We start from the raw sequence: 221034 nt of genomic DNA, 5'->3' as shown, positions 1-221034 counted from the left end.
TCATGCGCTCACTGAAATGCGGATCGGCCCGCCCGGCAAGCCGGCATCGCGCGCCCTCCCCGTCTGAAAGGAGGATGTCGGCGCAGGGCGGGGCCATTGCGCCGGGCCGGCCCGCGTCTATAGTCGGCGCAGTCGTCGGTTCCCGTGATGCGCACGGGACGCAAGACGGGAACGTGGTGGGCGAGGGCGATCCTCGCCAATCCACGGCTGCCCCCGCAACTGTGAGCGGCGAGCCTTTCTTCCGGCAATGCCACTGGCCCCCGGGCCGGGAAGGCGGAAGGACGGCCGCGACCCGCGAGCCAGGAGACCGGCCGGCGACGTAACCCCAGCGGCCCTCGGGTGGAGGGCCGGGAGAGATGACGATGACGACCCACGATTCGCACCGCCCGCTCGGCACCGCCGCCGCGACGGCGAGCCTCGCCGCCCGCGTCCTGCCCGTCACCTTCGCCGCCCTGCTGGGCGTCGTCGTGCTCGGCGGCGTCGGCTTCTCCCACATCGAGGCCGTGCACAACGCCTCGCACGACGTGCGCCACGCCACCGCCTTCCCCTGCCACTGAGCCGCGGGGAAGATCGATGTCTCTGTTCCGCACGATCCTGTTCGTGGCGGCGCTGGCCGGTATTGGCTCGGGCGTCGTCGTCGCCGGCATCCACCTCGTCGCCGCGGTGCCTCTGATCCTCCAGGCCGAAACCTACGAGGCCGCCGGGGAAGCCGCGCCGCACACGCACGACGCTGCGCCCGCCCCCACCCACGACACCGCCGCGCCCGCCCATGACCATGGCGACGAAGGCTGGAGCCCGGCCGACGGGCTGGAGCGCAACGGCCTCACCGTGATCTTCATGGTACTCACCGGCTTCGGCTATGCGCTGCTGCTGGTCGCCGCGAGCGAACTCGCCGGCGGCCTCAGGGACTGGCGCCACGGCCTGTTCTGGGGCCTCGCCGGCTTCGCCGCCTTCACGCTGGCGCCCAATCTCGGCCTGCCGCCGGAACTGCCGGCCATGCCGGCGGCCGATCTCGCGGCGCGCCAGCTCTGGTGGGCGGGAACGGCCGCCGCCACCGCCGCCGGCATCGCGCTGATGGTGTTGCCGCGCTCGGCGCTGTTCGCCGCGCTTGGCGTCGTGCTGATCCTGGTGCCGCATGTGATCGGCGCGCCGCAGCCGGACAGCTTCGAAAGCCCGATCCCGGAAGGGCTGTACCACAGCTTCGTGGTCGCCTCGGTGGCGTCGAGCTTCGTGTTCTGGGTGCTGCTCGGCGCGCTCGCCGGCGCGCTGCGCCCGCGCTTCGCGGCGGAGGCCGATGCGGTGCCGGCCGCCCGCGCGGCCTGAGACGGCGTGATGGGCCTCACCTTCGTCCTCGGCGGCGCCCGCTCGGGCAAGAGCGCGCAGGCCGAGGCGCTGGTCGAGGCGCTGCCGCCGCCCTGGACCTACATCGCCACCGCCGAGGTCTGGGACGGCGAGATGGCCGAGCGCATCGCCCTGCATCGGGCGCGGCGCGGAGCGGGATGGCAGACCATCGACGCCCCGCACGACCTGCCCGACGCCCTCGCCCGGCAGCCCGCCGGCCGGCCGGTGCTCATCGACTGCCTCACGCTCTGGCTGAGCAACCGCCTCCTCGCCGACGCCGATCTCGACACCGAGAGCGCCGCGCTGGAACAGGCGGTCGCCCGGCGCGAAGGCCCCCTCGCCGTGGTCTCGACCGAGGTCGGCCTCGGCATCGTTCCCGACAACGCCCTCGCCCGCCGCTTCCGCGACGCGCAGGGCCGGCTGAACCAGCGCATCGCCGCGCGCGCCGGCCGCGTGCTGTTCATGGTCGCCGGGCTGCCCCTGCAGGTGAAGCCATGACCGACACCGGAACGCCGCCCCATCCCGTCTCGCCCGAGGATGCCGCCCGCCACCGCGCCAAGATGGAGAAGCGCAAGGCGGTGCAGGATGCCGAGGTGGCGGAGAAGACGATCGAGAAGGGGCTGCTGATCGTCCACACCGGCGCCGGCAAGGGCAAGTCCACCGCCGCCTTCGGCCTCGCCTTGCGTATTCTGGGGCATGGCGGCCGGGTGGGCGTCGTGCAGTTCATCAAGGGCGCCTGGCACTCGGCCGAACGCGATGCGCTGGCGACCTTCGGCGAGCGTGTGATCTGGCACAGCATGGGCGAGGGCTTCACCTGGGAGACGCAGGATCTTTCCCGCGACATCGCCAGCGCGGGCCGCGCCTGGGAGAAGGCGCGCGAGCTGATGGCCGACCCCACCATCGGCCTCGTCATCCTCGACGAGATCAACATCGCGCTGCGCTACGACTATCTCCCGCTCGATCAGGTGGTGGACACGCTGGCCGCCCGGCGCGAGGGGCTGCATGTCGTGGTGACCGGCCGCAACGCCAAGCCGGCGCTGATCGAGGCGGCCGACCTCGTCACCGAGATGACGCTGGTCAAGCACCACTTCAAGGCCGGCGTGAAGGCCCAGAAGGGCATCGAGTTCTGACTAAAAAAGCTTATTTTTCATTTACTTAAGGGAATAATGCTCTTATTATCAGTTCAATTACGAGAGCATCAAGGAGGCGGCCGATGAAGCGACTCAAAAAGTTGACATACCGGAATTTTCTCAATAAAATTAATAACTTGTGCTCTTTTATTCGCACCGGTCTCGTTGCTTGGGGGCGCAGCCCCCAAGCAACGAGACCGGTGCATAGCATATTCCTGCCATAAGATCAATATATTACCTCCCGTGCGCGCGCTTTGTTTTCTCTCTTCACTTTTTTCACGTCCTTCCCCATATCCGGTGCACCGCCAGTTCCGGCGGTGCCATGCTGCAAGGGGTTTGCGGGGCGATGAAATCGACGGCCCTCGCCTATCTGTTCTGGTTCTTCGGCCTCGCCGGGTTCTGCGGCATTCACCGCTTCTATGCGGGCCGCTACTGGACCGGCGCGCTGTGGCTGCTCACGCTCGGCCTGCTCGGCATCGGCCAGATCATCGATCTGTTCCTGATCCCCGGCATGGTGCGCGAGGCCAATCTCGAGCGCCGCGTCGACTATCTGGAAACCCAGCGCGGCTGATCGCGCTTCGTCCCGGGGGCGCCGCGTGAGCGCGCCCCCGAAGGGCCTCGCCCTGATGTTCCAGGGCACCGGCTCGGATGTCGGCAAGTCGCTGATCGTCGCCGGCCTCGCCCGCGCCTTCACCCTGCGCGGGCTGCGGGTGCGTCCGTTCAAGCCGCAGAACATGTCGAACAATGCCGCCGTAACGGCCGACGGCGGCGAGATCGGCCGGGCGCAGGCGCTGCAGGCGCGCGCCGCGCGCGTGCCGCCCTCCGTCCACATGAACCCGGTGCTGCTGAAACCGCAGAGCGAGACCGGCGCGCAGGTCATCGTGCAGGGGCGCGTGCGCGGCACCGCGAAGGCGGCGGCCTATCAGGCCCTGAAGCCCGCGCTGATGCCGGCCGTGCTGGGCAGCTTCGCACGGCTGCGGGCCGAGGCCGACCTCGTGCTGGTAGAGGGCGCCGGCTCGGCCAGCGAGATCAACCTGCGCGCCGGCGACATCGCCAATATGGGCTTCGCCCGCGCCGCGGACGTGCCCGTGGTGCTGATCGGCGACATCGACCGCGGCGGCGTCATCGCCAGCCTCGTCGGCACGCAGGCCGTGCTGGATGGCGCCGACGCGGCGATGATCCGCGGCTTCCTCGTCAACCGCTTCCGCGGCGATCCCGCGCTGTTCGCGAGCGGCATGGAAACGATCGCCGCGCGCACCGGCTGGGCACCGCTCGGCCTCGTGCCGTTCTTCCCCGACGCCGCGAAGCTCCCCGCCGAGGACGCGCTCGCCCTCGACCATGCCCGCCCCGCCAAGCCCGGCGCGCGCATCCGCATCGCCGTGCCGCTGCTGCCGCGCATCGCCAATTTCGACGATCTCGACCCGCTCGATGCCGAGCCCGCGGTCGAGGTGCTGCGCCTGCGCCCCGGCACGCCGATCCCGGCGGAGGCCGACCTCGTGCTGCTGCCGGGCTCCAAGGCGACGCTAGCCGACCTCGCCGACCTGCGCGCCGCCGGCTGGGACATCGACATCCTCGCCCATGCCCGCCGCGGCGGCCGGGTGCTCGGCCTGTGCGGCGGCTACCAGATGCTGGGGCGCAGCATCGCCGACCCGCAGGGCATCGAAGGCTCGCCCGGCACCGCGCCCGGCCTCGGCCTGCTCGACGTCGAGACGGTGCTGGCCGGCGAGAAGCGCCTCGTCGCCGTCGCCGGCACGACCGCCGACGGCGTTCCCTTCACCGGCTACGAGATGCATATGGGCGTGACCGAGGGGCCGGACCGCGCCCGCCCCTTCGCGCGCATCGAGGGGCAAGGGCCGGAGGGCGCCACCTCGCCGGACGGGCGCATCGCCGGCACCTATGCGCACGGCCTGTTCGCCCATGACGACCAGCGCCGCGCCTTCCTCGCGCGGCTCGGCGCGCCGGCGAGCGACATCGCCTACGAGGCCGGCGTCGAGGCGGCGCTCGACGCGCTCGCCGCGCATTTCGCCCGCCACATCGATCTCGACCGGCTGCTCGCGCTCGCGGCCGCTCACCCGGCCACGTAGGCCATCGCCAACGCCAGCGCGACGACTATGCCGACCAGCAGCGCATCCGCGACAGCGTAGAGCTTCAGCCCGCGGCGGATGTCGTCGGCGTCCACCTCCCGCCGCCCGTCGCGGCCCATGAAGGCATAGTCGCCCATCGTGCCGCCATAGGAACGCGGCCCGGCCAGCGCGATGCCGAGCGCCCCGGCCAGCGCCGCCTCCGGCCAGCCGGCATTGGGCGAGCGGTGCAGCCGCGCATCGCGCTGCATCGCCCGAAAGGCGCCGCCCGAGGATGTACCCGGTATCAGCGCCGCCGCCAGCACGATGAGCAGGCCGGAGAGCCGCGAGGCCGGCAGGTTGACGTAATCGTCGAGCCGCGCCGCCGCCCGGCCGAAGTCGAGATGGCGCGGCGAGCGATGGCCGATCATGCTGTCCGCTGTGTTGACCGCCTTGTAGGCCGCCGCCCCCGGCAGGCCGGCCGCCACCATCCAGAAGGCGGGCGCCACCACCGCGTCCGAGAAATTCTCGGCGAGACTCTCCAGCGCCGCCCGCGCGATGCCGGCCTCGTCGAGCGCCTCCGGGTCGCGCCCCACGATGTGCGACACCGCCGCGCGCCCCGCCGCCACGCCGCCCGTATCGAGCGCGGTGGCCACCCGCTCGACATGCTCGTGGAGCCCGCGCTGGGCCAGCAGGGAGCTGGCGAGGATGGCGACGAAGACCAGGCCATAGGGCAGGAGCAGCAGCGCCTGCTGCACCACCAGTGCCGGCATTACCGCGGCCGCCAGCAGCACCGCGAGCGCGGCGACGCCCGCGCGGCGGCGCTTTTCCGGCGCCTCGCCGTCCCGGTTCCAGCGGCGGTCGAGCCACCCGATCAGCCGTCCGATCCAGATCACCGGATGACCGATGGACCGCACGAGCCGATCCGGGTATCCGAACAGGGCTTCGATCAGGAGGGCGAGCGCGGTGATTCCAAAGGTGACCAGCCCGAAGATCATGCCCGCTCCCGCCCGCTTCGCCCCTCGCGCAGATGAAGCCGACTCGGGCGCGCCTCGCAAGGGGATGCCGCGCGTCATCGGAACACCGGCATGAACGTGCTCGCCCGCGATCCCGATCCCGCGCTCGCCGTGCTGCCGCCGGCGGTGGAGGCGGAGAAGCGCCGCGTGCTGAAGGAGGTGTTCGGCTTCGACCGCTTCCGCCCCGGCCAGCAGGAGGTGGTGGACGCGGTGCTGGCCGGCGTGCCGACGCTGGCGGTGATGCCGACCGGCGCCGGCAAGTCGCTGTGCTACCAGCTCCCGGCGCTGGTGCACGGGGGCCTCGCCATCATCATCTCGCCGCTGATCGCGCTGATGGACGACCAGGTCGCCGCGCTGAAGCTGGAAGGCGTCGGCGCCGAGGCGATCCATTCCGGCAAGTCGCGCGAGGACAATGTCGCCGCCTGGCGCCGGGTGGCGTCGGGCGAGGCGCGCCTGCTCTACCTCGCCCCCGAGCGGCTGATGACCGAGCGCATGCTCGGCGCGCTCTCCCGCCTGCCGCTCGGCCTGATCGCGGTGGACGAGGCGCATTGCATCTCGCAATGGGGCCATTCCTTCCGCTCCGAATATCTCGGCCTCGGCCGGCTGCGCGAGGCCTTCCCCGGCGTACCGCTGGTCGCGCTCACCGCCACCGCCGACACCTCGACCCGCGACGACATCGTCGAGCGCCTGTTCGGCGGCGTCGCCCGCGTCTTCGTCGCCGGCTTCGACCGGCCGAACATCTTCCTCGGCGTCGAGGAAAAGCGCAGCCCCGCCGAGCAGATCGAGCGCTTCGTGCGGGCCCGGCCCGGCACCTCGGGCATCGTCTACCGCATCTCCCGCAAGAAGGTCGACGAGACCGCCGAGAAGCTGGCCGGCGGCGGCATCCGCGCCCTGCCCTATCATGCCGGCATGACGCAGGAGGCCCGCGCCGCCAATCAGGAGGCCTTTCTCGCCGAGCGCGGCATCGTCATGGTCGCCACCGTCGCCTTCGGCATGGGCATCGACAAGTCCGACGTGCGCTGGGTGCTGCACGGCGACGCGCCCGGCAGCCTCGAGGCGTATTATCAGGAGATCGGCCGCGCCGGCCGCGACGGCCAGCCGGCCGAGGCGCTGCTGCTCTATGGCGGCGAGGACATCCGCACCCGCCGCCGCTTCATCGAGGAGGAGGCGTCCCAGCCCGAGCGCAAGCAGGTGGAGGTGCGCCGGCTCGACGCCATGGTCGGCTTCTGCGAGGCGGTGACCTGCCGGCGCGCCGTGCTGCTCGGCTATTTCGGCGAGCGCGCCAACGCCTGCGGCCAGTGCGACGTCTGCCGCGATCCCCCCCGCGTCATCGATGCCTCGAAGGAGGCGCGGCTCGCGCTGCGCATCGTGCGCGCCACCGGCGAGCGCTTCGGCGCGGCGCACATCGCCTCCGTCATCACCGGCCAGCATGGCGAGGGGGTCGCCGGGCGCGGCCACGACCGGCTCGCCGAGTTCGGCGCCGGCGCCGACAAGCCCGCCGCGGAATGGCGCGCCTTGCTGCGCCAGCTCGTCGCCACCGGCGCGCTGATGGCCGACGTCGCCCGCTTCGGCGGGCTGCATCTCACCGAGATGGGCCGCGCCGTGCTCGCCGGCACCCGCGCCTTCACCCTGCGCGCCCCGACCAAGACGAAGCGCACCCGCCCCGCGCAGGGCGGGCCGGCGACCGAGCTCGCCCCGGCCGAGGCGGAACTGCTGGCGCGGCTGAAGGCGCTGCGCCGCACGCTCGCCGCCGACCGCAACGTCCCCGCCTATGTCATCTTCCCCGACCGGACGCTGGAGGAGATGGCGCTGGAGCACCCGCGCACCCGCGCGGAACTCGGCGCCATACGCGGCGTCGGCGCCGCCAAGCTGGCCGCCTTCGGCGACGATTTCCTCAAGGTGCTGAAGGGATAGGGTGCGTCCCCGAGCGGCTCGCCCGGATCCGCGACGAATCCGGAGCCTTCCGATGCCGCGCCCCGTCGACGCCGAGGCGCGGCCGTTCGGTCAGCTCTTCGGCGCGGCGACCGCGGCGACCACGTCGATCTCGAACATCATGCCCGGACGGGCCAGCGCCACCACCTGCAGGAAGGTGTGCGGCGGCAGCGGCAGGCCGGCGAAGACCTCCTTGCGGCAGTCGCGCATCTCCTCGCGATAGCGCACGTCGGTGACGTAGGAGGTCGCCTTGACGATGTCGGCCAGCGACGCGCCGTTCGCCTCGAGCGCCTTCTTCGCCTTGCCCCACGCCATGCGGCACTGCTCAAGGAAATTGTCCTTGTGCGCGGTGCTGCCATCTTTCGGGTCTTCCGAGCCGATGCCCGCGAGATAGATCATCTTCGCCGGGCCGGTGATGACGACGGCCTCGGAAAAGGCCCCCTTGGCGAATTCGCTGTAGTTGAAGTTCTCCTTCTTGAACTCCTGCGCGAGGGCCGGGGTCGCGGCCACAAGGACGGCGAGCGTGAGAATGGTCGAACGCACTGGAACACTCCTGGCTGTTGGTGTTGCCGCTACCGACGCGAGGCACGCAGTCTTTGGAGCGCCCGGCAGCGCTGTCCGCCCCAAGCGGCCACTATGAGAGATATCTTATATAAGAGTCGACGGCCTCAGGGTGGCCCTTGGGTGACATGACGAGGGGGCGTTGAAGCCGCCCCGCGTTTGGTCGATCCGCGCGCCCTGCACGCCATGCCGCAGGGCGATGCGCCTTAAGGTGGGTTCACGCCGCCGGATCCGCCCCCTAGACTGCCGGCAACGGGCCAAAGCCCGACCCTAGGGATGGAAAAATGATCAGGAAGACGCTGTTCGCCGCGCTCGCGGCCGCTTTCGCCTTTGTCGGCGCAGCCGAGGCCCATGGCCCGACCCGCCAGAAGATCTCCGAGACCATCGAGATCAACGCCCCGCCGGCCAAGGTCTGGGCGGTGCTGAGCAATTTCCAGGACATGAGCTGGCACCCGGCGGTGATCAAGACCGAGGGCAAGGGCGGCAGCGAGCAGGGCGCCACCCGCACGCTCACCCTGCAGGGCGGCGGCACCATCGACGAGGTGGTGGCCAAGCTCGAGCCCGAGAAGATGACGCTGATGTACCGGATCGAGAAGGTCGACGTGAAGGTGCTGCCCGTCACCAACTACTCGTCCTGGCTGATCGTCACCCCGCTCGATGGCGGCGCCAAGTCCCAGGTCGAATGGCGCGGCGCCTTCTACCGCGGCTATCCCAACAACGATCCGCCGCCGGAACTGAGCGACGAGGCGGCGATCAAGGCGGTCACCGGCGTCTACAAGGCGGGCCTCGAAGGCCTGAAGAAGAAGGTCGAGAGCGGAAGCTGAGGGTGGACGACGTCCGTCCGGGCCGTCATCCCGGCCGAGCGCAAGCGAGAGCCGGGATCGCGCGCCGATCATGCGCTTTTCCGTCCAGCGATCCCGGATCGCGCCTGCGGCGTGTCCGGGATGACATCGCAATGGTTCTGGCCGCGCTGCTGCTCACCCTCGCCTCCCCCGCCATCGCCGACGAAGCCTTCGTCACCGCCCAGCCGGCGGAAAAACTCGACATCGTCGATCTCGCCACCCGCAAGGTCGTCGCCACCCTGCCGATCCCCGGCAAGCCGGCCGGCATCGCGGTGAGCCCGGACGGGGCGCGCGCCTTCGTCACCTCGCCGGACGGCAAGGCGCTCACCGTCGTCGACGCCGCCACCCGCGCCGTCGAGCGGCGGATCGAGATCGGCGGCGGCCCGCTCGGCGTCGCCGTGCATCCCTCCGGCGCCCCGGTCTATGTCGCCGACTGGTACCAGGCCCGCGTCATCGCGGTGGATCCCGATGCCGGCCGCGTCATCGGCGAAGTGAAGGTGGGCGAGAGCCCCTCCGGCCTCGCGGTGACCCCGGACGGCGCGCTGCTGCTTTCGGCCGACCGCGATTCCGACGAGATCTCGATCATTGACACGAAGAGCTTCACCCGCCTCGGCGCGGTGAAGGTCGGCACCCGCCCGTTCGGCGTCACCATCGACGCCGAGGGTAAGCGCGCCTACGCCGCCAATGTCGCCTCGAACGACGTCAGCGTCGTTGACATCGCCGCCCGGACGCTGGTCGGCACCGTCAAGGTCGGCGAGCGGCCCTATGCGGTGGCGCTCGCCCGCGGCCTCGGCTTCTCGACCGACCAGTATGCCGGCACGGTCAGCGTGTTCGATCTCGCCACGCTTCAGCCGAAGGCGACCATCCCGGTCGGCGACTATCCCGAGGGCATCGCCGCCAGCCGCGACGGCGCCGAGGTCTATGTCGCGAGCTGGGAAGCGAACACGGTGAGCGTCATCGACACGACGGCGCTGAAAGTGGTCGCCGAGATCGCCGTCGCCGACGGCCCCCGCGCCTTCGGTGAATTCATCCGGCGGACCGGGCCGTGAGAGGGCCTCGTCCGGCGCGAGGCGCGCAAGCGGAACGCGGCGGCGCGCAATCATGATGGAGGGGATGGAAATGGCCGGCTTGTCGCGAAGGATCGCTTCTCGTCTGCGCCGCGGCGCCGGAGCCATCGCCCTCCTCGCGATGGGCGCCTTGCTGCTCGGCGCCGCCCCGGCCCCCGCCCAGTCCGCCGGGCGGCCGGGCGATCTCGTCAGCGCCGAGCCGATGGCCGGCGCGCCCGCCGGCGCCTCCGCCTATCGCGTCGTGTACCGCTCGCAGGGCCTCGCCGGCGAGAGCATTCCGGTGTCGGGCGTCATCATCGTGCCGCCCGGCCCGGTGCCGCCGGAAGGCCGCCCGGTCGTCGCCTGGGCGCACCCCACCACCGGCGTCGTCAGCCGCTGCGCCCCTTCCCTCGCCAGCGTGTTCTTCCGCTCGGTGCAGGGGCTGGAGGCGATGCTGGCGCGCGGCTATGTCGTGGCGGCAACCGATTATCCCGGCCTCGGCACGCCGGAGGTGCACCCCTATCTGGTCGGGACGAGCGAGGCGCGCGCCGTGCTCGATTCCGTGCGCGCCGCCCGGCAGATCGAGGGGGCGGGCGCGGGCACGGCCTTCGCCGTCTGGGGCCATTCGCAGGGCGGCCACGCCGCGCTATTCACCGGCCTCCTGGCCGCGAGCTATGCGCCGGAGCTGCGGCTCGCGGCGGTCGCCGCCGCCGCGCCGGCGACCGAACTCGCGACCCTGATGAAGGACGACCAGAACACCGCCGGCGGCAACAACATCACGGCGATGACGCTGTGGTCGTGGTCGCGGGTCTATGGCGCCCCGATCGCCAGCATCGTGCTGCCCGAAGCCCTGCCGGTGGTGGACGAACTGGCGAGCGAATGCCTCGAGCGCTGGTTCGACGTCTTCGTCCGACGCGCGCCGACCGAGGCGCTGGAGAAGGGCTTCCTGAAGGTCGACGACCTCGCCGACCTCCAGCCCTGGAAGAAGCTGCTGGCCGAGAACTCGCCGGGCGCGCTCCCGCCGGATATCCCGGTCTTCGTGGCGCAGGGCACGGCGGACGAACTGGTGCGCCCGGCGGTGACCAACGCCTATGTCGGCGCACTCTGCCGGCGCGGCAGCAAGGTACGCTACGCCCAGCTTCCCGGCATCGGCCACGCCTTCGCCGCGCGCGATGCCGCGCCCGAGGTGGTGGCCTGGATCGACGCGCGCTTCCGCGGCGAGGCGCCGCCCGACGACTGCAACCCGTGACCGGCGCGCCGCCGAGGAACATTCCGATGGACCAGGACTTCTGGCACGAGAAATGGAACAGCAACCAGATCGGCTTCCATGAGGCCAAGCCCAACCCGCTTCTCGTCGAGAACCTCCCCGCCCTCGGCCTCGCGCCCGGCGCCCGGCTGTTCCTGCCGCTGTGCGGCAAGAGCCTCGACATCGGCTGGCTGCTGGCGCAGGGCCATCGCGTCGCCGGCGCCGAACTCAGCCGGCTCGCCATCGAGCAGCTCTTCGCCGAGCTCGGCGTCGAGCCGCAGATTACGGCGGCTGGTCCGCTCGAGCGCTTCGAGGCCGGCCCGCTCACCGTCTTCGTCGGCGACATCTTCGACCTCGACCGCGCCACCCTCGGCCCGGTCGACGCCGTCTATGACCGCGCCGCGCTGGTCGCCCTGCCCGATGGCCTGCGCGCGCGCTATGCCGACCACCTCGTCGCGCTGACCGGCGCCGCGCCGCAGCTGCTCGTCACCTTCGAATACGACCAGGCGGTGATGCCCGGCCCGCCCTTCTCGGTCGATGCGGACGAGGTGCGCCGCCGCTACGAGCGGGCCTACGACCTCGCGCTGGTGACGGCGCAGGAGGTGCCCGGCGGGCTCAAGGGCGTGTGCCCCGCCCGCGAGGCGGTGTGGCGGCTCACGCCGCGCGGATGAACCGGCCCCGCCTCAGATCGCGTATTCGCCGGTCTGCTGCGCCGAGGGCGCGCGGCAATCGACGCCGGGGCCGGAGGCGGGGAACAGCCGCGCCCGCTCCAGCCGCACCGCCACCTGCGCGCCGATCGGCACGGTGACGGTGGGCGCGACATCGGCCTCGAACAGCGCGTTGCCGACCGAAAGCTCGACCCGGCGGATGGCGCCGTGCCGGCGGAAACCGCTCACCGCCCCCGGCAGGCCCGGCGTGCCCGGCAGGCCGACGCCGACATCGTGCGGGCGCACATAAAGCAGCGCCGGCCCGTCCGGCACCGGCGCGGTGGCCGCCGCGATCGGGGTCGAGCCCGCCACCGCCACGCCGTCGCGCACCTCGACCTCGATCCGGCTCGATTCGCCCATGAAGCCGAACACCGCCGCCGTGCTGGGGCGGTCATAGACGTCGTCGGGCGTGCCGACCTGCTCGATCCGGCCCTTGCCCATCACCACGATCCGGTCGGCAAGTTCCAGCGCCTCCTCCTGGTCGTGGGTCACGAACAACGTGGTGTGGCCGGTGCGGTCGTGCAGCTCGCGCAGCCATTTGCGCAGTTCCTTGCGCACCAGCGCATCGAGCGCGCCGAACGGCTCGTCGAGCAGCAGCACCTTCGGCTCGATGGCGAGCGCGCGGGCGAGAGCCACGCGCTGGCGCTGGCCGCCCGAAAGCTGCGCCGGGAAGCGCCCGCCGAACGAGCCGAGCTGGACGAGGTCGAGCAGGTCCGCGACGCGCTTCTTGATCTCGGCCTCGGACGGCCGCTCCGCGCGCGGGCGCGAGCGCAGGCCGAAGGCGACATTCTCGGCGACGCTCATGTGCCGGAACAGCGCGTAATGCTGGAACACGAAGCCGATGCCGCGCCGGCGCACCGGCACCGAGAGCGCGTCGTGCCCGTCGAACAGGATGCGGCCATGGCTCGGCTGCTCCAGCCCGGCGACGATGCGCAGCAGGGTGGTCTTGCCCGAACCGGACGGGCCGAGCAGCGCCACCAGCTCGCTCGGCGCGATATCGAGCGACACGTCCGACAGCGCCGGCGCGCCCTGCCCGCCGAATGTCTTGCCGACCTGATCGATGGTCACCGCGACCGTCATGCCATTCACTTTCAGTATATGTAATTAGTGGATTTATACGGAAGATACCTGAAAATGACGGAAAGGGAAGCCGCGCCCTATCTCGTTCCATCCCGGCAGGCCTCCCTCCCGGCCGGCATGTCTCCCTCCCGGCCGAAAGGAGACGGCCGGACCCTGCCGGGGCCTCCGCCGCACTTGCGCCGCCCCCCGCCCGGGATCGGCAACCGGTCGCCCTCTCGCGCGGGACGTCCATGGCACCGCGAGCCGGGACGCGCGCGGGCCGGAGACGGCCGGCCCGCTGTGCAAGCGCACCCGCCCATGCTCTAAGCGTCCCGCCCCTCCCCTGTCGCCCCGCGAGCCCCATGGACCAGCCGACCCCTCCCGCCGCCCCGCCGCCTCTGCTGAATCTCGACGGCTACACACCCGTGCCCGCCGGCAAGATCGCCGCCATCGTCACCCATCTGGAGATGACCGCGCGCCCCGCGCCCATGCCCGAGCCGGCACTGGCGGGGCTGTCGCTCGTGCATGTCCCGCGCCCTGCGCTCGACTGGTACCGCGCGCTCTTCCGGGAAATCGGCGAGAACTGGCTGTGGTTCTCGCGCCTTCAGCTCGGCGACGACGCGCTCGGCGCGATCCTCGCCGACCCGGCGGTGGAACTCCACGCGCTGCGGCGCGACGGCGCGGATGTCGGGCTGGTCGAGATCGATTTCCGCCGCCTGCCCGAGGAGGCCGAACTCGCCTTCGTCGGCATCGTCGCCGAACTCACCGGCAGCGGCGCCGGCCGCTTCCTGATGAACCGCGCGATGGAGCTGGTCTGGGCGCGCGCGCCGCGCCGGCTCACCGTGCACACCTGCACGCTGGATCACCCCGCCGCCGTCGGCTTCTACCAGCGCGCCGGCTTCCGCGCGCTCGCCCGCTCGGTCGAGATCGCCGACGACCCGCGTCTCATGGGCGTGCTGCCGCGCGGCGCGGCGCCGGGCGTGCCCGTCATCGAGCGCTGAGCCGGCGTTAACGGTGTCGGCAGCGCCGCCCTCACCTCGCCCCGGACGGTGATATCCTCGCGCAAACGCCGGAAGGGTGGGATCAGCGGGAGGATCGGATGAAACGGCACCTCGTGGCGGGCCTCGCGCTCGCACTCGGTCTCGCGGCGGGCGGCGCGGCCCTCGCCGAGGGCGGCAAGGGCACGGCGGCGCAGGCGAAAGCGATGCTGGAACGCGCCGTCGCCGCGCTGAAGGCGGATCGGCCCGCCGCCCTCGCCGCGTTCAAGGCGCGGGCGGACGGCTTCGGGGAAGGCGACCTCTATGTGTTCTGCAACGGGCTCGACGGCGCGTCCATCGAGCACCCCAACCCCGCCATGGCCGGCACCAATCTCAACACCCTGAAGGACGCCAACGGCAAGGAGTTCGGCAGGATCATCCTGCGCGAGGCGCAGGAGGGCCGCATATCCACGGTGGATTACGAGTTCCCCGAGCTCGGCGGCACCAAGCCCTTGCCGAAGGAGACCTTCTTCACCCGCATCGGCACGCTGATCTGCGGCGTCGGCTATTACAGATAGATGGCGCGGCCGCGGCTGCTGCCGCGCACGACCTCGAGCGGCGCCTCGAGCCCGCGCTCGCGTTCGCCGAGCGCCTCGACCTTGCGCAGCTCCTCGCTCGCCGCCTCGAAGGCGGCCATGGCATCGTCGAGCTGCTGCTTCAGCTCATCCGCCGAGCGCTTGAGGTTGTCGCGGCGCTGGGCGGCGGCGCGGGCATAGGTCGGGTAGGCGAAATGGCCGGGATCGGTGATGCCGGCGCGCTGCTGCTCGGCGCTGATCTCGCGCTCCAGGTCCTGCGCCATGCGCTCGAAATCGGCGATCATGGTTTCGATCTGCGCCAGTTGCCGGCGCTTCTCCTCGGCCTGGAACCGCTTGAGGCGGATAAGGGTGTCACGCGATTTCATGCCAGTGATACTCCGGTACACAGGTTAGCATCCGGTTGCCGCGATCCGTCGAATCCGCGCCAACCGTGCCGCCCCTCCCGCCCTGACGCGGCGGAATGGAGCCATCATCGCCGCCACAGATTGCCGGTTCCTTACTGGAGCACGGCAAAGCGTGCCGCCGGCCCACCTTTCTTCAACCTTTCTTCGACTCCCCAAGGAGATCGAAACGATTTGTTTACCGGCTCCGTTAATGATCAGGTCATCGTCCGGTTGAGCTGTTCGGCCTCGCGGGAAAAGCGGAGTCGAATGATTCACTTAAGGCCATTTCCTGAGAAACCGCTCCAGCTTTCTGGGAGAGCGAATCCGATTTTGAAACAAGCGTTTGCGACGAGACTCGTACAGGAATCGTCTTTTCGCTTGTCGGACCGAATCGGCATTTGTTACCCCTAGTGCAGCGAGTATCGAATCGGGTGTGCCGAGGCCGGGCGCGGGATGCGGGGTGACGTCCGGAGCGGATGCGTTCCGATGCACGCTTCCATCCCAGGGCCGTGGCGAGGAAGGGGATTGGCATGCGCGTCTTGCTCATCGAGGACGACCGCGCGACCGCGCAGAGCATCGAACTGATGCTGAAGTCCGAGAATTTCAACGTCTACACGACGGATCTCGGCGAAGAGGGCGTCGACCTCGGCAAGCTCTACGACTACGACATTATTCTGCTGGATCTCAACCTGCCGGACATGTCCGGCTATGACGTCCTCAAGGGTCTGCGCGTCGCCAAGGTGAAGACGCCGATCCTGATCCTCTCCGGCCTCGCCGGCATTGAGGACAAGGTGAAGGGCCTCGGCTTCGGCGCCGACGACTACCTCACCAAGCCGTTCCACAAAGACGAGCTGGTCGCCCGCATCCACGCCATCGTGCGGCGCTCGAAGGGCCATGCCCAGTCGGTCATCCAGACCGGCGACCTGATCGTCAATCTCGACACCAAGACCGTCGAGGTCACCGGCTCGCGCGTGCACCTGACCGGCAAGGAGTACCAGATGCTGGAGCTCCTCTCCCTGCGCAAGGGCACCACCCTGACCAAGGAGATGTTCCTCAACCATCTCTACGGCGGCATGGACGAGCCGGAGCTGAAGATCATCGACGTCTTCATCTGCAAGCTGCGCAAGAAGCTCGCCAACGCCTCCTCCGGCCGCAACTACATCGAGACGGTGTGGGGCCGCGGCTATGTGCTGCGCGAGCCCGGCCCGATGGAAGAGCGCATCCCGGCCTGACGCACCGCGCCGCCGGTCCCCCAGGGCTTCAGCGCCGACACGACACCGACCCCGCCGCGAGGCGGGGTTTTCCGTTTCCCGGCCGCGCGCCGCGCCACCCGCGCCGAAAGCCGCAGCCGCCCTGCCGTAGCCGATGGCAGTGCCATCGTGCGGCCGCCGCGGCACGCCCGCGCGGTGCGGGCAGCAGGGGAGCGGCGGCGCCGGCCGCCCCTCCCCGCGCCGACCTTACTTGCCCTTCTTCGCGAGCCACTCCTTCAGGAAGGCGATCTCGCTTTCCTGCGCCTTGATGATCGCCTCGGCAAGCTTCCGAAGCTCCGGATCCGTGCCGTATTGGAGTTCGATCGTCGCCATGTCGATCGCCCCCTGGTGGTGGGGGATCATGCCGCGGGCGAAGTCGACATCGGTGTCGCCGGTGAAGGGGATCGCCATGCCCTTGTGCATGCGCTCATTGGCGGCGGCGAAGGCGGCGGAGGATGGATCGGCGGGGGTGGCCGCCGGGGCGCCGTGCATGGCGCCATGGTCCATCGTCCCCCCGCTCATTCCCGGCATCGCGCCGTGGTCCATGCCGGGCATGGTCCCCGGCTGCATCGTGCCCGGCTGCATGGGCATGGTGGTGGACTGGGCGAGCGCCAGCGACGGGGCGAGGATCAGGGCGGCGGCGAACAGGGTGTGCCGAATGGAAATCATTGAAGTCTCCTGAGAACGAGGACGCACGGCCGGGCCCGCAGGCGCCGGCATCGTGGGGAAAGGTCGGTCCGGTCGGTCAGGAAACGCGGGGAGGCGGCACCGGGATCCCCGGCGCGCGCCCGTCGAGCGCCGGGCCCGGCAGGGTCTCCCAGAGCGGGCGCAGGACCGCCCCCGGCAGGGGCAGCACGGCGGGCGGCGGCAGCGCGATGACGCAGGCGGTGGCGCAGCACAGCGGCAGGGCATGGGCGCCGGCGTGCGGCGCGCGCTCGGCATCGGCGCGGGTGTCGTGATGGCCGGCCATCGGCGACGCGATCCCGGCGCTGCCGGTGGCCACCATCCGCGCCTCGTGGCAGGGCGGCACGACGCTCGCCGCGGCACCGCCCGCCATGGAGGCGGCAAAGGCCGGCGCGCCGAGGCTGGCGATCACCGCCAGCAGCAGCACGGCCCGCCGCAGCAGGCCTCGGCAGAGGCGAACGAGCCACACCATCATGGCGTGGTTCTACCACGGGCCGACGCGGGCGCTACCCGTAGGCACACGGATGTGACCCGCGCGCCGGCCCTCAGATCAGGCCGACGCCGCGCAGCCGCGCATCCAGCGCCTCGCCGTCGAACGGCTTCAGCAGCAGGCTGTCGGCGCCGCAATGGCGGGCGCGGGCGAGGATGGCGACATCGTTGTCGACGGCGCAGACCAGCACCTTCGGCTTGCGCCCGCTCTCCATCCCGCGCAGCTTGCGCAGGAACTCGAAGCCGTTCATGCCCGGCATGGCGCTGTCGACGATCACCGCATCGGGCATGGCCCGCGCCGCGGCCTCCAGCCCCTCCGGCCCGTCCCACGCCTCGACCACCGCGAAGCCGTGGGATTCCAGGATGTGGCGGGCGACCTTGCGGATCACCGGCGAGTCGTCGACGATCAGGCAGGTGCTCATGCGTCCATCTCCTCGGCGCGCCACACCGGCGCTACCGCGTTTCCACGCGTCGCGCACCCGGCGCCGATGAGGGCGGCGAGCAGGCCCGGCCGGTCGTCCGGCGCCACCCGCACCGCGCAGCCGCCCGGCTCCGTTTCGCGGCCGATGCCGATCACCGGCGCGGCGACCCCGGCCGGCGGGGCGCCATGGGCGTCGGTGTCGAGCACCACCAGGTCGAAGCGGCCCGCCGCCAGGTGCAGCGCCCGCGCATCGTCGCAGAGCGAGACCGGGTAGCCGAGGCTGTGGGCGAGATCGCGCACCGTCGCGCGAACCGGCCCGTCCGGGGCGACCAGCAGCACGCGCGGCGCGGGCCGTGCGTCCGTGTCGCGCGCGAGGAGCGGAAACAGCCCCTCCCCGACCGCGAGATAGTCGCGCCCCTCGCGCCGCTCGACGCGGCCCTCGCCGGCGACGCCGATCACCGCCTGCGCGGCGATGGTGCGGCTGGCCAGGTCGGTGGTGATGGCGATACGCAGCGCCTGCGGGCCGGTCCGCTCCAGCCCGGCCACCGCCGACAGCGCGATGGCGCAGGTGGTCTCGGCCCCGACCTGTACCAGCAGGTGCCGCGTGGCGCGCGATCGCGCGGCGCGCGCGGGTGGCGCCGGCGGGTCGGCGACCAGCGCCAGCGAGCCGTCGGGCAGCACGCCGAGGCCCGGCAGGATGCTGCCGAACGGGCCGCTGCCGGCCGGCAGCTTGCGGGCGGCGGCGAGCACATGGCCCTGCAGCGGCTCGATCCGGGCGGACGCGGTGAACGGCACGCCGTCGAGCAGCAGCACGCAGCGCGCCTTGCCGCCCGAGCCGACCAGCAGCAGCACCGCCTCGCGCGGGGCGTCCGCGTCGGCGGCGATGCCGAGGCGGCGGGCGAGACGGGCGAAGGGCAGCCCGGTGCGGCCGAAGGTGCCGGCCTCCGCCATGCGGGCGAGGCGCGGCCAGTCGGCGGCGGTCACCGGCAGGCTGGCGCACACGTCGCGCCGGCGCACGCCGATGCGCACGCCGCCCTGTTCGACCAGCAGCACCGGCGTCGCGGGACGCATCGCGGTGGCGAGCCGCGCGGCGGCGGCGATCGCCTCGCGCGGGGAAGTCTGGGGATGAGCGAGGTCCATGGGTTACGCGACACAGCCGGCGGGACCGCAGGCGCGCCGGCCGGCCGGGCGCGCAGTGCCGAATATCCCAGCGTAACCTTAATCGATGGCTAAGAGCCCGTCTGGGAAACGCCTTGGCGCCCGTCACATGGCGTCATCCGGGAACGGCCGCCGGCCGTATCCGGGATCGGGCCGGTATCGCGTTGAGCGATCCCGGCCCGAAGCCGCGGGCGGAGCCTGCCCTTGGGCTTGCCAGAGGCAAGGCCCGAGGGGCCGGGATGACGAGGCACCGGGAGATTGTCCAGACAGGCTCTCAGGCCGCGCGCCTCACACCGGCGCGGCGAGGATGACGACGCCGCTCTCGCCGTCGGGGCTCAGGCCGACCGAGACGCCGACCGCCCGCGCCAGCAGGCCGGTATAGTGCGGCTGGATCGCGTGCGCGTCGATGCTGCCGCTCTTGGGCAGGTCGCCCGCCAGCAGCGCGACGATGTCGGGGGGGATGCGGGAGTGGCTGCCGGCGGTGGTCACCTTGAAGCCGCCCTCCTCCGCGCTGCCCACCGCCTCGACGCGGATCGAACCGCCGCGCGGGATGGTCGCCCCGGCGACCAGCAGGAGGTTCAGCAGCAGCTTCACCCGGTTCTTCGGCAGCAGCGCACGCGGCACCTGCCAGTCGAGCGAGGTGCGGTCGTCCTGGATGAAGCCGCGCGCCACGCTCTCGGCATCGCCGGTGTCGATCTGGGCGCCGGCCGATCCCGCCGCGCCGAAGGCGAGCCGGGCGAACTGCAGCCGCGCCGAGGCCTGCCGCGCGCTCTTGGCGATGAGGTCGAGGGCGAATTCCTTCATGCCCGGATCGTCCTCGTCCTCCAGCACCTCGAGCCCGTTGACGATCGCCCCCACCGGGCTGATCACGTCGTGGCACACGCGCGAGCAGAGCAGCGCGGCGAGGTCGAGGCTGTCGAGGGAGATGGCGGTCATCGCGGTCCTGTTGGCGGCGGAAGGCAAGGAAGTCATGTTGAAAACGCAAGGCCGAATCGCCGCGAAACATTCGGCCCCGGACGGCGCGATGTGATACACCGCGCCCATCCGCGCGCCAAATAGGGACGGCGGACGCGGCACCGCGCCGTGCGTTTCAACCGGCGCCGCCTGTCGGCCGCCCCCGTGCCGACAGCGCTCATGACATCCCCTGCCGCCGCTTCCGCCCGCGCCGACAGCGCCCTGCTCGCCGCCCTCGCCGACGCCGCGCTCGCCGCCGGCACGGTGATCATGCGCATCCGCGCCGAGGGCTGCGCCGCGCAGGCCAAGGCCGATCTCAGCCCGGTCACCGCCGCCGACCTCGCCGCCGAGGAACTGCTGCGCGCCGCGCTCCACCGCCTGCTGCCGGGCGTGCCGGTGATCGCCGAGGAGGCGGTCGCGCAGGGCCGCGGCGAGGCCCCGGCCGACAGCTTCGTGCTGGTCGACCCGCTCGACGGCACCCGCGAATTCCTCTCCGACAATGGCGAGTTCACCGTGAACATCGCGCTGATCGAGCAGGGCCGGCCGGCGCTCGGCATCGTCTACGCCCCCGCCGTCGGGCGGCTCTATGCCGGCCGGCCAGGCGCAGGTGCCTTCCGCGCCGAGCGCGCGCCGGGCGCCCCGGCCGAGCCCGCCGGCTGGACGCCGATCCGCTGCCGGCCCGCCCCCGCACGGGGGCTGGTCGCGGCGGTGAGCCGCTCGCATCTCGACGCCGCCACCGAGGCTTTCCTGGCCGATTTCGAAATCGCCGAGCGCATCAGCCGCGGCTCGGCGCTGAAGTTCGGGCTGGTGGCGGAAGGCCGCGCCGACCTCTACCCCCGCCTCGGCACCGTCTGCGAATGGGACGTCGCCGCCGGTCACGCGCTCATCGTCGCCGCCGGCGGCTCGGTCACCCGCCCCGACGGCACGCCCCTGCCCTATGGCCGCCGCGACGCCGCCTACCGCGTCCCCGCCTTCATCGCGCGCGGGGCGCCGGCGGCGGCGTGACATGAGCTCCACCTTCGTCACGCTCGGGAGGGATGCGCGCGGCGTCCCGACGTCGGATCCGGATCGTCAGGTCGGCTTCTGGATCGACGACGCTCGGCTCATGGTGTGGCTGCGGCTGCTCGCCCTGCACGTTCCGGGGGCGGACACGCGCGGCAGCGAGGCCGACCTGATTCGGCACCAGTGGCTGCTCGCCTCGGCTGCGCCCATGCCCGGCTGCGTGCCCCATGGCTTTGCGGAGGCCACGGCGACGGATAGCGGCTTTGAAATCGTCCGAATGGCTCTCGACTCTCTGTCCACCGCACTCGCCCATGCCGACCGGCCGTTCTCGGCCGAGGCGCTGAATCTCCTTCGCTTCGACGGGATCGTGTGGCAGCAGGACATGGACATCGCGGCCCTGCGGCAGGTCGCTGCCACCTTCCGCGACCTCGTCGACTTCAGGCTGACGTCGACGGCGGGCTCGCCGCCGCTGATGCCGGGCAACCCGCGCGGCGCGGCGGACGGCAGCCGCCTGCATTAGGCGCCGCCCCTAGCGCCCCCGCCCCCCGACACGATCGCCACACCGTCCCGCATTCCGCGGTGGAGGTAGTCTTGCGCGCCTTTCTCCGGGCACACTCCATGCTAATCATGTCGCCCACGGCCGGTTCCGGCCGTTCGCTGCCGCCTTCCCGACAACAAACGCGAGACCGCCCATGACGACCTTGCGCTCCTTCCTCGCCTGCCTCGTCCTCATCGCCGCCCCCCTGCTCGCCGCGCCCGCCAGCGCCCAGCAGCAGCCCGGCGCCTATTCGACGGACGAACTGGTCAACAAGGGCCACGGCTTCTTCGGCGAGGTCTCGCGCGGTCTGGCGCTGTCGATCGAGAAGGCCGTGTCGAAATGGGGTCAGCCCAACGGCTACATCCTCGGCCAGGAGGGCTCCGGCGCCTTCGTCGGCGGCCTGCGCTACGGCGAGGGCACGCTCTATACCCGCAACGCCGGCGACATGAAGGTGTTCTGGCAGGGCCCGACGCTCGGCTGGGACTTCGGCGGCGACGGCGCCCGCACCATGATCCTCGTCTACAATCTCGGCTCGATAAACGACATCTTCCGCCGCTTCGGCGGCATTTCCGGTTCGGCCTATTTCGTCGCCGGCTTCGGCATGACGGCGCTGGCCAACGACCCGATGGTGGTGGTACCGATCCGCTCCGGCGTCGGCGTTCGCCTCGGCGCCAATGTCGGCTACCTCAAGTTCACGCCCACCGCGACGTGGAACCCCTTCTGAGCCCGGCCCTCCGGCCGGTTCCCGCCCGCCCGCGCCGCGCCGTTAACCCGGCATTGCCGGAGGCCGCGGTAAGGTTATTGTTGGGGTCCGCGGGCATGGGGCGGGGCGAATGACCGGGCGAAGCGAGAGCGTCGCATGATCGAAGCGATCATGTTCTTCCTGATCGGCTTTCTGGTGGCGAGCCTGCTGGCTCTGCTGGTGCTGCCGGCCGTCTGGCGTCGGGCGGTGCGGCTCACCACCAAGCGCATCGAGGGCGCGATTCCGGTCTCAATGGCCGAGATCCAGGCCGACAAGGACCAGTTCCGCGCCGATTTCGCCATGCAGGCCCGGCGCCTCGAACTCAACATCGACACCCTGACCGAGCAGACAGCCCGCCAGGCCGGCGAACTCGCCGTGCGCGCCGAGGCGATCGGCCGGCTGGAGAGCGAGAGCCGCGCCCGCGCCGAGCGCGTCGCCGCGCTCGAGACGAGCGAGGCCGCCGCGCTGGACGAACTGCGCGCCACCGCCGCGGACCTCGGCCAGCGCACCCAGGCGCTGGAGGAAACCCGCGCCCGCCTCGCCGAGCGCGAGGCCGCCCTGCGCGAGACCCACGCCCATCTCGACGAGCAGACCTCGCTCGCCCAGAGCCGGCAGATCGACATCGTCGCCCTCACCACCCAGCGCGACATGCTGCGCGACCGTGGCACCGAGCTCGACCGCGACCTCAACGCCACCCGCGCCAGGCTGGAAGAAACCCGCACCCAGCTCGCCGATACGGTGGCGCGCCATGCCGCCGCGCATGAGCGCGCCGAGAGCCTCGCCGCCAGCCTCGCCACCACCGAATCGGCGCTGGCCGAAACCCGCACCCGCGCCGAGACGCTGGCCCGCGACCTCGTGACCTGCGAGACCGAGCTCGGCCGGCTGGACGTGCTGATGGCCGCCAACGCCGCCACCCTCGCCGCCAACGAGAGCGAGATTTCCCGCCTGCTGGGCGAGACGTTGGAGCTGCGCCAGACCTCCGAGACCGACACGCGCCGCTTCAGCGACACGCTGGAGATGTTCCGCGCCGAGAAGGCGATGCTGGAGGACGCCCTCGTGCAGCTGCGCGGCGAGCGCGGCCGGCTGCACGCCGCCATCGTCGCAGACGGCGCCGAGGCGATCGCCGCCGGCGGCGCCGTGGACGATGACGCCTTCCTGCGCGAGCGCATCAGCGATGTCGCCGCCGAAGTCGCCCGCCTCACCGCCGCGCTGGAAGGCCCGGCCTCGCCGATCAACGGCCTGCTGGCGGGCAATGATGCCACCGCCCCCTCGGGCGACTGGCGGGAGGGGGCGCCTTCGCTCGCCGACCGCATCCGCGCGCTGCAGTCGCGCGGCGCCGCCGCCCTGCACGGCAACGCGGCGGAATAGGCGGCCGTCGAAGGTCGACGGGTCGGCGCGCGCCAAGGCGTGTTACCGCCGGCCCGGCGATCGGGAAGATCTCGATATATTTGATATTAAACGCTTATCCCCGCAAGATTGCGGCTGACCCGTGCGCGGCTCGCGCTACGGCGCGACGCCCGAGGCGACCTCGATCGCCTCGATCTGCCGGCGGGTGGCGACCGGCAGCCGGCCGTCGGCACGAGCGGGCGTGAAGTCGCGCTCGCGGTGCGGCAGCACGCTGTCGCCGCGGAACACCTTGATGCCGCTCGCCGTCACCACCATGTCGCCCGGCTTCAGCGTCGGGTCGTCCATGATGTCGAGCGACGCCATGCCGAGCGTCGCCGCGTCGTTGCAGCGGCAGGAGGGGTCGATGCTGGTGCGGTAGGCATAGGCGTTGGTCATCGCCTTGTAGGCCTGCCCGTCGCGGCTGACGGCGGCGTCGATCCCGGCCGAGCGGTCATGCGAGACATAGACCCGCGTTTCCGCCGCCGGGCAGAAGCTCTGGCAGCGCTCCACCGCCGTGCGGTTGTCGCTCGGCGCGACGCCGGACAGCGGGAAATAGCGCCCGTCGCAGGTGCGCACGCAATAGGCGACGGTGCCGCCCCCGCCGAAGCGCGGCGTCACGGTGATCGACAGGCCGGTATCGTAGGTCGGCGGCTGATAGCGCGGGATCTGCGGCGGCGGCGCCACCATGCGCGGGCGCAGCCAGTCGCCGCGCAGGAAGCTGACGAAGGGGTTCTCCGCCAGCGCCGGCGTCGCGAGCGCGCCGCTTCCCGCGAGCATCACCGCCGCCAGTCCCAGACGCGAACGCGTTCCCATCATCCCGGTCCCCTGATCCCCACCACTCTGGCACAGTCGCCGCCACACGAAACGCACGACTTCGCCACTTGGTTTCCACAATCTTGGCGATTTCCGCTGAACCCGGCCGCAATGCCAGGTTCATCACCCGTTCATCGCACCCGCCCCTTCCCGCAACGCGCACGCGCTTTTGCCGTTCCGCCCGCCGGTACCGCTTGCTAGCCTCGCCGCGCTGCCCCTGCGGGAGGCGGCGCGCCGGCCCCGCGCCGGCACGACGGGCGGCCGCGCCAACGGTCCGCCGCAACGGGAGGACGGCATGAACCTTCACCGCAAGCTGCTCGAGCGCGAGGCGGGCGGCAACCGGCTGCGCGTCGGCGTCATCGGCGCCGGCAAGTTCGGCACCATGTACCTGTCGCAGGCGCGCAGGACGCCGGGCATCCATCTGGTCGGCCTGGTCGACCTCTCCCCCGCGAGGGCGCGCGAGGCACTCGCCGCCACCGGCTGGCCGGCCGAGCGCTACGGCGCGCCGAGCCTCGCGGAAGCCGCCCGCACCGGCGCCACCTTCGTCGGTGACGACGCCGACGCGCTGATCGACAGCGCCCATGTCGACATCATCGTCGAGGTCACCGGCAATCCGCCGGCGGCGGTGCGGCACATGCTGCGCGCCTTCGCCGCCGGCAAGCATGTCGTCAACGTCACCGTCGAGGCCGATGCCTTCTGCGGGCCGCTGCTGGCGCGCCGGGCGGCGGAGGCGGGCGTCGTCTACAGCCTCGCCTATGGCGACCAGCCGGCGCTGATCTGCGACCTCGTCGACTGGGCCCGCACCGCCGGGCTCGACGTGGTCTGCGCCGGGCGCGGCCACAAATGGCTGCCGCACTTCGCCGATTCCACCCCCGACACGGTCTGGGAGCATTACGGCCTGAGCGCCGAACAGGCCCGCCTCGGCGGCCTCAACCCGCAGATGTTCAATTCCTTCCTCGACGGCTCCAAGCCGGCCATCGAGAGCGCGGCGGTGTGCAACGCCACCGGCCTCATCCCCCCGCCGCACGGCCTCGAATACCCGCCGAGCTCGCTGACGACGATCCCCCATGTCTGCCGCCCGCGCCGCGAGGGCGGCCAACTCCACGCCAAGGGGCAGGTCGAGGTGCTGTCCTCGCTGGAGCGCGACGGCCGCCCGATCGACGACAACATCCGCTGGGGCGTCTTCGTCGTGTTCGAGGGCGATACCGACTATGTCCGCCGCTGCTTCGGCGAATACGGCATGATCACCGACCCCTCCGGCCGCTACGGCGCGCTCTACAAGCGCTGGCACCTGATCGGGCTGGAGCTCGGCATCTCCGTCGCCGCGGTCGGCCTGCGCGGCGAGGCGACCGGCACGGCAACCGGCCATCGCGCCGACGCGATCGCCATGGCCAAGCGTGACCTCAAGCCCGGCGAGATGCTCGACGGCGAAGGCGGCTACACCGTCGTCGGCACGCTGATGCCGGCGCAGGCGAGCCTCGCCATGCGCGCCTTCCCGCTCGGCCTCGCCCACAAGGTGAAGCTGCTCCGGCCGGTGGCGAAGGGCATGGCGCTGAGCTGGGACGATGTCGAGGTGGACGAGGGCGCGGAGGCGGTGACGCTGCGCCGCGAGATGGAGTCGCTCTTCGCCGAGCCGGCCTCGGCGGGCTGAACCGCCGCCGGGTCGCGGGTACGGGCCGCGACCTGCTCACCGCCTGTCCGGCAACGCCTTTAGAGCACTGTCATCCCGGCGGAGCCGCAGGCTTCGAGCCGGGATCGCGTACCAGGATCCCGGCGCGATCCCGGATACGGCCTCCGGCCGTTGCGGGATGACGCGGGTGGAGGCGTTTCCCCAACGGGTCTTCGAGTAAAGCGCCTCACGCCCGCGACTGGGTGAGGTCCAGCCACTGCCGCGCGCGCAGCTCGGGGCGCGGGTTCAGCAGCACGTCGGTGACCACGGCGACGCTGTCCGCCCCCGCCTCGAAGGCACCCACCGCCCGCTCCACGGTGAAGCCGCCGATCGCCACCAGCGGGATGTCGCCGATCCGCTGCTTCCACGCGGTGATCCGCTCCAGCCCCTGCGGCCCGAACCGCATCTGCTTGAGGATGGTCGGGTAGATCGGCCCCAGCGCGATGTAATCGGGATCGGCCTTCAGCGCCGTATCGAGCTCGCCCTCGTCATGGGTGCTGATGCCGAGCTTGACCCCGGCGCGGCGGATGGCATCGAGATCGGCCTCGACGAGGTCTTCCTGGCCGAGATGGACGAAATCGCAGCCCTCCTCGATCGCCAGCCGCCAATAGTCGTTCACGACGAGCTGGGCGCCATAGCGCGCGCAGGCATCCTTCGCGGCACGGATCTCGGCGCGCAGCACGGCATCATCGAGGTCCTTGGCGCGCAGCTGCACCAGCTTCACGCCCTGCGGCAGCAGGCGGGGCAGCCACGAGGTGCGGTCGACGATCAGGTAGAACGGATCAAGCTTCATCGCGGCTTCGCTCATTCACCCAGCATGGCCCGGCCCATTACCGGCGTCGAGGGCGCCGCCATGTCGCGGCTCTCCATCGGATCGGCGAGGAACGCCTCGCGCCCAGCCTCGATGGCGCGGGCGAAGGCGCGGGCCATGCGGGCGGGCTCGCCCGCCTTGGCCACCGCCGTATTGAGCAGGATGGCGTCATAGCCCATCTCCATCGCCGCCGCGGCGTGCGAGGGCAGGCCGATGCCGGCATCCACCACCAGCGGAATGCCCGGGAAATGCGCCCGCATCGAGCGCAGGCCATAGGGGTTGTTCAGCCCCCGGCCGGAGCCGATCGGCGCCCCCCACGGCATCAGCACCTCGCAGCCGGCCGCCACCAGCTTCTCGGCCACGACGAGATCCTCGGTGGTGTAGGGAAACACCTGGAAACCGTCGCGGTTCAGGATGCGCGCCGCCTCGACCAGGCCGAACACGTCCGGCTGCAGCGTGTCGTCCTCGCCGATCACCTCCAGCTTGACCCAGGGCGTATCGAACAGCTCGCGCGCCATCTCGGCGGTGGTCACCGCCTCCTTCACGCTCTTGCAGCCCGCCGTGTTGGGCAGAACCTTGACGCCGAGGTCGCGGATGAGCTGCCAGAAGCTCTGCCCGGCCTTGGAGGCGCCCGACTCCCGCCGCAGCGAGACGGTGACGATCTCCGCGGCCGACGCGCGGATGGCGTCGGCAAGGATCGCCGGCGAGGGATATTGCGCCGTGCCCAGCAGCAGGCGCGAGCCGACGCTGGTGCCGTAGACCTCCAGCCGGTCGGGGGATGTGGTCGTCAACGCATCCATCTCAGCCTCCCTTGTTCCGAGCGCCGGTTCGCCGACATGGTCGCGAACGGCGGACGCCGGCTGCGTCCTTCGAGGCCCGGACGCTGTCCGGGCACCTCAGGATGACGCGGTTTGAGCTCTGCAAATTCGTCGTCATGCACCGTCCTCGTCATGCTGAGGTGCCGGCCATGGGCCGGCCTCGAAGCACGCATGGCCGCGCCGCATCGCCCGAGCGGCATCCTCCGGCGCGACGCGGCGTTCGCCACCCATCTCACCCGCCCTGCATCGGCGCGAGGATCTCGATGCGATCCCCCTCGCCGATCGGCGTCTGCGCCCGGCGCGGGGCGCGGACCATGGTTCCGTTCAATGCGGTAGCCACCACCGCGCCCTCGAAGCCGAGCTCGGCGAGGAGGTCGGCGAGAGTGGGCGCCCGCGTCTGCGCGTCCTCACCATTCACGACGATCTTCATCCATCACCTCCGGGAAATGCGCCCCGTCGAACGCCACGGCCGCCGCGCGGCGGGCGAGCGCCGGCGCCGCGAGGAAGCCGTGGCGGTAGAGCCCGTTCACATGGATGGTCCGGCCGCGCCGGCGGATGCGCGGCAGGTTGTCCGGGAAGGCCGGGCGCACATCGGCGCCGATCTCCACCACCTCCGCCTCGCCGAAGGCCGGGTGCAGCGCATAGGTCGCCGACAGGAGCTCCATCAGCGAGCGCCCGGTGACCCGGCCGCGCTCGTCATTCTCGATCGAGGTCGCCCCGATCATGAAATGCCCGTCGCCGCGCGGCACGATGTAGACCGGGATGCGCGGGTGCAGCATGCGCACCGGGCGGGAGAGCCGGATGTCGCGCGAATAGAGCACGAGCATCTCGCCCTTCACCCCGCGCAGGTCGGCCAGCGTGTCGCGCGCGGCGAGGCCGCGGCAGTCGACGATGACGTCGGCGTCATCGTCGTTCGCATCGGTCTGACCGCACTGATCGTCCACCTCACTGCACTGACCATCCACCGCCTCGGTGAGGTAGCGCAGGTCGACGCGATACTCGGAAACGAGCTTCTCGGTGAGCGCCGCCAGCGCCTTGCGGGGCTCGAGATGCGCCTCGGTGGGGAAGAACAACCCCTGCTCGAACCGCCCCTCGAGGTCCGGCTCCAGCGCCGCGAGGCGCGCGCCGTCGATCGCCTCGAAATGCGAGGTGCGGCGGGAAAAGCGTTTGAGATCAGGTAGATCGCGGGCCGGCGCCAGCACCAGGCTGCCATTCGTCGGCACATCCGGCACGCTGTCCCGCCAGTAGTCGAGCGATTCGAGACCCAGCTCGACGATGAGCGGCTCGGCGCTCTCGCGCTCGCACCAGGGCGCCAGCATGCCCCCGGCATACCAGGAGCAGCCCCGGCCGGAGCCGGAATTGCGTTCGATTACGGTGACGTGCGCCCCGCGGCGGGCAAAGGCGTGGGCGCAGGTGAGACCGGCGACGCCGGCGCCGATGATGCGCACGCGCATCGCGTTCGGCGTTGCGCCGGTTCGGTCAAGCTGTTGATCTGACATGCATTCCTCCCTCCGCCAGTCCGAGCTGGATCAGGTTCGAAGGGTCGCCATGCCGCGATCGCGTCGCGCCGATGGCCTCTCAGCCTCCTGTCGAGGCTCCCCCGGATGCCGTTGATATAGTGGCTCCCGGGCCCGCTGTCACCGCCGTGTCGACAACATATCGTCCGTGGTTCTGCTTATCCGCTCCCCAGCCGCGGCGGCAGGTTGACCACATTGGTCGCCCCGCGCCGGCGACGCTGGCACGCCGTCCTCACCGCCCGCTCCAAAGCGTCGCGGCCAAAGGGTTTTCCGAGCCGCATGAGATCGGGATCCGCCCCCTCCGGCAGTTCCGCATAGCCGGTCCCGAGCACCACGGCGAGATGCGGCCATCGCTGCCGGATCGCCGCGACGAGTTGCACCCCGGTCATCCCCGGCATCGCCTGGTCGGTCAGCACGACGTCGAAATCGCGTTTCGTTTCAAGCATATCGAGCGCCTGGCGGCCGGAGGACGCTTCGCTCACCGCGAAACCGATATCCTCCAGCATGGCAGCGGTGGCGCCGAGAACGAGCGGATCGTCGTCGACCACCAGCACCCCCAGCCGCCCCGGCTCGCCGACCTGAGACGCCATTTCCGGCTCGGTCGAGACCGCCGCGGCGGGCGGTGCGGCGGCGATCGGAAGCCAGATGTCGGCGGTGGTCCCCTCGCCGCGGCGACTGGCCAGCACCAGCCGCCCGCCGGACTGCGCGGCGAGGCCGTGCACCATGGCGAGGCCGAGCCCGGTCCCCTTTCCCACCCCCTTGGTGGTGAAGAACGGCTCCGTCGCCCGCGCCAGCGTCTCCTCGTCCATGCCGCTGCCGGTATCGCGCACACGCAGGCAGAAATAGTCGCCCGGCGGCAGGTCGCTGCCATCCTGCGGCACCGCGCCGGCCGGAACGACCTGCTCCTCGCGGGCCTCGATGATGATCGTGCCCCCCTCCGGCATGGCGTCGCGCGCGTTCACCGCGAGGTTGAGCAGGGCGAGTTCGAGCTGGTTCGCGTCGACATTCGCGCGGGGCAGGCCGAGCGGGAAGCGCGTCTCGATCCGAACCGTCGGACCGATCGATCGCCTCAGCAGATCGGCCATGCCGAGCACGAGATCCGGCACGTTGACCGGTTCGGGCTTCAGGTCCTGGCGGCGCGCGAAGGCCAGCATGCGCTGCGTCAGGGCAACGCCGCGCTGCGCCGCCTGGATGGTGTTGTCGAGCATGCGGAGCAGGCGCGAATCCTCGTTCGCCCGTTTGCGCGCGAGTTCCAGGTTACCCAGGATGACGGCCAGCAGATTGTTGAAATCATGGGCTATACCGCCCGTGAGCTGGCCCACGGCCTCGAGCTTCTGGCCCTGCCGCAGCGCCTCCTCGGCCCGCCGCCGGGCGGTGACGTCGATCAGGCCGCAATGCGACTTCACGACCCGGCCCGCCGCGTCCCGCTCCACCGTGGCGGACAGCATGCAGTCCAGCACCGCCCCCTCGCGGGTCACGAGGCGATATTCCGCATCGGTGAGTTCGCCGGTCTCCATCAGGGTCGGCCAATGGACCTCGTCCCGCATGCGCGCCGACTCGCGCGTCATGAAATCCGTCAGCGGGCGCCCGACCACCTCGTCCCGCCCATAGCCGAGCAGCGCAAGCCAGCTGTCGCTCACCTGTTCGATCCGGCCGCCCGCATCCAGAGAGTGCAGGGGAAGCGGCGTGCGCCGATAAAGATTGCGATAGCGCTCCTCGCTCGCGCGCAGGGCCGAGGCCTCGCGGGCGGCCAGCACCGCAAAGCGCCGGTCATACATGACCGCGACCGTCGCCACGAACAGGATGATGAACGTCATCGCGGCGACCGCGATCGCCAGTTCGGTCCGGTCGAACCGGGCGACCGGCTCGCTCAGTACCTCATGAGCGCCGGGCGCCGCCGTCAGCGTCAGCGCCGCCATGGCGGCGTAATGCGTGCCGGCAACCCCCAGCCCCAGCACGCCGCCCGCGAGTGCGCGGCGGTAACGCAGCCCCTCGCGGTTCACCAGCCACATCGCCGCCATGCCGGCCAGAACGGCAAGCATGACGGAGAACACCACGCCGCCCGGGTGATAGGACGTGACCGCGTCGATCTCGACCGCGCGCATGCCGATATAGTGCATGCCGGCCACGCCGAGGCCGAGCAAGGCGCCACAGGCCAGCCGAAGCCACGGGTTGGCGCGATAGCGATCGGCCAGTGCGAGAGCGGCGCCCGATACCGCAAGCGCCAGAAGCAGCGACAGCACGGTGGTGGCGGCATCGTAACTCATCGCCAACCCGACCTTGAAGGCCAGCATGGCGACGAAATGCATCGACCAGACGCCGCTGCCGAGCACGATGGCGGCGGCCAAGGTCCAGCCGAAACGGGCACGACCGCGCGCCCGCCTGACCCGGGCGCTGAGATCCAGCGCCGTATACGACGTGCAAACGGCGATCACGATGGAAAGCGCGACCAGCACCGGATCATGGTGGCCGTTGAGCATCAGGCAGCTCCGTCCCCGGATCGATCGGGGCTATCTGCCGATCGGCCGCATCTCAAGGATTTTGCATGGAATTTTGCCGAGCGGCAATGGCGGCCCTGACGAGGCAGCAGCGTAAGCGGTCCGTGCGACCGCCGTCAGGGCACGCATCACCCGCGTTTGCGGTCCGAGACATGCTGGGGCTTGCCCTTGCGCGAAGTCGACGCCAACGCCTCGAGCTGGCTCTCGCTCATGGACGCCGCCATTTCGCGCGAGGCGCCCTTGAGCTCGCTCCGCCGGGTCTCGCCCCGTTTGACGGAAAGCGCGGCTCCTGCTGCCTTCTGCTGGGCCTTGGACCGAGCCGGCATGTCTACCTCCTAGTGCAGGTAGCCCAGCAGCCAGAGGACAAGAATGATCGGCAGGGGAATACCGATGAGCCAAAGAAGTCCGCCTTTGAGCATGTTAACCTCCGTCATTGACGCGCTGGTAACACGGCGGGCATGACTTAGGTTCCCGCTCACTCATCTGTTTCGGTGCCGTCAACGCTATGAGCTTCAAGGAACGCCGTCCCAAGCCTGCGCTGATCGCGTGGATCACCGCCGAGTTCGGAACGCTGGCGGCGCTGATGAGCGCGGGCCTGGCGCTCCTCGCTTTCGCGGCCATTGCCGACGCGGTCATGGAGGGCGGCACACATCGGATCGATGAAGCGGTGCTGCGGGCGTTCCGCAATCCGGCCGATCCCGCCGATCCGCTCGGGCCGCGCTGGCTCGAGATCATGTTCGTCGACATCACCAGCCTCGGCAGCACGACCGTGCTGACGCTGATCAGCCTGGTGGTGGTCGGCTTTCTCGTCATCGAGCGCAAGCGCGCCACGGCACTGTTCGTGGTCGTCTCCATAGCGGGAGGATCGGCGCTCAGCCTCGCCCTGAAATCAGGCTTCGACCGGCCAAGACCCGACCTCGTGGCGCATCTGGTCGATGTTCACACGCTGAGCTTCCCGAGCGGTCACGCCATGCTCTCCGCCGTCACCTATCTGACGCTGGGTGCGCTGCTGGCGCGCAGCCAGCCCAACCGGCGGATCCGCATCTACATTCTGTCGGTGGCGGTCCTGCTGACCCTGACGATCGGGTTGAGCCGCATCTATCTGGGCGTCCACTGGCCGACGGACGTGCTCGCCGGCTGGTGCGTCGGCAGCGCCTGGGCGCTGCTGTGCTGGCTCGTCGCCCTCTATCTGCAACGCAAGGGCGACATCGAGGCCGACGAGCCGTAAGCGGGGATGATCAGGCCGCGCGACGCTGCGGCACGCGCGGATGCTGGGCATCGAGGCCGCAGGCCTGCGACCAGGTCAGAAACGCAACCCAGGCATCGGCCAGTTGCGGCTCGGTACGCGCCGCCCGCATCTGGGCCAGCAGCATGCCGGCATATTCGCCGAGACCATCGCCCCGCAGGGAGCGGATGAGGTCGATGGCGCATTTGAGGGAACGAACCTCGATGATCTCGGTTCCGATACGCAGGTGCAGTGGATTATCGGCACGGAAGTCGATGGCATCATCGCTCATGTGGCGTACCTCTCCCTATATGATGCGGCCGTTGCTTGTTCGCCCGGCGGCGAGTGGGCCGGTTTCTCGCCTGTGGGCCTTGATCGGCAAGTCGGCCAGGACCGACTCCACCGTTAGCCGTAACGCACGTGATCGCGATCGGTTCCAACGCGACTCGGCGAATTCTAGAATCGGATTGCGACGCGCATAACACAACCTCTCGTGACCGCCGCGCGAGCGCCATTCGTAAGCGTCCGAACTGGACGTTGGGCCGGCGCTCCATTATATAGTGATCAGTAAATTATGGAGCAAGCCGATGGCGGTGGGACGCCCGCGCGCCTTCGATATCGACGAAGCCCTCGACGAGGCCCTCCGGCTGTTCTGGCGCAAGGGTTACGAGGGCGTTTCCGTCGCCGACCTGACGCGGGAGATGAAGATCAACCCGCCGAGCCTCTATGCGGCGTTCGGCAACAAGGAACAGCTCTTCCGCAAGGCGCTCGACCGCTACAGCGAGAAGATCACCGCCTGCATGGGCGAGGCGCTGGAGGCCCCGACCGCGCGGGAATCGGTGGAGCGGCTGCTGCGGCGCACGGCCGATCGCCTCGCCGACCCGCAGACGCCCAATGGCTGCCTGATGGTCCAGGGCGCCCTGATGTGCGGCGAGGCCTCCGACCCGATCCGGCAGGAACTCACCTTGCGCCGATCGACCAGCGAGGCAGCGGTGCGCCACCGCCTCGAGCGGGCCCGTGACGAAGGCGATCTGCCGGCGGGTGTCGACCCGGCCGCCCTCGCCCGCTACATCCTCATCGTCACCGAGGGCATGTCGGTGCACGCCGCCAGCGGGGCCAGCCGCGCCGCGCTCCACGAGGTGGTCGATCTCGCCATGCGCAACTGGCCGACGCCCTAGCGCATCGCGCGGCGCCCTATCCGCCGGTCGCGGCCGGCGCGGGATCGGCGCCGCAGATGGGTGCGGAACTGTCGCCCACCCCCTCGGTCGGTGGCGGCGTGACCTCCTCCGGGATGGCGCAGAGGCCCATGGCCGCCATCCACCGGCCGAGCGCCGGGCTCGCCGTCACCACCGCCAACGGCACCGCCAGCAGCAGCCCCAGATAGATCGGAGCGGCATAGAGCGGGGCCAGGGGAGACAGCCCGGCGAGGCCGCTGGCCGCGATGCCGCCGGCGAGCGTATGCGGCCAAAAGCGCCGCGCCGCCTCGCCCCAGCCGACCCGATGGGTGTCGCGCGCCTGCGCCCCCCAGCCGACGCCACGACGCAGCAGCAGGCCGGCGATGGTCAGCGTGTGGCTCATCGCGGCGATGGGCGTCACCAGCAGAGCGAACACCGTTTCCGCGCAGAAGCCGGCCACGAAGCGCCCCGCGCCGCCGAACCCCCGCGAAGCCGCGCGGCGCGACAGCACGTCCGCCGCGGATGCCAGCTTCGGCATGAAGATGATGGCGGCCACCACCGCCAGCAGCCACGCGGCAGCATCCGGAGACAGCCAGGGCTCGGCACCGGCGCGATGGATCAACGCCTGAACCAGCAGCAAGGCCCAGATCGCCAGGAAGACCGGCGAGGCCAGGAACATCAGGATCGCCAACCCCAGCTGGACACGGCTCGTCGGCAGCAGGCCCGGCAGGTTCAGCAGCCGCAGATACTGCATGTTGCCGACACACCAGCGCATGTCGCGCCGCATGTGCTCGATCAGCGTCGGCGGGTTCTCTTCGTAGCTGCCGCCCTCCTCCGGCAGCACGCGCACGTCGAAGCCGGCCCGCCGCATCAGCACCGCCTCGACCTGATCGTGCGAGAGGATGGCGCCACCGAGAGGCGGGCGCCCCGGCAAGGCCGGCAACTCGCAATGGCGCCGGAACGGCTCGATCCGCAGCAGGGCGTTGTGGCCCCAATAGGGCCCGCAGTCGCCGTGCCACCAGGCGCTGCCGAAGGTGTAGGAGCGCATGCCGAGGCGCATGCCGAACTGGAACAGGCGCGCCAGCGGGCTGAGCGAGGGCAGCCCCACCGCCAGGCTCTGGAGAATGCCGAGCCGCGGATCGGCCTGCATGATGCGGACCATGCGAAGGATCCGCGCCGCCGACATGCGGCTGTCGGCATCCAGCACCAGCATGAAATCGGCGTCGCCGGCCTCGTGCTCGACGAACTGGCGGATGCTGCCCGCCTTGAAGCCCTCATTCCGCGTCCGGCGGCGATAGACCGGCGCCTCGGTGCCTTCGATATGAAGATCCCGCACGGCCGCCGCCTCGGCGGCTGCGATATCGGGCTGATCCGTGTCGGAAAGCACATGCAGCCGGAAGCGATCGCCCCAGGGGGTCGCGGCCAACGCGGAAAGCAGCGCCCGGGCATTGTCGAATACCCGCTCCGGTGCCTCGTTGCGCACGCAGACGAGCACGGCGGTTCGCGCGCGGATGGCCTCGTCTCCCGCGATCTGCCGCGCGGACGGACACACCAACCCCACCGGGTCGCGGGCGAACCGCATGAGCACGAAGCCGATCAGCCCGTTCCAGAATCCCATCAACGGCCACGGCAGCCAGAGCCCGAACAGCACGATCAGCAGCGCGTCGAGCAGCCCGAGGCCTCCCGGCCGCAGGGTGTGGACCATCACCGCCACCAGCACGATCCAGCTTGCCGTGACCACGGCACCGAAGACGATGCGCCGCCGCCGGACCTGACGCGCCACCCGGTCGAGGCTGGCGGACGACGCGGGCGAAGGGTTCGGCGACATGGACAGCACATCCGGTCCGGCGGTAAGCGGCACGTCTCCATTACGGGGGAAACGCGAACCCGGTTCAATCGCCAGCCGGCCCTCCCCGCAACACCATGTCGCGATCGCCCGAAGCCGTGGCATGGTGGGATGCCAGCCCTGGAGCCGAGATGCCGTCCAGTCCCTCGTCGCCCGCCTCCGCCCGCGCCTACTGGACCATCGCCCCCCGACGGGGCGAGATCCGCCTGGAGGATCTGCAGGTTCCCGCCGCCGGCCAGGTCCTCGTCGAAACGCTCTATAGCGGCGTCAGCCGTGGCACCGAGCGGATGGTATTCGCGGGCGAGGTACCGCAAAGCGAATGGGCGCGCATGCGCGCGCCGCATCAAGGCGGTGAGTTCCCGTTTCCGGTCAAATACGGCTATGCGGCCGTGGGCCGGGTCCTGGAAGGGTCCTCCGACCTCAAGGGCCGCACGGTATTTGCGCTCCACCCCCATCAGGATCGTTTCGTCCTTCCCGGCGAGGCGGTGTTTCCGCTTCCCGACCACATCTCCCCGGCACGCGGCGTGCTCGCCGCCAACATGGAGACGGCGCTGAACGCGCTGTGGGATTCCGGGGCCGCGCCGGGTGATCGCATCGCGGTGGTCGGCGCCGGCGCAGTCGGGGCGCTGGTGGCCTTCCTGGCCGGCCGCCTTCCGGGCGCGGAAACCACGCTGATCGATGTCGATCCCGGCCGCGCCGCTCTCGCGCGGCAGCTCGGCGTCGGCTTCGCCCTGCCGGCGGACGCGCCCGGCGACGCCGATGTGGTGTTTCATGCCAGCGGCCGGGGCGAGGGCCTGCGCACCGCTCTGTCGCTCGCCGGCGACGAGGCGCGCATCGTCGAGTTGAGCTGGTATGGCGACAGCGATGTCACCCTCGCGCTCGGCGGCGCGTTTCATTCCGGGCGCCTGACCCTCGCATCCAGCCAGGTCGGCCGCGTGTCGCCCGGGCATCGGCTGCGCTGGTCTCACCGTCGCCGTCTGGCGAAGGCCGTCGACCTGCTGGCCTCGGATTGCCTCGATGCCCTGCTGGGTCCGCCGGTGCGGTTTGCCGACCTGCCCGACCGCATGGACGAGCTGCTGAAATCGCGCGCCCCCTGTCCGCTCGTCGTCTATGACTGATCCGTCACAGGCCCGGCGCGTATTGCAATCGATGACAGGAGCCGCCCATGTTTGCCGTCGAGGTTCGCGATCACATCATGATCGCCCACTCCTTCCGGGGCGCGGTGTTCGGTCCAGCACAGGCGCTGCACGGCGCGACCTTCGTGGTGGATGTGGCGTTCTACCGGGCGGATCTGGATGAAGACGGCATCGTTGTCGATATCGGCCTCGCCACCGAAGCCCTGAAGGCGACGCTGGCCCCGCTGAATTATCGCAACCTCGACGACCTTCCCGAGTTCGCCGGCCGCAACACCACCACCGAATTCCTGGCGCGGCACATTCACGGTCGCATCGCCGCCGCCATCCGCGAGGGCCGGCTGGGCGACGGCGCCCTGGCGGTGGAACGTCTCAAGGTGAGCCTGCACGAGAGCCATGTCGCGCGGGCATGGTACGAGGCCGACCTTGGCTGATCGCTCGCTCGCCTTCGCGATTCCCGGCGATATCGAGCGCCCGACCGGTGGCTATGGCTACGACCGCCGGCTCATCGCGGAGTTGCGGGCGACGGGCTGGACCGTCACTCATGTGCCGCTGCCGGACCGATTTCCGGAGCCGACAGCGCAGGATCGCGCCGCTTCCTTGGCCGCACTCGGGCAGCGCCCCAAGGGCGAGCCGCTGCTGATCGATGCACTGGCCTTTGCGGTGATGGAGGTGGAAGCCCCGATTCTGGCTCGCGAACGCCCGCTTGTCGCGCTGGTCCATCATCCGCTCGCGCTCGAACGCGGCCTCAGCCCCGCGCGTGCCGAAGCGTTTCGCCGCTCGGAGCGCGCGGCGCTGGCCCATGCCCATGCGGTCGTCGTGACCAGCCCGGCGACCGCCACGACGCTGATCGCCGAGTTCGCGGTGCCGGAATGCCTGATCACCGTCGCGGTGCCCGGAACCGACCCCGTGGCCCAGGCGACGGGCTCGACAGGCCCGACGGTGCGCCTTGTCACGGTCGGCTCGCTGGTGCCGCGCAAGGGGCATCTGGACCTGATCGCGGCGCTCTCGACGCTGCGCCATCTCGATTGGCGGCTCGAACTGATCGGCGACCCGACGCTTGACCCCGGCCACGCCACGGCGGTGGCCGAAGCGATCGCCGGGGCCGGCCTGTCGGAGCGGATCGAGCTGGTCGGCGCCCTCGCCCGGGACCAGCTGGAAACGCGCTACCGCGCCGCCGATATCTTCGCCCTCGCCTCGCATTACGAGGGCTACGGCATGGCCTATGCGGAGGCGATCGCGCACGGGTTGCCCGTGGTCGGCACCACGGGTGGAGCGATCGCCGATACGCTGGGCGACGCCGCCGAACTGGTCACGCCCGGCGATGTCGATGCCCTGGCCACCACCCTCGCCCGACTGATCGGCGATCGCACTCACCGCACCGACCGGTCGGTAATCGCGCGCACCGCCGCCCACCGCCTCCCGAACTGGCGGGCGACCGCCGATGCTGTCGCCGGTGCCGTGATCGGCGCTGCGGAGCGCCGGATATGAGCGGCTTTTCAGCAGGCTGGCTCGCTCTGCGCGAACCCGCCGACCGCGCCGCGCGCAACGGAACGATTGTCGCGCACCTTGCCGAACGGCTGGAGGGCCGGACGGGAATCACCATTGTCGATCTCGGTGCCGGAACCGGTGCGAGCCTGCGCGCGCTGGCACCGTGCCTTCCAGGCCCGCAGAGCTGGCGGCTGCTCGATCTTGATCCCGACCTCCTGGCGCATGCGCTCGCCTGCGCCGGAAACATCTCCGACCGCGACGGCCGGCCGGTGAGGGTCGCCACCCGAGCAGTCGATTTATCGGGCCCCCTCTGGCAGGACGAACTGGAAGGCGCCGACCTCGTCACGGCCTCGGCGCTGCTCGATCTCGTCGACACAGCCTTTCTGGAGCGGCTTGCCGCCGCCTGCCGGACGCATGACGCAGCGTTCTACGCGGCCCTTACCGTCGACGGCCGCCTCGGTTGCCATCCCGCCGACCCCATGGACGAGGCGATCTTCGCAGCGTTCAACGCGCATATGCGACGGGACAAGGGAGTCGGCCCGGCCCTGGGACCGGGTGCGGCCGCCGCCGCCGGGGCGATATTCCGGGCGCAGGGATGGCATGTCGAAATCGCCGCCGCCGACTGGCGGGTCGCTTCCGCATCACACCGGGCGCTGGCCTCCGACCTCGTCGACGGATGGGTGGACGCTGTCGCGGAAATGGCCGTCCTCGATCCCGCCGCGCTCGCGCAATGGCATCGCCGCCGGCAGGTCGAGATCGTCGCAGGCGAGCTACGCCTCGACGTCGGCCATCTGGACCTGCTCGCCATGCCGGCGTGACCCGCCGAAATCGCAGTCGAACAGCACGTCGCCGCCCAGCGGGAACAACCGGGTCGCCGGGCGAAGCCGTTCGGCGAGGCTGCGCTCCTGGGTAAGGCAGATGCCCGTCGGCCCGTCGCCGAGCAGCACGGGCGCGACGATCAGGTGCAACCGATCCAGCGCGCCGGCGTCGATGAAGCGCGAGACCGTGCGAGCCCCGCCTTCGACCAGGATGCGCCTCAGTCCGGCGTCAGACAGCGCGGCGACGATGGCGTGCGGGGCGAAGCCCGCCTCGGGGAGCGGAAGGCGGATCACCTCCACGCCGTCCGGCAGGCAGGGCGCCGCATCCTCGCCGATCACGACGATCCTGCGGACGCCGTCGTCGCGAAACAGCCGCAGCGAGGCCGGAACCCGCCCGCCGGGATCGATCACGACCCGAGCCGGGCTGCTTCCTTCCACCCGCCGCACGTCGAGGCCGGGATCGTCCGTCACCGCGGTCGAGGCACCGATCAGAACGGCATCGACCACCGATCGCAGCCGGTGCAGGTGGTCGAGCCCCTCGCAACCGTTGATATACTTGGATTCGCCCGTCGCCGTCGCGATGCGCCCGTCAAGCGACTGGCCGAACTGGCCGATCACCAGCGTCCGGTCGCGCGACGCCCCGACGATCGGCCCGAATATCCCGTCATCCTTCAAGCGGGGCGCGACACCGGAGCAAAGGGCTTCGTGGATGGCACGCCATTCCCGCGCGCTCGAATCCCCCCTTCCGCTCGCCTCATCGAATGGTATCAAGCTGCGCTGGCCCGCCCCCGTCCACGACGACACTAGACTCTCGCGACTGGGCATTCGAGGCAAAACCTGACCCTTAGCGATCACGAAAAATAGATGCCGACAAACAGTTGAACTGCCTGTTTGTTCCATACGATCCTCGGTGCCAGCCAGTTCACCTCGGTTTGGACGCCGCTCTTGACATGTCCGGAGCGCCACGGAGGGAGGAGCATGCCGCGAGCCCCGGATATCCCTGCCGGCTATCGACGCCCGGCGCGTCTGTTGCACTGGCTGATCGCGATCATCGTCATCGGCCTCATCCCGGTCGGCATCACCATGGGCAATCTCGATGGCGGCCCGCTACAGGATCGCCTGTACGACCTGCACCGCTCCTTCGGCTTCACCGTGCTGGTCCTCGCGGCGCTGCGTCTTGCCTATCGGCTCAGCCACACCCCACCGCCGCTGCCCGCGTCCGTGCCGGCCCCCCTGCGTGTCGCCGCTGGCGTCGTGCATGCGACGATGTATGCGCTGCTGCTCGCCACGCCGATCATCGGCTGGCTGGCGACCAATGCCTATGGCGCACCGATCAGCGTGTTCGGCCTGTTCGAACTGCCGGTGCTCGTCGCCAAGAACGAGGCGACCGCCGATGTCCTCTTCGCCATCCACCGCGCGCTCGGTCTCGCCTTCGGCGCGCTGATCCTTCTGCATGTGGGCGCCGCCATCGGCCACGCGCTGGTGTTCCGCGACGGGGTTCTGCACCGCATGTGGCCGCCATGATCCGCTGCACTTTCGCACCCACGCAAAAGACTAAGACAGACAAGCAAGTCAGGCTTGCATGGATGCACTGTCTCCGCGCTGGCAATCGCCGGTAGGAGGCGTATCTCTCGGTGCAACGCGGGGCGGTCGCCCTGCCCGGGAGACAAGACAATGCGCAGCTATGGCATTCACCACATCACCGCGATCGCGGGCCCCGCGCGTCGCAACGTCGACTTCTACACGAAGACGCTCGGCCTTCGGCTCGTCAAGAAGACCGTCAACTTCGACGACCCCGGCACTTATCATCTCTATTACGGCAACGAGGGCGGTGCGCCCGGCACGATACTGACCTTCTTCCCGTGGGAACATGCCGCCCCCGGCCGCCTCGGCGTCGGCGAGACGCAGGAGACCGTCTTCCGCGTGCCGGAAGGCGCAATCGGCTACTGGCTGCACCGCCTCGTCGAGAAGGGTGTCGCCCATGAGCCGGTGGCCCACCGCTTCGGCGAGACCGTGGTCGCGCTCAAGGATCCCGACGGCATGCGCCTCGCCCTCGTCGCGGTGCCCGGCATCGACGGCGAGCCGGCGTGGGATAATGGCGAGATTCCGGTCGAGCACGCCATCCGCGGCTTCCACAGCGCCAGCCTGCTGGTTGCCGATACCGCACCGACCGGGGCGATCCTGACAGACATCTTCGGTTTCGCCGAAATCGCCCGCGAGGGAACCTTGGTGCGCTATGCGGCACCGGATACGGCGATCGGCGGCATCATCGATCTGCGCGACGCCGGCAATTTCCTCGCCGGCCGGTCGGGCACCGGCACGGTGCACCACATCGCCTTCCGTGCCGGCGACGACGCCGACCAGGAGCGCATGATGGCGCGGCTCGTCGAGAACCACGGCATCCGAACCACGGAACAGCGGGACCGGAACTACTTCCGCTCCGTCTACTTCCGCGAGCCCGGACGCATCCTGTTCGAGATCGCGACCGACCAGCCCGGCTTTGCCGTGGACGAGCCGGTCGAGAGCCTGGGCCAGGGGCTGAAGCTGCCGTCCTTTCTCGAGGCGCGCCGTGCCGAGGTCGAGGCGATCCTGCCGAGTGTGGCCTGATGCCCCGACGGCCCGTCGTCGCTCCCGTGCCGCTGCGGCCGGGGGCGGCCCCTTCCTTAACGATGAACTCGGAGGCCGGTCATGACCGATCTTGCTGAGCTTTCCTTCCTCCACCGCTTCGAGCGGCCCGCCGATGCGAAGGGCCGGCCGCTGCTCCTCCTGCACGGCACGGGCGGCGACGAGAACGATCTCCTGCCGCTGGGCCGCAGGATCGCGCCGCACGCCCCGCTGCTCTCTCCGCGCGGCAAGGTGCTCGAAGGCGGCATGCCGCGCTTCTTCCGCCGCCTGCGCGAAGGCGTGTTCGACGAGGCCGATGTCCGCTTCCGGGCGGCCGAACTCGCCGATTTCGTCGCGGAGGCAAGCGCGGCGCATCAGCTCGGGGCACCGATCGCGGTCGGCTTCTCGAACGGCGCCAACATCGCCGCGGCCTTGCTAATGCTCCACCCTGGAGTGCTGGCGGGCGCGGTGCTGCTGCGGGCCATGGTGCCGCTGCAGGAACCGCCGGTCGCCGACCTTTCCGGCACGCCGGTGCTGCTGCTCTCGGGCGGGACGGACCCGATCGTACCGGCCTCGAACGCCGCCCGCCTCGCCGCGCAATTGACGGCAGCAGGCGCGCAAGTGGATCACCGGACGCTGCCGGTCGGGCACCAACTGTCGCAGGCCGATCTCACCCTCGCCCGCGAGTGGATTGCCGCGAGGGGCTGACGTCAGGGCGAGAACCGGGCGACGAGGTGGTAGACGTCGCCGCGGAAGATCTGCCGCACGAAGGTGATGGTCGAGCCCGACCGCCAGGTCCGGCGCTCGACCATCAGACAGGCCGCCCCCGGCTGGATGGCGAGCCGTTCCGCCCGGCCGGCATCCGCGTTGATCGCGGTCACCCGGTGCTCTGCCTCGGTCCACGGCACATGCCCGAGCAGCCAGGAGCCGGCCGGCACCACGCCGAAATCGACCCCGGCCGCGTCCGGCACCGTCTTCAGGCTGATCACCCGCTCCTCCAGGGCGAAGGGGCGGCCATTGGCGATGTGGCGGCAGGTGAGGTCGAGCAGCCTCTCGCCGGTCACCATGGCGGCCTCGGCCGCATCCTGCCGCGTCGCCCGGCGCTCGCGGCGCGCCAGCAGTTCGAGCGCATATTCCTCGCCCCGCGCCCGCACTTCCGCCGGGATGTCGGGGATTTCCAGCACCGCCGATTGCAGCCGCGGCTGGGCGACGAAGGTGCCGGCCCGCCGGCGCCGTTCGATCAGTCCGGCCTCCACCAGCGCCGACATGACCTTGTTCACGGTCATGCGGGCGCAGCCATACTGCGCCATCAATTCGTGCTCGAACGGCACCCGGTGTCCGGGCGGCCAGGCTCCGGAGAGGATTTTCTCCTCGATATCGGCGCGAATGCGCTGGTTGAGCGTCTGGACCGGCTCGCGCTCCTCGAGGCTCATGCCAGCACTTTCCGCACCGCCGCACGGAAGCGCTCCGCCACCATGCCGCGTGCGCGGTGGCGGCCGCCCTCCACCAGCTTGACGCCGCGGCGCCAGACGCAATCCACCAGATTTCCCCTCGCCGCGAAGATCCAGCTGTCGAGCACCGCGTCGCCCGTGCGGGAGAACAGTGCGGGGTGGCTGGAATCGAGGCTCAGCATATCAGCGGGCGCCCCTTCGACCAGCCCGGCCGGCGCCCCCAGCGCCTGCGCGCCGCCGGCCAGCGCCGCGTCGAACAGCTCGCGGCCGGTCGAGCGGCCTTCGCCGGCGGCCATCACGTTGCGGGCGCGCAGGGACAGGCGCTGGGAATATTCCAGCGTGCGCAGTTCCTCGGCCGCGTGGACCAGCACGTTGGAATCACTGCCGATTCCGTAGCGTCCACCATCCCGGGCGAACCGTTCGGCCGGAAAGATGCCATCACCCAGATTGGCCTCGGTGATCGGGCAGAGCCCCACTACCGCGCCGCTCGCCACCATGCGCGCACTCTCGGCTTCGGTGACATGGGTGGCGTGAATGAGGCACCAACGCTCATTTACCTCAGCGCTGTCATAGAGATAGCTGACCGGACGGGTGCCGCTGAAGGCAACGCAGTCGTCGACCTCCTTCACCTGCTCGGCGACGTGGATATGCACCGGGCCATCGCCCGCGAGCGGCAGGATGGCGGTGATCTCCTCCGCCGTCGCGGCACGCAGACTATGCGGGGCGATGCCGACCACGGCGTCCGGGAGGATCGCCACGGCCGCGCGGCTGGCCTCCATGAGCCGGCCGAAACCGCTCACATCATTGATGAATCGCCGCTGTCCGTGGGTGGGTGCCTGTCCGCCGAAGCCGCCATGGGCATAGAATACCGGCAGTAGTGTCAGGGCGATGCCGGTCTCCTGCGCCGCGGAGGCGATGCGGGCGCCGAGTTCGCCAATATTGTCATAGGCTTGCCCGTCGCGATCGTGATGGAGGTAGTGGAACTCGCCGACGCGGGTGAAGCCCGCCTCCAGCATCTCGACATAGGCCTGCGCGGCGATCGCCTCGACGTCCTCCGGGTCCATCCGGTCGACGAAACGGTACATGATGTCCCGCCAGGTCCAGAAGCTGTCACCGCTCGGGCCGCGCCGTTCGGCGAGCCCGGCCATGCCGCGCTGGAACGCGTGGCTGTGCAGATTCGGCAGTCCCGGCAAGGCGATAGCGTGGCGCTCCAACGCCCAGGACGGCTCCGCGCCGCGCTCGATGCGGGCGATCCGCCCATCCTCGACATCGATGCCCACCCCATGCGCCCAGCCGTCGGGGAGCAGGGCGGAGCCGAACCAAATATGCGTCATTCCCACTCTCCCACGCCTCGGGGCTCTGGACAGCAACGTCCATTATGTATAGACATTATCCACGCCCCTGCCAATGGCCCCCACACCTCGGATAACGCCATGCAACGCTGCGACCGGATCTGGCGAAACGCAAGGATTGCGACGCTTTCGCCCGAGCGCGAGGGGCTCGGCATCATCGAGAACGGCTTCATCGCCGCCCGCGACGGGCGCATTGTGGCAATGGGTAGTCAGGCCGATGAGGTGGATTGTCAGGCCGATCGGACCGATGAGTGCGACGGGCGCTGGATCACCCCCGGCCTGATCGACTGTCACACCCATCTCGTCCACGGCGGCAACCGCGCGCCCGAATTCGAGCTGCGCCTGAAGGGCGCCTCCTACGAGGAAATCGCCCGGGCGGGCGGCGGCATCGTCTCCACCATGAAGGCCACGCGGGCGGCGAGCGAGGCCGAGCTGGTCGCGAGCGCCCTTCCCCGCCTCGACGCGCTCATCGCCGAGGGCGTCACCACGGTCGAGGTCAAGTCCGGCTACGGCCTCGCCCTCGATGCGGAGATGAAGAGCCTTTCCGCCGCCCGGGCGCTGGCCCGCCACCGCGAGGTCGGCGTCCTCACCACCTTCCTCGGCGCCCACGCGCTGCCACCGGAGTTCGGCGGCGACAAAGACGCCTATATCGACGCCGTCGCCGGCGCGATGCTGCCCGCCATCGCGGCCGAGGGCCTCGCCGACGCGGTCGATGCCTTCTGCGAGGGGATCGCCTTCTCCCCCGAACAGGTCGCCCGCGTGTTCGAGGCCGCCCGCACCTATGGCCTGCCGGTGAAGCTGCACGCCGACCAGCTCTCGAACCTGCACGGCGCCCGCCTCGCCGCCGATTTCGGCGCGCTCTCAGCCGACCACCTCGAACACACCGACGAGGAAGGCGCCATCGCCATGGCGAGCGCCGGCACGGTGGCGGTGCTGCTGCCGGGCGCGTTCTACTTCATCCGCGAGACCAAGGTGCCGCCGGTCGCGCTGTTCCGCCGCCACGGCGTTCCCATGGCGCTCGCTACCGACAATAATCCGGGCACCTCGCCGCTGACCTCGCTGCTGCTGACCATGAACATGGCCGCGACCCTGTTCCGCATGACCGTCGAGGAATGCCTCGCCGGCGTCACCCGCGAGGCCGCGCGGGCCCTTGGCCGCCAGGGCGACATCGGCACGCTGGAGGTCGGCAAGAGCTGCGATCTCGCCATCTGGGACATCGAGAGCCCGGCCGAGCTTGTCTACCGCATGGGATTCAACCCGCTGCATGCGCGGGTGTGGAGGGGAAAATGAGCGATATCGTCCTCGAGCCCGGCGCCGTCTCGCTCGCCGAGTGGCGCGCCATCTATCGCGGCGCCAGCGCCCGCCTCGATCCGGCCTGCCTGCCGGGCGTGGAGCGCTCGGCCAAGGCGGTGGCCGACATCCTTGCGAAAGGGGAGCCCGTCTACGGCATCAATACCGGCTTCGGGAAGCTCGCCACGGTGCGGATCGGCGATGCCGACCTCGCCACGCTCCAGCGCAACATCGTGCTCTCCCACGCCGCCGGCGTCGGCGAGCCGATGCCCGTCCCGGTCGCCCGGCTGATGATGGCGCTGAAGCTCGCCAGCCTCGCGCAGGGCGCCTCCGGCATCGCGCCGGCGACGCTCAAGCTGCTGGAGGCCATGCTGGCGAAGGGGCTGACGCCGGTGGTGCCCTGCCAGGGCTCGGTGGGCGCCTCGGGCGACCTCGCGCCCCTGTCGCACATGACCGCGACCATGATCGGCGTCGGCGAGATCTTTGCCGGCGGCGCCCGCCTGCCCGCCGAGGTGGCGTTGCGCGATGCCGGGCTCGCGCCGGTCACGCTCGGCCCCAAGGAAGGGCTGGCGCTGCTCAACGGCACCCAGTTCTCCACCGCCAACGCGCTGGCCGGCCTGTTCGAGGCGGAGAACCTCTACAAATCCGCCCTCGTCACCGGCGCGCTCTCCACCGACGCCGCGCGCGGCTCCGACACCCCGTTCGATCCGCGCATCCACCGCTTGCGCAAGCATCGCGGCCAGATCGAGACGGCGGATGCGCTGCGCGCACTCATGGCCGGCTCGGCGATCCGCGCCTCGCACCTCGTCGGCGACGAGCGGGTGCAGGATCCCTATTGCCTGCGCTGCCAGCCGCAGGTGATGGGCGCCGCGCTCGACGTGCTGCGCCAGGCCGCGAGCACGCTGGAGACCGAGGCCAACGGCGTCTCCGACAACCCGCTGATCTTCCCCGAGGCCGGCGAAGCCCTTTCCGGCGGCAATTTCCACGCCGAGCCGGTCGCCTTCGCCGCCGACATGATCGCCTTGGCCGTGTGCGAGATCGGCTCGCTGGCCGAGCGCCGCATAGCCATGCTGGTCGACCCGGCGCTGTCGGGCATGCCGGCCTTCCTGACGCCGAAGCCCGGGCTGAACTCCGGCTTCATGATCCCGCAGGTCACCGCCGCCGCGCTGGTCTCGGAGAACAAGCAACGCGCCTATCCGGCCAGCGTCGATTCCATCCCCACCTCCGCCAATCAGGAGGACCACGTCTCCATGGCCGCGCACGGCGCCCGCCGGCTGCTGGCGATGGTCGAGAACGCCGTGGCGGTGGTCGGCATCGAATATCTGGCCAGCGCGCAGGGCTGCGATTTCCATGCGCCGCTCGCCTCCTCGCCGGTGCTGGAGAAGGCCCGCGCGCTGCTGCGGGCGGACGTCCCCCATCTCGACGACGACCGCCACTTTTCACCGGATATGGAAGCCGCCAACGCCTTCGTGCGCTCCGGCGCCCTCGCCGGGCTGGCGGGCGGGATGCTGCCGACGATCTCCGGGGAGTGAGATGATGGATCACCCTTCCTTCCTCACCGTCCACCGCGGCACCGCGCCGCTGGTCGTGTCGCTGCCGCACACCGGCACCGACATCCCCGAATCCATCGCCGTCGATCTCGTCTCACCCTGGCTGGCGCGCAAGGATTGCGACTGGTGGATCGAGCTGCTCTACGACTTCGCCGCCGGTCTCGGTGCCAGCGTGGTGCGCACCAGCGTCTCGCGCACCGCCATTGACGTGAACCGCGATCCCTCCGGCGCCTCGCTCTATCCGGGGCAGGCGACCACGGAACTGTGCCCGACCACCTCGTTCGACGGCGAGCCGCTCTACCTGCCCGGCCACGGCCCGGATGTGGAGGAGCGCCGCGCGCGCTGGTTCGCCCCCTACCACGCCGCGCTCGCCGGCGAGATCGAGCACGCCCGCGCCACGCATGGCACCGTCGTGCTCTATGACTGCCATTCGATCCGCTCGGTGATCCCGCGCCTGTTCGACGGCACGCTGCCGCACATGAACATCGGCACCAATGCCGGCGCCGCCTGCGCCCCCGCGCTGCAGGCGCAGGTGGAAGCGATCTGCGCCGGCACCGGGCTCGACTGGGTGAGCAATGGCCGCTTCAAGGGCGGCTGGATCACCCGCCATTACGGCGACCCGTCACGCGGCGTCCACGCCGTGCAGATGGAGCTCGCCTGCCGCGCCTACATCGCCGAGCCGCTCGGGCCGGTCGGGCCCGGGAACTGGCCCACCCCCTACGATCCCGCCTATGCCGCGCCGCTGCGCGCGGCGCTGATCGCCATCTTCGAGGCGTGCATCGCCTTCGCCCGCTCGCAGGGAGCCCGTCCATGACCCGTATCGACAATTCCCGCACCATCCGCGCCGCCCACGGCACCACGCTCACCGCCAAGAGCTGGCTGACCGAGGCGCCGCTGCGCATGCTGATGAACAATCTCGACCCGGATGTCGCCGAAAAGCCGGGCGAGCTCGTCGTCTATGGCGGCATCGGCCGCGCCGCGCGCGACTGGGAGAGCTTCGACCGCATCGTCGCATCCTTGCGCGAACTGGAGGCCGACCAGACGCTGCTGGTGCAGTCCGGCAAGCCGGTGGGCGTGTTCCGCACCCACAAGGACGCCCCGCGCGTGCTGATCGCCAACTCCAATCTGGTGCCGCACTGGGCGACCTGGGAGCACTTCAACGAGCTGGATCGCAAGGGGCTGGCCATGTACGGCCAGATGACCGCGGGATCGTGGATCTATATCGGCAGCCAAGGCATCGTGCAGGGCACCTACGAGACCTTCGTCGAGATGGGCCGCCAGCATTTCGGCGGCTCGCTGAAGGGCAAGTGGATCCTCACCGCCGGTCTCGGCGGCATGGGCGGCGCGCAGCCGCTCGCCGCGACCATGGCGGGGGCGTCGTGCCTCGCCATCGAGTGCCGCCCCTCCTCGATCGAGTTCCGCCTGCGCACCGGCTATGTCGACGTGAAGGCCGACAATCTCGACCACGCGCTGGAGCTGATCGGGAAGGCGACGAGCGAGGGCAAGGCGCTTTCCGTCGCCCTGCTCGGCAATGCCGCCGAGGTGCTGCCGGAACTCGTCAAGCGCGGCGTCAAGCCCGATGCCGTCACCGACCAGACCTCGGCGCACGACCCGGTCAACGGCTATCTCCCGATCGGCTGGACGCTCGACCAGTGGGAGGACCGCAAGGCCTCCGATCCCAAGGGCGTCGCCAAGGCGGCCAAGGCCTCGATGGCGGTGCATGTGCGGGCGATGCTCGACTTCCACCACGCCGGCATCCCGACCGTCGACTACGGCAACAACATCCGCCAGATGGCGCTGGAAGAGGGCGTCACCAACGCCTTCGACTTCCCCGGCTTCGTGCCGGCCTATATCCGCCCGCTGTTCTGCCGCGGCATCGGCCCGTTCCGCTGGGCGGCGCTCTCGGGCGATCCGGCCGACATCGCCGCCACCGACGCCAAGGTGAAGGAGCTGATCCCGGACAACCCGCATTTGCACAACTGGCTCGACATGGCGGCCGAGCGCATCCACTTCCAGGGCCTGCCGGCGCGCATCTGCTGGGTCGGCCTCGGCGATCGCCACCGGCTCGGCCTCGCCTTCAACGAGATGGTGCGCAAGGGCGAGCTGAAGGCGCCCATCGTGATCGGCCGCGACCATCTGGACTCGGGCTCGGTCGCCTCGCCGAACCGGGAGACCGAGGCGATGGCCGACGGCTCCGACGCCGTCTCCGACTGGCCGCTGCTCAACGCGCTGCTCAACACGGCGTCCGGCGCGACCTGGGTATCGCTGCACCATGGCGGCGGCGTCGGCATGGGCTTCTCGCAGCATTCCGGCATGGTGATCTGCTGCGACGGCACCGCCGACGCGGATGCCCGCATCGCCCGCGTGCTGTGGAACGACCCGGCCACCGGCGTGATGCGCCACGCCGATGCCGGCTACGAGATCGCGCTTCGATGCGCCAAGGAGCACCAGCTCGACCTGCCGGGCATCCTCGGCTGAGGGGAGCGGTCGCGCCCCGGCGCGGGCGCGGGAACGCGCGGTGGCGGTGCCGCGTTGCCGGCGAGCGGCTTCCCTCCCCCGGGACGGGATGCCATTGTCCCGCCGAGTCCCGAGGAGCGCCCGCCATGCCCGCAACGACATCCGCCACCACGCCTCACCCCGCCCTGCGGCCCGGCAACGTCGCCGTGGTGACGGGCGGCGCCTCGGGGATCGGGCTGGCGGCGGCGAAAGCCTTCGCCGCGCTCGGGCTGAACGTCGTCATTGCCGATCTCGCCGGCAGGCGGCTCGACGCGGCGGTGGAAGCGGTGGGCGGCAGCGCGGTCGGCGTCGGCGTGGATGTCAGCGTGCCGGACGACCTCGAGCGTCTCAGGCAGGTCGCCTACGACACCTTCGCCCGCGTCGACGTGCTGATGAACAATGCCGGGATACAGCCGGGCTCCGGCATCTTCGGGCCGGAGGCCAACTGGACGCGCGTCATCGACGTCAATCTCTGGGGCGTCATCCATGGCTGCCAGAGCTTCGTGCCGGCCATGATCGAGAGCGGCAATCCGGGCCTCGTCATCAACACCGGCTCGAAGCAGGGCATCACCACGCCGCCCGGCGATCCCGCCTACAACGTCTCCAAGGCGGCGCTGAAGGTGTTCACCGAGCAGCTCCAGCACGAATTGCGCTCGCGCGAGGGCTGCCGCATCAGTGCCCACCTGCTGATCCCCGGCTTCGTCTTCACCCCGCTCGCCGCGCGCGGACGCCCCGAGAAACCCGAAGGCGCCTGGACGGCCGAGCAGACGGTCGACTTCATGCTGACGCGCCTCGCCGAGGGCGATTTCTACATTCTCTGCCCCGACAACGACGTGCCGCGCGCGCTCGACGAGAAGCGCATCCTCTGGGCCGCCGGCGACATCGTCGAGAACCGCCCGCCGCTGTCGCGCTGGCACCCCGACTATGGCGATCGCTTCGCCGCCTTCGCCGCACAGGCCCCGGCCGAGGAGGGTTTGCGCCCCGACGAACTCAACGCCTCCAACGACGACTGACGGCGGGCCCCTCGATCGGGCGGCCCCGGAAAACGCCGTTCGCGGACGCAAAGGCGCGACAACACCGCGTTTCACGCTAATATGCCCTCATATGAACGGGAAAGGCGGTAGCGATGAGCGAAGGTGATCCGATCGTGGTCGTGAAGAACGACGAGGCGCATCGCTTCGAAGTCCATGCCGAGGGGCATCTGGCGCTGGCGGAGTACGAGCCCTTCGACGGCGGCATCATCTTCACGCACACCGAAGTGCCGGCGGAACTCGGCGGGCGCGGCATCGCCACCAAGCTGGTGGAAGCGGGGCTCGCCGATGCGCGCGCCCGCGGCCTCCTCGTCGTGCCGCGCTGCGAGGTGTTCGTGCGCTACATGCAGAAGCGCCCGCAGACGCACGACCTGCTGCACCCCGCCGCCCGCGAGGCCCTGGGCCTGCCGGCCGCGTGAGGCCCGGGCCGTCCGGCGGGAGGCGCACATGCTCGACATGGTGATCGATGCCCGCAAGGGCGATCTCGGCAACGGCTTCGAGGTCCGGCGCATCCTGCCGTTCCGCCGCCGGCGCATGGTCGGGCCGTTCATCTTCATGGACCATGCCGGGCCGGTGAACCTGCCGCCCGACCAGCTGCGCAGCGCCGATGTGCGCCCGCACCCCCATATCGGCCTCTCGACGGTGAGCTACCTGTTCAACGGCCAGATCACCCACCGCGACAGCCTCGGCGTCGAGCAGGTCATCCGTCCCGGCGAGGTGAACTGGATGACCGCCGGCCGCGGCATCTCCCATTCCGAGCGCTTCGAGGACCCTTCCGCGCTCGCCGGCGGCGCGCTGGAGATGATGCAGACCTGGGTGGCGCTGCCCGAGACGGACGAGGAGAGCGCGCCGAGCTTCGACAATTACCAGCCGGCAGAATTGCCCGTGTTCACCGAGGGCGGCGTCTGGCTGCGGCTGATCGCCGGCAGCGCCTACGGCCTGTCCAATGCGGTGAAGACGCATTCGCCGCTGTTCTATCTCCACGCCGTGCTCCAGCCCGGCGCCCGGCTCGGCCCCCCGCGCGGCCATGCCGAGCGGGCCGCCTATGTCGCCAAGGGCCGCATCGAGGTCGGGGGACGCGATTACGGCGCCGGCCAGATGCTGGTGTTCGGCGCGGCCGACGACCCGGTGATGGTGGCACGCGAGGCCTCGACCGTCATGCTGCTGGGCGGCGAGCCGCTGGGTGAGCGCTTCATCTGGTGGAACTTCGTCTCCTCCCGCAAGGAGCGCATCGAGCAGGCCAAGGCCGACTGGAAGGCGGGCCGGATCGCCCTGCCGCCCGGCGACGATCACGAATTCATCCCGCTGCCGGAGGAGCGGCTGCGCCCGCCCTCCGCCGAGCCGCTCTCCTGACGCGATGACCGCTCCCGCACGCTCCAAAGCCGCCGTGGCAGCGCCGGCCGGCCCGGACGAGGCGCCGCAGACGCTGCTCGCGGCGCTGCCCGCGGCGCTCAAGGCGCATCTCTTCGCCGGCAGCCGGCCGGTGAGCCTCGAGGCCGGGCGCTCGCTGTTCGAGGCGGGCGACCCCGCCGATGGCTGCTACCGGATCGAAAGCGGGCTGCTGAAGGTCTCGGTGCTCTCGGCCGCCGGCAATGAGCGCATTCTCGCCATTCTCGGCCCCGGCGCGCTGGTGGGCGAACTCGCTTTGCTCGACGGGCGGCCGCGCTCCGCCTCGGTCGCGGCGCTGCGCGATTCCACGCTCGCCTTCATCGGCCGCAACGCCTTCGACGCCGTGCTGGCGCGCGAGCCGGACCTGTGGCGCCTCGTGGCGGCGATGCTGGCGACGCGGCTGCGCGACGCCAACGAATCGCTCGCCGCCTCCAGCTTCCTGCCGCTGCAGGGCCGCATCGCCCGCGCGCTGCTGACCCTCGGCGAGGCCTTCGGCGAGCCGGTGCCGCCGGACGGCGCCGGGCGCCTGCTGATCCGCCAGAAGCTCAGCCAGTCCGATCTCGCGGCGATCGCCGGCATCGCGCGGGAGAATGTCAGCCGCATCCTCAACGGCTGGATCCGCGAGGGGCTGGTGAGCCGCCTCGCCGGCTATTACTGCCTCGAAAAGCCGGCCGAGCTCGAACAGCTCACCCGCGACTGAGCCTGCCCTCAGGCGGCGCCGACCAGGACCGGCTCGAGGATCTCGATCTCGGCATCGGTAAACAGCCGCGACCGGGTGAGGAAGCGCACGTCGCGCCCGTTCTCCAGGCTGAACATGCCGCCCCGCCCGGGCACGACGTCGATGATGAGCTGGGTGTGCTTCCAGTAGGCGAACTGCGACTGGCTCATATGGAAGGCGGCGCCACCGATGACGCCCATCCGCACGTCGCTGTCGCCGAGCAGGAAGTCGCCGGCCGGGTAGCACATCGGCGAGGAGCCGTCGCAGCAGCCCCCGGACTGGTGGAACATCACCGGACCGTAGTCGCTCTGGAGCGTGCGGATCAGCTCCAGCGCCACCTCGGTGGCGAGCACGCGCGGAACGGGCGAGACCATGGGTACCTCCCTTTCGTCAGGCGCCGCGGCCGGCGCGAGGGGGATGATGGCCCGGCCGGGCGCATCCGTCACCCCGCCGGCGCGCCGCAAAAAGAAGGGGCGCCGAAGCGCCCCCGCCAGGGAAGTTCCGGTCAGAAGAAGCCGAGCTTCTTCGGCGAGTAGCTGACCAGCAGGTTCTTGGTCTGCTGGTAGTGGTCGAGCATCATCTTGTGGGTCTCGCGCCCGATGCCGGACTGCTTGTAGCCGCCGAACGCCGCATGGGCGGGATAGGCGTGGTAGCAATTGGTCCACACCCGGCCCGCCTGGATGCCGCGGCCGAAGCGGTAGGCGCGGTTGCCGTCGCGGGTCCACACGCCCGAGCCGAGGCCGTACAGCGTGTCGTTGGCGATATGGAGCGCCTCGTCCTCGTCCTTGAAGGTGGTCACGGACACCACCGGCCCGAAGATCTCCTCCTGGAAGATGCGCATCTTGTTGTGACCCTTGAACACGGTCGGCTTGACGTAATAGCCGCCGGCGAGGTCGCCGCCGAGATTGTTGCGCTCGCCGCCGGTGAGCACCTGCGCGCCCTCCTGCTTGCCGATGTCGATATAGGAGAGGATCTTCTCCAGCTGCTCGGAGGAGGCCTGCGCGCCGATCATGGTCGCCGGATCGAGCGGCGAGCCCTGCACGATGGCCTCGACGCGCTTGAGCGCCTTCTCCATGAACTTGTCGTAGATCTTCTCCTGGATGAGCGCGCGGCTCGGGCAGGTGCAGACCTCACCCTGGTTGAGAGCGAACATCACGAAGCCCTCGATCGCCTTGTCGAAGAAGTCGTCATCCTCGACCGCGACATCGTTGAAGAAGATGTTCGGCGACTTGCCGCCGAGCTCCAGCGTCACCGGGATCAGGTTCTGGCTGGCGTACTGCATGATCAGCCGGCCCGTCGTGGTCTCGCCGGTGAAGGCGATCTTGGCGATGCGCGGCGAGGAGGCGAGCGGCTTGCCAGCTTCCAGGCCGAAGCCGTTGACGATGTTGAGCACGCCCGGCGGCAGCAGGTCGGCGATCAGCTCGGCCACGAGCAGGATGCTGGCCGGGGTCTGCTCGGCCGGCTTAAGCACCACGCAATTGCCGGCGGCCAGCGCCGGGGCGAGCTTCCACACCGCCATCAGGATCGGGAAGTTCCACGGGATGATCTGGCCGACCACGCCGAGCGGCTCATGGAAGTGATAGGCGATGGTGTCGTGGTCGATCTCGGAGAGCGCGCCTTCCTGCGAACGCACGCAGGCGGCAAAGTAGCGGAAATGGTCGATGGCGAGCGGGATATCGGCCGCCGTCGTCTCGCGGATCGGCTTGCCGTTGTCCCAGGTCTCGGCGAGCGCGATGAGGTCGAGATTCTCCTCCATGCGGTCGGCGATGCGGTTGAGGATCAGCGCCCGCTCGGCCGCCGAGGTCTTGCCCCAGGCGTCCTTGGCCTTGTGCGCGGCGTCGAGCGCCTTCTCGATGTCCTGCGCGTCGGAACGGGCGACCTCGCAGATCTTGCCGCCGGTGACCGGCGAGGTGTTGTCGAAATAGCGTCCGTTGACGGGCTCGACGAACTGGCCGCCGATGAAGTTGCCGTAGCGGGCCTTGAACGGCGACTGGCGGGTGATGGAAAGTTCCGGCTTGTTCATTGTGGTCTCCTCCCAGGGTGGAGCCCACAGAATTGCAGCGCCCGTGCCAGCGCCGTCCAGCGCCACACAAAATCGTTATTGCAGCGCGGGAAAATATTGAAACGACACGGATATGCCGCTCACCTTGGACATCCGCAAAGCTACAGCGGTGGACGCGGCCGAAAAACTTGCTAGAAACTGTCGGATACAACAACAAGACCAGCAACACATGTGGCTTTTTGCAACACCCGGGAGGTGCGCATGGGGACCGAGGTCGCGTCGCAGACGGTGCTGGCGCGCCGGCAGTTCTTCGAGCAGGGCCGCCTGATCACCCGCCCGGAGACGGCGGCGAGCCTCGTGCCGGCGCCGATCCTGCGCTCCTGGCAGCGCTGCGCCGAGCGCGGGCTCGACAATGCCGCCCTCCCCCGGCTGGAGCCGATCACCGCGCGCGAATTGCGCGAGGCGGGCGAGCGCCATGAGCGGCTGCGCCGAATCTGCCGCCCCGAGATCGAGAGCCTGCATGCCGATGCCGACTCCACCGGCTGCGTCATCATCCTCACCGACGACACCGGCCTCATCCTCGATTCGCTCGGCAGCGCCGATTTCGCCGCCCGCGCCGCCCGCGTCGCCCTCCTGCCGGGCGTGCCGTGGTCGGAAAGCTCCACCGGCACCAACGCGGTCGGCACGGCGCTGGTCGAGGGCCGGCCGATCGCCGTGCATGGCGGCGAGCATTTCTTCGAGCCGCACGGCATCCTCAGCTGTTCGGCTGCGCCGATCTTCGACCCCTATGGGCGGATCGCCGGCCTGCTCGACCTCTCCGGCCCGGCGGCGGTCGACCATCGGCACGCACTCGGCCTCGTGCGCCTCGCGGTGGAGCAGATCGAGCATCGGTTCTTCGAGGATGATTTCCGCAACCGCCGCGTTCTGCGCTTCCAGTCCGATCCCGGCCTGCTCGGCACCGCGCGCGAAGGCATCCTCGTGTTCGAGGACGACCGCCTCGTCGCCGCCAACCGGCACGGCCTCGGTTTCCTCGGGCTCGACTGGTCGGCCATCGGCCGCGAGCGGGCACCGGCGCTGTTCGAGCGCCTGCCCTGCGAGGCCGCGGGCCCGATCGGATTCCGCGACCGGAGCGGCCGCCCCTTCACCGGCCGGCTCGACATTCCGGCCGTGCCGGGCGCTGCGCGCCACATCCCCGCCCCCCGCGCCACCCCCGCGGCCGAAACCGGCCCGCTGCTCGACGAGGCCAGCCACGCCGCGCTCATCCGCGCGGTGAAGCTGGTCGGCGCCGACGTGCCCGTGCTGGTGCGCGGCGAGACCGGCACCGGCAAGGAGATGCTGGCCCGCGAGATCCACCGCCGCAGCGACCGGGCCGACCGCCCCTTCGTGGCGGTGAACTGCGCGGCCATTCCCGAGAGCCTGATCGAGGCCGAGCTGTTCGGCTATGAGGAAGGCGCCTTCACCGGCGCCCGCCGGCAGGGCCGCAAGGGCCTGCTGCGCGAGGCGGACGGCGGCGTGCTGTTCCTCGACGAGATCGGCGACATGCCGCTCACCCTGCAGGCGCGGCTCTTGCGGGTGCTGCAGGAGCGCGAGGTCGTCCCGCTCGGCGGCGGACGGCCGGTGAAGGTCGACTTCGCCCTCGTCTGCGCCACCCATCGCGACCTGCGCGCGGCGATCGAGGCGGGGCAGTTCCGCTCCGACCTCTATTTCCGCATCGCCCATTACACGGTCGAACTCCCCGCGCTCCGGCATTTCCCCGACCGAATGGACGCCGTGCGCGCCTGCTGGCGGCGGATCGCGGCCGATCCGCGCCTGACGCTCGCGCCGGCAACCGAGGCCCGGCTCGCCGCCTGCGACTGGCCGGGCAATTTCCGCCAGCTGGTCGGCACGCTCAGGGCGCTGGCCGCGCTCGCCGAACCGTTCCAGCCGGTGCCGCCGGAGGCGCTGCCGGCCGAGATCGGCCCCGCGCCAGCCGCGCTTCCCCGCGCGACAGCCGTGGCGGCGAACGGCGGGCAGGAGCTCGACGCCATCACCCGCGAGGCCATGCGCCACGCGCTCGAAGCCTGCGCCGGCAATGTCTCCCGCGCCGCCCGCTCGCTCGGCATCAACCGCTCGACGCTCTACCGGCGACTGCTGAACGGCTGAGCCGGCTCGCGCGGGCGATCGGCCGATTTATCCCGACGCCGTTCGCGACATGTTAAGCGCGGCGTGCTGGACTGGCCCCGCTCATCGAGGGTTCCCGCCGTGATCGCCATCCGCCTGCCCGCCGCCGCCCTCCTCGTCCTCGCCGCCATCGGCACCGCCGAGGCCGGCGCCTGCCGCCCCGACATCGAGAAGGCGCAGGCCAAGGTCGACGCCTATATCGACCAGATCGCCGCCAGCGGCCCCACCGCCACCGAGAGCGTCAGCGCGACACTCAGCCACCAGCCGACGCCGGCCAGCATCGCAGCCGCCGAAGTCCAGCTCGGCGAAGGCGGCAGCATCGACGCGGCGCTCACCGCCCTCGACAAGGCCCGCCGCGCCGATGCGCGCGGGAACACCGCGCTGTGCCGGCAGGCGCTCGGCCACGCGCTCAACGCCATCGGCCAATAGGCAACGGACCCGCCGGATGCAGGACGCCGACATCGCCCGCATCGCCCAGTGGCTCATCGCCCGGGGCCTTGCCGGCGGCAAGGAAGACAAGCTGCTCGAGCAGTTCTGCCGGCTCTGCCGCGAGGCCGGCCTGATGGTCAGCCGCGGTCTCTTGATCATGGACACGCTGCACCCGGTCTATGAGGGCCGCGCCTTCGTCTGGCGGCAGGACGGCACCGCCGAGCGCGCGGTGATCGAATACGGCTCCTCCTTCGAGGGCGCCCATGCCGAGACCTGGCGGCGCACCGCCTTCTACCACCTGCTGCAGACCGGCGGCACCGAGTTGCGCCGCCGCATCGCCTTCGGCGACCCGCTCGACTTCTCGATCCTGACCGAGCTGCGCGAGGCCGGCCAGACCGACTATTTCGTGCTGATCCGCCAGTTCTCGGCGGAAGGCTCGATCGGCGAGATGGACGGCTTCTACTCGCAATGGACCTCGGCCGAGCCGGAGGGGTTCACGGAGGACGACATCGCCGCGCTGCGCCGGCTGGTGCCGGTGCTGGCGCTGGCGCTGAAATGCGAGACGTTGACCGGCATCGCCGGCACGGTCGCCGAGATCTATCTCGGCCGCGACGCCGGGCGCCTGGTGATGAGCGGGCGCATCGCCCGCGGCGTCGCCGAGCGCATTCCCGCCGTGCTCTGGTTCTCGGACCTGCGCGGCTATACCCGCATCTCCGACAGCGCCGCGCCCGAGGAGATCATCCCGCTGCTCAACGACTATGCCGGGGCGGTGATCGGCGCGGTGCACGAGGCCGGGGGCACCGTGCTGAAGCTGATCGGCGACGGCGCGCTGGCGCTGTTCCGCGATGGCGAACCGGCGCAGGCCTGCGCCGCCGCGCTCGCAGCCGAGGCGAGCCTGCGCACGCGCCTCGCCGAGGTGAACGCGCGGCGAACCAGCGAAGGCCGGCCGGTGACCGACATCTATCTCGGCCTGCACATCGGCGAGGTGTTCTACGGCAATATCGGCAGCGACGACCGGCTCGACTTCACCGTGGTCGGCCCGGCCGTGAACGAGGTCGCCCGGATCGCCTCCATGTGCCGCTCGGTCGACCACGACACGGTGGTGTCGTCGGAATTCGCCCTCGCGCTGCCCGAGGCACTGCGCGCCCGCCTCGTCTCGGTCGGCCGCTACGCGCTGCGCGGCGTCGGCCGCACCCAGCACCTCTACACGCTCGACCCCGATACCCTCGCCCGTTCAGCGCGGGGATGACAGCACGGCGGCCAGCTTCGCCTCGAAGCGCGGCAGCAGCACCATGTTACCATAGGCACTCAAGTGGTCGCCGTCGAAGAACAGCGGCTTGCCGTCGCGAAACGCGCTGCATTCGCTGCCGGGGCATACCGCCGGCAACGGGTCCCACTCCGTCACGCCCGGCAGCCGCGCCTCCAGCGCATCGATCTGCGCCAACGCGGGTTTGCGGCGCTGTTCGATCTCGCCCCGCGCGATGGTCACGCCCCCGGCGCAGACCGGGTTGGACGCGTTGAACCAGTCCGAACACCGGAAGGGGGGCGCGCGGAACAGGGGCAGGGGCGACTCGATGATGATGGGAACGCGCGCCTTCGCCACCGGCTGGAGCAGCCGCAAGGCTTCCGCCAGCGCATCGGCGCGGACCTGATCGCTCGACACGCCGTCGATCGCCTCGTCGGCGCCGCCCCACTGGTCGCTGTAGCGGGGCATGCGCAACGCCGGGAGGAACAGCGCGCCGTCCTTTCCGGCCGTGGCGACCACGCGGTCGATCGCGGCGGTCACGAATGCGCGGCAGGCGGGGGACACCTGCCCGTTGGGACGGTTCAGCCGGAACAGAGGACAGGCACCGTCGGTGTAGATGTCGATCGCGTATCCGTACCGGGCGGCCATCGCCCCGAGCAGCGGCAGATAGGCCGTGGCGTGGGAATCGCCGATCACCGCGAGACGCCCCGCTCGCCGCGGCGCGGCGCACTGCGCCGAGAGGGTGACGATGCTGCCGCCCGCGAACGCGCCCTCCGAGCGGGTGACGGGGCACCCTCCGGCCACCGGCAGCGGCTCGTCGGGAAACCACGTCGCCTCGTCCCGGGTCACGCTGAGGAGTATTTCCGGGGCGAGGTAATGCATCACCCCGCGGGTTATGAGAACCGCGGAGAGGATGCCGGCAAGCCCCACCCCTACCACCCGCAGCCGGCTCGCCTCGCGAACGGGCCGGGCATGCCGGACCGGATCCTCGACGAAGCGATAGGCCGCCAGCGCGAGGACGATCGTGAGCGCGAGAGCGCTGGCGAGCTGGAGCGGCGTCTCCAGCCCGACCGTCCAGCGCATGAGAACGAAGACCGGCCAATGCCAGAGATAGAGCGAGTAGGACCGGCGCCCGACATAGACCATCGGCGCCGACGCCATCGTCCGCCCGAGCAACGTCTCCGGCCGGCCCACCACGACGACGATCAGCAGCGCCGTTGCCAGCACGGGCGGCAAGGCCCAGGGAAACGGAAAGGCGAGACCGTCGGCAAGCAGCAGCGAGGCGGCGAGCAGAACCACGGCCAGCCCGCCCAGTGCCTGCGCCGACGCGGACGACAGGCGCCCCATGCGCGCGCGCCATATCGGCAGGGTCGTGCTCAGCAGGATCCCGAGCCCGAGTTCCCAGAAGCGCGCGATGATCAGGTAGAAGGCCCATTGCTGGCGGTAATGGGTCAGGATCGCCGCCACGACGAGCGAGGCGATCGAGAGAAACGCGAAGGTCAGGACGACGCCGCGCCGCCGCCCCTCGGTGCTGCGGCGCCACGCCCAGAAGAAAAAGATGATCGGAAAGATGAAGTAGAACTGCTCTTCGACGCCGAGCGACCAGGTATGGGTATAGGGATTATATTCGGCGCGGGGCGAGAAATAGGTATCGGTATTGAGGGCGAGCGACATGTTGCTGACGCCCAGCAAGGCCATCAGCCCGGTGCGGTCGTTGGTGGTGCTCAGCCAGGCCGGCGGAATGAACATCGCGGCCGCCAGCGCCGTGACCAGCACGCACAGGATCAGCGCCGGCATGATGCGCACGATCCGGCGCGCATAGAAGAAGGCGAGGAACGCGCCGAAATGATCGAACCGCGCCGCCAGCACCGAGGTGGCGACCACGAAGCCGGAGATGACGAAGAAGACGTCGACGCCGACGAAACCACCCGGCAACCACGGCAGGCCGAGATGGAAGAGAATGACGGAGACGACGGCGAGGGTGCGCAGCCCGTCGACCCCCGGCATGTACCCCACCGGCCGCATGTCCCCGCCGAGCGCGGGCATCGGCGCGTCACGCCGGGAGCGAACAGCCGGATCGCCTGGGGCAGCAGCATCCATCGCGAACACTCACCGGACCATCGAAGACAGCCTCGCAGGATAAGGCGACCCGGTTTTTGTGCAACGCAATAATCAAGGTGCCGATCCGACCTCCGCGCCATCGGCACCGGGGTGCCGCCCGGTCGACCGCGACAGCGCGGTGCCGTCGCGCGCGGTGTCGTCGGGATTTGCCCGCGCGCGGCGCGGCAGGCGCCGGCTCGTCGCGATCGGACACCGCGCACCGCGCGGCGTCGGCGGCAGCCGGCAGTTCCGCCCGCGCGACCCGGACCGGCCGCGCGCGAAGAGGTCAGTCGCCGCCGTCGAAGCCGACGTCGAAGGTGCGCACGCCGCTGTCGTCTTCCGGCGGGCGGAAGATGTCCTCGTGGCGCAGCGTGCGCACCGCGTCGTGATAGCCGGCCGACCAGTGCTCCTCCATGGTCCGGCGCGAGAATTCGTAGTCCTTCGCCGAGCCTTCGTAGCTCTGCGCGTGGTAGATGATCTCGACGATGTTGTAGTTCTTCTCGTCGGCCTCGGCGGCGAGGGCCTGCGCCTCCGGCGTCTGCTTCAGCGCCGGGGGAAGCTGCTCCAGCAGCCGGTGCGCGTGCCGGCGCAGGCGCTGCGCCTGCCGGAAGCGGTCGGTGCCGGCGCGGGTGCGGCTGGAGAAGCGGATCTCCTTCTGCCGCACGTCGGCGCCGGCGAGGTCGCGCGGCACCTCGCCCTGCGAGGCCCACAGATCGACCTGGAAGGCGATGGTGTCGAGCCGCGGCCGGGAATCCAGCATGTATTGCAGCGGCGTGTTGGAGACGAGGCCGCCGTCCCAGTAATACTCACCGTCGATCCGGGTCGGCGGGAAGCCGGGCGGCAGCGAGCCGCTCGCCATGATGTGCTCCGGGCCGATCTCGTAGGTGGCGTTGTCGAAATAGGTGAAGTTGCCGGTGCGCACGTTCACCGCGCCGACGGCGAAGCGCATCTCGCCCGCATTGATCAGGTTGAAGTCGACGAGGCGCAGCAGCGTGTCGCGCAGCGGGGCGACGTCGTAGAAGCTGACCTGCTCGGGATTGCCCGCCGGCACCAGATAGGGCGGCGGCAGGCGCGGCGTGAAGAAGCCGGGCGCGCCGCGCAGCAGGATGCCGGCCGCGCGCCACTGGTTCATGAGCTTGTGGGTGAAGTCGTCGTCGAGGCGCAGCCACGGCAGGTTCGGGAAGATCGCCGGCGCCTGGCTGACCGTCTCCCAGAATTCGCGCAGCTTCTCGACCCGCTTGCCGGGCGGGTTGCCGGCGATGATCGCCGAGTTGATCGCGCCGATGGAGATGCCGGTGATCCAGTCGGGCTCGATGCCCGCCTCCGCCAGCGCCTGGTAGACCCCGCCCTGATAGGAACCGAGCGCCCCGCCGCCCTGCAGCACCAGCGCGATCCGCTCGAAATGCGGCCGGCGCAGGCCACGGTGCGTCTTCAGGCGTGGCTTTGCGGGCATCGTCTCACCTCGGCGCGTGGAACGTGGGAACGGCTGATGTGGCACCCGATCCCGCCGCGAGGCAAGATGGTGCGGCGGTCCTGCGGATCAATCCGCGTCGCATGGTGAAGAGTCGGGATCGCGGCGCGGCGTCTCGCGCAGCCTGACGCCCGGGCCGCTGCCGTCCGCCGGCAGCAGCACGACGCCCGCATCCTCCAGCGCGCGCACGAGCTGCGCTTCGGTAGCCCGGTGCAGCACGTGGCGGCAGCTTTCGAAGTCGCGCACGGTGCTGCGCGAGACCCCGGCGCCGCTGGCCAGCCGGTCCTGCGTCCAGTCCAGCAGTCCGCGTGCGGCGCGGCATTGTTCGGGCGACAAATTCATGGCGGATGCCTTGATTGAGCCGCATAGAGTCAACCATAATGGCGGAGATTTCGCAAATCATCTCATCAGTCCGTTTGAGCCGGGAGGAGCCCCGCATTTCGTGACCCCGCAAGGCGTGCTGCTCCTCACCCTGCTGGCGCTGCCCTTCGCTGGCAGCCTCCTCGCCGTCTTCCTGCCCCGCCTGGGGCGGAACGGTCTCGCGCTGCTGGCGGGGATGATCGCCGTCGCGGGAACAGCGGGCACCGCCTACCTCTACCCGCTGACCCACGAGGGTGGCGCGGTACGCGCCCAGCTCGACTGGCTGCCCTCGCTCGGCCTCGACTTCACCCTCCGGCTCGACGGCCTCGCCTGGATGTTCGCCGTGCTGGTGTTCGGCATCGGCGCGCTGGTGGTGCTCTATGCGCGCTACTACCTGTCGGCCGAGGATCCGCTGCCGCGCTTCTTCTCGCTGTTCCTCGCCTTCATGGGCGCGATGCTCGGCGTGGTGCTGTCGGGCAACCTGATCCAGATCGTCTTCTTCTGGGAACTTACCAGCCTCTTCTCCTTCCTGCTGATCGGCTATCGCCACCAGACCGCGGCCGCCCGCGACGGCGCGCGCATGGCGCTCACCATCACCGGGGCGGGCGGGCTGTGCCTGTTCGTCGGGGTCATGCTGGTGGGGCGCATCGTCGGCAGCTACGACCTCGACGAGGTGCTGCGGTCGGGCGAGCTCATCCGCAACAGCCCGCTCTACACGCCGGCGCTGGTGCTGATCCTGCTCGGCGCCTTCACCAAGAGCGCGCAGTTCCCGTTCCATTTCTGGCTGCCGCACGCGATGGCGGCGCCGACGCCGGTCTCCGCCTATCTGCACTCGGCGACCATGGTGAAGGCCGGCATCTTCCTGCTGACCCGGCTCTGGCCGGTGATGGCGGGCACCGACACCTGGTTCTACATCGTCGTGCCGGCGGGGCTCGCGACGCTGGTGATCGGCGCCTATGTCGCCATCTTCCAGCAGGACATGAAGGGCCTTCTCGCCTATTCGACCATCAGCCATCTCGGCCTGATCACGCTGCTGCTCGGCCTCGGCAGCCCGCTGGCGGCGGTGGCGGCGATCTTCCACACGATGAACCACGCCATCTTCAAGGCGTCGCTGTTCATGGCCGCGGGGATCATCGACCACGAGACCGGCACGCGCGACATCCGCCGGCTGTCCGGGCTGTTCCGCTACATGCCCTACACCGGCACGCTGGCCATGGTCGCCGCCGCCTCCATGGCCGGCGTGCCGCTGCTGAACGGCTTCCTCTCCAAGGAGATGTTCTTCGCCGAGGCGGTAGCCGACCACACCGGCTCCCTGCTCGACGACAGCCTGCCCTACTGGGCGACGCTGGCGGGCGCCTTCTCGGTCGCCTATTCGCTGCGCTTCATCCACGGCGTGTTCTTCGGCCCGCCGCCGGTGGACCTGCCGCGCCAGCCGCACGAGCCGGCGCACTGGATGCGCTTCCCGATCGAACTGCTGGTGCTGACCTGCCTCGTCATCGGCATCTTCCCCGGCCGCACGGTCGGCCCGCTGCTGGAGACCGTCACCCGCTCGGTGATGGGGCCGACCATGCCCTATTACAGCCTCGCGGTGTGGCACGGCTTCAACTGGCCGCTGCTGATGAGCCTGATCGCGCTCTCCGCCGGCACGCTGCTCTATGGCGCGCTGCGCGGCTACCTCGCCACCGGACCGGACGGGCCGCCCTTCCTGCGCGACCTCAAGGGCCAGCGCATCTTCGAGAACGTCATCGTCACCGTATCCTGGCAATGGGCGCGCGCGCTCGAGCGGCTGCTCGGCACCCGCCACCTGCAGCCGCAGCTGCGTCTGCTGGTGGGCGTGGCGATCATCGCCGCGGTGGCGCCGTTCGGCGTGAACGGCATCGCCGGCAACGGCCCGCGCCCGCTCACCCCGATCGACCCCGCCTTCCTGCTGATCTGGGCGATCGGCATCGGCTGCGCCCTCGGTGCCGCGCACCAGGCCAAGTACCACCGCCTCGCCGCGCTTGTGCTGATGGGCGTGGCGGGGCTGGTCTCCTGCCTCAGCTTCGTCTGGCTCTCGGCGCCGGACCTGGCCGCGACGCAGCTCCTCGTCGAGATCGTCACCACCGTGCTCATCCTGCTCGGCCTGCGCTGGCTGCCCAAGCGCCTCGAGGACGCCCGCCCGTCGGGCCCGACGCCGAGCGTGCTGTTCCGCCGCTACCGCGACCTCTCGCTCGCCGTCGCCGTGGGGGTGGGGCTGTCGCTGCTCGCCTATGCGGTGATGACGCGCCCGCTCCCCGAGAGCGTCTCGCGCTTCTTCGTGGAGCGTGCCTACACGCAGGGCGGCGGCACCAACATCGTCAACGTCATCCTCGTCGACTTCCGCGGCTTCGACACGATGGGCGAGATCGCGGTACTGTGCCTTGCCGCGCTCACCGTCTTCGCCCTGCTGCGCCGCTTCCGGCCGGCGAGCGACAATGCGGGGACGCCCGAGCAGCAGCGCATGCAGGACGCCTATGACGACGCCGCGCCCGACCGCAAGGTGGGCGACACCGTCACTGACTACCTGCTGATCCCGCGCCTCATCATGCAGTGGATGTTCCCGGTGGTGATCGTGCTGGCGGTGTACCTCTTTATGCGCGGGCACGACCTGCCGGGCGGCGGCTTCGTCGCCGGCATCACGCTGTCCATCGGCTTCGTCCTCCAGTACATGGCCAGCGGCACGCGCTGGGTGGAGGAACATCTGCGCGTGCTGCCGCTGCGCTGGATGGGGCTCGGCCTGCTCACCGCCGTCGCCACCGGCCTCGGCTCCTGGCTGTTCGGCTACCCGTTCCTGACCTCGCACGCGCGCTATCTCGACCTGCCGCTGGTCGGCAAGGTGCCGGCGGCGAGCGCGCTGATGTTCGACCTCGGCGTGTTCCTGCTGGTGGTCGGCGCCACCGTGCTGATCCTCATCGCGCTGGCGCACCAGTCGCTGCGCGGGGCGCGCCCCTCCCGCGGCGGGGGAGGCGGCTGATGGAACTCGTGCTCGCCATCGGGATCGGGGTTTTCGCCGGCTGCGGCGTGTGGCTGGTGCTGCGCCCGCGCACCTATCAGGTCATCATCGGTCTCTCGCTGCTCTCCTATGCCGTGAACCTCTTCATCTTCGGCATGGGCCGGCTGCGGGTCGCCGCCGCCCCGGTGCTCGACAAGAACGCGGTCGCCGATCCGGCCGCCTTCGCCGATCCGGTGCCGCAGGCGCTGGTGCTGACCGCCATCGTCATCGGCTTCGCCATGACGGCGCTGTTCCTCGTCGTGATGCTCGCCGCACGCGGCCTGACCGGCACCGACCATGTCGACGGGCGCGAGGACGGATGATGCGCAGCGTGCTCGACCACCTCGCCGTCCTGCCGATCCTGCTGCCGCTGGCGGCGGGCGCGCTGATGCTGCTGTTCGACGAGCGGCGCACCCGGCTGAAGGCGGGCGTCAGCCTGGTCACCATCGTCGCGCTGCTGCTGATCGCGATCGTGCTGATGATGCGGGTGCACGTGTCCGGCTTCGGCGGCTCGGACACGCCCATCGTCTACGCGCTCGGCAACTGGCCGGCGCCGTTCGGCATCGTGCTGGTCGCCGACCGGCTCTCGGCGCTGATGCTGACGCTCACCGCCCTGCTCGGCTGTGCCTGCCTCGTCTATTCGCTGGCGCGCTGGGCCAAGGCGGGGCCGCGCTTCCACACCCTGTTCCTGCTGCTGCTGGCGGGGCTGAACGGCGCCTTCCTGACCGGGGACCTGTTCAACCTCTTCGTCTTCTTCGAGCTGCTGCTGGCCGCCTCCTACGGCCTCGCCCTGCACGGCTCGGGCAGCGCGCGGGTGAAGGCGGGGCTGCACTACATCCCGATCAATCTCGTCGCCTCGGCGCTCTTCCTCATCGGCGTCAGCCTGATCTACGGCGTCACCGGCACGCTCAACATGGCCGACCTCGCCGCCAAGGTGCCGGGCCTCGCCCCGCACGAGCGCACGCTGATGGAGGCGGGCGCGGCGATCCTCGGCGTCGCCTTCCTGACCAAGGCGGGCATGTGGCCGCTGAGCTTCTGGCTGCCGACCACCTATGCCGCCGCCGGCGCCCCGATCGCCGCCATGTTCGCGATCATGAGCAAGGTCGGCATCTATGTCGTGCTGCGCCTGTCGCTGCTGGTGTTCGGCGAGGATGCCGGCGCTTCGGCCGGCTTCGGCAGCGGCTGGCTCTATTTCGGCGGCATGGCGACGCTCGCCTTCGGGGCCATCGGCGTGCTCGCCTCGCAGTCCATGCCGCGCCTCGCGGGCTACAGCGTGCTGGTCTCCTCCGGCACCCTGCTGGCGGCGATCGGTACCGACAACAGCGCGGTGATCTCCGGCGGGCTGTTCTATCTGGTGAGTTCCACGCTCACCATCGCCGCCTTCTTCCTGCTGATCGAGCTGATCGAGCGCGGCCGCGAGGCCGGTGCCGACGTGCTCGCCGTGTCGATGGAGATCTTCGGCGACATTGAGGAGGAGGAGCCGGACGAGCAGGGCGAGAGCGGCGTCGCCATCCCCGCCACCACCGCGGTGCTGGGCGGCGCCTTCGTCGGCTGCACCCTGCTGCTGGCGGGTCTGCCCCCGCTCGCCGGCTTCATCGCCAAGTTCGCGATGCTCTCCGCGCTGGTCAACGAGGCGGGGCCGATCTCGGCCGATCACTGGGCGCTGGTCGCGCTGCTGATGATCTCGGGGCTGTCGGCGCTCATCGCCATGACCCGCACCGGCATCCGCACGCTGTGGACGCCGAGCGAGAACCCGATCCCGCGCGTGCGGGTGATCGAGGGCGCGCCGGTGGTCTGCCTGCTGATGCTGTGCCTCGCGCTGACCGCCTTCGGCGGCCCGGCGATGCGCTACATGGAAGCGACCGCGCAGGTGCTGTTCTGGCCGGGCGAATATGCCCGCGACGTGCTCACCTTCTGGCCGCCGCAGCCGAGCCCGGGAGACGTGCCATGATCGCCGGGCTCCGCCGGGTGCTGCCCTTCCCCAAGCTGTTCCTCGCTTTGCTGGCGATGTGGCTGCTGCTGAACCAGAGCCTCTCCGCGGGGCAGATCGTGCTCGGCACCCTCGTCGCCTTCGGCGCCTCCTGGGCGATGGCGGCGCTGAAGCCGGCCCCCGTCCGCCTGCGCCGGCCCGCCGCCATCGCCACCCTCGCCGGCCGGGTGCTGGTCGATATCGTCCGCTCCAACATCGCGGTCGGCACCATCATCCTGTTCGGCCAGCGGCCCGGCCGGCGCCCGGGCTTCATCACCTTCCCTCTCGAGCTGCGCGACCGCTACGGCCTCGCCACCCTCACCATCGTGCTGACCGCGACGCCCGGCACGCTCTGGATGAACTTCGATCCGGTCTCCGGCACGCTCCTGCTGCATGTGCTCGACCTCGAGGAGGAGGACGAGTGGATCGATCTGATCAAGGGGCGCTACGAAGGACTGCTGCGGGAGATATTCGAATGAGCGGATCCCTCGCCGTCACCATCCTCGCCTGGTCGATCACCCTCGCCCAGATCATGCTGGCCGTGGCGATGGCCTGCGCCGCCTATCGCGTGCTGCGCGGACCGCGCGCGCAGGACCGCATCCTCGGCCTCGACACCTTCTATGTGAACGCCATGCTGGTGATGCTCACCTTCGGCATGCGCACGGGCGTCACGCTCTATTTCGAGGCGGCGCTGCTGATCGGCGTGCTGGGCTTCGTCGGCACCGTCGCCTCGGCCAAGTTCCTGATGCGCGGCGAGGTGATCGAATGAGCGCGCCCGATCTCCCGCTCTGGGCTGCCCTCGCCGTCTCCGCGCTGGTGCTGGCCGGCGCCGCGATCACGCTGGTCGGCTCGCTCGGGCTGCTGCGGCTGCCGACCTTCTACGCCCGCGTCCACGCGCCGACGCTCGGCGCCACGCTCGGCACCGGCGGCGTCCTGCTCGCCTCCATGCTCGCCAACAGCGTGGTGCAGGGCCGGCCCGTGCTGCACGAGGCGCTGATCGCGGTCTTCCTCACCGTGACCACCCCGGTGACGCTGATGCTGCTGGCCCGCGCCGCGCTCTACCGCGACCGGGTGGAATCGGCCCCCGACGTGCCCGACGGTGACGTGCCGCGCGCGGTGATCGACCGGGCGGCCGCCGTCGACCCCGACGGCAGGGACTGAGCCCTCAGCGGAACGGCGGCTCGTCGAAGGCGCGCAGCTTGCGCGAGTGCAGCGAGTCGAGCTGGCGCTCCAGCAGCGCGAAGGTCTCGAGGCCGATGGCGAGATGCTCGCTCACCGCGCGCTGGTAGAAAGCGCTCGCCGCGCCCGGCAGCTTGATCTCCCCGTGCAGCGGCTTGTCGGAGACGCACAGCAGCGTGCCGTAGGGAATGCGGTGGCGATAGCCCTGCGCCGCCAGCGTGCCGCTCTCCATGTCCACCGCGATGGCGCGGGACAGGTTGATGCGCCGCTGCTCCTGCGACCAGCGCAGCTCCCAGTTGCGGTCGTCATAGGTGACGACGGTGCCGGTGCGCAGGCGCTGCTTCAGCGCCTCGCCGCGCTCGCCGGTGATGCGCGCCGCCGCTTCCTGCAGCGCGACCTGCACCTCGGCCAGCGCCGGCACCGGGATCTCCGGCGGCAGGATGTCGTCGAGGATGCGGTCGCGGCGCAGATAGCCGTGCGCCAGCACGTAGTCGCCGATCTGCTGGCTCTGCCGCAGCCCGCCGCAATGGCCGATCATCAGCCAGCAATGCGGGCGCAGCACCGCCAGATGGTCGGTGATGTTCTTGGCATTGGCCGGCCCGACGCCGATGTTGAGGATGCTGATGCCCTCCGCCCCGTCGCCGCGCTGGAGATGGTAGGCCGGCATCTGGAAGCGCTGCCAGGGGGCGGCGGAAACCGCCGCGGCCGCCTGTTCGGGACTGTCGCCGCGCTCGACGGCCACCCCGCCCGGCAGCACCAGGCGGGTATAGGCGCCGCCCTCCTCCGCCAGCTGCCCGAGCGCCCAGCCGACGAACTGGTCGACATAGCGCTGGTAGTTGGTGAGCAGGATCCACGGGCGCACGTGCCGCCAGTCCGAGCCGGTGTAGTGCACCAGCCGGCGCAGCGAATAATCGACCCGCGCCCCGTCGAACAGCGCCAGCGGGCGCGGCTCGCCGGAATGGTAGTTCCACAGCCCGTCGGCGATCTCGTCGCCCACCGCCGACAGCGTCGGGATGGGGAAATAGCGCGCGAGTTCCTCGGCCGTCGCCCCGCCGCGCGCCAGCTCGTCGCCGCCGTCCAGCACGTAGGGATAGGGAATCTCCTGCCCGCTCTGGCGCACCTCCAGCGCCACCCCGAAATCGGCGACCAGCGGGCGCAGCTGCGCGAGCAGATAGGCGCGGAAGGCGCGCGGATGGGTGACGGTGGTGGCATAGGCGCCGGGCACCTGCAGCTTCGCCCAGGCCCGGCGCATCTTCGGCAGCGGGCCGGTCGGGTGCCAGTGCAGGCGCAGCTCCGGATAGCGGAAGCGGGCACGTTCGTCATGGCTGGGCGGCGTGCGCTCGGCAAAGAACCGGTCCAGCGCCGCGCGCTCGGCCGTCACCGCGGCCTCATAGAGCTCCTCGAGCCGCTCCACCGCCTGTTCGGGATCGGTCACGGCGGTCGGCGGCAGGGACAGATTCATGTCGGGCTTCACCTCTCCGGTTGTGCGCCTGCCTCGTCGGCCCGATGCGGTGCGCTTGTCAAGCCGGACGGGACCGGGTCGGCCGGGCGCCTAGCGGCGCAGACGATCGAGATGACGCGCCCGCCAGTCGCGGGGGGCGATGCCGGCCCAGTGGCGGAACGCGCGGCTGAAGGCGCTGGTTTCCGAGTATTTCAGCGCCAGCGCGATCTCCGTCATGCTCATCGTGGTGTTCTCGAGCAGCTGGCGGGCGATCTCGAACTGGATCTCGTCCGACAGCTGGCGGAAGCTGGTGCCTTCCGCCTCCAGCCGGCGGGTGAGGGTGCGCCGGGTGACGCCGAGCAGGTCCGCGACGTCCTCCACCGAGCCGGTGCGCGTCAGCAGCGCGGTGCGCAGCAGGCGTCGCACCTGCTCGCCGAAATGACCCGCCTCCTCCTCCTCGATGAGGTCGATCTGCTCCTGCAGCATGCGCCGCAGCGCGCCGTCGGCATGCGGCAGCGGCGTGTCGAGCCAGTGCGCGTCGAAGCTGATCGTGGTGGCCTCGGCGTCGAACGTCACCGGCCCGCCGAACTGGCGCTCGTAGCGCAGCGGCGAGGCGGGCTGGCGGCGCGAGATGGTGACCTGGGCCGGGGCCCAGTGCGGCCCGCACAGCCCGGCGAGCACGTTGCGGTAGATGGCGATGGCGCCGTCATAGATGATGTCGGTCGCGGCGACGTTCGGCGCGATGATCGTGTAACCCACCGTCGCCACCTTGTCCCGCACCTCGAACGACGGCACCGCGGCGTGATCCGTGTGGTGCAGATAGCGGGTGATGTCGTTCAGTGCCGTGCGCACGTCCGGCGCCTGCTTCAGCAGGAAGCCGACGAGGCCGAGCGACGACGCGGTGCAGCCGTCGGCGACCAGAAGGCCGAAATCGTTGCGGCGGGTGGTTTCCTCGATGAGATCGACCAGCCGGCCGAGGCGCTCCATCGCCACGGTGTTGTCGGGATGATCGAACAGCTCCGCCGGTACGCCGGCCGCATCGAACAGGCGCAGCGGCTCGACGCCGAGGCCGCGCAGAACGTCGGGGATGGTGATGGCCGGCCCGATGCGGATGCAGCCGAAAGGAACCCGGCGCCCGAGCCCCGCCCGATACACCTCGACCGGACGCGCCAGCGGCGTGTCGTCGGCGATCGATGCAACCGACATATGCCTTCCTCACACCGACGAAAGCCGGGACGGCGCGCCACGGAGACTGGAAACAAAAGTCAAGTTGTCGGTCGCAAATGTCAAGCCGGGCGGCACGAACAGGCGCAAATTTGAAATAACGCCGCCGGATTCCCGCACGCCATTCCGGCTGCGGCGCGCGAATACCCGGCTGGATCGTGACAGGATCAGGATAACGCAGAGGCACCGAAGAACAACAGATGGATCCGGCGCACCGCGGTCAAGGAAAAGGCCCCGCGGTTCGCCCTGTATAGCAATATAGAACCTACGACTATTTCCGATCCCCAAGTAGCCCCCGAGGCCCACTCCCACCCATCCGCGGCCGGCCGCCCGCCGTCTCGCATGCCCGCGATGAGCATCCCCATGATACTCCCGCTCCCCCGCCGGCCTATCCGCCCTGCTACTGATCGGCAGCAGACGGTCTCCCGGCCGGCTCCCGACGGGTTCCGGCCAGGGGGTGACGCGTCCGGAAAGGCGCCAGGTGGCGCAGCGTAACCCTCGGATACCGCAAAGCCACAGGCGGGGAGAATCCGTCGCCCGCGGGCGGATCAAGCGATGGCGGCGATTGCCGCGCCGTCGACCCGCCCCCTAGAACAGACCGGTGGCACGGGGCAGCGCGCCACCGGCATACGGCCCGGACGGGCGCGGAACGAAAAGCAGCGGCTCGCGAGATACCCTGCGAAGGGGCGGGCCGAACGGGGAAGCAGCATGAAGACGAGGCCCGTCACGACCATGACACACGCCAGCGGCACGAGCGCCGTGCGCACCGCAATCGCCGCCGCGCTGCTCGCGCTGGCCGCCCTGCCGGCCGCCGCGGCCGATCTCGGCGCCGCCCCGCCGGCGATGAGCGTGAAGGCCCCCGTACTGCCCGCCGAGGAGGACTGGCAGTACCAGGCGACGTTCTATGTCTGGGCGACAGGCATGAACGGCAAGGTCGGCGTGCGCGACCTCCCGCCCGCCAACGTCGACATCACGCCCGCGGACACGCTCAAGAATCTCAATGGCGCGCTGATGGGCTCCTTCCTCGCCAAGAAGGGCGACTGGACCTTCCTGGGCGACCTCATCTTCGCCGATCTCGGCGCCGACATGCTGCTCGGCCCCCGGGGCGGGCTGCGCGCCAGCCTCGACATCCAGCAGATCCTCGTGCAGGGCCTCGCCGGCTACCGCCTGCCGATCGGGCTGCCCGACAATGTCGCCCTCAGCGCGACCGCCGGCTTCCGCTACCAGCATCTCGACGCCGATTTCGGCATCGCCTCCACCGAACTGCCGATCGGCGCCAGCACCGGCGGCACCAAGGACTGGATCGATCCCACCGTCGGCCTGCTGCTGCAGTACAGCATCAACGACAAGTGGTTCCTCAACGCGCTGGCCGATGTCGGCGGCTTCGGCGTGTCCTCCAAGATCACCGCGCAGGGCTTCGCCGCGCTCGGCTACATGTGGACGCCGTCGGTCTCCAGCGCCATCGGCTATCGGGCGATCTACACCGACTACACCGACGGCGGCTTCGTCTACGACGTCACCCAGCACGGCGTGTTCATGAGCGTCGCCTACCATTTCTGAGGCGTACGGATACGCCGCGAGCCGTGCAGGGGCGGCGATCGATGCGCGTGACGCATCGATCCATCCAGCGATTGAGTTGGACCGTTGGCCCGATTGGGCCTAGCTCTGTCATCCGACGGCCGCGAAGACCCGCTGGCACCGTGACCGGCAGGCGCAACGACGGCGGCCGCGGGAGGACGACGCGATGCCGGCCGACGCCGACAGCCCCGCGCGGGACGCCGCCGCCCCCGTGACGCCCCCCGCACCGGGGTCGCCGGGCGACCCGCCGCGCACCATCCGCCTCCACGCCGACGACAACGTCGCCATCGTCGTCAACGCCTTCGGCCTGCCGCCCGGCACTCGTTTCCCGGACGGCCTCGTGCTGCGCGAATTCATCCCCCAGGGACACAAGGTCGCCCTCGCCGACCTCGCCACGGGCGATGCCGTCCGGCGCTATGGCGAAATCGTCGGCTATGCGCGCGAGGCGATCCCGGCCGGGAGCTGGGTCGAGGAATCGCGCGTCGATACCCCCGAGGCGCCCGACCTCGGCACGCTCGAACGCGCCACCCGCGTGTCCCCCGCCCTGCCCCCGCTCGCGGGATACACTTTCGAGGGCTACCGCAACCCGGACGGCTCGGTCGGCACCCGCAACATCCTCGCCATCTCCACCAGCGTGCAATGCGTCACCGGCACGCTGAACGTCGCGATCGACAAGATCCGCCGCGACCTGCTGCCGCGCTATCCGAATGTCGACGGCGTCGTCGGCCTTACCCACGCCTATGGCTGCGGCGTCGCCATCAACGCGCCGGAGGCGCCGATCCCGATCCGCACGCTGCAGAACCTCGCGCGCAACCCGAATTTCGGCGGCGAGGTCATGGTGGTCGGGCTCGGCTGCGAGAAGCTGGTCTCGGAACGCCTGCTGCCGGACGGCCAGAACGACGGCGTGATCCGGCTTCAGGACGAGCGCCACCACGGCTTCGGCATGATGCTGGAGTCGATCATGGCGATGGCCGAGCAGCGCCTCGCCGTGCTGGACCGCCGGCGGCGCGAGACGGTGCCGGCCTCCGAACTCGTGATCGGCCTGCAATGCGGCGGCAGCGACGCCTTCTCCGGCGTCACCGCCAACCCGGCGATCGGCCATGCCGCCGACCTGCTGGTGCGCTGCGGCGCGACGGTGATGTTCTCCGAAGTCACCGAGGTGCGCGACGCCATCCACCTGCTCACCCCGCGCGCGGCAACGCCCGAGGTGGCCGACGCGCTGATCCACGAGATGGCCTGGTACGACGACTACCTCGCCCGCGGCGGCGCCGACCGCAAGGCCAACCCCACCCCCGGCAACAAGAAGGGTGGGCTGAACAACATCGTCGAGAAGGCGCTCGGCTCGGTCGCCAAGTCCGGCACGAGCGCCATTTCCGGCGTGCTGGCGCCGGGCGATCGGGCGACGACGCGCGGCCTGATCTTCGCCGCCACCCCGGCCAGCGACTTCGTGTGCGGCACGCTCCAGCTCGCCTCCGGCATCACGCTGCAGGTGTTCGCGACCGGGCGCGGCACGCCCTATGGCCTCGCGCAGGCGCCGGTGCTCAAGGTGTCGAGCCGCACCGAGCTCGCCGAGCGCTGGCCGGACCTGATCGACCTCGACGCCGGCCGCATCGCCACCGGCAAGGCCAGCATCGAGGAGGTCGGGCAGGAATTGTTCGAGCTGATCCTCGACGTGGCGAGCGGCCGGAAGAAGCCCTGGTCCGACCACTGGGGCCTCTACAACGACCTCACCCTGTTCAACCCGGCGCCGATCACCTGAAAGCCGCCCGCCGGACCGCGACCCGCCTCGCCGGACCGGCCGACATCACCACGATCCCCGGGGGAATGCCGGTGCCGCCAGACATGACCGATGACGAACCCCGCGGCCTCTCGCGCACGCCGGTGATCACCGCCATGCGGGTGATCCCGGTCGCCGGCCGCGACAGCATGCTGCTGAACCTGTCCGGCGCGCACGGGCCGTTCTTCACGCGCAACCTCTTGGTGCTGACCGACAGCACGGGCGCCACCGGCCTCGGCGAGGTGCCCGGCGGCGAAGCGATCCGCCAAACGCTCGAGGATGCGCGCGACCTGGTCGTCGGCCGCCCGCTGGGCGCGTGGAACGCCGCGCTCAACGCCATGCGCACGCGCTTCGCCGATCGCGATGCCGGCGGGCGCGGGCTCCAGACCTTCGACCTGCGCGTCACCATCCACGCGGTCACCGCGGTGGAATCCGCCTTTCTCGACCTGCTCGGCCAGTTCCTCGGCGTGCCCGTCGCCGACCTCATCGGCGAGGGCCGCCAGCGCGACGCGGTCGAGATGCTCGGCTACCTGTTCTACATCGGCGACCGCCGCCGCACGCCCCTGCCCTATCGCGCGCCGGAAGCCGGGGACGGCTGGTTCCGGCTGCGCGACGAGGAAGCGCTCACCGCCGACGCGGTGGTGCGTCTCGCCGAGGCGGCGCACGAGACCTACGGCTTCAACGACTTCAAGCTGAAGGGCGGCGTGCTGGCGGGCGATGACGAGATCGAGGCCGTCACCGCCATCAAGCAGCGCTTCCCGGATGCGCGCGTGACGCTCGATCCCAACGGCGCCTGGTCGCTGACGGAGGCGATCCGGCTCTGCGCCGGCAAGGGCCACATCCTCGCCTATGCCGAAGACCCCTGCGGTGCGGAAGAAGGCTTCTCCGGTCGCGAGATCATGGCCGAGTTCCGCCGCGCCACCGGGCTGCCGACCGCCACCAACATGATCGCCACCGACTGGCGCCAGATGACCCACGCCATCCAGCTCGGCGCGGTCGATATCCCGCTCGCCGACCCGCATTTCTGGACCCTGGCCGGCTCGGTGCGGGTCGCCCAGCTGTGCCGCGACCATGGGCTGATCTGGGGCTCGCACTCGAACAATCATTTCGACGTCTCGCTCGCCATGTTCACCCATGTCGCCGCCGCCGCGCCGGGCCGGGTGACGGCGATCGACACCCACTGGATCTGGCAGGACGGCCAGCACCTCACCCGCGAGCCGCTGCGCATCATCGGCGGACAGGTCGCGCTGCCCGAGCGCCCCGGCCTCGGCATCGAGCTCGACTGGGACGCGGTCGAGGAGGCGCACGCGCTCTACAACACGCACGGCCTCGGCGCCCGCGACGACGCGCAGGCGATGCAGTTCCTGATCCCCGGCTGGACCTTCGACCACAAGCGCCCCTGCCTCATGCGCTGAATCATTCACGGAGAAACGCGATGGACGTCCTCACCAACCGCTTCAAGGCCGCGATCCGCGAGGGGCGCCAGCAGATCGGCCTGTGGTGCAGCCTCGCCAGCCCGATCTCGACCGAGGTCGTCGCCGGCTCCGGCTTCGACTGGCTGCTGCTCGACATGGAGCACTCGGCCAACGATCTGCGCGACATCCTGTTTCAGCTCCACGCCATGAGCGAGGGCACCGCCAGCGCCATGGTGCGGGTGCCGAGCGACGATCCCGTCGGCATCAAGCGCGTGCTCGACATCGGCGCGCAGTCGCTGATGATCCCCAATATCGACGACGCCGAGCAGGCCCGCCGCGTGGTGGCGGCCACCCGCTACGCGCCCTATGGCATGCGCGGCTTCTCGCAGGCCCCGCGCGCCGCCCGCTTCGGCCGCGTGCCGGACTACCACAACCGCGCGGCGGGCGAGATCTGCGTCATCGTGCAGGTGGAATCGCGCAAGGCGCTCGACAACATCGAGGCCATCGCGGCGGTGGAGGGCGTCGACGGCATCTTCGTCGGGCCCGGCGACCTCTCCACCAGCCTCGGCTTCCTCGGCCAGCAGAACCATCCCGACGTGGTGGGCACGATCGAGGGCGTCGTCGCCCGCATCACGGCGACCGGCAAGCCGGCGGGCATCCTCACCGCCAACGAGGAGCTGGCGCACCGCTATATCGCCGCCGGCACGCTGTTCACCGCCGTCGGCTCCGACATGGGATTGCTCGCGCGGACCTCCGAGGCGCTGGCCGCGCGCTTCCGCACCGGCGCCTGAACGGCTCGCCACCAGGACGGCGGCGCCGCGGCGCCGTCGTCGCGCCGTAACGGCTACGTGGCAGCACGGATCGTCCCGCGACCCGACGAGGGCAATAAGGTCGCGGCTCCCGCGAGGAAATGGATCCATGACCGGCTATCGCTACCGCATCATCCACCCGACCGACCTGTCGACCGCCGGCGAGGCGGCATTCGCCCATGCCCTGCGCCTCGCCACCCTGCTGAAGGCCGAATTCCACATCCTCCACGTCCACACGCCGGGCGAGCACGAGGACCCCGACGCCCACCCGCCGGCGGTTCGCGAGACGCTGGCGCGCTGGGGGATCATCGCGGCGGATACGCCGCGTGCCGCCGTGGCACAGGCGGCGGGTGTCCATGTCGTCAAGATCGACATCCGCGACCGGAGCGCAGCGGCCGGCATCGGCCAGTACATCGCCCGGCATCAGGCCGATCTCGTGGTGCTCGCGACGCAGGGCCGCGAAGGGCTGGATCGCATTCTCCACGGATCGGTCGCCGAGGATATCGCCGCGACGACCGACGTGCCGGTGCTGTTCGTGCCCTCCGGCTGTCGCGGTTTCGTCGACGCTGCCACGGGAGAGGCGTCGCTCGATCGCGTTCTCGTGCCGGTGGCGGGCCAACCCGACCCCGAACCGGCCCTGCTCGCCCTCGCCCGGCTCACCACGGCGATCGCCCTGCCCGACGATCGGGTCGCCTTCGTGCATGTCGGCGCGCAGCCGCCGGTGGTCTATTTCGGCACGAGCCCCCACCCCCAGCCCGTCCGCCTCCTCGAGGGCGAGGTGATCGCCTCCATCCTCTCGGCCGCCGCCGACGCCGATCTCCTGGTCATGCTCACCGAGAAGCGGGACAGCGTGATCGATGTGCTGCGCGGCACGACGACGGAGCGCATCATCCGCCACGCGCCCTGTCCGGTTCTCGCGATACCCGCCTGAGCGGAACCGGGAGGGACCCGTCGCGGTTTGACAGGCTCCAATGGAGGACATCATGGCGCGCGACCCCCGACTGCTGGATCAGAATCCCATCGTCATCGACCCCGCGGACGTGGATGCCGTGCTGGACGACCGCCCGACGCCGGTCTCCCCCGCGAACCGGCCGCCGATGGCCGAGATCGATTCAGACAATGACGACGCCCCCGATCGCGGCCCGGCACCGGATGAGGCGGACAAGCCGGCGGGCTGACGCCGCTGCACACCTGTCGGGCGGCGCGGCAGGCTGGTCCGCCCGACCGATCCCACTCGCGCGCGCCAGTTCATTGGGTGGCAATCCGGCCGATGTCCCGGCCGATCTAGCGACCGACCTCGCTCGCGCGCGCCAATTCATTGGCGGCGTGAGGCGGACAAGGCATGGGGCGGACCCGGGAGCCCGTACCGGAGCGAACCGGAGAGACTTTATCGGCGCCCATTCCGGCGCCGGCACGAAATGCGGGCACGGCCCGCACGGACGACTTGATCCTTCGATTATTTCCCTCTAAGAGGACGCCTGCCGCGAGCAATGCGCCCATCGTCTAGCGGTCAGGACGTCGCCCTCTCACGGCGAAAACCGGGGTTCGATTCCCCGTGGGCGCGCCAAAGTCTTTTAGATTCAAGATTTTGAGCTCCTAAAGAGAGCTGCCGGTGGCAGCCTCGCGGCATGGATTGGCCCCCTTCGGACATGCGCCATCGCCAGTGGCTCGGCACACGTTGGTGCGCCCGTATGGGGATCAACTGGCGGCGGTCGAACAGCGCGGCGTCATCGACGCCTTGGGTGCCCAGGATGTCGACGTCAGATGGCCGGGCGGTCTTCTCGGCCGTGAAGCTCTCGGCCGGGCCGCACCTCCTATGGCCGGCATCGTGGACGAGGACGTCGATGCGGCCGCTTTCGGCGATGATCTTGGCGGCCGCGGCCGTCGCCCGACTCCGACTGCACATCGTGATCGAGCGGGCGGATAGCGGCACCCGGCAGGGTCGCCATCTCGGCGGCGTCCCCGGCATTCCGGCCGGCGGGCGCATCGAGACGTAGGCGATGTGCCCGGTCTTGGCGCGCCTCGGCGGTCAGCGGACCAAAGCCGGTCGACACGCCCGTGATCAGGACGAACTTCCGGGTCACAACGGAAAGACTTCCCTTATCCGGGTGGCGTGGAGCCTCGGTCAGATGATCCCGCCATTGGCGCGCAGCACCTGCCCGTTGATCCAGCCGCCGTCGGGGCCGGCAAGAAACGACACCGTCGCGGCGATGTCATCGGGCTGACCGAGACGCTCCAACGGCGCGAGCCTGGTGAGCTGATCGATGACGGCCTGCGGCTTGCCGTCCAGGAACAGCGCGGTCGCGGTCGGCCCCGGGGCGACGGCGTTGACCGTGATGTTGCGGCCGCGCAGCTCCTTCGAGAGCACATGCGTCATGGCCTCGACGCCCGCCTTCGTCGCGGCATAGGCCGCATAGGTCGGCAGGCAGAGACCGACGACGCTGGAGGACAGGTTGACGATCCGGCCGCCCTCGCGAAGGCGCCTTGCGGCCTCGCGCAGGGTGTTGAAGGTGCCCTTCAGGTTGATCGCGACCTGCCGATCGAACAGCGCGTCGTCACTGTCGGCCAGCGTCGCGAGCTTCATGATGCCGGCGTTGTTCACCAGCACGTCGATGCCGCCGAAGGCGGCCTGCGCGGCGTCGAACATGCGGGCCACGGCGGCGGGATCGCTCACATCGGCCTGCGCCGCGATGGCGCGTCCCCCATCGGCCTCAATCGCCTCGACCAGAGCGTCGGCCTCGCCGGCGCTGCCGGCATAATTGATGACGACGGTGAAGCCGTCCCGGGCGAGACGCGTCGCGATCGCCGCGCCGATGCCACGCGAACCGCCGGTGACGATCGCGACTCTGGTGCTGTCGGTATCCATGTCGGTCTCCGTTTTGCCGCTCGTCGATGAGCGATGAGTGCAATTTGCTACCGGGAGGGATGAGGATAATCTGCTGGAATTCAGCAACACTGTTTGACTGGAACGAACAATGGATCGACTGGACGCCATGCGTCTGTTCACCCGTGTCGTCGAGCGCCGCAGCTTCACCGATGCGGCGCATGACCTCGGTGTCCCGCGCTCGACCGCGACGCAGGTGATCCGCCAACTCGAGGAGCGCCTGGGTGTCCGGCTCCTGCAGCGCACGACCCGGACAGTGGGGGCGACGCTGGACGGCGAGGCCTACTACCGGCGCTGTCTCGCCATCCTCGACGACATCGAGGACGCCGAGGGTGCATTCAGCGGTGCCATCCCCAGAGGGATGCTCCGCGTCGAGGTGCAGGGAACGCTCGCCCGCCATTTCGTGATGCCGGGAATCCCGGACTTCATGGCCCGCTATCCCGGCATCGAGATCGCGATGAGCGAGAGCGACCGCTGGGTCGACGTCGTGCGCGAAGGCGTCGATTGCGTGTTGCGATATGGCGCGCTGCCCGACAGCGACCTGGTCGCGCGAACAATCGCGCAATTGCCCCGCATCACCTGCGCGGCACCATCCTATCTCGACCGCTTCGGGCGGCCTGGCTCACTCGATGAACTGACCGGCCACCAGATGGTCGGCCTCCGCTCCATCACCACCGGCATGCTGGCACCGTTCGAGTTCGAGCGCCGGGACGGTACGACTGCGATCGAACTTCCCGCCCCCCTGACCGTCACCGGCACGGAGAGCTTTCTCGATGGCGTCCTTCTCGGGCTCGGCCTGGCCCAGATGCCGCTCTTCCACGTCGAGCGGCATCTTGATGCCGGGCGACTGGAACGGGTACTCCCCGACCACCCGCTCGCCAGCGGGCAGGTCTCCGTCCTGTACCCCCGCAATCGGCAGCTCTCTCCGCGCGTGCGTGTGTTCATCGACTGGATTGTCGGGCGGTTCGTCTAGCTCCGGCGATACCGGCGGTGCCGGCCGCTTCCGCAGCGGCGTCGGTCTGGTGCGGGAATATGGCGCGCTGGCCGACCAACTCTCGCTTTCCGTGCGGGCCGACCAGCGGGACTTTCCACCCCACGGGCTCGACGGCGGCCGCCCCGGCGCGACGGGAACCCTGGTCGGCGGCGCGATAGCGATCCCGAGGAGCGCTCTCCATCCCGCAGTGTGGGGGGCCGGTGCCCATCTCCGCACCCCCTCGCCGGGCATCGGGAATCGAGCAGCGGCGGCCGCACGGGCCAGCGTCGACCTAATCCGCCGTCAGGGCTTCTTCCTGGAGGGCAGCCAGCAGCGACATGAAACGCTCGCCCTGGACCAGGACATGGGCGCGGATCCGCTCCGCCGCCCCCGCGCCATCGCCGGCGAGCAGCGCCGCGAGGATGGCCTCATGCTCGGCAAGCGACGCCGCCATGCGGCGCGGCACCTTCAACTGGAGGCGCCGATAGGGTTGCAGCGCGGTCTGCAGGCGCACCGCCTCGGCGCGGAGCACCCGGTTGCCGGTGGCCGTATAGATCGCCCGGTGGAACTGCGCATTGGCGGGGTAATAGGCGTCGTCATCGCCCGCGGCGACCGCCTGCTGGCAGGCGACATGCGCCTCGCTGATCGCGGCACGGTCGGCCGGACCCATCCGCTGCGCCGCGAGGCGCGCGCAGGACGCCTCGATCTCCGCCATCAACTCGAAGGATTCGATGAGTTCGCGCGGGCCGAGCAGCGTCACATAGGCCCCGCGCCGGGGGCGCATCTCCACCAGCCCCGAGGCGGCCAGCTGGATGAGCGCCTCGCGGATCGGCGTGCGCGACACACGGAAACGCTCGACGAGACCCGCCTCGTCGAGCCGTTGCCCCGGCCGCAGCCGGCCCGCGACGATGTCGTCCTCGAGCGCTTCGCGAAGCCTCGGCGTCTGGTCACCACGCACGGCATACCTCCCAGCGAAGAAAGCCACTTTCCGTGTTACAATGCAAGTGAGGCTGTCTTGTATACTTGATCGTTGACTTTCAATGCAGACGAGGCTTCATTGCAGAGGGGCGCGCTCCGGCGTGGCCCGGGAAGAACTCCACCGCTGGAATCACCATGGCATCCAACACGTCCTTCGTGGCAGATCTGCTGGGCTCCATCGCCGAGCGCGGACGCACCCTGCTCGACCGCTCGCACCGGGTGAGCGGAGCGACGCGGGTGGAGACGCTGGCGGCGCGGTGCGAGACACTGCTGTCCGGGCGGGGCGAAGCCTCCGGCGTCGCCCTCGCCGCCGATATCCTCGATCGCTACGCGCATCTGAAGACCGGCGAGGCGATCGCGTTCTTCGAGGTGCTGGCCGAGAAATTCGGCCCCGATCCGGAACGGCTGGCCGCGGCGATCGAGGCCTACGGGAAGAACGGCGCGACGGCCGCCGCCGACCTGCACCGGGCCAGCGAGCCGCGACGGCAGGAACTCTTCCGGCGCTTCAACCTTGCACCGGGCGGCACCCTCGCACTGGTGCGCATGCGCGAGCAGCTGATGGAGGCGATGGTCCGCCGGCGCGACCTCGCCGAGGTCGACCGCGATTTCGCGCACCTGTTCGCCTCCTGGTTCAACCGCGGCTTCCTGGTGCTCAAGCGCATCGACTGGTCGACGCCGGCCAATGTGCTGGAGAAGATCATCCGCTACGAGGCCGTGCACGCCATCCGCGACTGGGACGACCTGCGCGCCCGCGTGGACTCGCCCGATCGGCGCTGCTACGCCTTCTTTCACCCGGCCCTGGTGGACGAGCCGCTGATCTTCGTCGAAGTGGCGCTGATGCAGGAGACGCCCGGCGCCATCGTCCCGATCCTCGACCCGGCCCGTCGGGTCTTGCGGCCGCAGGACGCCACCACGGCGGTCTTCTATTCCATCTCCAACTGCCAGAAGGGCCTTGCCGGCGTTTCCTTCGGCCATTTCCTCATCAAGCAGGTTCTGGAGGAAATTGCGCGCGAGCTGCCCTCTCTGACCACCTTCGTCACCCTCTCCCCGGTGCCCGGCTTCCGCCGCTGGCTGGAGGCCGAGCGGCGGGCCGAGCAGAGCCTCGTCCTGTCCGCCGCCGACCGCCAGGCACTGGAGGCGCTGGACACGCCGGACTGGGCGGAGAGCCCCGAGGCGCGCAAGGCACTGGCGGCGGTGCTCGCCCCCATCGCCGCCTATTACTTCCTCGCCGCCCGCACGGCGAAAGGAGCGCCGGTCGACCCGGTCGCCCGCTTCCATCTCGGCAATGGCGCGCGGCTGGAGCGCATCAACCCGATGGGCGACCTCTCGGCCAAGGGCCTCGCTGAGGCCGCCGGCGTGATGGTGAACTACCGCTACACGCCTGCCGATATCGAGAAGAACCACGAAGCCTTTGCCGGTAAGGGCGAGATCGTCGCGAGCGCACCCGTGCGCAAGTTGCTGAAGGTCGATCCCGCCTCCCGCGTCCCTGTTCCCGTCACGTGAAAAGCATCATGTCCGACAATCACCTCTTCGCCGCCCTGACCGGCGGCGCCCCCTCGCCCGACAAGCCGCTCGCCCTGCTGGCGGACGGGACCAGCGTGACCTATGGCGACTTCTTCGCCCTTTCCGCGCGCCTCGCGGGCCTGCTGGTCGCGCGCGGCGTCAAGCCGGGCGATCGGGTGGCGGTGCAGGTCGAGAAATCCTGGCCCTCCCTCGCCCTCTACCTCGCGGCGGTGCGGGCCGGCGCCGTCTACCTGCCGCTCAACACGGCCTATACCCCCAATGAGGTGCGCTACTTTCTCGGCGATGCCGAGCCGGCGCTGTTCGTCTGCCGGCCGGAGGATGCCACGGAGAGCCGCGCGCTGGCGGGCGAGTTCGGCGTGAGGGCCGTGGAGACGCTGGACGCCGAGGGCGCGGGTTCGCTGATGGACGCGGCCGCCAACTTTCCGCCGGCCTTCGACGACGTGCCGCGCGAGCCGGACGACCTGGCCGCCATCCTCTACACCTCCGGCACCACCGGCCGCGCCAAGGGTGCCATGCTCAGCCACGGCAACCTGCTGTCCAACGTCAGCGTGCTCAAGGATTACTGGCGCTTCACCGACGCCGACGTGCTGATCCACGCCTTGCCGCTGTTCCACACCCACGGCCTGTTCGTGGCGGCCAACATCGTCCTGCTGAGCGGGGCGTCGATGTTCTTCCGCGCGAAGTTCGACCCGCGCGAGGCGATCGACCTGATGGACCGGGCAACCTGCCTGATGGGCGTGCCCACCTTCTACACGCGCCTGCTCGACCAGCCGGGGCTGACCCGCGAGGCGACACGCCACATGCGCCTGTTCGTCTCCGGCTCCGCGCCGCTGCTCGAGGAGACGCACCGCGCGTTTCGCGAGCGCACCGGGCACGCCATCCTCGAACGCTACGGCATGACCGAGACCTGCATGAACACCTCGAACCCCTATGAGGGCGAGCGGGTCGCCGGCACCGTCGGCTTTCCCCTTCCCGGTGTGTCGATCCGGATCACCGATCCCACCACCGGCACCGAACACGCGGCCGGCGAGATCGGCATGGTGGAGGTGAAGGGCCCGAACGTGACCAAGGGCTACTGGCGCATGCCGGAGAAAACCGTCAGCGAGTTCCACGACGGCTACTTCATCACCGGCGATCTCGGCCGGATCGACGCACGCGGCTATCTCAGCATCGTCGGCCGCGGCAAGGATCTCGTCATCACCGGCGGGTTCAACGTCTACCCGAAGGAGGTCGAGGGCGAGATCGACGCCATCGACGGCGTGGTGGAAAGCGCCATCATCGGCCTGCCCCATCCCGACTTCGGCGAGGGCGTCACCGCCGTGGTCGTCGCCCATAAGGACGCGGGCTTGACCGAGCAGGCCATTCTCCACGCGCTCGAAGGCCGGCTGGCGAAGTTCAAGCAGCCCAAGCGGGTCTTCTTCGTCGATGAACTACCGCGCAACACGATGGGCAAGGTGCAGAAGAACGTTCTGCGCGACAGCTACAAGGACATCTACCGCGCGAGCGCGCACTCCGGCTGATCCGTACCGATTCGCTTGGGCTCCGGCCCCGCCACAGCGCTCGGCCGCGAGGACGGACGCGCGGGGCCGAGGAGTATCCCGGCCTCGACCTGCGCGTCCACGATCACCCCAGCCGGTCGCCGAACGGCGCCGCGTGCTGGAAATCCCCCACCTTCAGCTGATTCCGGTCGTGGACGGCAGGCAAAGCGCGGCATTCCCGCCGGCCCGGCACCGCAATCCGTCACCGCGATGCTCGCGCTCTCCCCGCCGACCGGGCGGCAGCGGCAGCGGCCCGCGCTGAGCCGGCGCGGCCGTCGGCGATCAGGGCTCGCTGGCGTAGCGGATGACACCGCGCGGCTTGAAGCCGGCCGCCTCGAACAGGCGGGTTTCCACCGCGCCGTTGCGCTCGATGGTGACGGCGAGCAGGTCGCCGTTCGGCACCGCCGAGATCACCCGGGCGCCGGCGGGCAGCGTCAGCGTGCCGTCGATCATCGCTGGCGCGCTTTTCGATCCGGCGGTCATCTTGTATCCGATGGCCCCGAACACGGCCAGAAAACCGAGCGCCATGATCAGGCCGGAGAACATCGCGAAGCCGCGCAGCTTGCGCAGCACGCGCTCCTGGGCCGGATTCAGTTTTTCCTCGGCTCGATCGTCGTCGGGAGGAGCAATATTGAGCATGGCGGAAGACACCGGCGAATGGATGGACGAGGCGGACGACGACGCCCTCCCCGATGACGGCTTGGCCGGCACGCCCCTCGTGATCCGGACGGACGCGGCAGACGGCGGCCAGCGCCTCGACCGGGTGCTGGCGCGACACCTGCCGCAAATCAGCCGCACCCGGCTGCAGGCGCTGATCGCGACCGGGCACCTGGTGCACCTCGAGGGCGCAACAGCGGAGCCGGCCGGCGACGGGCGGACCATAGGCAGCGGCTCGGTGCGGGTCAATTCCGGCGAGACCTACCGGCTGCGGCTGCCCCCGCCGGAGCCGGCCGAGCCGTTGCCGCAGGCCATCCCGCTCGACATCGTATATGAGGACGATCATCTGCTGGTCGTCGACAAGCCGGCCGGCATGGTGGTTCACCCCGCTCCCGGCAATCCGGAGGGAACGCTGGTCAACGCGCTGCTGCACCATTGCGGCGCGAGCCTCTCGGGGATCGGCGGCGTGCGCCGCCCCGGCATCGTCCATCGGCTCGACAAGGACACCTCGGGCCTGCTCGTCGTCGCCAAGAACGACCGCGCGCATAAGGGGCTCGCCGCCCAGTTCGCCGACCACGGCCGCACCGGGCCGCTGGAGCGGGCCTATCGCGCCTTCGTCTGGGATGTGCCGGGCCTGCCGAGCGGCACGGTGGACGCCCCTCTCGACCGCCACCCGGTCTCGCGCGAGCGGATGGCGGTGCGCAAGGGCGGGCGCTTCGCCATCACCCACTGGGAGCGGCTCGAAACCTTTCCCGATGCGCAGGGTCGCCCGGTGGCCAGCCTCGTCGAGTGCCGGCTGGAGACCGGCCGCACCCACCAGATCCGCGTCCACATGGCCCATATCGGCCATCCGCTGATGGGCGACGAAGTCTATGCCACCGGCCACCGCACCAAGGCGGCCCGGCTCGCCCCCGCCCCGCGGGAGGCGCTCGCGGCGCTGGGGCGGCAGGCCCTGCACGCCGCGGTGCTCGGCTTCGAGCACCCGGTGAGCGGCGAAACCCTGCGTTTCGAAAGCGCCCTGCCGCCCGACCTCGCCCGCCTCCAGGCGGCGTTTACGCAATCCGTAAACGAAACGTGACCGTATAGCTGTTGTGCTTTCGCGTTCGATGTCCGTTGCTGTACACTGAATGACGCGGTTGGCATCTCGCGGCCGCGCAACGGTCGCCCGGATGGGGACCGATGGGAGAGAAAGGGGCGCTTCATGGCCCGTTCAACAGTGATGTCGATACCCTCGGCCGAGGGCGGCCTCAGCCGCTATCTGGACGAGATCCGCCGGTTCCCCATGCTGGAGCCGCAGGAAGAATATATGCTCGCCAAGCGCTGGCGCGAGCATGATGACCCGCAAGCCGCTGAAAAGCTCGTCACCAGCCATCTGCGGCTCGTGGCCAAGATCGCCATGGGCTATCGCGGCTATGGCCTGCCGATCTCCGAGGTGATCTCGGAGGGCAATGTCGGCCTGATGCAGGCGGTGAAGCGGTTCGAGCCCGACAAGGGCTTCCGCCTCGCCACCTATGCCATGTGGTGGATCAAGGCCTCGATCCAGGAATACATCCTGCGCTCGTGGAGCCTCGTGAAGATGGGCACCACGGCCGCGCAGAAGAAGCTGTTCTTCAACCTGCGCAAGGCCAAGAGCCAGATTTCCGCGCTGGAGGACGGCGACCTGCGTCCCGACCAGGTCAAGCAGATCGCCACCAAACTCGGCGTCGCCGAGCAGGAGGTGATCGACATGAACCGCCGCCTGTCGGGCGACGCCTCCCTCAACGCGCCGCTGCGCGGCGACACGGAGGGCAGCGGCGAGTGGCAGGACTGGCTGGCGGATGACCGCGACGATCAGGAATCCGTGCTCGCCGAGCATGAGGAACTGGACAACCGGCGCAGCGCCCTCTCCGGCGCGCTGTCGGTGCTGAACGACCGTGAGCGCCGCATCTTCGAGGCGCGCCGCCTGACCGACGATCCGATGACGCTGGAGGATCTCGCCGCCGAGTTCGGCGTGTCCCGCGAGCGTGTTCGCCAGATCGAGGTGCGCGCCTTCGAAAAGGTGCAGAAGGCGGTGATCGACCGGGTCAACGCCATGGAGGCGCCCGAGCGGGAGGCCCTGCCGGTGGCCTGAACGCTTCCGGGCCGGGCCGCTGCGCGTAGTCTATGAACGCAAAAGGCGCAGCTCGCGGGCTGCGCCTTTTTCTATGGGGTGAATCCAGAGGCTATTGCGGCTGCGCCGGCGGTTCGGGCGGCAGCGGCAGGCCCCAGGCGGCGTAGGCGTCGCGGAACACCTTGTCGCCCGGCACGCCCTTCTCGACCACGAGAATGCCGCGCCGGCCATTGCCGAATACCAGCGGCAGGTCGAGCCAGTTGCGGGTCAGCATCAGCCCGAGATTGCGGTTGCGCTCGGCGTCGAGCGCGGACAGGCCGATCAGGAAGAAGGTCGGCGCCACCCGCACCGCGAGGCCCGAAAGCGGCACGCCCTGCGCCGCCTCGGACGCCTTCGCACGCATGCCGGGGATGCTGGCGACGCTGCCGAGGGCGAAGTTCGCGGGCAGGTCGAACTGCAGCTCGATGATGTGCGAGGCCGGCAGGCTGGCGTCCTGATTGCGCCGGATATTGATGACGACCTTCATCTCCCGGTCGGGGATCTCGACGCTCGCCCGGATGCCGACATCGGCCGGCTGGCCGTCGGCGGGACGCACCGTCTCGGCGCTCCACAGCACCGTGCCGACGAACTGCTGCAGACCCTGCTGGCCGCCCGGGCTCTCCTCGAACAGCACGGCGCGCTGGGCGACGGCAGCGACCGGACCGCCCGCCTGCGGGCTGGGAGCTTCCGCGCGCCGGCTCGGATCGCTGGGGACCTGGGCGATGCGGTCGGTGGATTTGGGCACGTCGGGCGCGGGAGCATGCGCGACACCCGGCATCGATGTCGGCGCGGAGGTGCTCATGCGGAAGTCGCGGATCATGGCGACCACGGCATCGCGCTGGAGATAGCCGACGCCGGCCGCGCCGCCGATCGCGAGAGCGATGAGCGCCAGCACGATCAGCCGACCCCAGCGGCGCCCGCCGTTCTCGCCCTCCGCCCGGGCCGCGGCCGCGGCGCGCTGCCGCTCGGAGCGGCTGCTGGTCTCGCGGGGCGGCTCGGGATAGCTCTCCGGCCGCGCCCGGATGTCGGTGCGGGGAGATGCTGGCGCCAGCGGCTCGGACAGCCCGGCATCGTCGGACGGCCGCGCCGGGGCCACCCGCTCCTCGCGCCGTTCGGACCCCGGCACGGCAACCCGCGCACTCGCCGCAGGCGCGGGTGGGGCGGATGCCGCGGGCGGCGACGGAGGAGGCGCGGCAGCGGGTGCCGGAGACGCCGCGGGTGCCGGAGACGCGGCGGGCGACGCGGGAGGCGCCGGCGCGCGCGGAGGCGGCGGCGAGGCCGGAGGCGGAACCGGAACCGGAGGCCGGCTTGATGCCGCGGGAGGCGGCGGCGGCGCCGGCGGACGGCTGGAAACGGGCGGCGATGCCGGGGGCGGCGGGGCGACCGGCGCGGGCGCCGTCTCCGGCGGCAGTTCGTTGCCGTGCTCCGCCTCGATCCGGCGCACCGCGTCGTCGAGCGCCTGCCGCTCGCGGGCGATGTCCGCCTCCGGCAGCGCCGGCTGGGCGTTGCGCAGCTGCGCCATCAGGGCCGATCGGGCGCGCTCATAGACGGCGCGGCGGGTTTCCCGGTTGTTGCCGGGAAGCGAGGAGATGGCGCGTGCCAGAAGCGGGTAGTAATCGGCCATTACACTCGGGATCGGGGCGTGGGATCGGCATCGGCGCCGACGGGAATGATCAGGGCTCGAACGGGTTCTGCACGAGGATGGTATCGTCCCGCTCGGGGCTGGTGGAGAGAAGCGCGACCGGGCAGCCGATCAGCTCCTCGATCCGGCGGACATATTTAACGGCCTCCGCCGGCAGGTCCACCCAGGAACGGGCGCCTGCCGTCGAACCCGACCAGCCCTCGATCGTCTCGTAGATCGGCTCGACGCGCGCCTGCGCATCCTGCCCGGCCGGGAAATAGTCGATCTCGCGCCCGTCGAGCCGGTAGCGCGTGCACACCTTGATCGCGTCCAGCCCGTCGAGCACGTCGAGCTTTGTCAGCGCGATGCCGTTGATGCCGCTGGTGCGGACCGTCTGGCGCACCAGCACCGCGTCGAACCAGCCGCAGCGCCGCGCCCGGCCGGTGACCGTGCCGAACTCGCGGCCGCGCTCGCCGAGCCGCTGGCCGACCGCATCCGAAAGCTCGCTCGGGAACGGCCCCTCGCCGACCCGCGTCGTATAGGCCTTGGTGATGCCGAGCACATAGTCGACCGCGCTGGGACCAAGGCCCGACCCCGTAGCCGCCTGCGCCGCCACCGTGTTGGACGAGGTCACGAACGGATAGGTGCCGTGGTCGACATCGAGCAGCGCGCCCTGCGCACCCTCGAACAGGATCTTCGAGCCCGCCCGGCGCTCGTCGTCGAGCAGCGCCCAGACGCGGTCCATATAGGGCAGCACCTGCGGCGCAAGGCCGAGCAGTTCGGATTGCAGCGCCTTGCCGTCGACCTCGTCGAGGCCGAGCCCGCGCCGCAGCGCGTTGTGATGGGTCAGCAGCCGCTCGATCTTGTCGGCGAGCGTGGCGGGATGGGCGAGATCGACCAGCCGCAGCGCGCGGCGGCCCACCTTGTCCTCGTATGCGGGCCCGATGCCGCGCTTGGTCGTGCCGATTCGCGTGGTGCTCGACGCCGCATTCTCGCGGATCGCGTCGAGTTCGCGGTGCAGCGGCAGGATCAGCGTGACGTTCTCGGCGATGCGCAGACGCTCGGGCGAAACGTCGATGCCCTGCCCGCGGATGCGCGCGATCTCGTCGATCAGCGCCTGCGGGTCCAGCACCACGCCGTTGCCGATCACCGACAGGCGGGCACCGCGCACGAGGCCCGAGGGCAGGAGCGAAAGCTTGTAGGTGACATTGCCCACGACCAGCGTATGGCCGGCATTGTGGCCACCCTGGAATCGCACCACCACGTCGGCCTGCTCGCTGAGCCAGTCGACGATCTTGCCCTTACCCTCGTCGCCCCACTGGGAACCGACGACGACCACGTTCGCCACGCGAGAAGCTCCGTAATTGCCGCTCCGGGTCCGGCCGCATCAGCGCCGCCCCGACAGAACAAGCCCCGGCGAAGCAGGTCGACCGGGGCGGCAACCGTCTTAAGGGATCGATCCGGGCGAGGCAAGGAATTGTCCCCTGCCCGCCGGCCCGCCCGCGCCGGAGGCGGATCGCCGCAGGCGGCCGGCACGGCGATGGAACTTTGCACGATTGCAAATGTATCGCCGATCGAACGGGAGTATCTTGCAGCAGATTGAAACCTGCCGATGTTTCCGGGAGACTGCGCCATGACCGCCCAGCCGCAACTCGCCACCCCCCTCGCCGCTTCCGCCGCGGTGCTGCCGGATGGGCTCGCGCTGGGTCCGGTGCGGCTGCGCGTGCGCGACCGGGAACGCTCCCTCGCCTTTTACACCGGCGTGATCGGCCTCGCCGATCTCGGCGGCACAGACGGTGTCCTGCGCCTCGGCGCCGGCGGCCGGGTGCTCATCGAACTCGAGGTGGCGCCCGATGCCCCGCCCGCCCGGCGCGGCGACACCGGCCTGTTCCATGTCGCCATATTGGTGCCGGACCGGGCGGCGCTCGCCGCCGTCGTCCAGCGCTTCGTCCGGCTCGGCGCGCGCTTCGGCGCCTCCGACCATCTTGTCAGCGAGGCGCTCTATATCGACGACCCCGATGGCAACGGCCTCGAAATCTACCGCGACCGCTCCCGCGACGAATGGGAATGGCAGGGCACCAGCATCCACATGGAGACGCTTCAGCTCGATCTGCGCTCGGTTCTGAAGGACCTGCCCCCCGGCACGCCCGTCGAGACGCCGATGCCGTCCGGCACGACGATCGGTCACGTTCATCTCAAGGTCGGCGACCTCGAGACCGCGCGCCGCTTCTATGTGGAACGTCTCGGCTTCGCCCTGACCACCGACCGCTATTCCGGCGCCCTCTTCGTCGCCGCCGGGGGCTATCACCACCATCTCGGGCTGAACGTCTGGGAGAGCCGCGGGCGCGGGCCGGCCGCGGCGGGGCGCACGGGCCTGGTACACTACCGGATCGACCTCCCCGACGCCGCCGCGGTCGAGGCCCTGCGAGCCCGCCTCGTCGAGGTCGGCGAAGCGCCCGCCACCATCCCGGGCGGCTTTGCCATCCGCGATCCCTGGGGAACCACCGCGCATGTGGTGGCGCAGGGCTGAAGCAGATCCATTCCGAGGCCGCGCGGCGGACGGACACCGTCGGTCCGCGGCCCGGCCAAGGGCGCATTGACCGCCGCCGCGGCGATGCCTAGACCGTTCGCGCGCGAACGATCGTCGCGCGCCGGTCCGTGAAGGGCGCCCGATGTTCCGCCGCCTGCTTGACGCCCCCTATGTGCTGCTCAGCTTCACCTCGCTGTTCTGGTCGGGCAACATCGTGCTCGGCCGCCATGTCGCCGGACAGGTGCCGCCGATTGCGCTGGCGTGGTTCCGCTGGACGCTCGCGTTCCTGATCCTGCTGCCGTTCACGCATCGCTATCTGCGGCAGGACTGGCCGATCATCCGGCGGAACATGGGGGTTCTCACCCTGCTCTCGCTGTCGGGCATCACCCTCTACAACACCATCTATTATTACGGCCTGCAGTTCAGCCCGGCGATCAACGGGCTGCTGATGACCTCGACCGGACCGCTGCTGATCGCCGCCTGGTCCTTCGTGCTGCTCGGCGACAAGCTCGCGCTCGGCCAGGCGATCGGCATCCTCCTGTCGCTGTGCGGGGTCGTCACCATCATCTGCCGCGGCGATCTCGCCGTGCTCGCCGGCATCGACTTCAACCTCGGCGACGTGCTGTTCTTCACGGCCATGGTGCTCTACGCCTTCTATTCGGCGCTTCTGGCCCGGCGACCGAAGATGAGCCGCTACGGCTTCCTCGCCTTCTCGCTGGGCTGGGGAGCGGCGATGCTCACGCCCGCCTTCGTCTGGGAGCGGATCGCGGGCCCGCCGCTGCATTTCGATGCGCTGACGCTGGCCTCCTTCGCCTATGTCTCGGTCTTCGCCTCGGTGCTCGCCTATCTGTTCTTCAACCGCGGCGTGGAACTGGTCGGCCCGAATCGCGCGGCGCCGTTCTTCCACCTGATGCCGGTGTTCGGCTCGGTGCTGGCGATCCTGTTCCTCGGCGAGAAGCCGCACCTCTATCACGCGGTCGGCTACGCGCTGGTGCTCGCCGGCGTCGCCACCGCGACGCTGATGGCGCGCCGCCCGCCGGTCACCCCAACTCGAAGCTCGTGACGCCGTAGAGGCGGTCCAGCGCCACCGGCCGGACCGGTCCGGTATACATCCGCGCCGTCTCGAACACCGGCGCGAGGCCGGCCCGCGCCGCCAGCGCCAGCGCCGCCGCGTTCGGCTCGGGCACGTCGAGCACGATGTCGCCCCCGCCGATGGCGGCGACGAGCGCGGCGAACACCTCCTGTGCCGCCGCGTCGTCTGCCGCGACCAGCGGGCCGATCTTGAACCCCGCCCGCGCCGGCCGGATGACCCCCCAGCCGGCGAGCCGACCGTCCCGCAGCAGAGCGCGCCCGGCATGCCCCGGCGCGCCGATCCAGGCCCGCAGGAACGCGGCGCGCGCGGCGGGGAAGATCGCGGCGTCGCTCGCCTCGATCGCCGCGAAGGGCACGTCCGGAAGCGGCACGCAGCCTCCCGTCGCGCCGATTGCTGCGACCCTGCCGGCAAAGCGGATATTGCGGTAGGCAAGGGCAAATCCCGCCTTGGCGTAGTTCCCCTGCTGCGCCAGCACGCCGTCGAGCCCGACGGTGCGGCTCCCGGCATGCGCGAGCCCCGCCCGCCACAGCCTCCAGCCGATGCCGCGTCCGCGCAGATCCGGGCGCACGATGTAGAAGCCCAGGAACGCGAAGGACGGGTCGTAGTTGACCACCGAGATCGTTGCCGCGGCTTCGCCCGAAAGCTCCGCGACAAGGAAACCCTCCGGATCGACGGTGCCGAAGCAGGCGGCGTCCGACAGCCCCGGATTCCATCCCTCCCGCGCCGCCCATTCCAGCGCGAGCGGGATTTCATTGACGGCAAGCGGACGGATGCGAACAGCTTCACTCATGGCATCCACGCCGAATCATCCAGACAGGGAGCGCTCATGATCGGCGAGCTTCTCTCCGGCATCACCATGAATCTCCTGGTCATGCTGGTCCATGTCGCGGCCACGCTGGCGCTGATGCACATCACCGACTGGCTGATACCGACGCCCTCGCACCTGCCCTCGCGCAAGCGCCACGTGCTGCTGATGATGATCTCGGTGGCGGTGATGCTCTGCGCCCACCTGACCGAGGTCGGCCTGTGGAGCGGCGTCTACTGGGCGACCGGCATCGTGCCGAACGCCTATGACGCCTATTATTCCGCCTTCAATACCTACACCGCCCTCGGCCTCGGCCATGCGGTCGAGCGCGACGAATGGCGCCTGCTGGAGCCCATGACGGCGGTGAGCGGCATCCTCATGTTCGGCTGGACCACCGCCATCCTCATCGCCTCGCTCCAGCGCGGCGCCCGGCACAATTTCTGACGGCCGCGCCGATCCTCGCGCCTCAGTTCGCCGTACCGAAAACGGCGAGCGTGGCGCCGAGCTGGTTGAGCAGGCGCAGCTTGCCGTCGATCACCGACCAGCGCCGCGCGGCGGCGAGCACCTCGTAGAAGGTCTGCTCCTGGGTCATCAGCGCCGGCGGGCACATCATCCGCGTGCCGGCCACGATATCGAAGCGCACCGTGTCACCTTCGATCGCCGCCGCCGTGCGGTAGCGGTTGCAGCCGCCCGAGCCCGCCACCTGCCCGTCGGGCAGGAATTCCAGCGTGGTCTGCGCATTGTCGATGACGCCGCGCCCGCGCAGGTCCTCGGCGAGCCATTTCCCGGTCGGCGCAGCCTCCGTCGCCACCGCCGGCAGTGCCGCGGCGGTCCACATGGCCGCCAGCATGACGGCTATCCCGACGCTGCGCCGGACGCGCCGCTTCCCGCTCATGAGAACTCCCCGTTACGGCTTGTGGGTGGCGTGCCAGTGCCGCGCGATGTCGATGCGCCGGGTGATCCACACCCGGTCGTGCTTCGCCACGTGGTCGAGGAAGCGCATCAGCCCGACGATCCGCCCCGGCCGGCCGACGAGGCGGCAGTGCAGGCCGATGGAGAGCATCTTCGGCGCCTCCGCCCCCTCCGCGTAGAGCGCATCGAAGCTGTCGCGCAGATAGGCGAAGAACTGGTCGCCGGAATTGAAGCCCTGCGCGATGGCGAAGCGCATGTCGTTGGAATCGAGCGTGTAGGGAATGGTGAGATGCGGCCCGCGCGGCCCCTCCACCCAATAGGGCAAATCGTCGGCATAGCTGTCCGAATCATAGAGGAAACCGCCATCCTCCATCACGATGCGGCGCGAATGCTCCGAGGTGCGCCCCCAGTACCAGCCGAGCGGACGCTCTCCGGTCACTTCGGTGTGGATGCGCATCGCCTCGTCGAACTGCGCCTTCTCGGCGGCATAGCCGAGGTCGCGGTTGTCGATCCATTTGAGGCCGTGGCTGGCGATCTCCCAGTCCGCCTCCTGCATCGCCGCGACCGCCTCCGGGTTGCGCATCAGCGCCGTGGCGACGCCATAGACCGTCACCGGCAGGTTGCGCCGGGTGAACAGCCGCCACAGCCGCCAGAAGCCGGCGCGCGAGCCGTATTCGTAGATCGACTCCATGTTCATGTGGCGCTGGCCGGGCCAAGCCTGCGCGCCGACGATCTCGGAGAGAAACGCCTCCGAGGCGGCGTCGCCGTGCAGGATGCAGTTCTCGCCGCCCTCCTCGTAGTTCAGCACGAACTGCAGCGCGATCCGCGCGCCGCCCGGCCATTTCGGGTCGGGCGGGGTGCGGCCATAGCCGACGAGGTCGCGGGGATAGGGGGAATCGAGGCGGAACGGCGTGCTCATGCCGGCAAGGCTAGTGCGCGCCCGCGCCGGAGGGAAGCACCCGCCGGCCCTGGCCCGGCCCCGCGACGTCGCGTCAGGCATGCACGCGGCGCCCTTCCGGCCGCGCGGCGCTGGCTATAGGGTCTAGCCTCGCTCCGGCTTCCGGCCGGCCCCGCCAATCCGTCGACCGATGGCCCGTTCATGTCGCTCCCCGATCCCAGCTATCTCCTCGCCCGCGCTCCCGTCGTTCCCGTCGTCACCGTCCCGAGCGTTTCGGCCGGCGTGAAAATGGCGAAGGCGCTGGTCGAGGGCGGCCTGCCGCTGATCGAGGTCACGCTGCGCACCCCCGCCGCGCTGGAGGCCATCGCCGCCATCGCCGCCGAGGTGCCGGAGGCCATCGTCGGCGCCGGCACGGTCACCCGCGTCGACCTGATCGAGAAGTCGATCGCCGCCGGCGCGCGCTATCTGGTGAGCCCCGGCATCACCCCGGCGCTGGCGGAAGCCTTCGCCGAGGCGCCGGTGCCGGTGCTGCCCGGCTGCGCGACCGCCTCCGAGGCGATGACGCTGCACGCCATGGGCTTTGCGGTGCTGAAGCTGTTTCCCGCCGAGGCGGTGGGCGGCGTCAACCTGCTGAAGTCGCTCGCCGGCCCGCTCCCGGACCTGCGCTTCTGCCCGACCGGGGGCATCGGCCCGAACAACGTCGCCACCTATCTCGCGCTCCCCAACATCCTCGCGGTCGGCGGCTCGTGGGTCGCGCCGAACGACGCCATCGCCAGCGGCGACTGGGCGCGCATCGTCGAGCTCTCGCGGGCCGCCGCGAAGCTGCCGCGGGCGTCCTTCCCGGGCTGAACGAGACGGCGCGCGCCCGCTTCACCTTGCGGAAGCGCCACGCGACCCCCAACTCCCGGCGGGGCGGCTCTCACCGGGATCGGATGATGTTCGACACGCGCAATTTCGACGCCAGGAAACTGCTGGATAGCTTCCTGACACCGCAGACGGGCGGCGGGACGCCCGCACCCTGGGGCGCGACGCCGCCCGGCCCCAGTGGCAAGGACGATCTCGTCGGCCGCGCCAAGGATTATCTGGCCGGCAATGGCGGCTCGCTCGCCGGCGGCGCCGCGGCAGGTGCGCTGGTCTCGCTGGTGCTGGGCTCCAAGGCCGGCCGCAAGCTCGGCAAGAACGCCGTGGCGCTGGGCGGCCTCGCGCTGGTCGGCACCCTCGCCTACAAGGCTTACCAGAACTACCAGGACCGCCAGCCCGCCGGTTCGGACGCGGCACCCGCTCCCGTTCCGGCGCAGCTACCGCCGCCCGAATCGCCCTTCAATCCGGCGCAGGCGCCGGGCGAGCTCCCGCGGACATTGGTGCGGACCATGATCGCCGCAGCGTTGGCGGACGGCCATGTCGACGCCGCCGAGCGGGCCGCCATCAGCGCGAAACTGGGCGAGCAGGTCGGCGCCGGCGGTCTCGGCGAGGCCGAGCGCTTCCTGGCCGCGGAACTCGCCAGCCCCGCCCGCGTCGAGGATATCGCCGGCGCCGTCACCTCTCCCGAAGAGGCGGCGGAAGTCTACGTCGCCGCTCTTCTCGCCATCGATCCCGATTCGATCGCCGAGCGCGCCTTCCTCGCCCGGCTCGCCACCGCCTTGCGGCTCGACCCGGCCCTCACGCCGCATCTGGAAGCGGCGGCACGCTCCGCCAGGGCCACCGCCTGACGTCCCGCCCGGGGCGTAACTGTTGCGCCCCGGCCACGGTTCTGCCGCAAGGGAAGCAAAGGCGGCCACGCTCTTCGTAAACAATCGTGGTTAAGCGTTAAGGTTAAGCGCTCGTTAAATAATCGCTGCCAAGGTCGCTTCCGTGGAACAGCGTCGGCCGTGCGTGAGGGCGCGCCGACCGAATGGAAGGAACGCGACATGCGTGGTTTGATGATGTCGGCAATCGCCGGCCTTGCGGCGCTCGCCGCCCAGACCGGTGCCGGCCTCGCCGCCGACATGCCCGAACCGGTCTACAAGGCCCCTGAGATCCCCGTGGCGGTCGGCGGCTGGTACCTGCGCGGCGACATCGGCGTGAGCTGGCAGGACGTCGACAACCTCGTCAGCGTCGAGAACCAGTCCAACGATTTCATCTGGCTCGGCAAGAATTTCGACGCGGCGGCCATCCTCGGCGTCGGCGTGGGCTACAAGTTCAACGACTGGTTCCGGGCGGACGTCACCGGCGAGTACCGCGCCAAGTCGTCCTTCTCGGGCGTCGACACCTACGACTACTGGAACGGCGATGAATACATCGCCCGCACCAATCACTACACGGCCGACAAGCAGGAATGGGTGTTCCTCGCCAACGCCTATCTCGATCTCGGCACCTGGCACTCGATCACCCCCTTCGTCGGCGCGGGCATCGGCGCCGCCTCGGTCAAGGTCAGCAACTACAGCGACTGGGACCCGACGCCGGGCTATGAATCGCTGGCCTATGCCGGCTCTGATACCAAGTGGAACTTCGCCTGGGCGCTGTACGCCGGCCTCGCCTACCAGATCACGCCGACCTTCAGCGTCGAAGTCGCCTATCGCTACATCGACCTCGGCGATGGCCGCACCGCCGACGTGGTCGCCTCGGACGGCACCAACAACTACTACAACCCGGTCACCTTCGAGGACATCACCTCCCAGGATGTGAAGATCGGCTTCCGCTGGTTGTTCGGCGGCGGCAGCGATGCGGACGATTACCCGCCGGTCCGCAAATACTGATCGCGCCCATCCCGGATCGACGCGAACAATTCACGGCGCGCCTCGGCGCGCCGTTTCATTTATGATTACGAATTTCGAAGCGATTATTTGCTATTAGCAGTTTATTTACCATGAACGACCATCCTCCCGCTCACGACCTTCACCGCCCCGCGGCACTGATTCGATCGGGAGTGACCCCACCATGATGCCTCTGCGTTCCCTGCCGCTCGCCCTGATCGGTCTCCTCGCCCCGCTCGCCGCCGGGCTCGGCACCGCCCTCGCCGCCGACATGCCCGACGACATCGGCTATGCGCCCCCGCCCGGCGTGCAGGAATTCGGCTCCAACTGGTATCTGCGCGGCGATGTCGGCTATGTCGGCTACCAGCGCCCCTCGCTCGAGGTCGGCAACGAATACTGGTACGGCGTGCCGGTCGCGGGTCCCTCGGTCGACGACACCTGGTCGATCGGCGTCGGCTTCGGCGTGCATGTCACCGAATGGCTGCGCTTCGACGTCACCGCCGACTACCGCGCCGACACCGATTTCAACGGCACGGTGTACCCTTACGTGATCTCCGGCAGCTTCGACAGCTGGACCATCCTCGCCAACGCCTATCTCGACCTCGGCACCTGGAGCGGCTTCACCCCCTATCTCAGCGGCGGCATCGGCGCGGCGAGTATCGGGCCGAAGAACACCTCCGACGGCCTGGTGTTCCCGGATTTCGATGCGAGTTGGGGCTTCGCCTGGTCGGTCGGCGCCGGCGTCAGCTATGCCCTCGACCAGAACTGGTCCATCGATCTCGGCTATCGCTACGTGGCCGTCGACGACGCCGACTTCAACGACGCCGTCGGCAATTCGCTGCGCATCCGCGATCTCTCCTCCAACGAGATCCGCATCGGCGCGCGCTACCTGATCGACTGAGACCGTCGCCCTTCACGGCAAAAACATCACGACCCCCGGAGGCACCGCTTCCGGGGGTTTCTCATGGGGAACGTCGGGGGCGCCTAACCGGCGCCCCGGAGAGGCTTACCAGTAGCGCCAGCCGCAGCGGCGGAACGGACGGCCCCAGCGGTCCCAGGAGGTCCAGCAGACGCGGCGGCGTCCGCCCCACCAGCGGCCATTGTTCCAGTAGCGGCCGCGGCGCACATAGCGGCGGCGGCGGTAGTAGCGGCGGTTGCTGCGCCGGACCTGCCGGCGGCGGGCCTGCACGTCCTCCACCGCCGTCCCGTCCGGCGCCTCGCCATAGGTCGTCTCGGTCGATTCGTCCGGCTGCGCCATGCCGCGAAGCACGTCCAGCGGCGTGGCTTCCGCCGGCCCGGCCAGCCCGGCCAACGGGCCGAGCAGCGATACGCCGGCCGCCGCGGCCCCTGCGCCCCATAACCCCCGCAAGAACGATCTGCGATCCATCGTTTCCTCCGTCCTGCTTTCCCGGCAGGCGGTCACGCCCACCTTGGCGAAACGTCCAACGCGGCTGGCCCCGTTTGGTTCAATCGCGCGACGTTCACCCGGACTATTGCGGGCGACACCGGCTTCGGCTATATCCCGCGGCGGGACACCCCTCCCCAACGAGGGGCTTTCCATCTGAGAGGATGGCATCATGACGACGAACGCTCTGCCGGCGGCGAAGCCGGCGAATCCCAATTTTTCCTCGGGCCCCTGCGCCAAGCGTCCCGGCTGGACGCTGGATGGTCTGCGTGACGCGCCGCTCGGCCGCTCGCACCGCGCCAAGGTCGGCAAGGCGAAGCTGAAGCACGCCATCGACCTCACCCGGGAAGTCCTCGACGTCCCCGCGAACTACCGCATCGCCATCGTCCCGGCCTCCGACACCGGCGCGGTCGAGATGGCGCTGTGGTCGCTGCTCGGCGGCCGCCCGGTCGACATGCTCACCTGGGAGAGCTTCGGCGAAGGCTGGGTGACGGACGTCGTCAAGCAGCTCAAGCTCAAGGACGCCCGCGTCCTGAAAGCCCCCTATGGCGAGCTGCCCGATCTCGCCCAGGTAGATTTCGACCACGACGTGGTCTTCACCTGGAACGGCACCACCTCCGGCGTGCGCGTGCCGAACGCCGACTGGATCAAGGCCGATCGCGCCGGCCTCACCATCTGCGACGCCACCTCCGCCGCCTTCGCGCAGGACCTCGACTGGCAGAAGCTCGATGTCGTCACCTTCTCCTGGCAGAAGGTGCTGGGCGGCGAGGCCGCGCACGGCATGCTGATCCTGTCGCCGCGCGCGGTGGAGCGGCTTGAGAGCTACACCCCGGCCTGGCCGCTGCCCAAGCTGTTCCGCATGACCAAGGGCGGCAAGATCACCGAGGGCCTGTTCGAGGGCGAGACCATCAACACCCCCTCCATGCTCTGCGTCGAGGACTATATCGACGCGCTGGAATGGGCGAAGGCGCTCGGCGGCGGCAAGGCGCTGCAGGCCCGCTCCGACGCCAATTTCAAGGTGCTGGCGGACTGGGTGGCGAAGACCGCCTGGGTCGATTTCCTCGCCACCGTGCCGGAAACCCGCTCGAACACCTCGGTCTGCCTCGTGGTCGCCGATGCCGACGTGAAGGCGCTGCAGGCCGACCAGCAGGCGGGCGTCGCCAAGGCGATCGCCGCGGCGGTCGAGAAGGCCGGCGTCGCCTATGACATCGGCGCCTATCGCGACGCCCCCGCGGGCCTGCGCATCTGGGCCGGCGCCACCGTCGAGGCCGCCGATCTCGCCGCCCTGACGCACTGGCTCGACTGGGCCTTCGCGGAAGCCAAGGCCGGCCTCAAGCGCGCCGCCTGACCCGTTCCCTCCCCTCGCCGCCGACGCGAGGGGACGGCGAATGGGCAGCCTGCTCCCAACGCAGGTCCGGCTCGTGCGGGGAATGGCCTCTCTCCCGGCCGCGTATCACCGCCCGAGCCCGTTCGCGCCCGCTCCCGGGGGCGCGCTGATGCCCACGAACGCTTCGTCGTCCCCTCCCGCCGGCGGCGGGACCCCGATTCTCATCACACGGACCACAGCCATGGCTCCCCGCGTCCTCATCTCCGACGCCCTTTCCCCCGCCGCCGTGCAGATCTTCAGGGATCGCGGCATCGAGGTCGATTTCCAGCCGAACCTCGGCAAGGACAAGGACAAGCTCGCCGAGATCATCGGCGATTATGACGGCCTCGCCATCCGCTCGGCGAGCAAGGTCACCCCGAAGATCCTCGCCAATGCCACCCGCCTGAAGGTGGTCGGCCGCGCCGGCATCGGCGTCGACAATGTCGACATCCCCGCCGCGACCGCCAAGGGCGTGATCGTGATGAACACGCCGTTCGGCAACTCCATCACCACCGCCGAGCACGCCATCGCCATGATGTTCGCGCTGGCCCGCGAGATTCCCGCTGCCGACGCCTCGACCCAAGCCGGCAAGTGGGAGAAGAACCGCTTCATGGGCGTCGAGCTCACCGCCAAGACGCTCGGCATCATCGGCTGCGGCAATATCGGCTCGATCGTCGCCGACCGGGCGCTGGGCCTGAAGATGAAGGTGGTCGCCTATGATCCCTTCCTCAGCCCCGAGCGCGCGCTCGACATCGGCGTCGAGAAGGTCGAGCTCGACGACCTGCTCGCCCGCGCCGACGTCATCACCCTGCACACGCCGCTGACCGAGAAGACCAAGAACGTGCTCTCGGCCGAGAACATCGCCAAGACGAAGAAGGGCGTGCGCATCGTCAACTGCGCCCGCGGCGGCCTCGTCGACGAGGCGGCCCTCGCCGCCGCGCTGAAGTCCGGCCATGTCGCCGGCGCCGCCTTCGACGTGTTCGTCACCGAGCCGGCCACCGAGAACCCGCTGTTCGGCCTGCCCAACGTGATCTGCACCCCGCACCTCGGCGCCTCGACCTCCGAGGCGCAGGAGAACGTGGCGCTGCAGGTCGCCGAGCAGATGAGCGACTACCTGCTGCGCGGCGCCATCTCCAACGCGGTGAACTTCCCCTCCATCACCGCCGAGGAAGCCCCGAAGCTGAAGCCCTTCATCGAGCTCGCCGAGAAGCTCGGCTCCTTCGCCGGCCAGCTCACCGACACCGACATCAAGACCGTGCGCATCACCTATGAGGGCGCGGTGGCGGAGCTGAAGATCAAGGCGCTGACCTCGGCGGCGGTCGCCGGCCTGCTGCGCCCGGCCCTGCAGGACATCAACGTCGTCTCCGCCCCCTCCATCGCCAAGGAGCGCGGCATCGTCGTCGAGGAAGTCACCCGCGAGGTGGCCGGCGACTACGAGAGTCTCGTGACGCTGACCGTGATCACCGAGAAGATGGAGCGCTCGGTCGCCGGCACCGTCTTCGCCGACGGGCGCCCGCGCATCGTCGACATCAAGGGCATCAAGGTCGACGCCGAGTTCGCCCCCTCGATGCTCTACGTCACCAACGAGGACAAGCCCGGCTTCGTCGGCCGCTTCGCCAGCCTGCTGGGCGATGCGGGCATCAACATCGCCACCTTCGCGCTGGGCCGCGACCGGCAGGGGGGCGACGCCATCGCCCTCGTCGAGGTCGACGGCACGGTGCCGGCCGAGCTCCTCGCCAAGGTGCAGGCGCTGCCGCATGTGAAGCAGGCCAAGCCGCTGGTGTTCTGAGCGGCGCCGCCGGCCGGGCGCGGCCTGCGGGCGGCAGTCTCGTTCATCCTCCATCCCGGAGCGGTCGCAGGGCCGTCTCCGGGATTGTCGTTTGAGGCCCCGCGCTCCGGCCGGCGATGTCGCATCCGTACAACTCGCGCGCCGAAACAATGCTCGCCATCGATGGGGCCCCAAGCGAGCATGCGGCAAGGTCGCGGCATTCTCCGTCGCGGCGGCTACGGAGGCCGGTCCCGTGCAGAAATTCTCAGGCTTCGAGCTGTTCCGCCGCGCGCTGGGCGGCCACAAGAGCTGGCAGCCGCAATGGCGCAGCCCCGAGCCGAAGACGGAATACGACGTCGTCATCGTCGGCGCCGGCGGCCATGGCCTCGCTTGCGCCTATTACCTCGCCAAGGAGCACGGCATCACCAATGTCGCGGTGATCGAGCGCGGCTGGCTGGGCGGCGGCAATACCGGGCGCAACACCACCATCGTGCGCTCCAACTATCTCTTCGACGAGAGCGCCGGCCTCTACGAGCATTCGGTGAAGCTGTGGGAGGGCCTCTCCCAGGATATCAACTACAACGTCATGTATTCCGCGCGCGGCGTGCTGATGCTGGCGCACAACCATCACGACGTGATCAGCTTCAAGCGCCACATCCACGCCAACCGCCTCAACGGCGTCGACAATGAGTGGCTGAGCGCCGAGGAGGTGAAGGCCTTCTGCCCGCCGCTGAACATCGCCTCGATGCGCTACCCGATCGTCGGCGGCGCGCTGCAGCGGCGTGGCGGCACCGCCCGCCATGACGCGGTCGCCTGGGGCTTCGCCCGCGCCGCGGATGCGCGCGGCGTCGACATCATCCAGAACTGCGAGGTCAAGGGCATCCGCCGCAACGCCGCCGGCGCGGTCGAGGGCGTCGAGACCTCGAAGGGCTTCATCCGGGCGAAGAAGGTCGGCGTCTCCGCCGCCGGCCACACCTCGGTGGTGATGGCCATGGCGGGCCTGCGCATGCCGCTGGAGAGCTTCCCGCTGCAGGCTCTGGTGTCGGAGCCGGTGAAGCCCGCCTTCCCCACCGTGGTGATGAGCAACACCATCCACGCCTATATCTCGCAGTCCGACAAGGGCGAGATGGTGATCGGGGCCGGCACCGACGCCTACACCTCCTATTCCCAGCGCGGCGCGCTGCACGTCACCACCCACACGCTCGACGCCATCTGCGAGCTGGTCCCCCAGTTCCGCCGCCTGCGCATGCTGCGCAACTGGGGCGGCATCGTCGACGTGACGCCGGACCGCTCGCCGATCATCGCCAAGACCCCGGTGCCGGGCCTTTACGTGAACTGCGGCTGGGGCACCGGCGGCTTCAAGGCGACGCCGGGCTCGGGCCACGTCTTCGCCCACACCATCGCGAAGGACGCGCCGCACCCGATCAACGCCGCCTTCACGCTGGAGCGCTTCCGCGACGGCTTCCTGATCGACGAGGCGGCCGCCGCCGCCGTCGCGCACTGAGGCAACCCCCATGCTGATCATCAACTGCCCCTGGTGCGGCGACCGCCCCGAGATCGAGTTCCGCTATGGCGGCGAGGCCCATATCGCCCGTCCGGCCGACCCGTCCGCCCTCTCCGACGCGGAATGGGCGGAGTTCCTCTACAACCGCACCAATCCCAAGGGCCTGCACGCCGAGCGCTGGCGCCACATCCATGGCTGCGGGCGCTTCTTCAACGCCGTGCGCGACACGGTGAGCGACTTCTTCGTCACCACCTACAAGGCCGGCGAGCCGCGCCCGGGCGCCAACGGGGAGCAGGGCTGATGACCACGAGCTATCGCCTCCCTGCCGGCGGGCGCATCGACCGCCAGCGCCCCGCCTCCTTCACCTTCGACGGCAAGTCCTATCGCGGCTATGCCGGCGACACGCTGGCCTCGGCGCTGATCGCCAACGGCGTGCATCTGGTCGGCCGCTCGTTCAAGTATCACCGCCCGCGCGGCATCATCTCCGCCGGTTCCGACGAGCCGAACGCGCTGGTCGGCGTCGGCCGCGACGAGGCGCACTACACGCCGAACCTGCGCGCGACGCAGGTCGAGCTCTATGACGGGCTGAAGGCCGAAAGCCAGAACCGCTGGCCCTCGCTCGGCTTCGATGCCGGCGCGGTGAACGACCTCGCCGCGCCCTTCCTGCCGTCCGGCTTCTACTACAAGACCTTCATGTGGCCGGCCGGCGCGTGGAAGAAGTTCTACGAGCCGAAGATCCGCGCCATGGCCGGGCTCGGGCGCGCTCCGACCGAATGGGACCCCGACCGCTACACCCAGCACTACGCCCATTGCGACGTGCTCGTCGTCGGCTCCGGCCCGGCCGGCATCGCCGCGGCGCTGGCCGCGAGTGCGTCGGGCGCCCGGGTGATCCTCGTCGACGAGCAGGCCGAACTCGGCGGCTCGCTGCTCGCCGCCACCGGCGCGACCATCGAGGGCCAGCCGGCCGGCGACTGGCTGACGGCCAGCCTTGCCGCGCTCCAGGCGAGCGGCAACGTCACGCTGATGCCGCGCACCACCGCCTTCGGCTATTTCCCGCATAATTTCATCGCGCTCGCCGAGCGCGTCACCGACCATATCGGCATGCCCGACCCGAACCTGCCGCGCGAGCGGCTCTGGCAGGTGCGTGCCAAGGAAGTGGTGCTCGCCACCGGCGCGCTGGAGCGCCCGCTGGTGTTCCCCGACAATGACCGCCCCGGCGTGATGCTGGCCGATTCCGCCCGCACCTATCTCACCCGCTACGCCGTCCAGCCCGGCAAGCGCGCGGTGATCTTCACCGCCGGCGACACCGGCTACCGTGCGGCGCTGGACCTCGCCGCCGGCGGCGTCGAGATCGCCGCCATCGCCGATTTGCGCGCCGCGCCCTCGGGCGAATTCGCCGCCCGGGCGCTCGCCGCCGGCATCGATGTGCGCCCCGCCACCGTCGTGGTCGGCACGTCGGGCCGCCTGCGCGTCTCCTCGGCGAAGCTCGCCAAGGTGAGCGGCGGGCGTGTCGGCCCGGCGGAGACGGTTCCCTGCGACCTCGTGCTGATGTCGGGCGGGCTCACCCCGAGCGTGCACCTGTTCTCGCAGTCGCGCGGCAAGCTCGCCTGGGACGCCGGCCTCGAAGTCTACGTCCCCGGCACCTCGGTGGAGCGCGAGCGCTCGGCCGGCGCCTGCCGCGGCGTCTACGCGCTCAAGGCAGCGCTGGAGGACGGCTACGCCAAGGGCGAGGCCGCCGCCCATTCCGCCGGCGCCGGACCGGTGCCCGCCCGCGGCTTCGCGGTCGAGGCGCTGGATGTCGGCACCGACGGCTTCATCGGCGCCACCCCGCACAACCGCAACCCGGCCTTCACCAAGGCCTTCGTCGACTGGCAGAACGACGTCACCTCGAAGGACCTGAAGCTGGCGACGCGCGAGGGCTTCAAGTCGATCGAGCACATCAAGCGCTACACCACGACGGGCATGGCGACCGACCAGGGCAAGACCTCCAACATGAACGCCCTCGGCATCGTGTCGGAGGCGCTCGGCGATGCGGTGCCCAAGATCGGCCTCACCACCTTCCGCCCGCCCTTCACCCCCACCACCTTCGGCATCTTCGCCGGCGTCGCGCGCGGCGACCTGTTCGATCCCGTCCGCACCACGCCGATCCACAACTGGGCGGCCGAGCACGGCGCCGCCTTCGAGGATGTCTCGCTGTGGAAGCGCGCGCATTACTTCCCCAAGGCGGGCGAGGACATGCACGCGGCGGTGGCGCGCGAGTGCAAGGCGGTGCGCGACAGCGTCGGCATCTTCGACGCCTCGACGCTCGGCAAGATCGAGATCGTCGGCCCGGACGCCGCCGAGTTCATGAACCGCATGTACACCAACGCCTGGCTGAAGCTGGAGCCGGGCCGGCTGCGCTACGGCGTCATGCTGCGCGAGGACGGCTTCGTCACCGATGACGGCGTGGTCGGCCGCATGGCGCCGGACCGCTTCCACGTCACCACCACCACCGGCGGCGCGCCCCGCGTGCTGCACATGATGGAGGACTACCTCCAGACGGAATGGCCCGACCTCGACGTCTGGCTCACCTCCACCACCGAGCAATGGGCGGTGATCGCCGTGCAGGGCCCGAAGGCGCGCGACGTGCTGCAGCCCCTCCTCGACGACATCGACATCTCCAAGGGCGCCTTCCCGCATATGAGCGTGAAGGAGGGCCACATCGCCGGCGTGCCCACCCGCCTGTTCTCGGTCTCCTTCACCGGCGAGCTCGGCTTCGAGGTGAACGTGCCCGCCGAATATGGGCGCGCCGTGTGGGAGGCGATCGTCGCCGCCGGCCAGCCCTACGGCATCACCCCCTACGGCACCGAGACCATGCACGTGCTGCGGGCCGAGAAGGGCTACATCATCGTCGGCCAGGAGACGGACGGCACCGCGACGCCGGATGATGTCGGCCTCGGCTGGGCGGTCGGCAAGGCGAAGAAGGATTTCGTCGGCAAGCGCTCGCTCGCCCGCGCCTCGATGTCGGACCCGAACCGCAAGCAGCTGGTCGGCCTGCTGACCACCGATCCGAACATCGTGCTGGAGGAAGGCGCGCAGATCGTCGCCGACCCGAAGGCGCCGGTGCCGGTGCCGATGCTCGGCCACGTCACCTCGTCCTATCGCAGCGCCGTGCTCGGCCGCTCCATCGCGCTGGCCGTGATCAAGGGCGGGCGCGGGCGGATCGGCGAGAAGCTCTCCGTGCCGATGCCGCACCGGGTGATCGAGGTCGAGGTGGTCGAGCCGGTCTTCTATGATCCCAAGGGGGAACGCCTCAATGGCTGATCTCGCACACGCCCTGACCCCCGCCTATCCGCTCGATGCGCTCGCCGCCGGCGCCCGCGCCATCCCCGCCGCGCAGCTCACCGCGCTCGGCCCCGCCGCCCGCCTCGCCTTCCGCGGCCGCGACGCAGCGATCGGCCCGGCCGGCGAGGCCTATGGCGTCGCCTTGCCGCGCGAGGCCAACCGCTTCGCCACCGGCGCCGACGGGCGGCTCGCGCTCTGGCTCGGGCCGGACGAATGGCTGCTGGTCGCGCCGGGGGCGGCCCCCGCGCCGATCGTCGCCGCCATCGGGCAGGCCGTCGGCGCGCTGCCGCACTCCCTTGTCGACGTCTCATCGCGCAGCGTCGGCATCGCCGTCGAGGGTGCGAAGGCGGCTTATGCGCTGAACCAGGGCGTGCCGCTCGACCTCTCGCTTGCCGCCTTCCCGGTCGGCATGGCGACCCGCACTTTGCTCGGCAAGGCCGAGATCGTGCTGCTGCGCCACGGCCCGGAGAGCTTCCACATCGACGTGTGGCGCTCCTTCGCCGCCTATGTCTGGCAATATCTCGACGGCGCCCGGCGCGAGCTGGGCTGACGACCTGCCCGTCATCCCGGACGGCCGCAGGCCGCCGGGATCGCGTGCCGGAATTGCGCCCTCAGGACGACGATCCCGGCTCTCCGCCCTGCGGGCTGCGGCCGGGATGACCCGGAAAGCAGTGTGAGCCCATGATCAGCGTGTTCGAGCTGTTCAAGATCGGCATCGGCCCGTCCTCATCGCACACGGTGGGGCCGATGCGGGCGGCGGCGAGCTTCGTCGAGCGGCTCGGCGCGATGGCGCTGCCCGCCCGCCCCGCGCGGATCGAGGCGGTGCTGTACGGCTCGCTCGCCTGGACCGGCAAGGGCCACGCCACCGACCGCGCGGTGATGCTCGGCCTCGCCGGCCAGCGGCCCGACACGCTGGTGCCGGCGGAGGCGGACGCGGTGATCGCGGCGGCGCAGGCCGGCACGCTGGCGCTGGAGGTCGGCGCCGCCCGCATCCCCTTCGAACCCGCGCGCGACATCGTCTTCGACACCATTGCCGACACGCCCAAGCATCCCAACACCATCGCCTTCCGCGCGCTCGCGGCCGACGGTGCCCTGCTCTACGAGGAGCGCTGGTGCTCGATCGGCGGCGGCTTCGTGGTGCCGGAGGAGGAGGTCGGGCGCCCCGCCCCGCCGGCCGCCACGGCTGTGCCCTACCCGTTCCGCAACGCCCGCGAGCTGCTGGCGCTGGCCGAGCGAGCCGGTCTCACCATCGCCGCGCTGGTGATGGCGAACGAGGAGGCGCTGCGCCCGCGCGCCGCCATCGAAGCGCATCTCGACCGCATCGACGAGGTGATGATGACCTGCGTCGACCGCGGCATCTCCACCGACGGCATCCTGCCCGGCGGCCTCAGCGTGAAGCGCCGCGCCCGCTCGATCCGCGACCGGCTCTACGCCCGCAACGAGCCCACCCCGCACGAGATCATGGACTGGGTGAGCCTCTACGCCATCGCCGTGAACGAGGAGAACGCGGCGGGCGGGCGCGTCGTCACCGCCCCCACCAACGGCGCGGCCGGCGTGGTGCCGGCGACGCTGCGCTATTTCCGCGACCATTGCCCCGGCGCGGGACGCGAAGGCATCCACACCTTCCTGCTCACCGCCACCGCCATCGGCGCGCTGTTCAAGATGAACGCCTCGATCTCCGGCGCCGAGGTCGGCTGCCAGGGCGAGGTCGGCGTCGCCTGCTCCATGGCCGCCGCGGGGCTTGCGGCCGCCCTCGGCGCCAGCAACGCGCAGATCGAGAACGCCGCCGAGATCGGCATGGAGCATCACCTCGGCATGACCTGCGACCCCATCGGCGGGCTGGTGCAGGTGCCCTGCATCGAGCGCAACGCTTTTGGGGCCATCAGCGCGGTGAACGCCGCCTCGCTCGCTTTGCACGGCGACGGCACCCATGTGGTGCCGCTCGACAAGGTGATCGTCACCATGCGCGAGACCGGCCGCGACATGGCCTCGAAGTACAAGGAAACCTCGCTCGGCGGCCTCGCGGTCAACCTGCCGGAGTGCTGAGCGACGGGCGCCCCGACCGGGCGCCCCTTCTCCTGCCGCACGCCGTCCGGCAGGTTGCCGGAAGGCGCCCCCCGCCGCGGCGGATGATCTCCCCCAGCCCTGCCCATTCCTGCCCATTCCTGCCCTGCCCTGCCACCGGTCGCGCAGCCGGTGCGAACGCACGTCCCCGGTCGACGCGGGCGGGCCGCGGCGCGCCTTCACAACACCGACAGTAACGCAGCGTCACCCATACCTGACGTTGGGGAATAACACCTACGTATAATTTACTCTTGCTCCCCGGAGGATTCATGCTAATGGTCGACTAAATAAGATATGCCAGAGAATTCCGGCAGACAAAGACTCGTTGACGTACGGTCATAACGCTACGTCATCGAACCAATGCTTGAACTATACAAGCAACGGGCCTCGTATGTCTGACGTTCCGGCAGATCTTGTGACCGCATCACGCTGATCGACCACATCCGAAGCGGCCGCCTCTCCACAAGAGCCGCACGGACGGAAACGTTCGAGGACACAATGCAAACCACTCAGCCTTCCGTGCGCGCCTGGGAACCCTGGTTCCAGCTCGGCTGCGGCATCGTCTGCATGGCGATGATCGCCAATCTCCAGTACGGCTGGACCCTGTTCGTCGATCCCATCGATGCCAAGCATCACTGGGGCCGCGCCGCCATCCAGCTCGCCTTCACCCTGTTCGTGCTGACCGAGACCTGGCTGGTGCCGGTCGAGGCGTGGTTCGTCGACCGCTACGGCCCGCGCGTCGTCATCACCTTCGGCGGCGTGATGATCGCCCTGTCCTGGATCGTGAATTCGCAGGCGAGCTCGCTCACCATGCTCTATGCCGGCGCCATCCTCGGCGGCATCGGCGCGGGCTCGGTCTACGGCACCTGCGTCGGCAACGCGCTGAAATGGTTCCCCTACCGCCGCGGCCTCGCCGCCGGCGCCACCGCCGCCGGCTTCGGTGCCGGCGCGGCGCTGACCGTGGTGCCGATCGCCGCGATGATCGCGACCTCCGGCTACGAGCAGGCCTTCCTGTGGTTCGGCATCGGCCAGGGCATCGTGGTGCTGGTCATCGCCCAGTTCCTCTACATGCCCAAGCACAAGATCGCGCCGCCGAAGAAGGTCTCCTCGCTTCCCCAGAGCAAGGTCGACTACAAGCCGGCCCAGACCGTCTCGAAGCCGGTGTTCTGGCTGCTCTACGCCATGTTCGTCATGGTCGCCTCGGGCGGCCTGATGGCGGCGGCCCAGATCGGCCCGATCGCCCATGACCTCGGCGTCGCCGACATCCCGGTGAACGTGTTCGGCCTGCAGGCGGCAGCGCTGACGCTGGCCATCTCGCTCGACCGCATCTTCGACGGCTTCGGCCGCCCGCTGTTCGGCTACATCTCCGACCGCATCGGCCGCGAGAACACCATGTTCATCGCCTTCGGCACCGCCGCCGCGGCGCTGCTGGTGCTGGTGTTCCACGGCAGCAACCCGCTGGTCTTCGTGCTGGCCACCGCCGCCTTCTTCGGCGTGTTCGGCGAGATCTACTCGCTGTTCCCGGCGACCTGCGGCGATACGTTCGGCTCGAAGTTCGCCGCCACCAATGCCGGCATGCTCTACACCGCCAAGGGCACCGCGGCGCTGCTCGTGCCGCTCGCCAGCGTCGTCGCGGCGACCTATGGCTGGTACGCGGTGTTCGCCATCGCGGTCGGCCTGAACGCCTGCGCCGCGCTGCTCGCCATGTTCGTCCTGCGGCCGGTGCGCGCGCGCTTCATCGCCCGCTCCAACGTCGCCGGCGAGGCGACCGAGACCCAGCCGATCGGCGTTTCCCAGCCCGCCCACTGAGCCTTCGGCCACACCTTCGGGGCCCGCGCCGGAACGTCCGGCCGGGCCCCGCTTGTCATTGGGCAAGCGCCGCGCGAATTTGCTATGGTTCCAGAATGGAGCCACGCACCAACGAGCCTCGCCACATGGGATATCACGCCGCCCCGTCCGGTGCCCCGGCGCTGAACATCGGCTTCATCCTCGCCGACAACTTCACCCTGTCGGCCTTCTCGCTCTTCGTCGATCATCTGCGCCTCGCCGCCGACGAGGGCGACCGCTCCCGCCCCATCCTGGCCCGCTGGCAGATCATGGCGAGCCGGGCGGACCCGATCCGGGCGAGCTGCGGCGTCGCCGTCTCGCGCACCGATCCGCTCGGCGACCCCGCCCAGTTCGACTACATCGTCATCGTCGGCGGCCTGCTGCACACCGGCCCGCAGGTGGATGACGAGACCATCGCCTGGCTGAAGCGCGCCGCGCGCGCCGGCACGCCGCTGGTCGGCGTCTGCACCGGCTCCTTCGTGCTCGCCCGCGCCGGGCTGATGGTCGGCCGGCGCTGCTGCGTAAGCTGGTACCACTACCAGGACTTCCTCGACGAGTTTCCCCACCACACCCCGGTCGCCGACCGGCTCTATGTGATCGACGGCGACCGCATCACCTGCGCCGGCGGCGGCGGCGCCGCCGATCTCGCCGCCGCGCTGGTGGAAAAGCACATCGGCCGCTCGGTGGCGCAGAAGAGCCGCCACGTGCTGCTGCTGGACCGCGCCCATTCCGGCGCCGAGGCGCAGCCCCATCCCCCGATCGCCAATCTCGTCGCCGACGACCGCGTGCGCCGCGCCCTGCTGCTGATGGAGCAGCACATGGCCGATCCGCTGCCGATCGCCGATGTCGCCCGCCGGCTGCAGCTGTCGACGCGGCAGATCGAGCGGCTGTTCCAGACCGTGATGGGCCAGAAGCCGGGCGAGTTCTACCGCCGGCTGCGCCTGCGCTACGCGCGCTTCCTGCTCGACACCACCGGGCGGTCGGTGACCGATATCGCGCTCGAATCGGGGTTCTCGGACTGCGCCCACTTCTCGCGCCAGTTCAAGGCGATGCACGGCTTCACCCCGTCCGACGCCCGCGCCAGCGGCCCCAATCCCGCCGCCCAGCGCACCCAGGCCGCCCAGCGCCTGTTCGAGTGAGCGGGCTCAGATGCCGGCGCCGGTGGGGCTGGCATTGCCCTTCATGAGGATCGGCCCGGTCGGCCGGCCGGTCGGTGAGCCGCCTGCCGGCTCTAGCGTCACTTCATAGAGTTGCTCGGCTGCGGGCAGCGGCAGGCCGTCGACATTGAGCGGGATGGTCCGCAGGTTCTCCAGAAGCCCGACCGAGACCGGCCCGCGGGCGCGATCCCAGAGCGTCCAGACCTGGAGCGACTTGCCCTCGGGCGCTGTCAGCTCCCTCAGCGCCAGCAGTTCGGTACGCCCGTCCCGGAAGGCGTTGACCACCGCCGCCGGCTGGTTCTGGTCGGACAGCAGCACCGCGACCAGCACCGGCGTCTGCGCCGCCTTCCGGGCGAGCTGGGCGAGGCCGACCGCCATCAGCAGGCTTGCCGCGCAGGCGGCGAGGCCGACACCGCGCCAGAAGGCGAGGCTCTCCCACCAGCGCGCGGCCGGTTCGCCGCCCGGCGCGCGGGCGCGGGTCGTCGCGACGCCTGCGGGCTCCGGGCCGGTCTCGAGCCTGCCCGCAAGCGAGGCGCCGATGCGCGGCCACAGCGCCGGATCAGGGACGACGGAGGGCGCGGTCGCGTCGAGCTCGGCCACCCGCTCGCGCCACTCCTCCACCAGCGCGGCGAGGCCGGCGTCGACGGCCAGTTGCGCCTCGCAGCGCCGCGTCTCCTCGGCGTCCAGCAGCCCGAGGACATATTCGCTGGCGAGGCACTCGCGCTCCTGCGGGCTCATGCCAGGCACTCCTTCAGCGCACGCAGGCTGCGCCGGATCCACGCCTTGGCGGTGCCCAGCGGCACGCCGAGCCGGCCGGCCAGCTCGCCATGGGTGAGCCCCCGCAGATAGGCGAGAAGGATGGCCCGCCGCCGAAGCGGCTCGAGACGGTCGAGGCAGCGCTTCAGCGCGCTCGTCTCCGACAGCGCCACCAGCAGGCTCTCGGCGTCCGCCGCTTCCGAGGCCGGCTCGATCGCGTCGTAGTCGGCCACCAAGTCGATGCGCCGCTCGCCCCTCAGCACGTTGAGCGCCGTGTGGCGCAGCACGGTGAAGATCCACGTCGAGGCCTTGCCGCGCGCTGGGTCGAAGCTGGCGGCCTTCTCCCAGATGCGCAGGAAGGTGTCGTGCACCACCTCGTCGGCGAGATCGCGCCGGCGCAGCATACGCAGCGCGACGCCCGTCATCTTCGGCGCCAAATGCTCGTAGAGCCGATGCAGGCTCGCGCGCTCTCCCCGCGCGCATCCGCGCAGCGCCTCGGCAAGTTCGGCTTCGATGCCGTCATGGGCGCTCAGGGTAAGGCTCGTCACCGGTCGTTTCCGCAGAGTGGGTCTTTAACGTTTACGCAGCGGCAGGGTCCGTGGATGCAGCCGGGACGATTTTTTTCGTGTCGCCTGCGTCCATCGCCGCGGGCCGCGTGTAGCCGCTCCGTCGGCCGAGGCACGCTCGGCCCCAACGGAGTACGCCACATGAACCGCACGATGATCTCTCTCGCCGTCGCCGGACTGGCGATGACGGCCACCGGTGCCGGCGCCCAGTCCGTCGCGGCCCTCATCGAGGGCAACAGCATCGCCATCGTCGACGTCAAGGCCGCCAAAGCGGGCACACCCGTAAAGGTCGCCGGCGCGGGCAAGCTCGTCGGCATCGATGTGCGCCCGGCCGACGGCCTGCTCTACGGCCTGTTCGATGACGGCACGCTCGTGACCATCGACCCCAAGACCGGCGCCACCGCCGCCAAGTCGAAGCTGGAGGTCATGCTGCCCTCCGGCACCACGGCAACCGTCGATTTCAACCCGGTCGCCGATCGCCTGCGGGTCATCGGCAGCGACGGCACCAATCTGCGGGCCAATGTCGACGACGGGAAGGTGACCAAGGACGGCGCGCTCCGATTTGCCGAGGGCGACGCCAATAAGGCGGTGACACCCCGGATCGTCGCGGGCGCCTACACCAATTCCGTGAAGGGTGCCAAGGAAACCGCGCTGTACGACATCGACGCCGCCACCGGCACGCTGGTGAAGCAGGCCCCGCCCAATGACGGCGTGCTGAACGCCGTCGGCAGCCTCGGCGTCAGCGCCGCCAGCTACGCCTTCGACATCCCGGCCGGCGGCGCGAACGAGGGCTGGCTGATGGCCGACGGCACGCTCTACCGGGTCGATCTCGCCAGCGGCAAGGCGACCGCGGCAGGCAAGATCGGCGGCATTTCCGGCATGGTGCACGACATTGCCATCCTGCCGGCGCCGTAGATCGTCACCGCAGCCGAAGGGGCCGCCGCGCGCGGCCCCGCAGCGCCGAATGTCGCATGAGGGAAACTATCTGTCGCCTGCATGAAAGTCTGTCCGGTGGTTCCGTCGAACAATTCCAGACGAGGCGCGCCGGCAACGGGAACACGGCGCGCGGGAGATCCCGCCATGCTCGACCAGACCGATACCGCGCTCCGCGCGCTGCTGCGCCGCCGCAAGCCCGGCTACAGCCTCGAGGCCCCGTTCTACACCAGCCCCGAGATCTACGACGCCGACATGGAGATCATCTTCGGCCGGCACTGGATCTTCGTCGGCGTCGACCCGGACGTGCCGGAACCCGGCGACGCCATGACCTTCAACGTCGGCAAGTATTCGATCTTCGTCGTGCGCGACGACGACGGCGAGGTGCGCGCCTTCCACAATGTCTGCCGCCATCGCGGCGCGCCGATCGTGCACGACTACAAGACCACCGTCGGCAACCTCGTCTGCCGCTACCATTCCTGGACCTACGGCCTCGACGGCAAGCTGCTCTTCGCCGAGCATATGGGCGCGGATTTCGATCCGTCCTGCCATGGTCTCAAGCCGGTGCATGTGCGCTCGCTGGAAGGGCTGATCTTCGTCTGCCTCGCCGACGAGCCGCCGGCCGATTTCGACGTGATGGCGGCGAAGATGGCGCCCTATCTCGCCCCGCACGACCTGAAGAACGCCAAGGTCGCCTTCGAGAAGGACATCATCGAGCCGGGCAACTGGAAGCTCACCATGGAGAACAACCGCGAGTGCTATCACTGCGCGGGCAACCATCCCGAGCTCACCGTGCCGCTCTTCGCCTATGGCTTCGGCTTCGCGCCCGAGGAACTCGACGAGCACGGCCGCAAGGAGGCCGAGGAATACGCGAAGCTGGTCACCTCCAGCCACCGCGAGTGGGAGAGCTGCGGCTTCCCCTCCGAGTGCATCGAGCATCTCGACGACATGATCACCGGCTACCGTACCGAGCGCCTGCCGCTCGCCGGCGACGGCGAGAGCCACACCAACGACACCCGGGCGGCGTGCAGGAAGCTGCTCGGCAAGATCAACGATCCCCGCCACGGCGCGCTGCATTTCTGGACCCAGCCGAACTCGTGGCACCATTTCATGTCGGACCATGCGGTGGTGTTCTCGGTGCTGCCGCTCGACGCCGAGCGCTCGCTGCTGCGCACCAAGTGGCTGGTGCACAAGGACGCGGTGGAAGGCGTCGACTACGACGTCGAGAACCTGACCGCCGTCTGGGACGCCACCAACGACCAGGATTCCGAGCTGGTCGGCTATTGCCAGACCGGCGCGCAGAGCCCCGCCTACGAGCCCGGCCCCTACTCGCCGCACACCGAGATGCTCGTGGAGAAGTTCTGCAACTGGTATGTCGGCCGCATGAGCGACGCGCTCGGGTGCTGAGGCGGGGGTAGATCGATCCCGTTTTTATCCGTCATGTCGTCTTCACGGGCGGAGCAAAGCGAAGAGCCGGGATCGCCGGCCGGATGATGTCCCTACGATCCCGGCTCGGCCCTGCGGGCCGTCCGGGATGACAAAACGGCACCGCCCGCCGGTCGTCATCCCCGGGCTCGACCCGGGGATCCACGTCTGCCCCGTGGCGCCGCATCAGGTGTGGATGGCCGGGACAAGCCTGGCCATGACGTCTGAACCTTCGCTCTCCCCTCGGGGAGAGGGGTACGCAACCCCGCCCTCCCTCGCCCCGCCGGGACGAGGGAATTGAACGTTTCGCCGCCACGGAACGATTGGACACTGCCCATGACCACGCCGACCCCGACCGAGCCCGCCGCCGCGCTCATCGCCGACAGCCTGCCGCTGTGGAACCCGGACGTCGACGACGTGCTCGAGGTCCGCGCCGTGCGGGCGGAGACGCATGACGTCAAGACCTTCGTGCTGGCGCCGCGCACGCCCGCCCGCTTCCATTGGGAGCCCGGCCAGTTCCTCACCCTCGATCTCGAGATCGGCGGCGAGACCATCAACCGCTGCTACACCATCGCGGCGGCCCCCACCCGCCCGCACACGCTGGCGATCACGGTAAAGCGGGTGCCCGGCGGGCCGGTCTCGAACTGGCTGCACGACAACCTCAGGCCCGGCTCGCACATCCGCGCGGTCGGCCCGATGGGCGACTTCACCTGCTTCCGCCATGCGGCGCCGAAATACCTGTTCCTGTCCGGCGGCTCGGGCATCACCCCGCTGATGTCGATGGCCCGCACCTTCCACGACCTCGGCACCGCGCGCGACCTCGTCTTCGTCCACGCCGCGCGATCCCCCGCCGACATCATCTTCCGCGCCGAGCTGGAACTGATGGCGCGGAACCAGCCCGGCAGCTTCCGCTTCGCACCCGTCTGCGAGGCCGATGGCGCCGGCGAGCCGTGGGCCGGCTATCGCGGGCGCATCTCGCGGGCGCTGCTGGAGCTGATCGCGCCGGATTTCCGCGAGCGCGAGGTGTTCGTCTGCGGCCCCTCGCCCTTCATGGCGGCGGTGCGCACGCTGCTGAAGGACGCCGGCTTCGACATGGCCCGGCACCATGAGGAGAGCTTCAATTTCGAGGAGCTGGCGGGGGCCGAGCCGGAGGTCGCCGCGCAGGTGGCCGCGGCCGAGGCGGAGCTCGCCGCCGAGCCGGCCCCCGCGGCCACCGTCTACAAGGTCGAGTTCGCGAAGTCGAAGCGCACCATCGAGTGCGCCTCCGACATGTTCGTGCTGGACGCCGCGCGCCGGGCCGGCGTGCGCCTCCCGTCCTCCTGCGCCAAGGGCCTGTGCGGCACCTGCAAGTCGAAGCTGGTCTCGGGCACGGTCGAGATGACCCACCAGGGCGGCATCCGCCAGCGCGAGATCGACGCCGGCATGGTGCTGCTGTGCTGCTCGAAGCCGACCGCCGACCTCGTGGTCGACCGCTGAGCGAAAAAGGCCGCCCGGCGGCGGCCTTTCATCGGGCGCGCGTCACGCGCCGCGTCACCACACGACGTCGATGACGCTCTGCATGCCCTGCTTGACCGTATCGACCGTCGCGCTGGTCGCGGCCGCGGTGCGCTCGTACAGGTTCTTACTCGCACCGACGATGTCCGGCAGGCCATAGCCGCTCTCGGCCTCGCCGGCCGATGCCTGGGCCACAGCCGGGGGCGGGACGGCGACAGGTGCCGGCGCCGCCGCGACCGGCGCGGCGCCGAGCCGCTTCGGGTCGCGCGATTCGCAGGTGCTGCCGCAATTGTCGAAGCGCTCCACGCCCACCGGCATCGCCACCTTGCGCTCGCCCGCCACCCGGCCGGGCGCGGGCTTCGGCGCCGGCGCCACCGTCGCCTGCGTCGCGGCCCGCACGAAGGGCGGCGCGGCGCGGGCCGGCGCCTCGGCGGGCGGATTGAGCAGGTCGTGCAGGCTCGGCTCGGCGACCGTGAAGGTGCGATCGCCCTTGGCCAGCACCACGACCGGCACCGCCGGCTCCATCGCCACCCGCTCGGCCGGCTTGGCGGCGGGCGGAGCCATGCTGCCCTGCCCGGCCACATAACCGCCACCCGCCAGCAGGCCGGCGACCGCGAGCGCGAGGCCGGCCTTGCGAACCGGAACCGAGCGGAAATCCGGCCGCGCCGGAATCAGCATGCGCATGTCGTTCTCCCCCGTTGCGACGGTATGGATTTGGCGCAGGCGGCCGGGCGATTTTGCGGCGGAGCTGGTACGCCGCGGTGACGAGTTCGCGCTATTTTATGTGCGGCAGCGCGCCCCCACATGAGCGTCGCCGCCTCCACGGGACCCCATAATGCCGGCCACGCCCGACCTCGCGCAGCTGCGCCGCATCGGCTTCCTCACCCTGCCGAACCACTCGATGGTGGCGAGCGCCAACGCGCTCGAAGCGTTGCGCATGGCCAATTACGTCAGCGAGCGCGAGGCCTATCACTGGCGCGTCGTCACCCTCGACGGCACCCCGGCGATGGCCAGCAACGGCCTCTCGCTCAGCCCCACCGTGCCGCTCGCCGAGGCCGGCCCGCTCGACCTGCTGCTGGTGTGCGGCGGCATCGACGTGCGCCACGCCGCCGGGCGCGGCGTCGAGGACGCGCTGCGCCGCCTCAGCCGGCGCGGCGTCGCGCTCGGCGCGCTGTGCACCGGCACCTTCGTGCTGGCGGAGGCGGGGCTGCTCGATTTCTACCGCTGCGCCATCCATTGGGAGAACCTCTCCGCCATCCGCGAGGAATTCCCGCAGATCGGCTTTGTCGAGGACGCCTTCGTGATCGACCGCGACCGCCTCACCTGCACCGGCGGCGTCGCCCCGCTGGAGATGATGCTGGACCTGGTCGAGGCGGGCGAGGGCCGCGCCGTCGCCGACCGCGTCTCCGAACAGTTCATCGTCGAGCGCCGCCGCCGGCCCGGCGAGGGCCGTTCTGGCGAAGGCCGGCCCGGTGCGCCGGGAGCGGGCGAGCGCCCCGCCGCCGCGCGCCCCCGTCCCGCGCTGGCCGATCCTACCCTCGCCCGCGCGGTGCGGCTGATGGAGCGCGGCATCGAGCAGCCCCGCCGCATCGCCGAAATCGCGACCCGGCTCGACATCTCGCCCCGGCAGCTGGAGCGGCTGTTCGCCCGCCATCTCGGCGTCGCCCCCGCCGCCTACCAGCTCGGCCTGCGGCTGGAGCGGGCGCGCGAATTGCTGCGGCTCTCGCCGCTGCCGATCACCGATGTCGGCATCGCCTGCGGCTTCCAGTCCGCCGCCCATTTCGCCACCGCCTATGGCCGCCGCTTCGGCCGCACCCCGAGCGAGGAGCGCCGGGGCGGCTGACCCCGCGCCGGGCGTCTCCCGCCGCCACCCGGCCGGCCCCGTCATCCCGGACGGCGGGGCGCGCCGATCCGGAGACGGCGCGCGGCGAGGTGCACACCCCGGCCGATCCGGGCTCTTCGGCTGCGCCTGCGGCCGGGGTAATCGGCAGCGTCGCTCGCTCGCGCCTTTGCCTGCCACTGCCTGACACCCCTCCGCAGAAATCCGCTCTTGTGACGCGGCGGCGAGGCGCGCAGATTTGATGATCGAATGGCTCTCGTACGATTTGTACTGTCTATGAAAATGGCCCTTCCCGCCGCTGCGTCCCCCGCCCACGCGCCGCGTCGCCGAGCTGGTCACACCCCGTCCGGCAGCCGTGCTGCGCGAGGGCTGCGGCCTCGCCGGACAACGGGCCGGCGCGGTCGCGTCCGCCCGACGAAACCCCGCGCGGGGGAGCGGCACCGGGCGGCCGCGCCGCGACATTGCCTCTGGTGCACCGCCCCCGAAAGGCGTAAGCGCGAGGGATCGGCGGTGTTCGTCTGTCCCGCCACTTGCCATGGACGTGGCCGCAGGCCGCGCTGATGAACCGATGGATGCTCCCCATCAACCGGCGCGCCGCAAGGATCTCGCCGCCCGCTACACCGATTTCACCGCCGACATGCTCGCGGCGGAGCGGACGCCGATCGCCGACGCCCGTCTCGGCCTGCCGATGACCTTCGTCGCCGGCGCCACCAATGCCGGCGGGCTGCTCGCGGTCGGCCAGTACACCTCGCACATGTCGGGCATCGTCTCGGCGATGGCCGACAACCTCGTGCTCGGCGCCGGCGGCCTGGTCGCGGCCGGGCTCGTCGCCTTCCTGCCGTTCGTCGCCGGGGCGGCGACGTCGGCCCTGCTGGTCAACTGGGCCCGCCTGCATCACGTCGAAAGCCAGTATGCGCTGCCGCTGACCCTTGAAGCGCTGCTGCTTCTCGCCTTCGGCACGCTGGGCGGCTACGCGCAGCATTCCCAGCCGGCGCTGCTGGCGGCCATCGCCGTGCTGTGCTTCATCATGGGGCTGCAGAACGCCACGGTGACCAAGATGTCCGGCGCGCGCATCCGCACGACGCACATGACCGGCGTGGTGACCGACATCGGCATCGAGCTGGGCAAGCTGGTCTACCCCAACCGACAGCGCCGTCGCCGCGGCGCGCCGCTGGTGCTGGCCGATCGCGAGAAGCTCAAGCTGCTGACGCTGTTCCTGCTGCTGTTCTTCCTCGGTGGCGTCACCGGCGCGCTCGGCTTCAAATATGCCGGTTTCATCTTCTGCGTGCCGCTGGCGCTGCTGGTGCTGCTTCTGGCCGGTCCAGAGGCCTTCCGGCTCGGCGTGCGCGCGCTGGCGCGGCGGCGCTAGGCCGGGCTCACCCGGCCCCGATCACGCGGTCGCAAAGATTCCGGGTCGATGGCGTAATCGTTCTGTCCCCGGCCTGCCCGCGCGCTATCGTGGCACCCTGTCTGCCATGCGACGGGGCGCCGTCCCCGCCGCCGAGCCCATGAGCGACCCGCCCGCATGATCGCCAACGCCGACGCACTGCTCAAGCCATTGACGATCAAGGGTCTCACCATCCGCAACCGGGTGATGTCGACCTCGCACGCGCCCGGCTACGGCAAGGACGGAAAGCCGCAGGAACGCTACCAGCTCTACCATATGGAGAAGGCGAAGGGCGGCATCGGGCTCACCATGTTCGGCGGCTCCTCCTCCGTCGCCATCGACAGTCCGGCCGCGCCGTGGAACCAGATCTCCGTCGCCGACGACAGCGTCATCCCCTATTTCCGGCAGTTCGCCGAGCGCGTGCACGCCCACGGCGCCAAGCTGATGATCCAGCTCACCCATATGGGCCGGCGCACCAAGTGGGACACCGAGCACTGGCTGCCCACCCTCTCCGCCTCGCCCCGCCGCGAGCCCACCTCGCGCACCATCCCGCGCGAGATGGACCGCCACGACATCCGCCGCGTGGTGAAGTCGTTCGCCGAGGCGGCGCGCCGCTGCAAGGAGGGCGGGCTCGACGGCTGCGAGATTTCCGCCGCCCACGGCCACCTCGTCGACCAGTTCTGGTCGCCGAGCGTGAACCAGCGCACGGACGAGTATGGCGGCTCGCTCGCCAACCGCATGCGCCTCGGCCGCGAGGTGCTCGAAGCCATGCGCGAGGCGGTGGGGCCGGACTATGTCATCGGCATCCGCATGTCCGGCGACGAGATGATCGCCGACGGTCTCTCCCACGAGGACTGCGTCGAGATCGCCGCGACCTACGCCCGCGACGGCCTCGTCGATTTCCTCAACATCATGGGCGGCCAGGCCCGCGACGAGATGAGCCACGCCGTCTCGCTGCCCAACATGTCGTTCCCGGTCGCGCCGTTCCTGTTCCTGCCGAGCGCGATCAAGCGCGAGGTCGACATCCCCGTCTTCCACGCCCAGCGCGTCACCGACCTCGCCACCGGCGCCCGCGCGGTGGCGGAGGGCCATGTCGACATGATCGCCATGACCCGCGCCCACATCGCCGACCCCCATCTCGTCAAGAAGCTGATCGAGGGCCGCGACGACGACATCCGCCAGTGCGTCGGCGCCGGCTACTGCATCGACCGCATCTATGTCGGCGGCGACGCGTTGTGCCTGCAGAACGCCGCCACCGGGCGCGAGGCGACCATGCCCCACGTCATCCCGAAGGCGGAGGTGGCGCGCAAGGTGGTCGTCGTCGGCGCCGGCCCGGCCGGGCTCGAGGCGGCCCGCGTGTCCGCCGAGCGCGGCCACAAGGTGGTGCTGTTCGAGAAGGACGCCATCGCCGGCGGCCAGGTCAACGTCGCCGCGAAGGCGACCTGGCGCGAGGCGCTCTCCGGCATCCCGCGCTGGCTGTTCGCTCAAGTTCAGAAGAAGGGCGTCGACATCCGCCTGAACACCCCCGCCACCCCCGCCGCCATCCTCGCCGAGCAGCCGGACGTGGTGATCATGGCGACCGGCGGGCGGGCGAACCGCGGCCACGCCAAGGGCGCCGAGCACGCCGTCACCACCTGGGACGTGCTCACCGGCGCGGTCGAGCCGACCGGCTCGGTGCTGGTCTTCGACGAGATCGGCGGCCACAATGCCGCCTCCACCGCCGAGGTGCTGGCGAAGAAGGGCTGCCTGGTCGAGCTGGCGACGCACGACGTGCAGATCGCCCAGGAGGTCGGCACCACCAACAAGCCGATCCACCTGCGCGAACTCTACAAGCACGGGGTCGTGCTCTCGCCGAACCTGGAGCTGATCGAGATCTATCCGGAGGGCAACCGCCTCGTGGCGGCGCTGCGCAACACCATGACCGATGCCGAGGAGGAGCGCGTGGTCGACCGCGTCGTGGTCGATTGCGGCACGCTGCCCGTCGAAGAACTGTTCCACGAGCTGCGCACCGCCTCTGTGAATGACGGCGAGACCGATCTCGACGCGCTCATCGCCGGCCGCCCGCAGCAATGGACCGGCCAGCCCGGCTTCGCCCTCTACCGCGTCGGCGACGCCTGGACCGGCCGCAACATCCACGCCGCGCTCTACGATTCACTGCGCCTGTGCAAGGATCTGTGAGGAGGAACGACGCCGAGTCCCGGATCGGCTGAGGCGCCCTTCATCCTACCCTCTCCCCACCGGGAAGAGGGCTTCGACGACAGGCGGCTCGCAGCGAATCGTCATCCCCGGGCTCGTCCCGGGGATCCACGCCTTTCCGCCGGCCGGGGCAGACGTGGATGGCCGGGACAGGCCCGGCCATGACGGCGACGACGGAGGAACGAGAGGCGCCACACGGCGCCACGGTCATTACCTTTCCCGCCGGGGAGAGGTCGGCCGCGCAGCGGACGGGTGAGGGGGAGCCCCCTCTTCCGGACGTGGCGAGGCCCCCTCACCCAACCTTCTCCCCGCCGGGTAGAGGGCGTCCACAACCCCTCCCCCACCGGGGAGCCAACGCGCGAGGATATGAACGCCGCCATGACCCCCACCGCGCTCGGCCTCGCTTTGCTGGTGCCCGCTCTTGCCGCCCTCGCGGTGGCGGTGGCCGGGCGGCGCGCGCGGCTGTGGCGGATCGGGCGGGCGGCGCGGGTCGACTGGGCGCGCGGGCTGCTCGCGCTGCCGAAGCGCTATCTGGTGGACGTGCACCACGTCGTCGGCCGCGACCCCTTCGCGGCGCGCATGCATGCCCTCGTCGCCGGCGGCCTGCTGGCCGGCTCGGCGCTCGCCGCCCTCGCCCTCGTTCCCCCGCTCGGCGGCTCCCGCCTGTGGTGGGCGCTGGTCGCCCTGGTCTTCGCGGCGATGCTGGCCGGCGGCGCCATGGTCGGGCGGCGGCGCTATCCGGTGAAGCCGGCGCGGCTCTCCGGCGGGCGCTTCCAGATCCTGCCTTTCCTGCTCATCGGCTACGGCCTCGGCGCCTTCCTCGTCGCACTGGACGCGATGCTGGCCGGTGCCGTCGCGCCGCTCGCCTGGCTCGGCCTCGCCCTCGCCACCGGGGCGGGCGCCGGCCTCGCCCTCCAGCTCGATCGCGGCCCGATGCGCCATGCCTTTGCCGGCGCCGCCCATCTCGCCGCCCATCCACGCCCCGAGCGCTTCGAGGGCGTGCGCGAGACCGCCCTCAGGCCGCTCGATCTCGAGGCCGAAAAGCTCGGCGCCGAGACTCCGGCCGATTTCGCCTGGAACCGTCTGCTGGGTTTCGACGCCTGCATCCAGTGCGGGCGCTGCGAGGTCGCCTGCCCGGCCTTTGCCGCGGGACAGCCGCTGAACCCCAAGCGCCTGATCCAGGACCTCGTCGCCACCCTGACCCCCGGCGAGGGCGCCACCGCCTATGCCGGCAGCCCCTATCCCAACGCCCGCCCGGTCGACGGCCGGCGCGGGCCGGATCGGCCGATCGTCGGCGCCGGCGCGCTCGTTCATCCCGATACGCTGTGGTCCTGCACCACCTGCCGCGCCTGCGTCGAGGAATGCCCGATGATGATCGAGCATGTCGACGCCATCGTCGATCTGCGCCGGTTCCAGACGATGGAACTCGGCGAGGTGCCGGAAAAAGCCGCCGCCCCGCTCGCCGAGCTGCGCCTCGCCGACGAGCCGGGTGGGCGCCCGCTTGCCGCCCGCACCGATTTCGCCGCCGGCCTGCCGCTGCCGCTCATCGGCGCGAAGGGCGCAGCCGAGGTGCTGCTCTGGCTCGGCGAAGGCGCCTATGAGCTGCGCTATGGCCGTACGCTGCGGGCGCTGGTCGCCCTGCTCCACAAGGCCGGCGTCGATTTCGCCGTGCTCGGGCCGGAGGAACGCGACTGCGGCGACCTCGCCCGCCGGCTCGGCGACGAGGCGACCTTCCAGCGCCTCGCCCGCGCCAACATCGAAACACTGGCGAAATACCGCTTCGCCCGCATCCTCACCGCCGACCCGCACGCGCTGCATGTGCTGCGCAACGAATACCCGGCCTTCGGCGGGCGTTACGAGGTGGTGCACCACGCCGCCTTTCTCGACGAACTCGTGGCCGCCGGCCGCCTGCCCCTCGGCGCGGGGGACGCGGCGCGCGTCACCTATCACGACCCCTGCTATCTCGGCCGCTACAATGGCGAGTTCGACGCCCCGCGCCGCCTGCTCGACCGGCTCGGCATCGAGCGGGTCGAGATGGAGCGCGCCGGCCCGCGATCCATGTGCTGCGGCGGCGGCGGCGGCGCGCCGGTGAGCGACATTGAGGGCGAGCGCCGCATCCCCGATATCCGCATGGCGCAGGCGGGCGCGACCGGCGCCGCCATCGTCGCGGTCGCCTGCCCGCAATGCACCGCCATGCTCGAAGGCGTCACCGGCGATCGGCCGGAGGTGCGCGACATCGCCGAGCTGGTGCTGGCGGCGGTGGAGGCGGCGTCGGCGACCCCCGCCCGCCGGCCGGAGCCGGTGGCATGAGCGCCGAACGCCCTGCCCGGCTCCGCCGCGACCCCCGCATTGAGCGTGCCGCCCATCGCATCGACGGCGGCACCCGCCCCCGCTTCGACCTCGCCGCCGCCCCTGGGGCCGGCCCCGCCGCGGTGTCGGCAACCGGCCGGCTGCGCCGTGACCCGCGCCTCGAGGCCGAACGGCAGCTGGTGGCGGGCACCGCTCGCCGCCGGCTCGACCGCGCGCTGCGCGAGGCTGCACTCACCGCACCGACCGCACTGATCGTCCACCTGATCGAACCGGAAATCGCACTCACTGCACCGGCGCCGAAGACGGTGATCATCGCCGATCCCGCCTGCCTGATCGGCGTCGTTCCCGACGCGCCGGGCGGGCGCCTCACCCCGCACGACCGCCAGCTGATCGGCGCCGCGCGCCTGCTGGCGGATGCCGCCGGCGGCGCGGTGGTGGCGTTTATTACGAGCGAAATCAACGATCTGGGCGATGCCGGCATCGACCGCGCCGTCGCCCTCCCTGCCAGCGACGACCCGGCCGCGCGGGCGGCGGCACTGGCGGGAGCGCTCCGCGGGGCGCCGCTGCGCCACCTCCTCTTCCCCGAGAGCGCCGATGGCGGCGACCTCGCCCGCCGGGTCGCGGCGCTCACCGGCGAGCCCCTGTTCGCCGGCGCGGAAAGTGTGTCGAAACAATATGTTACGCGCGCCGCGCGCGGCCGCCGCATCGAGCAGCGCGGCGCCCCACCGCGCCTTTTGACGCTCGCCCCCGATGCGGTCGCGCCCCATGGCGGCGGCCGCCACGAGGCGCTTCCGATCGAAATTCCGCAGATGGAGCAGGCTCTTGCGGGACTGGCGCCGGCGATCCTGAGCGCCGCCTTCATCCCCGCCGACCCCGCCAGCATCCCGTTGGCGCAGGCCGACTTCGTGCTCTCCGCCGGCAATGGTGTGAGCGATTTCAACAGCTTCCGCGAACTCGCCCGCGCGCTCGGCGCCGCCCCGGGCGCCAGCCGCGTGGTTTGCGACGCCGGCCTGATGCCCCGCTCCGCGCAGGTCGGCGCCTCCGGCACGGTGCTGGAGGCAACCTGCTATGTCGCCCTCGGCATCGCCGGCGCACCCCAGCATCTTCAAGGGGTTGCGCGCTGCGAGCACGTCGTCGCGGTGAACACCGACCTGCACGCGGCGATGATCGAGCGCGCCGGCCTCGCCATCGTCGCCGACGCCCAGAAGGTCATGCCGGCCTTGCTGGACTTGCTCGCACGGGAGCGGGACGAGACAGAAAGGCGAGGCGAATCATGAACATCGTGGTTCTTCTCTCCGCCGGCCTCCATCCCGTCTCCGCCCGCCCCGCCTCGGTTCCGGTGGAACTGCAGGCGATCCGCCTCGCGGCCGGGCTCGGCGGCACGCTCAGCGGCCTGCACGCCGGGCCCGACGTGGAAGCCGCGGCGCAGGCGCTCGGCCACGGCCTGTCCCACCTCGTTCACGTCGCGCTGCCGGCCGCCGCCGATCCGCTGCAAAGCCTTGTGGATCAAGTAAAATCGGCGGCTCCCGACCTCGTCCTCGCCGGCCGGCGCGGCCAGGGCGGGGAGGATAGCGGGCTGCTACCCTACAACCTCGCGGCCGCGCTCGGCCGGCCCATCGTCGCCGATGCCATGGCGATAGCGCGGAATGCCGACGGCACGCTGACCATCGATCAGGCCCTCGCCAAGGGCGCGCGACGGCGCGTGGTCGTCCGCCTGCCCGCCGTGGTGACGGTGCATCCGGCCGCGCCGGCGCCGCTGCCCTTCGCCTTCGGCACCGCGCGCCGGGGAATTATCGAGCGTCATGAAGGAGTTGCGGCATCGGCACCGGAGGTTTCCCCGGTCGAGGAGCGCCCCTATCGGCCGCGCCCGAAGCTGATCGCCAAGGGCCCCGCCGGGGCCAGCGCCGCCGAACGGCTGAAGGCGGCGACGCAGGCGGCGAGCGGCGGCGGCAAGCTGCTGGTCGACCCACCGCCGCAGGAAGCCGCCCGCGAGATCCTCGCCCATCTGCGCGCGATCGGCGTGCTGCGGCGATGAAAACTCCTTTATCTGCAGATACTTGACATCAGCGCTGCGCGCTCTGCCAGTTCGGCGCGATGTAGTAAGGCGCGTTCGACGGCGCCAGCAGCGGCTTGCCGAGGATGTGGTCGGCCGCCTTCTCCGCCATCATGATGGTCGGCGCGTTGAGATTGGCGTTGGTGATCGAGGGCATGGTCGAGGAATCCACCACCCGCAGCCCCTCGACGCCGATCACCCGCATCTGCGGATCGACCACCGCCATCGGATCGCTCACCGCTCCCATCTTGCAGGAGCAGGACGGGTGATAGGCGCTCTCCACCGCACCGCGCACGAAGGCATCGATCGCCACGTCGCTCGTCACGTCGGCCCCCGGCTGGATCTCGCGGCCCCGATACGGCTCGAACGCCTTCTGCGCAAAGATTTCGCGCGTCAGGCGCACCGCCGCGCGGAACTCGACGAGGTCGTCGGGATGGGTGAGATAGTTGAACTGGATACGCGGTGGCTCGGCCGGATCGCCTGAGCGCAGCCGCACCCAGCCCCGGCTCTTCGAGCGCATCGGCCCGACATGCGCCTGGTACCCGTGCTCCGAGGCCAGCCCCCGGCCGTCATAGGTCACGGCGAGGGGAAGGAAATGGAACTGGATGTCGGGCGAAGCAATCCCCGCACGCGAACGGATGAAGCCGCAGGTCTCGAAATGATTGGTCGCGCCCAGCCCATCCTTGGTCAGCATCCAGCGCGCGCCGATCATGCCGCGCGCGAACAGCCCCATCGATGAATAGAGGCTGACCGGCTTGGTGCAGGCCTGCTGGAAATAGACCTCGAGGTGATCCTGCAGGTTTTCGCCGACGCCGGGGCGATGGGCGATAACCTCGATGCCGTGCGACTTCAGCTCGTCGGCATGGCCGATGCCGGACAGTTTCAGCAACTGCGGCGAGTTGATCGGGCCGCCGGAGAGGATCACCTCCCGCCGCGCCCGCACCTCGAACCGCTCGCCCCGGCGCGACCAGCGCACGCCGACGGCGCGGCGGCCTTCGAACAGGATGCGCTCGACGCGGGCATGCGTCTCGACCTTGAGGTTGGCGCGGCCCATGGCCGGCTTCAGATAGGCATTCGCGGCTGACCAGCGCACGCCGTCCTTGACGGTCATGTCCATCCGGCCGAAGCCTTCCTGCTGGTAGCCGTTGACGTCGTCGCTGGCCGGGTAGCCGGCCTGCTGCGCCGCCTCAACGAAGGCGTGGTAGAGCGGATTCTTTAGCCTGCCATAGCGCGTCGCGAGCGGCCCCTCGCTGCCGCGATAGGCGTCGCCGCCGTCGCGACGGCTTTCGGCCCGGCGGAAATAGGGCAGCACGTCCGCATAGGACCAGCCCTGCGCGCCCTCCTCCTGCCAGCGATCGAAATCGGCCGGGCTGCCGCGCATATAGACGAGGCCGTTGATGGACGACGAGCCGCCGAGCACCTTGCCGCGCGGCGTATGCAGGCGCCGCCCGTCGAGACCGGGCTCCGGCTCGGTCTCGTACATCCAGTTGTATTTCTTCATGTTCATCGGGATGGACAGCGCGGTCGGCATCTGGATGAAGATGGAATTGTCCGACCCGCCGAACTCGAGCACGAGCACACTGCTGCCGCCGTCCGCGCTCAGCCGGTCGGCCAGCACGCAGCCGGCCGAGCCGGCGCCGATGATGACGTAGTCGAAGGCCTCAGTCATGGTCGCGCCCATCAGTAGGGTGCCTCCACCGGGCCGAGATTGACGTAAACGCTCTTCAGCTGGGTGTAATGCTCGATCGCCGCCTTGCCGTTCTCGCGGCCGAGGCCGGACTGCTTGACCCCGCCGAAGGGCAGCTCGATCGGCGTGACGTTGTAATGGTTGATCCAGCAGGTGCCGGCTTCGAGCCGGGCGATCACCCGATGGCCGCGGGCGAGATCGCGGGTGAAGACGCCGGCGGCAAGGCCGAATTCGGTGGCGTTGGCGCGAGCGATTACCTCGTCCTCGTCCTCGAAGGAGAGCACGGTCATCACCGGCCCGAAGATCTCCTCGCGGACGATGCTCATGGCATCGCCGCAGCCGTCGAACACGGTCGGCGCAACGAAGAAACCGCGCCCGAGCGCCCCTTCCGTGACACGGGCACCACCGGTCAGCGGGCGAGCCCCCTCGACGATGCCCTTGTCGATATAGGACAGCACCTTGTTCATATGGGCTTCGGAGATCAGGGCGCCGACCTGCGTCGCCGGATCGAGCGGATCGCCCACGACCATCTTGGCGACGCGCGCCTTCAGCTTGTCGAGGAACGCCTCGCGCACGCTGGCATTGACGAAGACGCGCGTGCCGTTCGAGCAGACCTCGCCGGCCGAGTAGAAATTGCCGAGCATGGCGCCGGAGACGGCATCGTCGAGATTGGCGTCGTCAAACACGATCAGCGGCGACTTGCCGCCGAGTTCGAGCGTCACGTATTTCAGCGTGCCCGCGGCATCCGCCATCACCTTCTTGCCCGTGCCGACCTCGCCGGTGAGCGACACCTTGGCGATCGCCGGATGGCGGGTGAGCAGGCGCCCCGTGTCAGCGAAGCCCTGCACGACGTTGAACACACCATCCGGCACGCCGGCCTCGGCCATGATCTCGGCGAGCTTCAAGGCGGTGAGCGGGGTCAGCTCCGCCGGCTTGAAGATCATCGCATTACCGCAGGCGAGCGCCGGCGCCGATTTCCAGCAGGCGATCTGGAGCGGGTAGTTCCACGCCCCGATGCCGGCGACGATGCCGAGCGGCTCGCGCCGCGTATAGCCGAACGCCGTGGGGCCGAGGTCGACATACTCGCCCGACAGCGAGGCGGCAAGGCCGGCGTAATACTCGATGCAGTCCGCACCCGAGAGCACGTCGACGACACTGGTCTCCTGGATCGGCTTGCCGGTGTCGAGCGTCTCCAGCCGGGCGAGCTCGTCGTTGCGCGCCCGCAGCAGCTGGGCGACGCGGGTGAGGATGCGCCCGCGTGCGGCGCCACCCATCGCGGCCCATGTCTTCTGGCCCGCCCGCGCCGCCGCGACCGCCGCCTCCACTTCCGCCTCGCCGGCGATCTCGATCGCGGCCAGTACCTCGCCGGTCGCCGGATTGATGGTCTCGAAGGTGGCGCCGCCGGTCGGGCGATAATGGCCGCCGATGTGGTTGGCATGGATCAGGGGACGGGAGGACATGGCGTTGGTGGATCCGTTCAAGGCTGGGGCCGGCAGGGCGGCGGCGATCTGGGCGTCGACGAAGGCGCTCGCGACATGGCGGGCGCTGACCGAATCCGTCTCGCCGGCGGCGGAAAGGCTGGAGCGCAGCCAGAGGCCGTCGATGACGGCAGCAATGGTGATCGAGAGGCGCCGCACCTCGCCGGCAGCGACGAGGCCGCGCAGATCGTGGCGCAGATTGGCCAGCATGCGCGCCTGATAGATCCGCTGGACACGGCGCAGGCGCTCCGAATGCAGCACCTGTCCCCAGAAGGCGAGCCAGACGCTGGAGGTGCGCTGGTCGAATTCCTCGGGGGCGAGGTTGGCGTCGATCACCGCCTGGACACGGGCGCGTGGTCCTCGCGCCGCGCGCAGCCGCGCAGCGGTGCTGCGGTGGAGACGCAGCGCGAGGAACCGCAGCGTCGCCTCCAGCAGTCCGTCCTTGTCGCCGAAATAATGGGCGACGAGACCGGGCGATACACCGGCGCGCCGGGCGATCTGCGCGAGAGTGGAGGCGTTGAAGCCGATCTCGGCCAGCGATTCGATCGTTGCCTCGATCAGCTGTCGGCGCCGGACGTCCTCCGGCTCGCGCCGGCGCACCTCCTCGTCAACCGCCGCTCCACGCCGCCGGTCGGCAGGGAGTTCAGCACGCGCGCTCGCTCTCGGCACAGCCTCGTCCTCCCCAGCCCATTATTGAATGATCGTACAATACATGGATCGCAAGCCAGCGGGAAGCCCCCTCGCGGCTCAAGGCCAAGGCGTCGCAACGCTTATGCCCTGATGACGCAATCCGCCAAAATGCCCTCGTCGGGCGCACCAGACGGTATCGGATGGGTAAAAATTGCGCGTGACAACACGTCAAATCGAGTATTGAATAATCGTTCAAGAGAAGCCTCCAGAGGCCGGCATGCGGCGACACGCTCTCAGGGCGATGTCGGCCGAAAGGGTCGATCGCGTTCAGGGATGTTGCCGCTGCCCGCCTCGATCGGGCAGCAGACGCACGAGCGTGACGATCCCGACTTGTCTACATTGGTCGTGCCGGGCCTACCGCACCGCGGACCCGGTTTGATGATCCGGACAGGATGCAAACGGGAACAGAAACGATGCGCAGCTACAAACTTCTGGCCGCCGCGGCCCTCGGGCTTGCCTTGGGCGCCACGCCGATCCTCCGCGACACCGCCCATGCCGCCGAGCCCGCCGCCTGCAAGTCGGTGCGCTTCGCCGATGTCGGCTGGACGGACATCACCGCCACGACGGCCATTGCCTCGTCGATCCTCGAAGCGCTCGGTTATACGCCGAAGACCCAGGTGCTCTCGGTTCCGGTCACCTACAAGTCGATGCAGACCAAAGACATCGACGTCTTCCTCGGCAACTGGATGCCGACCATGGAAGCCGACCTGCGGCCCTACGTGAACGACAAGACGGTGGATGTCGTCGGTGTCAATCTCGAAGGTGCCAAATACACCCTCGCCGTGCCGGCCACCCTCTACGATGAGGGTCTCAAATCCTTTGCCGACATCGCCAAGTTCAAGGACAAGCTCGGCGGCAAGATCTACGGCATCGAGCCCGGCAACGACGGCAACCGGCTGATCCTCGACATGATCAAGGACGACAAGTTCGGGCTGAAGGGCTTCGAGCTCGTCGAATCCAGCGAGCAGGGCATGCTGGCCCAGGTCGAGCGCGCCACCCGCCGCAAGGAGCCGATCGTGTTCCTGGGCTGGGAGCCGCACCCGATGAACACCAACTTCAAGCTGAAGTATCTGGACGGTGGCGACGACGTGTTCGGCCCCAACTATGGCGGCGCCACGATCTACACCAACGCGCGCACCGGCTACATCGCCGAGTGCCCGAACGTCGGCACCTTCATCAAGAACCTGAAGTTCTCGCTCGACACCGAAAACGTCGTGATGGGGTACATTCTCACCGACAGCATGGAGCCGTCCAAGGCCGCCGAGAAGTGGCTGAAGGCCAATCCGGCCGTGTGGACACCCTGGCTGGCGGGCGTCACCACCATTGACGGCAAGCCGGCGGTCGAAGCCGTTAAGAAGGCGCTCAAGATCTGATCTTCGCCGCGGCCGGCCCTCTCCCACCTTGGGAAAGGGCCGGCAGCAGCGCTCGCGCCGCGAGCGGGGCCTCTGGCGTCGGTGCACCCGCGTCACCGCGCGCGCGGCCGGCCACCTGTCGCCGGCTGAAACAGCAGCCCTACCCGCCGCCGCGCCACCGAACCGTACTCACCCGCCTGTCAGCGGGTATCCTGTTGCGTGCGTATCCCGCTCCTTGCCGCCTCACCGGGGAAGTCGCCCATGTATGACTGGCTGACCGCACACAAGATCCCTCTCGGCCTCTGGCTCAAGAACTTCGTCGACCTTCTGACCGAGCATGGGCAGGGTTTCTTCGATTTCGTCTCGATGGTGCTGGGCGGTCTCATCGACGGTCTCACCGCCGGGCTGCTGTTCATACCGCCGCTGCTGCTGATCGCCATCTTCGCGGTCTGCGCGTGGCTGGTGCACCGCTCGGTCGGTCTGGTCGTCTTCATCGTCGGGTCGCTGCTGCTGGTGACCAATCTCGGCTACTGGCAGGCGACCGTGGAAACCCTGTCGCTGGTGATCTGCGCCACGCTGGTCTGCGTCGTCATCGGCGTCCCCATCGGCATCGCCGCCGCCCATCGCCCGTGGCTGTACACCGCGATCCGGCCGGTTCTCGACCTGATGCAGACGATCCCGACCTTCGTCTACCTCATCCCGACCCTGGTGTTGTTCGGCCTTGGCGCGGTGCCGGGGCTGATCTCGACCGTGATCTTCTCCATCCCCGCCCCCATCCGCCTCACCCATCTTGGCATCTCCTCGGTACCGCCGAACCTCTACGAGGCCGGCAAGGCCTTCGGCGCAACCAAGACGCAACTCCTGTTCAAGGTGGAGCTGCCCTATGCGCTGCCGACCATCATGGCCGGCATCACCCAGTGCATCATGCTGAGCCTGTCGATGGTGGTCATCGCGGCGCTGGTCGGCGCCGACGGTCTCGGCAAGCCGGTGGTGCGGGCGCTGAACTCGGTGAACATCGCCATGGGCTTTGAGGCGGGCCTCGCCATCGTCGTACTCGCCATCGTGCTGGACCGCGTGTGCAAGCGCCCCGAGCGGTCGTCGAAGAGGAACTGAGCCATGCCCGTCGTCGAGTTCCGTAACATCGACATCGTCTTCGGCGCCGATCAGAAGGGCGCGTTGGCCCTGATCGACCAGGGCGGCACCCGCGAGGAGATCCTCAACAAGACCGGCGCGGTGCTGGGCGCCGCCGGCGTCAGCCTGGCGATCGAGCGAGGCGAGATCTGCGTCCTCATGGGCCTGTCGGGCTCCGGCAAGTCGACGATCCTGCGCGCCATCAACCGCCTCAACGAGGTGGCGCGCGGCGAGGTCATCGTCGAGCACAAGGGCAAGCCCGTCGACGTCGCCCATTGCGACGAGGAGACATTGCGCGACATCCGCATGAACACGGTCTCGATGGTGTTCCAGCAGTTCGGCCTGCTGCCCTGGCGCACCGTGCGCGACAATGTCGGCTTCGGCCTCGAACTGCGCGGAACCCCGACCGACGAGAAGAACCGCATCGTCGACGAGAAGCTCGCCATGGTCGGTCTCACCAACTGGGCGAACAAGTACACCCATGAGCTCTCCGGCGGCATGCAGCAGCGCGTCGGGCTCGCCCGCGCCTTCGCCACCGATGCCGACATCCTGCTGATGGACGAGCCGTTTTCGGCACTCGACCCGCTGATCCGTGACAAGCTGCAGGACGAATTGCTGGACCTGCAGAAACGCATCCAGAAGACCATAGTCTTCGTGAGCCACGACCTCGACGAGGCGCTGAAGCTCGGCAACACCATCGCCATCATGGAGGGCGGGCGCATCGTCCAGGCGGGCACGGCGGAAGATATCCTGCTACGCCCGGCCAACGCCTATGTCGCCGAGTTCGTGAAGCATATGAACCCGCTGAACGTGCTGCGCGGCACGGCGGTGATGCGGCCCGCCGCCTCGCTGCCGCGCGAGGGCGATGCGGTTCTGCTCGACCGGACCGGGCGGGTGAAGGTGAAGGTGGACGGCGAAGGGCGCCCGGTCGGGCTCGATCTCGACGGCCGCGAGGGACTGATGGCGACCGCCGATGGCGAGGCGGGCCGGATCGACGACAAGCTGGCGCGGGATTGCGACCTCATCGTCGCCCCGGTCGACCTCAAGCTGAAGGCCGCGATCGAGCTCAAGCGCCACACCGAACTGCCGATCCTGCTGGTGGACAATCTCGGCCGCCTCGCTGGCCTGTGCGACGACGACGAAATCTATCGCGGCCTGCTCCGCAGGCTGGACGGGTAAGCAGCCTCACCTTCCGGGGAGAGGCCGACGCATCGGCGATTGCGACAATCCAGGTTCGCTTGTCGGACCGGCATCTGTGCGTTCGTCCTCGGTGCAGGCCTGACCGCCTTGGAGGAGAAACAACCATGCCCAGCACCGTACGCCTGCACCGCGTCCTGACGGCCGCTCCCGAGAAGGTCTACCGCGCCTTCCTCGAGGCGGATGCGCTGGCGCAATGGCTGCCACCCAACGGCTTCGTCTGCACCGTGCATCACCTCGAACCGACCGTCGGCGGGACGTTCCGGATGTCGTTCCGCAACTTCACCACCCGCCACAGCCATGCCTTCGGCGGCACCTATCTCGAACTCGTAGCGGGTGAGCGCCTGCGCTACACGGACGTGTTCGACGACATCAACCTGCCGGGCGAGATGCACGTGACGGTGACATTCCGGAACGTCTCGGTGGGCACCGAGATCGACATCGTGCAGGACGGCATACCCGACGCCATTCCTGCCGAGGCCTGCTATCTGGGCTGGCAGCAATCGCTGCGCAATCTCGCCCGTCTCGTCGAGCCGGAGATCAACCAATAGAGGCGGGCTCGCGGCGCCCTGGATCCCGGGATCGGTCCGCCGGCCTACGCCGCCGCCCGTCCCACCGCGGCGACGATATCGTCGACCACTTCCTCGACCAGCGCACGATCCTCGCCCTCGCCCATCACCCGGATCACCGGCTCGGTACCCGAGGGGCGGATCAGCAGGCGGCCGGTGCTTTCCAGCCGTTCCTCGCCCGCAGCGATCACCTTGCGCACAGCATCATTGTCGAGCGGATGGCCGGTCTTGTAGCGCACATTCTTCAGAACCTGCGGCAGCGGGTCGAAGCGGTGGCAGACCTCGGAGACCGGGCGCTGCAGCCGTTGCACCACCGCCAGCACCTGAAGCGCGGCGACCAGCCCGTCCCCGGTGGTCGAATAGTCGGACAGGATCAGATGGCCGGACTGCTCGCCGCCGACATTATAGCCGTGCGCGCGCATGTGCTCGAGCACGTAGCGATCTCCCACCGGCGTGCGCGCGAGCGAGAGGCCGAGCGAGGCGAGGTGCCGCTCCAGCCCGAGATTGGACATGACCGTCGCCACAACGCCGTCCTTGGTTAGCCGTCCGTCATGCTTGAAGCTCTCGGCGACGACGGCCATCAACTGGTCGCCGTCGATCAGGTGACCTTTTTCGTCGACCATGATCACGCGGTCGGCGTCGCCATCGAGCGCGATACCGATATCGGCGCGCACCTCCCGCACCTTGGCGCAGAGCGCCTCGGGCGCCGTGGATCCGACGTCGCGATTGATGTTGAAACCATCCGGGTCCACGCCCAGCGCCACCACCTCGCAACCGAGCTCCCACAGGGCTTCGGGAGCGACGCGATAGGCGGCGCCATTGGCGCAATCCACCACGACCCGCAGCCCCTCGAACGACTGGTTGCGCGGCAGAGTCCGCTTGGCGAACTCGATATAGCGCGCGTGCACGCTCTCGATGCGCTTGGCGCGGCCGATCGCGGTCGGCTTGGCGAGATGCGCGTCGAGATTGCCGTCCATCAGCGCCTCGATCTCGTTCTCGATCGCGTCGGAGAGCTTGAAGCCATCGGGCCCGAACAGCTTGATGCCGTTGTCGTCGAACGGATTGTGCGAGGCGGAGATCATCACGCCGATGTCACAGCGCAGCGAATGCGTGAGCATGGCCACGGCGGGCGTCGGCACCGGCCCCAGCAGCAGGACGTCCATGCCGACGGAGGTGAAACCGGCGACCAGCGCGTTCTCGATCATGTAGCCCGAGAGCCGCGTATCCTTGCCGATGACGACCCGGTGACGGTGCTCGCCCCGCTGGAAGACGATCCCCGCCGCCATGCCGACGCGAAGCGCCAACGCGGGGGTGATGGTGGCATTGGCGCGGCCGCGAATGCCGTCCGTGCCGAAATATCTGCGCGACATGCTCTCCCCCCGACCGGTGTCGTGGCGAATCCTTTTAGCCGGATTTGCGCCGAGTCGATGTCAAATATGATGTGTATAGATTACCGGATCGTCACGCCGCAAGGTTGTAGGATGCCGTATATGACGTTGCGGAATACTCCCCCGCATCCCGGTCTCTGAAACCAAAGCACGATCTTTCCGTTGATCCGAAAACAACGGATGGGTTCGTCATGACTGCAGCAGTTCCAGCCTCCCCCGCCGCCAAAGCGGCGACCTCCCGACGCCCCGCCGCGGAGGATTCCCCCATCGCCGGCCACGGTGCGGCAAAACTGCCATCGGTGATCGTCGACGCCTGCAACAGCCAGTTGCGCGACGACGACGGCTTTATCGGCGACAGGGCGCGCCGCAGCGCCTTCTTCAAGGCGCTCGATCGCTGGCGTTCCATCGCCGGCGAGGCGGATGATCCCTTCGAGGGGGCCTCCATCGCCGACATCTCCAAGAAGACGATCGACCGCGTGCTCGGCGATGAGGCGCCGCGCCGGCAGGCGCTGGCGCTGAGTGCGGTCGAGGATTACGCCCAGGCGCTCGCCGGCGTGGTCCGCCGTTTCATGCGAACCAAGGAGTGGCGCGAGACCCAGCGCATCGTCATCGGTGGCGGTCTGAGCGCGGCACGAACCGCCCAGATCGCGATCGCCCGTGCGGAACTGCTGCTGCGTGAGGCCGAGATCAGCGTCGAGTTGGTGCCGATCCGAAACGACCCCGATGAAGCCGGGCTGATCGGCGCGGCTCACCTCGCCCCCCGCTGGATGTTCGCCGGCCATGACAGCATCGTCGCCGTGGACATCGGCGGCACCAACATGCGGGCGGGTATCGTCGAACTGAACCTCAAGAAGCGGGAGGATCTCTCGAAAGCGTCGGTGAGCGCCTTCGAGCTTTGGCGTCACGGCGACGAGGAGGGGCTGAAGCGCGAGGACGCCATCGACGGCCTCGTCGGCATGCTGAAATCCCTGATCCGCACCGCGGAGAAGAGTGACCTGAAACTGGCACCGTTCATCGGCATCGGCTGCCCGGGCGAAATCGGGGCCGACGGCTCGATCGAAACCGGCGCGCAGAACCTTCCGGGCAACTGGCAGAGCCGGCGGTTCAATCTCCCCGCCGCGCTGCGGGAGGCCATCCCCGAGATCGCGGGGGAGGAAACGGCCGTCGTCATGCACAACGACGCCGTGGTGCAGGGCCTGAGCGAGGCGCCGTTCATGCGCGACGTCGAGCGCTGGGGCGTGATGACGATCGGCACCGGGCTTGGCAATGCCCGCTTCACCAATCGCGAGGCGCCCAAGTCGGGTGACTGACCGCGTGGGATTGCCGGGGGTACAGCGCTCCGGCGACCCAACAGTGCATGCCGGATCCCCTATCCGGTGCCTACCGACCTCGACGACGCCGGTGTGCGGAAACCAACCTCCGACGGCCAGGCCACCGGTGTCGGTCACGACCTTTCCGTTGCCACATATGAAAACGCCCGCCAGAACGGCGGGCGTTTTGAGTTTGAAAGCAGCTGCCGGGCTGATCACGCCTGCGGCTGCGGCTCCATGCCGGCATCCGGGCGCGGCGGGCGGTTCTTGCCCGCGCTCGGCACCACGGAACCGCGCGTCGTGGCGGGCTCGATGGTGGTGTCGCGCACCGGCGGCTCGCCGTCCAGCAGCTTGATGATCTCGTCGCCCGACAGCGTCTCGTATTCAAGCAGTCCGCGGGCGAGCGCCTCGAGCTGCTCCTTGTTCTCGGTAAGGATGCGGGTCGCCTCGGCATAGCCCTCGTCGACCAGACGGCGGACCTCGCTGTCGATGGTCTGCGCGGTCGCCTCCGAGACGTTCTGCTGGCGGCCCATGGACATGCCGAGGAACACCTCGTCATTGTTCTCGCCATAGGCGACCTGGCCGAGCTTGTCGGAGAAGCCCCAGCGGGTGACCATCATGCGGGCGAGACGGGTCGCCTGCTCGATGTCGGATGACGCGCCGGAGGTCACCTTGTCGTGGCCGAAGATGAGTTCCTCGGCGACGCGGCCGCCCATCATGATGGCGAGGCGCGAGGTCATCTGCTCATAGGACATGCTGAGCTTGTCACGCTCGGGAAGCTGCATGACCATACCGAGCGCACGGCCGCGCGGGATAATGGTGGCCTTGTGCACCGGATCGGTGGCCGGCACCTTCAGCGCGACGATGGCGTGGCCACCCTCGTGATAGGCGGTCAGCAGCTTCTCGTCCTCGGTCATGACCAGCGAGCGACGCTCGGCGCCCATCATCACCTTGTCCTTGGCGTCCTCGAAGTCGCTCATCGTGACCATGCGCTTGTTGCGGCGCGCGGCCATCAGGGCGGCTTCGTTGCACAGGTTGGCGAGATCGGCGCCCGAGAATCCCGGCGTGCCGCGCGCGATCACCTTCAGGTTCACGTCCGGCGCGACGGGGATCTTGCGGGCGTGCACCTTCAGGATCTGCTCGCGGCCGACGACGTCCGGGTTCGGCACGACGACCTGCCGGTCGAAACGGCCGGGGCGCAGCAGCGCCGGATCCAGCACATCCGGGCGGTTGGTCGCGGCGATGAGGATGATGCCCTCGTTCGCCTCGAAGCCGTCCATCTCGACCAGCAGCTGGTTGAGGGTCTGCTCGCGCTCGTCATTGCCGCCGCCGAGACCGGCGCCGCGATGACGGCCGACGGCGTCGATTTCGTCGATGAAGATGATGCACGGCGCGTTCTTCTTCGCCTGCTCGAACATGTCGCGCACGCGGCTCGCACCGACGCCGACGAACATCTCGACGAAGTCCGAACCGGAGATGGTGAAGAACGGCACGTTGGCCTCGCCCGCGATGGCCCGGGCGAGCAGCGTCTTGCCGGTGCCGGGCGGGCCGACCAGCAGCACGCCGCGCGGGATGCGCCCGCCGAGACGCTGGAACTTCTGCGGATCGCGCAGGAATTCGACGATCTCGGTGAGATCGCTCTTGGCCTCGTCGATACCGGCGACGTCCTCGAAAGTGACGCGCCCATGCGCCTCGGTCAGCAGCTTGGCGCGGCTCTTGCCGAAGCCCATCGCCTTGCCGCCGGCCCCCTGCATCTGGCGGGAGAGGAAGATCCAGACGCCGATGAGCGCGATGAAGGGCAGCCAGGAGATCAGCAGGCTGACAAACCACGGCACGTTGTCGGTCAGAGGCTTGGCCGTGATCGAGACGCCCTTGCCGTAAAGCCGCTGGATCAGCGAGGGATCGTTCGGCGCATAGGTCTGGAAGCTGCGGCCGTCGGTGAACGAGCCGGAAATCTCGGGCCCCTGGATCAGCACGTCGCGCACACGGCCGGCATCGACCTCCGTGAGGAGCTGCGAGAAGCTGATATCGTTGCTCGACTGGCGCTGAGCCGGATTCTGGAACAGCGAGAACAAGGCCAGAAGCAGCAGGACGATGATCACCCAGAGGGCGAAGTTGCGGATATTGGCGTTCATCACTGTCCTTTCGGCGCCGGAAGCGACCGGCCCTGGGCGCCGCGGCGTCCGGGCACCCCTCCCTTATCGTTCCGTAATTTAGGTTCCGCCTTGACAATTGCCAAGAGCAACCCGCAGGCGCGTCCCCGCCTCCCGGCGCAATTTCCCGTCAGCGTGAAGAATTCGGTACCCGGCGCGGCGGAGCAGCGGTGACCCGCACTTCGCCCCCGCGCAGGCGGATGACGGCACCGGCCAGCGTCCGGGCAAAGCCAGGCCGTGTGTCCACGCTCATGTTGACAGCGATGCGCAGCCGCGCATGGAGATCTTCGAGCTTGGCGAGTTCGATCCGTTCCGGTGTCGCGGCACTGAGGATGGCGCGCGCCAGAACCCGCAGGGAAATCTCTTCGGGAAGGCTCGAAAACACCCGCGCATCAAGGTGCTGAGCGCCCTTCTCGATCTGGCCGCCGACCTGCGCGAAGGCGGTGTCGGCCTGCGTCTCCAATGCCGCGTCGGCACGGGCGGCACGCCGGGCAAGCTGGGCGAGCCGGTACGCATCCAGCCCCTCCGCGGCCAGTGACGGCATGATTTCGCGCAGGCGCGATCGGGTGAAGCGGACATCACGGTTGGAGGGATCCTCCACGAAGCCGACGCCTTCGCTGCGGCAAAGCGCCACCAGCTCGGATTTCAGCACATCGAGGAGCGGGCGGAGCAGGGAAACACCGTCCAGCAGTCGCTCCGTCCGCATGCCGGCGAGACCCGAGAGGCCCGAGCCGCGCATCAGCCGGAACAACACCGTCTCGGCCTGATCGTCGAGCGTATGGGCGGTCGCGATCGCCGTCGCTCCGACGTACAGGGCGTGATCGCGAAGCAGACCGTACCGCGCCTCTCGGGCCGCCTCCTGCAGGCCTGAGGCCGGCTTTGGGCCGCTCCACCGGAGTATGGCGTGGGCGATGCCGCAGTTTCGGGCGAGCGACGCCACCGATTCCGCCTCCGCCGCGGCCTCAGGCCTCAGGCCATGGTCGACCGTGACGGCGATCAGGCGGGGGCCGTCCGCTCGCCCTTCGAGCCAGCGATGCGCCAACAGCATCAGAGCCGTGGAATCGGGCCCTCCGGAGACGGCCAGGAGCACCGCGGCATGGCCCCGAAACGGGGCGAAGATTCGCTCGAGGCGGGATGGGCTCGACAGGGCGGACGTTGATGCGCGCAGATCAGCAGCGCACACGCTTCTGCTCGCGCTCGACCTGCTGGCGAACCGTCGCCGACGCACGCGGGAACTTGCGGGCGACCTCGCTCAGCGTCGCGCAGGCCGCCTCGTTCTCGCCCATCGCGGCCAGGGACTGGCCAAGGCGCAATAGTGCGTCCGGCGCCTTGACGGCGTTGGGATAGCTCGTCGAGACCTTCAGGAAGCTCTCCGCCGCTTCCTTGTACTGCTGGCGCTGATAGTCGCTCTCGCCCAGCCAGTAATAGGCATCCGCCACCGCCCGGTCGTTGGGGTACTGCTCGATGAAGGCGCGGAAGCTCTGGCCGGCCAACACATAATCCTGCCGCAGCACATAGCCGTAGGAGAGGTCGTAGAGATCCTTCGGACTGTTGGAAGGCGGCAATGTCGCCACCTGCGCGCCACCCGGCGCGGGCGTGCCGGCCACTGCACCCGACAGGCTGCCGAGATCCATCGGCGCGCCCGGGGCGACTCCCGCGGGTTCCGGTGCGCTGGGCGATGTGGTGCCGAGCGGGCGGGGTACGCCCGGCGCATTGGGCTGGGCATTGGGATCGAAGGCGTCGGATCGACGGCCCGGCTGCGCGGCGACAGCGCCCCCCGACACGGCGGGAGCATTCCCGGCCGGCACGCCCGACGGCACGCGGGGAGCTGCCCCACCGGTCGGCGGGGCTCCGGTGACACCCGCGACCGCCTGCTCCTCGTAGCGGCGCACCTGCGCCTCGAGCTGCTGGTTGCGGTACTGGAGCTGCTCGATCTCGCCGGTCATCTGCCGGATACGGGCTTCGAGCTGGTCGATCCGCACCGTCAGCTCGGCCGCATCAGGGCCGCCTTGCGCCGGCTGCGCATTGCCCCCGCCGACCGATCCGGGCGGCTTGAACAGGTTTCCGAAGAAGTTGTTGTTCTGCTGAGCATGCGCGCTCGCCGGAACGGCCAGAGCCACAGCAAGCACGAGAGCGCCGGTACGCAGGAAATGAACGGACATGGGCGGCAGGAAATCTCTGACCTCGGTGGCGCCTCGTGGGCCGCCAGAGTGGCAAGGATACCGGTTGGATCGCGTCCAAAGTATGTCGCCCGCTTAACCCGGGAGGCAATCCGGACGCCGGGGAACCTCACCGCCCGTCACCTGTCAGCAACGGGCGGATCGAAGGCGCGCGCTCAGGAGCCGGCCCCGTTGAGGACGGTCACCGCACGGCGATTCTGCGACCAGCAGGAGATATCGTTACACACTGCCACCGGACGCTCCTTGCCGTAGGAGATGGTGCGCATGCGGCTGCCGTCCACGCCCCGCGAGGCCAGATAGTCGCGCACGCTCTGGGCGCGGCGGGCGCCGAGCGCGATGTTGTACTCGCGCGTGCCGCGCTCGTCGGCATGGCCTTCGATGGTGAAGGTGTAGCGGTTGTAATGGTTCAGCCACTGCGCCTGACGGTCGAGCGTTGCCCGCGCCTCGGAGCTGAGGTCGGTCTGATCGCTTTCGAAGAAGACGCGGTCGCCGACCGAGACGACGAATTCCTGCGTGCTGCCGGGAGGGGCCGAACCGAGCGCGCCATTGATGCCGCCGCCCTTGCCGTCCATCGGATTCTTGGCGCAGGCCGCGGCGAGAAGGGCGAGCCCGACGATGAGGGCGGCGCGCGACCCGCCGAGCATGCGCAGAAACTGGTTCATACCGGTGACTCCTATTCCCCAGACCGGACGTCCCCCGATCTAGCAGCGCTTTGGTTAATTCAGGGTTCCGTCAACCTTGACGAAACCTTGCCGGGACAACCCGGCATTTGAACCTTCGGGGAAACCTTTGATTATGGTTTCCATCCGGTTAATAGGCCGGCGACGGCCAACGCGGGATGGGAATGCGGGTTCCCACCCGGGCCCGATCAGGAACGCAGCGGCGACCAGGCCGGATCGGACGCATAGCTCGGGGTTGGCACGCGCTGCTCGTTGTAGCCGGTCACGTCGATCGTATAGAGCTGCGGCCCGGCGGCGCCGCTGGGATCGCGGAAGAACATGATCACGCGGCCGTTCGGGGCGAAGGTAGGCCCTTCATTGTGGTACCCCTCGGTCAGGATGCGCTCGCCCGACCCGTCGGTGCGCATGACGCCGATGGCGAAACGCCCCTGGCTCTGCTTGGTGAACGCGATGATGTCGCCCCGCGGCGACCACACCGGCGTCGAATAGCGCCCGTCGCCGAAGGACAGGCGCCGCGCTCCGGAGCCATCAGCTCCCATCACGTAGATCTGGGAGGTGCCACCGCGATCGCTCTCGAACACGATCTGGCTGCCGTCCGGCGAATAGGAGGGTGCCGTGTCGATCGCCGCGGTGTCGGTGAGGCGCGTCGTGGCCTTCGAACGCAGGTCCATCACGAAGATGTTGGAGTTGCCGCCCTGCTGCATGCTCATGATGACCTTCTGGCCATCGGGGGAGAAGCGCGGCGAGAAGCTCATGCCGGGGAAATTGCCGACGATCTCGCGCTGGCCGGTCTCGATGTTGAGCAGATAGACGCGCGGCTCGCCACGGCCATAGCTCATATAGGTGATTTCCTGGCTGGTCGGCGAGAAGCGCGGCGTCAACACCAGGTCATCGCCGCGCGTGAGATAGGTCACGTTGGCGCCGTCCTGGTCCATGATGGCGAGGCGCTTGATGCGCTTGTCCTTCGGCCCGCTCTCGTCGACGAAGACGATGCGCGTGTCGAAATAGCCCTTCTCGCCCGTCAGCCGCTCATAGATGGCGTCCGAGATGATATGGGCGACGCGGCGCCAGTTCTCCGGCTGCGTGAAATATTGCTGGCCGATCAGCTGCTGGCCGGCGAACACGTCCCACAGCCGGAACTCGGCCTTGACGCGGCCGTCGCCCTGCCGGGTCATGCGCCCGGTCACCAGCGCCTGCGCATTGATGACACGCCAGTCCTGGAAGCGCGGCGACGCATCCGGGTTGGTGATCTTCTCCACGAAGGCCGCCGGATCGAGCGGCGCGAACAGGCCCGAGCGGCGCAGATTGGCGGTGATGATGGTCGACACGCCCTTGCCTGCCTCGGCGTCCTGCGGGCTGCCTCCGCCAACGAACTCGGTGATGGCGATCGGCAGCGGTTGCACCGTGCCCTGGGTTACGTCGAGCTTGAGCACGGCATGGGCCGGGCGCGTGCCGACCAGCCCCAGCCCCATGGCCGCGCCGGCACCGGCCAGCAGGTGCCGGCGGTTCAGCGAAACGGAGGGAAGGCGGTGGGAGATAATCTCGGTCATGTCCAAAATCTCGGAAGAAACCCGGCCGCGGTGCGGCATGAAATCGATGAAGCGTCAGCCGCGCACCATGTCGCGAGGATCGAAGGTCACCTCGATGTCCTTCCAGGCCTCGTATTTGGCCGGCGAAAGCATGTCGAAGGGCTGGCCGCGGAAAATGGCGCGGATCGCGCTGTCCCGGGCCGTCATGTAGAAGCCGCTCTGGCCCGAGGAGAGCACCTGCGGCGGCCCGGCCAGCGAACCGTCGATGTTCAGCCGGATGCGCACCGTCACGATCAGCTCTTCCGGGTTTGCGGCGCCGGCGGGCGGGCTCCAGAGCTGCATCAGCCGCGCGCGGAGCGCGTCGATCTCGCTCTGCGACAGGCGCGCAGCGGTTCCGGTCGGCGCACCGAGCGTGGCCTGGCTGTTGAGGCTGGCACCCGTCGCCGCTTGCCGCTGCGGCGTGCGCTTGTCGAGCAGTGCCGCGATCGTGTCCGGATTGAACGAGCGCTCGGTCTGCTGCGCGGTCGGCGGCGCCGGCACCACCGGCTTGGGCGGCGGCGGCTTCTTCGGCGGCACCGGCGGCGGGCTGGCCGGAATCTTGGCGACCTGCTCGGGCTTGGGCTCGTCCTTCTTGGGCTCGGGCGGCTTCGGCTTCAGCGCCTCGGCATCCTTCGGCGGCTCGGGCTTGGGCTCCGGCTTCGCGTCGGCCTTGGGCGGCGTCGGCTTGGCTTCCGCCTTCTGCACCTCGGGCTTGGGCTCGGGCTTCGGTTCGGGCTTGGCCTGGGGGGTCGGCGGCGGAGGCGGCGGCGGCTCGTTCGCGGCCTTCACCTCGGGCTTGTCGGAAACCTTCGCGTCGGGATTGTCGAGCGGCTTGGGCGTATCGACCTTCTCCACCAGCGGCTTGGGCTGTTCGGCCTTGGGCGCTGTCTTCTTGCCGGCCATCATCTCCGACAGCTCGGAATCCGAGACGATGTCGATCGGCATCGATTCCGCCGGCTGCACGTCGAACGGCCGCGGCGACGCGAACGACACCAGCATGAAGCCGAGGATGCCGGCATGAAGAGCCGTGGAGGAGACGAGCCCGGCGCGCATGCTCAGCTCCCCTGCTCGACTTCGGAGACGAGTGCGACGCGCTTGAAGCCGGCGCCGGACAGACGGCCCATGACCTTCATCACCGCGCCATAGTCGACGGTCTTGTCGCCGCGCACGAAGATACGCTCGTCATAGCCGGCCTTGGCAATCGCCTGCAGCTTCGGCACCAGTTCGTCGACCTGGATTTCGGTATCCTGAAGGTAGATTTGGCCCTTGTCGTTGATCGAGATGACCAGCGGCTCGCGATCCTGCTCGACCGCCTTGGCTTCGGTCTGGGGCAGATCGATCGGCACGCCGACCGTCATCAGAGGTGCCGCCACCATGAAGATGATGAGCAGCACGAGCATGACGTCGACCATCGGCGTCACGTTGATTTCGGACATGGGGGCGCCGCCGCCGCGCCGGCGCGAACGCCGCGACTGGTAGCCGCCTGCCGATCCCCCTGCCATCCCCATCGCGCGTCAGCTCCGCTCGTCGATCTGCCGCGACAGGATGGCGGAGAACTCGTCCGCAAATCCCTCCAGCCGCAGCGCCTGACGATTCACCTGTGACACGAACTTGTTGTAGAAAATGGTCGCCGGAATGGCGGCAACGAGGCCGATCGCGGTCGCGAACAGCGCTTCCGCGATGCCGGGCGCCACCACGGCGAGGCTGGTGTTCTTCGAGGCGGCGATCGACTGGAACGAGGTCATGATGCCCCACACCGTGCCGAACAGGCCGATGAAGGGGCCGGCCGAGCCGACCGTGGCCAGCACCAGCAGCCGGCTTTCCAGCCGCTCCACTTCGCGCGCGATGGTGACGTCCATCACCTTGTCGAGGCGCTGCGTCAGTCCGGCGAAGGAGCGGGCGCCCCCTTCATAGGTCCGCTTCCATTCCCGCATCGCCGCGACGAAGATCGCCGCCATGGCATGGCTCGGGCGACCCGACAGGTTGCGATAGAGTTCCTCGAGGCTCTGCCCGGACCAGAAAACCTGCTCGAACTGGTCCATCTGCCGCTTCATGCGGGCATAGAGCAGCGTCTTGTCGATAACGATCGCCCAGACCCACACCGACGCGATGATGAGGCCGGCCATCACCAGCTTCACGATGAAGTGGGCCTGGAGGAACAGACCGATGAGCGAGAGATCGGCACTCGGGGCCGCAATCGCCGTCTGCGCCACGTCAGCAGGATTCATGAGACAACTACCTCGGCACCAAAACCCGGGGCATCGTCCGGCACGCCCGCCGGTACGCCCTTACTCGACAACGCCCGTGATCAGGTGCGGTATCGCTTGAACTCCGAATTCGGACATGCGCGCCCGCTTTGCCGGAGCCCCTCCACCCGAGGTGTGGGTGTCGGCGGGGAATCTGACCAAACTTGGGCGCCGCACGGTCCGCGCGTGATTGAGTTAAAGCGCGCTAGGGTTAATGGCGGGTTAGCGTCGCCGCATTGCAACACCGCAAGCGCCAGTAAAGGCAAGCCATTGCGGCGTCCCCGCCCTCATCCGGCCGCGGGCGGCGTCTCCGCGGTGGCCCTCATCGCCTGCCGCAACGCATCCGGTAAGCGTCGTGCGCGGCCCTGGGCCACGAAAGCCACCTTCACCTTGCCCTCGACGAGCAGTTCCGCGCCCCGCATCACCCTCTGCCCGAGCGTGATGGAGGCGCCCGCGACCTCGAGCGGCCGGGTGTGGATCTCCAGCACGTCGTCGATGCGGGCCGGACGCTGGAAATCGAGCGTCATCGAGCGCACCACGAAGGCGAAGCCCGGCGCCTCCGCCATCGCTTCGCCGAACAGCGCGCCCTGATGCACACCGATCAGCCGCAGATGATCCGAGCGCGCCCGCTCCATGAACTTCAGGTAGTTGGCGTGGTAGACGATGCCCGAGAAGTCCGTGTCCTCGTAATAGACGCGGATCGGCAGCACATGCCCGCCCGGCACGAGCCGGCCGGCGAGGTGCAGGAACGGATCGGGGGTGGCGGAGGGCGCGGAGGCGACGGTCTCGGTCATGCCGCCCTCATAACGGACGCCGCGCCCCTTGTGAACAAAGGGCGCGGCGCAGGTCTCATGTCGTCAGCGCAGATCGCGCGACCGGCTCAGCCGAGATTGTCGCTCGGCTGCTCGGGCTGCGGCGCGGGGCGGTTGCGGCGTTCGGCCATGAAGGCATCGAACTCCGCCTTGTCCTTCGCGGCGCGCAGGCGCTCGAGGAAATCCTTGAACTCGCGCTGCTCGTCTTCGAGCCGGCGCAGCGTCTCCTCGCGATAGTCATCGAAAGCGCGATTGCCGGAGGAGCGAGGCTGCCCCCAGCGTCCACCGAAGCCGCGCGCCTCGTGCACGTAGTCGCCGATGTTCCAGCGGCCGACGCCGCGGCGGGAACCGCATCCCATCCGTCCACTCCCGATTGAATAGGCCAGGATTCCAAGTCCCAGCGGCCACCAGGCCATGAAGCCGAGCACCGTGAGCGCAATCCAGGCGGGTTTGCCGTATTCGTCCAGCTTGTCTGCGAGCTGCATGGCCTTCCGTCCCAGTTCGTGATCCAACGTGAATGTTAATCACATTTACATAGATAGAAATGCGCGACCGGCTTGTCAATGGGCTCGGGTTGGGAGACCGAACGCAGGCTGGAGCTTGAGATGACCCCACATTTTCCCGCATGGCATGAGGTTGCCGAGGAGTTCGAGTTCAACGGCTCCTGGCGCGACATCTATGTGCGCGACGCCGGGCCCGCAGGATGGCAAGTGGTCCTGGACGCCATACGGGCGCGCAATCCGCCGCCCCGTTTCCTGGTCGACGGCGAGCCTGCAGACATGCCCGCCCGGATCGAGGACGTTTTTGCGTTGGCGCAGACGGCATCCGCCCTTCTATCGGTACAAGTCGGCGCAGCGCTGGCCAATTGCCATTTCTTCTGGAACGACGACATCGAGTTCGACATCGACCCGCGCGAGATAACGGGTAAAGGCGATTTTGAAGCGCTTGCCCGATTCATGCTCTGGCTGGGGGAGCTCACAGGTCGACCGGTCGTGTTGACGCCCGAGAACTCACGGGAAGATGTGATCCTGATCTGCCCGCCCGGCTCACGGCGTGTCGCACATTCACCGCGAGCCGATCCTTAGATCGGCCAACGTCGGCAGGTAAGAACCCTCAGCCTCCGCCGCCAAGCCCCTTGAGGTAGATCAGGAAGCCGGCTTCCAGCAGGTCCTCGGGGGGCATCGGCACCCGGCGGCGGGCGTTGTCGGCGCGGCCGAACAATGCGGCGACGCCGTGCGCCAGCGCCCAGATGTGCAGGGCGATCATCATCGCCGGCGGACGGCTTGCCGCCGGCATATCCGCAACCAGCCCTTCGGCGGCTGCGCGCAGTACGGCGAAGGCGTCCTGCCCCGCCCGGGCGAGGTCCGGCGTCGCATCGGACGGCAGGCCGCTCTCGAACATCGCGGTGTAATAGGCCGCATTGTCATGCGCGAAGGCGAGATAGGCCCGACCCATCCGCTCGAAGGCCGCCGCGGCACTCGGCCTGCCGCCCCCCCAGCCCGCTTTTAGCGCCTCGGCGAACCGCTCGAAGCCGCTGGTCGCCACCGCGGCGATGAGCTCGTCACGGTCGCGGAAATGGCGGTAGGGCGCCGCCGGGCTCACCCCCGCGCGCCGGGCCGCCTCGGCAAAGGTCGCCCCCGCCGTGCCACGCTCCGCGATGAGTTCGAGCGCCGCCTGCATCAGGGCTTCCCGCAGGTTGCCGTGATGATAGCCGCGGCCCGTATCTTTCGACCAGCTCATGTGAAGGGCATTTACATCAGCGCGGGGGCGCCGTCGAGCGATCATGCCCCAAACGGCCTGTCGCCGCGGCGCTCTCGGGGGCGCACGCCAGATCGGCGTGCCACCGCACCGTATCTGACGCCGATCCGCTTGCGGATCGGCTCGATCGGGTCGCACTTTGTGCATCCGATTCATTGGGGGCGATTTGCAGATCGAATCGATTCGATCCGGCCCGGCGCCCTCCAGCCTCCTACAGCCCGCCACCTATGAGGCCCCATCGCGTGCTCGTCTCCCGCTTCCGCCCCTTCCCCGTGCTCGCCGCAACGACCCTGCTGATCGTCTGCCTCGCCACCCCGCTCCGGGCGCTGGAGGCGCCGCAGGCACCCGCCTGGCCCGACACCTTCACCGCCCGGCTGGGAGCCCTGGCGCTGGTCCAGACGCTCAATGCGGAACTCCTGAACAATCCGAGCGCGACGCTGACGCTCGACCGCTGGTGCGCGAGCCACCGGCTGGCGTCGGACGGCGCGAAGATCGTCGCCGACCGGATCAGGGATGACGATCGGCCTGCGAGCCCGCAGGTGCGCGAGGCGCTTGGCGTCGGCCCGGACGAGCCGGTGAAATACCGCCGCGTGAAGCTCCGCTGTGGCGAGCGCGTGCTCTCGGAGGCCGACAACTGGTACGTCCCCGCCTTGCTGACCGAGGACATGAACCGGCAGCTCGACACCACCGACACGTCATTCGGTCGCGTCGTTCAGCCGCTCGGCTTCCGGCGCCAGACATTGGCCGCGCGCCTGCTCTGGCAGCCGCTGCCGCAGGAATGGGAAATGGGCGCCGCCCTGCCCCCCGGCGGCGCGGCTCCGCTCGCCGTCCCGCCTTATCTGCTCGAACACCGCGCGGTGCTGACCCTGCCGGACGGGCGCGCCTTCAGCGCTCTCGTCGAGACCTACACCAGCGGCGTACTGGCCTTTCCCTGGCTCGATCGGCCTTAGCGGCGCGCGAAGACGCGCGCCCTCACTCGCCCTCGTCGAACAGCGGCATCTGGTTGGCCGCGCTCGGTACCGCCAGCCCCAGATGCCTGAACGCATGTGCGGTGAGCACGCGCCCGCGCGGCGTGCGCTGCAGGAAGCCCTGCTGCACCAGATAGGGCTCGATGATCTCCTCGATCGCATCGCGCGGCTCGGAGAGCGCGGCGGCGATGGTCTCTACCCCCACCGGGCCGCCGCCATAGTTCAGCGCGATCACCGAGAGGTAGCGCCGGTCCATCTGGTCGAGGCCGAGCTGGTCGACCTCCAGATGACCCAGCGCCGAATCCGCCGCCGCGCGGTCGATCGACGCCGCCCCGCCGACGAGGGCGAAGTCGCGCACGCGCCGGAGCAGCCGCCCCGCGATGCGCGGCGTGCCGCGCGCGCGGCGCGCGATCTCACGCGCGCCATCGGGCGTGATCGGGATGCCGAGCACCCGTGCCCCGCGCGAGACGACGAGCTGGAGTTCGTCGACCGTGTAGAAATTGAGCCGCACCGGAATGCCGAAACGGTCGCGCAGCGGCGTCGTCAGCAGGCCGGAGCGGGTGGTCGCGCCGACCAGCGTGAATTTCGACAGCGAGATCTTCACCGAGCGCGCCGCCGGCCCCTCGCCGATGATCAGGTCGAGCTCGTAATCCTCCATCGCCGGGTAGAGGATCTCTTCCACCGCCGGGTTCAGCCGATGGATCTCGTCGATGAACAGCACGTCGCGTTCTTCGAGATTGGTCAGCAGCGCGGCAAGATCGCCCGCCTTGGCGATCACCGGGCCGGAGGTGGCGCGGAAACCGACTCCGAGCTCGCGCGCGACGATCTGGGCGAGCGTGGTCTTGCCAAGGCCCGGCGGGCCGACGAACAGCACATGGTCGAGCGCCTCGCCCCGCGTCTTCGCGGCCTGGATGAACACTTCGAGATTGGCCCGCGCCTGCTGCTGGCCGACGAATTCGGCGAGCCGCTGCGGCCGCAGCGAGGCCTCGGACGTGTCCTCCTCGCGCTTGTCCGGCGTGACGAGGCGTTTGGTGTTCATCCGGCGGCGTCCTCTACTTCGCGACCCGGAAGAAGCCGTTGGATAACCGCTACGAAGAAGACGCAAGCACCGAGAAACGCCATCGCGAACACCGCAATCCAAAAAGGCATCGTTGCGTCGTCGACGTCAAAACCGAGATGGAGGAGCGCTCCCCAAACGGAAGAAATCAACATTGAGGCAAAGAACAACATACGCCCGCCCACGCCCATCCTGGCAATTCCTCCGATGGCGATGCCGACGGGCCACGTCAGGATCACGCCACACATGGCCCCTCCCCCGATGATGAACCACCACGGACCGGCTCTGCTGAACTCGTTCGTCTCGTTCAACGTGGCATCGATTAAAGAGGACGTCATGAGCAGGCATGCAATGACGCCACCGCTCGCGGCGTAAGATAACGAAATGCGCCATACCGACAGGCGAACCGGAGCATGTTCGTGCATCGCAGCCTCATCGCGCCAGTTCCTTCAGCCCGAGCCGGATGAGCCGAGCCGTATCAGCCCCCTCGCCGGCCTCGCGGACGGCGGCGGCGACCGCGGCGCTGGCCTGGATCTGCGCATAGCCGAGATTGACCAGCGCAGAGACTGCATCGGCGACCGGCGCCGGCGCCTGCCGCGCCTCGACATCGCCGGCGAGCTTGGCGACGACCGGATCGACGTCGGCATAGCCCGGCGCCTTGTCCTTCAGTTCGGCGACGATGCGGGCGGCGACCTTCGGACCCACCCCGTTCGCCCGCGCCACCATCGCCCTGTCGCCCAGCGCCACCGCATTGGCGAGTTCGAAGGGCGAGAGCACCGAGAGCACCGACAGAGCCACCTTCGCGCCCACGCCCTGCACGTTCTGCAGCAGGCCGAACCACGCCTTCTCGGCCGCGCTCGAAAAGCCGTAGAGCCGGATCATGTCCTCGCGCACGAAGGTCTCGATGTGGAGCGTCGCCGCCTCGCCGGCCGGGGGCAGCGCCTGCAGCGTCCGCCCCGAACAGAATGCGATGTAGCCGACGCCCTGCACGTCGAGGATGACATGATCGTCCGCGTAGGAATCGACGATGCCCTTCAGCTTGCCGATCATGCCCTGGCGCCCCGCGCATAGGCGGCCTCGAGCGCCGCATGGCCGCGATGCTGCGCGTGGGTGACCGCGACCGCAAGCGCATCGGCCGCATCGTCGCTGTCGAAATCCGCCTTGGGAAGCAGGACCTTCATCATCAAACGGATCTGCGCCTTCTCCGCGCGGCCGGCGCCGACCACGGTCTTCTTGACCAGCAGCGCCGCATATTCGCTGACCGGCACGCCGGCGAGCGCCGGCGTGAGCAGCACCACGCCGCGCGCCTGGCCGAGCTTCAATGTCGAGGCCGGATTGACGTTGACGAAGGTCTCCTCCACCGCCGCCTCGTCGGGATCATGCGCGCGGATCACGGCCACGAGGCCGTGGTGGAGGGCCGCAAGCCGTTCCGCCAGAGTCCCCTCCTCCGGCGGCAGCACCGTGCCACAGCCGACGAATGAAAGCCGCGTGCCGACGACGTCGATCACCCCCCAGCCGGTACGGCGGAGGCCCGGATCGAGACCGAGAATGCGAATCGCGCCGTGCGGCATGTCAAACCGGGTAGCCGAACAAAGATCGAACAGCTAGAGCATGCGGCGCAAAAGTTGACGGAGCCTTGCCGACCCGACCCGGACCAATTCGTTGTCGAAGCGGCGTTTTGCCCGCGCCCGGTGACAGCTCACCTCCGCCGTGCGAAGGCTCCGCTCGCCAGCGCGACACCGGCCCCGGAGCAGATCACGCCGATGATGGCCGCCGTATCGGGATGCTCGCCGAGCAGCGGCACAGCAAGCAGCGCCGCCAGCGCCGGCACCAGCGCGGTGAAGGCGGCGGCGCGCGAGGTACCGAGGCGCTCGATCGCCCAGGTGAAGGCGATCAGCGCCACGACGCCCGAGAGCGCGCCCTGGATCAGGAGTTGCAGGACGATCTCGCCGCCGTGGCCGAGGCGCACCGCCTCGATCGCTCCCGGCAGCCCGACCGGCGCCAGCAGCACCGCGGACCAGAGGCCGATCAGGGCGACGATCTCGCTCGCCGACATCCCCGCCCGGCGGAAGCCGAAGGTGTAACCCGCCCACATCGCCGCGCCGGTGAGGAAGAGCAGATGCCCCCGCCAGGCGCCCGCGTCGGATTCGAACAGGCCCCGCCCTCCCAGCACCACGACGCCGAGCGCGATGCAGGCAAAGCCGATCACCCGCATCCGTCCGAGGCGCTCGTGAAACACCAGTGTCGAGACGATGGCCACGATCAGCGGCATGGTTCCGGGCAGAAGCGGGCCGACATCGGCCGCCGGGGCGAAGCGCATGCCGTTGGAGACCACGAGGAAGAACGGCGCGCCGGAGCCGACGAAGCACAGCAGGAAGGGGACGGGTCGCTTCGGCCACAGCCCGGTCCGCCACCAGAACGGAGCCAGCAGCGCCGCCGGAACCACATAGCGCAGGAAGCCGACCGTCGCCGGGCTGAGCACCCCGGCCACCGCGTGGCGTGTGCCGACGATCCAGAAGCCCCATATGCCGATGGCGAGCAGGGCCGCCCCCATGCCCATCAGCCGACCGGTATCGTTTCGCGAGGTCGCGGCGCCCGCGCAGAGTTCGGGTGAGGGGGAGCTCATGGCGCACGTCTCCGTCGCGGCGGGCACGTACGATGCACCCCGCCCCGCCCGCCGGCAAACGCCTTTTGGCGATCGATCGCCTCACGAATCTTCATGGGTTGATCCTGGCGCAGGAGCCGCGGGTCGCCTTGCGCGGGAAGCGGCCCGCGGGCTAGGAGAAAGCGGGTCGCCGCACCGGCGAGGCGGGCGACCCCGATCGGCGGGATCCGCGCCCGCGCGCCAATCCCGGCCACTTCGCCTTCCCCTCCGCCCGGCCCCTTGTGCCATGAGTCTCGACGCCGCATTGATCTGGGCCGCGCTCGCCGCGGCGGTGGCGGGGCTGACGCGCGGCTTCTCGGGTTTCGGCGGCGCGCTCATCTTCATGCCGCTGGTGAGCGCCGCTTACGGGCCGGCCGTGGCGGCGCCAGTGCTGCTGCTGGTCGACACGGTGCTGACCGCGCCCATCGTCCTGCGCGCCGTCCGGCAGTGTCACTGGCGCGAACTGGCGCCGCTGGCGCTCGCGGCGATGGCGGCCGTGCCGGCGGGCGTCTATCTGCTCCGGCACGTCGATCCGGTGGTGCTGCGCTGGGCGCTGGCGGTGCTCGCCCTCGCGCTGCTCGCCCTGTTGGTCTCGGGCTGGCGCTACCATGGCAAGCCGACCCTGCCGGCGACGGTGCTCGTGGGCCTCATTGCCGGGGTATGCGGCGGGGCGGCGCAGATGTCGGGCCCGGCTGTCGTCGCCTACTGGCTCGGCGGCAAGACGCCGGCGGCGCAGGTGCGCGCCAACCTGTTCGGCTTCTTCGCACTGGCGACGGTGTCGAGCGCGACGGCTTACGCCTATGCCGGCCTGTTCACCGCCGAGGTCGGCGTCATGTCGGCGATCCTCGGACCGCTCTACGGGCTCGGCCTTGTCGCCGGCGCCCGCCTGTTTCCCTATGCCAGCGACGCGCATTACCGACGCGCCGCCTATCTCGTGATCGCGCTCGCCGCGCTGACCAGCCTGCCGGTCTTCGACGGGCTGCTGCGCTGATCGATCAGGCGCTGAGCTTCGCCATCAGCTGCTCGGAAATCTCGAAATTGGCATAGACGTTCTGCACGTCGTCATTGTCCTCGAGCGTCTCGACGAGGCGCAGCAGCTTCTCGCCGGCCTCGTCGTCGACGGCGGTGGTGTTCTGCGGCTTCCAGACCAGGCCGGATTTCTTCGGGTCGCCGAACTTCGCTTCGAGCGCCTGCGCGACCTCGTGCAGGTTCTCCACCGTGGTCTGCACGACATGGCCATCCTCGGTGGAGACCACATCGTCCGCGCCCGCCTCGATCGCCGCTTCCAGCATGTCGTCGGCGGAGGCCTTGGCCGCGTCGAACTCGATCTGGCCGACGCGATCGAACATGAACGACACCGCGCCGGTCTCGGCGAGGTTGCCGCCGGACTTGGTGAAGTAGGAGCGCACTTCCGAAGCGGTGCGGTTGCGGTTGTCGGTCAGCGCCTCGACGATGACGGCGACGCCGCCGGGGCCGTAGCCCTCGTAGCGGATCTCGTCATAGTTCTCGCTGTCCCCGCCCAGCGCCTTCTTGATAGCGCGGTCGATATTGTCCTTCGGCATGTTCTCTGCGCGGGCGGCGAGCACGGCGGCGCGCAGGCGCGGGTTCATGTTCGGATCCGGCATGCCGAGCTTGGCGGAGACGGTGATTTCGCGCGCCAGCTTGGAGAACAGCTTGGAGCGCACCGCATCCTGCTTGCCCTTGCGGTGCATGATGTTCTTGAACTGCGAATGACCGGCCATGGCCGCCTCCACGTCGCGCGGCGGCTGGTCCCGCCTGCGCCTCGATTGCGTGACTGATTGGGTGCCGGCTTATAGGCGACAGCGCGGGCGCGCGTAAAGCCGGCCGCGGCGCGGGAAATGCAGGAGCGCGCTCACCAGAAATCCGGCAGCGCCGGCGAGAGATCCCCGCCGATGCGCACCGGCGCCACCTCGACGGCGAGGCCCGTGGCGTCGTCGATCTCGACGGCGATGCCCGACAGCGTCGCCGGGCCCATCGCCGGCTCGAAGCGCGACGAGCCGATCTTGCGGGTGAACCGGCGTAGCGGCTCCTCCTTGTCCATGCCGATCACGCCGCCATAGCAGCCGCACATGCCGACATCGGTCATGAAGGCGGTGCCGCCCGCGAGCACGCGATGATCGGCGGTCGGCACGTGGGTGTGGGTGCCGACCACGAGGCTGGCGCGGCCGTCGCACCAGTGGCCGAAGGCCTGCTTCTCGCTGGTCGCCTCGGCGTGGAAATCGATGACGATCGCGTCCGCCGCGAAGCCCAGCGGGCAAGCCTCGAGCTCCCGATCGACCGCCGCGAAGGGATCGTCGAGCGGGTCCATGAAGGCACGGCCCATCATGTTGACCACGAGCACGCGGGCGCCGTTGCCGGCATCGACCAGCGTCGCCCCGCGCCCGGGCGTGCCCACCGGATAGTTGGCCGGGCGCACCAGCCGGTCGGCCCGCTCGATGAAGACGAGCGCCTCGCGCTGGTCGAAGGCGTGGTTGCCGAGAGTCACCGCGTCGGCGCCGGCCTCCAGCATCTCCTCGTAGATCGCTTCGGTGATCCCGAAACCGCCGGCGGCGTTCTCGCCGTTCACCACGACGAAATCGAGCGACCACCACTCCTTCAGCCGCGGCAGGTTCTCCGTGACCACCTGCCGTCCGGGCCGGCCCACCACGTCGCCGAGGAACAGCAGGCGCATGCTCACTCATCCTCCGGGCAGATCACGCCCGCATCGGTGATGACGGCGTCGAGCCGCTCGTCATGGGGCTCGTCCGGGAGACGCGACAGTTCCTGCACCGCGAAGGCGTAGCCGATCGCCTCGATGCGCTTCGCCGCCCGCAGCTTCGCCAGCGTGCGGTCATAATGGCCGGCGCCGTAGCCGAGCCGGTGGCCGCGCGCATCGAACGCGGCGAGCGGAACAAACACGATGTCGGGCTCCATGATGGGCGCATCGGCCGGAGGTGCAGGGATGGCCATCTTGCCCGGCCCTCGCGAGGCGATGAGAGGAACATCCGCATCCCAGAATCGGAACTGCAGGGGATCCTCCATGCCGACGACCACCGGAAGCGCAAGGCGGGCGCCACCCGCTCGCAGCCGCTCGGCGAGCGGCGCGGTTGCTATCTCGCTGCCGATCGGTGCGAAGAGCGCGATGGTCTCGTCGGCGACGGCTCCGAGCCACTGGACGGCATGCTCGGCCGCAGCAACGGCGGCCCCGCGACGGGCCTCCGCATCAAGCGCCGCACGACGCCTCAGCACCAGGGCGCGCAATCCCCCCTTGTCGTCGGGAAAGCCACTATCGGATTGGGGCGACAGAACAGGCCCCCTGAACCGGGAGGAAAGACGAGTGCGGAGCCACGATGGCCGTTGGTAGATCGATCCCGGGAACCTACAACGTAGGTGGGCGCCGTATGTCCGGACCCACGGGTCCGGTCAGGGACAGCTCCCTTTGAGATCGATAAGGCCCCGGGGAATATGTTCTCCTGACGTACCCCGCAGCCCCGCATCGCTAATCTAGGACGCCGTGCGCGCGAAAACCAGAGCCCGTCCACCGAAAAGAGGGCAGCGCCCTCACGGCAGCGTCGGCGCCGCAACGGCACTTTCCCCCGCCCAGGTGCGCAGCATGGCATCGGCCATCGCCTGATCCTGCGCGCTCATCTCGCTGGTCATCTTGTCCAGCATCTCGTCCTTGAGGCCCTGGGCGGCCGCCGCCTTGTTCCAGGCCGCGGCCATCACCCTGTCCTGGGGTACGCCACGCCCGGCCGAGAGCACCCGCGCATAGCGGTTCTGCCCGATGGCATTGCCGGCCAGCGCCGCCTTGCGGAACAAGGCGGCCGCCTTCGCCTCGTCCTTGGGAACGCCGATGCCGTTGAAGACGACGATGCCATACTCGACCGTCGCGACAGTATGGCCCAGCGCGGAGGCACGTTGGAGCAGCTCGGCCGTGCGTGTGGGATCCTTCGGCACGCCGTTGCCTTCGCGGTAGAGCGCGGAGAGCGCATAGATCGCATCCGGCTGGTCGAGTTCGGCCGCCTTCTCGAACCATTGCGCTGCGAGAGACGGGCTCTCCAGCACGACATCGCCTTCGAGATAGAGCAGCCCGTAATTATAGGCCGCGACGGCGTTGCCTTTTTCCGCCGCCTGCCGGAACAGCTCCGCGGCCGCCTTCTTGTCGAGCGGCTGCCCCTGACCCTGCAGCTTCATCACGCCAAGCGCAAACTGAGCGTCGGGATCGCCGCGCAGGGCCGCCGCCTGGTACCACTGGGCGGCTTTCCCGAGATCGTAGGGAACACCGTAGCCCTGCGCGTAGAGTTCGGCGACCAGCGTCATGGAGGCGGCATTATCCTGCTCCCTCGCCTGCTTCAAAGCGAGGTCGAAGGCTGTCCGATAGCGGCCCGCCTGATAGGCGGCATAGGCTTCGTCGGGGCCGGATGACGCCTTCGGCGTGGCGGAACGAGCCGCGGGAGGCGGTGGCGGATCATCGCCCTCTGCCGCCCGGAGCGGGGTTTGCACCGCGCCGAGCACCAGCGAGGTCAGCGCCACCGCGAGCATGCGCCGCATCAGCCGGCAACTCCGGCGGCGAGCTGCGCGGCCACGCGATCGGCGCCGGCCTCGAGCGCGAGCGGTGTGCCGATCGCCACGAAATCCGCTCCGGCCGCCGACAATTGCGCGACCTCCTCGAGCGACCCCGCATAGCCGACGCAGGGCGTCTCGAACAGTTGCGACCACCACTCCACCCGCTCCAGCGTCGCCGCGAAGGGCGGCCGGCGATCGTCGCCGTCGGGTTCGCCGATCATCACATAATCCGCCCCGGCCTCCGCTGCCGTCATCGCGTCGTGCTTGGTGCGCAAGCCGCCGACGCCGGCGATCCGGTCGGGACGCAGCGCGGGAAGCGCCGATCGCAAGGCCGCGACACCGTCGAGATGGGCCCCGTCGGCCGCCGCGGCGATCGCGGCCACGGCGTCGCCGGCGACCAGGCAGGCGACGCCCAGCACCTGACAAGCCCCCACGAAGGCCGCCAGCCGCTCGTCGCGTCCCGGCGCGCCATCGAGCGAGAGCCGGACCAGCACGGCCGCGACATCGCCCGCCGCCCGCACGGCGTCGAGCGCCTCGGCCCAGGCGTCGGTCGCGCCGTCCAGCGGCGGCGTCATCAGATAGAGACGCGCGGCCCTGCGCGCAGGTTCGGGATCGATGCGTGCCATGGGACGAGAGATTCCGCATGATGGCGGCGAAAGCACGGCCACGTCCCACATGGGGAGCCGCCGGCCATGACGCCGCGAGTCGATAAGCATGCTGCCCGATTCCACCGGGCGTGCAGCCGGTCTTAACGCGCCGCGTATTAGGAGGAAACCGCTTTCAGCCCGTGGGCGGCAGTGCTAGCGAATACCGGCAACCGCCCAGAACCCGCCCGCCCGAGGGACACCATGTTCGGCAACCGCTCCTCCCATCGAACCGCTCTGGCGCATGTCGCCCGGCCCGCCGTCTTCTTCCCCGCCGCCCTGCTCGCGGCCAGCCTGCTTCAGCCAGCGGCGGCGCTCGCCCAGCAGCCGGCCGCCGCGCCCGGTCAGGCGGCGCCTCAGGCGGCTCCCGGACAGGCAGCGCTGGGCGCGCTCGCCTGGCCCCGCACCTTCGACGCGGCGGGCCAGCACGTCGAGATGTATCAGCCGCTCATCGAGAGCTGGAACGGTGATCAGCTCAGCGGCCGCGCCGCCATCGCCGTCGGCCCGGCCAAGGGCAACCCCACCTATGGCATCGCGCATTTCACCGCGCGCGTCGCGGTGGACAAGCCGGCCAAGCTCGCCCAACTGAGCCTGATCGAGATCACCAAGGTCGACGTCCCGACCGCGCCGAGCCTCGACAGCCAGTTGCAGAGCCTCATCCAGTCGCGCGTACCGCCGGAGGGGATGACGGTGGCGCTCGACCATCTCGTCACCAGCTACGCCGCCTCGAAGGAGGAGGTTCAGGCTCTGGCGGTGCCCGTGGACAACGCGCCGCCCAAGATCGTCTTTGCCTATATTCCGACGCTTCTGGTCCCGATCGCCGGCCAGCCCGTGCTGCAGCCCGTGCCCAACGTCCAGGGGTTCCAGCGCGTGATCAACACCCGCGCCCTGCTGCTCCAGGACAGTGCCGGCCTGTTCCACCTTCAAGTCGCCGGATCGTGGTACGAGGCGAACGCGCTGAACGGGAACTGGGTGGTGACGACGAGCGTCCCCCACGCGCTGCTCGACGCGGCCACCGCGGCAACCGCCGCCGAGGCCCCCGACCCGATGCTTCCCTCGGACGGCAAGAAGCCCGCCCAGCCGCCAGCCGTCGTGGTGTCTACGGTCCCGACCGAAATCGTCGTCGTCAACGGCCAGCCGCAGATGCAGCCGGTGGTCGGCACCTCGTTGCTCTCCATGAGCAATGCCGACCACGCCGTGCTGATGGACCCCGACAGCAACAGCTACTACGTCCTGATCTCCGGACGCTGGTTCAAGGGTCCCGGCTTTGCCGGTCCCTGGGCCTTCGTCCCGGGCAATCAGCTGCCGCCCGCCTTCGCCAAGATCTCGCCGACCGATCCGGCGGCGAGCGCGCTGGTGTCCGTGCCCGGCACGCCGCAGGCGCGGGAGGCGCGCATCGCCGCCTCGATCCCGCAGACCGCCACCGTCTCCCGCTCGACCCAGCTCGACATCCAGTATGACGGCGGCCAGCCCAAATTCGTCCCCATCCAGGGCACCTCGCTGGCCTATGCGGAAAACACCCGCTATCCGGTGATCCGCCTCGATGCCGAGCGCTATTATGCGGTGCTCCAGGGCGTCTGGTTCGTCGCCAGCACCCCGGCCGGCCCGTGGGTCGTCGCCGATGTGGTGCCGGCCGAGATCTACAAGATTCCGCCCTCGTCGCCGCTCCACTACGTCACCTATGTCCGGATCTACGCCTCGACGGCGGATGCGGTGACGGTCGGCTACACGCCCGGCTATTTCGGCGTCGTGCTCGATCCCACCGGCACCGTCGTCTACGGCACCGGCTACAACTGCACCGGCTATGTCGGCTCCTACTGGTTCGGCTGCCCGGCGACCTACGGCTACAACGCCGCCTTCTCCTGGGCGACCGGCTTCGCCTTCGGCTTCGCGTCCGGCTATGCCTGGGGCGCGCCGGCTCCCTACTGGGGCCCCTATTGGGGTCCGGGGCCGTGGCACGGGCCCTGGTATGGCGTGAACGTCAACCAGACCAACATCTACGGCCGCTGGGGCGGTTATGCCACGGTTGGCCATGCCTGGGGCTACAACCCCTACACCGGCAATGAATGGGGCGGCAGCCGCTGGGCCGGCACCACCGCCAACGGCACCGACTTCGCCGGTCGTCAGGCCGGCGCGTTCAACGCCTATACCGGCAACTACGCCGCCGGCCGGGACAATGCCCGCTTCAACCCCTACACCGGCGCGCAGGGCGCCTCGCGGGCCGGCATCGAGGGCAATGCCTATACCGGCAACTTCGCGGCAGGCCGCCAGTCGGCCGGGTTCAACCCGACCACCGGCACCGGACATGCCTCGGAAACCGGCATCACCGACAATAACGGCAAGGTCTCGGTCGACAGCCGTGGCGTGGCGGGTAACGCGCGCACCGGCAATGCCGTCGCCTGGAACAACGGCAACGTCTACACCGACCACGACGGCACCATCCACCAGTACGATGCCGGCTCGAACAATTGGCAGCACCAGAACGCTGCGGGCGGCTGGGACCGCGACATGGACAACAGCCAGGTCAGCCGGTTGAACGACCAGCGCCAGTTCCAGAGCATGGGACAGGATCGCGTCGACGATTTCGGGGCGCGCGGCGGCTTCGATCGCGGCTTCGGTGGCGGCGATGGCGGCTTCGGCGGTGATCGCTTCGGCGGTGGCGGCTTCGGCGGCGACCGTTTCGGCGGCGGTGGCTTCGGCGGCGGGTTTGGTGGCGGCCGCTTCGGCGGCGGCGGGTTCGGCGGCGGGTTCGGCGGGCGTCGCTGATCCCACCGATGAAACAGAAACGCCGCCCCTCGGGGCGGCGTTTTTCGTTGGCGGAGCCGGCAGCGGAACGAGCCGTTCCGCGCTCGGCGTCAGGCCGCCTTCTTGAGCTCGACCTCGGGCGTCCACTGGCCGAGCGCGGCGAGGTAGTTCATCTTCGCGCGGTGCGTGAAGGCCGCCTGGCCGGCCGCGACATTCTCCGCCTTGCCGGACCACGCCTTCTGCGGCGCCGCCTGCAGCGCGCGGCCATAGGAGAAGGTGAGGTTCCACGGCAGGCCGCCGCCCCGGATCATCGCGTCGAGGTGGGCGGTGGCGTCCTCGTCCGACTGACCGCCGGAGAGGAAGGCGACGCTCGGCACCGCCGACGGCACGCAGTTCTTGAGGCAGCGCACGGTCTGCTCGGCCACCTCGGCGACCGAGGCCTGCTTCGCCGCCTTCATGCCGGCGATCACCATGTTCGGCTTGAGCACCATGCCTTCGAGCCGCACGCGGGCATAGAAGAGCTGCTGGAACACTTCCTTCAGCACCCATTCGGTGACGTGGTAGCAGCGCTCGATGTCGTGATCGCCGTCCATGAGGACTTCCGGCTCGACGATCGGCACGATGTTCGCCGCCTGCGCCAGCGCGGCGTAGCGGGCCAGCGCCTGCGCATTGGCGATGATCGAGCCATAGGTCGGGATCCCCGCGCCGATGTCGATCACCGCACGCCACTTCGCGAAGCGCGCGCCGAGCTCGTAATATTCCTTGAAGCGGGCACCAAGCCCGTCGAGGCCCTCGGTAATGGTCTCGCCCGGAAAGCCCGGCTGCGCCTTGGCGCCGGCATCGACCTTGATGCCGGGGATGGAGCCGGTCGCCTCGATCAGCGCGGTCAGCGGCGTGCCGTCCTTCGCCTTCTGCCGGATCGTCTCGTCGAACAGGATGACGCCGGAAATGTACTTCTTCATCGCCTCGTCGGAGCGGAACAGCATCTCGCGATAGTCGCGGCGGTTCTCGAAGGTGGACTCGACCCCGATCGCATCGAACCGCTTCTTGATGGTGCTGCTGCTTTCATCCGCCGCCAGGATGCCCTTGCCACCTGCCGCCAGCTTGTATGCAACCTCGTCGAGGCTTGCCGTCATCGTCGTCTCCCGCACGAAATGATTAACCGCACGCCCGAACGGCCCGTTCTTCCGCTTGGGCAGCACTGCGGCGCGTTATAGCACCGAACGCGCCGATGTCCTGAGGTCGCCGCAACGAAATGAGGTGACGCATCGCTCAGCCCCTCATCCGCGCCCGCTCCCCGCGCACCTGCGCGATCTTGCCGCAGCGCAGCATAAGAGGTGGGGCCGCCGGCTTTGTCCAGCCCGCCGCGCGGGACGGTCGCGGACAAATCGTCCCAGCCCGAAACGAAAAACCCCGCTCGAGGGAGCGGGGTCCGGAGGCCGACGGGACGCCGAGGCTTCAGCGCCGCAGCGCCTCGACACCGGGTAGCGGCTTTCCTTCCAGCCATTCGAGAAAGGCGCCGCCGGCGGTCGAGACATAGCTGAACCGCCCGGCGACGCCGGCATGGTTGAGCGCCGCGACCGTATCACCGCCGCCGGCCACCGAGAGCACCTTGCCGGCATCGGTCAGGTCGGCGACCGCCTTGGCCACCTCGACCGTGGCGACGTCGAACGGCACCAGTTCGAACGCGCCGAACGGCCCGTTCCACACCACCGTCTTCACATCCGCGAGCTTGGCGATGACATTGGCGACCGAAGCGGGGCCGGCATCGAGGATCATCTCGTCCGGGTCGACGCCCTCGGCCGGCACCACGCGGTTGTCGGCATGCGCCTTGAACTCTTTCGCCACCACCGCGTCGACCGGGAGCACGATGGTGCAGCCCGCCGCCTTGGCCTTCTCGACGATCGCACGTGCGGTGCCGGCAAGATCACGCTCGCACAGCGACTTGCCCACATCGACGCCTTCCGCGAACAGGAAGGTGTTGGCCATGCCGCCGCCGATGACGAGGAGGTCGACCTTGGCGACGAGATTGCCGAGCAGTTCGAGCTTCGACGACACCTTGGCGCCGCCGACCACCGCCATCACCGGCCGCTCCGGCGCTTCCAGCGCCTTGGCCAGCGCTTCGATCTCGACCTGCATGCAGCGCCCGGCATAGGCCGGCAGGTGATGCGCCAGCCCCTCGGTCGAGGCATGGGCGCGATGGGCCGTGGCGAAAGCGTCGTTGACATAGATGTCGCCGAGCTTCGCCAGCGCGGCGGTGAAGTCCGGGTCGTTCTTCTCCTCGCGCGGGTCGAAGCGGGTGTTCTCCAGCAGCAGCACGTCGCCCGGCTGGAGCTTCGCCACCGCTGCCTCAGCGATTTCGCCGATGGTGGCCGGGGCGAACGCCACCGGCTTGCCGAGACGGGAGGCGACCTCACCGGCGATCGGCTCCAGCGAGAGCTTGGGATCGATACCCTTGGGCCGGCCGAAATGCGCCAGCAGGACAACCTTGCCGCCCTTCTCCGCGATCTCCCGGATGGTCGGCAGCACCGCCTGGATGCGGGTGTCGTCGGTCACGCGGCCATTGTCGACGGGAACGTTGAGGTCGACACGAACGAGCACGCGCTTGCCCGCGACATCGGCGTCGTCGAGCGTGCGGAAGGCGGAGGATATGGTCATGGGAAGGCCCGATCCGGAGGATTGCCGCGCAGCTTGCTCGGCGCCCGTCGGGCGCCGGTTCCGCCTCCCCTCTTCTGTCCGGAGGGAATGGCCACGAGGGACGCCCGGAGCGTCCCCGCAGGGCGCGGCCCGCCAGCGGCGAGCCGGCCGCTCAGAGGGGCGTCAGAAGGTCTTGCCCAGCGCCACCGCCGTGTCGGACATGCGGTTGGAGAAGCCCCACTCGTTGTCGTACCACGACAGCACGCGCACGAAATTGCCTTCCAGCACCTTGGTCTGGTCGAGGTGGAAGATCGAGGAGTGCGGGTCGTGGTTGAAGTCGGACGAGACGTTCTGCTGGTCGGTCGTGCCGAGGATGCCCTTGAGCGGGCCGGCGGCGGCGGCCTTGATCGCCGCGTTGACCTCGTCCTTGGTCACCTTCTTCTTGGCGACGAACTTGAAGTCCACCACCGACACGTTCGGTGTCGGCACGCGGATCGAGGTGCCGTCGAGCCGGCCGGCGAGTTCCGGCAGCACGAGGCCGACCGCCTTGGCCGCGCCCGTGGTGGTCGGGATCATCGACAGCGCCGCGGCGCGGGCGCGGTAGAGATCCTTGTGCATGGTGTCGAGCGTCGGCTGGTCGCCCGTATAGGAGTGGATCGTCGTCATGAAGCCATGGTCGATGCCGATGGCATCGTTCAGCACCTTGGCGACCGGCGCGAGGCAGTTTGTCGTGCACGAGGCATTGGAAACGACGAGGTGATCCTTGGTCAGCTTGTCGTGGTTCACGCCGTATACGACGGTGAGGTCGGCGCCTTCCGCCGGGGCGGATACCAGCACGCGCTTCGCGCCGGCCGCCAGATGAGCGGAGGCCTTGTCCTTGGCGGTGAAGATGCCGGTGCACTCCAGGGCGATGTCGACGCCGAGCGCGGCGTGCGGCAGTTCGGCCGGATTGCGCACCGCCGTCACCTTGATCGGCCCGCGACCCACATCGATGGTGTCGCCGTCGACCTTCACCTCGCCGGGGAACCGGCCGTGGACGCTGTCGAAGCGGAACAGGTGCGCATTGGTCTCGACCGGCCCGAGGTCGTTGATGGCGACCACCTCGATATCGGTGCGGCCGGACTCGATGATGGCGCGCAGCACGTTGCGGCCGATGCGTCCGAACCCGTTGATGGCAACCTTGAGCGTCATGCGTCTATCCCCGATTGATCCGTATCGATCCCGTGCCTACCGCGCAGAGGCGTCATAGCGTGGCATTGCCGCAAGGACTAGCCGCCTTTGTGCCCTGCGCGGCACAATTGCGCAGATGGCATGGCGAGAAACTGGTGTTCTGTATGCCAGACCTGTTCGGCGCCTCGACTGTCCGGTTTCTCGATCGGCCCTCGCCTAGACTTGCCGATCCCGGTCATATGCCGGCGCGCCGACCTGTCGGTGCGCCGGCCGCGCCTCAGGACTTGGCCGCCGCCTTGAGCCGCGTGCGCGCCGTGGTCGCCACCGCTTCGGCGGTGATGCCGAAATGCTTGAACACCTGGTCGGCCGGGCCGGAAGCGCCGAAGCCGGTCATCCCGACAAAGGCGGCGTCGGAACCGACGATGTCGCTCCAGCCCTGCCGGATGCCGGCTTCGACCGCCACCTTCACCCGCGCCTTGCCGATCACCTGCCGGCGCGTCTCCTCCGGCTGGTTGAGGAAAAGCTCGAACGACGGAACCGACACGACCCGCGTCGCGATGCCGTCCGCGTCCAGCAGCGCCTTGGCCGCGACCGCGAGCGAAACCTCGGACCCCGAGGCGAAGAGCGAGACATCCGCCTCCCGGCCGGCCGGAGCGATCTCGTAGGCTCCCCGCGCGGTCAGGCAGCGCTCGCCGCCCTCGTGCCGCAGCAGCGGCAGGTTCTGCCGGGTCAGCGCCAGCACACTCGGCCCGCTCGTGTGCTCGAGGGCGAGCTTCCAGGCCTCCGCCGTCTCCACCGTGTCGCAGGGGCGGAACACCAGCAGGTTGGGGATCGCCCTGAGCGCCGCGATCTGCTCGACCGGCTGGTGGGTCGGCCCGTCCTCGCCGACGCCAATGGAATCATGCGTGAAGACGTAGACCACCCGGATGCCCATCAGCGCCGCAAGACGGATCGAGGGACGGCAATAGTCGGAGAAGACGAGGAAGGTGCCGGCGTAGGGAATAAACCCGCCATGCAGCGCGATGCCATTCATCGCCGCCGCCATGCCGTGCTCGCGGATGCCCCAGTTGACATAGCGGCCGTCATATTTCGGCGGCTCGACATAGACCGAGGTCGCCTTGGTCTTGGTGTTGTTGGAGTGGGTGAGATCGGCCGAGCCGCCCACCATTTCCGGAATCGCGGCGGTCAGCGCCTCCAGCACGATTTCGGACGACTTGCGGGTCGCCACCGCACCGCCATCGGCCATCGCCTTGCTGATCACGCCGGAAATCACGCTCTGCAGCGTCGAGGGCAGTTCCCCGTGGACGCGGCGCTCGAATTCGCAGCGCTGGCCCGGCTCGGTGGCGGCGAGGCGCTGCGACCATGCCTTGTGCGCCGGCTTCGAGCGCAGGCCGGCGAGACGCCACGCGTCGAGCACGTCGGAGGGAATCTCGAAGGGCGCATAGGGCCAGCCGAGCTTTTCACGCGCGCCCTCGATCTCCTTGGCGCCGAGCGGGGCGCCATGGACGCCGTTCGTGCCCGCCTTGGTCGGCGCGCCGAAGCCGATCGTGGTGCGGCAGGCGATTAGCGAAGGCACGCCGGTCTTCTTCGCCCGCTCGATGGCGGCGAGGATCGCCTCCGGATCGTGCCCGTCGATCCGCGTCGCCTCCCAGCCCGCGGCCTGGAAGCGCTCGATCTGGTCGGTCGAGGTGGAAAGCGACGTCGCGCCGTCGATGGTGATGCGGTTGTCGTCCCACATCACGATGAGCTTGCCGAGCTTCAGGTGGCCGGCAAGCTCGATCGCCTCCTGGCTGATGCCCTCCATGAGGCAGCCGTCGCCGGCGATCACATAGGTGTAGTGATCGACCAGGTCGCTTCCGAACTGCGCGGCGAGCATACGCTCGGCGAGCGCGAAGCCGACCGCGTTGGCGAGACCCTGCCCGAGCGGGCCGGTGGTGGTCTCGACGCCGGGCGTATGGCCGTATTCGGGATGGCCGGGCGTCTTCGAGCCGAGCTGTCGGAAATGCTTGATCTCGTCGATCGTCACCGCCTCGTAGCCGGTGAGATACAGCGCCGAGTAAAGCAGCATCGAGCCGTGGCCGGCGGAAAGGATGAAGCGGTCGCGATCCGGCCACGTCGGATCGGCGGGGTCATACTTCATCACCTTGCCGAACAGCACCGCGGCGATGTCGGCGGCGCCCATGGGCAGGCCGGGATGGCCGGACTTGGCGGCTTCGACGGCATCCATGGCGAGCGCCCGTATGGCGTTGGCCATGCGATCATGCTTTTCGCGGTTCATGGGTCACGGAACTCCGAAAGTCATGCGCGGACACAGGCGGGGGGCTTGGTGCGGCGCGGCGAAAGGGCGCGGAGTGATATCACCCCGCCCAAGGCTGTCAAAGCAGCTTAACGGAGGAGGAGCTGCCGGGAAGCCGGATAACGCGATGCGTGGGCGGGCGGGTTCCGTCTGTAACCCGGATGTGAGCCCCCCGGGCGAGCGCCGCGAAACACCCCGCGGTTGACGCTCGATGCCGACACGGGCTCTATCGATGCTCGCAAGAGTGACTCGCGTGTCCAGCAGGAGCTGACCCCGCATGGCCGAACGCGCTTCCATCGAGACCGCGACCCGGCGTCTGTATGCCGCCATCGACACGCTGGAAGCGGCGGTCGAGCGGCGCCTGGAAAGCGAGCGGCAGGACGCCTCGATGGCCGCCCAGCTGCACGCCCTCGGCACGGATCGCTCGCGCCTCGCCGACGCGCTCGACACCGCCGAAGGGCGCGCCGAGCGCCTCGCCGCCGCCAATGAGGAAGTGTCCCGCCGGCTCGGCAGCGCCATGGAGACCATCCGCGCCGTCCTCGCCGCCCACGAACGCTGAGGGCCCGCGCCATGGCTCATGTCACCGTCTCCATCGCCGGCCGCGCCTACCGCATGGCGTGCGACGACGGGCAGGAGGATCACCTCACCCGCCTCGCCGCCGACATCGACCAGCGCATCGACCAGTTGCGCGGGGCCTTCGGCGAGATCGGTGACCAGCGCCTGTCCATCATGGCGGCGATCACCATCGCCGACGAGCTGAGCGAGGCGCGCGGACAGCGACGCGCCCTCGAACAGGAACTCGCCAACGAACGTGCCGTCCGCGATGCCGCGATGGAGCGCCTCCAGCAGACCGAGGATGCGATCGCCGACGCCGTGCTCACTGCCGCCGAGCGGCTGGAGAACCTCGCCCGCGAACTCGGTCCCGGCCCGTCCGGGACGGTGGGGATGGGATAGCAGGCGCCGCCCCGCCGATCGTCGTCCGACCGACGCGGCCCTGCGCCGCGCGTGGCGCGCATCCCTGACCGGCGCCCGCGCCCTTGACGTGCTGCCTCCTGCGGGCGAAACCGGCGCCTGACCTTTTCGCGCGTCCCCGGGACGCCGCCCCTTCCTGGTGTTCCCATGATCCGTACGCCCCTCATGACCGTCATGGTCCAGGCCGTCCGCAAGGCCGGCCGCTCCCTCGTCCGCGATTTCGGCGAGGTGGAGAACCTCCAGATCTCGGTGAAGGGCCCTGGCGACTTCGTCTCGAATGCCGACCGCAAGGCCGAGCGCATCCTGCACGAGGAACTCGCGCGGGTCCGCCCCGGCTTCGGCTTCCTGATGGAGGAGAGCGGCGCGGTCGAGGGCACCGACACGGCACACCGCTGGATCATCGACCCGCTCGACGGCACCACCAACTTCCTGCACGGCATCCCGCTCTTCACCATCTCGGTGGCGCTGGCCAAGGATGGCGTTCCGATCGCCGGGGTGATCTTCAATCCCGTCACCGACGAGCTCTTCATCGCCGAGAAGGGCCGCGGCGCCTTCCTGAACGACCGCCGCATCCGCGTCGCCGGCCGCCAGGCGCTGGCTGATTCCGTGATCTGCTGCGGCCTGCCGCACATGGGCCGCGGCGACCTCGCGCTGTTCGGCCGGGAGATGGCCGCCCTCGCCCCGCGCGTGGCGGGCCTGCGCCGCACCGGCTCGGCCGCGCTCGACCTCGCCTGGGTGGCGGCGGGCCGCTTCGACGGCTTCTGGGAACGCAATCTCGCCCCGTGGGACATGGCCGCCGGGATCATCCTGGTGCGCGAGGCGGGCGGCTATGCCAGCGACCTGGACGGAGGGGACAAGATCCTCGACAAGGGCCACGTCGTCGTCGGCAACGAGAATATCCACCGCAACCTGCTCACCGTGCTGCGCGCGGCCTGAATCGCCGCCCGGATCATCAGACCTTCATCGGTTTGTCGCCAAATCAGCGCTTGACGGGCTGATCCATTCCATCCGTCTATGACGGGGCTCGCGCCGAGGGGCGGGTCCGAGGTGGAACAGGGGGAGCGAGAGCAGGCGACGGGCATGGCGCAACCGGCGAACCCATTCCATAAACTCTCCTCGCCCCGCATCTTCCTGGTGCGGATGGTGGTGTTCCTGCTGCTCGGCGGCGCGCTGGCGGCGGTGCTCTACCGGCAGATCTGGGCCGCGTTCCTCGCCAATCCCGGACTGAACGGCGTCATCTTCGGCGTGCTGTTCATCGGCATCGTCTTCGCCTTCCGGCAGGTGCTGCGCCTCTTCCCGGAAGTCCAGTGGATCAACGATTTCCGCATGGCCGATCCCGGCCTCGCCGTGTCGCGAGCGCCCACCCTGCTGGCGCCGATGGCGGCGCTGCTGCGTGATCGCATCGGCCGGATGGCCATCTCGCAGTCGATGATGCGGGGCATCCTCGATTCCATCGGCACCCGGCTCGACGAGGCGCGTGACCTGCTGCGCTACCTCACCGGCCTCCTCGTGTTCCTCGGCCTGCTTGGTACCTTCTGGGGCCTTCTGGAAACCGTGTCGTCGATCGGCCGCGTCATCGGCTCGCTCGATGTCGGCCCCGATTCCGGCTCGGTGCTGGAAGCGATGAAATCCGGCCTCGCCGCACCGCTGGCCGGCATGGGCATCTCCTTCTCGTCGTCGCTGTTCGGCCTCGCCGGCTCGCTGGTGCTGGGCTTCCTCGACCTTCAGGCGGGACAGGCGCAGACCCGCTTCTACACTGACCTCGAGGATTGGCTCTCGACCACGGTCGCCGATCTCGGCGCCGACCTGCCGCCGCGCCCGGTGCCGGTTCCCCTCCCCGTCGCCGGGCCGGTGATGCCACCTCTCGCCGGGCCGACCCTGCCGCCCCCCGCCGCGGCGGCCGCACCGTCCCAGCCGACGCCCGCCCCCGCCCTGCCCCCGCCGAGCTATGTCGCCCTCGTCCAGGCGATCGAGAAGCTCGACCGCACCATGACCGAAGCCGGTTCGCACCGCGTCACCGCCTCCATGGCGCATCTGGCCGAGAGCCTGCAGGGCCTCGTCCAGCACATGCGCGGCGAGCAGCAGATGGTGCGCGACTGGGTCGAGGCCCAGGCCGAGCAGCAGAAGGAGATCAAGAAGCTGCTGGAGCGTCTTGCGCGCAGCGATACCGATCGCGAGCGGGCGTGAGGACGCCCCGGTGAGGACGTCCTGACATGGGCCTCGGCCGCTCCCGCAACAGCGAACGCCGGATCGACTACTGGCCGGGTTTCGTCGACGCGCTGTCGACGCTGCTGCTGGTCTTCGTTTTCCTGCTTTCCATCTTCGTCCTCGCGCAGTTCTTCCTGACGCAGGAGATGAGCGGCAAGGACACCGCGCTGCAGCGCCTGCAGGCGCAGATCCGCGAGCTGACCGAATTGCTGGCGCTGGAGCGCGCCAACAACGACACCGCCGATGGCGAGCTCGGTGCGCTGCGCTCCAGCCTCGCCACCGCGGAGGCCGAGCGCGACAAGCTGCGGCAGGCGATCGTCAGTCTGCCGGCGCCTGCCGACACCTCGGAGGCCGACGCCCGCGCGGTCCAACTGGGCCGGGAGCTCTCCCAGCAGAAGGACCTCGCAGCGCAGGCCCTCGCCCAGATCGACCTGCTCAACCAGCAGATCGCGGCGCTCCGCCGGCAGATGGCGGCGCTGGAGGAGGCGCTCGACATCTCCGAGAAGAAGGACCGCGAGAGCCAGTCCAAGCTCGCCGATCTCGGCCGCCGCCTCAACGTCGCCCTCGCCCAGCGCGTCCAGGAACTGACGCGGTTCCGCTCCGAGTTCTTCGGCCGCCTCAACGCCATCCTCGGCAATCGCGACGATGTGCGCGTGGTCGGCGACCGCTTCGTGTTCCAGTCCGAAGTGTTCTTCGATGCCGGTGCGGCGGCGCTGAACCCCTCCGCCCTGCCGGCGCTCGACAAGATCGCCGAGGCGATCACCGCGCTGGAAAAGGAGATCCCGCCCGAGATCGCCTGGGTGCTGCGGGTCGACGGCCACACCGACAACCGGCCGATCGCGACGCCGCAATTCCCCTCGAACTGGGAGCTGTCGGCGGCCCGCGCCATCGCCGTCGTGCAGTATCTGGTCTCGAAGGGCATCAGCCCCTCGCGGCTCGTCGCCGCCGGCTTCGGCGAGTACCAGCCGATCGACGGCGCCGATACCGACGAGGCCCGCGCCAAGAACCGGCGCATCGAGCTCAAGCTCACCGAGCGATGAGCGCGCCTGCACCTCGTGTCGGTAAGCGGGTGAAGGGATACCCCGCGCGCCCGTGCCGCGCGACGTCATGCCCGGCCTCGAGCCGGGCATCCACGACTTGTGCGCACCGGCACGCCCGACGACGTGGATGGCCGGGACACGCCCGGCCATGACGCACGCGCCTGATCCCGTTCGAATCCGGAGGCGACGGCGGTGAGCGAGCGACCGACACCGGCCCTGCACATCGTCCCGAAGGTTCCGGCGCACCTGCCGGAGATGATCGACCTGTGGGTGGCAGGCTGGAGCGCGACGCTCCCGGCCATCGATTTCGAGGCGCGGCGCGGCTTCATCGTCGATCATCTGGCCGCGCTGGAGGCGGCCGGCGCGGCGACGCGCCTCGCCTTCGACGCAGGCAACGGCACCCTCGCCGGCTTCGTCGTGGTCGACCCGGCCACGGGCTATCTCGACCAGCTCGCGGTCAGCCCGACCTGGTGGGGCAGCGGCGTCGCGGCTGCGCTGTTGGCCGAGGCCCGCCGCCTCTCCCCCGCCGGGCTTCTGCTCGACGTCAACCGCGACAATCCCCGCGCCGTCCGCTTCTACGAGCGCGAGGGCTTCCAGCGCACCGGCGAGAGCACCAACCCGCGTTCGGGCTTGCCGATCTGGCGCTATGAGTGGCAGGTAGGGACTTAACAGCCCGCTTCGATAGCCCTCCACGGGCGTCATCCCGGAGCGGCCGGAGGCCGTATCCGGGATCGGTGGGTATGCGGGTGACAGATCCCGGCTCTTCGTCGGCGCGGCAGTCCGGCATGACGATACTGCGAGGAGTGATCCCAGACAGGCTAGAAGGGCGAAGGGGTGATCAGTCAGATGTATCCGAGCTGCTGGAAAGCGGCGACCGCTGCGGGTTTGAGGGTCCATCTGCGAGTGGAATGCTCGAAATTGGCAAGGAGGCGAATGGGCTTCAATTTGCCGGCACCGACCGCGGGCTCGAGAGGCGCGAGGATTTCCCGGCGGGCACCGCAGGCCTTGCCGAAGGCCATGTCCCAGTAGATCGGCGGCCACCCCACCACGGCACCGATCTCGGCGCAGGTACCAACGGGTTTCCGGGCTATCGCTCGCACCGCCTTCTCCTCCCCCGGCTTCAGAGGCTTGGCGAGAAAGGCGTTCACGATCAAGGCCGTAGCGGCAGCCTCGTCCAGCTCCAAGTTCCACATGAACAACCCTATCCTGGCACCACATCAGGCTGTAGGGGTGCGCCGTCTCTGTCAAGCCGGCTCCGGCACCCACCGGGATCTGCCGCCCCTCCCCTCGCGCTCCTCTACCTACCCAACACCGCGTACGCCCCCGCGTGCGAGCCTTCGTGGTTCGGCATGCCGGGACGCGTCAGGTAGCCGCGGCGGGGCGGGATGTAGCTGTAGATCGTCCGCTTCGGCGCTTCGTGCCAGGTCAGGTTGAAGGCGGCGAGCCTGGGGAAGAACTCCATCGCCGCATAGGGCAGATGGTCGTGCACCCACCACGCCATCGCCTCCCAGTCGCCGGTCGCCTCGTAATGGGCGACGAAGGCGGGAACGACGACGCAGGCCGTCGCGCCCATATGACCGTCGCGGTCGCGCCGGTCCCAGATGTGGCCGGCGGCGCTAGCCTCGTTGGAGGCGCAGTTGTAGTTCCGCTCGTTGCCGAGCCGATTCACCTCCGGCGCGCGATAGGCCGAGCGGATACTGAGCCGCCCGAACCGGGCCTGCAGAGGTTCGAGCAATTCGGTGCACAGCCGCGTGCCCACCGCGATGGCGAGGTCCGGATCGTCGGGGATGTTCGGCAGGCCGTGGACGCTGGCGATCTCTGAATGCAGGAAATCGCGCAGGAAGAAGCTGGGGGATAACCGCACCCGGCCGAGCTCCTCCAGCCCCCTGACGCTCCCCGGCTTTCGCATCGCGCTCCCCGTCGCTAGGCCGCCTCGCCGAACTGCAGGGCGGCGAGACGCGCATAGAGCCCGCCGCGCGCGACGAGGCTCTGATGCGTGCCTTCCTCGACCACGCGCCCATGCTCGATGACGAGGATGCGGTCGGCGGAGAGCACCGTCGAGAGCCGATGCGCGATCACCAGCGTGGTGCGCCCCTCCATCGAGCGGTCCAGCGCCTTCTGCACCAGCGTCTCGCTCTCGGCGTCGAGCGCCGAGGTCGCCTCGTCGAGCAGCAGCAGCGGCGCCCGGCGCAATATGGCGCGGGCGATGGCGATGCGCTGGCGCTGGCCGCCGGAAAGCGTGATGCCACGCTCGCCGAGCTGCGTATCCCAGCGCTCCGGCAGGCGCTCGACGAATTCGTCGGCGAGCGCGAGCTGCCCGGCCGCCTCCACCTCCGCGTCGGTGGCATCCGGCCGGCCGAGGCGGATGTTGTCGCGCACCGAGGCGGCGAAGATCGCCACCTCCTGCGGCACCAGCGCGATGCGGGCGCGCGCCGCGCGCGGGTCGATGGCCGCGAGATCGACGCCGTCGAGCGTCACGCGCCCCGCCGTCGGGTCGTAGAAACGCAGCAGCAGCTGGAACAGCGTGCTCTTGCCGCCGCCCGAAGGCCCGACCAGCGCGACCCGTTCGCCCGGCCTCACCTCGAACGAGACGTCCGACAACGCCGGCTGCGAGAGGCGCGTCGGATAGGCGAAGCTCACATTCTCGAATCGCACCGCCCCGCGCGCCGGCTCCGGCAGGGCGAGCGGCGACGCCGGTGCCCGCACGGCCGGCTGCACCTCGAGCAGTTCGGCGATCCGCTCGGTCGCCCCGGCCGCCTGCGAGACCTCGCCCCACACCTCGCCGAGCTGGCCGAGCCCGCTCGCCGCCAGCACCGCGTAGAGCACGAACTGGCCCAGCGTGCCCGCCGTCATGGTGCCGGCCAGAACCGCGTTGGCGCCGGCCCAGAGGATGGCGACCACGCTGGCGAAGACGAGGAAAATGCCTACCCCGGTGAGCAGCGCCCGCGCCCGGATCGCCCCGCGGGCCGCGCCGAAGGCGCCTTCCACCTCGCCGGAGAAACGCCCCTCGGCGGTCCGCTCGGCGGTGTTGGCCTGGAGCGTGCGCACCCCGCCGATCGCTTCCGCGGCATAGGCGGAGGCCTCGGCGAGCGTATCCTGCGCCGCCCGCGAGCGCTTGCGCACGCCGCGCCCGGAGCCGAGCAGCACCACGACGATGAGCGGAATGGCGACGATGACCAGCGCCGAGAGCCACGGGCTGGTGATGATCATCATCACCGTCGCGCCGATGAACAGCACGATGTTGCGCAGCGCGATGGAAGCGGAGGCGCCCACCGCCGACTTGATCTGGGTGGTGTCGGCGGTCAGCCGCGAGATGAGTTCGCCCGACTTCGCGGTGTCGTAGAACCCGCCGTCGAGATCGAGCAGATGCGCGAATACCCCGGTGCGCAGGTCGGCGACGATGCGCTCGCCCAGCGTCATCACGAGGTAGTAGCGCAGCGCCGAGGCCCCCGCGAGCACCCCGACCACCAGCAGCATCACCCCGAAATAGCGGTCGATGAAGCCGGCATGGTCGAGCGCGAATCCGAAATCGATCATCCGCCGCACCGCGATCGGCACGGCGAGCGTCGCCAGCGCCGCCACGATCAGCGCGGCGAGCGCGGCGAGCGCCCGCCCGCGATAGCGGATGATGTGCGGCCACAAGGCCTTGAGCGGACCGAAACGTCGCGAGGAGGCGGATTTCGCATCGGCGGTGCGGCGCGCGGTCGGCTCGGCTTGTGTCACGGTCCGGTCTCGGCTATAGACCCGCGCGGATTTCCGGCAGGATCGTTTTTGAAGATCGCCGCGAGGCTCCCCGGTGGGGCCGGCCACGCGGCGGCGAGGATGTGACCCATGAAGAGCGACATCCATCCCGATTACCACTTCGTCAAGGTGGTGATGACGGACGGCACCGAGTACACGACGCGGACGACCTGGGGCAAGGCGGGCGACACCCTCCAGCTCGACATCGATCCGACCTCCCACCCGGCCTGGACCGGCGGCTCGCAGCAGCTGCTCGACCGCGGCGGCCGCGTGTCGAAGTTCCAGAAGAAGTTCGCGGGCTTCCTCAAGGCCTGATTCGGGCCGGCGAAGCGAACGTCCGAACGTCACGAAAGCGGCCTCCGCGCAAGCGGGGGCCGCTTTTTCGCGTCTCGCGAACGGCGGTAAGCGGCACGGATCCGGAAGCCGTGATCCCCGCACGGCGCCGAGCCGGGCTCGAACGCCATCATCCCGGACGACGGCAAAGCCAGCGAGCCGGAATCGTGTGGCGCTGCGGGGCACGCTCCCGGATATCGCTGCCGGCCACTCCGGCATGACGCCGAGACGGTTTCTTAGCGCCTCTCGCGGCTTTTCGCCTCGCGATACGAGGCGCGGGCGTCTCAGCCCCGCGCGCCGAAGGCGGCCTTCAGCAGATCCATCTGCCGCACCACGGCATTGTCGGCCTCGGTGCGATCGCCGTCCTGATAGATCGAGGCGTCGAGCCGCAGGATGCGGCGCTGGAGATCGCGCACATCGGCGATGAGGGCGATCAGCGAATCGGGCAGCAGCCGGGCGTGATCGGGATCGAGCGGCTCGAGCCGGCCGAGATCGACCTTGCTCTTCTCGCGCACCGCGTCCTCGGGCGTCAGTTCGCCCTCGTTCACCGCGCGCTGCAGCAACAGCCACGAGGCGAGCTGCATCAGCCGGGTGGTGAGCCGCATACTCTCGATGGCATAGGCGTGGCTGGCGGGGCGGGCCAGCGCGCGCGCCTCCTCGCGGCCGGAGCCGTCGAGATAGGCCGCGGTGCGCTCCACCAGCCCCATGCCTTCGCGAAACAGGGCATCAAATACCTGTGATACGGCCATGCGCTGGCCGAGGCTCACGGCCGGCGGATTCCTGAACGCCTCTGTCATCGTCTTCCTGCTTCCACGATACCCCTGAGCGCGGCAGTCCCGCCCACCGGTTCCGATCGTGCGAATCTCACGGCACGTCCCCCGTCGCATGCGTTGCCCAGCGCGCCGCCGCTGTCCAGCGGCAAGGCGGCAGACCAGCAAGCGGGAGACCAGCGCTTGCGTCCCGAAACGGCACGCTCACCCACCCGCACATGAAAAAAGAGCCGCCCGAAGGCGGCTCAAAAGTATGACAGGGAGGCGTCAAACAGAGTGGACAGGAGCCACTCGCGTCCAGAAACTGGACAACCGCAGTAATGAACCGGAAAGCTTAATCCGAGGTTAAGCCGATCCGCTCACGGCGCGAAAAGCCCGCGCGCCCCCGGCGTTTGGTCTATCGCTTGAAGAAGGCGTCCGCCGCGACGCGGGACGCGCGCTTGGCGGCGAGCGCCGCGCGCAGCCGCACGATCTCGGCCTCCAGCGCGGCGATGCGCTCCTCGATCTCGGTTTCCGACAGCGTCGAGAGGTCGCCCCCCACCTCGTGCGCCGCCCGCGCGGGCCGCGCCGCCTCGTCATCCACAGCCATTACCGGCCTCCCTCGTTCGGACCGCCGGCAGACTATGGCGAGCCGGCCGCGGTTGCCAGCATGCGCCCGCTGGCCTAGTAGCCTGCACCACCGACCGCGTCGTCCGCCGCCGAAGGAGACCTGCCGTGACCGACCTGCCCGCCCATATGACGGCCATCGCCATTCCGACCCCGGGCGGTCCGGAGGCTCTGGTGCCGGAGCAGCGGCCTGTGCCGGTTGCCGGCAAGGGGCAGATCCTCGTCAAGGTCGCGGCCGCCGGCGTGAACCGCCCCGACGTGATGCAGCGCAAGGGCTTCTACCCGCCCCCGCCCGGCGCGCCCGACATTCCCGGCCTCGAGATCGCGGGCACCGTCGTCGCGCTCGGCGAGGGGGTAACGCGCTGGAAGACGGGCGACGAGGTCTGCGCCCTCGTCTCCGGCGGCGGCTATGCGGAATACTGCCTCGCCGAGGTGGGCAGCACCCTGCCCGTGCCCGCCGGCCTGTCGCTCGCCGAGGCCGCCGCGATCCCCGAGACCTTCTTCACTGTGTGGACCAACGTGTTCGACCTCGCCGGGCTGAAGGCGGGGGAGAATTTCCTCGTCCATGGCGGCACCTCCGGCATCGGCACCACGGCGATCCAGCTCGCCAAGGCCTTCGGCGCCCGGGTGTTCGCCACCGCCGGCAGCACGGAAAAATGCGACGTCTGCCGCAATCTCGGCGCCGATGTCGCCATCGACTACAAGACCGAGGATTTCGTCGCGGTGATCAAGGAGGCGACCTCCGGCAAGGGCGTCAACGTCATCCTCGACATGGTCGGCGGCTCCTACATCGCCCGTAACTACGAGGCGGCCGCGCCGCAGGGCCGCATCGTGCAGATCGCCTTCATGGAAGGCTCGAAGGTGCAGATCGACTATATGCGCCTGATGCTGAAGCGCCTCTCGCATATGGGCTCGACCCTGCGCTCGCGGCCCAACGCCGAGAAAGCGGCGATCGCCGCCTCGCTCGAGGCGAAGGTGTGGCCGCTCCTCGCCGCCGGCACGGTGAAGCCGGTGATGGATCGCGCCTTCCCGCTGGCGGATGCCGCCGGCGCCCATGCCCGCATGGAGTCGAGCGCGCATGTCGGCAAGATCGTGCTGACCGTCGCCTGATACGCGAAATCGTTCGCGTGCCGGTGCGATCCGGCACGCTTGTGCCGCGGCGCGCCTTGCTCCCGCCGCGCGGCACCGCTACTCATTCCGCCGGAGATCGTTCGAAGGTCGCGTTCGGCGTTGTTTGCGAGGTGGCACTCATTGGGCGTGGTCCGACTAATCCTTGCCGCTCTCGTGCTGGCGACCGGCGTTCTGGCCACCCCTGCGCGCGCCGTCGAGGCGATCGCCATCCGTCTCGATGCGCTGGTCATCGACCTCGCCCCCGCCATCGAGCAGTTCCATAGCGACACCGACCGGCTGCAGATTTCGACCGCCCCCGGCGCCGACGGCATCGTCCGCCGCATCGAGGTCCGCGCCATCGCCGCCGGGCCGACCGGCGGCAGCCAGTGGGCCGCCTTCGCGCTCGCCAACAACACCGACGAGCAGGTCGACCGGCTGATCGTCGCGCCGCACTACCGCATGGTCGGCTCGGGCGTGTTCTGGCCCGATCTCGGCAACCGCCGCATCGTCAACATCACCGCCAGCCAGGGCTTCCGTCCCGAACGCCAGAACGCCCCGGACGCGGACGTCTTCCTCGTCACGCTCGACCCCGGCACCACCGTCACCCTGGTCGCCGAGCTCACCGGCCCGCAGCTGCCGCAGCTCTATCTGTGGGAGCCGGAGGCGTTCAAGGACAAGGTCAACTCCTTCACCCTCTACAACGGCATCGTCATCGGCATCGCCGGCCTGCTGGCGCTGTTCCTCACCATCCTGTTCGTGGTGAAGGGATCGGTGATGTTCCCGGCCGCCGCCGCGCTGGCCTGGGCGGTGCTCGGCTATATCGGCCTCGACTTCGGCTTCTGGTCGAAGGTGTTCGGCATCTCCCCGCTGGCGCAGCAGTTCTGGCGGGCGGCCGGCGAGGCGATCCTGGCGGCGACGCTGGTGGTGTTCCTGTTCGCCTATCTCAACCTCAACCGCTGGCACGTGCGCTACGCCCATATCGCGCTCGGCTGGCTGGTGTTTCTGGCCGCGCTGGTCGGCCTCGCCCTGCTCGATCCCGCGGTGGCGGCGGGCATTGCCCGCGTGTCGCTGTTCACCGTGTCGATCCTCTCCTTCGCCATGGTGATCTGGCTCGCCATCCACCACTACGATCGCGCGGTGCTGATCATCCCGACGCTGTTCCTGCTGGTGGTGTGGGTGGTGGCGGCCGGCCTCGCCGTCACCGGGCGCATCGGCAACGATCTCGTCGCTCCCGCCCTGCTCGGCGGCCTCGTGCTCATCGTGATGCTGATCGGCTTCACGGTCATGCAGCACGCCTTCGCCGGCCTCGGCGCGCTTCAGGGCTCGACACAGGACCTCGAGCGCCGCGCGCTCGCCATCGCCGGCGCCGGCGACATCGTGTGGGACTGGGACGTCGACACCGACCGCATCCATGTCAGCCCCGAGATCGAGCAGATGCTCGGCCTCAAGCGCGGCGCGCTACAGGCGGAAGCGGCGGGCTGGCTCGACGTCATCCATCCCGGCGACCGCGACCGCTTCCGCGCCACGCTGGACGGCGTGCTCGACCAGCGGCGCGGGCGCATCGACCAGGATTTCCGCCTGCGCGCGCAGGACGGGCACTATCTCTGGTTCACGCTGCGCGCCCGCCCGGTCGTGGGCACCGACGGCGAGGTGGTGCGCTGCATCGGCACGCTCTCCGACGTGACCGAGACCCGCACCGCCGAAGAGCGCATGCTGCACGACGCCGTGCACGACAACCTCACCGGCCTGCCCAACCGCGAACTCTTCCTCGACCGCCTCACCTCGGCCATGGGCTTCACCCGCGTCGACGACACGCTGAAGCCGACCGTGATGATGATCGACCTCGACCGCTTCAAGCAGGTCAATGCCAGTCTCGGCATGGCGGCGGGCGATTCGATCCTGCTCACCGTCGCCCGGCGGCTGATGCGGCTGATGAAGCAGCAGGACACGCTGGCCCGGCTCGGCGGCGACCATTTCGGCATCATCCTGATGTCCGAGCGCGATCCCGAGCGCATCACCGCCTTCGCCGACACGCTGCGCCGCACGCTGCGCGCGCCCATCACCTTCGGCGACCGCGAGATCTTCATCACCGCCTCGATCGGCCTCATCCTCGCCGACGGCCAGAAGCGTCCCGCCGGGGAGGTGCTGAAGGACGCCGAGCTGGCCATGTACTTCGCCAAGCGCGTCGGCGGCGACCGCATCGAGGTGTTCCGCGCCGCCATGCGCACGCACAAGCTCGACCGCCTGACGCTGGAGAGCGACCTGCGCCGGGCGCTGGAGCGCGGCGAGATGAACGTGCTCTACCAGCCCATCGTCCACCTCGACACCCGCAAGCCCGCCGGCTTCGAGGCGCTGGTGCGCTGGAACCACCCGACGCTCGGCACGCTCTCGCCGGATGACTTCATCGGCATCGCCGAGGAGACCGGGCTGATCGTCGACATCGGCCTGTTCGTGCTCGACCAGGCGGCCCGCCAGCTCGGCAGCTGGCAGCGCAGCCTGCGCGGCGAGCCGCTCTTCGTCAGCGTCAACGTCTCCTCGCGCCAGATCCTGCGGCACGACCTGATCCAGGACCTGCGGGCGGTGCTCGCCCGCAACGTGGTGGCGCCCGGCACGCTGAAGCTGGAACTCACCGAATCGCTGGTGATGGAGAATCCCGAATACGCCGCGCAGATGCTGCTGCGCATGCGCGAACTCGGCGCCGGCCTCTCGCTCGACGATTTCGGCACGGGCTATTCCTCGCTGGCCTATCTCCAGCGCTTTCCCTTCGACACCATCAAGATCGATCAGAATTTCGTGAAGGGTCTCGGTCGTGGCGGCGGCCGCCAGCGGCCGGTGATCCTGCGCGCGGTCATCAACATGGCGCATGAACTGGGCATGGAAGTCGTCGCGGAGGGCGCCGAGACCGAGGCCGCGGCGGCGGCGCTCGCCAAGCTCGGCTGCCGCTATGCGCAGGGCTTCCTGTTCGGCGAGCCGATGTCGGCCGAGGATGTCCGCCGCATGATCCAGCCGGCGGAGAAGGCCCCCGCCGCCTCGCTGCTGGAGCGCACCCGCCTCGCCCGCTCGCGCCCCGCCGAGCCGCGGCCGGCCGACGCCGCTCCCCGCCCTGCCCCGCCCCGCGCCGCGGAAGGCAAGCCCGCGGTACGCCCCGCCCCGCCGCGCGCGGCAGCGGATGCCCGCACGCCTCCCGCCGCCCCGCCCGCAGGCGAGCCCCCGGCACCGCCGAAGGCGGCGTCGCAGGGCTGAGGGCGGATCGACATCCGTTCGTGATGGAGAAGGCTCGCCTCAGGCGTGGCCGGCGTCGCTCGAGAGCATGCCCGGATGGATGCCGATCTTGCGCAGCGCGAGATCGTACTTGCCGCCGGTGTCCGTTCCGAAGATCAGCGCCGCATCGGCCGTGCAGTGCAGCCAGCCATTCTGCTGGATCTCGTTCTCGAGCTGCCCGGGCGCCCAGCCGGCGTAGCCGAGCGCCAGCACCGCGCTTTCCGGCCCCCGCCCGCGCGCGATCGCCTTGAGGATGTCCAGCGTCGCGGTGAGGCACACGCCCTCGTCGATTGGCAGCGTCGAATTCTCGATGAAGAAATCCGCCGAATGCAGCACGAAGCCGCGCCCGGTCTCCACCGGCCCGCCCTTGAGCACCTTCACCGCACCCGCCCGCACCGGCAGGCTGATGCGTTCCTCGTCCGGGATCACATCGAGCTGCACCAACAGGTCGGGGAAGCTGATGTTGGGAGCGGGCTGGTTCACGATGATGCCCATCGCCCCCTCGGTGGAATGGGCGCACAGATAGATGACGCTCCGGGCGAAGCGCTCGTCGCGCATGCCGGGCATCGCCACCAGCATCTTGCCGTCGAGGAATTCCCCGGCGGCGTCCGCCTCATCGTCACGATCCGAGCCGATCTTCATGAAGGGAAGGGTAAACCCTGAAGCCGTATTTTCAAGACGGCACATGGCCGGCGCACTCCCGCGTCGACCGATGGCTCACACGAAAGTGCGGCATTCCCCGCTTCCCGCCACGGCCCCCAGGCGGTATCGCCAAGACATGATGCGTGCCCTTCTTCCTGTTCCGTCACCTCTCCCGGCACCGCCGGCCGCGCCGAGCGGCTTGCGCCTCCCTTGCGGCGGGCTGGCATTGGCGGTCGCGCTCTGCCTCGCGGCTCCGGTTTCCCCGGCCCGGGCGGGCGCCGAGTCGGAATGGTCGTCCCCTTCCGGCACCGGCGTGCGGCTGATGGCCGGCGGCAGCGGCGAGGCGATCGCCGGCGGCATCGAAATCCGCCTTGCGCCGGGCTGGAAGACCTATTGGCGCTATCCCGGCGACAGCGGCGTGCCGCCGCGCTTCGACTGGTCGGGCTCGACCAATGTCGCCTCGGTCGAGGTGGAATGGCCGGCGCCGATGCGTTTCGAGGATGGTTCCGGCAGCTTCTCGATCGGCTACAAGCGCGACGTCATCCTGCCCTTCCGCGTCGTGCCGAAGGTGGCGGACCAGCCCGTCGCGCTGCGGCTGGGGCTCGATTTCGCGGTGTGCGAGAAGATCTGCCAGCCCGCTTTCGCCCAGCTGGCGCTGGAACTCCCGGCGGGCGGGGGCACGCCGCACCCGGCGGTGGTCGCCGCCGAGGCGGCGGTGCCCGACCCGGCCCCGATCGCCGCGCCGGGCGCCACCGGCATCGACGCCGTGACGCTGGATGCGGCCGGCGGCCCGCCGACGATCCGGGTCGAGGCCCGCGTCGCCGACGGCGCCCGGGCCGATCTCTTCGTCGAGGGCCCGAACGAGGACTGGGCGCTGCCCCTGCCCTCCCGGGAGGATCTCGGCAATGGCCGCGCCCGCTTCACGTTGCCCGTCGACGGCGTGCCGCGCGGGGCCGATATCCGGGCGGCAACCCTGCGGCTGACGCTCATCGATGCCGGCCGGGCGATCGAGGTCACCTCGCCGCTTTCGGGACGCTGAAAGGGCTTTCCGCGCGGTCGGAAGTGGCTATGCTGCCGCGCCGGCTGGCCGGCGCCGTGCCGCTCCGGCACGACCCGCCGCCCCCGCTTTTTCCGCGCATGAAAGGAACCAGACCATGACCATCAAGGTCGGCGACACGCTGCCCAACGCGACCTTCCGCGTCAACACCGCCGATGGCCCGGTGGCCAAGAGCACGGACGAGATCTTCAAGGGCAAGAAGGTGGTGCTGTTCGCCGTCCCCGGCGCCTTCACCCCCACCTGCCACAAGAACCACCTGCCGGGCTACGCCGCCCGCGCCGACGAGATCCTCGGCAAGGGTGTCGACCTCATCGCCGTCACCGCGGTGAACGATCCCTTCGTGCTGGCCGCCTGGGAAGGCGTCTCGAACACCGGCGGCAAGATCCTGTTCCTCTCCGACGGCAATGGCGACTTTGCCAAGGCGCTCGGCCTCGAGCTCGATGCCTCCGGCGCCGGTCTCGGCCTGCGCTCCAAGCGCTACTCCTCGGTGATCGAGGACGGCGTGGTGAAGGTGCTCAACGTCGAGGACGTGCCGAGCAAGGCCGACAAGACCAGCGCCGACGTGCTGCTCGGCCAGCTCTGAGAACGGTTGGCCGGCGCCGTGGGAGGGCGTCGGCTACGGCCTCGTTCCGCTCACGCCGTCATGGCCGGGCTCGTCCCGGCCATCCACGCCTCGCCGATGGCGTGACGCAGAGCCTCGACGCATTGGGACGGGCCCCGGGATGGCCGCACTCTGGCGGCGATCCCCACCCCAATGGCCCTGCCCGCCCTTCCGGCCCTCACGCGATGATGTCGGGCGTGATCTGGTCGTCGATGATGCCGATGCGATCCTTGAGCTGCAGCTTGCGCTTCTTGAGCCGCGCGAGCTGAAGCTGGTCGCTGCCCGGCACCGACTGCAGCGCCAATATTGCCGCATCGAGATCGCGATGCTCCTGCCGCAGGCGTTCGAGGAGCGCCTTGAGCTCGCGTTCCTCTTCGTCCGTCATCTGCCCTGCGCCCGCACTCACGATTCACCCCGGCCGCGGCTGCGGCGGCCCCGAGTATCGCCGCGCCGCCGCTCCGCCGCAATGTCTTCTGCACCGCACGATGATGCTGCATCGCAGCGACTCGTTTCGTCGACAGGCGGGGGCTTAAGTGACACACTCATGACGTCACTTCGAGACACGGAGACAAGGCCCATGTCCATGCAGGCGCATGTCGCGGAGTTGCAGCGTCGCCACCAGGCGCTCGAACGGGAGCTTCGCGAAGAGCTGGCACATCCGGGATCCGATGAAACGCGGATCGCCGATCTCAAGCGTCGCAAGCTGCTCCTCAAGGATGAAATCGTCCGTCTCACCGAAAACCAGACGGTGCATTGATCGCCCCGCGCGGGGCACGCCCTGCGCACGGTACCGGCCATGATGCGCCGGCGAAGGACAAGCCGCCGGTCCCCGCGACCGGCGGTTTTTTATGCGCGCCACATGCCCTTCACGACGATTCGACCAACGTCGTACGCAATTGAGCGCGCTTGCCTTTCCCCGGCGCGTCGGACTTTTGTGAAGCGTACCCACAACAAGAACAACATGCGCGGGAGAACGCCCCATGAACGACGCCACGAGCAACCGGTATGCGGCAGTCTACGAGCGCTCCATAACCGACCCCGAAGGCTTTTGGCGCGAAGCGGCGAAGGCCGTCGACTGGATCGCCGAGCCGCGGGCGGTGTTCGATCCCGGCCTCGGCGCCTATGGCCGCTGGTTCGTCGGCGGGCTGTGCAACACCTGCCACAACGCGGTCGACCGCCATGTCGGCGCCGGGCGCGGCACCCAGCCCGCGATCTACTATGACAGCCCGGTGACCGGCGCGAAGCGCACCGTGACCTATTCGGAGCTGCTGGCGGAAGTGCGCACGCTCGGCGCCGTGCTGCGCGATCTCGGCGTCGAGAAGGGCGACCGCGTCGTCATCTACATGCCGATGGTGCCCGAGGCGATCGTCGCCATGCTCGCCTGCGCCCGCATCGGCGCCGTGCATTCCGTGGTGTTCGGCGGCTTCGCCGCGGCCGAACTTGCCACCCGCATCGAGGACGCCAAGCCGAAGGTGGTGCTGTCCGCCTCCTGCGGCATCGAGCCGAGCCGGGTCGTTGCCTACAAGCCGCTGCTCGATCTCGCCATCAGCATGTCCGCGCACAAGCCGGAACGCTGCGTCATCCTGCAGCGCCCCGAGCTCGCCGCCAATCTCCAGCCGGGCCGCGATCTCGACTGGCACGAGGCCCGCGCCAAGGCGGCCGCCGGCGGGCGGGGGGTCGACTGCGTCCCGGTCGGGGCCACCGATCCGCTCTACATCCTCTACACCTCCGGCACGACCGGGAAGCCCAAGGGCGTGGTGCGCGACACCGGCGGCCACATGGTCGCGCTGCGCTGGACCATGGAGGGGCTCTACGGCGTGAAGCCGGGCGAGGTGTTCTGGTCGGCCTCCGACATCGGCTGGGTGGTCGGCCATTCCTACATCGTCTACGCCCCGCTGCTCGCCGGCTGTACGACGGTGCTGTACGAGGGCAAGCCGGTCGGCACGCCCGACCCCGCCGCCTTTTGGCGGGTGATCGAGGAGTACAAGGTCTCGGTCCTGTTCACCGCGCCCACCGCGCTGCGCGCCATCAAGAAGGAAGACCCGGAGGCGCTCCTGCTGAAGCGCCACGACATCGCGTCGCTGCGCGCACTGTTCCTCGCCGGCGAGCGGGCCGACCCCGACACGGTGCACTGGGCCGAACAGAAGCTCGGCGTGCCGGTGATCGACCATTGGTGGCAGACCGAGACCGGCTGGGCCATCGTCGGCAACCCGTTCGGCCTCGGCGCCATGCCGGTGAAGGCCGGCTCGCCCACCGTGCCGATGCCCGGCTATGCGGTCGACATCGTGGACGAGGGCGGCCATCCGGTCGGCCCGAACCGGATGGGCTCGATCGTCATCAAGCTGCCGCTGCCGCCCGGCTGCCTGCCGACGCTGTGGCAGCAGCCGGACCGCTTCCGGGAGAGCTACCTCGTCGACTTCCCCGGCTACTACAAGACCGCCGACGCCGGCTTCAAGGACGATGACGGCTATGTCTTCATCATGGGCCGCACCGACGACATCATCAACGTCGCCGGCCATCGCCTGTCGACCGGCGGCATGGAGGAGGTGCTGGCCTCCCACCCCGATGTCGCCGAATGCGCCGTCATCGGCGTGCACGACGATCTCAAGGGCGAGTCGCCCTGCGGCTTCGTGGTGCTGAAGTCCGGCGTCGTGCGTGCGCCCAACGAGATCGAGAAAGAGATCATCGCCCTGGTGCGCGAGCGCATCGGCCCGGTCGCGGCGTTCAAGCTGGCCATCACCGTCGCGCGCCTGCCGAAGACGCGCTCCGGCAAGATTCTGCGCGGCACGATGAAGAAGATCGCCGATGCCGAGCCCTGGACCATGCCGGCGACGATCGACGACCCGCAGGTGCTCGAGGAGATCACCGAGGCGCTGAAGGGCCGCGGCCTCGCCGCGGTCGGCGGCGCGGCGGCCTGAGCCCCGGTTCGCCGTCCCGCCCGATCGGGCGCGGACGGACTCGCTGTCTCGACGTCATGGCCGGGCTTGCCCCGGCCATCCACGTCTTCCGCGCCACGCCGGAAACGTCATGGCTCTCTGGAACCAGCCCGGCATGAGACGACCCTTGCGGAAACCGAACGGCGCCCAGCCGCCGGCATCGTCCAACCCAGCTCGCCCGGCGACGCCGCTCACTTGCCCCGGGCGGTCTGCAGGAAGGCCTCGGCGCGCTTCACGGCATTGGCGAAGAAGGGCTGCTTCGGCGCTTCCTTCACGAAGCACGCGCGATAGGCGTCCGACCCCTCGTCGGTGATCTTGACGATCTCGTCCCAGCGCGGATCTTCCGGCTTGTTCTCCGCCTCGACCACCTTGGTCAGCGCCTCGACCTTGACCTGGTAGGGCTTCCACACCGCGTCGCAGACCGGCACGCCCTTGATGTTGAGCTTCGCCTGCGTCAGGCCGACCATCGCCTTGCCGTCGGCGACACGCACGATCGCGATATCGTCCGGCGCGGCGTTGCCCGGCGGTTCGTCGATCTGGAGGCCCAGCACCGCGACCGCCGTCTCGCCCGGCACCGCCGCGACGGGAATGGTGACATAGGGCTGGAAGAAGCCACCGTCGAAGCCGATCGCGTCGGTGTAGAACTCGGCCGTGGCGGCCGCCTCCGCCACCCCGGCGCCCAGCGCGGCCGGCGCGCCCTCGTCCTTGGCGCGGGCCGCGCGCCAGTTCTCGAACACGGCGGCCGGTGTCACCACGATGCGGCTGGTGAAGTCCTTGTTGGTGAAGTTGAGGCCGTCGAGCTGGTGCGTCGGGCCGCTGACGTCGTAGATGAAGCTGTAGAGCGTGTAGGTCGGCGCGCCGAGGCCCTTGAACTTCAGCGGGCCGAGGACGGCCCCGAGGCGCTTGGCGAGGTCCTTCATGTCGGCCTCCTCGCGCTTGATCACGGCCTCGTCGCCGCTCTTGTCCGCCTTGGCGGCGTCGATCGAGGCGGCGGTGGCCTTGTCGCGGGCGGCAATGTAATCGCCGAGGGGGTCGGCCGAGGCGACGGCCGGAACGGCTGCGGCGACGAGGACGGCGCCGGCGAGGAGACGGGCAAGGCCAGTCATGGGGAGGGTCCTTCGGAGGATGCAGGGCGCGAGAACAGCGCCCGGCACAGCGGTATCCGAACCCTCTCCGAGGTCAAGCCCGGCCGAACGACGCGGCCGGGATTCGAGCGCCGGTGTGGCTCACTCGCCCTTCTTGGCGCCGCCGAGCTTGGCGAACACGGTCTCGAGGTCGAGCGCCTCTTCCTTCGGCTTGCGGGCCGGCGGCGAGTAGGGCTCCGGCGCCTCGCCGGTGGTGACCTCGGCCGGGAGCAGCGTCGCGCCGTGCTCGCCGACCGGGGCGGCGGGGCGATCCTTGGAGGAGCGCTGCACTTCGATGTCGAGGTCGATCTGCGAGCACAGGCCGAGCGTCACCGGGTCCATCGGCGTCAGGCTCGCCGCGTTCCAGTGGGTGCGCTCCTTGATCGCCTCGATCGTGGTCTTAGTGGTGCCAACCAGCCGCATGATCTGGCTGTCCTTGAGCTCGGGATGGTTGCGCAGCAGCCAGAGGATGGCGTTCGGCCGGTCCTGGCGCTTCGACACCGGGGTGTAGCGCGGGCCGCGCTTCTTCTTGGCCTCCGGCAGGCGGACCTTCGATTCCAGCAGGCGCAGGCGATGGTCGGGATTCTTCTCGGCGCGGTCGATCTCCTCGCGGGAGAGCTGGCCGCCGGCCACCGGATCGAGCCCCTTGATGCCCTGCGCCACCTCGCCGTCGGCGATGCCCTTGACCTCCAGCGGGTGGAGTTTGCAGAAATCGGCGATCTGCTCGAAGGTCAGCGCGGTGTTCTCGACCAGCCACACGGCGGTTGCCTTCGGCATCAGGGGTGCGTTCGCCATGGCGCGTCTCCTATGAGGGGTCGTTAGCGGTCGAATGTTGGTTTCCCGCGCAAAGCCTCTCGCGCTCCACCCACCCCTCGGGGGCGGAGCCTCGGACCGTCTCGCGATGACCGGGATCGCGTAGATATAGGCGCCTCGCGGGCGCAAGGCAATCGCCGCGAGAGCCCTGGTCGCGCGCGGAATCAACCAACGGAGAGGCAGCATGTCGGAAGCCGCCGCGGCCATCGTCGCTCTCTACGAGACCCACGCCGCCGCGTTCGACCGCCTGCGCGGCCGCTCGCTGTTCGAGGCCGGCTGGCTCGATCGCTTCCGGGCACTTCTGCCGCCCGCGCCGGCGGCGATCCTCGACATCGGCTGCGGCTCGGGGGAACCGATCGCGCGCTATCTCGCCGAGAAGGGCCACGCCGTCACCGGCATCGACAGCGCGCCGTCCCTGATCGCGCTGTGCCGGGCCCGCTTCCCCGATCACGACTGGCACGTCGCCGACATGCGCACCCTGTCGCTCGGCCGGCGTTTCGACGGGCTCATCGCCTGGGACAGCTTTTTCCACCTCGCCGCCGACGACCAGCGGGCGATGTTCCCGCTCTTCCGCGCCCATGCCCGCCCCGGCGCGGCGCTGATGTTCACCTCCGGCCCGGCGGCGGGCGAGGCGATCGGCACCTTCGAGGGCGAGCCACTGTTCCATGCCAGCCTTGATCCGGCCGAATACCGCGCCCATCTCGATGCGGGCGGCTTCGACGTCGTCGCCCATGCCGCCGAGGATCCGGCGTGCGGCGGCCACACCGTCTGGCTGGCCCGTGCGCGCTGACGCGGCCGCGCTTGACACCCGATGCCGCTCCACCCATGACGGGAGCGAACCGATTGCGGACCCATCCATGACCGAAGCCGACCGACCGCCCCTGCGCGTCCTGCTCTGCGCCCCGCGCGGCTTCTGCGCCGGCGTCGTGCGGGCGATCGACGCGGTGGAGCGGGCGCTGGAACTCTATGGCGCGCCGGTCTATGTGCGCCGCGAGATCGTCCATAACAAATACGTCGTCGAGGGGCTCAAGACCAAGGGCGCGATCTTCGTCAACGAGCTCGCCGAAGTGCCGGCCGGCACCGATGCGCCGGTCATCTTCTCCGCCCATGGCGTCGCCCGCGCCGTGGTCGACGACGCCCAGACGCGCAACTTCTTCGCCATCGACGCCACCTGCCCGTTGGTCACCAAGGTGCACCGCGAGGCGACCGTCCATCACCGGCGCGGCCGCGAGGTGGTGCTGATCGGCCATGCCGGCCACCCCGAGGTGATCGGCACCATCGGCCAGCTCCCCGAAGGCGCGGTGACGCTGGTCGAGACCGCCGAGGATGCCCGCCGCTTCACCCCGCGCGACCCGGAAAACCTCGCCTACACCACGCAGACCACGCTCTCGCTCGACGACACCGCCGGCATCGTCGCGGTGCTGAAGGAGCGCTTCCCGGCCATCGTCACCCCGCACAAGGAAGACATTTGCTACGCCACCACCAACCGCCAGGAGGCGGTGAAGAGGGTGGCGCCGGAGGTCGACGCGATGATCGTGGTCGGCGCGCCGAACTCCTCGAACTCGCAGCGCCTGCGCGAGGTCGCCGAGCGGGCGGGCTGCCGCGTCTCGGCGCTGGTGCAGCGGGCCGGCGATATCGACTGGCGCCTGTTCGGCTCGATTTCCTCGCTCGCTGTCACCGCCGGCGCCTCGGCGCCCGAAGTGCTGGTGGAGGAGGTGCTGGACGCCTTCGCGGAGCGTTTCACCCTCGCCGTCGAGACCGTCTACACCGCGCATGAGGACGTGTTCTTCCCGCTTCCCCGGCAGTTGCGGCCGGATGCCGCCCAATAGCCGCGAAAGATCGTCATGGCCGTCTATACCGATGTCTCGCCGGAGGAGCTGGAACGCTTCCTCGAAACCTATGATCTCGGCCGCCTGCGCGCCTTCAAAGGCATCGCCGAGGGGGTCGAGAACTCGAATTTCCTGCTGCAGACCGAGGCCGGCAGCTTCATCCTGACGCTCTACGAGAAGCGGGTGAATCCGGCCGACCTGCCCTTCTTCGTCGGGCTGATGGAGCACCTCGCCGCCCGCGGCATCCACTGCCCGCAGCCGGTGAAGAACCGCGCCGGCGCCGCGCTCGGCCAGCTCGCCGGGCGCCCGGCGCTGATCGCCACCTTCCTGCTCGGCACCTCCGTGCGCCGGCCGACCACCGCGAACTGCGCCGCGCTCGGCGCCGCCCTCGCCAGCCTGCACGAGGCGGGCGCCGACTTCACCGCCGTCTCGCGCGTCAACGCGCTCTCGGTGCCCGGCTGGCGCCCGCTGTTCGAGCGCGCGCGAGATCGCGCCGACACCGTCGCGCCCGGCCTCGCCGCCCTGATCGCGGACGAACTCGGGACGCTGGAGGCGAACTGGCCCGCCGGGCTGCCGGCGGGTGTCATTCATGCCGATCTCTTTCCCGACAACGTCTTCTTCATCGATGACCGGCTCTCCGGGCTGATCGACTTCTATTTCGCCTGCAACGACTTCCTCGCCTATGACGTCGCCATCTGCCTGAACGCCTGGTGCTTCGAGACCGACGGCGCCTACAACCAGACCAAGGGCCGCGCCCTGCTCGCGGCCTATCAGGCGGTGCGCCCGTTGGGGGCCGCCGAAGTCGCCGCCCTGCCGCTGCTCGCCCGCGGCGCCGCGCTGCGCTTCCTGCTCACCCGGCTGGTCGACTGGCTGAACGTGCCGCCCGGCGCGCTGGTGCGCCCGCACGACCCGCTCGAATATCTGCGCAAGCTGCGCTTCCACCGCGCGGTGGAGAGCGTGCGCGACTACGGGGTGGCCGCGTGAAGACGGCACCCGGCACCGCCCGCATCTTCGGCGACGACGCCGGCCCGGCGACCGCGGCGAAGGGCACCGTGTCCGTCTGGACCGACGGCGCCTGTTCCGGCAATCCCGGCCCCGGCGGCTGGGGGGCCATCCTGCGCTATGCCGGCACCGAAAAGGAACTCTCCGGCGGCGAGGCGCCCACCACCAACAACCGCATGGAGCTGATGGCGGCCATCTCGGCGCTGGAGGCGCTGAAGCGGCCCTGCACGGTCGATCTCCACACCGACAGCGAATACCTGCGCAACGGCGTGATGAAGTGGCTGGCGGGCTGGAAGCGCAATGGCTGGCGCACGGCGGACAAGAAGCCGGTGAAGAACCAGGATCTGTGGGAGCGGCTCGAGGCCGCGCTGGGGCGCCACGACATACGCTGGCACTGGGTCAAGGGCCATGCCGGCGACGAGATGAACGAGCGCGCCGACGCCCTCGCCCGCGCCGGCATGGCGCCGTTCAAGCCCGGCCGGGGCGGGATGGAGGGCTGAGCGATGCCGCAGGTGATGCCGGCGACGACAGCGGGAGCGGTCACGCGCGCGCCTGCCGTTCTGCTGCGTCTGGAAGGGCTCGCCATGTTCGGCGGCGCGCTTCTCGCCTATGCCGCGCTCGGGCAGGGCTGGTGGCTGTTCGCCGCGCTGATTCTCGCGCCGGACCTGTCCATGCTGGGCTATCTCGCCGGCCCCGCCGTTGGCGCCCGCCTCTACAATGCGTTCCACACCTATGTCGCGCCCGCCGTGCTGGCCGCATGCGCCTATCTGCTGGCGGAGCCGCTCGGCGGCGCCATCGCCGCCATCTGGGTCGCCCATATCGGCCTCGACCGTGCCCTCGGCTATGGGCTGAAGTACCCGGAGGGTTTTGCGCACACCCATCTCGGCCGCCTCGGCCGCGACACGGTTCCACAGGATCGACCGCCGGCGGATTGACAAATCCCCTCCCCCTCCGCTATCAGCCGGGCCTCGATTTCAAGCTGGCGGATCGGGGCGCGGCCTAGCGGCGCCGCCTCATGCGCAAGCGCTCGATCCGAAGGTGAAGTGTCATGAAGATCCGCAACTCGCTGAAGACGCTGCTCGGCCGCCACCGCGACAACCGCCTGGTCCGCCGCAAGGGCCGCGTCTACATCATCAACAAGACCCAGAAGCGCTTCAAGGCGCGCCAGGGCTGAGGGCTGCCGGCGGTTCGCCGCCGCGCACCGGGGGAGCCGCGCCTCACAAGGGCGCGACCGCCGATTGACGAAGGCGCCATGGCCCGTACACTGGGTTCATGCGCGCCTTTTTTGTTGCCTCGCTCCTGATCCTCGCCCCGTGCGGCGCCGCGCTGCACGCCGATGAATCGCGCCCGGCCGACCCTTCGCTCGCCGGCCCGCGCTTGGCGATGAGCGGCCCGCAGGCCGACGCGCAGGCGCCCGTGCCGCTGCCGGGCGTGCCGGTTTCGCCGAACGCCAAGGTGCCCGACCCGCGCGACAGCCAGAAGCCGGGCGACAGCGCCGCCGATCCCGCGAAGGAGCCGGCCGCGAAGAACGGCCTCGCCGGCAAGGCCGAGCCGGACCGCGCCAAGCGAATGGATGCGCTGTTCGCCGCGCTCAAGGCCGCCCCGACCAAGGAATCGGCCAAGTCGATCGCCGACCGCATCGACGTCGCGCTGATTCCCGCCGACAGCGACACCGCCGACCTCTTGATGAGCCGCGCCGCCATCGCGGCCGAGGCCAAGCAGTACGACCTCGCCATCGAGCTGCTCGATTCGGTGCTGGTCATCGCCCCCGATCATCTCGAGGCGTGGAACAAGCGCGCCACCGTCTTCTACCTGAAGGACGACTATGCCGACGCGCTGGCCGACCTGCGCCAGGTTCTCGCCCGCGAGCCGCGGCACTACGGCGCCTGGGCCGGTATCGCGCTGATCTGCAAGGAGATCGGCGACAACAAGCGGGCCTTGGAGGCGGCGCGGCAGGCGCTCGCCATCTACCCCTTCCTCGACCAGATCGACGATATGGAGAAGTCGCTCGCCCTCGAGGTCGAGGGCCGGCCGATCTGAGGCTGCCGCGAGGGTCGGCCGCCGTCCGGATTTACGGCGCCCCCCTGCCTGCTGCGGCATCCGCCGGCTTGATCCGAGCAGCCCTGCCCCACACCGGTGGCACAGCGCAGAGATGGGGAACCCGGTCGAGCCCGGCCGCAAGGGATCGACGATCCCGAGACCATCGAAGGCCAGAGTACCGGTCGCGCCGGCCTCACACCCGCGCGTAATCCACGAAGCTGAACGCAAACTCGTCCCGCTCGCCCTGGAACGGCCCCTCACGCGCCACCTCGCGCCACTCGGCCGGATCGAGCGTGGGGAAATGCACGTCGCCCTCGGGGCGCGCATGCACCTCGGTCAGCCGCACCCGGTCGGCCAGCGGCAGCGCCTGCGCATAGATCTGCGCCCCGCCGATCACCATGACCTCGTCGACCCCGTCCCGGCGCGCGATGGCGCTCGCCTGCTCCAGCGCCGCGCCGAGCGAGGGGGCGATCAAAACCCCCTCGGGCACCGCGAAACTTGCATCGCGCGTCACCACGATGGAGGTGCGTCCCGGCAGCGGCCGGCCGATGGAGCTGAAGGTGCGCCGCCCCATGACGATCGGCTTGCCCCAGCTATTGGCGCGGAAGCGCTTGAGGTCGCCCGATATGTGCCAGGGAAGCCCCTCGCCCCGCCCGATCACGCCGTTCTCGGCGACGGCGGCCAGCACGACGATGGCGATCGCGTCCTCACCCATCCTCACGCCGCCTTCGCGCCGAGCCAGCCGAGCGCGGTCTGCGCCGCCGCGAGGCCGGTGAGGTGCGCGCCGTGGCAGGTGGAATAGTCGTGCTCGGAAACCGCTTCGCCGGCGAACAGCACCCGCTCCCCCAGCGGCTCGCGCAGCCGCGCGCGCAGATGGGCGAGGCCTGGCAATGCGCAGCTATAGGCGCCGCGGATCAGCGGATCGGCGACCCAGTCGGTCGCCGCGGTCGCGACGAGATGGCGGCGGATATCGGCGCCGAAGGCATCGACCAGCGCCGCCATGCCGAAATCGGCCATCGCCTCCGGGCCGGCCGCCACCAGCCAGCGGGCATTGTCGCCGCCGAGCTGGCCCACCGCGAGGTGCTGGCCGAACGGGTTGAGCACGAAGTTGATCGGCGGGCGGGTGGGATCGGTGAGATCGAGCATGTCGGTGTAGCTGGTGTCCGGCATGCCGAACACCTCGCGGTCGAAGCGGAACACCACCTTCTCCGCCGCGCCGAGCGGCAGGCCGGCAAAGGCCTCGGCGAGGCCCCCGGGCAACGCCGGCGCGAAAGCGAGGCCACCCTCGGCGATCACCGTGGTCGGCAGGCAGACGATGGCGCAGCGGGCGCGCACGCTCCCGCGCGGGGTCTCGGCGACCACCCCCGCGCCCGACCAGTCGAGCCGCGTGACCGGACAGGACAGCACCACCGGCAGGCCGGGCGCGCGGTCCTGCGCCACCGCCTGCACCAGCGCGCCATAGCCGCGCGCGACAGGGTAGTTCTCGCCGGTGTCGGAATAGGCGGCATAGTCCAGCGTCGAGATGAATTCCGGCTCCGCCGCCGAGAGCAGCGTCAGCCAGTGCCGGGCCATGCGGTTCCACGGCGCCGGCACGTCCAGCACGTCGGTAGCGGGAATGTCGCGCCCGGCGCGCCCGGCGGCCTTCACCCGGGTGAAGCCGCCGTCGATCGCCTCCCACAGCGCCTGCCGCTCCGCCTCGCTCGCCCAGTGGGTGCCCAGATGCGTGCCGCGCGCCTGGCGCGAGCCGCGATTGGCATAGGCGAAGCCGAGCCGGTCGGCTTCCGCCCGCAGCGGGTTGACCGAGGCCGAATGCAGCCAGTGGCAGCCCCGGTCCCAGGTCGCGTCGAGGCTCGCCGTATCGGTGAAGGCCCGCCCGCCGGTGCGCGCCGCCGCTTCCAGCACCAGCACGTCCGAGCCGGCCGCATGCAGGCTCGCGCCGGCGGCGAGACCCGCCGCGCCGGCGCCGATCACCACGACATCGACTTCGGATTTCATCTCGGATCGTCCTGAACGCCGCCTCGCCAGCCGCAGCCACCGCCCGGCCCCGCAGCGCGCGAGGGGCGATACCGGAGGAGGCCCGTTCCGGGAGAGATCACTTCTTGCGGAACGTGTCCAGCCGCACGACCTGCGCGCCGCCGGCGGCCGGCGCCTCGCCGTCCGGCGCATCGCCCGCGGGGGCGGCCGGCGCGGGCGCGGGCTTGGTCGGCTCCTTCACCACGGGCTTGGCGGCCGTGGCGGTACGCTCCGGCTCCACCTTGGCCGCCGCCGGCTTCACCGGCGCGGGCTTCACCGGCGTGGGCTTGGCCGGCACGGCTTTGGCGGGCGTCGCGGGCACCGAGGTCGGCCCGGCGCGCGGGCGCTCGACCGGTGGCGGCGTCTCGGCCGGCTCCGAGCCGGCCCCGCGCGGGGCGGCACGCGGGCGGTCGGGAACGGCGCGCGGCCCCGGCACCGCGGGCGTCTCGTCGTCGTCGTCCTCGTCGCTGTCCCCCGTGCCCGGCTGGAACAGCAGGCGGAACTTCACGGAAGGGTCGACGAAATCCTCCACCGCGTCGAACGCCACGTGCAGCCGTTCGGGCACGCCCTTGAACCACAGCCCGACCTCGAAGGCCTGATCGGTGACGATGAGGTCCCAGAACTGGTGCTGGAGCACGATCGTCATCTTCTCGGGATACATGCCCTTGAGCCGCGGCGACAGCTTCACGCCCGGCGAGCCGGTATCGAAGGAGATGTAAAGGTGATGGTCGCCCGGCAGGCCGTCGCGGGCGACATCGGCCAGCACGCGCCGCACGACACCGCGCAACGCATCCTGGACCAGCAGGTCGTATCGGATCAGATCCACACTCATGGGCGCCAATGAAACCGATTCCGGCCGAAACCGCCAGCCCGGCCGAACCACGACCGGCGTCGAACACGCAGGAATGAAGTGGAGGCTTCTGTTGCCAGGTGCCTCCGAACCCCGCCTTACAGTGCTACCCGCAAGGACTTATTTCCCAGAGATCAAACCGCTCACGCGGCCTGAGCAACCGGAGCATAGTTGTCGTTGGCAACTATATGTTTGGTCCGATGACGGCGGTACCATGCCGAGCGAAAGTCCACCCTTTACGCCCTCGTCGATCCTGTTTCGCCCCCGCCGGAAGCCGATGCTCGTCCGGATTCGGGTGGAGGCGCCGGGTACTGCCCCCGGGTCCGAAGGGTTTATTCCGATAGCCGTTTATCGCCATAGCCGGCTTGCGCCGGCGACACGAATATAGGGGCATCTCCCGCCGCGCGAAAGGGGGCGCGGCATGATCGCCCCCCGCCCGACCGGTGCGGATCACGCCTCGGTCTGGTCGCCATATTGCAGCTCTTTCAGATCGCGGCCCTCCGCATGGGCGCCGTCCGCCTCGAGCTCCTCGATGGTGCGCTTGAGCGCCGAAATGAACAGCCCGCGCAGTTCCGCGTGGCCGATCACCGCTCCCGAATGAGCGCTGCGCAGCTTCTCTTCCGCGCGCAGGATCAGCACCGGCGCCCGCTCCGCGCCGTCGACCAGCAGGTCCAGCGGATGCGTCGGATCCTGCTCCAGCAGGTTGAGGTGGGTGCGCGCCCGTTTCAGGGCGTCGTGATGGCTGTGGCCGTGCCGCATGTCGTCCTCCCCACGTGACCGCGATGTGCGGTATCCGAAGGGGTCAACGCGCCACCCCGCCGCCCGTTCCGTTGCCCGGCGCGGAACCGACATATCCACAAAGCGGCCCGCTTCCCGATGCCGGGGCGTGTGCATCGGCGCCATGTGTATTAATCTGCCCGCAAGGGCGGATCGGCCCCCGAATCGGACGGAACCATGCGGCAATATCACGAGCTTCTGGAGCGCATCCTGCGCGAGGGTGTCGCCAAGAGCGACCGCACCGGCACCGGCACGCTGTCGCTGTTCGGCCACCAGATGCGCTTCGATCTCGCCGAAGGCTTCCCGCTGGTGACCACGAAGCGGCTGCACATCCGCTCCATCGTGCACGAACTGCTCTGGTTCCTCGCCGGCGACACCAACATCGCCTACCTGAAGCGGAACGGCGTCTCCATCTGGGACGAGTGGGCGGACGCCAATGGCGATCTCGGCCCGGTCTACGGCCACCAGTGGCGCTCCTGGCCGGACGGGCGCGGCGGCGTCATCGACCAGATCGCCGACGTGGTGGCGCAGATCCGCCGCAACCCGGATTCGCGCCGCCTCATCGTCTCCGCCTGGAACCCGGCGGACGTGCCGGACATGGCGCTGCCGCCCTGCCACTGCCTGTTCCAGTTCTACGTGCTGGAAGGCCGGCTGTCCTGCCAGCTCTACCAGCGCTCGGCCGACAGCTTCCTCGGCGTGCCCTTCAACATCGCCAGCTACGCCCTGCTCACCCACATGGTGGCGCAGGTCACCGGGCTGAAGCCGGGCGACTTCGTCCACACGCTGGGCGACGCCCATCTCTATGTGAACCATCTCGAGCAGGTGCACGAGCAGCTCTCGCGCAGCCCCCGCGCCCTGCCGGTGCTGCAGCTGAACCCGGCGGTGGACGATCTCTTCGCCTTCCGCTTCGAGGATATCGCCGTCGAGGGCTACGACCCGCACCCGGCCATCAAGGCGCCGGTGGCGGTATGAGCCTCACGATCCGTCCCGTCCGCCCCGGCGAGGGCGGGCTCGTGCTCGACTTCGTGCGCGAACTCGCCGCCTACGAGAAGCTGGAGGACAAGGTCGAGGCCACGGCCGCGGGCTTCGAGGCCTCGCTGTTCGGGCCGAACCCGCGGGTCTTCTGCGACATCGCCGACTGGGACGGCGCGCCGGCCGGCTTCGCGCTATGGTTCTACAATTACTCGACCTTCTACGGCCGCCACGGCATCTATCTCGAAGACCTGTTCGTCCGCCCCGATTTCCGCCGCTACGGCATCGCCACCGCGCTGCTCGGCCATCTCGCGCGGCGCTGCCTCGACGAGGGCCTCGGGCGGCTCGACTGGGCGGTGCTGGACTGGAACGCGCCGGCCATCGCCTTTTATGACCGCATCGGCGCGGTGCCGTTGAGCGAATGGCTCGGCCGCCGCCTCGCCGGCGAGGCCCTGGCCCGCCTCGCGGCGCGCTGATCGCACGCCCTCTCCCCGGCCGCGACACCCCCAAATAAAAACCGCCGGCGCGCGGCCAGCGGTTGAAGTTACGAGCGGATGCTCGGGGGTCCAAAAAGAAGAAGAAGAAGAAGTCACGTCCGGTAGGAGGCGGCGGAGGCGCTTGGGGAAGCTCCCCGCCGCAAACCCATGAGGCGAGACTAGACCGGCAAACCTTAACGCCCTCTGAGGCGCCCGTTCATCGCCCGTTTATGTTCGCCCCTTGGCGGTGCCGCAGCTGCCCTCCGTCGGGTCGCCGTCCCGGCCGGAGGCGCAGCCGGAGAGCCGGGATCGTTCGCCGGTATAACCGCCCGATCCCGGATACGGCCTTCGACCGTTCCGGGATGAGTTGCACGCAAGCACGCGCGGCACATCGGCACTCAGCCCGGCGAGATCATGTTCTCGGGGCGCACCACCGCGTCGAATTCCTCGTTGGTGACATAGCCCCCGCCCACCGCCTCGTCGCGCAGCGTGGTGCCGTTCTTGTGCGCGGTCTTGGCGATCTTGGCGGCGTTGTCGTAGCCGATCTTCGGGGCGAGCGCGGTGACCAGCATCAGCGAGCGCTCCAGCGCCGCCTTGATGTTGTCCTCGCGCGCCTCGATGCCCACCACGCAATTGTCGGTGAAGCTGATCGCCGCGTCGGCCATGAGCCGCACCGACTGCAGGAAGTTGTAGGCCATCACCGGGTTGTAGACGTTCAGCTCGAAATGGCCCTGGCTGCCGGCGAAGGAGAGCGTGGCGTTGTTGCCGAACACCTGCACGCAGACCTGCGTCAGCGCCTCGCACTGGGTCGGGTTCACCTTGCCTGGCATGATCGAGGAGCCCGGCTCGTTCTCCGGCAGCGAGAGCTCGCCGAGCCCCGAGCGCGGGCCGGAGCCGAGCAGGCGGATGTCGTTGGCGATCTTGAACAGCGAGGCCGCCACCGTGTTGATCGCCCCGTGCGAGAACACCATGGCGTCGTGCGCGGCCAGCGCCTCGAACTTGTTCGGCGCGGAGGTGAAGGCCAGCCCGGTGATGGCGGCGATACGGTCCGCCACCGCCTCGGCAAAACCGACCGGCGCGTTGAGCCCGGTGCCGACGGCCGTGCCGCCCTGGGCGAGTTCCATCAGCGCCGGCAGCGTCATCTCGATCCGCTTGATGCCGTTCTCGACCTGCTGGGTGTAGCCGGAGAATTCCTGCCCGAGGGTCAGCGGGGTCGCGTCCTGGGTGTGGGTGCGGCCGATCTTGATGATCGACTTCCACGCCTGCGCCTTGTCGTTGAGCGCGTTGCGCAGCTTGGCGAGCGCGGGCAGCAGGCGGTGGACGATCTCCTCGGCGCAGGCGATGTGCATCGCCGTCGGGTAGGTGTCGTTCGACGACTGGCTCATATTGACGTGGTCGTTCGGGTGCACGGGCTTCTTCGAGCCCATCACCCCGCCGAGCATCTCGATGGCGCGGTTCGAGATCACCTCGTTGGCGTTCATGTTCGACTGCGTGCCCGAGCCGGTCTGCCACACCGCGAGCGGGAAATGCGCGTCGAGCTTGCCCTCGATCACCTCCTGCGCGGCGGCGACGATGGCGTCGGCGAGCGTCGGGTCGAGCCGGCCGAGGTCGCGGTTCACTTCGGCCGCCGCTCGCTTGACGATGCCGAGCGCGCGCACCACCGGCAGCGGCTGCTTCTCCCAGCCGATCTTGAAGTTGCCGAGCGAGCGCTGCGCCTGCGCGCCCCAGTAGCGGTCGGACGCGACCTCGATCGGGCCGAACGTGTCGGTTTCGGTGCGGGTCGTCGTCATCGAAGGTGCCTCTCGAAACGTGCCTGGCCGGTGCGGGAATGAAGCCGGCGGGTTTCTATCACGCCGGATTTGGCGATCAAATCCGCCCAAACGGCGTAGCAGCCCCGCCGCTCCCGCGCCCGTCGCAATCAGAAAGCGCATTCACCCCCGTTGACGCTCTGTCGTTGGAGCGGTGCGGTGAAAAATGATAATAAAATTGAAATATTTCCGGCAATAGGACGTCCTGATCGGGCGATAAGCTGTTCGCGAGCCGCGCTTCAAGCCTCGCATCGCCGAACGGCCGGCACGATTTCGCCCGATTTCGACCGCTATACGTAGGAAATGGGACATTCTTGTTGACGAGTCGCTGTCCAGCAGGCACGGACCTTTGGCAGAGCGGATGGGATCGGCAATGGGCGACATCATCAATCTGCGCCGCGCCCGGAAGCAGAAGGCGCGAGTCGATGCGGAACTAAATGCCACCGCGCGACGTTTGCAGTTCGGCCGGACGAAGGCTGAGCGTGAGGCCGAGCTTGCCGCGAAGCGCAAGCACGAGGCCGCGCTCGACGGACATAGACGTCAAGGAGAGGACGACATATGAAGAGCCCTGTGGTGAAGCGCTCGATCGTCATCGCTGGCCACAAGACGAGTGTCAGCCTGGAAGATCAATTCTGGGACGCTCTGAAAGAGATTGCGGCCAGCCGCCGGAGCACCCTGTCGGATATCGTCGCGGCCATTGATACCGGCCGCAACCAGGGCAATCTGTCCTCGGCGATCCGCCTGTTCGTGCTCGCCCATTTCCGCAATCCGAGCAACGGCCGCGAAGCCTCCGATCACACCAGCGTGAGTGCGCAGGCCCGTTCTACCGTTGCGTAAAGGCGTCCCCTGCCCCACATCTTCTCCCGCGTCGGCGCGTTGAATATGGGTGCCTGCTCACCTATAACCGCGCTCGCCATGCTCCCGTCCGCAGGAGCGTGAACGTTTTCTCGCACGCGAACGGGTGATTGCGCTCTCGCGGGGTTTGCGACCGCGCGTGGGCGGGCGCATCGTCCGGGTGCGATACAGGGGAGATGCCGAGGCATGTCGTGGAAGAACCAGAGCGGCGGCCCATGGGGCGGCGGTCCGCGCGGTCCGTGGGGTAGCGGGCCGCAATCGACGGGGCCGACCCCGCCGGATATCGAGGACCTCATCCGCCGCGGCCAGGACAAGCTTCGCGACGTGCTGCCGGGCGGATTCGGCAGCTCCAAGGGCATCATCGCGATCGTCGCTCTCGCCCTCGTCGTGTGGCTCGCCTCCGGCTTCTACCGCGTCCAGCCCGACGAGCAGGGCGTGGTGCTGCGTTTCGGCAAGTTCGTGGCCACCTCCAATCCCGGCCTGAACTACCACCTGCCCTACCCGATCGAGACCGTGCTGACCCCTAAGGTCACCCGCGTCAACCGCATCGACATCGGCATTCGCGCCGGCGACGACCCGCGCCGCGGCAACGCGCTGCGCGACGTGCCGGAGGAGAGCCTGATGCTCACCGGCGACGAAAACATCGTCGACGTCGACTTCGCGGTGTTCTGGATGGTCAAGCCCGCCGCCCCCGGTTCCACCGAGGATGTCGGCGCCGCGGACTTCCTGTTCAACGTCCAGAACCCCGAGGGCACCATCAAGGCGGTGGCCGAGAGCGCCATGCGCGAGGTGGTCGGCCGCACCAACATCCAGCCCATCCTGACCGGCGCCCGCCAGACCATCGAGCAGGGCGTGCAGGAGCTGATGCAGCGCACGCTCGACAGCTACCGCTCCGGCATCCTCATCACCCAGGTCCAGCTGCAGAAGGTCGACCCGCCCTCGCAGGTCATCGACGCCTTCCGCGACGTGCAGGCCGCCCGCGCCGATGCCGAGCGCCTGCAGAACGAGGCCCAGTCCTACGCCAATCGCGTCGTGCCGGAAGCGCGCGGCGAGGCGGTGCGCGTCACCCAGCAGGCCGAAGCCTACAAGGAACGCACCGTGGTCGAGGCGAGAGGCCAGGCGGCGCGCTTCCTCAGCGTGCTCGACGAATATCTGAAGGCACCCGACGTGACCCGCCAGCGCATCTATCTCGAAACCATGGAGCGCGTGTTCGGCGGCATGGACAAGGTCATCATCGATCCCTCTGCGGAAGGCGGCTCGGGCGTCGTGCCCTATCTGCCGCTCGGCGCGCTCGAACAGCGCCGTCCGGCCGGTCCGGCCCAGCAGAACACCCAGGGAGCGACGCGATGAAGGGTACCTTCGGTCTCGTGCTGGCCGCGATCGTCGCGCTCGCACTGGTCATCCTCTATTCGGCGCTCTTCACGGTCTACCAGACCCAGCAGGCGCTGGTGCTCCGCCTCGGCGAGCCGATCCGCGTCATCACCCAGCCCGGCCTCAACGCCAAGGTGCCGCTGATCGACAGCGTGATCTTCCTCGACAAGCGCATTCTCGACCTCGAGAATCCCTCGCAGGAAGTGATCGCGGCCGACCAGAAGCGCCTCGTCGTCGACGCCTTCGCGCGCTACCGGATCACCAATCCGCTGCGCTTCTACCAGTCGGTCGGCACCATCGAGGGCGCCAATTCCCGCCTCGCCACCATCCTGAACTCGGCGCTGCGCCGGGTGCTCGGCGAATCGACCTTCATCCAGGTGGTGCGCGACCAGCGCGAAAACCTGATGGGCCGCATCCGCGAGCAGGTGAACCGCGAGGCGGCGAGCTTCGGCATCGACGTCCTCGACGTGCGCATCCGCCGCGCCGACCTGCCGGAGGCGAACAGCCAGGCAGTGTTCCAGCGCATGCAGACGGAACGCCAGCGCGAGGCCGCGGAAATCCGCGCCCAGGGCGCGCAGGCGGCGCAGGGCATCCGCGCCCGGGCGGAGCGTGAATCGACCATCATCGTCGCCGACGCCTCCTCCAACGCCGACAAGACCCGCGGTGAAGGCGATGCCCAGCGCAACGCCATCTTCGCCGAGGCCTATGGCCGGGATAAGGACTTCTTCGCCTTCTACCGGGCGATGCAGGCCTATGAGGCGAGCCTGAAGGCGGGCGACACGCGCATGCTGCTGGCGCCCGACTCCAACTTCTTCCGCTTCTTCAACAATCCCGCCGGCGCGGGGCCGTCGCTGATGTCGGCGCCCGCCGCCGCCCCGACGACGCCACCGGCCCCGGCTCCGGCCGCGCCGGCCGCGAACTGACCCGGCGCGACGATGTCGGATCTCATCGTCGCGCTCGGCCTCATGCTGGTCATCGAGGGCCTCACCTTCGCCGCGCTGCCGGGTCTCACCCGGCGCGCGATGGAGGCCATGCTGGAACTCTCGGACTACCAGATGCGCGTCGCCGGCGTCGGCGGCGCGCTCGCCGGGCTTCTCATCGTCTGGCTCGTGCGCGGCTGACATCGGCCGCCTGCGGCCCCGGCCGGCGCGCGACGCCGGCCCCCGCCGCGTTCCCGCCGAAATCGCCTTCCATCCGTTGCGGCAGTGCTCGCACGCTTTTGGCTTGCATCGCGCCCGCGCCCGTCGCAGCGTTCCCCGAGATGACGAGGTCGCCCGCGCCGCGGCCTTGCGAAGGAGGCACCATGTTCCACCGCAGCGACAGCCGCCCGTTCACGCCCGGCGGGTCGGCCCGGCGCCCCGGCGCACCCGCCCGGCCGCGCCGCGCCGGCATGTTCCTCGCCCTCGCGGTGGCCGCCGCCGCGCTGGCGCCGCACCCGCTGCGCGCCGCCGCCACCAAGGGTCCCGACACCGTCGCCGACACCGCGGCGAACGTGATGGACGCGGTGGTGAACATCTCCACCTCGCAGACCGTCGCCCCCTCGCGCAGCGTGCCCACGCCGCAGCTGCCGCCGGGCTCGCCCTTCGAGGAGTTCTTCGACGAGTTCTTCAAGAAGCGCCAGCAGCAGGGCGATGACGGCGACAAGACCCCGCGCCGGGTCTCCTCGCTCGGCTCCGGCTTCGTGATCGATCCCTCGGGCCTCATCGTCACCAACAACCACGTCATCGCCGACGCCGACGAGATCTACGCCAACTTCAACGACGGCTCGAAGCTCAAGGCCGAGCTGGTCGGCCGCGACACCAAGATCGACCTCGCCGTGCTGCGGGTGAAGCCCGATCCCGCCAAGCCGCTCAAGGCGGTGAAGTTCGGCGATTCCGACGTGCTGCGCGTCGGCGACTGGGTCATGGCGATCGGCAATCCGTTCGGCCTCGGCGGCACGCTGACGGTGGGCGTCATCTCCGCCCGCAACCGCGACATCAATTCCGGCCCCTACGACAACTTCCTGCAGACCGACGCCGCCATCAACCGCGGCAATTCCGGCGGCCCGCTGTTCAACATGGACGGCGACGTGATCGGCATCAACACCGCCATCATCTCGCCCTCCGGCGGCTCGATCGGCATCGGCTTCGCCGTGCCCTCCAACACCGCGGTGGCGGTGGTCAACCAGCTCAAGGAATTCGGCGAGACCCGGCGCGGCTGGATCGGCGTGCGCATCCAGGCGGTGACCGACGACATCGCCGAGAGCCTTTCGCTCGGCAAGCCGCGCGGCGCGCTGGTCGGCGGGCTCAGCGACGACGGCCCGGCCGCCAAGGGCGGCATCAAGGCCGGCGACGTGATCGTGAAGTTCGACGGCAAGGACGTGCGCGACATGCGCGCGCTGCCGATCATCGTGGCCGACACGCCGGTCGACAAGGAAGTCGACGTGGTCGTCATCCGCAAGGGCAAGGAAGAGACCCTCAAGCTCAAGGTCGGCCGCCTCGAGGAAAGCGAGAAGGCCGAGGTCGCCGCCGCCACCCCGAAGCCCGAGGCCGACAAGCCCAAGCCCGTCACCCGCAAGGCGCTCGGCCTCGAACTCGCCGAGCTCACCGCGGACCTGCGCTCGAAGTTCAAGATCAAGGACGAGGTCAAGGGCGTCGTCGTCACCGACGTCGACAAGGCCTCCGCCGCCGCCAGCAAGGGGCTGAAGCCGGGGATCGTCATCGTCGAGGTCAACCAGCAGGCGGTCGCCATGCCGGCCGACATCGAGAAGCGGGTGGACGCGCTGAAGAAGGAAGGCCGCCGCTCGGCGCTGCTGATGGTCGCCGACGCCGACGGCCAGTTCCAGTTCACCGCCGTCCCGATCGAGTGAGCCGAACGCGGGCCGGCGCAAGCGCGCCGGCCGCGCCTTCCGCGTGCGTGGCGGGAGCCTGAAGGCCCCCCCGGCGCTTTCCGTCATCCCGGACGGCAGCAGGCCGATCCGGGATCGCCCGCCGGAAAGGTCGCATGCCCGCCCGGCCGTCTCCCTGCCGATGTCATCCCCCGTCATAACCGGGCTCCTGCCGGCCATCGACGCCGTCGCCCCCTCCCCTCACCGGCAAAGCCATGGATCCCCGGGACAGGCCCGGGGATGACGGTGTCGTTACCGGATGCGCGAAGCCAGCGCGGCGCAACCTCCGCCCTGTCGTCATGGCCGGGCGCGTCCCGGCCATCCACGCCTTCCGGGGGCGGCCAACATCGTGGGCTTATGCCGGGAGATGAGTGCCGCGCCCCTCGTCATCCCGGATGGCCGCAGGCCGATCCGCGAGGCCGCCGGAAACGCGCGCCACGACCGGCCGACGCTCCCGGCTCTCCGCTTCACTTCGGCCGGGATGACGGCACGACGGGCGAGGACGCACATAGCCGGCGTCGCCATGCCGGCCCTGCCGATCGCCTCGCCCTCAGGGCGCCTTGGGCGGCGGCAGCGGGGCGGTCAGCGGCAGAGTGGGGTTGGCCATGGGCTGCGATGCCGCCGTCTGGCCCTGCTCGGTGAGCTGCACCGTCCAGCTCTTCTGCTCGCGCGTGTCGACCTCGAAAAAGCCGGTGCGGTCGAAACCGCGCGCCAGGCAGTCCTCGATGCCGCGGATGGTGAATTCCTTGTCGCGCGAGCACATATAGGCCTTGCCCGACCATTCGCCGCCGAGGTCGTAGTCGAGCGCATAGACATAGTAGAAGCGCGCCACCAGGTCGCCGCGCAGCAGCGTCTCGCAGGAATTGGCGGCGACGTTCCACCAGCCTTCCGTCGACCAGGAATCGCCGTCCTTGTAGCCGACCGCGATGCCCACCCGGCTCGGCGTGCGGTTGCACAGGCGGAAATCGGCCGCGGCCGGGGTCGCCACCGCGCCGAGCAGCGGGCCGGCGAGAACCAGCCCCGCCAGCAGAACCCGCCCGGGCCGCGCCGGGCGCCGGCTCTCACGCATCGATGAAGACGGCTCGGAAGTCATTGACGTTGGTGCAGGTGGGTCCCGGTGTCAAAAGATCGCCCAGCGCCTCGAAAAACGCGGTGGAGTCGTTGTTGTCGAGGAAACGGGCAGGATCGAGGCCGAGCGCCCGCGCCCGCGCCAGCGTGTCCGGCATGACGAAGGCGCCGGCCGGGTCGGAGGCGTCGCCGCCGCCGCCATCGGTGCCGTCGGTGTCGCCGGCCACCGCATAGATCCCCGGCGCCCCGCCGAGCGCGGCGGCGAGCGCGAGGGCGAATTCCTGGTTCGGCCCGCCGCGGCCCTGCCCGCGCATGGTCACGGTGAGCTCGCCACCCGAGAGCAGCACGGCGCGCTTGCCCGCCGCCTTCAGCTCCAGCGCCTTGGCCGCCTGCGCCGCGGCCACCTCGCGCGCCTCGCCCTCGAGATTGTCGCCGAGCAGGATCGGCTCGATGCCGGCCTGCCGCACCATCTCCACCGCCGCCACGAAGGAATCCGACGGCTTGGCGATGAGGCGGTACTGCGTGCCCTCGAAGGCCGCGTCGCCGGGCTTCGGCGATTCGTTGGCGGGATCGCGCAGCGCCACCGAAATCGAGGGCGGCGGATCGAGCCGGAAACGGGTGAGCACGTCGCGCGCCTCGGCCAGCGTGCTCGGATCGGGAACGGTCGGGCCGGAGCCGATCACCGCCGGATCGTCGCCCGGCACGTCGGAAATGGCGAGCGTCACCACCCGCGCCGGGCGCGCCAGCGCCGCGAGGCGCCCGCCCTTGATGCGCGAGAGGTGCTTACGCACCGTGTTGATCTCGGTGATGTTCGCGCCCGAGCGCAGCAGCGCCCGCGTCAGCGCCCGCTTGTCGTCGAGCTCGACGCCATGCGCCGGCGCGATCCAGTTGGCCGAGGCGCCGCCCGAGAGCAGCACCACGACGAGGTCGCCCTCGCCCGCCTGCGCCGCCAGCGCCAGCGCCTTCTCGGTGCCGGCGACACCGGCCGCGTCCGGCACCGGGTGGCCGGCCTCGATCATCTCGAGGATGCGCGTCGGCCGGCCATAGCCGTGCCGGGCGACGCCCACACCCGCGAGGCGCGAGGGGTCGAGCCCCAGTTTGTCGAGATAATGCGCTTCCGCGACTTCCAGCATGGAGCCGGCCGCCTTGCCGGCGGCCAGCAGGAACAGTCGGCCCGTCGCCGGCGGCGCCGGCAGCGTTTCCGGCAGCAAGGTCGCCGGATGCGCCGCCGCCACGGCGCCGTCGAACAGGTACTGGAGGAATTCCCGTGGCGAACGATCCGTCATCTCATCCCCTGGCAGAACCCGTGACCCCATCGCCCGGCTGCGGCACAGGCACCCCACCCGCCACCGCGCGACGCGAAACGGGCGTATTCCTATGGCAACCAAAGTCGTACGTCACTATGCTGCTGCCACTTATCGCACACACTGGGACATGATGCTGCGCCAGACTCCGGACGAGACGTCACAGCCCGACGCCGCTGCGTCCGCCGCGCCCGTACCGCCTCCACGGCGAGAGGATTTCCAGGCCGTCGAGACCATCGCCGGCGCGCTCGCCTCCGGCCTGCTGCTGCTCTGCGACCACGCCTCCAACGCGCTGCCGCCCGCCTATGGAACGCTCGGCCTGCCGCAGGCGGAGCTGGAACGCCATATCGGCTACGACATCGGCGCCGCCGCCGTCACCCGCGACCTCGCCGCCCGCCTCGGGGCGCCGGCGGTGCTGTCGCGCTTCTCGCGGCTGCTGATCGATCCCAATCGCGGCGAGGACGACCCGACGCTGGTCATGCGCCTGTCGGACGGCGCCGTCGTGCCCGGCAACCGCCACGCCGATGCCGCCGAGGTGGAGCGCCGCATCGCGCTCTATCACCGCCCCTACCATCAGGCGATCGAGGCGGCGATCGGCCGCTTCCTTGCCGCCGGCATCGTGCCGGCGATCCTGTCCATGCACAGCTACACGCCGGTCTGGCGCGGCACCCCGCGGCCCTGGCACGCCGCCGTGCTGTGGGACAGCGACGACCGCTTCGCCCGCCGCCTCATCGATGCGCTGCGCGCGCCCGGCGATCTGATCGTCGGGGACAACGAGCCCTATGACGGCGCGCTGCGCAATGACTGCCTCAACCGCCATGGCACCGCGCGCGGCATTCCCCATGTATTGCTGGAGATCCGGCAGGATCTCATCGCCGACGCGCCCGGCCAGTCGCTCTGGGCGGAGCGCCTCGCGGCGATCCTGCCGCCCCTGCTGGCCGAGCCGGAGCTGCACGCTGTAAAGCTCTACCGCTCGCGCACCGCGCCGGCCTGAACCGCCGGCCGAACCGGAGACGCCCCATGTCCGCCCTCGACGAAAAGAGCCAGACCGAACTGGAGGCCGCCGCCTTCCGCCGCCTCCTCGCCCATCTGCGCGCCCGCCCCGACGTGCAGAACATCGACCTGATGAACCTCGCCGGCTTCTGCCGCAACTGCCTCGCCAACTGGTATCTCGACGCGGCGCAGGAACGCGCCCTGCCGGTGACCAAGGACGAGAGCCGCGAACACGTCTACGGCATGCCCTATGAGGAGTGGAAGGCGCGCAACCAGAACGAGGCGCGCCCGGCGCAGCAGGCCGCCTTCGCCGCCCGCCGGCCGGAGCACTGAGGCCCGCCATCCACAGGCCGCCCGCATAAGGCGTGGACGAGTGCGGCCCGCGCCGCGCGCCCGCTTGACGCGCGCGGCCCGATCCTGTCCCTGAATGCCCCCGATCACGTCCGACCAGGAAGGCTTCCGCCGCTTATGTCCGACATCCCGAACGACCAGCCTTTGTCCGATGCCGCCGCCGGTTTCGCCAAGGAACAGCTGAAATCCTTCATCGAGCGCATCGAGCGGCTCGAGGAGGAGAAAAAGACCATCGCCGAGGACATCAAGGACGTCTTCGCCGAGGCCAAGGGCACCGGCTTCGACGTCAAGGCGCTGCGCGAGATCCTCAAGATCCGCAAGCAGGACGCCGACCAGCGGGCCGAGCACGAGGCGATCGTCGACCTGTACATGCAGGCGCTGGGCATGGTCGGCGGCTGAACGCCGCGCCCGCGTTCGGGGACGCGGGAACGCCGGCGCCCGTTCCTCGTTGATCCCGTGAGGACAACGATGAGGAGCGCCGATGCCCACCCCGCCCCGCACGCCCGAACCCGGCCAGCCGAACATTCCCCCGCCCGAGCAGAGCCCGGACAGCCCGCCGACGCCGGTGGAGGAGCCCGCGCGCCCCTCCGATCCCGAGATCGCGCCCGGCATCGACCGGCCGGAGATCGAGCCCGGCCGCGGGCCGGACGAACTCCCGCCCGACAGCCTGCCCCCGGTCGAGGCGCCGACCCGGCCGGATCTGTAAGGCCGATGGCGAACGCCCCTGGACGAGCGTCATCCCGGCCGCAGCCGGAGGCGGAGAGCCGGGATCGTTCGCCGCAGAGGACCTGACAAACCGGAGAGGACCTGGCAGACCGGAGCGGATCTGGCGATCCCTGGAGGATGTGCCGCCCCCCGAGCCGAACAAAGCGGAGGGCGCCTCGTCACGCCCCCAACACGAAAAAGGCCCGGCGCGAGCCGGGCCTTTTGACGTTGGACGGCAGCGGACGATGCCGCCCTACTCCTGGACCATGGAGAGCCGCTTCTTCGGCGCCGGGCCGTCGGCGCTGGCCAGCGTCACCACCGGCACGGCGATGACGGCGGCGCCCGAGAAGCGGGTGCTGTCGAGCCCGCCGGAGGCGTCGCGGCCGAAGCCGCCGTCGATGACCTGCTTCGGCGGGGCGACGAAGGCGGCGAGGCGGCGCATCTCCGGGGCGCGCAGGGTCGGCGAGGCGGCGACCGAGGGGCCCGTGAACAGGCGGCGGATTTCCTCGCGCACCTCGGCCGGGTGCGGCGGACGCGCGGTCGCCGGACGCTCCGGGATCGGCACGGCCGCCGGCTGCGGCGCCTTGCCGATGGCCGGGCGGGCGACCACGAAATCGCCGGCGGAGGCATAGGAGAGCATCGGCCGCTGAGGCTCGTTGGAGCCGTGCAGGATGAGCGGCGGCAGGTCGGCCGAGGGGCCGGCATCGGCGATCGCACTGCCCCGCGTCTCGGCCTGCTCGCCGACCGTCGCATTGGTCTTGGCGCGCGGCAGCGGCACGGTGGCGGGAATGGTCGGGTCGTCGCCGGCCTTGAGCGCGGCAACGAGGGCGGGCCGGGCCGGCGGCACCGGCGCCGGCGCGAGCGGGGCGGCGGCGAGCGGGGCTTCCGGCTCGACGAAGGCCGCCGTCGCCACCTCAGCCGGCGCGGGAGCGGCGCTTGCCGGACGGGCAAGCGGCAGCGGCACGGCGGCGGCCGCGACCTGGAGCGCGGGCGCGGCAGCCGGCGCCGCGCCGGGCCGCACGGGCGGCAGCGGCACATCGGCGGCGGCGAGAACCGGGGCCGCCGGAGCGGCGACGGGGGCGCCGGAGCCGGCGCGTGGCGCCGGCAGCGGCACGCTGGCCGCGGCGACGACGCTGGAGGCCGCGGCGACCGCGGCCGGGCCGGCGGGCGGTGCCGCCGGCGTGGTCGCGGCGGCGACGACCGGGGCGGCGGCGGGCGCCGGGCCGGCATCCTCCTCGTCCTCGGCCATCGCCTCGTTCTTCTTGCCGAACAGCGAGGCGAAGATGTTCTTGGCCGGCTTGCCGGGCGAGGCCGAGGCGAACGCCGCACCGGCGCCGCCCGGCCGGTTGCCGCGCTCCTCGACCATGGCCAGCGCCGCCTGGTAGCCGGGCATCGGCTTGCCGTCGGCGGGGATGTGCACGGTCTTGCCGTCCGGGAACACGCGGGCGAGCTGGTCGCGGGTCATGCGCGGCCAGTGGCGGATGCCGCCGGTGTCGAGATGCACGAAGGGCGAGCCGGAGGTCGGGTAGAAGCCGACGCCGCCGCGCTGGAGCCTGAGCCCCGCCTCGCGGATCTTCGCCAGCGGCACGCCGGGAATGTAGAAGTCCATCGCCTTGCCAAGCATGTGCTGGCTGGTCTGCGCCACCCCCTTCGAGCGGGCGCGCAGCATGGCGTTGGTCGCCGGCGAGCGGTAACCGCCGATCACCTCGATCGGGGCGGTGGCGCCGGTGTCGCGATAGACCTCCCAGATGATGTCGAACAGGTAGGGGTCCATCTTGGTCGGCTCTTTGCGCCGCCAGTCCTGCAGCAGCACGTTGAGGCGCTGCAATGCGGCGGGATCGTAGCGCCCGTCGCGCTTGAAGGTGATGGTGCCGCTCTCGCCGGAATGCACGTGGTGCAGGGAAATCGTGCGTGTATCGCCGTTGGCGATCGCATCCTGCAGCATCGTCGTGCCGCACAGCGTAGCAATCGCGGCCAGCGCGGTTGCCTTGAGCAGGAAATACGAACGGTACTTCTGTTTGCTATGCACGAACCCGGAACCCGAAACCAAGGCGTTTCCTTGAGACGACGCGATTCGAGAACCGCGGCGGACATGGTCAACAGTATCTTGTCGGGTTTGGTTAAGGGCCCGTTACGGCCCACCCCCCTTATTGCTGGGAGTCTGCCTAGAAAGAGAGTGTGGCGAAAACGTGCCTTGGGTTAAAAAACCGCTTCGCAGCGCACAATGAGCGCCGATTTCAACTCCGCGTGATATTTTCATCACATCGACGGCACCGAAAATACCATCGCCCGCGAACGGGGCGCGTCCGCGGGCGATGGGCAGAGGCGACGATGCGGTGGCGGGAGCGGGCGCCCCGCCGGTGTCAGGGACGCGGCAGCGGCCGCACCGTGCGGTCGGCGACCCGGCGGGTGCCCTCGAGGCCGAGCATCAGCTTGGTCTGGGCGTTGATGCCGTAGAGATCCTCGACCGTGACCAGATTGCCCGCCCCGTTCACGAAGCTGGTGAAATAGGCGAGGTGCACCGGGAAGCGCTGCTTGAGGTTCACATAGCGCTCCGACCCGCCCTTCATCTTGGCGATGCGTTGCTGCGACCACGGGTCGTTCGGCATCCCCACGGCGAAGATCGCCTCGCCGAACTTCAGCGGCTCGAACACCCGCACGCAGCCATGGCTGTAGGCGCGCCGGGCATTGGCGAAGAGCGAGCGGCTCGGCGTGTCGTGCAGGTAGACCGAGTGCTTGTTGGGGAACATGAACTTGATGTTGCCCAGCGCGTTGCGCTCCCCGGGCGGCTGGCGGAACGAATAGCCCTGCGTGCCCCGACTCCAGTCCACCATGCCCGGATCGACCACGCGCCCGTTGCGCACCACGTCGATGCCCTGGCGCGCCAGCGCGTAGGGATCGGCGGCGAGCTTGGGCAGCATCTCCTTGCGGGCAATGCCGGGCGGCACGTTCCAGGCCGGGTTGAAGACGATGTACTGCATGTCCTGGGTCAGCAGCGGCGTCGGGTTCTGCGGCTTGCCGACGATCACCCGGGTCTCGTGGAACGGCTGCCCGTCCTTGACGATGCGCACCATGAATTCGGGGATGTTCACGAACACATAGGTCGGCGCCACGTCGTGCGGCAGCCAGCGCCAGCGCTCCATGTTGGCGATCACGTCGTTGATGCGCGCCTCGCCGGTGTCGTTCAGCCGGTTGACGGTCGGCTGGTCGAGCGCGCCGCTGGCGGTGAGCCCGGCGCTCTTCTGGAACGCCTTCACCGCCTCGACGAGGTCGGGAGCGTAGACGAGGCTGGTCGCATCGCCCGGCACCTTCAGCCGCACCCGCAGCAGCGGCACGCGGGCATCTTCCTTGCCCGGCCGCAGCAGCTTGCCGGCGGGGATCGGATCCGGCGTCACCGCCTCCGCGCTCGCGCGCAGCTTCGACAGTTCGGCCTTGAGCGCGACATAGCCGGGATATTGCGGAGCGAACGAGGCGAGCACGAGCGCGGGATCGCCGCTCGCGGCGAGGTTCGAGAGCACCGCCAGCGCATCGGGCGGGGTCGGCGTCGGGTCGACATTGGCGGAGATGCGGCTCGGCACGAAACGCCCGCTCTGGGCGTGGCGGGCATAGGTGAGCACCGTCGCGGCGAAGCGCAGCTCCGCGTCGGCGAGATCGATCGCGTCGGCGCCGGACGGCGCGAAGGCGACCACATAGTCGGCCGGCGACAGCCCGTCCTCGCCGGCGGCGGCGAAGCGCGCCGTCGCGGCACGGCCGAGCGCGGTCGGCCCATCGGTCGCGGTGAACAGCGGGGCGCCGTTGCGGGCGCCGTAGAAGGCGGCCAGCGCCGCCTGCTCGGCTTCGCGCGGGGTGAAGCGGGCGGCGCCCTTGTCGGCGAGCCGCGCCAGCACCGCCCCGGCGACCGGATCGGCGGGAACGGCGGCCACGGGCGCGGGCGCCGGCGTGGCGGTGCTCGCGGCAGCGGGATCGCTCGCGGGGGCCGGCGTCACCTCGGCGGGAACGGCAGCGGAGGGCGCGGCAGCGGACGGCACGGCAGGAGCCGGCTCGACCGGCTCGACGGCCGCCGTGGCGGGTGCGGCCGGTGCCGGCTCGGCGGCGGCAGGCTGAGTCGCCGGCGCGGTTTCGGGGGCCGGCGCGGGAACGGCGGCGGTTCCCGGTGCGGGAGCGGGCGCCGCCTCTGTCGCCGACGCGGGGGCCTCGGCCGGCGCCGGCAGCGCCGCCGTGTCAGCCGCCGGCGCGGATACGGGCGCCTCGACAGCCGCCGTCGCGGCCGGCGCGGGCGTCTCCGCCGGAACCGGAGCCGGGGCCACGGCAGCCGGCGCCGGAGCGCCCGCCTCGTCGGTGCTCATCCCGGCGTGGTCGGTGAACTCGGTATCGCTGGCCCCGGCCGGGGAGGCCGCACGCAGCGCGCCGAACTGCGGCACGGTCAGCGCCAGCGAGGTCAGGGCCAGCACGGCGGCAAGCCCGGTCCCCGCGAAATAAGTGGCGCGCCCAGCCATGGATCGTCTCCGTTCCCACCGTGATTCGTCGGGCGTCTTCATCGGCTGCACCGCATGAACTCTCTCTGAACGAGGCCGAACCTTTGTGGACCACATCGTGGCGCTTTCAATTCACGAACACGAAAGAGCGTCGAATAATCAATGCCGTCGCGCCGAAGCCACAGCTCATGCCGGCCCATCCCCCGCCTCGCCCGCCGCCTCCGCCCCCTCCCCGAGCCCGAGTTCGGTGAGCTTGCGGTAGAGCGTCGAGCGCCCGATCTTCAGCCGCCGCGCGATCTCGGTCATGCGGCCCTGATAGTGATCGATGGCGAAACGGATGATCTCCGCTTCGAGTTCCTCCATCGGCCGCACCTGCCCCGCCCCGTCGAGCAGGGCGAGCCCGCCCGCGACCGGTGCCGGGGCGAAGCCCTCCGGGCTCGCGGAGGGCACGATGGGCGCGCGTGCGCCCGCCCCGGGCGCCGCCCCTTCGCCGATCACCAGCGCGGCCGCCGCGGCGGGAACCGGCGCGGGCGCTTCCGGCACCGCGCGACCGGGGGCCTGCGCGGCGATCTGGGGGAATTCGTCGACGTCGATGGTGTCGGCGTCCGCCAGCACCACCGCGCGGAACACGCTGTTCTCGAGCTGGCGCACATTGCCCGGCCAGCGGTACTCCGCCAGCATCTGCATCGCCGCCGCGCTCACCGAGCGGATGGTCTTGCCCTCCTCCACCCCGAAGCGCGCGATGAAATGGCGCACCAGGTCGGGAATGTCCTCGGGCCGCTCGCGCAAGGGCGGAATGGTGATCGGGAAGACGTGCAGCCGGTAGAACAGGTCCTCGCGGAAGCGGCCCTCGCGGGTCAGCGCCGCGAGATCGCGATTGGTGGCCGAGATGATTCGCACGTCGACCTTCACCGGCCGGCGCGCGCCCAGCGGGTCGATCTCGCCCTCCTGCAGCACGCGCAGCAGCTTCACCTGCGTCTCGACCGGCAGTTCGCCCACCTCATCGAGGAACAGCGTGCCGCCATTGGCCTCGAGGAACTTGCCGGTCTGGCGGGTGTCGGCACCGGTGAAGGCGCCGCGCTCATGGCCGAACAGGATGGATTCGACGAGATTGGCCGGGATCGCCCCGCAGTTCACCGCGACGAAGGGCTTCTCCCGCCGCTCGCCCGAGCCCTGGATGGCGCGGGCGATCAATTCCTTGCCGACGCCGGATTCGCCCTCCAGCAGCACCGGGATGTTCGAGGCCGCCGCCTTCTCCGCGAGCTTCAGCGCCGCCCGCATGCGCGGGCTGCGGCTCAGCACGTCGCGGAAGGAGAGCGTGCCGGACGCCGAGCGCTTCATCCGGCGGATCTCGCCCTTCAGCGCCTGCTGGGCCATGGCGTTGGCGAGCGAGACCTGCAGCCGTTCGGCGCCGACGGGCTTCACCACGAAGTCGCTCGCCCCGGCGCGGATCGCCGAGACCGCGGTGTCGATGCCGCCATTGGCGGTCTGCACGATCACCGGCACCTCGATCTCGAGCTCGCGCAGCCGCGCCAGCAGGCCGAGCCCGTCGAGCTTCGGCATCATAAGGTCGAGCACGACGCAGTCGATCCGCTCGGCCGGATCGGCGAGCAGCTTCGCCGCCTCCTCGCCCCCTTCGGCGACGAGCACGTCATGGCCGAGCCGGCGCACGCTCGCCTCCAGCAGGCGGCGCTGCACCGGGTCGTCGTCGACCACGAGGATGCGGGCGGTCATGGGCGATCACTGTCCCGTTTCGGGGCACTCTGCCGGTCGCGGGTAAACGTGCCCTTAAGTGAAGCCCGCCAACTCGGTCGCATCGCATCGATCGGTCGCTCGCCGCACGCATCGTCCACCTCACTGCACTGATCGGTCACTCCCGGTCATCCGCAGGCGCCGCAAGGTTTTCCTTGCCGGACGGGGGCTGATTCCTGTAATCCCGCGCCTTCTTTTCCGGGGGTTGGGGAAACGGGGCGATGAATGCTGTGACGACCGCGGCCGCGGGGCCGGTCGCCATCATCATGGGCAGCCAGTCGGACTGGGAGACCATGCGCCAGGCCGCCGAGACGCTCGAGGCGCTCGGCATCGGCCATGAGGCGCGCATCGTCTCGGCCCATCGCACGCCCGAGCGCATGTTCGAATTCGCCAAATCGGCCAAAGGCTTGGGCTTCAAGGTCATCATCGCCGGCGCGGGCGGCGCGGCGCATCTGCCGGGCATGGTGGCCTCCCTCACCTCGCTCCCCGTCTTCGGCGTACCGGTCGAGAGCAAGGCGCTGTCGGGCCTCGACAGCCTCTATTCCATCGTCCAGATGCCGGCCGGAATCCCGGTCGGCACGCTCGCCATCGGCAAGGCCGGGGCGGTGAACGCGGCGCTTCTGGCCGCCGCCGTGCTGGCCCTGAACGATGCGGATATTGCGGATAAACTGGACGCCTGGCGCGCCGCCCGCACCGGCGCGGTCGCGGAGCGGCCCGAATGACCCAGCTAAAGCCCGGAGATACCATCGGAATTCTCGGCGGGGGGCAGCTCGCGCGGATGATCGCGCTGGCCGCGGCCCCGCTTGGCCTCAAGGCACACATTTACGCCCCCGAGGCCGGCAGCCCGGCCTTCGACGTCGCCGCCGCCCATACCATGGCACCGTACGAAGACGGCGCGGCGCTGGACCGCTTCGCGTCGCAAGTCTCTGTGGTGACATACGAATTCGAGAACGTGCCGGTCGCCACCGCCGAGCGCCTCGCCCGCCACGTGCCGGTGCATCCGGGCCCGCGCGCGCTCGGCATCACCCAGGACCGGCTCGCTGAGAAGAGCTTCATCGCCGGCCTCGGCATCCCCGTCGCACCGTTCGCCGCGGTCGACGACGAGGCGCAACTGATTGACGCCATTGCGAAAATCGGTCTCCCCGCCGTGCTGAAGACGCGCCGTTTCGGCTATGACGGCAAGGGCCAGGTGATGCTGCGCCCGGGCGACGATCCCGCCGCCGCCTTCGCCGCCATCGGGAAGAATCCCGCGGTTCTGGAAGGGTTTGTGCCATTTTCGGCGGAAGTCTCGGTGGTCGCCGCCCGCAATGCCGAGGGCGCCTTCGCCGCCTATGAGGTCACCGAGAACGTCCACCGCCACCACATCCTCCACCGCTCCACCGTCCCCGCCAACCTCGCCCCGGCGGCGCGGGAAGAGGCCGGCGAAGTCGCCCGCCGGATCGGCGATGCGCTCGGCTATGTCGGTGTTTTCGCTGTGGAAATGTTCGTCGTGGAGAGCGACGGCGCGACGCGGATCGTGGTCAACGAGATCGCCCCGCGCGTCCATAATTCGGGTCACTGGACGCTGGATGGCGCCGAGACGAGCCAGTTCGAGCAGCATGTGCGCGCCATCGCCGGCTGGCCGCTGGGGCTGACGGCCCGGCGCGGGCGGGTCGAGATGGTCAACCTCATCGGCGACGAAGCCCTTGATTGGCCTGCGATTCTCGCCGAGCCGGGCGCCCACCTGCATCTCTACGGCAAGGCCGAATCCCGACCGGGTCGGAAGATGGGCCACGTCACGCGCATCCGACCGGAAGCCGGATGAAGCGGGCGTTTGCCGTTATATTCCAATGAATTGATCGACGGTCAGGCGAACGCCCCGCGCAGCCGCTCCGCCGCGGCCTCCGGCGCGAGGTGTTCCCAGCCCGTGAACTGGTGACGGAACCAGGTCTCCTGCCGCTTGGCATAGCGCCGCGTATCCAGAACGCCCCCGGCGGCAGCCTCGTCCAGCGTGATCTCGCCGGCGAGATGGCGCCTAAGTCCTGGAACACCATGCGCTTTCAGGATCGGGCGGGCCGGGTCGAGCCCGCGCGCGTCGAGCCGGCGCACCTCATCGAGCGCCCCCGCCGCCAGCATGGCCTCGAACCGCCGGGCGATCCGCTCCCGCAGCGCGCCGCGATCGACGGAGAGGAAAATCTTCAGGCACTGCAGCGGGTTGATGACCGGCGGCGTGCCCGGCCGCGCCTGCCAGTCCGCGAGCGGCCGCCCGGTCGCCTCGATCACCTCCAGCGCCCGGATGATCCGCTGCGGATCGGAGGGCCGCAGCCGCGCGGCGGTCAGCGGATCGAGGTAGGCGAGCCGGGCATAAAGTTCCGGCGCCGGCACACCCTCGGCCGCGCCGCGCACGCGCAGCCGCACCGCCTCGGGGATCGGCGGAACCTCCGCCAGCCCCAGGGTCAAGGCCTTGAAATAAAGGCCGGTTCCCCCGATCAGGATGGGCAGCCGCCCGGCCGCCTCGGCCTCGGCGATGGCCTGCGCCGCCTCCGCCAGCCACGCCGCAACGGAGTACTCCGCGGCACCGTCGACATGGCCGTAGAGCCGGTGCGGGGCAAGCGCCTCCTCTTCCGGCGTCGGCCGCGCGGTGATGATGCGCAGGTCGGCATAGACCTGCATCGAATCCGCGTTGATCACCACCCCGCCGGCGGCCCACGCCAGATCGAGCGCCAGCGCCGACTTGCCGCTCGCCGTCGGCCCTGCGATAAGCACCGCGCGTGGACGGTCCGTCCGGCTTTCGGCGAGCATTTCCCTGATCCCGATCGGCGGCGCAACTCCGGCCGCGTGGCGCCCTCGCGGGCGATAATGCCTTGATCCGCCTGCTCCTTGCCCCGATGCGCCGCATCAGGCAAGGCCCATTGGCCAGCCGTCGAGCCCTTTCATGTCCGATACCCGCTCCCGCGTCGCCGTGCTGGTCGCCAACCCGGAAGATCCGGCGCTGACCGAGGCCGTGCTCGCCGCCGCGCGGGCCGTCCTGCCGCAGGCCGGCCCTCCCCGCACCCTCGCGCCCGGCATCGCCGCCGAGATCGCCTTCGAGGGCGCCGTCGATGTGGGGCAGCTTCGCGCCGCGCTCGCGCCGGCGCCGGTCGACATCGCTATCGTCCCGGCGGCAGGACGCCGCAAGCGCCTGTTCCTCGCCGACATGGATTCCACCATGATCGGCCAGGAATGCATCGACGAGTTGGCCGACTACGCCGGCATGAAGGCCCATGTCGCCGCCATCACCGAGCGGGCGATGCGCGGCGAGATCGCCTTCGAGCCCGCCTTGCGCGAACGTGTCGCCCTGCTGCGCGGGCTCGCCGTATCCGTCGTGGACGACGT

At 69.9% G+C, this 221034-nt stretch carries 215 protein-coding genes, 1 tRNA gene, 2 other RNA genes, 1 pseudogene and 2 riboswitches (2 of these 221 running past the window's edge); of the genes and pseudogenes, 128 read left to right on the top strand and 91 right to left on the bottom strand.

The features are described from left to right. Positions 1–4, bottom strand: partial view of a nucleoside/nucleotide kinase family protein gene (locus tag ACEUEL_RS03160; protein ID WP_405702065.1) — the start only. 623 nt of this gene lie to the left of the window's left edge; 4 of the gene's 627 nt are visible here — the first part of the coding sequence; its start codon is at positions 2–4; the stop codon falls past the left edge of the window. A gap of 115 nt (positions 5–119) precedes the next feature. Further along, positions 120–330, top strand: a riboswitch (cobalamin riboswitch). Between the two features lie 32 nt (positions 331–362). On the opposite strand from ACEUEL_RS03160, the gene ACEUEL_RS03155 reads away from it, so the two are divergent. From ACEUEL_RS03155 to ACEUEL_RS03130, 6 genes are all read left to right on the top strand, one after another. Continuing rightward, complete coding sequence (locus ACEUEL_RS03155) at positions 363–557, top strand: CbtB domain-containing protein (protein ID WP_405702062.1); 195 nt, start codon at positions 363–365, stop codon at positions 555–557. A gap of 16 nt (positions 558–573) precedes the next feature. Continuing rightward, positions 574–1323 carry a CbtA family protein gene (locus ACEUEL_RS03150; RefSeq protein WP_405702060.1) on the top strand — a complete coding sequence of 250 codons (750 nt, stop codon included), beginning with the start codon at positions 574–576 and terminating at the stop codon, positions 1321–1323. A 9-nt stretch (positions 1324–1332) separates the two neighbouring features. Beyond that, positions 1333–1839 carry a bifunctional adenosylcobinamide kinase/adenosylcobinamide-phosphate guanylyltransferase gene (gene cobU, locus ACEUEL_RS03145; protein WP_405706541.1) on the top strand — a complete coding sequence of 169 codons (507 nt, stop codon included), beginning with the start codon at positions 1333–1335 and terminating at the stop codon, positions 1837–1839. After that, positions 1836–2471, top strand: coding sequence for a cob(I)yrinic acid a,c-diamide adenosyltransferase (gene cobO, locus ACEUEL_RS03140; RefSeq protein WP_405702058.1), 636 nt, complete (start codon positions 1836–1838; stop codon positions 2469–2471). Before cobU ends, cobO begins: the two co-directional genes overlap by 4 nt. A 346-nt stretch (positions 2472–2817) precedes the next feature. Beyond that, complete coding sequence (locus tag ACEUEL_RS03135; protein WP_405702055.1) at positions 2818–3042, top strand: NINE protein; 225 nt, start codon at positions 2818–2820, stop codon at positions 3040–3042. 55 nt (positions 3043–3097) lie between these two features. Beyond that, positions 3098–4555: a cobyric acid synthase gene (locus ACEUEL_RS03130; protein ID WP_405706539.1), complete on the top strand. Its 1458-nt coding sequence runs from the start codon at positions 3098–3100 to the stop codon at positions 4553–4555. On the opposite strand, the gene cbiB is transcribed toward ACEUEL_RS03130, so the two are convergent. Beyond that, on the bottom strand, positions 4540–5529 hold the full coding sequence (gene cbiB, locus ACEUEL_RS03125) for an adenosylcobinamide-phosphate synthase CbiB (protein WP_405702053.1): 990 nt from the start codon (positions 5527–5529) through the stop codon (positions 4540–4542). The two genes, ACEUEL_RS03130 and cbiB, sit on opposite strands and share 16 nt — an antisense overlap. 90 nt (positions 5530–5619) lie before the next feature. On the opposite strand from cbiB, the gene recQ reads away from it, so the two are divergent. Beyond that, positions 5620–7461: a DNA helicase RecQ gene (gene recQ, locus ACEUEL_RS03120; protein ID WP_405702051.1), complete on the top strand. Its 1842-nt coding sequence runs from the start codon at positions 5620–5622 to the stop codon at positions 7459–7461. Positions 7462–7551: 90 nt separating this feature from the next. Here recQ and ACEUEL_RS03115 read toward each other — a convergent pair whose 3' ends face one another. After that, positions 7552–8022, bottom strand: coding sequence for a RidA family protein (locus ACEUEL_RS03115; RefSeq protein WP_405702049.1), 471 nt, complete (start codon positions 8020–8022; stop codon positions 7552–7554). 302 nt (positions 8023–8324) lie between these two features. Between ACEUEL_RS03115 and ACEUEL_RS03110 the strand changes: the two genes are divergently transcribed. From ACEUEL_RS03110 to tmpT, 4 genes are all read left to right on the top strand, one after another. Next, positions 8325–8864: an SRPBCC family protein gene (locus ACEUEL_RS03110; RefSeq protein WP_405702047.1), complete on the top strand. Its 540-nt coding sequence runs from the start codon at positions 8325–8327 to the stop codon at positions 8862–8864. Positions 8865–8995: 131 nt separating this feature from the next. Further along, entirely contained in the window at positions 8996–9931 is a 936-nt protein-coding gene (locus ACEUEL_RS03105; protein WP_405702044.1) for a YVTN family beta-propeller repeat protein, read from the top strand. A 79-nt stretch (positions 9932–10010) separates the two neighbouring features. Beyond that, the gene (locus tag ACEUEL_RS03100) at positions 10011–11177 is read left to right on the top strand and encodes an alpha/beta fold hydrolase (RefSeq protein ID WP_405702042.1); all 1167 of its coding nucleotides are present in this window, start codon (positions 10011–10013) and stop codon (positions 11175–11177) included. 26 nt (positions 11178–11203) lie between these two features. Beyond that, entirely contained in the window at positions 11204–11845 is a 642-nt protein-coding gene (tmpT, locus tag ACEUEL_RS03095; protein WP_405702041.1) for a thiopurine S-methyltransferase, read from the top strand. Positions 11846–11857: 12 nt separating this feature from the next. Here tmpT and ACEUEL_RS03090 read toward each other — a convergent pair whose 3' ends face one another. After that, a complete protein-coding gene (locus ACEUEL_RS03090; RefSeq protein WP_405702040.1) occupies positions 11858–12961 on the bottom strand; it encodes a sulfate/molybdate ABC transporter ATP-binding protein in 1104 nt (367 codons plus the stop codon). 341 nt (positions 12962–13302) lie between these two features. Between ACEUEL_RS03090 and ACEUEL_RS03085 the strand changes: the two genes are divergently transcribed. Together ACEUEL_RS03085 and ACEUEL_RS03080 are read left to right on the top strand one after the other, a co-directional pair. Beyond that, the gene (locus tag ACEUEL_RS03085; RefSeq protein WP_405702039.1) at positions 13303–13941 is read left to right on the top strand and encodes a GNAT family N-acetyltransferase; all 639 of its coding nucleotides are present in this window, start codon (positions 13303–13305) and stop codon (positions 13939–13941) included. Between the two features lie 98 nt (positions 13942–14039). Next, complete coding sequence (locus tag ACEUEL_RS03080; RefSeq protein ID WP_405702037.1) at positions 14040–14495, top strand: cache domain-containing protein; 456 nt, start codon at positions 14040–14042, stop codon at positions 14493–14495. Here ACEUEL_RS03080 and ACEUEL_RS03075 read toward each other — a convergent pair. Beyond that, entirely contained in the window at positions 14486–14878 is a 393-nt protein-coding gene (locus tag ACEUEL_RS03075) for a flagellar export protein FliJ (RefSeq protein WP_405702034.1), read from the bottom strand. The genes ACEUEL_RS03080 and ACEUEL_RS03075 overlap by 10 nt on opposite strands. Before the next feature lie 548 nt (positions 14879–15426). Between ACEUEL_RS03075 and ctrA the strand changes: the two genes are divergently transcribed. Beyond that, positions 15427–16128, top strand: coding sequence for a response regulator transcription factor CtrA (gene ctrA, locus ACEUEL_RS03070; RefSeq protein ID WP_405702032.1), 702 nt, complete (start codon positions 15427–15429; stop codon positions 16126–16128). 225 nt (positions 16129–16353) lie between these two features. Here the strand turns inward: ctrA and copM are convergent, their stop codons facing one another. From copM to chpT, 5 genes are all read right to left on the bottom strand, one after another. After that, entirely contained in the window at positions 16354–16815 is a 462-nt protein-coding gene (copM, locus tag ACEUEL_RS03065; protein ID WP_405702031.1) for a CopM family metallochaperone, read from the bottom strand. A gap of 76 nt (positions 16816–16891) precedes the next feature. Then, positions 16892–17305 carry a hypothetical protein gene (locus ACEUEL_RS03060; protein WP_405702029.1) on the bottom strand — a complete coding sequence of 138 codons (414 nt, stop codon included), beginning with the start codon at positions 17303–17305 and terminating at the stop codon, positions 16892–16894. 70 nt (positions 17306–17375) lie between these two features. Beyond that, positions 17376–17741 carry a response regulator gene (locus ACEUEL_RS03055; RefSeq protein WP_405702027.1) on the bottom strand — a complete coding sequence of 122 codons (366 nt, stop codon included), beginning with the start codon at positions 17739–17741 and terminating at the stop codon, positions 17376–17378. Then, positions 17738–18880: a hypothetical protein gene (locus ACEUEL_RS03050; protein ID WP_405702025.1), complete on the bottom strand. Its 1143-nt coding sequence runs from the start codon at positions 18878–18880 to the stop codon at positions 17738–17740. Before ACEUEL_RS03050 ends, ACEUEL_RS03055 begins: the two co-directional genes overlap by 4 nt. Before the next feature lie 306 nt (positions 18881–19186). After that, positions 19187–19834, bottom strand: coding sequence for a histidine phosphotransferase ChpT (gene chpT / locus ACEUEL_RS03045; protein WP_405702023.1), 648 nt, complete (start codon positions 19832–19834; stop codon positions 19187–19189). 198 nt (positions 19835–20032) lie between these two features. Between chpT and cysQ the strand changes: the two genes are divergently transcribed. From cysQ to ACEUEL_RS03025, 4 genes are all read left to right on the top strand, one after another. Further along, complete coding sequence (cysQ, locus tag ACEUEL_RS03040) at positions 20033–20857, top strand: 3'(2'),5'-bisphosphate nucleotidase CysQ (protein WP_405702020.1); 825 nt, start codon at positions 20033–20035, stop codon at positions 20855–20857. 1 nt (position 20858) lies between these two features. Further along, positions 20859–21374 carry a hypothetical protein gene (locus tag ACEUEL_RS03035; protein WP_405702018.1) on the top strand — a complete coding sequence of 172 codons (516 nt, stop codon included), beginning with the start codon at positions 20859–20861 and terminating at the stop codon, positions 21372–21374. 172 nt (positions 21375–21546) lie between these two features. Then, a complete protein-coding gene (locus tag ACEUEL_RS03030; protein WP_405702017.1) occupies positions 21547–22116 on the top strand; it encodes a DUF1134 domain-containing protein in 570 nt (189 codons plus the stop codon). Positions 22117–22251: 135 nt separating this feature from the next. Beyond that, complete coding sequence (locus tag ACEUEL_RS03025) at positions 22252–23502, top strand: coiled-coil domain-containing protein (RefSeq protein ID WP_405702015.1); 1251 nt, start codon at positions 22252–22254, stop codon at positions 23500–23502. A 135-nt stretch (positions 23503–23637) separates the two neighbouring features. On the opposite strand, the gene ACEUEL_RS03020 is transcribed toward ACEUEL_RS03025, so the two are convergent. After that, on the bottom strand, positions 23638–24336 hold the full coding sequence (locus tag ACEUEL_RS03020; RefSeq protein WP_405702014.1) for a DUF2865 domain-containing protein: 699 nt from the start codon (positions 24334–24336) through the stop codon (positions 23638–23640). Between the two features lie 292 nt (positions 24337–24628). Between ACEUEL_RS03020 and ACEUEL_RS03015 the strand changes: the two genes are divergently transcribed. After that, positions 24629–25984: an NAD(P)H-dependent oxidoreductase gene (locus ACEUEL_RS03015; protein ID WP_405702011.1), complete on the top strand. Its 1356-nt coding sequence runs from the start codon at positions 24629–24631 to the stop codon at positions 25982–25984. Between the two features lie 205 nt (positions 25985–26189). Here ACEUEL_RS03015 and ACEUEL_RS03010 read toward each other — a convergent pair whose 3' ends face one another. The 6 genes from ACEUEL_RS03010 to ACEUEL_RS02985 form a co-directional block, all read right to left on the bottom strand. After that, positions 26190–26795, bottom strand: a complete 606-nt coding sequence (locus ACEUEL_RS03010) for a thiamine phosphate synthase (protein ID WP_405702009.1) — start codon at positions 26793–26795, stop codon at positions 26190–26192. A gap of 11 nt (positions 26796–26806) precedes the next feature. Further along, positions 26807–27613 (bottom strand): thiazole synthase, encoded by an 807-nt coding sequence (locus tag ACEUEL_RS03005; protein WP_405702007.1) that lies wholly within the window; start codon positions 27611–27613, stop codon positions 26807–26809. 250 nt (positions 27614–27863) lie between these two features. Then, positions 27864–28061, bottom strand: coding sequence for a sulfur carrier protein ThiS (thiS, locus tag ACEUEL_RS03000; RefSeq protein ID WP_405702004.1), 198 nt, complete (start codon positions 28059–28061; stop codon positions 27864–27866). Next, complete coding sequence (gene thiO, locus ACEUEL_RS02995) at positions 28039–29085, bottom strand: glycine oxidase ThiO (protein ID WP_405706536.1); 1047 nt, start codon at positions 29083–29085, stop codon at positions 28039–28041. Before thiO ends, thiS begins: the two co-directional genes overlap by 23 nt. Positions 29086–29119: 34 nt before the next feature. Further along, positions 29120–29243, bottom strand: a riboswitch (TPP riboswitch). Between the two features lie 63 nt (positions 29244–29306). Then, on the bottom strand, positions 29307–31628 hold the full coding sequence (locus tag ACEUEL_RS02990) for an MHYT domain-containing protein (protein ID WP_405702002.1): 2322 nt from the start codon (positions 31626–31628) through the stop codon (positions 29307–29309). 146 nt (positions 31629–31774) lie between these two features. Further along, on the bottom strand, positions 31775–31972 hold the full coding sequence (locus tag ACEUEL_RS02985) for a DUF3008 family protein (protein ID WP_405702000.1): 198 nt from the start codon (positions 31970–31972) through the stop codon (positions 31775–31777). A 179-nt stretch (positions 31973–32151) separates the two neighbouring features. On the opposite strand from ACEUEL_RS02985, the gene ACEUEL_RS02980 reads away from it, so the two are divergent. Continuing rightward, positions 32152–32874 carry a phosphatase PAP2 family protein gene (locus ACEUEL_RS02980; RefSeq protein ID WP_405701998.1) on the top strand — a complete coding sequence of 241 codons (723 nt, stop codon included), beginning with the start codon at positions 32152–32154 and terminating at the stop codon, positions 32872–32874. 10 nt (positions 32875–32884) lie between these two features. On the opposite strand, the gene ACEUEL_RS02975 is transcribed toward ACEUEL_RS02980, so the two are convergent. Beyond that, positions 32885–33163, bottom strand: coding sequence for a hypothetical protein (locus ACEUEL_RS02975; RefSeq protein ID WP_405701996.1), 279 nt, complete (start codon positions 33161–33163; stop codon positions 32885–32887). Between the two features lie 295 nt (positions 33164–33458). Here ACEUEL_RS02975 and ACEUEL_RS02970 point away from each other — a divergent pair, with 295 nt between their 5' ends. Beyond that, complete coding sequence (locus tag ACEUEL_RS02970) at positions 33459–34049, top strand: TetR/AcrR family transcriptional regulator (RefSeq protein WP_405701994.1); 591 nt, start codon at positions 33459–33461, stop codon at positions 34047–34049. 16 nt (positions 34050–34065) lie between these two features. Here the strand turns inward: ACEUEL_RS02970 and mdoH are convergent, their stop codons facing one another. Next, positions 34066–35874: a glucans biosynthesis glucosyltransferase MdoH gene (gene mdoH / locus ACEUEL_RS02965; RefSeq protein WP_405701993.1), complete on the bottom strand. Its 1809-nt coding sequence runs from the start codon at positions 35872–35874 to the stop codon at positions 34066–34068. Between the two features lie 149 nt (positions 35875–36023). On the opposite strand from mdoH, the gene ACEUEL_RS02960 reads away from it, so the two are divergent. The 4 genes from ACEUEL_RS02960 to ACEUEL_RS02945 are packed head-to-tail and all read left to right on the top strand — an operon-like array spanning position 36024 to position 39334. Further along, positions 36024–37010, top strand: coding sequence for a zinc-dependent alcohol dehydrogenase (locus ACEUEL_RS02960; RefSeq protein WP_405701991.1), 987 nt, complete (start codon positions 36024–36026; stop codon positions 37008–37010). Between the two features lie 47 nt (positions 37011–37057). Continuing rightward, positions 37058–37459, top strand: coding sequence for a 6-pyruvoyl trahydropterin synthase family protein (locus tag ACEUEL_RS02955; protein WP_405701990.1), 402 nt, complete (start codon positions 37058–37060; stop codon positions 37457–37459). After that, entirely contained in the window at positions 37452–38516 is a 1065-nt protein-coding gene (locus ACEUEL_RS02950) for a glycosyltransferase family 4 protein (RefSeq protein WP_405701988.1), read from the top strand. Before ACEUEL_RS02955 ends, ACEUEL_RS02950 begins: the two co-directional genes overlap by 8 nt. Continuing rightward, positions 38513–39334: a hypothetical protein gene (locus ACEUEL_RS02945; RefSeq protein WP_405701986.1), complete on the top strand. Its 822-nt coding sequence runs from the start codon at positions 38513–38515 to the stop codon at positions 39332–39334. The genes ACEUEL_RS02950 and ACEUEL_RS02945 overlap by 4 nt, the downstream gene beginning before the upstream one ends. Here the strand turns inward: ACEUEL_RS02945 and ACEUEL_RS02940 are convergent. Next, positions 39287–40009: a RibD family protein gene (locus ACEUEL_RS02940; RefSeq protein WP_405701984.1), complete on the bottom strand. Its 723-nt coding sequence runs from the start codon at positions 40007–40009 to the stop codon at positions 39287–39289. The two genes, ACEUEL_RS02945 and ACEUEL_RS02940, sit on opposite strands and share 48 nt — an antisense overlap. Before the next feature lie 303 nt (positions 40010–40312). Between ACEUEL_RS02940 and ACEUEL_RS02935 the strand changes: the two genes are divergently transcribed. The 3 genes from ACEUEL_RS02935 (at position 40313) to ACEUEL_RS02925 (ending at position 42646) form a co-directional block, all read left to right on the top strand. Continuing rightward, positions 40313–40858 carry a cytochrome b gene (locus tag ACEUEL_RS02935; protein WP_405701981.1) on the top strand — a complete coding sequence of 182 codons (546 nt, stop codon included), beginning with the start codon at positions 40313–40315 and terminating at the stop codon, positions 40856–40858. A gap of 150 nt (positions 40859–41008) precedes the next feature. Next, positions 41009–41941 (top strand): ring-cleaving dioxygenase, encoded by a 933-nt coding sequence (locus tag ACEUEL_RS02930; protein WP_405701979.1) that lies wholly within the window; start codon positions 41009–41011, stop codon positions 41939–41941. Between the two features lie 81 nt (positions 41942–42022). After that, positions 42023–42646, top strand: coding sequence for an alpha/beta hydrolase (locus ACEUEL_RS02925; protein WP_405701977.1), 624 nt, complete (start codon positions 42023–42025; stop codon positions 42644–42646). Positions 42647–42648: 2 nt separating this feature from the next. On the opposite strand, the gene hutC is transcribed toward ACEUEL_RS02925, so the two are convergent. Both hutC and ACEUEL_RS02915 read right to left on the bottom strand, forming a co-directional pair. Next, positions 42649–43371 (bottom strand): histidine utilization repressor, encoded by a 723-nt coding sequence (gene hutC, locus ACEUEL_RS02920; RefSeq protein WP_405701975.1) that lies wholly within the window; start codon positions 43369–43371, stop codon positions 42649–42651. Next, positions 43368–44723: a formimidoylglutamate deiminase gene (locus ACEUEL_RS02915; RefSeq protein WP_405701972.1), complete on the bottom strand. Its 1356-nt coding sequence runs from the start codon at positions 44721–44723 to the stop codon at positions 43368–43370. Before ACEUEL_RS02915 ends, hutC begins: the two co-directional genes overlap by 4 nt. A gap of 99 nt (positions 44724–44822) precedes the next feature. Here ACEUEL_RS02915 and hutI point away from each other — a divergent pair, with 99 nt between their 5' ends. The 8 genes from hutI to ACEUEL_RS02875 all read left to right on the top strand — a co-directional run bounded on the left by hutI (position 44823) and on the right by ACEUEL_RS02875 (position 53197). Further along, entirely contained in the window at positions 44823–46031 is a 1209-nt protein-coding gene (gene hutI / locus ACEUEL_RS02910) for an imidazolonepropionase (protein WP_405701971.1), read from the top strand. Beyond that, positions 46028–47563, top strand: a complete 1536-nt coding sequence (gene hutH, locus ACEUEL_RS02905) for a histidine ammonia-lyase (RefSeq protein WP_405701969.1) — start codon at positions 46028–46030, stop codon at positions 47561–47563. Before hutI ends, hutH begins: the two co-directional genes overlap by 4 nt. A 4-nt stretch (positions 47564–47567) precedes the next feature. Continuing rightward, positions 47568–48395 (top strand): N-formylglutamate deformylase, encoded by an 828-nt coding sequence (gene hutG / locus ACEUEL_RS02900; protein WP_405701966.1) that lies wholly within the window; start codon positions 47568–47570, stop codon positions 48393–48395. Next, a complete protein-coding gene (gene hutU, locus ACEUEL_RS02895; protein ID WP_405701965.1) occupies positions 48392–50059 on the top strand; it encodes a urocanate hydratase in 1668 nt (555 codons plus the stop codon). Before hutG ends, hutU begins: the two co-directional genes overlap by 4 nt. 125 nt (positions 50060–50184) lie before the next feature. Further along, on the top strand, positions 50185–51090 hold the full coding sequence (locus tag ACEUEL_RS02890; RefSeq protein WP_405701963.1) for an SDR family NAD(P)-dependent oxidoreductase: 906 nt from the start codon (positions 50185–50187) through the stop codon (positions 51088–51090). Between the two features lie 113 nt (positions 51091–51203). Further along, positions 51204–51527 carry a GNAT family N-acetyltransferase gene (locus ACEUEL_RS02885; RefSeq protein ID WP_405701961.1) on the top strand — a complete coding sequence of 108 codons (324 nt, stop codon included), beginning with the start codon at positions 51204–51206 and terminating at the stop codon, positions 51525–51527. Positions 51528–51555: 28 nt separating this feature from the next. Beyond that, complete coding sequence (locus tag ACEUEL_RS02880) at positions 51556–52461, top strand: pirin family protein (protein ID WP_405701959.1); 906 nt, start codon at positions 51556–51558, stop codon at positions 52459–52461. Between the two features lie 34 nt (positions 52462–52495). Continuing rightward, positions 52496–53197 (top strand): Crp/Fnr family transcriptional regulator, encoded by a 702-nt coding sequence (locus ACEUEL_RS02875; RefSeq protein WP_405701958.1) that lies wholly within the window; start codon positions 52496–52498, stop codon positions 53195–53197. An 8-nt stretch (positions 53198–53205) separates the two neighbouring features. Here ACEUEL_RS02875 and ACEUEL_RS02870 read toward each other — a convergent pair whose 3' ends face one another. Together ACEUEL_RS02870 and adh are read right to left on the bottom strand one after the other, a co-directional pair. Then, positions 53206–53589 carry a DUF779 domain-containing protein gene (locus ACEUEL_RS02870; protein ID WP_405701956.1) on the bottom strand — a complete coding sequence of 128 codons (384 nt, stop codon included), beginning with the start codon at positions 53587–53589 and terminating at the stop codon, positions 53206–53208. Positions 53590–53720: 131 nt separating this feature from the next. Next, positions 53721–55238 (bottom strand): aldehyde dehydrogenase, encoded by a 1518-nt coding sequence (gene adh / locus ACEUEL_RS02865; protein WP_405701954.1) that lies wholly within the window; start codon positions 55236–55238, stop codon positions 53721–53723. A 240-nt stretch (positions 55239–55478) separates the two neighbouring features. Here adh and ACEUEL_RS02860 point away from each other — a divergent pair, with 240 nt between their 5' ends. From ACEUEL_RS02860 to ACEUEL_RS02850, 3 genes are all read left to right on the top strand, one after another. Beyond that, complete coding sequence (locus ACEUEL_RS02860; protein WP_405701953.1) at positions 55479–57359, top strand: sigma-54-dependent Fis family transcriptional regulator; 1881 nt, start codon at positions 55479–55481, stop codon at positions 57357–57359. Positions 57360–57458: 99 nt separating this feature from the next. Next, complete coding sequence (locus ACEUEL_RS02855) at positions 57459–57806, top strand: hypothetical protein (RefSeq protein WP_405701951.1); 348 nt, start codon at positions 57459–57461, stop codon at positions 57804–57806. 16 nt (positions 57807–57822) lie between these two features. Continuing rightward, positions 57823–59055 carry an adenylate/guanylate cyclase domain-containing protein gene (locus ACEUEL_RS02850; RefSeq protein WP_405701950.1) on the top strand — a complete coding sequence of 411 codons (1233 nt, stop codon included), beginning with the start codon at positions 57823–57825 and terminating at the stop codon, positions 59053–59055. Here ACEUEL_RS02850 and ACEUEL_RS02845 read toward each other — a convergent pair. From ACEUEL_RS02845 to ACEUEL_RS02835, 3 genes are all read right to left on the bottom strand, one after another. Further along, a complete protein-coding gene (locus ACEUEL_RS02845; RefSeq protein ID WP_405701949.1) occupies positions 59041–61098 on the bottom strand; it encodes an acyltransferase family protein in 2058 nt (685 codons plus the stop codon). The two genes, ACEUEL_RS02850 and ACEUEL_RS02845, sit on opposite strands and share 15 nt — an antisense overlap. Before the next feature lie 340 nt (positions 61099–61438). After that, complete coding sequence (locus ACEUEL_RS02840) at positions 61439–62605, bottom strand: patatin-like phospholipase family protein (RefSeq protein WP_405701946.1); 1167 nt, start codon at positions 62603–62605, stop codon at positions 61439–61441. Positions 62606–62692: 87 nt separating this feature from the next. Further along, a complete protein-coding gene (locus tag ACEUEL_RS02835; RefSeq protein WP_405701945.1) occupies positions 62693–62965 on the bottom strand; it encodes a helix-turn-helix domain-containing protein in 273 nt (90 codons plus the stop codon). A 100-nt stretch (positions 62966–63065) separates the two neighbouring features. On the opposite strand from ACEUEL_RS02835, the gene ACEUEL_RS02830 reads away from it, so the two are divergent. The 6 genes from ACEUEL_RS02830 to mnhG are packed head-to-tail and all read left to right on the top strand — an operon-like array spanning position 63066 to position 69123. Then, positions 63066–65975, top strand: a complete 2910-nt coding sequence (locus tag ACEUEL_RS02830) for a monovalent cation/H+ antiporter subunit A (RefSeq protein WP_405701943.1) — start codon at positions 63066–63068, stop codon at positions 65973–65975. Beyond that, complete coding sequence (locus ACEUEL_RS02825; protein WP_405701941.1) at positions 65975–66316, top strand: Na+/H+ antiporter subunit C; 342 nt, start codon at positions 65975–65977, stop codon at positions 66314–66316. Before ACEUEL_RS02830 ends, ACEUEL_RS02825 begins: the two co-directional genes overlap by 1 nt. Further along, entirely contained in the window at positions 66316–67944 is a 1629-nt protein-coding gene (locus ACEUEL_RS02820) for a monovalent cation/H+ antiporter subunit D (RefSeq protein ID WP_405706533.1), read from the top strand. Before ACEUEL_RS02825 ends, ACEUEL_RS02820 begins: the two co-directional genes overlap by 1 nt. Then, entirely contained in the window at positions 67941–68441 is a 501-nt protein-coding gene (locus ACEUEL_RS02815) for a Na+/H+ antiporter subunit E (protein WP_405701938.1), read from the top strand. Before ACEUEL_RS02820 ends, ACEUEL_RS02815 begins: the two co-directional genes overlap by 4 nt. Then, positions 68438–68731: a K+/H+ antiporter subunit F gene (locus ACEUEL_RS02810; protein ID WP_405701936.1), complete on the top strand. Its 294-nt coding sequence runs from the start codon at positions 68438–68440 to the stop codon at positions 68729–68731. The genes ACEUEL_RS02815 and ACEUEL_RS02810 overlap by 4 nt, the downstream gene beginning before the upstream one ends. After that, positions 68728–69123, top strand: a complete 396-nt coding sequence (gene mnhG, locus ACEUEL_RS02805; RefSeq protein WP_405701935.1) for a monovalent cation/H(+) antiporter subunit G — start codon at positions 68728–68730, stop codon at positions 69121–69123. Before ACEUEL_RS02810 ends, mnhG begins: the two co-directional genes overlap by 4 nt. 4 nt (positions 69124–69127) lie before the next feature. Here mnhG and ACEUEL_RS02800 read toward each other — a convergent pair whose 3' ends face one another. Beyond that, positions 69128–70603, bottom strand: a complete 1476-nt coding sequence (locus tag ACEUEL_RS02800; protein ID WP_405701933.1) for an AMP nucleosidase — start codon at positions 70601–70603, stop codon at positions 69128–69130. Positions 70604–70693: 90 nt separating this feature from the next. Then, positions 70694–71788: an AraC family transcriptional regulator gene (locus ACEUEL_RS02795; RefSeq protein WP_405701931.1), complete on the bottom strand. Its 1095-nt coding sequence runs from the start codon at positions 71786–71788 to the stop codon at positions 70694–70696. Positions 71789–72514: 726 nt separating this feature from the next. Here ACEUEL_RS02795 and ACEUEL_RS02790 point away from each other — a divergent pair. The 8 genes from ACEUEL_RS02790 (at position 72515) to ACEUEL_RS02755 (ending at position 79382) form a co-directional block, all read left to right on the top strand. Continuing rightward, the gene (locus tag ACEUEL_RS02790) at positions 72515–73366 is read left to right on the top strand and encodes an outer membrane protein (RefSeq protein ID WP_405701929.1); all 852 of its coding nucleotides are present in this window, start codon (positions 72515–72517) and stop codon (positions 73364–73366) included. A 184-nt stretch (positions 73367–73550) separates the two neighbouring features. Further along, positions 73551–75143 (top strand): galactarate dehydratase, encoded by a 1593-nt coding sequence (garD, locus tag ACEUEL_RS02785; protein WP_405701928.1) that lies wholly within the window; start codon positions 73551–73553, stop codon positions 75141–75143. A gap of 83 nt (positions 75144–75226) precedes the next feature. Then, positions 75227–76576, top strand: coding sequence for a glucarate dehydratase (gudD, locus tag ACEUEL_RS02780; RefSeq protein ID WP_405701926.1), 1350 nt, complete (start codon positions 75227–75229; stop codon positions 76574–76576). 20 nt (positions 76577–76596) lie between these two features. Further along, positions 76597–77367: an HpcH/HpaI aldolase family protein gene (locus ACEUEL_RS02775; RefSeq protein WP_405701924.1), complete on the top strand. Its 771-nt coding sequence runs from the start codon at positions 76597–76599 to the stop codon at positions 77365–77367. Positions 77368–77494: 127 nt separating this feature from the next. Further along, complete coding sequence (locus ACEUEL_RS02770) at positions 77495–78316, top strand: universal stress protein (protein WP_405701923.1); 822 nt, start codon at positions 77495–77497, stop codon at positions 78314–78316. A 52-nt stretch (positions 78317–78368) separates the two neighbouring features. Next, positions 78369–78563 carry a hypothetical protein gene (locus ACEUEL_RS02765; RefSeq protein ID WP_405701921.1) on the top strand — a complete coding sequence of 65 codons (195 nt, stop codon included), beginning with the start codon at positions 78369–78371 and terminating at the stop codon, positions 78561–78563. A 314-nt stretch (positions 78564–78877) separates the two neighbouring features. Then, positions 78878–78952, top strand: a tRNA-Glu gene (locus tag ACEUEL_RS02760). Between the two features lie 277 nt (positions 78953–79229). Then, entirely contained in the window at positions 79230–79382 is a 153-nt protein-coding gene (locus ACEUEL_RS02755; protein ID WP_405701919.1) for a hypothetical protein, read from the top strand. A gap of 128 nt (positions 79383–79510) precedes the next feature. On the opposite strand, the gene ACEUEL_RS02750 is transcribed toward ACEUEL_RS02755, so the two are convergent. Then, positions 79511–80251 carry an SDR family oxidoreductase gene (locus ACEUEL_RS02750; RefSeq protein ID WP_405701918.1) on the bottom strand — a complete coding sequence of 247 codons (741 nt, stop codon included), beginning with the start codon at positions 80249–80251 and terminating at the stop codon, positions 79511–79513. A 109-nt stretch (positions 80252–80360) separates the two neighbouring features. On the opposite strand from ACEUEL_RS02750, the gene ACEUEL_RS02745 reads away from it, so the two are divergent. Together ACEUEL_RS02745 and ACEUEL_RS02740 are read left to right on the top strand one after the other, a co-directional pair. Next, positions 80361–81242, top strand: a complete 882-nt coding sequence (locus tag ACEUEL_RS02745; RefSeq protein WP_405701916.1) for a LysR family transcriptional regulator — start codon at positions 80361–80363, stop codon at positions 81240–81242. Further along, positions 81205–81396 (top strand): annotated as a pseudogene (locus ACEUEL_RS02740) (hydantoinase B/oxoprolinase family protein); the annotation flags it as partial. The gene ACEUEL_RS02745 and the pseudogene ACEUEL_RS02740, both read left to right, overlap by 38 nt. A 138-nt stretch (positions 81397–81534) precedes the next feature. On the opposite strand, the gene ACEUEL_RS02735 reads toward ACEUEL_RS02740, so the two are convergent. Further along, positions 81535–82200, bottom strand: a complete 666-nt coding sequence (locus ACEUEL_RS02735) for a GntR family transcriptional regulator (RefSeq protein WP_405701915.1) — start codon at positions 82198–82200, stop codon at positions 81535–81537. Positions 82201–82355: 155 nt separating this feature from the next. Between ACEUEL_RS02735 and ACEUEL_RS02730 the strand changes: the two genes are divergently transcribed. Together ACEUEL_RS02730 and ACEUEL_RS02725 are read left to right on the top strand one after the other, a co-directional pair. Beyond that, entirely contained in the window at positions 82356–83723 is a 1368-nt protein-coding gene (locus ACEUEL_RS02730) for a malonyl-CoA decarboxylase (protein ID WP_405701913.1), read from the top strand. Positions 83724–83731: 8 nt separating this feature from the next. Then, entirely contained in the window at positions 83732–85264 is a 1533-nt protein-coding gene (locus ACEUEL_RS02725) for a malonate--CoA ligase (protein ID WP_405701910.1), read from the top strand. A 300-nt stretch (positions 85265–85564) separates the two neighbouring features. On the opposite strand, the gene ACEUEL_RS02720 is transcribed toward ACEUEL_RS02725, so the two are convergent. Then, positions 85565–85921, bottom strand: a complete 357-nt coding sequence (locus tag ACEUEL_RS02720) for a hypothetical protein (RefSeq protein WP_405701909.1) — start codon at positions 85919–85921, stop codon at positions 85565–85567. Here ACEUEL_RS02720 and ACEUEL_RS02715 point away from each other — a divergent pair. Together ACEUEL_RS02715 and rpoH are read left to right on the top strand one after the other, a co-directional pair. After that, positions 85920–87017: an RluA family pseudouridine synthase gene (locus tag ACEUEL_RS02715; RefSeq protein ID WP_405701907.1), complete on the top strand. Its 1098-nt coding sequence runs from the start codon at positions 85920–85922 to the stop codon at positions 87015–87017. The two genes, ACEUEL_RS02720 and ACEUEL_RS02715, sit on opposite strands and share 2 nt — an antisense overlap. 123 nt (positions 87018–87140) lie before the next feature. Then, positions 87141–88049 carry an RNA polymerase sigma factor RpoH gene (gene rpoH / locus ACEUEL_RS02710; protein WP_405701904.1) on the top strand — a complete coding sequence of 303 codons (909 nt, stop codon included), beginning with the start codon at positions 87141–87143 and terminating at the stop codon, positions 88047–88049. A gap of 91 nt (positions 88050–88140) precedes the next feature. Here the strand turns inward: rpoH and ACEUEL_RS02705 are convergent, their stop codons facing one another. Then, positions 88141–89691, bottom strand: a complete 1551-nt coding sequence (locus ACEUEL_RS02705; RefSeq protein ID WP_405701902.1) for a hypothetical protein — start codon at positions 89689–89691, stop codon at positions 88141–88143. Between the two features lie 49 nt (positions 89692–89740). Then, positions 89741–91036, bottom strand: coding sequence for an adenylosuccinate synthase (locus tag ACEUEL_RS02700; RefSeq protein ID WP_405701899.1), 1296 nt, complete (start codon positions 91034–91036; stop codon positions 89741–89743). Between the two features lie 285 nt (positions 91037–91321). On the opposite strand from ACEUEL_RS02700, the gene ACEUEL_RS02695 reads away from it, so the two are divergent. Next, positions 91322–92218 carry a VOC family protein gene (locus ACEUEL_RS02695; protein WP_405701897.1) on the top strand — a complete coding sequence of 299 codons (897 nt, stop codon included), beginning with the start codon at positions 91322–91324 and terminating at the stop codon, positions 92216–92218. 142 nt (positions 92219–92360) lie between these two features. Beyond that, entirely contained in the window at positions 92361–93281 is a 921-nt protein-coding gene (locus ACEUEL_RS02690) for a DMT family transporter (protein WP_405701894.1), read from the top strand. On the opposite strand, the gene ACEUEL_RS02685 is transcribed toward ACEUEL_RS02690, so the two are convergent. Beyond that, positions 93259–94101, bottom strand: a complete 843-nt coding sequence (locus ACEUEL_RS02685) for a GNAT family N-acetyltransferase (RefSeq protein ID WP_405701892.1) — start codon at positions 94099–94101, stop codon at positions 93259–93261. The genes ACEUEL_RS02690 and ACEUEL_RS02685 overlap by 23 nt on opposite strands. A 36-nt stretch (positions 94102–94137) precedes the next feature. Here ACEUEL_RS02685 and ACEUEL_RS02680 point away from each other — a divergent pair, with 36 nt between their 5' ends. Next, the gene (locus ACEUEL_RS02680; RefSeq protein WP_405701891.1) at positions 94138–94560 is read left to right on the top strand and encodes an ion channel; all 423 of its coding nucleotides are present in this window, start codon (positions 94138–94140) and stop codon (positions 94558–94560) included. Between the two features lie 22 nt (positions 94561–94582). Here ACEUEL_RS02680 and ACEUEL_RS02675 read toward each other — a convergent pair whose 3' ends face one another. Next, positions 94583–94966, bottom strand: coding sequence for an META domain-containing protein (locus ACEUEL_RS02675; RefSeq protein WP_405701889.1), 384 nt, complete (start codon positions 94964–94966; stop codon positions 94583–94585). A gap of 57 nt (positions 94967–95023) precedes the next feature. Beyond that, complete coding sequence (puuE, locus tag ACEUEL_RS02670; RefSeq protein WP_405701887.1) at positions 95024–95947, bottom strand: allantoinase PuuE; 924 nt, start codon at positions 95945–95947, stop codon at positions 95024–95026. A gap of 180 nt (positions 95948–96127) precedes the next feature. Between puuE and eda the strand changes: the two genes are divergently transcribed. The 4 genes from eda to ACEUEL_RS02650 all read left to right on the top strand — a co-directional run bounded on the left by eda (position 96128) and on the right by ACEUEL_RS02650 (position 99559). After that, positions 96128–96775: a bifunctional 4-hydroxy-2-oxoglutarate aldolase/2-dehydro-3-deoxy-phosphogluconate aldolase gene (gene eda, locus ACEUEL_RS02665; protein WP_405701886.1), complete on the top strand. Its 648-nt coding sequence runs from the start codon at positions 96128–96130 to the stop codon at positions 96773–96775. An 86-nt stretch (positions 96776–96861) separates the two neighbouring features. Further along, complete coding sequence (locus ACEUEL_RS02660; RefSeq protein WP_405701883.1) at positions 96862–97635, top strand: tellurite resistance TerB family protein; 774 nt, start codon at positions 96862–96864, stop codon at positions 97633–97635. 198 nt (positions 97636–97833) lie between these two features. Continuing rightward, positions 97834–98661 carry an outer membrane protein gene (locus ACEUEL_RS02655; protein ID WP_405701881.1) on the top strand — a complete coding sequence of 276 codons (828 nt, stop codon included), beginning with the start codon at positions 97834–97836 and terminating at the stop codon, positions 98659–98661. A gap of 181 nt (positions 98662–98842) precedes the next feature. After that, the gene (locus ACEUEL_RS02650) at positions 98843–99559 is read left to right on the top strand and encodes an outer membrane protein (RefSeq protein ID WP_405701878.1); all 717 of its coding nucleotides are present in this window, start codon (positions 98843–98845) and stop codon (positions 99557–99559) included. A 105-nt stretch (positions 99560–99664) separates the two neighbouring features. Here ACEUEL_RS02650 and ACEUEL_RS02645 read toward each other — a convergent pair whose 3' ends face one another. Further along, a complete protein-coding gene (locus ACEUEL_RS02645) occupies positions 99665–100045 on the bottom strand; it encodes a twin-arginine translocation signal domain-containing protein (RefSeq protein ID WP_405701876.1) in 381 nt (126 codons plus the stop codon). 190 nt (positions 100046–100235) lie between these two features. Here ACEUEL_RS02645 and ACEUEL_RS02640 point away from each other — a divergent pair, with 190 nt between their 5' ends. The 9 genes from ACEUEL_RS02640 to ACEUEL_RS02600 all read left to right on the top strand — a co-directional run bounded on the left by ACEUEL_RS02640 (position 100236) and on the right by ACEUEL_RS02600 (position 113055). Continuing rightward, positions 100236–101411 carry a phosphoserine transaminase gene (locus ACEUEL_RS02640; protein WP_405701874.1) on the top strand — a complete coding sequence of 392 codons (1176 nt, stop codon included), beginning with the start codon at positions 100236–100238 and terminating at the stop codon, positions 101409–101411. A gap of 220 nt (positions 101412–101631) precedes the next feature. Beyond that, positions 101632–103218, top strand: coding sequence for a phosphoglycerate dehydrogenase (serA, locus tag ACEUEL_RS02635; RefSeq protein ID WP_405701871.1), 1587 nt, complete (start codon positions 101632–101634; stop codon positions 103216–103218). A gap of 232 nt (positions 103219–103450) precedes the next feature. Next, positions 103451–104701: a sarcosine oxidase subunit beta family protein gene (locus tag ACEUEL_RS02630; RefSeq protein WP_405701869.1), complete on the top strand. Its 1251-nt coding sequence runs from the start codon at positions 103451–103453 to the stop codon at positions 104699–104701. A gap of 10 nt (positions 104702–104711) precedes the next feature. Continuing rightward, entirely contained in the window at positions 104712–105002 is a 291-nt protein-coding gene (locus tag ACEUEL_RS02625) for a sarcosine oxidase subunit delta (protein ID WP_405701866.1), read from the top strand. Continuing rightward, positions 105002–108004: a sarcosine oxidase subunit alpha gene (locus ACEUEL_RS02620; protein ID WP_405701863.1), complete on the top strand. Its 3003-nt coding sequence runs from the start codon at positions 105002–105004 to the stop codon at positions 108002–108004. The genes ACEUEL_RS02625 and ACEUEL_RS02620 overlap by 1 nt, the downstream gene beginning before the upstream one ends. Beyond that, positions 107997–108575, top strand: coding sequence for a sarcosine oxidase subunit gamma (locus tag ACEUEL_RS02615; protein ID WP_405701860.1), 579 nt, complete (start codon positions 107997–107999; stop codon positions 108573–108575). The genes ACEUEL_RS02620 and ACEUEL_RS02615 overlap by 8 nt, the downstream gene beginning before the upstream one ends. 131 nt (positions 108576–108706) lie before the next feature. Next, entirely contained in the window at positions 108707–110071 is a 1365-nt protein-coding gene (locus ACEUEL_RS02610; protein WP_405701859.1) for an L-serine ammonia-lyase, read from the top strand. 516 nt (positions 110072–110587) lie between these two features. Next, positions 110588–111898 carry an oxalate/formate MFS antiporter gene (gene oxlT / locus ACEUEL_RS02605; RefSeq protein WP_405701856.1) on the top strand — a complete coding sequence of 437 codons (1311 nt, stop codon included), beginning with the start codon at positions 110588–110590 and terminating at the stop codon, positions 111896–111898. A gap of 125 nt (positions 111899–112023) precedes the next feature. Then, on the top strand, positions 112024–113055 hold the full coding sequence (locus ACEUEL_RS02600) for a GlxA family transcriptional regulator (RefSeq protein WP_405701853.1): 1032 nt from the start codon (positions 112024–112026) through the stop codon (positions 113053–113055). Between the two features lie 6 nt (positions 113056–113061). Here the strand turns inward: ACEUEL_RS02600 and ACEUEL_RS02595 are convergent, their stop codons facing one another. Next, a complete protein-coding gene (locus ACEUEL_RS02595) occupies positions 113062–113811 on the bottom strand; it encodes an anti-sigma factor (RefSeq protein ID WP_405701851.1) in 750 nt (249 codons plus the stop codon). Further along, positions 113808–114377, bottom strand: coding sequence for a sigma-70 family RNA polymerase sigma factor (locus tag ACEUEL_RS02590; RefSeq protein WP_405701849.1), 570 nt, complete (start codon positions 114375–114377; stop codon positions 113808–113810). Before ACEUEL_RS02590 ends, ACEUEL_RS02595 begins: the two co-directional genes overlap by 4 nt. A gap of 159 nt (positions 114378–114536) precedes the next feature. On the opposite strand from ACEUEL_RS02590, the gene ACEUEL_RS02585 reads away from it, so the two are divergent. From ACEUEL_RS02585 to ACEUEL_RS02575, 3 genes are all read left to right on the top strand, one after another. Further along, a complete protein-coding gene (locus ACEUEL_RS02585; RefSeq protein WP_405701847.1) occupies positions 114537–115310 on the top strand; it encodes a DUF4394 domain-containing protein in 774 nt (257 codons plus the stop codon). 165 nt (positions 115311–115475) lie between these two features. Further along, positions 115476–116735, top strand: a complete 1260-nt coding sequence (locus ACEUEL_RS02580) for an aromatic ring-hydroxylating oxygenase subunit alpha (RefSeq protein ID WP_405701845.1) — start codon at positions 115476–115478, stop codon at positions 116733–116735. Positions 116736–117089: 354 nt separating this feature from the next. After that, on the top strand, positions 117090–118229 hold the full coding sequence (locus ACEUEL_RS02575) for a 2Fe-2S iron-sulfur cluster-binding protein (protein ID WP_405701843.1): 1140 nt from the start codon (positions 117090–117092) through the stop codon (positions 118227–118229). Positions 118230–118283: 54 nt separating this feature from the next. Here ACEUEL_RS02575 and ACEUEL_RS02570 read toward each other — a convergent pair whose 3' ends face one another. Then, positions 118284–118931, bottom strand: a complete 648-nt coding sequence (locus ACEUEL_RS02570) for a hypothetical protein (protein ID WP_405701841.1) — start codon at positions 118929–118931, stop codon at positions 118284–118286. 151 nt (positions 118932–119082) lie between these two features. Here ACEUEL_RS02570 and ACEUEL_RS02565 point away from each other — a divergent pair, with 151 nt between their 5' ends. The 6 genes from ACEUEL_RS02565 to ACEUEL_RS02540 all read left to right on the top strand — a co-directional run bounded on the left by ACEUEL_RS02565 (position 119083) and on the right by ACEUEL_RS02540 (position 128015). Then, entirely contained in the window at positions 119083–120090 is a 1008-nt protein-coding gene (locus tag ACEUEL_RS02565) for a GlxA family transcriptional regulator (protein WP_405701839.1), read from the top strand. A 565-nt stretch (positions 120091–120655) separates the two neighbouring features. Next, the gene (locus ACEUEL_RS02560) at positions 120656–121456 is read left to right on the top strand and encodes a YoaK family protein (protein ID WP_405701836.1); all 801 of its coding nucleotides are present in this window, start codon (positions 120656–120658) and stop codon (positions 121454–121456) included. A gap of 156 nt (positions 121457–121612) precedes the next feature. After that, positions 121613–123652 (top strand): oxidoreductase, encoded by a 2040-nt coding sequence (locus tag ACEUEL_RS02555; RefSeq protein ID WP_405701834.1) that lies wholly within the window; start codon positions 121613–121615, stop codon positions 123650–123652. A gap of 396 nt (positions 123653–124048) precedes the next feature. Next, on the top strand, positions 124049–125980 hold the full coding sequence (locus tag ACEUEL_RS02550; protein WP_405701832.1) for a DUF3483 domain-containing protein: 1932 nt from the start codon (positions 124049–124051) through the stop codon (positions 125978–125980). Next, positions 125977–127257, top strand: coding sequence for an electron transfer flavoprotein subunit alpha/FixB family protein (locus ACEUEL_RS02545; RefSeq protein WP_405701831.1), 1281 nt, complete (start codon positions 125977–125979; stop codon positions 127255–127257). Before ACEUEL_RS02550 ends, ACEUEL_RS02545 begins: the two co-directional genes overlap by 4 nt. Then, positions 127254–128015: an adenine nucleotide alpha hydrolase family protein gene (locus tag ACEUEL_RS02540; protein WP_405701829.1), complete on the top strand. Its 762-nt coding sequence runs from the start codon at positions 127254–127256 to the stop codon at positions 128013–128015. Before ACEUEL_RS02545 ends, ACEUEL_RS02540 begins: the two co-directional genes overlap by 4 nt. A 28-nt stretch (positions 128016–128043) precedes the next feature. Here ACEUEL_RS02540 and betA read toward each other — a convergent pair whose 3' ends face one another. Next, positions 128044–129702 carry a choline dehydrogenase gene (betA, locus tag ACEUEL_RS02535; protein ID WP_405701828.1) on the bottom strand — a complete coding sequence of 553 codons (1659 nt, stop codon included), beginning with the start codon at positions 129700–129702 and terminating at the stop codon, positions 128044–128046. 11 nt (positions 129703–129713) lie between these two features. After that, on the bottom strand, positions 129714–131867 hold the full coding sequence (gene betB / locus ACEUEL_RS02530; RefSeq protein WP_405701826.1) for a betaine-aldehyde dehydrogenase: 2154 nt from the start codon (positions 131865–131867) through the stop codon (positions 129714–129716). Between the two features lie 434 nt (positions 131868–132301). On the opposite strand from betB, the gene ACEUEL_RS02525 reads away from it, so the two are divergent. The 4 genes from ACEUEL_RS02525 to ACEUEL_RS02510 all read left to right on the top strand — a co-directional run bounded on the left by ACEUEL_RS02525 (position 132302) and on the right by ACEUEL_RS02510 (position 136119). Further along, positions 132302–133261: a choline ABC transporter substrate-binding protein gene (locus ACEUEL_RS02525; RefSeq protein WP_405701825.1), complete on the top strand. Its 960-nt coding sequence runs from the start codon at positions 132302–132304 to the stop codon at positions 133259–133261. A gap of 240 nt (positions 133262–133501) precedes the next feature. Further along, on the top strand, positions 133502–134353 hold the full coding sequence (gene choW / locus ACEUEL_RS02520) for a choline ABC transporter permease subunit (RefSeq protein WP_405701824.1): 852 nt from the start codon (positions 133502–133504) through the stop codon (positions 134351–134353). 3 nt (positions 134354–134356) lie between these two features. Beyond that, positions 134357–135550, top strand: a complete 1194-nt coding sequence (choV, locus tag ACEUEL_RS02515) for a choline ABC transporter ATP-binding protein (protein ID WP_405701821.1) — start codon at positions 134357–134359, stop codon at positions 135548–135550. A gap of 125 nt (positions 135551–135675) precedes the next feature. Then, positions 135676–136119 carry an SRPBCC family protein gene (locus ACEUEL_RS02510; RefSeq protein ID WP_405701819.1) on the top strand — a complete coding sequence of 148 codons (444 nt, stop codon included), beginning with the start codon at positions 135676–135678 and terminating at the stop codon, positions 136117–136119. 44 nt (positions 136120–136163) lie between these two features. Here the strand turns inward: ACEUEL_RS02510 and glmM are convergent, their stop codons facing one another. Next, on the bottom strand, positions 136164–137507 hold the full coding sequence (gene glmM / locus ACEUEL_RS02505; protein WP_405701816.1) for a phosphoglucosamine mutase: 1344 nt from the start codon (positions 137505–137507) through the stop codon (positions 136164–136166). Positions 137508–137716: 209 nt separating this feature from the next. Here glmM and ACEUEL_RS02500 point away from each other — a divergent pair, with 209 nt between their 5' ends. Then, the gene (locus ACEUEL_RS02500) at positions 137717–138835 is read left to right on the top strand and encodes an ROK family protein (protein WP_405701815.1); all 1119 of its coding nucleotides are present in this window, start codon (positions 137717–137719) and stop codon (positions 138833–138835) included. A 215-nt stretch (positions 138836–139050) separates the two neighbouring features. Here ACEUEL_RS02500 and ftsH read toward each other — a convergent pair whose 3' ends face one another. The 10 genes from ftsH to ACEUEL_RS02450 all read right to left on the bottom strand — a co-directional run bounded on the left by ftsH (position 139051) and on the right by ACEUEL_RS02450 (position 148959). Continuing rightward, positions 139051–140970: an ATP-dependent zinc metalloprotease FtsH gene (gene ftsH, locus ACEUEL_RS02495; RefSeq protein WP_405701813.1), complete on the bottom strand. Its 1920-nt coding sequence runs from the start codon at positions 140968–140970 to the stop codon at positions 139051–139053. Positions 140971–141118: 148 nt separating this feature from the next. Further along, positions 141119–142171 (bottom strand): tRNA lysidine(34) synthetase TilS, encoded by a 1053-nt coding sequence (tilS, locus tag ACEUEL_RS02490; RefSeq protein ID WP_405701811.1) that lies wholly within the window; start codon positions 142169–142171, stop codon positions 141119–141121. Continuing rightward, a complete protein-coding gene (gene ybgF / locus ACEUEL_RS02485; RefSeq protein ID WP_405701810.1) occupies positions 142158–143150 on the bottom strand; it encodes a tol-pal system protein YbgF in 993 nt (330 codons plus the stop codon). Before ybgF ends, tilS begins: the two co-directional genes overlap by 14 nt. Before the next feature lie 173 nt (positions 143151–143323). After that, complete coding sequence (gene pal / locus ACEUEL_RS02480; protein WP_405701808.1) at positions 143324–143830, bottom strand: peptidoglycan-associated lipoprotein Pal; 507 nt, start codon at positions 143828–143830, stop codon at positions 143324–143326. Between the two features lie 206 nt (positions 143831–144036). After that, positions 144037–145398, bottom strand: coding sequence for a Tol-Pal system beta propeller repeat protein TolB (gene tolB, locus ACEUEL_RS02475; protein ID WP_405701806.1), 1362 nt, complete (start codon positions 145396–145398; stop codon positions 144037–144039). 54 nt (positions 145399–145452) lie between these two features. Beyond that, a complete protein-coding gene (locus tag ACEUEL_RS02470) occupies positions 145453–146469 on the bottom strand; it encodes a cell envelope biogenesis protein TolA (protein ID WP_405701804.1) in 1017 nt (338 codons plus the stop codon). Between the two features lie 2 nt (positions 146470–146471). Beyond that, the gene (gene tolR / locus ACEUEL_RS02465) at positions 146472–146924 is read right to left on the bottom strand and encodes a protein TolR (protein WP_405701803.1); all 453 of its coding nucleotides are present in this window, start codon (positions 146922–146924) and stop codon (positions 146472–146474) included. 6 nt (positions 146925–146930) lie between these two features. Beyond that, a complete protein-coding gene (gene tolQ / locus ACEUEL_RS02460; RefSeq protein WP_405701801.1) occupies positions 146931–147644 on the bottom strand; it encodes a protein TolQ in 714 nt (237 codons plus the stop codon). A gap of 305 nt (positions 147645–147949) precedes the next feature. Beyond that, a complete protein-coding gene (gene ybgC, locus ACEUEL_RS02455) occupies positions 147950–148456 on the bottom strand; it encodes a tol-pal system-associated acyl-CoA thioesterase (protein ID WP_405701799.1) in 507 nt (168 codons plus the stop codon). A gap of 86 nt (positions 148457–148542) precedes the next feature. Continuing rightward, positions 148543–148959 carry a DUF2852 domain-containing protein gene (locus tag ACEUEL_RS02450; protein WP_405701797.1) on the bottom strand — a complete coding sequence of 139 codons (417 nt, stop codon included), beginning with the start codon at positions 148957–148959 and terminating at the stop codon, positions 148543–148545. Positions 148960–149079: 120 nt separating this feature from the next. Between ACEUEL_RS02450 and ACEUEL_RS02445 the strand changes: the two genes are divergently transcribed. Continuing rightward, a complete protein-coding gene (locus ACEUEL_RS02445; RefSeq protein ID WP_405701796.1) occupies positions 149080–149559 on the top strand; it encodes a hypothetical protein in 480 nt (159 codons plus the stop codon). 28 nt (positions 149560–149587) lie between these two features. Here ACEUEL_RS02445 and ACEUEL_RS02440 read toward each other — a convergent pair whose 3' ends face one another. Continuing rightward, entirely contained in the window at positions 149588–150214 is a 627-nt protein-coding gene (locus ACEUEL_RS02440) for a TetR/AcrR family transcriptional regulator (RefSeq protein WP_405701793.1), read from the bottom strand. Positions 150215–150474: 260 nt separating this feature from the next. Here ACEUEL_RS02440 and ACEUEL_RS02435 point away from each other — a divergent pair, with 260 nt between their 5' ends. Then, positions 150475–151182: a hypothetical protein gene (locus tag ACEUEL_RS02435; protein WP_405701791.1), complete on the top strand. Its 708-nt coding sequence runs from the start codon at positions 150475–150477 to the stop codon at positions 151180–151182. Positions 151183–151204: 22 nt separating this feature from the next. Here the strand turns inward: ACEUEL_RS02435 and ruvB are convergent, their stop codons facing one another. The 5 genes from ruvB to ACEUEL_RS02410 all read right to left on the bottom strand — a co-directional run bounded on the left by ruvB (position 151205) and on the right by ACEUEL_RS02410 (position 154883). Continuing rightward, the gene (gene ruvB, locus ACEUEL_RS02430) at positions 151205–152239 is read right to left on the bottom strand and encodes a Holliday junction branch migration DNA helicase RuvB (RefSeq protein WP_405701789.1); all 1035 of its coding nucleotides are present in this window, start codon (positions 152237–152239) and stop codon (positions 151205–151207) included. Continuing rightward, positions 152236–152682, bottom strand: coding sequence for a hypothetical protein (locus ACEUEL_RS02425; RefSeq protein WP_405701787.1), 447 nt, complete (start codon positions 152680–152682; stop codon positions 152236–152238). The genes ruvB and ACEUEL_RS02425 overlap by 4 nt, the downstream gene beginning before the upstream one ends. Before the next feature lie 7 nt (positions 152683–152689). Continuing rightward, complete coding sequence (ruvA, locus tag ACEUEL_RS02420) at positions 152690–153307, bottom strand: Holliday junction branch migration protein RuvA (RefSeq protein WP_405701785.1); 618 nt, start codon at positions 153305–153307, stop codon at positions 152690–152692. Beyond that, positions 153304–153828: a crossover junction endodeoxyribonuclease RuvC gene (ruvC, locus tag ACEUEL_RS02415; RefSeq protein ID WP_405701783.1), complete on the bottom strand. Its 525-nt coding sequence runs from the start codon at positions 153826–153828 to the stop codon at positions 153304–153306. Before ruvC ends, ruvA begins: the two co-directional genes overlap by 4 nt. Positions 153829–153956: 128 nt before the next feature. Next, positions 153957–154883, bottom strand: a complete 927-nt coding sequence (locus ACEUEL_RS02410) for a DMT family transporter (protein ID WP_405701782.1) — start codon at positions 154881–154883, stop codon at positions 153957–153959. Positions 154884–155148: 265 nt separating this feature from the next. On the opposite strand from ACEUEL_RS02410, the gene ACEUEL_RS02405 reads away from it, so the two are divergent. Continuing rightward, on the top strand, positions 155149–155892 hold the full coding sequence (locus tag ACEUEL_RS02405; protein WP_405701780.1) for a sulfite exporter TauE/SafE family protein: 744 nt from the start codon (positions 155149–155151) through the stop codon (positions 155890–155892). A gap of 4 nt (positions 155893–155896) precedes the next feature. Here the strand turns inward: ACEUEL_RS02405 and ACEUEL_RS02400 are convergent, their stop codons facing one another. The 6 genes from ACEUEL_RS02400 to ACEUEL_RS02375 all read right to left on the bottom strand — a co-directional run bounded on the left by ACEUEL_RS02400 (position 155897) and on the right by ACEUEL_RS02375 (position 160093). Next, the gene (locus ACEUEL_RS02400; RefSeq protein ID WP_405701778.1) at positions 155897–156643 is read right to left on the bottom strand and encodes a YebC/PmpR family DNA-binding transcriptional regulator; all 747 of its coding nucleotides are present in this window, start codon (positions 156641–156643) and stop codon (positions 155897–155899) included. Between the two features lie 131 nt (positions 156644–156774). Next, complete coding sequence (locus ACEUEL_RS02395) at positions 156775–157593, bottom strand: TIGR00282 family metallophosphoesterase (RefSeq protein WP_405701776.1); 819 nt, start codon at positions 157591–157593, stop codon at positions 156775–156777. A 2-nt stretch (positions 157594–157595) separates the two neighbouring features. After that, positions 157596–158162 carry a 5-formyltetrahydrofolate cyclo-ligase gene (locus ACEUEL_RS02390; protein ID WP_405701773.1) on the bottom strand — a complete coding sequence of 189 codons (567 nt, stop codon included), beginning with the start codon at positions 158160–158162 and terminating at the stop codon, positions 157596–157598. Between the two features lie 77 nt (positions 158163–158239). After that, positions 158240–158396: non-coding RNA, 6S RNA (gene ssrS / locus ACEUEL_RS02385), on the bottom strand. Between the two features lie 66 nt (positions 158397–158462). Then, complete coding sequence (locus tag ACEUEL_RS02380; protein WP_405701771.1) at positions 158463–159452, bottom strand: tetratricopeptide repeat protein; 990 nt, start codon at positions 159450–159452, stop codon at positions 158463–158465. Next, on the bottom strand, positions 159452–160093 hold the full coding sequence (locus ACEUEL_RS02375) for a thiamine phosphate synthase (RefSeq protein ID WP_405701768.1): 642 nt from the start codon (positions 160091–160093) through the stop codon (positions 159452–159454). The genes ACEUEL_RS02380 and ACEUEL_RS02375 overlap by 1 nt, the downstream gene beginning before the upstream one ends. 222 nt (positions 160094–160315) lie before the next feature. Between ACEUEL_RS02375 and ACEUEL_RS02370 the strand changes: the two genes are divergently transcribed. Further along, positions 160316–162877 (top strand): carbohydrate-binding family V/XII, encoded by a 2562-nt coding sequence (locus tag ACEUEL_RS02370; protein ID WP_405701766.1) that lies wholly within the window; start codon positions 160316–160318, stop codon positions 162875–162877. Positions 162878–162966: 89 nt separating this feature from the next. Here the strand turns inward: ACEUEL_RS02370 and ACEUEL_RS02365 are convergent, their stop codons facing one another. The 4 genes from ACEUEL_RS02365 to tkt form a co-directional block, all read right to left on the bottom strand. Further along, positions 162967–163992: a class I fructose-bisphosphate aldolase gene (locus ACEUEL_RS02365; RefSeq protein WP_405701764.1), complete on the bottom strand. Its 1026-nt coding sequence runs from the start codon at positions 163990–163992 to the stop codon at positions 162967–162969. A 322-nt stretch (positions 163993–164314) separates the two neighbouring features. Further along, positions 164315–165514: a phosphoglycerate kinase gene (locus ACEUEL_RS02360; RefSeq protein WP_405701763.1), complete on the bottom strand. Its 1200-nt coding sequence runs from the start codon at positions 165512–165514 to the stop codon at positions 164315–164317. Between the two features lie 162 nt (positions 165515–165676). Then, complete coding sequence (gap, locus tag ACEUEL_RS02355; protein ID WP_405701761.1) at positions 165677–166684, bottom strand: type I glyceraldehyde-3-phosphate dehydrogenase; 1008 nt, start codon at positions 166682–166684, stop codon at positions 165677–165679. Between the two features lie 256 nt (positions 166685–166940). Next, positions 166941–168941, bottom strand: coding sequence for a transketolase (gene tkt / locus ACEUEL_RS02350; protein WP_405701758.1), 2001 nt, complete (start codon positions 168939–168941; stop codon positions 166941–166943). 295 nt (positions 168942–169236) lie between these two features. Here tkt and ACEUEL_RS02345 point away from each other — a divergent pair, with 295 nt between their 5' ends. From ACEUEL_RS02345 to ACEUEL_RS02320, 6 genes are all read left to right on the top strand, one after another. Continuing rightward, complete coding sequence (locus ACEUEL_RS02345) at positions 169237–169518, top strand: DUF4164 domain-containing protein (RefSeq protein ID WP_405701756.1); 282 nt, start codon at positions 169237–169239, stop codon at positions 169516–169518. A gap of 11 nt (positions 169519–169529) precedes the next feature. Continuing rightward, complete coding sequence (locus tag ACEUEL_RS02340) at positions 169530–169913, top strand: cell division protein ZapA (protein WP_405701754.1); 384 nt, start codon at positions 169530–169532, stop codon at positions 169911–169913. 165 nt (positions 169914–170078) lie between these two features. Beyond that, the gene (locus ACEUEL_RS02335; protein WP_405701752.1) at positions 170079–170867 is read left to right on the top strand and encodes an inositol monophosphatase family protein; all 789 of its coding nucleotides are present in this window, start codon (positions 170079–170081) and stop codon (positions 170865–170867) included. 144 nt (positions 170868–171011) lie between these two features. Next, positions 171012–172118, top strand: a complete 1107-nt coding sequence (locus ACEUEL_RS02330; protein ID WP_405701750.1) for a flagellar motor protein MotA — start codon at positions 171012–171014, stop codon at positions 172116–172118. A 26-nt stretch (positions 172119–172144) separates the two neighbouring features. After that, positions 172145–173179, top strand: a complete 1035-nt coding sequence (locus ACEUEL_RS02325) for a peptidoglycan -binding protein (RefSeq protein WP_405701747.1) — start codon at positions 172145–172147, stop codon at positions 173177–173179. A 192-nt stretch (positions 173180–173371) separates the two neighbouring features. Then, positions 173372–173848 (top strand): GNAT family N-acetyltransferase, encoded by a 477-nt coding sequence (locus ACEUEL_RS02320; protein WP_405701744.1) that lies wholly within the window; start codon positions 173372–173374, stop codon positions 173846–173848. A 173-nt stretch (positions 173849–174021) separates the two neighbouring features. On the opposite strand, the gene ACEUEL_RS02315 is transcribed toward ACEUEL_RS02320, so the two are convergent. The 3 genes from ACEUEL_RS02315 to ACEUEL_RS02305 form a co-directional block, all read right to left on the bottom strand. Beyond that, positions 174022–174372, bottom strand: coding sequence for a hypothetical protein (locus tag ACEUEL_RS02315; protein WP_405701741.1), 351 nt, complete (start codon positions 174370–174372; stop codon positions 174022–174024). 104 nt (positions 174373–174476) lie between these two features. Further along, positions 174477–175088, bottom strand: a complete 612-nt coding sequence (locus ACEUEL_RS02310; RefSeq protein WP_405701739.1) for a hypothetical protein — start codon at positions 175086–175088, stop codon at positions 174477–174479. 14 nt (positions 175089–175102) lie between these two features. After that, the gene (locus ACEUEL_RS02305; RefSeq protein ID WP_405701737.1) at positions 175103–176902 is read right to left on the bottom strand and encodes an ABC transporter transmembrane domain-containing protein; all 1800 of its coding nucleotides are present in this window, start codon (positions 176900–176902) and stop codon (positions 175103–175105) included. A 108-nt stretch (positions 176903–177010) separates the two neighbouring features. On the opposite strand from ACEUEL_RS02305, the gene rpmE reads away from it, so the two are divergent. Beyond that, complete coding sequence (rpmE, locus tag ACEUEL_RS02300) at positions 177011–177235, top strand: 50S ribosomal protein L31 (protein ID WP_405701734.1); 225 nt, start codon at positions 177011–177013, stop codon at positions 177233–177235. Positions 177236–177537: 302 nt separating this feature from the next. Here the strand turns inward: rpmE and rcdA are convergent, their stop codons facing one another. Beyond that, positions 177538–178050: a protease adaptor protein RcdA gene (rcdA, locus tag ACEUEL_RS02295; protein ID WP_405701731.1), complete on the bottom strand. Its 513-nt coding sequence runs from the start codon at positions 178048–178050 to the stop codon at positions 177538–177540. A 370-nt stretch (positions 178051–178420) separates the two neighbouring features. Beyond that, positions 178421–178612, bottom strand: coding sequence for a DUF1192 family protein (locus ACEUEL_RS02290; RefSeq protein ID WP_405701729.1), 192 nt, complete (start codon positions 178610–178612; stop codon positions 178421–178423). A 125-nt stretch (positions 178613–178737) separates the two neighbouring features. On the opposite strand from ACEUEL_RS02290, the gene ACEUEL_RS02285 reads away from it, so the two are divergent. Then, positions 178738–179739: an NAD(P)H-quinone oxidoreductase gene (locus ACEUEL_RS02285; protein WP_405701728.1), complete on the top strand. Its 1002-nt coding sequence runs from the start codon at positions 178738–178740 to the stop codon at positions 179737–179739. Positions 179740–179880: 141 nt separating this feature from the next. After that, positions 179881–182982: an EAL domain-containing protein gene (locus ACEUEL_RS02280; protein WP_405701725.1), complete on the top strand. Its 3102-nt coding sequence runs from the start codon at positions 179881–179883 to the stop codon at positions 182980–182982. 39 nt (positions 182983–183021) lie between these two features. Here ACEUEL_RS02280 and ACEUEL_RS02275 read toward each other — a convergent pair whose 3' ends face one another. Further along, the gene (locus ACEUEL_RS02275) at positions 183022–183642 is read right to left on the bottom strand and encodes a YqgE/AlgH family protein (RefSeq protein ID WP_405706532.1); all 621 of its coding nucleotides are present in this window, start codon (positions 183640–183642) and stop codon (positions 183022–183024) included. Positions 183643–183841: 199 nt separating this feature from the next. On the opposite strand from ACEUEL_RS02275, the gene ACEUEL_RS02270 reads away from it, so the two are divergent. After that, on the top strand, positions 183842–184681 hold the full coding sequence (locus ACEUEL_RS02270; protein ID WP_405701721.1) for a protein-disulfide reductase DsbD domain-containing protein: 840 nt from the start codon (positions 183842–183844) through the stop codon (positions 184679–184681). Between the two features lie 115 nt (positions 184682–184796). Continuing rightward, a complete protein-coding gene (locus tag ACEUEL_RS02265) occupies positions 184797–185282 on the top strand; it encodes a peroxiredoxin (protein WP_405701720.1) in 486 nt (161 codons plus the stop codon). A gap of 196 nt (positions 185283–185478) precedes the next feature. Here the strand turns inward: ACEUEL_RS02265 and ACEUEL_RS02260 are convergent, their stop codons facing one another. After that, positions 185479–185685, bottom strand: coding sequence for a YdcH family protein (locus ACEUEL_RS02260; protein WP_405701719.1), 207 nt, complete (start codon positions 185683–185685; stop codon positions 185479–185481). 192 nt (positions 185686–185877) lie between these two features. Between ACEUEL_RS02260 and ACEUEL_RS02255 the strand changes: the two genes are divergently transcribed. Further along, the gene (locus tag ACEUEL_RS02255) at positions 185878–186057 is read left to right on the top strand and encodes a YdcH family protein (protein ID WP_405701716.1); all 180 of its coding nucleotides are present in this window, start codon (positions 185878–185880) and stop codon (positions 186055–186057) included. 223 nt (positions 186058–186280) lie between these two features. Then, positions 186281–188218, top strand: a complete 1938-nt coding sequence (locus ACEUEL_RS02250; protein ID WP_405701714.1) for a propionyl-CoA synthetase — start codon at positions 186281–186283, stop codon at positions 188216–188218. Positions 188219–188427: 209 nt separating this feature from the next. Here ACEUEL_RS02250 and ACEUEL_RS02245 read toward each other — a convergent pair whose 3' ends face one another. Further along, positions 188428–189342 carry a hypothetical protein gene (locus ACEUEL_RS02245; RefSeq protein ID WP_405701712.1) on the bottom strand — a complete coding sequence of 305 codons (915 nt, stop codon included), beginning with the start codon at positions 189340–189342 and terminating at the stop codon, positions 188428–188430. Positions 189343–189462: 120 nt separating this feature from the next. Continuing rightward, positions 189463–190155, bottom strand: coding sequence for a DUF1013 domain-containing protein (locus tag ACEUEL_RS02240; protein ID WP_405701709.1), 693 nt, complete (start codon positions 190153–190155; stop codon positions 189463–189465). Between the two features lie 202 nt (positions 190156–190357). Here ACEUEL_RS02240 and ACEUEL_RS02235 point away from each other — a divergent pair, with 202 nt between their 5' ends. The 7 genes from ACEUEL_RS02235 (at position 190358) to ACEUEL_RS02205 (ending at position 195044) form a co-directional block, all read left to right on the top strand. After that, positions 190358–190963, top strand: a complete 606-nt coding sequence (locus ACEUEL_RS02235; RefSeq protein ID WP_405701707.1) for a class I SAM-dependent methyltransferase — start codon at positions 190358–190360, stop codon at positions 190961–190963. Positions 190964–191030: 67 nt separating this feature from the next. Further along, a complete protein-coding gene (gene ispH, locus ACEUEL_RS02230; protein WP_405701705.1) occupies positions 191031–192002 on the top strand; it encodes a 4-hydroxy-3-methylbut-2-enyl diphosphate reductase in 972 nt (323 codons plus the stop codon). Between the two features lie 15 nt (positions 192003–192017). Then, positions 192018–192986 carry a homoserine kinase gene (locus tag ACEUEL_RS02225; protein ID WP_405701702.1) on the top strand — a complete coding sequence of 323 codons (969 nt, stop codon included), beginning with the start codon at positions 192018–192020 and terminating at the stop codon, positions 192984–192986. A 23-nt stretch (positions 192987–193009) separates the two neighbouring features. Continuing rightward, positions 193010–193504, top strand: a complete 495-nt coding sequence (gene rnhA / locus ACEUEL_RS02220; protein ID WP_405706529.1) for a ribonuclease HI — start codon at positions 193010–193012, stop codon at positions 193502–193504. A 3-nt stretch (positions 193505–193507) separates the two neighbouring features. Then, positions 193508–193939, top strand: coding sequence for a DUF4260 domain-containing protein (locus tag ACEUEL_RS02215; protein WP_405701700.1), 432 nt, complete (start codon positions 193508–193510; stop codon positions 193937–193939). 113 nt (positions 193940–194052) lie between these two features. Further along, entirely contained in the window at positions 194053–194178 is a 126-nt protein-coding gene (gene ykgO / locus ACEUEL_RS02210) for a type B 50S ribosomal protein L36 (RefSeq protein WP_029353131.1), read from the top strand. Between the two features lie 98 nt (positions 194179–194276). Then, entirely contained in the window at positions 194277–195044 is a 768-nt protein-coding gene (locus ACEUEL_RS02205; RefSeq protein WP_405701698.1) for a tetratricopeptide repeat protein, read from the top strand. Positions 195045–195237: 193 nt separating this feature from the next. Here the strand turns inward: ACEUEL_RS02205 and ACEUEL_RS02200 are convergent, their stop codons facing one another. The 5 genes from ACEUEL_RS02200 to ACEUEL_RS02180 all read right to left on the bottom strand — a co-directional run bounded on the left by ACEUEL_RS02200 (position 195238) and on the right by ACEUEL_RS02180 (position 198666). After that, complete coding sequence (locus tag ACEUEL_RS02200) at positions 195238–195759, bottom strand: dihydrofolate reductase (RefSeq protein ID WP_405701696.1); 522 nt, start codon at positions 195757–195759, stop codon at positions 195238–195240. Positions 195760–195761: 2 nt separating this feature from the next. Next, positions 195762–197039, bottom strand: coding sequence for a flavin monoamine oxidase family protein (locus ACEUEL_RS02195; RefSeq protein WP_405701694.1), 1278 nt, complete (start codon positions 197037–197039; stop codon positions 195762–195764). Between the two features lie 97 nt (positions 197040–197136). Further along, positions 197137–197889 carry a ClpXP protease specificity-enhancing factor SspB gene (locus ACEUEL_RS02190; RefSeq protein WP_405701692.1) on the bottom strand — a complete coding sequence of 251 codons (753 nt, stop codon included), beginning with the start codon at positions 197887–197889 and terminating at the stop codon, positions 197137–197139. A 77-nt stretch (positions 197890–197966) separates the two neighbouring features. Further along, positions 197967–198321: a transfer-messenger RNA gene (ssrA, locus tag ACEUEL_RS02185) on the bottom strand. Between the two features lie 36 nt (positions 198322–198357). Further along, positions 198358–198666: a hypothetical protein gene (locus ACEUEL_RS02180; protein WP_405701690.1), complete on the bottom strand. Its 309-nt coding sequence runs from the start codon at positions 198664–198666 to the stop codon at positions 198358–198360. A gap of 195 nt (positions 198667–198861) precedes the next feature. Here ACEUEL_RS02180 and ACEUEL_RS02175 point away from each other — a divergent pair, with 195 nt between their 5' ends. Then, entirely contained in the window at positions 198862–199656 is a 795-nt protein-coding gene (locus tag ACEUEL_RS02175; RefSeq protein WP_405701689.1) for a thymidylate synthase, read from the top strand. Continuing rightward, the gene (locus ACEUEL_RS02170; protein WP_405701688.1) at positions 199653–200132 is read left to right on the top strand and encodes a GNAT family N-acetyltransferase; all 480 of its coding nucleotides are present in this window, start codon (positions 199653–199655) and stop codon (positions 200130–200132) included. Before ACEUEL_RS02175 ends, ACEUEL_RS02170 begins: the two co-directional genes overlap by 4 nt. 398 nt (positions 200133–200530) lie before the next feature. Here the strand turns inward: ACEUEL_RS02170 and fumC are convergent, their stop codons facing one another. After that, positions 200531–201922 carry a class II fumarate hydratase gene (gene fumC, locus ACEUEL_RS02165; RefSeq protein ID WP_405701686.1) on the bottom strand — a complete coding sequence of 464 codons (1392 nt, stop codon included), beginning with the start codon at positions 201920–201922 and terminating at the stop codon, positions 200531–200533. A gap of 391 nt (positions 201923–202313) precedes the next feature. On the opposite strand from fumC, the gene ACEUEL_RS02160 reads away from it, so the two are divergent. The 6 genes from ACEUEL_RS02160 (at position 202314) to ACEUEL_RS02135 (ending at position 207014) form a co-directional block, all read left to right on the top strand. Next, complete coding sequence (locus tag ACEUEL_RS02160) at positions 202314–202502, top strand: DUF4169 family protein (RefSeq protein ID WP_405701683.1); 189 nt, start codon at positions 202314–202316, stop codon at positions 202500–202502. Beyond that, on the top strand, positions 202499–202777 hold the full coding sequence (locus tag ACEUEL_RS02155; RefSeq protein ID WP_405701681.1) for a ribbon-helix-helix domain-containing protein: 279 nt from the start codon (positions 202499–202501) through the stop codon (positions 202775–202777). Before ACEUEL_RS02160 ends, ACEUEL_RS02155 begins: the two co-directional genes overlap by 4 nt. Positions 202778–202981: 204 nt before the next feature. Then, complete coding sequence (hflK, locus tag ACEUEL_RS02150; RefSeq protein ID WP_405701680.1) at positions 202982–204145, top strand: FtsH protease activity modulator HflK; 1164 nt, start codon at positions 202982–202984, stop codon at positions 204143–204145. Continuing rightward, entirely contained in the window at positions 204142–205089 is a 948-nt protein-coding gene (gene hflC, locus ACEUEL_RS02145; RefSeq protein WP_405701679.1) for a protease modulator HflC, read from the top strand. Before hflK ends, hflC begins: the two co-directional genes overlap by 4 nt. A gap of 12 nt (positions 205090–205101) precedes the next feature. Beyond that, positions 205102–205287 carry a DUF2065 domain-containing protein gene (locus ACEUEL_RS02140; protein WP_405701678.1) on the top strand — a complete coding sequence of 62 codons (186 nt, stop codon included), beginning with the start codon at positions 205102–205104 and terminating at the stop codon, positions 205285–205287. A 269-nt stretch (positions 205288–205556) separates the two neighbouring features. Continuing rightward, positions 205557–207014 (top strand): Do family serine endopeptidase, encoded by a 1458-nt coding sequence (locus ACEUEL_RS02135; protein ID WP_405706527.1) that lies wholly within the window; start codon positions 205557–205559, stop codon positions 207012–207014. A 568-nt stretch (positions 207015–207582) separates the two neighbouring features. On the opposite strand, the gene ACEUEL_RS02130 is transcribed toward ACEUEL_RS02135, so the two are convergent. Both ACEUEL_RS02130 and ACEUEL_RS02125 read right to left on the bottom strand, forming a co-directional pair. Continuing rightward, entirely contained in the window at positions 207583–208101 is a 519-nt protein-coding gene (locus ACEUEL_RS02130; RefSeq protein ID WP_405701676.1) for a DUF1036 domain-containing protein, read from the bottom strand. Then, positions 208094–209386 carry a glycerate kinase type-2 family protein gene (locus ACEUEL_RS02125; RefSeq protein WP_405701674.1) on the bottom strand — a complete coding sequence of 431 codons (1293 nt, stop codon included), beginning with the start codon at positions 209384–209386 and terminating at the stop codon, positions 208094–208096. The genes ACEUEL_RS02130 and ACEUEL_RS02125 overlap by 8 nt, the downstream gene beginning before the upstream one ends. A 151-nt stretch (positions 209387–209537) precedes the next feature. On the opposite strand from ACEUEL_RS02125, the gene ACEUEL_RS02120 reads away from it, so the two are divergent. From ACEUEL_RS02120 to ACEUEL_RS02105, 4 genes are all read left to right on the top strand, one after another. Continuing rightward, positions 209538–210398, top strand: a complete 861-nt coding sequence (locus tag ACEUEL_RS02120; RefSeq protein ID WP_405701672.1) for an N-formylglutamate amidohydrolase — start codon at positions 209538–209540, stop codon at positions 210396–210398. 26 nt (positions 210399–210424) lie between these two features. Further along, the gene (locus ACEUEL_RS02115; RefSeq protein ID WP_405701671.1) at positions 210425–210730 is read left to right on the top strand and encodes a DUF1244 domain-containing protein; all 306 of its coding nucleotides are present in this window, start codon (positions 210425–210427) and stop codon (positions 210728–210730) included. A 135-nt stretch (positions 210731–210865) separates the two neighbouring features. Beyond that, positions 210866–211147 carry a DUF2312 domain-containing protein gene (locus ACEUEL_RS02110; protein ID WP_405701669.1) on the top strand — a complete coding sequence of 94 codons (282 nt, stop codon included), beginning with the start codon at positions 210866–210868 and terminating at the stop codon, positions 211145–211147. 82 nt (positions 211148–211229) lie between these two features. Then, complete coding sequence (locus ACEUEL_RS02105) at positions 211230–211454, top strand: hypothetical protein (RefSeq protein ID WP_405701668.1); 225 nt, start codon at positions 211230–211232, stop codon at positions 211452–211454. Between the two features lie 252 nt (positions 211455–211706). On the opposite strand, the gene ACEUEL_RS02100 is transcribed toward ACEUEL_RS02105, so the two are convergent. The 3 genes from ACEUEL_RS02100 to ACEUEL_RS02090 form a co-directional block, all read right to left on the bottom strand. Then, entirely contained in the window at positions 211707–213482 is a 1776-nt protein-coding gene (locus ACEUEL_RS02100) for a DUF882 domain-containing protein (RefSeq protein ID WP_405701666.1), read from the bottom strand. A 334-nt stretch (positions 213483–213816) separates the two neighbouring features. Next, positions 213817–215949, bottom strand: a complete 2133-nt coding sequence (locus tag ACEUEL_RS02095) for a L,D-transpeptidase family protein (RefSeq protein ID WP_405701663.1) — start codon at positions 215947–215949, stop codon at positions 213817–213819. A gap of 165 nt (positions 215950–216114) precedes the next feature. Continuing rightward, the gene (locus ACEUEL_RS02090; protein WP_405701661.1) at positions 216115–217662 is read right to left on the bottom strand and encodes a sigma-54-dependent transcriptional regulator; all 1548 of its coding nucleotides are present in this window, start codon (positions 217660–217662) and stop codon (positions 216115–216117) included. A gap of 239 nt (positions 217663–217901) precedes the next feature. Between ACEUEL_RS02090 and purE the strand changes: the two genes are divergently transcribed. Together purE and ACEUEL_RS02080 are read left to right on the top strand one after the other, a co-directional pair. Continuing rightward, the gene (gene purE / locus ACEUEL_RS02085) at positions 217902–218402 is read left to right on the top strand and encodes a 5-(carboxyamino)imidazole ribonucleotide mutase (protein WP_405701660.1); all 501 of its coding nucleotides are present in this window, start codon (positions 217902–217904) and stop codon (positions 218400–218402) included. Next, the gene (locus tag ACEUEL_RS02080; RefSeq protein ID WP_405701657.1) at positions 218399–219484 is read left to right on the top strand and encodes a 5-(carboxyamino)imidazole ribonucleotide synthase; all 1086 of its coding nucleotides are present in this window, start codon (positions 218399–218401) and stop codon (positions 219482–219484) included. The genes purE and ACEUEL_RS02080 overlap by 4 nt, the downstream gene beginning before the upstream one ends. 41 nt (positions 219485–219525) lie before the next feature. Here ACEUEL_RS02080 and miaA read toward each other — a convergent pair whose 3' ends face one another. After that, positions 219526–220461 (bottom strand): tRNA (adenosine(37)-N6)-dimethylallyltransferase MiaA, encoded by a 936-nt coding sequence (gene miaA / locus ACEUEL_RS02075; RefSeq protein WP_405701654.1) that lies wholly within the window; start codon positions 220459–220461, stop codon positions 219526–219528. Positions 220462–220594: 133 nt separating this feature from the next. Here miaA and serB point away from each other — a divergent pair, with 133 nt between their 5' ends. Beyond that, positions 220595–221034 carry the 5' portion of a phosphoserine phosphatase SerB gene (gene serB / locus ACEUEL_RS02070; protein ID WP_405701652.1) on the top strand. The gene runs 451 nt beyond the window's last position, so 440 of the gene's 891 nt are visible here — the first part of the coding sequence; the start codon lies at positions 220595–220597; its stop codon lies beyond the right edge, outside the window.

The organism is Ancylobacter terrae (assembly GCF_045108345.1).
Lineage (GTDB): Bacteria > Pseudomonadota > Alphaproteobacteria > Rhizobiales > Xanthobacteraceae > Ancylobacter.
The sequence above is the reverse complement of the archived record's forward strand: the minus strand, read 5'-3'. Positions and strand labels throughout refer to the sequence as shown.

What these genes read in the sequence shown, in the direction of transcription:
- ACEUEL_RS03155 (WP_405702062.1), top strand. Translation starts at nt 363, where the DNA reads ATGACGACCCACGATTCGCACCGCCCGCTCGGCACCGCCGCCGCGACG.
- ACEUEL_RS03150 (WP_405702060.1), top strand. Translation starts at nt 574, where the DNA reads ATGTCTCTGTTCCGCACGATCCTGTTCGTGGCGGCGCTGGCCGGTATT.
- cobU (WP_405706541.1), top strand. Translation starts at nt 1,333, where the DNA reads ATGGGCCTCACCTTCGTCCTCGGCGGCGCCCGCTCGGGCAAGAGCGCG.
- cobO (WP_405702058.1), top strand. Translation starts at nt 1,836, where the DNA reads ATGACCGACACCGGAACGCCGCCCCATCCCGTCTCGCCCGAGGATGCC.
- ACEUEL_RS03135 (WP_405702055.1), top strand. Translation starts at nt 2,818, where the DNA reads ATGAAATCGACGGCCCTCGCCTATCTGTTCTGGTTCTTCGGCCTCGCC.
- ACEUEL_RS03130 (WP_405706539.1), top strand. Translation starts at nt 3,098, where the DNA reads ATGTTCCAGGGCACCGGCTCGGATGTCGGCAAGTCGCTGATCGTCGCC.
- cbiB (WP_405702053.1), bottom strand. Translation starts at nt 5,529, where the DNA reads ATGATCTTCGGGCTGGTCACCTTTGGAATCACCGCGCTCGCCCTCCTG.
- recQ (WP_405702051.1), top strand. Translation starts at nt 5,620, where the DNA reads ATGAACGTGCTCGCCCGCGATCCCGATCCCGCGCTCGCCGTGCTGCCG.
- ACEUEL_RS03110 (WP_405702047.1), top strand. Translation starts at nt 8,325, where the DNA reads ATGATCAGGAAGACGCTGTTCGCCGCGCTCGCGGCCGCTTTCGCCTTT.
- ACEUEL_RS03105 (WP_405702044.1), top strand. Translation starts at nt 8,996, where the DNA reads ATGGTTCTGGCCGCGCTGCTGCTCACCCTCGCCTCCCCCGCCATCGCC.
- tmpT (WP_405702041.1), top strand. Translation starts at nt 11,204, where the DNA reads ATGGACCAGGACTTCTGGCACGAGAAATGGAACAGCAACCAGATCGGC.
- ACEUEL_RS03090 (WP_405702040.1), bottom strand. Translation starts at nt 12,961, where the DNA reads ATGACGGTCGCGGTGACCATCGATCAGGTCGGCAAGACATTCGGCGGG.
- ACEUEL_RS03085 (WP_405702039.1), top strand. Translation starts at nt 13,303, where the DNA reads ATGGACCAGCCGACCCCTCCCGCCGCCCCGCCGCCTCTGCTGAATCTC.
- ACEUEL_RS03080 (WP_405702037.1), top strand. Translation starts at nt 14,040, where the DNA reads ATGAAACGGCACCTCGTGGCGGGCCTCGCGCTCGCACTCGGTCTCGCG.
- ACEUEL_RS03075 (WP_405702034.1), bottom strand. Translation starts at nt 14,878, where the DNA reads ATGAAATCGCGTGACACCCTTATCCGCCTCAAGCGGTTCCAGGCCGAG.
- ctrA (WP_405702032.1), top strand. Translation starts at nt 15,427, where the DNA reads ATGCGCGTCTTGCTCATCGAGGACGACCGCGCGACCGCGCAGAGCATC.
- copM (WP_405702031.1), bottom strand. Translation starts at nt 16,815, where the DNA reads ATGATTTCCATTCGGCACACCCTGTTCGCCGCCGCCCTGATCCTCGCC.
- ACEUEL_RS03060 (WP_405702029.1), bottom strand. Translation starts at nt 17,305, where the DNA reads ATGATGGTGTGGCTCGTTCGCCTCTGCCGAGGCCTGCTGCGGCGGGCC.
- ACEUEL_RS03055 (WP_405702027.1), bottom strand. Translation starts at nt 17,741, where the DNA reads ATGAGCACCTGCCTGATCGTCGACGACTCGCCGGTGATCCGCAAGGTC.
- ACEUEL_RS03050 (WP_405702025.1), bottom strand. Translation starts at nt 18,880, where the DNA reads ATGGACCTCGCTCATCCCCAGACTTCCCCGCGCGAGGCGATCGCCGCC.
- chpT (WP_405702023.1), bottom strand. Translation starts at nt 19,834, where the DNA reads ATGACCGCCATCTCCCTCGACAGCCTCGACCTCGCCGCGCTGCTCTGC.
- cysQ (WP_405702020.1), top strand. Translation starts at nt 20,033, where the DNA reads ATGACATCCCCTGCCGCCGCTTCCGCCCGCGCCGACAGCGCCCTGCTC.
- ACEUEL_RS03035 (WP_405702018.1), top strand. Translation starts at nt 20,859, where the DNA reads ATGAGCTCCACCTTCGTCACGCTCGGGAGGGATGCGCGCGGCGTCCCG.
- ACEUEL_RS03030 (WP_405702017.1), top strand. Translation starts at nt 21,547, where the DNA reads ATGACGACCTTGCGCTCCTTCCTCGCCTGCCTCGTCCTCATCGCCGCC.
- ACEUEL_RS03025 (WP_405702015.1), top strand. Translation starts at nt 22,252, where the DNA reads ATGATCGAAGCGATCATGTTCTTCCTGATCGGCTTTCTGGTGGCGAGC.
- ACEUEL_RS03020 (WP_405702014.1), bottom strand. Translation starts at nt 24,336, where the DNA reads ATGATGGGAACGCGTTCGCGTCTGGGACTGGCGGCGGTGATGCTCGCG.
- ACEUEL_RS03015 (WP_405702011.1), top strand. Translation starts at nt 24,629, where the DNA reads ATGAACCTTCACCGCAAGCTGCTCGAGCGCGAGGCGGGCGGCAACCGG.
- ACEUEL_RS03010 (WP_405702009.1), bottom strand. Translation starts at nt 26,795, where the DNA reads ATGAAGCTTGATCCGTTCTACCTGATCGTCGACCGCACCTCGTGGCTG.
- ACEUEL_RS03005 (WP_405702007.1), bottom strand. Translation starts at nt 27,613, where the DNA reads ATGGATGCGTTGACGACCACATCCCCCGACCGGCTGGAGGTCTACGGC.
- thiS (WP_405702004.1), bottom strand. Translation starts at nt 28,061, where the DNA reads ATGAAGATCGTCGTGAATGGTGAGGACGCGCAGACGCGGGCGCCCACT.
- thiO (WP_405706536.1), bottom strand. Translation starts at nt 29,085, where the DNA reads ATGCGCGTGCGCATCATCGGCGCCGGCGTCGCCGGTCTCACCTGCGCC.
- ACEUEL_RS02990 (WP_405702002.1), bottom strand. Translation starts at nt 31,628, where the DNA reads ATGCTCAACGGCCACCATGATCCGGTGCTGGTCGCGCTTTCCATCGTG.
- ACEUEL_RS02985 (WP_405702000.1), bottom strand. Translation starts at nt 31,972, where the DNA reads ATGCCGGCTCGGTCCAAGGCCCAGCAGAAGGCAGCAGGAGCCGCGCTT.
- ACEUEL_RS02980 (WP_405701998.1), top strand. Translation starts at nt 32,152, where the DNA reads ATGAGCTTCAAGGAACGCCGTCCCAAGCCTGCGCTGATCGCGTGGATC.
- ACEUEL_RS02975 (WP_405701996.1), bottom strand. Translation starts at nt 33,163, where the DNA reads ATGAGCGATGATGCCATCGACTTCCGTGCCGATAATCCACTGCACCTG.
- ACEUEL_RS02970 (WP_405701994.1), top strand. Translation starts at nt 33,459, where the DNA reads ATGGCGGTGGGACGCCCGCGCGCCTTCGATATCGACGAAGCCCTCGAC.
- mdoH (WP_405701993.1), bottom strand. Translation starts at nt 35,874, where the DNA reads ATGTCGCCGAACCCTTCGCCCGCGTCGTCCGCCAGCCTCGACCGGGTG.
- ACEUEL_RS02960 (WP_405701991.1), top strand. Translation starts at nt 36,024, where the DNA reads ATGCCGTCCAGTCCCTCGTCGCCCGCCTCCGCCCGCGCCTACTGGACC.
- ACEUEL_RS02955 (WP_405701990.1), top strand. Translation starts at nt 37,058, where the DNA reads ATGTTTGCCGTCGAGGTTCGCGATCACATCATGATCGCCCACTCCTTC.
- ACEUEL_RS02945 (WP_405701986.1), top strand. Translation starts at nt 38,513, where the DNA reads ATGAGCGGCTTTTCAGCAGGCTGGCTCGCTCTGCGCGAACCCGCCGAC.
- ACEUEL_RS02935 (WP_405701981.1), top strand. Translation starts at nt 40,313, where the DNA reads ATGCCGCGAGCCCCGGATATCCCTGCCGGCTATCGACGCCCGGCGCGT.
- ACEUEL_RS02930 (WP_405701979.1), top strand. Translation starts at nt 41,009, where the DNA reads ATGCGCAGCTATGGCATTCACCACATCACCGCGATCGCGGGCCCCGCG.
- ACEUEL_RS02925 (WP_405701977.1), top strand. Translation starts at nt 42,023, where the DNA reads ATGACCGATCTTGCTGAGCTTTCCTTCCTCCACCGCTTCGAGCGGCCC.
- hutC (WP_405701975.1), bottom strand. Translation starts at nt 43,371, where the DNA reads ATGAGCCTCGAGGAGCGCGAGCCGGTCCAGACGCTCAACCAGCGCATT.
- ACEUEL_RS02915 (WP_405701972.1), bottom strand. Translation starts at nt 44,723, where the DNA reads ATGACGCATATTTGGTTCGGCTCCGCCCTGCTCCCCGACGGCTGGGCG.
- hutI (WP_405701971.1), top strand. Translation starts at nt 44,823, where the DNA reads ATGCAACGCTGCGACCGGATCTGGCGAAACGCAAGGATTGCGACGCTT.
- hutH (WP_405701969.1), top strand. Translation starts at nt 46,028, where the DNA reads ATGAGCGATATCGTCCTCGAGCCCGGCGCCGTCTCGCTCGCCGAGTGG.
- hutG (WP_405701966.1), top strand. Translation starts at nt 47,568, where the DNA reads ATGGATCACCCTTCCTTCCTCACCGTCCACCGCGGCACCGCGCCGCTG.
- hutU (WP_405701965.1), top strand. Translation starts at nt 48,392, where the DNA reads ATGACCCGTATCGACAATTCCCGCACCATCCGCGCCGCCCACGGCACC.
- ACEUEL_RS02890 (WP_405701963.1), top strand. Translation starts at nt 50,185, where the DNA reads ATGCCCGCAACGACATCCGCCACCACGCCTCACCCCGCCCTGCGGCCC.
- ACEUEL_RS02885 (WP_405701961.1), top strand. Translation starts at nt 51,204, where the DNA reads ATGAGCGAAGGTGATCCGATCGTGGTCGTGAAGAACGACGAGGCGCAT.
- ACEUEL_RS02880 (WP_405701959.1), top strand. Translation starts at nt 51,556, where the DNA reads ATGCTCGACATGGTGATCGATGCCCGCAAGGGCGATCTCGGCAACGGC.
- ACEUEL_RS02870 (WP_405701956.1), bottom strand. Translation starts at nt 53,589, where the DNA reads ATGGTCTCGCCCGTTCCGCGCGTGCTCGCCACCGAGGTGGCGCTGGAG.
- adh (WP_405701954.1), bottom strand. Translation starts at nt 55,238, where the DNA reads ATGAACAAGCCGGAACTTTCCATCACCCGCCAGTCGCCGTTCAAGGCC.
- ACEUEL_RS02860 (WP_405701953.1), top strand. Translation starts at nt 55,479, where the DNA reads ATGGGGACCGAGGTCGCGTCGCAGACGGTGCTGGCGCGCCGGCAGTTC.
- ACEUEL_RS02850 (WP_405701950.1), top strand. Translation starts at nt 57,823, where the DNA reads ATGCAGGACGCCGACATCGCCCGCATCGCCCAGTGGCTCATCGCCCGG.
- ACEUEL_RS02845 (WP_405701949.1), bottom strand. Translation starts at nt 61,098, where the DNA reads ATGCCCGCGCTCGGCGGGGACATGCGGCCGGTGGGGTACATGCCGGGG.
- ACEUEL_RS02840 (WP_405701946.1), bottom strand. Translation starts at nt 62,605, where the DNA reads ATGCCCGCAAAGCCACGCCTGAAGACGCACCGTGGCCTGCGCCGGCCG.
- ACEUEL_RS02835 (WP_405701945.1), bottom strand. Translation starts at nt 62,965, where the DNA reads ATGAATTTGTCGCCCGAACAATGCCGCGCCGCACGCGGACTGCTGGAC.
- ACEUEL_RS02825 (WP_405701941.1), top strand. Translation starts at nt 65,975, where the DNA reads ATGGAACTCGTGCTCGCCATCGGGATCGGGGTTTTCGCCGGCTGCGGC.
- ACEUEL_RS02820 (WP_405706533.1), top strand. Translation starts at nt 66,316, where the DNA reads ATGCGCAGCGTGCTCGACCACCTCGCCGTCCTGCCGATCCTGCTGCCG.
- ACEUEL_RS02815 (WP_405701938.1), top strand. Translation starts at nt 67,941, where the DNA reads ATGATCGCCGGGCTCCGCCGGGTGCTGCCCTTCCCCAAGCTGTTCCTC.
- ACEUEL_RS02810 (WP_405701936.1), top strand. Translation starts at nt 68,438, where the DNA reads ATGAGCGGATCCCTCGCCGTCACCATCCTCGCCTGGTCGATCACCCTC.
- mnhG (WP_405701935.1), top strand. Translation starts at nt 68,728, where the DNA reads ATGAGCGCGCCCGATCTCCCGCTCTGGGCTGCCCTCGCCGTCTCCGCG.
- ACEUEL_RS02800 (WP_405701933.1), bottom strand. Translation starts at nt 70,603, where the DNA reads ATGAATCTGTCCCTGCCGCCGACCGCCGTGACCGATCCCGAACAGGCG.
- ACEUEL_RS02795 (WP_405701931.1), bottom strand. Translation starts at nt 71,788, where the DNA reads ATGTCGGTTGCATCGATCGCCGACGACACGCCGCTGGCGCGTCCGGTC.
- ACEUEL_RS02790 (WP_405701929.1), top strand. Translation starts at nt 72,515, where the DNA reads ATGAAGACGAGGCCCGTCACGACCATGACACACGCCAGCGGCACGAGC.
- garD (WP_405701928.1), top strand. Translation starts at nt 73,551, where the DNA reads ATGCCGGCCGACGCCGACAGCCCCGCGCGGGACGCCGCCGCCCCCGTG.
- gudD (WP_405701926.1), top strand. Translation starts at nt 75,227, where the DNA reads ATGACCGATGACGAACCCCGCGGCCTCTCGCGCACGCCGGTGATCACC.
- ACEUEL_RS02775 (WP_405701924.1), top strand. Translation starts at nt 76,597, where the DNA reads ATGGACGTCCTCACCAACCGCTTCAAGGCCGCGATCCGCGAGGGGCGC.
- ACEUEL_RS02770 (WP_405701923.1), top strand. Translation starts at nt 77,495, where the DNA reads ATGACCGGCTATCGCTACCGCATCATCCACCCGACCGACCTGTCGACC.
- ACEUEL_RS02765 (WP_405701921.1), top strand. Translation starts at nt 78,369, where the DNA reads ATGGCGCGCGACCCCCGACTGCTGGATCAGAATCCCATCGTCATCGAC.
- ACEUEL_RS02755 (WP_405701919.1), top strand. Translation starts at nt 79,230, where the DNA reads ATGCGGCCGCTTTCGGCGATGATCTTGGCGGCCGCGGCCGTCGCCCGA.
- ACEUEL_RS02750 (WP_405701918.1), bottom strand. Translation starts at nt 80,251, where the DNA reads ATGGATACCGACAGCACCAGAGTCGCGATCGTCACCGGCGGTTCGCGT.
- ACEUEL_RS02745 (WP_405701916.1), top strand. Translation starts at nt 80,361, where the DNA reads ATGGATCGACTGGACGCCATGCGTCTGTTCACCCGTGTCGTCGAGCGC.
- ACEUEL_RS02730 (WP_405701913.1), top strand. Translation starts at nt 82,356, where the DNA reads ATGGCATCCAACACGTCCTTCGTGGCAGATCTGCTGGGCTCCATCGCC.
- ACEUEL_RS02725 (WP_405701910.1), top strand. Translation starts at nt 83,732, where the DNA reads ATGTCCGACAATCACCTCTTCGCCGCCCTGACCGGCGGCGCCCCCTCG.
- ACEUEL_RS02715 (WP_405701907.1), top strand. Translation starts at nt 85,920, where the DNA reads ATGGCGGAAGACACCGGCGAATGGATGGACGAGGCGGACGACGACGCC.
- ACEUEL_RS02720 (WP_405701909.1), bottom strand. Translation starts at nt 85,921, where the DNA reads ATGCTCAATATTGCTCCTCCCGACGACGATCGAGCCGAGGAAAAACTG.
- rpoH (WP_405701904.1), top strand. Translation starts at nt 87,141, where the DNA reads ATGGCCCGTTCAACAGTGATGTCGATACCCTCGGCCGAGGGCGGCCTC.
- ACEUEL_RS02705 (WP_405701902.1), bottom strand. Translation starts at nt 89,691, where the DNA reads ATGGCCGATTACTACCCGCTTCTGGCACGCGCCATCTCCTCGCTTCCC.
- ACEUEL_RS02695 (WP_405701897.1), top strand. Translation starts at nt 91,322, where the DNA reads ATGACCGCCCAGCCGCAACTCGCCACCCCCCTCGCCGCTTCCGCCGCG.
- ACEUEL_RS02690 (WP_405701894.1), top strand. Translation starts at nt 92,361, where the DNA reads ATGTTCCGCCGCCTGCTTGACGCCCCCTATGTGCTGCTCAGCTTCACC.
- ACEUEL_RS02685 (WP_405701892.1), bottom strand. Translation starts at nt 94,101, where the DNA reads ATGAGTGAAGCTGTTCGCATCCGTCCGCTTGCCGTCAATGAAATCCCG.
- ACEUEL_RS02680 (WP_405701891.1), top strand. Translation starts at nt 94,138, where the DNA reads ATGATCGGCGAGCTTCTCTCCGGCATCACCATGAATCTCCTGGTCATG.
- ACEUEL_RS02675 (WP_405701889.1), bottom strand. Translation starts at nt 94,966, where the DNA reads ATGCTGGCGGCCATGTGGACCGCCGCGGCACTGCCGGCGGTGGCGACG.
- puuE (WP_405701887.1), bottom strand. Translation starts at nt 95,947, where the DNA reads ATGAGCACGCCGTTCCGCCTCGATTCCCCCTATCCCCGCGACCTCGTC.
- eda (WP_405701886.1), top strand. Translation starts at nt 96,128, where the DNA reads ATGTCGCTCCCCGATCCCAGCTATCTCCTCGCCCGCGCTCCCGTCGTT.
- ACEUEL_RS02660 (WP_405701883.1), top strand. Translation starts at nt 96,862, where the DNA reads ATGTTCGACACGCGCAATTTCGACGCCAGGAAACTGCTGGATAGCTTC.
- ACEUEL_RS02655 (WP_405701881.1), top strand. Translation starts at nt 97,834, where the DNA reads ATGCGTGGTTTGATGATGTCGGCAATCGCCGGCCTTGCGGCGCTCGCC.
- ACEUEL_RS02650 (WP_405701878.1), top strand. Translation starts at nt 98,843, where the DNA reads ATGATGCCTCTGCGTTCCCTGCCGCTCGCCCTGATCGGTCTCCTCGCC.
- ACEUEL_RS02645 (WP_405701876.1), bottom strand. Translation starts at nt 100,045, where the DNA reads ATGGATCGCAGATCGTTCTTGCGGGGGTTATGGGGCGCAGGGGCCGCG.
- ACEUEL_RS02640 (WP_405701874.1), top strand. Translation starts at nt 100,236, where the DNA reads ATGACGACGAACGCTCTGCCGGCGGCGAAGCCGGCGAATCCCAATTTT.
- serA (WP_405701871.1), top strand. Translation starts at nt 101,632, where the DNA reads ATGGCTCCCCGCGTCCTCATCTCCGACGCCCTTTCCCCCGCCGCCGTG.
- ACEUEL_RS02625 (WP_405701866.1), top strand. Translation starts at nt 104,712, where the DNA reads ATGCTGATCATCAACTGCCCCTGGTGCGGCGACCGCCCCGAGATCGAG.
- ACEUEL_RS02620 (WP_405701863.1), top strand. Translation starts at nt 105,002, where the DNA reads ATGACCACGAGCTATCGCCTCCCTGCCGGCGGGCGCATCGACCGCCAG.
- ACEUEL_RS02615 (WP_405701860.1), top strand. Translation starts at nt 107,997, where the DNA reads ATGGCTGATCTCGCACACGCCCTGACCCCCGCCTATCCGCTCGATGCG.
- ACEUEL_RS02610 (WP_405701859.1), top strand. Translation starts at nt 108,707, where the DNA reads ATGATCAGCGTGTTCGAGCTGTTCAAGATCGGCATCGGCCCGTCCTCA.
- oxlT (WP_405701856.1), top strand. Translation starts at nt 110,588, where the DNA reads ATGCAAACCACTCAGCCTTCCGTGCGCGCCTGGGAACCCTGGTTCCAG.
- ACEUEL_RS02600 (WP_405701853.1), top strand. Translation starts at nt 112,024, where the DNA reads ATGGGATATCACGCCGCCCCGTCCGGTGCCCCGGCGCTGAACATCGGC.
- ACEUEL_RS02595 (WP_405701851.1), bottom strand. Translation starts at nt 113,811, where the DNA reads ATGAGCCCGCAGGAGCGCGAGTGCCTCGCCAGCGAATATGTCCTCGGG.
- ACEUEL_RS02585 (WP_405701847.1), top strand. Translation starts at nt 114,537, where the DNA reads ATGAACCGCACGATGATCTCTCTCGCCGTCGCCGGACTGGCGATGACG.
- ACEUEL_RS02580 (WP_405701845.1), top strand. Translation starts at nt 115,476, where the DNA reads ATGCTCGACCAGACCGATACCGCGCTCCGCGCGCTGCTGCGCCGCCGC.
- ACEUEL_RS02575 (WP_405701843.1), top strand. Translation starts at nt 117,090, where the DNA reads ATGACCACGCCGACCCCGACCGAGCCCGCCGCCGCGCTCATCGCCGAC.
- ACEUEL_RS02570 (WP_405701841.1), bottom strand. Translation starts at nt 118,931, where the DNA reads ATGCGCATGCTGATTCCGGCGCGGCCGGATTTCCGCTCGGTTCCGGTT.
- ACEUEL_RS02565 (WP_405701839.1), top strand. Translation starts at nt 119,083, where the DNA reads ATGCCGGCCACGCCCGACCTCGCGCAGCTGCGCCGCATCGGCTTCCTC.
- ACEUEL_RS02560 (WP_405701836.1), top strand. Translation starts at nt 120,656, where the DNA reads ATGGATGCTCCCCATCAACCGGCGCGCCGCAAGGATCTCGCCGCCCGC.
- ACEUEL_RS02555 (WP_405701834.1), top strand. Translation starts at nt 121,613, where the DNA reads ATGATCGCCAACGCCGACGCACTGCTCAAGCCATTGACGATCAAGGGT.
- ACEUEL_RS02550 (WP_405701832.1), top strand. Translation starts at nt 124,049, where the DNA reads ATGACCCCCACCGCGCTCGGCCTCGCTTTGCTGGTGCCCGCTCTTGCC.
- ACEUEL_RS02545 (WP_405701831.1), top strand. Translation starts at nt 125,977, where the DNA reads ATGAGCGCCGAACGCCCTGCCCGGCTCCGCCGCGACCCCCGCATTGAG.
- ACEUEL_RS02540 (WP_405701829.1), top strand. Translation starts at nt 127,254, where the DNA reads ATGAACATCGTGGTTCTTCTCTCCGCCGGCCTCCATCCCGTCTCCGCC.
- betA (WP_405701828.1), bottom strand. Translation starts at nt 129,702, where the DNA reads ATGACTGAGGCCTTCGACTACGTCATCATCGGCGCCGGCTCGGCCGGC.
- ACEUEL_RS02525 (WP_405701825.1), top strand. Translation starts at nt 132,302, where the DNA reads ATGCGCAGCTACAAACTTCTGGCCGCCGCGGCCCTCGGGCTTGCCTTG.
- choW (WP_405701824.1), top strand. Translation starts at nt 133,502, where the DNA reads ATGTATGACTGGCTGACCGCACACAAGATCCCTCTCGGCCTCTGGCTC.
- choV (WP_405701821.1), top strand. Translation starts at nt 134,357, where the DNA reads ATGCCCGTCGTCGAGTTCCGTAACATCGACATCGTCTTCGGCGCCGAT.
- ACEUEL_RS02510 (WP_405701819.1), top strand. Translation starts at nt 135,676, where the DNA reads ATGCCCAGCACCGTACGCCTGCACCGCGTCCTGACGGCCGCTCCCGAG.
- glmM (WP_405701816.1), bottom strand. Translation starts at nt 137,507, where the DNA reads ATGTCGCGCAGATATTTCGGCACGGACGGCATTCGCGGCCGCGCCAAT.
- ACEUEL_RS02500 (WP_405701815.1), top strand. Translation starts at nt 137,717, where the DNA reads ATGACTGCAGCAGTTCCAGCCTCCCCCGCCGCCAAAGCGGCGACCTCC.
- ftsH (WP_405701813.1), bottom strand. Translation starts at nt 140,970, where the DNA reads ATGAACGCCAATATCCGCAACTTCGCCCTCTGGGTGATCATCGTCCTG.
- ybgF (WP_405701810.1), bottom strand. Translation starts at nt 143,150, where the DNA reads ATGTCCGTTCATTTCCTGCGTACCGGCGCTCTCGTGCTTGCTGTGGCT.
- pal (WP_405701808.1), bottom strand. Translation starts at nt 143,830, where the DNA reads ATGAACCAGTTTCTGCGCATGCTCGGCGGGTCGCGCGCCGCCCTCATC.
- tolB (WP_405701806.1), bottom strand. Translation starts at nt 145,398, where the DNA reads ATGACCGAGATTATCTCCCACCGCCTTCCCTCCGTTTCGCTGAACCGC.
- ACEUEL_RS02470 (WP_405701804.1), bottom strand. Translation starts at nt 146,469, where the DNA reads ATGCGCGCCGGGCTCGTCTCCTCCACGGCTCTTCATGCCGGCATCCTC.
- tolR (WP_405701803.1), bottom strand. Translation starts at nt 146,924, where the DNA reads ATGGGGATGGCAGGGGGATCGGCAGGCGGCTACCAGTCGCGGCGTTCG.
- tolQ (WP_405701801.1), bottom strand. Translation starts at nt 147,644, where the DNA reads ATGAATCCTGCTGACGTGGCGCAGACGGCGATTGCGGCCCCGAGTGCC.
- ybgC (WP_405701799.1), bottom strand. Translation starts at nt 148,456, where the DNA reads ATGACCGAGACCGTCGCCTCCGCGCCCTCCGCCACCCCCGATCCGTTC.
- ACEUEL_RS02450 (WP_405701797.1), bottom strand. Translation starts at nt 148,959, where the DNA reads ATGCAGCTCGCAGACAAGCTGGACGAATACGGCAAACCCGCCTGGATT.
- ACEUEL_RS02445 (WP_405701796.1), top strand. Translation starts at nt 149,080, where the DNA reads ATGACCCCACATTTTCCCGCATGGCATGAGGTTGCCGAGGAGTTCGAG.
- ACEUEL_RS02440 (WP_405701793.1), bottom strand. Translation starts at nt 150,214, where the DNA reads ATGAGCTGGTCGAAAGATACGGGCCGCGGCTATCATCACGGCAACCTG.
- ruvB (WP_405701789.1), bottom strand. Translation starts at nt 152,239, where the DNA reads ATGAACACCAAACGCCTCGTCACGCCGGACAAGCGCGAGGAGGACACG.
- ACEUEL_RS02425 (WP_405701787.1), bottom strand. Translation starts at nt 152,682, where the DNA reads ATGCACGAACATGCTCCGGTTCGCCTGTCGGTATGGCGCATTTCGTTA.
- ruvA (WP_405701785.1), bottom strand. Translation starts at nt 153,307, where the DNA reads ATGATCGGCAAGCTGAAGGGCATCGTCGATTCCTACGCGGACGATCAT.
- ruvC (WP_405701783.1), bottom strand. Translation starts at nt 153,828, where the DNA reads ATGCCGCACGGCGCGATTCGCATTCTCGGTCTCGATCCGGGCCTCCGC.
- ACEUEL_RS02410 (WP_405701782.1), bottom strand. Translation starts at nt 154,883, where the DNA reads ATGAGCTCCCCCTCACCCGAACTCTGCGCGGGCGCCGCGACCTCGCGA.
- ACEUEL_RS02405 (WP_405701780.1), top strand. Translation starts at nt 155,149, where the DNA reads ATGAGTCTCGACGCCGCATTGATCTGGGCCGCGCTCGCCGCGGCGGTG.
- ACEUEL_RS02400 (WP_405701778.1), bottom strand. Translation starts at nt 156,643, where the DNA reads ATGGCCGGTCATTCGCAGTTCAAGAACATCATGCACCGCAAGGGCAAG.
- ACEUEL_RS02395 (WP_405701776.1), bottom strand. Translation starts at nt 157,593, where the DNA reads ATGCGCCTGCTGTTCCTCGGCGACGTGGTGGGCCGGCCCGGACGGCAG.
- ACEUEL_RS02380 (WP_405701771.1), bottom strand. Translation starts at nt 159,452, where the DNA reads ATGCGGCGCATGCTCGCGGTGGCGCTGACCTCGCTGGTGCTCGGCGCG.
- ACEUEL_RS02375 (WP_405701768.1), bottom strand. Translation starts at nt 160,093, where the DNA reads ATGGCACGCATCGATCCCGAACCTGCGCGCAGGGCCGCGCGTCTCTAT.
- ACEUEL_RS02370 (WP_405701766.1), top strand. Translation starts at nt 160,316, where the DNA reads ATGTTCGGCAACCGCTCCTCCCATCGAACCGCTCTGGCGCATGTCGCC.
- ACEUEL_RS02365 (WP_405701764.1), bottom strand. Translation starts at nt 163,992, where the DNA reads ATGACGGCAAGCCTCGACGAGGTTGCATACAAGCTGGCGGCAGGTGGC.
- ACEUEL_RS02360 (WP_405701763.1), bottom strand. Translation starts at nt 165,514, where the DNA reads ATGACCATATCCTCCGCCTTCCGCACGCTCGACGACGCCGATGTCGCG.
- gap (WP_405701761.1), bottom strand. Translation starts at nt 166,684, where the DNA reads ATGACGCTCAAGGTTGCCATCAACGGGTTCGGACGCATCGGCCGCAAC.
- tkt (WP_405701758.1), bottom strand. Translation starts at nt 168,941, where the DNA reads ATGAACCGCGAAAAGCATGATCGCATGGCCAACGCCATACGGGCGCTC.
- ACEUEL_RS02345 (WP_405701756.1), top strand. Translation starts at nt 169,237, where the DNA reads ATGGCCGAACGCGCTTCCATCGAGACCGCGACCCGGCGTCTGTATGCC.
- ACEUEL_RS02340 (WP_405701754.1), top strand. Translation starts at nt 169,530, where the DNA reads ATGGCTCATGTCACCGTCTCCATCGCCGGCCGCGCCTACCGCATGGCG.
- ACEUEL_RS02335 (WP_405701752.1), top strand. Translation starts at nt 170,079, where the DNA reads ATGATCCGTACGCCCCTCATGACCGTCATGGTCCAGGCCGTCCGCAAG.
- ACEUEL_RS02330 (WP_405701750.1), top strand. Translation starts at nt 171,012, where the DNA reads ATGGCGCAACCGGCGAACCCATTCCATAAACTCTCCTCGCCCCGCATC.
- ACEUEL_RS02325 (WP_405701747.1), top strand. Translation starts at nt 172,145, where the DNA reads ATGGGCCTCGGCCGCTCCCGCAACAGCGAACGCCGGATCGACTACTGG.
- ACEUEL_RS02315 (WP_405701741.1), bottom strand. Translation starts at nt 174,372, where the DNA reads ATGTGGAACTTGGAGCTGGACGAGGCTGCCGCTACGGCCTTGATCGTG.
- ACEUEL_RS02310 (WP_405701739.1), bottom strand. Translation starts at nt 175,088, where the DNA reads ATGCGAAAGCCGGGGAGCGTCAGGGGGCTGGAGGAGCTCGGCCGGGTG.
- rpmE (WP_405701734.1), top strand. Translation starts at nt 177,011, where the DNA reads ATGAAGAGCGACATCCATCCCGATTACCACTTCGTCAAGGTGGTGATG.
- rcdA (WP_405701731.1), bottom strand. Translation starts at nt 178,050, where the DNA reads ATGACAGAGGCGTTCAGGAATCCGCCGGCCGTGAGCCTCGGCCAGCGC.
- ACEUEL_RS02290 (WP_405701729.1), bottom strand. Translation starts at nt 178,612, where the DNA reads ATGGCTGTGGATGACGAGGCGGCGCGGCCCGCGCGGGCGGCGCACGAG.
- ACEUEL_RS02275 (WP_405706532.1), bottom strand. Translation starts at nt 183,642, where the DNA reads ATGAAGATCGGCTCGGATCGTGACGATGAGGCGGACGCCGCCGGGGAA.
- ACEUEL_RS02265 (WP_405701720.1), top strand. Translation starts at nt 184,797, where the DNA reads ATGACCATCAAGGTCGGCGACACGCTGCCCAACGCGACCTTCCGCGTC.
- ACEUEL_RS02260 (WP_405701719.1), bottom strand. Translation starts at nt 185,685, where the DNA reads ATGACGGACGAAGAGGAACGCGAGCTCAAGGCGCTCCTCGAACGCCTG.
- ACEUEL_RS02255 (WP_405701716.1), top strand. Translation starts at nt 185,878, where the DNA reads ATGTCCATGCAGGCGCATGTCGCGGAGTTGCAGCGTCGCCACCAGGCG.
- ACEUEL_RS02250 (WP_405701714.1), top strand. Translation starts at nt 186,281, where the DNA reads ATGAACGACGCCACGAGCAACCGGTATGCGGCAGTCTACGAGCGCTCC.
- ACEUEL_RS02245 (WP_405701712.1), bottom strand. Translation starts at nt 189,342, where the DNA reads ATGACTGGCCTTGCCCGTCTCCTCGCCGGCGCCGTCCTCGTCGCCGCA.
- ACEUEL_RS02240 (WP_405701709.1), bottom strand. Translation starts at nt 190,155, where the DNA reads ATGGCGAACGCACCCCTGATGCCGAAGGCAACCGCCGTGTGGCTGGTC.
- ACEUEL_RS02235 (WP_405701707.1), top strand. Translation starts at nt 190,358, where the DNA reads ATGTCGGAAGCCGCCGCGGCCATCGTCGCTCTCTACGAGACCCACGCC.
- ispH (WP_405701705.1), top strand. Translation starts at nt 191,031, where the DNA reads ATGACCGAAGCCGACCGACCGCCCCTGCGCGTCCTGCTCTGCGCCCCG.
- ACEUEL_RS02225 (WP_405701702.1), top strand. Translation starts at nt 192,018, where the DNA reads ATGGCCGTCTATACCGATGTCTCGCCGGAGGAGCTGGAACGCTTCCTC.
- ACEUEL_RS02215 (WP_405701700.1), top strand. Translation starts at nt 193,508, where the DNA reads ATGCCGCAGGTGATGCCGGCGACGACAGCGGGAGCGGTCACGCGCGCG.
- ykgO (WP_029353131.1), top strand. Translation starts at nt 194,053, where the DNA reads ATGAAGATCCGCAACTCGCTGAAGACGCTGCTCGGCCGCCACCGCGAC.
- ACEUEL_RS02205 (WP_405701698.1), top strand. Translation starts at nt 194,277, where the DNA reads ATGCGCGCCTTTTTTGTTGCCTCGCTCCTGATCCTCGCCCCGTGCGGC.
- ACEUEL_RS02200 (WP_405701696.1), bottom strand. Translation starts at nt 195,759, where the DNA reads ATGGGTGAGGACGCGATCGCCATCGTCGTGCTGGCCGCCGTCGCCGAG.
- ACEUEL_RS02195 (WP_405701694.1), bottom strand. Translation starts at nt 197,039, where the DNA reads ATGAAATCCGAAGTCGATGTCGTGGTGATCGGCGCCGGCGCGGCGGGT.
- ACEUEL_RS02190 (WP_405701692.1), bottom strand. Translation starts at nt 197,889, where the DNA reads ATGAGTGTGGATCTGATCCGATACGACCTGCTGGTCCAGGATGCGTTG.
- ACEUEL_RS02180 (WP_405701690.1), bottom strand. Translation starts at nt 198,666, where the DNA reads ATGCGGCACGGCCACAGCCATCACGACGCCCTGAAACGGGCGCGCACC.
- ACEUEL_RS02175 (WP_405701689.1), top strand. Translation starts at nt 198,862, where the DNA reads ATGCGGCAATATCACGAGCTTCTGGAGCGCATCCTGCGCGAGGGTGTC.
- ACEUEL_RS02170 (WP_405701688.1), top strand. Translation starts at nt 199,653, where the DNA reads ATGAGCCTCACGATCCGTCCCGTCCGCCCCGGCGAGGGCGGGCTCGTG.
- fumC (WP_405701686.1), bottom strand. Translation starts at nt 201,922, where the DNA reads ATGACGACGACCCGCACCGAAACCGACACGTTCGGCCCGATCGAGGTC.
- ACEUEL_RS02160 (WP_405701683.1), top strand. Translation starts at nt 202,314, where the DNA reads ATGGGCGACATCATCAATCTGCGCCGCGCCCGGAAGCAGAAGGCGCGA.
- ACEUEL_RS02155 (WP_405701681.1), top strand. Translation starts at nt 202,499, where the DNA reads ATGAAGAGCCCTGTGGTGAAGCGCTCGATCGTCATCGCTGGCCACAAG.
- hflK (WP_405701680.1), top strand. Translation starts at nt 202,982, where the DNA reads ATGTCGTGGAAGAACCAGAGCGGCGGCCCATGGGGCGGCGGTCCGCGC.
- hflC (WP_405701679.1), top strand. Translation starts at nt 204,142, where the DNA reads ATGAAGGGTACCTTCGGTCTCGTGCTGGCCGCGATCGTCGCGCTCGCA.
- ACEUEL_RS02140 (WP_405701678.1), top strand. Translation starts at nt 205,102, where the DNA reads ATGTCGGATCTCATCGTCGCGCTCGGCCTCATGCTGGTCATCGAGGGC.
- ACEUEL_RS02135 (WP_405706527.1), top strand. Translation starts at nt 205,557, where the DNA reads ATGTTCCTCGCCCTCGCGGTGGCCGCCGCCGCGCTGGCGCCGCACCCG.
- ACEUEL_RS02130 (WP_405701676.1), bottom strand. Translation starts at nt 208,101, where the DNA reads ATGCGTGAGAGCCGGCGCCCGGCGCGGCCCGGGCGGGTTCTGCTGGCG.
- ACEUEL_RS02125 (WP_405701674.1), bottom strand. Translation starts at nt 209,386, where the DNA reads ATGACGGATCGTTCGCCACGGGAATTCCTCCAGTACCTGTTCGACGGC.
- ACEUEL_RS02120 (WP_405701672.1), top strand. Translation starts at nt 209,538, where the DNA reads ATGCTGCGCCAGACTCCGGACGAGACGTCACAGCCCGACGCCGCTGCG.
- ACEUEL_RS02115 (WP_405701671.1), top strand. Translation starts at nt 210,425, where the DNA reads ATGTCCGCCCTCGACGAAAAGAGCCAGACCGAACTGGAGGCCGCCGCC.
- ACEUEL_RS02110 (WP_405701669.1), top strand. Translation starts at nt 210,866, where the DNA reads ATGTCCGACATCCCGAACGACCAGCCTTTGTCCGATGCCGCCGCCGGT.
- ACEUEL_RS02105 (WP_405701668.1), top strand. Translation starts at nt 211,230, where the DNA reads ATGCCCACCCCGCCCCGCACGCCCGAACCCGGCCAGCCGAACATTCCC.
- ACEUEL_RS02095 (WP_405701663.1), bottom strand. Translation starts at nt 215,949, where the DNA reads ATGGCTGGGCGCGCCACTTATTTCGCGGGGACCGGGCTTGCCGCCGTG.
- ACEUEL_RS02090 (WP_405701661.1), bottom strand. Translation starts at nt 217,662, where the DNA reads ATGACCGCCCGCATCCTCGTGGTCGACGACGACCCGGTGCAGCGCCGC.
- purE (WP_405701660.1), top strand. Translation starts at nt 217,902, where the DNA reads ATGAATGCTGTGACGACCGCGGCCGCGGGGCCGGTCGCCATCATCATG.
- ACEUEL_RS02080 (WP_405701657.1), top strand. Translation starts at nt 218,399, where the DNA reads ATGACCCAGCTAAAGCCCGGAGATACCATCGGAATTCTCGGCGGGGGG.
- miaA (WP_405701654.1), bottom strand. Translation starts at nt 220,461, where the DNA reads ATGCTCGCCGAAAGCCGGACGGACCGTCCACGCGCGGTGCTTATCGCA.